Origin of the sequence: Brevundimonas sp. LF-1, assembly GCF_037055305.1 — a bacterium.
GTDB lineage: Bacteria > Pseudomonadota > Alphaproteobacteria > Caulobacterales > Caulobacteraceae > Brevundimonas > Brevundimonas sanguinis.
Genome location: NZ_CP146349.1, coordinates 1,451,531 through 1,670,018, shown reverse-complemented (window position 1 = coordinate 1,670,018; position 218,488 = coordinate 1,451,531). Strand labels below are relative to the sequence as shown.

Annotated in this window: 218 protein-coding genes, 2 tRNA genes, 34 pseudogenes and 2 riboswitches (2 of these 256 cut by a window edge); of the genes and pseudogenes, 120 read left to right on the top strand and 134 right to left on the bottom strand. The window is 67.8% G+C overall.

The annotated features are described in order from the left end of the window. The 4 genes and pseudogenes from V8F63_RS09165 to mnmA all read left to right on the top strand — a co-directional run. Nucleotides 1-409, top strand: partial view of a flagellar hook assembly protein FlgD gene (locus V8F63_RS09165; protein WP_134580213.1) — the 3' portion only. The gene continues 338 nt to the left of window position 1, outside the view; 409 of the gene's 747 nt are visible here — the last part of the coding sequence; the start codon falls outside the window, past its left edge; its stop codon occupies nt 407-409. 12 nt (nt 410-421) lie between these two features. Continuing rightward, nucleotides 422-1,933 carry a flagellar hook protein FlgE gene (flgE, locus tag V8F63_RS09160; RefSeq protein ID WP_392352918.1) on the top strand — a complete coding sequence of 504 codons (1,512 nt, stop codon included), beginning with the start codon at nt 422-424 and terminating at the stop codon, nt 1,931-1,933. Between the two features lie 186 nt (nt 1,934-2,119). After that, nucleotides 2,120-2,404, top strand: a complete 285-nt coding sequence (locus V8F63_RS09155) for a DUF1153 domain-containing protein (protein ID WP_024353268.1) — start codon at nt 2,120-2,122, stop codon at nt 2,402-2,404. Between the two features lie 111 nt (nt 2,405-2,515). Continuing rightward, a pseudogene (gene mnmA, locus V8F63_RS09150) lies at nt 2,516-3,747 on the top strand (tRNA 2-thiouridine(34) synthase MnmA). A gap of 3 nt (nt 3,748-3,750) precedes the next feature. Here mnmA and V8F63_RS09145 read toward each other — a convergent pair. Further along, nucleotides 3,751-4,244 (bottom strand): annotated as a pseudogene (locus V8F63_RS09145) (helix-turn-helix domain-containing protein). 165 nt (nt 4,245-4,409) lie between these two features. On the opposite strand from V8F63_RS09145, the gene V8F63_RS09140 reads away from it, so the two are divergent. The 4 genes and pseudogenes from V8F63_RS09140 (at nt 4,410) to V8F63_RS09125 (ending at nt 7,635) form a co-directional block, all read left to right on the top strand. Then, nucleotides 4,410-5,246 (top strand): thioesterase family protein, encoded by an 837-nt coding sequence (locus tag V8F63_RS09140; protein WP_392352917.1) that lies wholly within the window; start codon nt 4,410-4,412, stop codon nt 5,244-5,246. Between the two features lie 74 nt (nt 5,247-5,320). Beyond that, nucleotides 5,321-6,508: pseudogene (locus V8F63_RS09135) on the top strand (thiolase family protein). A 46-nt stretch (nt 6,509-6,554) separates the two neighbouring features. Further along, a complete protein-coding gene (gene eco, locus V8F63_RS09130; RefSeq protein WP_392352916.1) occupies nt 6,555-7,067 on the top strand; it encodes a serine protease inhibitor ecotin in 513 nt (170 codons plus the stop codon). A 232-nt stretch (nt 7,068-7,299) separates the two neighbouring features. Continuing rightward, nucleotides 7,300-7,635: a VOC family protein gene (locus tag V8F63_RS09125; protein ID WP_278070658.1), complete on the top strand. Its 336-nt coding sequence runs from the start codon at nt 7,300-7,302 to the stop codon at nt 7,633-7,635. 3 nt (nt 7,636-7,638) lie between these two features. Here the strand turns inward: V8F63_RS09125 and V8F63_RS09120 are convergent, their stop codons facing one another. From V8F63_RS09120 to thiE, 4 genes and pseudogenes are all read right to left on the bottom strand, one after another. Next, a complete protein-coding gene (locus V8F63_RS09120) occupies nt 7,639-8,547 on the bottom strand; it encodes a hypothetical protein (RefSeq protein ID WP_392352915.1) in 909 nt (302 codons plus the stop codon). Between the two features lie 60 nt (nt 8,548-8,607). Then, nucleotides 8,608-9,561, bottom strand: a complete 954-nt coding sequence (locus V8F63_RS09115; RefSeq protein ID WP_392352914.1) for a HAMP domain-containing sensor histidine kinase — start codon at nt 9,559-9,561, stop codon at nt 8,608-8,610. Between the two features lie 145 nt (nt 9,562-9,706). Beyond that, the gene (locus tag V8F63_RS09110) at nt 9,707-10,282 is read right to left on the bottom strand and encodes a hypothetical protein (protein WP_392352913.1); all 576 of its coding nucleotides are present in this window, start codon (nt 10,280-10,282) and stop codon (nt 9,707-9,709) included. A gap of 84 nt (nt 10,283-10,366) precedes the next feature. Beyond that, nucleotides 10,367-11,024 (bottom strand): annotated as a pseudogene (thiE, locus tag V8F63_RS09105) (thiamine phosphate synthase). Nucleotides 11,025-11,141: 117 nt separating this feature from the next. On the opposite strand from thiE, the gene V8F63_RS09100 reads away from it, so the two are divergent. From V8F63_RS09100 to V8F63_RS09075, 6 genes and pseudogenes are all read left to right on the top strand, one after another. Then, a complete protein-coding gene (locus V8F63_RS09100) occupies nt 11,142-11,327 on the top strand; it encodes a bacterioferritin-associated ferredoxin (RefSeq protein ID WP_025978200.1) in 186 nt (61 codons plus the stop codon). A 160-nt stretch (nt 11,328-11,487) separates the two neighbouring features. Further along, nucleotides 11,488-11,988 (top strand): bacterioferritin, encoded by a 501-nt coding sequence (bfr, locus tag V8F63_RS09095; protein WP_392352912.1) that lies wholly within the window; start codon nt 11,488-11,490, stop codon nt 11,986-11,988. 63 nt (nt 11,989-12,051) lie between these two features. Next, nucleotides 12,052-12,597, top strand: coding sequence for a TspO protein (locus tag V8F63_RS09090; RefSeq protein WP_392352911.1), 546 nt, complete (start codon nt 12,052-12,054; stop codon nt 12,595-12,597). A 127-nt stretch (nt 12,598-12,724) separates the two neighbouring features. Next, complete coding sequence (gene efp / locus V8F63_RS09085) at nt 12,725-13,291, top strand: elongation factor P (protein ID WP_024353283.1); 567 nt, start codon at nt 12,725-12,727, stop codon at nt 13,289-13,291. 128 nt (nt 13,292-13,419) lie between these two features. Then, nucleotides 13,420-14,225 (top strand): annotated as a pseudogene (locus V8F63_RS09080) (inositol monophosphatase family protein). A gap of 256 nt (nt 14,226-14,481) precedes the next feature. Then, a pseudogene (locus V8F63_RS09075) lies at nt 14,482-15,521 on the top strand (glycerophosphodiester phosphodiesterase). A 134-nt stretch (nt 15,522-15,655) separates the two neighbouring features. Here the strand turns inward: V8F63_RS09075 and V8F63_RS09070 are convergent. Further along, on the bottom strand, nt 15,656-17,512 hold the full coding sequence (locus tag V8F63_RS09070) for an ABC transporter transmembrane domain-containing protein (RefSeq protein WP_392352910.1): 1,857 nt from the start codon (nt 17,510-17,512) through the stop codon (nt 15,656-15,658). A 131-nt stretch (nt 17,513-17,643) separates the two neighbouring features. Between V8F63_RS09070 and rpmE the strand changes: the two genes are divergently transcribed. The 3 genes from rpmE (at nt 17,644) to V8F63_RS09055 (ending at nt 19,694) form a co-directional block, all read left to right on the top strand. Beyond that, complete coding sequence (gene rpmE / locus V8F63_RS09065) at nt 17,644-17,868, top strand: 50S ribosomal protein L31 (RefSeq protein WP_003168899.1); 225 nt, start codon at nt 17,644-17,646, stop codon at nt 17,866-17,868. Nucleotides 17,869-18,021: 153 nt separating this feature from the next. Next, on the top strand, nt 18,022-19,392 hold the full coding sequence (locus V8F63_RS09060) for a L,D-transpeptidase family protein (protein WP_392352909.1): 1,371 nt from the start codon (nt 18,022-18,024) through the stop codon (nt 19,390-19,392). Next, on the top strand, nt 19,290-19,694 hold the full coding sequence (locus V8F63_RS09055) for a hypothetical protein (protein ID WP_392352908.1): 405 nt from the start codon (nt 19,290-19,292) through the stop codon (nt 19,692-19,694). Before V8F63_RS09060 ends, V8F63_RS09055 begins: the two co-directional genes overlap by 103 nt. Here V8F63_RS09055 and V8F63_RS09050 read toward each other — a convergent pair. Next, nucleotides 19,586-20,119, bottom strand: coding sequence for a DUF1465 family protein (locus V8F63_RS09050; RefSeq protein ID WP_392352907.1), 534 nt, complete (start codon nt 20,117-20,119; stop codon nt 19,586-19,588). The two genes, V8F63_RS09055 and V8F63_RS09050, sit on opposite strands and share 109 nt — an antisense overlap. 78 nt (nt 20,120-20,197) lie before the next feature. After that, a complete protein-coding gene (locus V8F63_RS09045; protein WP_025978190.1) occupies nt 20,198-20,419 on the bottom strand; it encodes a DUF1192 domain-containing protein in 222 nt (73 codons plus the stop codon). 64 nt (nt 20,420-20,483) lie between these two features. Here V8F63_RS09045 and V8F63_RS09040 point away from each other — a divergent pair. Beyond that, a pseudogene (locus tag V8F63_RS09040) lies at nt 20,484-21,454 on the top strand (NAD(P)H-quinone oxidoreductase). A 60-nt stretch (nt 21,455-21,514) separates the two neighbouring features. Here the strand turns inward: V8F63_RS09040 and V8F63_RS09035 are convergent. Further along, nucleotides 21,515-22,159 carry a beta/gamma crystallin-related protein gene (locus V8F63_RS09035; protein ID WP_253119392.1) on the bottom strand — a complete coding sequence of 215 codons (645 nt, stop codon included), beginning with the start codon at nt 22,157-22,159 and terminating at the stop codon, nt 21,515-21,517. Between the two features lie 217 nt (nt 22,160-22,376). Here V8F63_RS09035 and V8F63_RS09030 point away from each other — a divergent pair, with 217 nt between their 5' ends. Then, nucleotides 22,377-23,042, top strand: a complete 666-nt coding sequence (locus tag V8F63_RS09030; RefSeq protein ID WP_025978187.1) for a DUF1013 domain-containing protein — start codon at nt 22,377-22,379, stop codon at nt 23,040-23,042. A gap of 84 nt (nt 23,043-23,126) precedes the next feature. Here V8F63_RS09030 and V8F63_RS09025 read toward each other — a convergent pair whose 3' ends face one another. Further along, nucleotides 23,127-23,300, bottom strand: a complete 174-nt coding sequence (locus V8F63_RS09025; protein WP_003168889.1) for a YdcH family protein — start codon at nt 23,298-23,300, stop codon at nt 23,127-23,129. A 125-nt stretch (nt 23,301-23,425) separates the two neighbouring features. Between V8F63_RS09025 and V8F63_RS09020 the strand changes: the two genes are divergently transcribed. The 3 genes from V8F63_RS09020 to V8F63_RS09010 are packed head-to-tail and all read left to right on the top strand — an operon-like array spanning nt 23,426 to nt 24,762. Further along, nucleotides 23,426-24,031, top strand: a complete 606-nt coding sequence (locus V8F63_RS09020) for a UbiX family flavin prenyltransferase (RefSeq protein WP_392355067.1) — start codon at nt 23,426-23,428, stop codon at nt 24,029-24,031. Next, on the top strand, nt 24,028-24,498 hold the full coding sequence (locus tag V8F63_RS09015; protein ID WP_134580172.1) for a TIGR02444 family protein: 471 nt from the start codon (nt 24,028-24,030) through the stop codon (nt 24,496-24,498). Before V8F63_RS09020 ends, V8F63_RS09015 begins: the two co-directional genes overlap by 4 nt. A 39-nt stretch (nt 24,499-24,537) precedes the next feature. Further along, the gene (locus tag V8F63_RS09010) at nt 24,538-24,762 is read left to right on the top strand and encodes a YdcH family protein (RefSeq protein ID WP_025978184.1); all 225 of its coding nucleotides are present in this window, start codon (nt 24,538-24,540) and stop codon (nt 24,760-24,762) included. Here V8F63_RS09010 and V8F63_RS09005 read toward each other — a convergent pair. From V8F63_RS09005 to V8F63_RS08985, 5 genes are all read right to left on the bottom strand, one after another. Next, nucleotides 24,759-25,232 carry an Lrp/AsnC ligand binding domain-containing protein gene (locus V8F63_RS09005; RefSeq protein WP_024353296.1) on the bottom strand — a complete coding sequence of 158 codons (474 nt, stop codon included), beginning with the start codon at nt 25,230-25,232 and terminating at the stop codon, nt 24,759-24,761. The genes V8F63_RS09010 and V8F63_RS09005 overlap by 4 nt on opposite strands. Before the next feature lie 142 nt (nt 25,233-25,374). Beyond that, complete coding sequence (locus tag V8F63_RS09000; RefSeq protein WP_392352906.1) at nt 25,375-27,180, bottom strand: DUF885 domain-containing protein; 1,806 nt, start codon at nt 27,178-27,180, stop codon at nt 25,375-25,377. Nucleotides 27,181-27,269: 89 nt separating this feature from the next. After that, the gene (locus tag V8F63_RS08995) at nt 27,270-30,215 is read right to left on the bottom strand and encodes a TonB-dependent receptor (RefSeq protein ID WP_392352905.1); all 2,946 of its coding nucleotides are present in this window, start codon (nt 30,213-30,215) and stop codon (nt 27,270-27,272) included. Between the two features lie 80 nt (nt 30,216-30,295). Next, entirely contained in the window at nt 30,296-30,934 is a 639-nt protein-coding gene (locus V8F63_RS08990) for a hypothetical protein (RefSeq protein ID WP_392352904.1), read from the bottom strand. After that, nucleotides 30,931-31,965, bottom strand: coding sequence for an amidohydrolase family protein (locus V8F63_RS08985; RefSeq protein ID WP_392352903.1), 1,035 nt, complete (start codon nt 31,963-31,965; stop codon nt 30,931-30,933). Before V8F63_RS08985 ends, V8F63_RS08990 begins: the two co-directional genes overlap by 4 nt. Nucleotides 31,966-32,423: 458 nt before the next feature. Here V8F63_RS08985 and V8F63_RS08980 point away from each other — a divergent pair, with 458 nt between their 5' ends. Next, nucleotides 32,424-33,761 carry an amino acid permease gene (locus V8F63_RS08980; RefSeq protein WP_392355066.1) on the top strand — a complete coding sequence of 446 codons (1,338 nt, stop codon included), beginning with the start codon at nt 32,424-32,426 and terminating at the stop codon, nt 33,759-33,761. Nucleotides 33,762-33,804: 43 nt separating this feature from the next. Here the strand turns inward: V8F63_RS08980 and V8F63_RS08975 are convergent, their stop codons facing one another. Then, nucleotides 33,805-34,407, bottom strand: coding sequence for a GGDEF domain-containing protein (locus V8F63_RS08975; RefSeq protein WP_392352902.1), 603 nt, complete (start codon nt 34,405-34,407; stop codon nt 33,805-33,807). A gap of 127 nt (nt 34,408-34,534) precedes the next feature. On the opposite strand from V8F63_RS08975, the gene purE reads away from it, so the two are divergent. Next, nucleotides 34,535-35,041 carry a 5-(carboxyamino)imidazole ribonucleotide mutase gene (gene purE, locus V8F63_RS08970; protein ID WP_392352901.1) on the top strand — a complete coding sequence of 169 codons (507 nt, stop codon included), beginning with the start codon at nt 34,535-34,537 and terminating at the stop codon, nt 35,039-35,041. After that, nucleotides 35,041-36,114 carry a 5-(carboxyamino)imidazole ribonucleotide synthase gene (locus V8F63_RS08965; protein ID WP_392352900.1) on the top strand — a complete coding sequence of 358 codons (1,074 nt, stop codon included), beginning with the start codon at nt 35,041-35,043 and terminating at the stop codon, nt 36,112-36,114. The genes purE and V8F63_RS08965 overlap by 1 nt, the downstream gene beginning before the upstream one ends. A gap of 26 nt (nt 36,115-36,140) precedes the next feature. Here V8F63_RS08965 and V8F63_RS08960 read toward each other — a convergent pair whose 3' ends face one another. Further along, on the bottom strand, nt 36,141-36,503 hold the full coding sequence (locus V8F63_RS08960) for a hypothetical protein (protein WP_392352899.1): 363 nt from the start codon (nt 36,501-36,503) through the stop codon (nt 36,141-36,143). 487 nt (nt 36,504-36,990) lie between these two features. Between V8F63_RS08960 and rpsU the strand changes: the two genes are divergently transcribed. Further along, entirely contained in the window at nt 36,991-37,224 is a 234-nt protein-coding gene (gene rpsU, locus V8F63_RS08955; RefSeq protein ID WP_087139870.1) for a 30S ribosomal protein S21, read from the top strand. A 339-nt stretch (nt 37,225-37,563) separates the two neighbouring features. Here the strand turns inward: rpsU and V8F63_RS08950 are convergent, their stop codons facing one another. The 7 genes and pseudogenes from V8F63_RS08950 to V8F63_RS08920 form a co-directional block, all read right to left on the bottom strand. Next, nucleotides 37,564-39,006: an ABC transporter permease gene (locus V8F63_RS08950; RefSeq protein WP_025978175.1), complete on the bottom strand. Its 1,443-nt coding sequence runs from the start codon at nt 39,004-39,006 to the stop codon at nt 37,564-37,566. Further along, the gene (locus V8F63_RS08945) at nt 39,003-39,968 is read right to left on the bottom strand and encodes an ABC transporter ATP-binding protein (RefSeq protein ID WP_200215800.1); all 966 of its coding nucleotides are present in this window, start codon (nt 39,966-39,968) and stop codon (nt 39,003-39,005) included. Before V8F63_RS08945 ends, V8F63_RS08950 begins: the two co-directional genes overlap by 4 nt. Nucleotides 39,969-40,076: 108 nt before the next feature. Continuing rightward, complete coding sequence (locus V8F63_RS08940) at nt 40,077-40,670, bottom strand: peptidoglycan DD-metalloendopeptidase family protein (RefSeq protein WP_392352898.1); 594 nt, start codon at nt 40,668-40,670, stop codon at nt 40,077-40,079. Between the two features lie 225 nt (nt 40,671-40,895). After that, nucleotides 40,896-42,698 carry an autotransporter domain-containing protein gene (locus tag V8F63_RS08935; protein ID WP_392352897.1) on the bottom strand — a complete coding sequence of 601 codons (1,803 nt, stop codon included), beginning with the start codon at nt 42,696-42,698 and terminating at the stop codon, nt 40,896-40,898. A gap of 99 nt (nt 42,699-42,797) precedes the next feature. Further along, complete coding sequence (gene serA / locus V8F63_RS08930) at nt 42,798-44,027, bottom strand: phosphoglycerate dehydrogenase (protein WP_392355065.1); 1,230 nt, start codon at nt 44,025-44,027, stop codon at nt 42,798-42,800. A gap of 183 nt (nt 44,028-44,210) precedes the next feature. Then, a pseudogene (locus V8F63_RS08925) lies at nt 44,211-44,687 on the bottom strand (HAD-IB family phosphatase); the annotation flags it as partial. Between the two features lie 109 nt (nt 44,688-44,796). After that, nucleotides 44,797-45,312, bottom strand: coding sequence for a hypothetical protein (locus V8F63_RS08920; protein ID WP_029972661.1), 516 nt, complete (start codon nt 45,310-45,312; stop codon nt 44,797-44,799). A 199-nt stretch (nt 45,313-45,511) separates the two neighbouring features. Between V8F63_RS08920 and V8F63_RS08915 the strand changes: the two genes are divergently transcribed. After that, nucleotides 45,512-46,435 carry an Hsp33 family molecular chaperone gene (locus V8F63_RS08915; RefSeq protein ID WP_134580142.1) on the top strand — a complete coding sequence of 308 codons (924 nt, stop codon included), beginning with the start codon at nt 45,512-45,514 and terminating at the stop codon, nt 46,433-46,435. A gap of 51 nt (nt 46,436-46,486) precedes the next feature. On the opposite strand, the gene phoB is transcribed toward V8F63_RS08915, so the two are convergent. The 6 genes and pseudogenes from phoB to V8F63_RS08885 form a co-directional block, all read right to left on the bottom strand. Next, nucleotides 46,487-47,176 (bottom strand): phosphate regulon transcriptional regulator PhoB, encoded by a 690-nt coding sequence (phoB, locus tag V8F63_RS08910; RefSeq protein WP_025978168.1) that lies wholly within the window; start codon nt 47,174-47,176, stop codon nt 46,487-46,489. A gap of 44 nt (nt 47,177-47,220) precedes the next feature. Then, a complete protein-coding gene (phoU, locus tag V8F63_RS08905) occupies nt 47,221-47,967 on the bottom strand; it encodes a phosphate signaling complex protein PhoU (protein WP_025978167.1) in 747 nt (248 codons plus the stop codon). 10 nt (nt 47,968-47,977) lie between these two features. Continuing rightward, on the bottom strand, nt 47,978-48,847 hold the full coding sequence (gene pstB / locus V8F63_RS08900; protein WP_392352896.1) for a phosphate ABC transporter ATP-binding protein PstB: 870 nt from the start codon (nt 48,845-48,847) through the stop codon (nt 47,978-47,980). Nucleotides 48,848-48,852: 5 nt separating this feature from the next. Continuing rightward, nucleotides 48,853-50,146: pseudogene (gene pstA / locus V8F63_RS08895) on the bottom strand (phosphate ABC transporter permease PstA). Then, nucleotides 50,139-51,569: a phosphate ABC transporter permease subunit PstC gene (pstC, locus tag V8F63_RS08890; protein WP_134580139.1), complete on the bottom strand. Its 1,431-nt coding sequence runs from the start codon at nt 51,567-51,569 to the stop codon at nt 50,139-50,141. The pseudogene pstA and the gene pstC overlap by 8 nt, the downstream one beginning before the upstream one ends. A gap of 108 nt (nt 51,570-51,677) precedes the next feature. Then, nucleotides 51,678-53,069: an ATP-binding protein gene (locus tag V8F63_RS08885; protein WP_392352895.1), complete on the bottom strand. Its 1,392-nt coding sequence runs from the start codon at nt 53,067-53,069 to the stop codon at nt 51,678-51,680. 231 nt (nt 53,070-53,300) lie between these two features. On the opposite strand from V8F63_RS08885, the gene V8F63_RS08880 reads away from it, so the two are divergent. Then, complete coding sequence (locus V8F63_RS08880) at nt 53,301-55,643, top strand: ATP-binding protein (RefSeq protein ID WP_392352894.1); 2,343 nt, start codon at nt 53,301-53,303, stop codon at nt 55,641-55,643. Between the two features lie 28 nt (nt 55,644-55,671). Here the strand turns inward: V8F63_RS08880 and V8F63_RS08875 are convergent, their stop codons facing one another. Both V8F63_RS08875 and aceA read right to left on the bottom strand, forming a co-directional pair. Further along, complete coding sequence (locus tag V8F63_RS08875) at nt 55,672-55,881, bottom strand: hypothetical protein (RefSeq protein WP_024353321.1); 210 nt, start codon at nt 55,879-55,881, stop codon at nt 55,672-55,674. A 29-nt stretch (nt 55,882-55,910) separates the two neighbouring features. Beyond that, complete coding sequence (gene aceA / locus V8F63_RS08870; RefSeq protein ID WP_392352893.1) at nt 55,911-57,188, bottom strand: isocitrate lyase; 1,278 nt, start codon at nt 57,186-57,188, stop codon at nt 55,911-55,913. Between the two features lie 155 nt (nt 57,189-57,343). Here aceA and V8F63_RS08865 point away from each other — a divergent pair. Then, nucleotides 57,344-58,775, top strand: a pseudogene (locus V8F63_RS08865) (short-chain fatty acyl-CoA regulator family protein). A gap of 165 nt (nt 58,776-58,940) precedes the next feature. On the opposite strand, the gene V8F63_RS08860 reads toward V8F63_RS08865, so the two are convergent. From V8F63_RS08860 to V8F63_RS08850, 3 genes and pseudogenes are all read right to left on the bottom strand, one after another. Beyond that, a complete protein-coding gene (locus tag V8F63_RS08860; protein ID WP_392352892.1) occupies nt 58,941-59,774 on the bottom strand; it encodes a universal stress protein in 834 nt (277 codons plus the stop codon). 79 nt (nt 59,775-59,853) lie between these two features. After that, on the bottom strand, nt 59,854-61,290 hold the full coding sequence (locus V8F63_RS08855; protein ID WP_392352891.1) for a hypothetical protein: 1,437 nt from the start codon (nt 61,288-61,290) through the stop codon (nt 59,854-59,856). Nucleotides 61,291-61,426: 136 nt separating this feature from the next. Then, nucleotides 61,427-62,388 (bottom strand): annotated as a pseudogene (locus V8F63_RS08850) (WYL domain-containing protein). Between the two features lie 113 nt (nt 62,389-62,501). Here V8F63_RS08850 and V8F63_RS08845 point away from each other — a divergent pair. Beyond that, the gene (locus V8F63_RS08845) at nt 62,502-62,741 is read left to right on the top strand and encodes a hypothetical protein (protein ID WP_025978313.1); all 240 of its coding nucleotides are present in this window, start codon (nt 62,502-62,504) and stop codon (nt 62,739-62,741) included. 13 nt (nt 62,742-62,754) lie between these two features. Here the strand turns inward: V8F63_RS08845 and V8F63_RS08840 are convergent, their stop codons facing one another. Genes V8F63_RS08840 through V8F63_RS08830 form a run of 3 tightly spaced genes read right to left on the bottom strand, consistent with a single transcriptional unit; the run spans nt 62,755 to nt 65,063 of the window. After that, a complete protein-coding gene (locus tag V8F63_RS08840; RefSeq protein ID WP_392352890.1) occupies nt 62,755-64,221 on the bottom strand; it encodes an amidohydrolase family protein in 1,467 nt (488 codons plus the stop codon). Nucleotides 64,222-64,260: 39 nt separating this feature from the next. Then, complete coding sequence (locus V8F63_RS08835; protein ID WP_392352889.1) at nt 64,261-64,677, bottom strand: DUF1801 domain-containing protein; 417 nt, start codon at nt 64,675-64,677, stop codon at nt 64,261-64,263. Between the two features lie 14 nt (nt 64,678-64,691). Next, complete coding sequence (locus tag V8F63_RS08830; RefSeq protein ID WP_392352888.1) at nt 64,692-65,063, bottom strand: cupin domain-containing protein; 372 nt, start codon at nt 65,061-65,063, stop codon at nt 64,692-64,694. Nucleotides 65,064-65,198: 135 nt separating this feature from the next. Between V8F63_RS08830 and V8F63_RS08825 the strand changes: the two genes are divergently transcribed. After that, nucleotides 65,199-65,822: a hypothetical protein gene (locus tag V8F63_RS08825; RefSeq protein WP_392352887.1), complete on the top strand. Its 624-nt coding sequence runs from the start codon at nt 65,199-65,201 to the stop codon at nt 65,820-65,822. 42 nt (nt 65,823-65,864) lie between these two features. Here the strand turns inward: V8F63_RS08825 and V8F63_RS08820 are convergent. The 8 genes and pseudogenes from V8F63_RS08820 to V8F63_RS08785 all read right to left on the bottom strand — a co-directional run bounded on the left by V8F63_RS08820 (nt 65,865) and on the right by V8F63_RS08785 (nt 71,367). Next, nucleotides 65,865-67,277, bottom strand: a pseudogene (locus tag V8F63_RS08820) (NAD(P)(+) transhydrogenase (Re/Si-specific) subunit beta). Nucleotides 67,278-67,302: 25 nt separating this feature from the next. Then, entirely contained in the window at nt 67,303-67,485 is a 183-nt protein-coding gene (locus tag V8F63_RS08815) for a hypothetical protein (RefSeq protein WP_392352886.1), read from the bottom strand. Continuing rightward, complete coding sequence (locus V8F63_RS08810) at nt 67,482-67,679, bottom strand: hypothetical protein (protein ID WP_392352885.1); 198 nt, start codon at nt 67,677-67,679, stop codon at nt 67,482-67,484. Before V8F63_RS08810 ends, V8F63_RS08815 begins: the two co-directional genes overlap by 4 nt. 18 nt (nt 67,680-67,697) lie before the next feature. Beyond that, nucleotides 67,698-67,979 (bottom strand): hypothetical protein, encoded by a 282-nt coding sequence (locus tag V8F63_RS08805; RefSeq protein ID WP_312445604.1) that lies wholly within the window; start codon nt 67,977-67,979, stop codon nt 67,698-67,700. Then, the gene (locus V8F63_RS08800) at nt 67,976-68,302 is read right to left on the bottom strand and encodes an NAD(P) transhydrogenase subunit alpha (protein WP_253119494.1); all 327 of its coding nucleotides are present in this window, start codon (nt 68,300-68,302) and stop codon (nt 67,976-67,978) included. The genes V8F63_RS08805 and V8F63_RS08800 overlap by 4 nt, the downstream gene beginning before the upstream one ends. 379 nt (nt 68,303-68,681) lie before the next feature. Further along, nucleotides 68,682-69,811, bottom strand: a pseudogene (locus V8F63_RS08795) (Re/Si-specific NAD(P)(+) transhydrogenase subunit alpha). A 219-nt stretch (nt 69,812-70,030) separates the two neighbouring features. After that, nucleotides 70,031-70,276: an aa3-type cytochrome c oxidase subunit IV gene (locus V8F63_RS08790; protein WP_278070620.1), complete on the bottom strand. Its 246-nt coding sequence runs from the start codon at nt 70,274-70,276 to the stop codon at nt 70,031-70,033. An 83-nt stretch (nt 70,277-70,359) separates the two neighbouring features. Continuing rightward, nucleotides 70,360-71,367: a serine hydrolase gene (locus V8F63_RS08785; RefSeq protein ID WP_392352884.1), complete on the bottom strand. Its 1,008-nt coding sequence runs from the start codon at nt 71,365-71,367 to the stop codon at nt 70,360-70,362. A gap of 471 nt (nt 71,368-71,838) precedes the next feature. Between V8F63_RS08785 and V8F63_RS08780 the strand changes: the two genes are divergently transcribed. From V8F63_RS08780 to V8F63_RS08760, 5 genes and pseudogenes are all read left to right on the top strand, one after another. Beyond that, entirely contained in the window at nt 71,839-73,053 is a 1,215-nt protein-coding gene (locus tag V8F63_RS08780; protein ID WP_392352883.1) for a hypothetical protein, read from the top strand. Beyond that, nucleotides 73,041-73,640 (top strand): VCBS repeat-containing protein, encoded by a 600-nt coding sequence (locus tag V8F63_RS08775; protein ID WP_392352882.1) that lies wholly within the window; start codon nt 73,041-73,043, stop codon nt 73,638-73,640. The genes V8F63_RS08780 and V8F63_RS08775 overlap by 13 nt, the downstream gene beginning before the upstream one ends. Before the next feature lie 115 nt (nt 73,641-73,755). After that, nucleotides 73,756-75,227, top strand: a pseudogene (locus V8F63_RS08770) (sigma-54 dependent transcriptional regulator). A 248-nt stretch (nt 75,228-75,475) separates the two neighbouring features. Next, nucleotides 75,476-76,131 (top strand): annotated as a pseudogene (gene hdhA / locus V8F63_RS08765) (7-alpha-hydroxysteroid dehydrogenase). A gap of 76 nt (nt 76,132-76,207) precedes the next feature. After that, the gene (locus V8F63_RS08760; RefSeq protein WP_392352881.1) at nt 76,208-76,870 is read left to right on the top strand and encodes a hypothetical protein; all 663 of its coding nucleotides are present in this window, start codon (nt 76,208-76,210) and stop codon (nt 76,868-76,870) included. A gap of 56 nt (nt 76,871-76,926) precedes the next feature. On the opposite strand, the gene V8F63_RS08755 is transcribed toward V8F63_RS08760, so the two are convergent. The 5 genes from V8F63_RS08755 to V8F63_RS08735 form a co-directional block, all read right to left on the bottom strand. Further along, nucleotides 76,927-77,493 (bottom strand): hypothetical protein, encoded by a 567-nt coding sequence (locus V8F63_RS08755; RefSeq protein ID WP_278070615.1) that lies wholly within the window; start codon nt 77,491-77,493, stop codon nt 76,927-76,929. Nucleotides 77,494-77,588: 95 nt separating this feature from the next. Beyond that, the gene (locus V8F63_RS08750) at nt 77,589-77,873 is read right to left on the bottom strand and encodes a hypothetical protein (RefSeq protein ID WP_392355064.1); all 285 of its coding nucleotides are present in this window, start codon (nt 77,871-77,873) and stop codon (nt 77,589-77,591) included. A gap of 152 nt (nt 77,874-78,025) precedes the next feature. Beyond that, nucleotides 78,026-78,298 carry a DUF2312 domain-containing protein gene (locus V8F63_RS08745; protein WP_024353345.1) on the bottom strand — a complete coding sequence of 91 codons (273 nt, stop codon included), beginning with the start codon at nt 78,296-78,298 and terminating at the stop codon, nt 78,026-78,028. Between the two features lie 302 nt (nt 78,299-78,600). Then, the gene (gene ykgO / locus V8F63_RS08740; protein ID WP_003165750.1) at nt 78,601-78,726 is read right to left on the bottom strand and encodes a type B 50S ribosomal protein L36; all 126 of its coding nucleotides are present in this window, start codon (nt 78,724-78,726) and stop codon (nt 78,601-78,603) included. Between the two features lie 129 nt (nt 78,727-78,855). After that, a tRNA-Ala gene (locus V8F63_RS08735) sits at nt 78,856-78,932 on the bottom strand. 150 nt (nt 78,933-79,082) lie between these two features. On the opposite strand from V8F63_RS08735, the pseudogene V8F63_RS08730 reads away from it, so the two are divergent. Continuing rightward, nucleotides 79,083-80,368 (top strand): annotated as a pseudogene (locus V8F63_RS08730) (lytic murein transglycosylase). A 31-nt stretch (nt 80,369-80,399) separates the two neighbouring features. Here the strand turns inward: V8F63_RS08730 and cysS are convergent. Further along, nucleotides 80,400-81,806 (bottom strand): cysteine--tRNA ligase, encoded by a 1,407-nt coding sequence (gene cysS, locus V8F63_RS08725; protein WP_392352880.1) that lies wholly within the window; start codon nt 81,804-81,806, stop codon nt 80,400-80,402. Nucleotides 81,807-81,946: 140 nt separating this feature from the next. Here cysS and folE (V8F63_RS08720) point away from each other — a divergent pair, with 140 nt between their 5' ends. The 13 genes and pseudogenes from folE (V8F63_RS08720) (at nt 81,947) to V8F63_RS08660 (ending at nt 94,110) form a co-directional block, all read left to right on the top strand. Next, complete coding sequence (gene folE / locus V8F63_RS08720) at nt 81,947-82,561, top strand: GTP cyclohydrolase I FolE (RefSeq protein ID WP_134580085.1); 615 nt, start codon at nt 81,947-81,949, stop codon at nt 82,559-82,561. A 199-nt stretch (nt 82,562-82,760) separates the two neighbouring features. Continuing rightward, nucleotides 82,761-83,204 carry a biopolymer transporter ExbD gene (locus V8F63_RS08715; protein ID WP_025978334.1) on the top strand — a complete coding sequence of 148 codons (444 nt, stop codon included), beginning with the start codon at nt 82,761-82,763 and terminating at the stop codon, nt 83,202-83,204. A 132-nt stretch (nt 83,205-83,336) separates the two neighbouring features. Further along, nucleotides 83,337-85,175: a gamma-glutamyltransferase family protein gene (locus V8F63_RS08710; protein ID WP_392352879.1), complete on the top strand. Its 1,839-nt coding sequence runs from the start codon at nt 83,337-83,339 to the stop codon at nt 85,173-85,175. 25 nt (nt 85,176-85,200) lie between these two features. Continuing rightward, nucleotides 85,201-85,902, top strand: a complete 702-nt coding sequence (locus tag V8F63_RS08705) for a hypothetical protein (RefSeq protein WP_392352878.1) — start codon at nt 85,201-85,203, stop codon at nt 85,900-85,902. A gap of 295 nt (nt 85,903-86,197) precedes the next feature. Next, nucleotides 86,198-87,055 carry an aldo/keto reductase gene (locus V8F63_RS08700; RefSeq protein ID WP_392352877.1) on the top strand — a complete coding sequence of 286 codons (858 nt, stop codon included), beginning with the start codon at nt 86,198-86,200 and terminating at the stop codon, nt 87,053-87,055. Nucleotides 87,056-87,089: 34 nt separating this feature from the next. After that, nucleotides 87,090-87,338 carry a helix-turn-helix transcriptional regulator gene (locus tag V8F63_RS08695; protein ID WP_313632007.1) on the top strand — a complete coding sequence of 83 codons (249 nt, stop codon included), beginning with the start codon at nt 87,090-87,092 and terminating at the stop codon, nt 87,336-87,338. 48 nt (nt 87,339-87,386) lie between these two features. Further along, complete coding sequence (locus V8F63_RS08690; RefSeq protein ID WP_392352876.1) at nt 87,387-88,916, top strand: UbiD family decarboxylase; 1,530 nt, start codon at nt 87,387-87,389, stop codon at nt 88,914-88,916. A gap of 244 nt (nt 88,917-89,160) precedes the next feature. Further along, nucleotides 89,161-90,993, top strand: a complete 1,833-nt coding sequence (locus V8F63_RS08685) for a M14 family metallopeptidase (RefSeq protein ID WP_392352875.1) — start codon at nt 89,161-89,163, stop codon at nt 90,991-90,993. Further along, nucleotides 90,990-91,391 carry an MAPEG family protein gene (locus V8F63_RS08680; RefSeq protein ID WP_025978341.1) on the top strand — a complete coding sequence of 134 codons (402 nt, stop codon included), beginning with the start codon at nt 90,990-90,992 and terminating at the stop codon, nt 91,389-91,391. The genes V8F63_RS08685 and V8F63_RS08680 overlap by 4 nt, the downstream gene beginning before the upstream one ends. A 42-nt stretch (nt 91,392-91,433) precedes the next feature. Next, nucleotides 91,434-92,779 (top strand): annotated as a pseudogene (locus V8F63_RS08675) (metallopeptidase TldD-related protein). Further along, nucleotides 92,776-93,585: a 3'(2'),5'-bisphosphate nucleotidase CysQ gene (locus V8F63_RS08670; protein WP_392352874.1), complete on the top strand. Its 810-nt coding sequence runs from the start codon at nt 92,776-92,778 to the stop codon at nt 93,583-93,585. The pseudogene V8F63_RS08675 and the gene V8F63_RS08670 overlap by 4 nt, the downstream one beginning before the upstream one ends. Nucleotides 93,586-93,598: 13 nt before the next feature. Further along, nucleotides 93,599-93,850: a DUF4170 domain-containing protein gene (locus V8F63_RS08665; protein ID WP_035302662.1), complete on the top strand. Its 252-nt coding sequence runs from the start codon at nt 93,599-93,601 to the stop codon at nt 93,848-93,850. 98 nt (nt 93,851-93,948) lie between these two features. Beyond that, on the top strand, nt 93,949-94,110 hold the full coding sequence (locus V8F63_RS08660) for a hypothetical protein (protein WP_167309442.1): 162 nt from the start codon (nt 93,949-93,951) through the stop codon (nt 94,108-94,110). A 191-nt stretch (nt 94,111-94,301) separates the two neighbouring features. On the opposite strand, the gene V8F63_RS08655 is transcribed toward V8F63_RS08660, so the two are convergent. Next, nucleotides 94,302-94,967, bottom strand: a complete 666-nt coding sequence (locus V8F63_RS08655; RefSeq protein WP_392352873.1) for a protein tyrosine phosphatase — start codon at nt 94,965-94,967, stop codon at nt 94,302-94,304. A gap of 147 nt (nt 94,968-95,114) precedes the next feature. Between V8F63_RS08655 and V8F63_RS08650 the strand changes: the two are divergent. The 6 genes and pseudogenes from V8F63_RS08650 to lpxK all read left to right on the top strand — a co-directional run bounded on the left by V8F63_RS08650 (nt 95,115) and on the right by lpxK (nt 99,942). Then, nucleotides 95,115-96,952, top strand: a pseudogene (locus tag V8F63_RS08650) (ABC transporter ATP-binding protein). Then, complete coding sequence (locus V8F63_RS08645) at nt 96,949-97,320, top strand: DUF374 domain-containing protein (protein ID WP_392352872.1); 372 nt, start codon at nt 96,949-96,951, stop codon at nt 97,318-97,320. Before V8F63_RS08650 ends, V8F63_RS08645 begins: the two are co-directional and overlap by 4 nt. Further along, the gene (locus V8F63_RS08640; RefSeq protein ID WP_392355063.1) at nt 97,296-97,634 is read left to right on the top strand and encodes a hypothetical protein; all 339 of its coding nucleotides are present in this window, start codon (nt 97,296-97,298) and stop codon (nt 97,632-97,634) included. Before V8F63_RS08645 ends, V8F63_RS08640 begins: the two co-directional genes overlap by 25 nt. Nucleotides 97,635-97,636: 2 nt before the next feature. Beyond that, entirely contained in the window at nt 97,637-98,290 is a 654-nt protein-coding gene (locus tag V8F63_RS08635) for a glycosyltransferase N-terminal domain-containing protein (protein WP_392352871.1), read from the top strand. A 28-nt stretch (nt 98,291-98,318) separates the two neighbouring features. Further along, the gene (locus tag V8F63_RS08630; protein ID WP_392352870.1) at nt 98,319-98,936 is read left to right on the top strand and encodes a hypothetical protein; all 618 of its coding nucleotides are present in this window, start codon (nt 98,319-98,321) and stop codon (nt 98,934-98,936) included. A 58-nt stretch (nt 98,937-98,994) separates the two neighbouring features. Next, on the top strand, nt 98,995-99,942 hold the full coding sequence (lpxK, locus tag V8F63_RS08625) for a tetraacyldisaccharide 4'-kinase (RefSeq protein ID WP_392352869.1): 948 nt from the start codon (nt 98,995-98,997) through the stop codon (nt 99,940-99,942). Here the strand turns inward: lpxK and V8F63_RS08620 are convergent. Further along, nucleotides 99,939-101,253 (bottom strand): annotated as a pseudogene (locus V8F63_RS08620) (amidohydrolase family protein). The gene lpxK and the pseudogene V8F63_RS08620 overlap by 4 nt on opposite strands. Before the next feature lie 274 nt (nt 101,254-101,527). Here V8F63_RS08620 and V8F63_RS08615 point away from each other — a divergent pair. Further along, nucleotides 101,528-102,079, top strand: a complete 552-nt coding sequence (locus V8F63_RS08615) for a murein L,D-transpeptidase catalytic domain-containing protein (RefSeq protein ID WP_392352868.1) — start codon at nt 101,528-101,530, stop codon at nt 102,077-102,079. A gap of 16 nt (nt 102,080-102,095) precedes the next feature. On the opposite strand, the gene purD is transcribed toward V8F63_RS08615, so the two are convergent. The 3 genes from purD to V8F63_RS08600 form a co-directional block, all read right to left on the bottom strand. After that, nucleotides 102,096-103,373 (bottom strand): phosphoribosylamine--glycine ligase, encoded by a 1,278-nt coding sequence (gene purD, locus V8F63_RS08610; protein ID WP_392352867.1) that lies wholly within the window; start codon nt 103,371-103,373, stop codon nt 102,096-102,098. Between the two features lie 72 nt (nt 103,374-103,445). Next, nucleotides 103,446-103,865, bottom strand: coding sequence for a hypothetical protein (locus V8F63_RS08605; protein WP_392352866.1), 420 nt, complete (start codon nt 103,863-103,865; stop codon nt 103,446-103,448). A 14-nt stretch (nt 103,866-103,879) separates the two neighbouring features. Then, complete coding sequence (locus tag V8F63_RS08600; RefSeq protein ID WP_392352865.1) at nt 103,880-104,110, bottom strand: hypothetical protein; 231 nt, start codon at nt 104,108-104,110, stop codon at nt 103,880-103,882. Between the two features lie 38 nt (nt 104,111-104,148). Between V8F63_RS08600 and xseA the strand changes: the two are divergent. The 3 genes and pseudogenes from xseA (at nt 104,149) to V8F63_RS08585 (ending at nt 106,658) form a co-directional block, all read left to right on the top strand. Beyond that, a pseudogene (gene xseA / locus V8F63_RS08595) lies at nt 104,149-105,752 on the top strand (exodeoxyribonuclease VII large subunit). Between the two features lie 133 nt (nt 105,753-105,885). Continuing rightward, entirely contained in the window at nt 105,886-106,098 is a 213-nt protein-coding gene (locus V8F63_RS08590; protein ID WP_025978357.1) for a DUF2093 domain-containing protein, read from the top strand. A 65-nt stretch (nt 106,099-106,163) separates the two neighbouring features. Continuing rightward, nucleotides 106,164-106,658, top strand: a complete 495-nt coding sequence (locus V8F63_RS08585; protein WP_025978358.1) for a response regulator — start codon at nt 106,164-106,166, stop codon at nt 106,656-106,658. On the opposite strand, the pseudogene V8F63_RS08580 reads toward V8F63_RS08585, so the two are convergent. Continuing rightward, nucleotides 106,655-107,586 (bottom strand): annotated as a pseudogene (locus V8F63_RS08580) (lysophospholipid acyltransferase family protein). The gene V8F63_RS08585 and the pseudogene V8F63_RS08580 sit on opposite strands and share 4 nt — an antisense overlap. Next, nucleotides 107,576-108,346 (bottom strand): SDR family oxidoreductase, encoded by a 771-nt coding sequence (locus V8F63_RS08575; RefSeq protein ID WP_392352864.1) that lies wholly within the window; start codon nt 108,344-108,346, stop codon nt 107,576-107,578. The pseudogene V8F63_RS08580 and the gene V8F63_RS08575 overlap by 11 nt, the downstream one beginning before the upstream one ends. Nucleotides 108,347-108,455: 109 nt before the next feature. On the opposite strand from V8F63_RS08575, the pseudogene V8F63_RS08570 reads away from it, so the two are divergent. Then, nucleotides 108,456-109,722: pseudogene (locus tag V8F63_RS08570) on the top strand (EAL domain-containing protein). 216 nt (nt 109,723-109,938) lie between these two features. On the opposite strand, the pseudogene ileS reads toward V8F63_RS08570, so the two are convergent. Continuing rightward, nucleotides 109,939-112,856 (bottom strand): annotated as a pseudogene (gene ileS, locus V8F63_RS08565) (isoleucine--tRNA ligase). Nucleotides 112,857-113,143: 287 nt separating this feature from the next. Here ileS and V8F63_RS08560 point away from each other — a divergent pair. Next, nucleotides 113,144-113,710, top strand: coding sequence for a DUF3828 domain-containing protein (locus V8F63_RS08560; RefSeq protein ID WP_392352863.1), 567 nt, complete (start codon nt 113,144-113,146; stop codon nt 113,708-113,710). Between the two features lie 564 nt (nt 113,711-114,274). Here V8F63_RS08560 and V8F63_RS08555 read toward each other — a convergent pair. Genes V8F63_RS08555 through V8F63_RS08545 form a run of 3 tightly spaced genes read right to left on the bottom strand, consistent with a single transcriptional unit; the run spans nt 114,275 to nt 116,586 of the window. Further along, entirely contained in the window at nt 114,275-115,204 is a 930-nt protein-coding gene (locus tag V8F63_RS08555) for a bifunctional riboflavin kinase/FAD synthetase (protein ID WP_134580027.1), read from the bottom strand. Nucleotides 115,205-115,216: 12 nt separating this feature from the next. Beyond that, the gene (locus V8F63_RS08550; protein WP_029972693.1) at nt 115,217-115,678 is read right to left on the bottom strand and encodes a MaoC family dehydratase; all 462 of its coding nucleotides are present in this window, start codon (nt 115,676-115,678) and stop codon (nt 115,217-115,219) included. Between the two features lie 38 nt (nt 115,679-115,716). Beyond that, nucleotides 115,717-116,586, bottom strand: coding sequence for a TIGR01459 family HAD-type hydrolase (locus V8F63_RS08545; protein ID WP_134580023.1), 870 nt, complete (start codon nt 116,584-116,586; stop codon nt 115,717-115,719). A 107-nt stretch (nt 116,587-116,693) separates the two neighbouring features. Here V8F63_RS08545 and lspA point away from each other — a divergent pair. Together lspA and V8F63_RS08535 are read left to right on the top strand one after the other, a co-directional pair. Further along, a pseudogene (lspA, locus tag V8F63_RS08540) lies at nt 116,694-117,235 on the top strand (signal peptidase II). 69 nt (nt 117,236-117,304) lie between these two features. Then, on the top strand, nt 117,305-117,871 hold the full coding sequence (locus V8F63_RS08535) for a DUF3035 domain-containing protein (protein WP_025978369.1): 567 nt from the start codon (nt 117,305-117,307) through the stop codon (nt 117,869-117,871). Nucleotides 117,872-117,939: 68 nt separating this feature from the next. On the opposite strand, the pseudogene ispH reads toward V8F63_RS08535, so the two are convergent. Continuing rightward, nucleotides 117,940-118,855 (bottom strand): annotated as a pseudogene (gene ispH, locus V8F63_RS08530) (4-hydroxy-3-methylbut-2-enyl diphosphate reductase). Between the two features lie 202 nt (nt 118,856-119,057). On the opposite strand from ispH, the gene V8F63_RS08525 reads away from it, so the two are divergent. The 3 genes from V8F63_RS08525 to V8F63_RS08515 all read left to right on the top strand — a co-directional run bounded on the left by V8F63_RS08525 (nt 119,058) and on the right by V8F63_RS08515 (nt 122,701). Next, nucleotides 119,058-119,705 carry a Tat pathway signal sequence domain protein gene (locus V8F63_RS08525; protein WP_392352862.1) on the top strand — a complete coding sequence of 216 codons (648 nt, stop codon included), beginning with the start codon at nt 119,058-119,060 and terminating at the stop codon, nt 119,703-119,705. 3 nt (nt 119,706-119,708) lie between these two features. After that, nucleotides 119,709-121,508, top strand: coding sequence for an arginine--tRNA ligase (gene argS / locus V8F63_RS08520; RefSeq protein WP_392352861.1), 1,800 nt, complete (start codon nt 119,709-119,711; stop codon nt 121,506-121,508). A 143-nt stretch (nt 121,509-121,651) separates the two neighbouring features. Then, entirely contained in the window at nt 121,652-122,701 is a 1,050-nt protein-coding gene (locus V8F63_RS08515; protein WP_392352860.1) for an adenosine deaminase, read from the top strand. Nucleotides 122,702-123,086: 385 nt separating this feature from the next. On the opposite strand, the gene V8F63_RS08510 is transcribed toward V8F63_RS08515, so the two are convergent. Together V8F63_RS08510 and V8F63_RS08505 are read right to left on the bottom strand one after the other, a co-directional pair. Further along, on the bottom strand, nt 123,087-123,548 hold the full coding sequence (locus V8F63_RS08510; protein ID WP_392355062.1) for an isochorismatase family protein: 462 nt from the start codon (nt 123,546-123,548) through the stop codon (nt 123,087-123,089). Nucleotides 123,549-123,722: 174 nt separating this feature from the next. Then, the gene (locus V8F63_RS08505) at nt 123,723-124,691 is read right to left on the bottom strand and encodes a class 1 fructose-bisphosphatase (protein ID WP_392352859.1); all 969 of its coding nucleotides are present in this window, start codon (nt 124,689-124,691) and stop codon (nt 123,723-123,725) included. A 114-nt stretch (nt 124,692-124,805) separates the two neighbouring features. Then, a riboswitch (glycine riboswitch) is annotated at nt 124,806-124,902 on the top strand. Nucleotides 124,903-125,124: 222 nt separating this feature from the next. On the opposite strand from V8F63_RS08505, the gene gcvT reads away from it, so the two are divergent. The 7 genes and pseudogenes from gcvT (at nt 125,125) to V8F63_RS08470 (ending at nt 130,885) form a co-directional block, all read left to right on the top strand. After that, entirely contained in the window at nt 125,125-125,985 is an 861-nt protein-coding gene (gcvT, locus tag V8F63_RS08500) for a glycine cleavage system aminomethyltransferase GcvT (protein ID WP_392352858.1), read from the top strand. Continuing rightward, complete coding sequence (locus V8F63_RS08495) at nt 125,970-126,170, top strand: glycine cleavage T C-terminal barrel domain-containing protein (protein WP_392352857.1); 201 nt, start codon at nt 125,970-125,972, stop codon at nt 126,168-126,170. Before gcvT ends, V8F63_RS08495 begins: the two co-directional genes overlap by 16 nt. Nucleotides 126,171-126,305: 135 nt before the next feature. Continuing rightward, the gene (gene gcvH, locus V8F63_RS08490; protein WP_278070579.1) at nt 126,306-126,671 is read left to right on the top strand and encodes a glycine cleavage system protein GcvH; all 366 of its coding nucleotides are present in this window, start codon (nt 126,306-126,308) and stop codon (nt 126,669-126,671) included. Nucleotides 126,672-126,827: 156 nt separating this feature from the next. Further along, nucleotides 126,828-128,134, top strand: a pseudogene (gene gcvPA / locus V8F63_RS08485) (aminomethyl-transferring glycine dehydrogenase subunit GcvPA). A 13-nt stretch (nt 128,135-128,147) separates the two neighbouring features. After that, complete coding sequence (gene gcvPB, locus V8F63_RS08480) at nt 128,148-129,725, top strand: aminomethyl-transferring glycine dehydrogenase subunit GcvPB (protein ID WP_303682752.1); 1,578 nt, start codon at nt 128,148-128,150, stop codon at nt 129,723-129,725. Nucleotides 129,726-129,896: 171 nt separating this feature from the next. Further along, nucleotides 129,897-130,298: a PGPGW domain-containing protein gene (locus tag V8F63_RS08475; RefSeq protein ID WP_312448627.1), complete on the top strand. Its 402-nt coding sequence runs from the start codon at nt 129,897-129,899 to the stop codon at nt 130,296-130,298. Between the two features lie 242 nt (nt 130,299-130,540). Continuing rightward, on the top strand, nt 130,541-130,885 hold the full coding sequence (locus V8F63_RS08470) for a DUF6789 family protein (protein ID WP_392352856.1): 345 nt from the start codon (nt 130,541-130,543) through the stop codon (nt 130,883-130,885). 112 nt (nt 130,886-130,997) lie between these two features. On the opposite strand, the gene V8F63_RS08465 is transcribed toward V8F63_RS08470, so the two are convergent. The 11 genes and pseudogenes from V8F63_RS08465 to V8F63_RS08415 form a co-directional block, all read right to left on the bottom strand. Next, nucleotides 130,998-131,513, bottom strand: coding sequence for a F0F1 ATP synthase subunit B (locus V8F63_RS08465; RefSeq protein ID WP_392352855.1), 516 nt, complete (start codon nt 131,511-131,513; stop codon nt 130,998-131,000). A gap of 1 nt (nt 131,514) precedes the next feature. Beyond that, complete coding sequence (locus V8F63_RS08460) at nt 131,515-132,087, bottom strand: hypothetical protein (protein ID WP_392352854.1); 573 nt, start codon at nt 132,085-132,087, stop codon at nt 131,515-131,517. An 80-nt stretch (nt 132,088-132,167) separates the two neighbouring features. After that, on the bottom strand, nt 132,168-132,392 hold the full coding sequence (locus V8F63_RS08455; protein ID WP_003168985.1) for a F0F1 ATP synthase subunit C: 225 nt from the start codon (nt 132,390-132,392) through the stop codon (nt 132,168-132,170). Between the two features lie 59 nt (nt 132,393-132,451). After that, a pseudogene (locus V8F63_RS08450) lies at nt 132,452-133,238 on the bottom strand (F0F1 ATP synthase subunit A). Between the two features lie 5 nt (nt 133,239-133,243). Further along, nucleotides 133,244-133,615, bottom strand: coding sequence for an AtpZ/AtpI family protein (locus V8F63_RS08445; RefSeq protein ID WP_024353399.1), 372 nt, complete (start codon nt 133,613-133,615; stop codon nt 133,244-133,246). Nucleotides 133,616-133,768: 153 nt separating this feature from the next. Then, nucleotides 133,769-134,449, bottom strand: a complete 681-nt coding sequence (scpB, locus tag V8F63_RS08440; RefSeq protein ID WP_392352853.1) for an SMC-Scp complex subunit ScpB — start codon at nt 134,447-134,449, stop codon at nt 133,769-133,771. Beyond that, nucleotides 134,446-135,269: pseudogene (locus V8F63_RS08435) on the bottom strand (ScpA family protein). Before V8F63_RS08435 ends, scpB begins: the two are co-directional and overlap by 4 nt. Before the next feature lie 16 nt (nt 135,270-135,285). After that, a complete protein-coding gene (gene nagZ / locus V8F63_RS08430) occupies nt 135,286-136,335 on the bottom strand; it encodes a beta-N-acetylhexosaminidase (RefSeq protein WP_392352852.1) in 1,050 nt (349 codons plus the stop codon). A gap of 13 nt (nt 136,336-136,348) precedes the next feature. Further along, nucleotides 136,349-136,576, bottom strand: a complete 228-nt coding sequence (locus V8F63_RS08425) for an SPOR domain-containing protein (protein WP_392352851.1) — start codon at nt 136,574-136,576, stop codon at nt 136,349-136,351. A 68-nt stretch (nt 136,577-136,644) separates the two neighbouring features. Beyond that, entirely contained in the window at nt 136,645-137,034 is a 390-nt protein-coding gene (locus V8F63_RS08420) for a hypothetical protein (RefSeq protein WP_392352850.1), read from the bottom strand. Between the two features lie 200 nt (nt 137,035-137,234). After that, nucleotides 137,235-138,422, bottom strand: a complete 1,188-nt coding sequence (locus V8F63_RS08415; RefSeq protein WP_392352849.1) for a deoxyguanosinetriphosphate triphosphohydrolase — start codon at nt 138,420-138,422, stop codon at nt 137,235-137,237. A 108-nt stretch (nt 138,423-138,530) separates the two neighbouring features. Between V8F63_RS08415 and erpA the strand changes: the two genes are divergently transcribed. Continuing rightward, entirely contained in the window at nt 138,531-138,878 is a 348-nt protein-coding gene (gene erpA, locus V8F63_RS08410; RefSeq protein WP_167309537.1) for an iron-sulfur cluster insertion protein ErpA, read from the top strand. Nucleotides 138,879-138,882: 4 nt separating this feature from the next. On the opposite strand, the gene V8F63_RS08405 is transcribed toward erpA, so the two are convergent. After that, complete coding sequence (locus tag V8F63_RS08405; protein ID WP_303683639.1) at nt 138,883-139,491, bottom strand: type 1 glutamine amidotransferase domain-containing protein; 609 nt, start codon at nt 139,489-139,491, stop codon at nt 138,883-138,885. Between the two features lie 191 nt (nt 139,492-139,682). On the opposite strand from V8F63_RS08405, the gene V8F63_RS08400 reads away from it, so the two are divergent. Both V8F63_RS08400 and V8F63_RS08395 read left to right on the top strand, forming a co-directional pair. Further along, nucleotides 139,683-139,985, top strand: a complete 303-nt coding sequence (locus V8F63_RS08400) for a hypothetical protein (RefSeq protein ID WP_392352848.1) — start codon at nt 139,683-139,685, stop codon at nt 139,983-139,985. Nucleotides 139,986-140,096: 111 nt separating this feature from the next. Then, nucleotides 140,097-140,945: a neutral zinc metallopeptidase gene (locus V8F63_RS08395; RefSeq protein ID WP_392352847.1), complete on the top strand. Its 849-nt coding sequence runs from the start codon at nt 140,097-140,099 to the stop codon at nt 140,943-140,945. A 10-nt stretch (nt 140,946-140,955) separates the two neighbouring features. On the opposite strand, the gene V8F63_RS08390 is transcribed toward V8F63_RS08395, so the two are convergent. Beyond that, nucleotides 140,956-142,257, bottom strand: coding sequence for a DUF418 domain-containing protein (locus V8F63_RS08390; RefSeq protein ID WP_392352846.1), 1,302 nt, complete (start codon nt 142,255-142,257; stop codon nt 140,956-140,958). 65 nt (nt 142,258-142,322) lie between these two features. Further along, nucleotides 142,323-143,267 (bottom strand): aspartyl protease family protein, encoded by a 945-nt coding sequence (locus V8F63_RS08385; protein WP_392352845.1) that lies wholly within the window; start codon nt 143,265-143,267, stop codon nt 142,323-142,325. Nucleotides 143,268-143,454: 187 nt separating this feature from the next. Here V8F63_RS08385 and V8F63_RS08380 point away from each other — a divergent pair, with 187 nt between their 5' ends. Both V8F63_RS08380 and thrC read left to right on the top strand, forming a co-directional pair. Next, on the top strand, nt 143,455-143,865 hold the full coding sequence (locus tag V8F63_RS08380) for a hypothetical protein (protein ID WP_392352844.1): 411 nt from the start codon (nt 143,455-143,457) through the stop codon (nt 143,863-143,865). Further along, nucleotides 143,760-144,923, top strand: coding sequence for a threonine synthase (thrC, locus tag V8F63_RS08375; protein WP_392352843.1), 1,164 nt, complete (start codon nt 143,760-143,762; stop codon nt 144,921-144,923). The genes V8F63_RS08380 and thrC overlap by 106 nt, the downstream gene beginning before the upstream one ends. Nucleotides 144,924-145,038: 115 nt before the next feature. Here thrC and V8F63_RS08370 read toward each other — a convergent pair whose 3' ends face one another. The 3 genes from V8F63_RS08370 to V8F63_RS08360 form a co-directional block, all read right to left on the bottom strand. Then, nucleotides 145,039-145,338: a hypothetical protein gene (locus V8F63_RS08370; RefSeq protein WP_392352842.1), complete on the bottom strand. Its 300-nt coding sequence runs from the start codon at nt 145,336-145,338 to the stop codon at nt 145,039-145,041. Nucleotides 145,339-145,479: 141 nt separating this feature from the next. Beyond that, nucleotides 145,480-146,442, bottom strand: coding sequence for a homoserine kinase (locus tag V8F63_RS08365; RefSeq protein ID WP_392352841.1), 963 nt, complete (start codon nt 146,440-146,442; stop codon nt 145,480-145,482). A gap of 2 nt (nt 146,443-146,444) precedes the next feature. After that, nucleotides 146,445-148,193 (bottom strand): homoserine dehydrogenase, encoded by a 1,749-nt coding sequence (locus V8F63_RS08360; RefSeq protein ID WP_392352840.1) that lies wholly within the window; start codon nt 148,191-148,193, stop codon nt 146,445-146,447. Between the two features lie 454 nt (nt 148,194-148,647). Further along, a riboswitch (SAM riboswitch) is annotated at nt 148,648-148,774 on the top strand. Between the two features lie 82 nt (nt 148,775-148,856). Here V8F63_RS08360 and V8F63_RS08355 point away from each other — a divergent pair. The 4 genes and pseudogenes from V8F63_RS08355 (at nt 148,857) to V8F63_RS08340 (ending at nt 151,093) form a co-directional block, all read left to right on the top strand. Then, nucleotides 148,857-149,171 carry a hypothetical protein gene (locus tag V8F63_RS08355; RefSeq protein ID WP_392352839.1) on the top strand — a complete coding sequence of 105 codons (315 nt, stop codon included), beginning with the start codon at nt 148,857-148,859 and terminating at the stop codon, nt 149,169-149,171. A 103-nt stretch (nt 149,172-149,274) separates the two neighbouring features. Next, on the top strand, nt 149,275-149,919 hold the full coding sequence (locus V8F63_RS08350; RefSeq protein ID WP_392352838.1) for an alpha/beta fold hydrolase: 645 nt from the start codon (nt 149,275-149,277) through the stop codon (nt 149,917-149,919). Next, a pseudogene (locus V8F63_RS08345) lies at nt 149,916-150,320 on the top strand (PLP-dependent transferase); the annotation flags it as partial. The gene V8F63_RS08350 and the pseudogene V8F63_RS08345, both read left to right, overlap by 4 nt. Before the next feature lie 98 nt (nt 150,321-150,418). Further along, the gene (locus V8F63_RS08340) at nt 150,419-151,093 is read left to right on the top strand and encodes a PLP-dependent transferase (protein WP_392352837.1); all 675 of its coding nucleotides are present in this window, start codon (nt 150,419-150,421) and stop codon (nt 151,091-151,093) included. Between the two features lie 320 nt (nt 151,094-151,413). Here the strand turns inward: V8F63_RS08340 and V8F63_RS08335 are convergent, their stop codons facing one another. From V8F63_RS08335 to dusA, 4 genes and pseudogenes are all read right to left on the bottom strand, one after another. Continuing rightward, nucleotides 151,414-152,319: a methyl-accepting chemotaxis protein gene (locus tag V8F63_RS08335; RefSeq protein ID WP_392352836.1), complete on the bottom strand. Its 906-nt coding sequence runs from the start codon at nt 152,317-152,319 to the stop codon at nt 151,414-151,416. After that, on the bottom strand, nt 152,229-153,236 hold the full coding sequence (locus V8F63_RS08330) for a HAMP domain-containing protein (protein ID WP_392352835.1): 1,008 nt from the start codon (nt 153,234-153,236) through the stop codon (nt 152,229-152,231). Before V8F63_RS08330 ends, V8F63_RS08335 begins: the two co-directional genes overlap by 91 nt. Before the next feature lie 99 nt (nt 153,237-153,335). Then, nucleotides 153,336-154,126 (bottom strand): annotated as a pseudogene (locus V8F63_RS08325) (sulfite exporter TauE/SafE family protein). A gap of 163 nt (nt 154,127-154,289) precedes the next feature. Further along, entirely contained in the window at nt 154,290-155,318 is a 1,029-nt protein-coding gene (gene dusA, locus V8F63_RS08320; RefSeq protein ID WP_392352834.1) for a tRNA dihydrouridine(20/20a) synthase DusA, read from the bottom strand. Between the two features lie 69 nt (nt 155,319-155,387). On the opposite strand from dusA, the gene V8F63_RS08315 reads away from it, so the two are divergent. Both V8F63_RS08315 and V8F63_RS08310 read left to right on the top strand, forming a co-directional pair. Beyond that, nucleotides 155,388-155,804: a hypothetical protein gene (locus tag V8F63_RS08315; protein WP_392352833.1), complete on the top strand. Its 417-nt coding sequence runs from the start codon at nt 155,388-155,390 to the stop codon at nt 155,802-155,804. 475 nt (nt 155,805-156,279) lie between these two features. Beyond that, on the top strand, nt 156,280-157,656 hold the full coding sequence (locus tag V8F63_RS08310) for an NAD(P)/FAD-dependent oxidoreductase (RefSeq protein WP_392352832.1): 1,377 nt from the start codon (nt 156,280-156,282) through the stop codon (nt 157,654-157,656). A 73-nt stretch (nt 157,657-157,729) separates the two neighbouring features. On the opposite strand, the gene V8F63_RS08305 is transcribed toward V8F63_RS08310, so the two are convergent. From V8F63_RS08305 to V8F63_RS08295, 3 genes are read right to left on the bottom strand one after another with little or no spacing between them, the layout of a single operon-like run. Further along, nucleotides 157,730-158,479: an SDR family NAD(P)-dependent oxidoreductase gene (locus V8F63_RS08305; RefSeq protein ID WP_278070556.1), complete on the bottom strand. Its 750-nt coding sequence runs from the start codon at nt 158,477-158,479 to the stop codon at nt 157,730-157,732. 38 nt (nt 158,480-158,517) lie between these two features. After that, the gene (locus V8F63_RS08300) at nt 158,518-158,667 is read right to left on the bottom strand and encodes an SDR family oxidoreductase (protein ID WP_392352831.1); all 150 of its coding nucleotides are present in this window, start codon (nt 158,665-158,667) and stop codon (nt 158,518-158,520) included. After that, nucleotides 158,655-159,275 carry an SDR family NAD(P)-dependent oxidoreductase gene (locus V8F63_RS08295; RefSeq protein WP_392352830.1) on the bottom strand — a complete coding sequence of 207 codons (621 nt, stop codon included), beginning with the start codon at nt 159,273-159,275 and terminating at the stop codon, nt 158,655-158,657. Before V8F63_RS08295 ends, V8F63_RS08300 begins: the two co-directional genes overlap by 13 nt. 135 nt (nt 159,276-159,410) lie before the next feature. Between V8F63_RS08295 and V8F63_RS08290 the strand changes: the two genes are divergently transcribed. Continuing rightward, nucleotides 159,411-160,331 carry an alpha/beta fold hydrolase gene (locus tag V8F63_RS08290; RefSeq protein ID WP_392352829.1) on the top strand — a complete coding sequence of 307 codons (921 nt, stop codon included), beginning with the start codon at nt 159,411-159,413 and terminating at the stop codon, nt 160,329-160,331. Nucleotides 160,332-160,337: 6 nt separating this feature from the next. Here V8F63_RS08290 and V8F63_RS08285 read toward each other — a convergent pair whose 3' ends face one another. From V8F63_RS08285 to V8F63_RS08260, 6 genes are all read right to left on the bottom strand, one after another. Then, entirely contained in the window at nt 160,338-160,826 is a 489-nt protein-coding gene (locus tag V8F63_RS08285; protein WP_392352828.1) for a prephenate dehydrogenase/arogenate dehydrogenase family protein, read from the bottom strand. A gap of 240 nt (nt 160,827-161,066) precedes the next feature. Continuing rightward, the gene (locus V8F63_RS08280) at nt 161,067-162,404 is read right to left on the bottom strand and encodes a dihydroorotase (RefSeq protein WP_392352827.1); all 1,338 of its coding nucleotides are present in this window, start codon (nt 162,402-162,404) and stop codon (nt 161,067-161,069) included. 68 nt (nt 162,405-162,472) lie between these two features. Beyond that, nucleotides 162,473-162,667: a hypothetical protein gene (locus V8F63_RS08275; RefSeq protein ID WP_392352826.1), complete on the bottom strand. Its 195-nt coding sequence runs from the start codon at nt 162,665-162,667 to the stop codon at nt 162,473-162,475. Then, a complete protein-coding gene (locus tag V8F63_RS08270; protein WP_392355061.1) occupies nt 162,634-162,945 on the bottom strand; it encodes a glycosyltransferase family 9 protein in 312 nt (103 codons plus the stop codon). The genes V8F63_RS08275 and V8F63_RS08270 overlap by 34 nt, the downstream gene beginning before the upstream one ends. Further along, nucleotides 162,858-163,427: a hypothetical protein gene (locus V8F63_RS08265; RefSeq protein ID WP_392355126.1), complete on the bottom strand. Its 570-nt coding sequence runs from the start codon at nt 163,425-163,427 to the stop codon at nt 162,858-162,860. Before V8F63_RS08265 ends, V8F63_RS08270 begins: the two co-directional genes overlap by 88 nt. Before the next feature lie 31 nt (nt 163,428-163,458). Beyond that, nucleotides 163,459-163,989 (bottom strand): Lrp/AsnC family transcriptional regulator, encoded by a 531-nt coding sequence (locus tag V8F63_RS08260; protein ID WP_392352825.1) that lies wholly within the window; start codon nt 163,987-163,989, stop codon nt 163,459-163,461. A 73-nt stretch (nt 163,990-164,062) separates the two neighbouring features. Here V8F63_RS08260 and V8F63_RS08255 point away from each other — a divergent pair, with 73 nt between their 5' ends. Then, entirely contained in the window at nt 164,063-164,971 is a 909-nt protein-coding gene (locus V8F63_RS08255) for a DMT family transporter (protein ID WP_392352824.1), read from the top strand. A gap of 9 nt (nt 164,972-164,980) precedes the next feature. Here the strand turns inward: V8F63_RS08255 and V8F63_RS08250 are convergent, their stop codons facing one another. Beyond that, nucleotides 164,981-166,396 (bottom strand): PAS domain-containing methyl-accepting chemotaxis protein, encoded by a 1,416-nt coding sequence (locus tag V8F63_RS08250; protein WP_392352823.1) that lies wholly within the window; start codon nt 166,394-166,396, stop codon nt 164,981-164,983. Nucleotides 166,397-166,654: 258 nt separating this feature from the next. On the opposite strand from V8F63_RS08250, the gene fliI reads away from it, so the two are divergent. Genes fliI through V8F63_RS08235 form a run of 3 tightly spaced genes read left to right on the top strand, consistent with a single transcriptional unit; the run spans nt 166,655 to nt 169,501 of the window. Beyond that, nucleotides 166,655-167,998, top strand: coding sequence for a flagellar protein export ATPase FliI (gene fliI, locus V8F63_RS08245; protein ID WP_392352822.1), 1,344 nt, complete (start codon nt 166,655-166,657; stop codon nt 167,996-167,998). A gap of 16 nt (nt 167,999-168,014) precedes the next feature. Continuing rightward, nucleotides 168,015-168,428, top strand: a complete 414-nt coding sequence (locus V8F63_RS08240; protein ID WP_392352821.1) for a flagellar FliJ family protein — start codon at nt 168,015-168,017, stop codon at nt 168,426-168,428. 2 nt (nt 168,429-168,430) lie between these two features. Beyond that, nucleotides 168,431-169,501 (top strand): endo-1,4-beta-xylanase, encoded by a 1,071-nt coding sequence (locus V8F63_RS08235; protein ID WP_392352820.1) that lies wholly within the window; start codon nt 168,431-168,433, stop codon nt 169,499-169,501. Nucleotides 169,502-169,748: 247 nt separating this feature from the next. Here V8F63_RS08235 and V8F63_RS08230 read toward each other — a convergent pair whose 3' ends face one another. Continuing rightward, complete coding sequence (locus V8F63_RS08230) at nt 169,749-170,450, bottom strand: response regulator transcription factor CtrA (protein ID WP_024353526.1); 702 nt, start codon at nt 170,448-170,450, stop codon at nt 169,749-169,751. A gap of 373 nt (nt 170,451-170,823) precedes the next feature. On the opposite strand from V8F63_RS08230, the gene V8F63_RS08225 reads away from it, so the two are divergent. The 5 genes from V8F63_RS08225 (at nt 170,824) to V8F63_RS08205 (ending at nt 173,294) form a co-directional block, all read left to right on the top strand. Beyond that, the gene (locus V8F63_RS08225; RefSeq protein ID WP_025978445.1) at nt 170,824-171,195 is read left to right on the top strand and encodes a chromosomal replication initiator protein DnaA; all 372 of its coding nucleotides are present in this window, start codon (nt 170,824-170,826) and stop codon (nt 171,193-171,195) included. Beyond that, on the top strand, nt 171,192-171,464 hold the full coding sequence (locus V8F63_RS08220; protein ID WP_392352819.1) for a hypothetical protein: 273 nt from the start codon (nt 171,192-171,194) through the stop codon (nt 171,462-171,464). Before V8F63_RS08225 ends, V8F63_RS08220 begins: the two co-directional genes overlap by 4 nt. After that, nucleotides 171,464-171,907, top strand: a complete 444-nt coding sequence (locus V8F63_RS08215; protein ID WP_392355060.1) for a DUF6456 domain-containing protein — start codon at nt 171,464-171,466, stop codon at nt 171,905-171,907. Before V8F63_RS08220 ends, V8F63_RS08215 begins: the two co-directional genes overlap by 1 nt. 114 nt (nt 171,908-172,021) lie before the next feature. Further along, entirely contained in the window at nt 172,022-172,192 is a 171-nt protein-coding gene (locus tag V8F63_RS08210; protein ID WP_278070544.1) for a hypothetical protein, read from the top strand. Between the two features lie 43 nt (nt 172,193-172,235). After that, on the top strand, nt 172,236-173,294 hold the full coding sequence (locus V8F63_RS08205) for a linear amide C-N hydrolase (RefSeq protein ID WP_392352818.1): 1,059 nt from the start codon (nt 172,236-172,238) through the stop codon (nt 173,292-173,294). Between the two features lie 21 nt (nt 173,295-173,315). Here V8F63_RS08205 and V8F63_RS08200 read toward each other — a convergent pair whose 3' ends face one another. Together V8F63_RS08200 and V8F63_RS08195 are read right to left on the bottom strand one after the other, a co-directional pair. After that, the gene (locus V8F63_RS08200) at nt 173,316-173,609 is read right to left on the bottom strand and encodes a hypothetical protein (RefSeq protein ID WP_392352816.1); all 294 of its coding nucleotides are present in this window, start codon (nt 173,607-173,609) and stop codon (nt 173,316-173,318) included. A 77-nt stretch (nt 173,610-173,686) separates the two neighbouring features. After that, a complete protein-coding gene (locus V8F63_RS08195) occupies nt 173,687-174,121 on the bottom strand; it encodes a SufE family protein (protein ID WP_025978450.1) in 435 nt (144 codons plus the stop codon). 132 nt (nt 174,122-174,253) lie between these two features. On the opposite strand from V8F63_RS08195, the gene V8F63_RS08190 reads away from it, so the two are divergent. The 3 genes from V8F63_RS08190 to V8F63_RS08180 are packed head-to-tail and all read left to right on the top strand — an operon-like array spanning nt 174,254 to nt 175,898. Next, on the top strand, nt 174,254-175,519 hold the full coding sequence (locus V8F63_RS08190; RefSeq protein WP_392352815.1) for a histidine kinase dimerization/phospho-acceptor domain-containing protein: 1,266 nt from the start codon (nt 174,254-174,256) through the stop codon (nt 175,517-175,519). Next, on the top strand, nt 175,510-175,806 hold the full coding sequence (locus V8F63_RS08185) for an ATP-binding protein (protein WP_392352814.1): 297 nt from the start codon (nt 175,510-175,512) through the stop codon (nt 175,804-175,806). Before V8F63_RS08190 ends, V8F63_RS08185 begins: the two co-directional genes overlap by 10 nt. Next, nucleotides 175,779-175,898 carry an ATP-binding protein gene (locus V8F63_RS08180; RefSeq protein WP_392355059.1) on the top strand — a complete coding sequence of 40 codons (120 nt, stop codon included), beginning with the start codon at nt 175,779-175,781 and terminating at the stop codon, nt 175,896-175,898. Before V8F63_RS08185 ends, V8F63_RS08180 begins: the two co-directional genes overlap by 28 nt. 8 nt (nt 175,899-175,906) lie before the next feature. On the opposite strand, the gene V8F63_RS08175 is transcribed toward V8F63_RS08180, so the two are convergent. Next, nucleotides 175,907-176,782 carry a hypothetical protein gene (locus V8F63_RS08175; protein ID WP_392352813.1) on the bottom strand — a complete coding sequence of 292 codons (876 nt, stop codon included), beginning with the start codon at nt 176,780-176,782 and terminating at the stop codon, nt 175,907-175,909. Nucleotides 176,783-176,837: 55 nt separating this feature from the next. On the opposite strand from V8F63_RS08175, the gene V8F63_RS08170 reads away from it, so the two are divergent. From V8F63_RS08170 to V8F63_RS08155, 4 genes are all read left to right on the top strand, one after another. Then, nucleotides 176,838-177,167 (top strand): DUF1491 family protein, encoded by a 330-nt coding sequence (locus V8F63_RS08170; RefSeq protein WP_253119736.1) that lies wholly within the window; start codon nt 176,838-176,840, stop codon nt 177,165-177,167. 187 nt (nt 177,168-177,354) lie between these two features. Beyond that, a complete protein-coding gene (locus tag V8F63_RS08165) occupies nt 177,355-177,735 on the top strand; it encodes a hypothetical protein (RefSeq protein WP_392352812.1) in 381 nt (126 codons plus the stop codon). A 63-nt stretch (nt 177,736-177,798) separates the two neighbouring features. After that, complete coding sequence (locus tag V8F63_RS08160) at nt 177,799-178,617, top strand: DUF1570 domain-containing protein (protein ID WP_392352811.1); 819 nt, start codon at nt 177,799-177,801, stop codon at nt 178,615-178,617. Between the two features lie 32 nt (nt 178,618-178,649). Beyond that, nucleotides 178,650-179,453 carry a hypothetical protein gene (locus V8F63_RS08155; protein ID WP_392352810.1) on the top strand — a complete coding sequence of 268 codons (804 nt, stop codon included), beginning with the start codon at nt 178,650-178,652 and terminating at the stop codon, nt 179,451-179,453. An 11-nt stretch (nt 179,454-179,464) separates the two neighbouring features. Here V8F63_RS08155 and V8F63_RS08150 read toward each other — a convergent pair whose 3' ends face one another. After that, the gene (locus tag V8F63_RS08150) at nt 179,465-179,605 is read right to left on the bottom strand and encodes a hypothetical protein (RefSeq protein WP_253119745.1); all 141 of its coding nucleotides are present in this window, start codon (nt 179,603-179,605) and stop codon (nt 179,465-179,467) included. 159 nt (nt 179,606-179,764) lie between these two features. Between V8F63_RS08150 and V8F63_RS08145 the strand changes: the two are divergent. Beyond that, a pseudogene (locus V8F63_RS08145) lies at nt 179,765-181,394 on the top strand (peptide chain release factor 3). A 46-nt stretch (nt 181,395-181,440) separates the two neighbouring features. On the opposite strand, the gene V8F63_RS08140 reads toward V8F63_RS08145, so the two are convergent. From V8F63_RS08140 to V8F63_RS08130, 3 genes are all read right to left on the bottom strand, one after another. Beyond that, nucleotides 181,441-181,680: a hypothetical protein gene (locus V8F63_RS08140; protein ID WP_392352809.1), complete on the bottom strand. Its 240-nt coding sequence runs from the start codon at nt 181,678-181,680 to the stop codon at nt 181,441-181,443. Continuing rightward, a complete protein-coding gene (locus V8F63_RS08135; RefSeq protein WP_392352808.1) occupies nt 181,674-181,943 on the bottom strand; it encodes a hypothetical protein in 270 nt (89 codons plus the stop codon). The genes V8F63_RS08140 and V8F63_RS08135 overlap by 7 nt, the downstream gene beginning before the upstream one ends. 91 nt (nt 181,944-182,034) lie before the next feature. After that, nucleotides 182,035-182,418 (bottom strand): hypothetical protein, encoded by a 384-nt coding sequence (locus V8F63_RS08130; RefSeq protein ID WP_392352807.1) that lies wholly within the window; start codon nt 182,416-182,418, stop codon nt 182,035-182,037. Between the two features lie 97 nt (nt 182,419-182,515). Here V8F63_RS08130 and V8F63_RS08125 point away from each other — a divergent pair, with 97 nt between their 5' ends. The 4 genes from V8F63_RS08125 (at nt 182,516) to V8F63_RS08110 (ending at nt 185,231) form a co-directional block, all read left to right on the top strand. Beyond that, a complete protein-coding gene (locus V8F63_RS08125) occupies nt 182,516-182,896 on the top strand; it encodes a hypothetical protein (RefSeq protein ID WP_134579903.1) in 381 nt (126 codons plus the stop codon). A gap of 347 nt (nt 182,897-183,243) precedes the next feature. Further along, nucleotides 183,244-184,308, top strand: coding sequence for a hypothetical protein (locus V8F63_RS08120; protein WP_392352806.1), 1,065 nt, complete (start codon nt 183,244-183,246; stop codon nt 184,306-184,308). 123 nt (nt 184,309-184,431) lie between these two features. Further along, nucleotides 184,432-184,785, top strand: a complete 354-nt coding sequence (gene grxD, locus V8F63_RS08115; protein ID WP_134579900.1) for a Grx4 family monothiol glutaredoxin — start codon at nt 184,432-184,434, stop codon at nt 184,783-184,785. Nucleotides 184,786-184,805: 20 nt separating this feature from the next. After that, nucleotides 184,806-185,231, top strand: a complete 426-nt coding sequence (locus V8F63_RS08110) for an acyl-CoA thioesterase (protein ID WP_025978462.1) — start codon at nt 184,806-184,808, stop codon at nt 185,229-185,231. Here V8F63_RS08110 and V8F63_RS08105 read toward each other — a convergent pair. The 7 genes and pseudogenes from V8F63_RS08105 to V8F63_RS08075 all read right to left on the bottom strand — a co-directional run bounded on the left by V8F63_RS08105 (nt 185,228) and on the right by V8F63_RS08075 (nt 190,224). After that, a complete protein-coding gene (locus tag V8F63_RS08105; protein WP_392354997.1) occupies nt 185,228-185,473 on the bottom strand; it encodes a hypothetical protein in 246 nt (81 codons plus the stop codon). The two genes, V8F63_RS08110 and V8F63_RS08105, sit on opposite strands and share 4 nt — an antisense overlap. Nucleotides 185,474-185,609: 136 nt before the next feature. Beyond that, nucleotides 185,610-185,738: a hypothetical protein gene (locus tag V8F63_RS08100; protein ID WP_262922409.1), complete on the bottom strand. Its 129-nt coding sequence runs from the start codon at nt 185,736-185,738 to the stop codon at nt 185,610-185,612. Between the two features lie 307 nt (nt 185,739-186,045). After that, a pseudogene (locus tag V8F63_RS08095) lies at nt 186,046-186,800 on the bottom strand (GGDEF domain-containing phosphodiesterase). A gap of 130 nt (nt 186,801-186,930) precedes the next feature. Then, a pseudogene (locus V8F63_RS08090) lies at nt 186,931-187,974 on the bottom strand (MHYT domain-containing protein); the annotation flags it as partial. Between the two features lie 311 nt (nt 187,975-188,285). After that, a complete protein-coding gene (locus V8F63_RS08085; RefSeq protein WP_025978465.1) occupies nt 188,286-188,666 on the bottom strand; it encodes a lipoprotein in 381 nt (126 codons plus the stop codon). A gap of 158 nt (nt 188,667-188,824) precedes the next feature. Next, entirely contained in the window at nt 188,825-189,442 is a 618-nt protein-coding gene (gene rpsD, locus V8F63_RS08080; RefSeq protein WP_025978466.1) for a 30S ribosomal protein S4, read from the bottom strand. Nucleotides 189,443-189,609: 167 nt separating this feature from the next. Continuing rightward, complete coding sequence (locus tag V8F63_RS08075; RefSeq protein WP_025978467.1) at nt 189,610-190,224, bottom strand: superoxide dismutase; 615 nt, start codon at nt 190,222-190,224, stop codon at nt 189,610-189,612. A gap of 70 nt (nt 190,225-190,294) precedes the next feature. Here V8F63_RS08075 and V8F63_RS08070 point away from each other — a divergent pair, with 70 nt between their 5' ends. Then, nucleotides 190,295-190,600, top strand: a complete 306-nt coding sequence (locus V8F63_RS08070) for a hypothetical protein (protein WP_392354996.1) — start codon at nt 190,295-190,297, stop codon at nt 190,598-190,600. Between the two features lie 15 nt (nt 190,601-190,615). Here V8F63_RS08070 and V8F63_RS08065 read toward each other — a convergent pair whose 3' ends face one another. The 5 genes from V8F63_RS08065 to fliQ all read right to left on the bottom strand — a co-directional run bounded on the left by V8F63_RS08065 (nt 190,616) and on the right by fliQ (nt 195,041). Further along, a complete protein-coding gene (locus V8F63_RS08065; RefSeq protein WP_392354995.1) occupies nt 190,616-192,013 on the bottom strand; it encodes an ATP-binding protein in 1,398 nt (465 codons plus the stop codon). Further along, nucleotides 192,001-192,699, bottom strand: coding sequence for a hypothetical protein (locus V8F63_RS08060; RefSeq protein ID WP_392354994.1), 699 nt, complete (start codon nt 192,697-192,699; stop codon nt 192,001-192,003). Before V8F63_RS08060 ends, V8F63_RS08065 begins: the two co-directional genes overlap by 13 nt. 223 nt (nt 192,700-192,922) lie before the next feature. Then, the gene (gene flhB, locus V8F63_RS08055; protein ID WP_303683451.1) at nt 192,923-193,999 is read right to left on the bottom strand and encodes a flagellar biosynthesis protein FlhB; all 1,077 of its coding nucleotides are present in this window, start codon (nt 193,997-193,999) and stop codon (nt 192,923-192,925) included. After that, nucleotides 193,992-194,762 (bottom strand): flagellar biosynthetic protein FliR, encoded by a 771-nt coding sequence (gene fliR / locus V8F63_RS08050; protein ID WP_303705818.1) that lies wholly within the window; start codon nt 194,760-194,762, stop codon nt 193,992-193,994. The genes flhB and fliR overlap by 8 nt, the downstream gene beginning before the upstream one ends. Before the next feature lie 15 nt (nt 194,763-194,777). Then, on the bottom strand, nt 194,778-195,041 hold the full coding sequence (gene fliQ / locus V8F63_RS08045) for a flagellar biosynthesis protein FliQ (protein WP_024353554.1): 264 nt from the start codon (nt 195,039-195,041) through the stop codon (nt 194,778-194,780). 149 nt (nt 195,042-195,190) lie between these two features. On the opposite strand from fliQ, the gene folE (V8F63_RS08040) reads away from it, so the two are divergent. After that, entirely contained in the window at nt 195,191-195,778 is a 588-nt protein-coding gene (folE, locus tag V8F63_RS08040) for a GTP cyclohydrolase I FolE (protein WP_025978472.1), read from the top strand. A gap of 310 nt (nt 195,779-196,088) precedes the next feature. Continuing rightward, the gene (locus V8F63_RS08035; RefSeq protein ID WP_392354993.1) at nt 196,089-197,153 is read left to right on the top strand and encodes an acyltransferase; all 1,065 of its coding nucleotides are present in this window, start codon (nt 196,089-196,091) and stop codon (nt 197,151-197,153) included. A 2-nt stretch (nt 197,154-197,155) separates the two neighbouring features. On the opposite strand, the gene V8F63_RS08030 is transcribed toward V8F63_RS08035, so the two are convergent. The 4 genes from V8F63_RS08030 to V8F63_RS08015 all read right to left on the bottom strand — a co-directional run bounded on the left by V8F63_RS08030 (nt 197,156) and on the right by V8F63_RS08015 (nt 198,809). Beyond that, nucleotides 197,156-197,539, bottom strand: coding sequence for a VOC family protein (locus V8F63_RS08030; protein WP_392354992.1), 384 nt, complete (start codon nt 197,537-197,539; stop codon nt 197,156-197,158). An 82-nt stretch (nt 197,540-197,621) separates the two neighbouring features. After that, nucleotides 197,622-197,945: a flagellar hook-basal body complex protein FliE gene (fliE, locus tag V8F63_RS08025; RefSeq protein ID WP_025978475.1), complete on the bottom strand. Its 324-nt coding sequence runs from the start codon at nt 197,943-197,945 to the stop codon at nt 197,622-197,624. Nucleotides 197,946-197,956: 11 nt separating this feature from the next. Next, nucleotides 197,957-198,391: a flagellar basal body rod protein FlgC gene (flgC, locus tag V8F63_RS08020; RefSeq protein WP_392354991.1), complete on the bottom strand. Its 435-nt coding sequence runs from the start codon at nt 198,389-198,391 to the stop codon at nt 197,957-197,959. Nucleotides 198,392-198,404: 13 nt separating this feature from the next. Next, on the bottom strand, nt 198,405-198,809 hold the full coding sequence (locus V8F63_RS08015; RefSeq protein WP_025978477.1) for a flagellar basal body protein: 405 nt from the start codon (nt 198,807-198,809) through the stop codon (nt 198,405-198,407). A 152-nt stretch (nt 198,810-198,961) separates the two neighbouring features. Between V8F63_RS08015 and V8F63_RS08010 the strand changes: the two genes are divergently transcribed. The 3 genes and pseudogenes from V8F63_RS08010 (at nt 198,962) to V8F63_RS08000 (ending at nt 200,452) form a co-directional block, all read left to right on the top strand. Continuing rightward, a complete protein-coding gene (locus V8F63_RS08010) occupies nt 198,962-199,240 on the top strand; it encodes a flagellar biosynthetic protein FliO (protein WP_024353562.1) in 279 nt (92 codons plus the stop codon). Nucleotides 199,241-199,260: 20 nt separating this feature from the next. Then, a pseudogene (gene fliP / locus V8F63_RS08005) lies at nt 199,261-200,051 on the top strand (flagellar type III secretion system pore protein FliP). 122 nt (nt 200,052-200,173) lie between these two features. Then, the gene (locus V8F63_RS08000) at nt 200,174-200,452 is read left to right on the top strand and encodes an HU family DNA-binding protein (protein WP_003170475.1); all 279 of its coding nucleotides are present in this window, start codon (nt 200,174-200,176) and stop codon (nt 200,450-200,452) included. 71 nt (nt 200,453-200,523) lie between these two features. Here the strand turns inward: V8F63_RS08000 and V8F63_RS07995 are convergent, their stop codons facing one another. Next, entirely contained in the window at nt 200,524-203,352 is a 2,829-nt protein-coding gene (locus tag V8F63_RS07995) for a hypothetical protein (protein WP_392354990.1), read from the bottom strand. A 147-nt stretch (nt 203,353-203,499) separates the two neighbouring features. On the opposite strand from V8F63_RS07995, the gene V8F63_RS07990 reads away from it, so the two are divergent. Continuing rightward, nucleotides 203,500-203,952, top strand: coding sequence for a DUF983 domain-containing protein (locus V8F63_RS07990; protein WP_392354989.1), 453 nt, complete (start codon nt 203,500-203,502; stop codon nt 203,950-203,952). 74 nt (nt 203,953-204,026) lie between these two features. Here the strand turns inward: V8F63_RS07990 and V8F63_RS07985 are convergent, their stop codons facing one another. From V8F63_RS07985 to V8F63_RS07955, 7 genes are all read right to left on the bottom strand, one after another. Then, a complete protein-coding gene (locus V8F63_RS07985) occupies nt 204,027-204,293 on the bottom strand; it encodes a hypothetical protein (RefSeq protein ID WP_392354988.1) in 267 nt (88 codons plus the stop codon). Continuing rightward, nucleotides 204,290-204,865, bottom strand: a complete 576-nt coding sequence (locus tag V8F63_RS07980) for a TonB-dependent receptor (protein WP_392354987.1) — start codon at nt 204,863-204,865, stop codon at nt 204,290-204,292. Before V8F63_RS07980 ends, V8F63_RS07985 begins: the two co-directional genes overlap by 4 nt. 58 nt (nt 204,866-204,923) lie before the next feature. Continuing rightward, nucleotides 204,924-205,517, bottom strand: coding sequence for a hypothetical protein (locus tag V8F63_RS07975; protein WP_392354986.1), 594 nt, complete (start codon nt 205,515-205,517; stop codon nt 204,924-204,926). Then, nucleotides 205,436-206,026: a TonB-dependent receptor plug domain-containing protein gene (locus V8F63_RS07970; RefSeq protein WP_392354985.1), complete on the bottom strand. Its 591-nt coding sequence runs from the start codon at nt 206,024-206,026 to the stop codon at nt 205,436-205,438. Before V8F63_RS07970 ends, V8F63_RS07975 begins: the two co-directional genes overlap by 82 nt. 468 nt (nt 206,027-206,494) lie before the next feature. Continuing rightward, on the bottom strand, nt 206,495-206,728 hold the full coding sequence (locus V8F63_RS07965; RefSeq protein ID WP_025978483.1) for a hypothetical protein: 234 nt from the start codon (nt 206,726-206,728) through the stop codon (nt 206,495-206,497). After that, a complete protein-coding gene (locus tag V8F63_RS07960; protein ID WP_392354984.1) occupies nt 206,721-207,251 on the bottom strand; it encodes a hypothetical protein in 531 nt (176 codons plus the stop codon). Before V8F63_RS07960 ends, V8F63_RS07965 begins: the two co-directional genes overlap by 8 nt. 78 nt (nt 207,252-207,329) lie before the next feature. Next, complete coding sequence (locus tag V8F63_RS07955) at nt 207,330-207,899, bottom strand: helix-turn-helix transcriptional regulator (protein ID WP_392354983.1); 570 nt, start codon at nt 207,897-207,899, stop codon at nt 207,330-207,332. 87 nt (nt 207,900-207,986) lie between these two features. Between V8F63_RS07955 and V8F63_RS07950 the strand changes: the two genes are divergently transcribed. Further along, nucleotides 207,987-208,775 (top strand): A24 family peptidase, encoded by a 789-nt coding sequence (locus tag V8F63_RS07950; protein WP_253119778.1) that lies wholly within the window; start codon nt 207,987-207,989, stop codon nt 208,773-208,775. On the opposite strand, the gene V8F63_RS07945 is transcribed toward V8F63_RS07950, so the two are convergent. Beyond that, on the bottom strand, nt 208,772-209,296 hold the full coding sequence (locus V8F63_RS07945) for a hypothetical protein (protein ID WP_392354982.1): 525 nt from the start codon (nt 209,294-209,296) through the stop codon (nt 208,772-208,774). The two genes, V8F63_RS07950 and V8F63_RS07945, sit on opposite strands and share 4 nt — an antisense overlap. 648 nt (nt 209,297-209,944) lie before the next feature. Between V8F63_RS07945 and V8F63_RS07940 the strand changes: the two genes are divergently transcribed. After that, the gene (locus V8F63_RS07940; RefSeq protein WP_134582421.1) at nt 209,945-210,505 is read left to right on the top strand and encodes an OmpA family protein; all 561 of its coding nucleotides are present in this window, start codon (nt 209,945-209,947) and stop codon (nt 210,503-210,505) included. Between the two features lie 223 nt (nt 210,506-210,728). Here V8F63_RS07940 and cueR read toward each other — a convergent pair whose 3' ends face one another. Then, on the bottom strand, nt 210,729-211,133 hold the full coding sequence (gene cueR / locus V8F63_RS07935; RefSeq protein WP_253119780.1) for a Cu(I)-responsive transcriptional regulator: 405 nt from the start codon (nt 211,131-211,133) through the stop codon (nt 210,729-210,731). Then, complete coding sequence (locus V8F63_RS07930; RefSeq protein WP_392354981.1) at nt 211,130-213,622, bottom strand: heavy metal translocating P-type ATPase; 2,493 nt, start codon at nt 213,620-213,622, stop codon at nt 211,130-211,132. The genes cueR and V8F63_RS07930 overlap by 4 nt, the downstream gene beginning before the upstream one ends. Nucleotides 213,623-214,259: 637 nt before the next feature. Here V8F63_RS07930 and V8F63_RS07925 point away from each other — a divergent pair. Beyond that, entirely contained in the window at nt 214,260-215,249 is a 990-nt protein-coding gene (locus tag V8F63_RS07925; protein ID WP_392354980.1) for a hypothetical protein, read from the top strand. On the opposite strand, the gene V8F63_RS07920 is transcribed toward V8F63_RS07925, so the two are convergent. After that, on the bottom strand, nt 215,215-215,730 hold the full coding sequence (locus tag V8F63_RS07920; RefSeq protein ID WP_392354979.1) for a hypothetical protein: 516 nt from the start codon (nt 215,728-215,730) through the stop codon (nt 215,215-215,217). The two genes, V8F63_RS07925 and V8F63_RS07920, sit on opposite strands and share 35 nt — an antisense overlap. Nucleotides 215,731-216,114: 384 nt before the next feature. Here V8F63_RS07920 and V8F63_RS07915 point away from each other — a divergent pair, with 384 nt between their 5' ends. Next, complete coding sequence (locus V8F63_RS07915; protein WP_392354978.1) at nt 216,115-216,453, top strand: hypothetical protein; 339 nt, start codon at nt 216,115-216,117, stop codon at nt 216,451-216,453. Nucleotides 216,454-216,457: 4 nt separating this feature from the next. Further along, entirely contained in the window at nt 216,458-217,213 is a 756-nt protein-coding gene (locus tag V8F63_RS07910) for a hypothetical protein (protein WP_392354977.1), read from the top strand. A 274-nt stretch (nt 217,214-217,487) separates the two neighbouring features. On the opposite strand, the gene V8F63_RS07905 is transcribed toward V8F63_RS07910, so the two are convergent. Beyond that, nucleotides 217,488-217,564, bottom strand: a tRNA-Arg gene (locus V8F63_RS07905). A 284-nt stretch (nt 217,565-217,848) separates the two neighbouring features. On the opposite strand from V8F63_RS07905, the gene V8F63_RS07900 reads away from it, so the two are divergent. After that, on the top strand, nt 217,849-218,488 hold the 5' portion of the coding sequence (locus V8F63_RS07900; protein ID WP_392354976.1) for a hypothetical protein. The gene runs 59 nt beyond the window's last position; the window shows 640 of its 699 coding nt (coding positions 1-640); the start codon lies at nt 217,849-217,851; the stop codon falls past the right edge of the window.

Below are 218,488 nucleotides of genomic sequence, written 5' to 3'. Positions count from 1 at the left end.
GGCGGCCGATGCGACCGACGCCACGCTTCAGGTGCTGGACGCCTCGGGCAAGGTGGTCTGGAGCGGCCCGGCCCCGGACAAGACCAACGGCCTGCATGACTTCAAGTGGGACGGAAAGACCACCGGTGGCGGCCAGGTGGATGATGGCGGCGTCTATACGCTGAAGGTCGTCGCCAAGGACGGGGCGGGCAAGGACGTCGGCAGCCAAGTGCTGATCCGCGGCCGCGTCACCGGGGTCGAGATGTACGACAACACCCCCTTCGTCGTCATCGGCAAGTCGATCATGCCGGTGTCCAGCCTGATTGCGCTGGAGGAGCAGAAGGCCGCCGCCAAACCCGATTCCAACGAGGACGCGGGCGCGCTCAGCGCCCTGGCTTCGAAACTCAACCCCTTCAATCTTCTCTCGTAAGGAACCCCAGCCATGAGCATCAACGGCGCCATGCTGGCCGGCGTGTCCGGCCTGACCGCGAACGCCGCGGCCCTTTCGACGATCTCGCAGAACATCGCGAATGTGAACACGGTCGGCTACAAGCGTGCGGCGACGGAGTTCTCCACCGTCGTCAACGCCCAAACCCAGGGCGTCGGCTATTCGGCCGGAGGGGTGCAGGCGACCGCCCGTCACTTCATCAGCCAGGCGGGCCAGCTTCAGCGCACCACCTCGGGCACCGACCTGGCCATCGCCGGTCAGGGCTTCTTCGTCGTGACGGAAAAGTCCGAGAACCTAGCCCTGTCTGACGCGCGCCTGTTCACCCGCGCCGGGGCGTTCAAGATCGACGACCTCGGCTATCTGCAGAACACCTCGGGCCTGTATCTTCAAGGCTGGCCGGTCGCCAGCGACGGCACGGTCAACGCCGACCCTTCGGACATGAGCCGCCTGCGCACCATCAACGTCGGCTCGGTCGGCGGCGCCGCCGAACCCACGACCCGCGTCAGCCTGAACGCCAACCTGAAGTCCAGCCTAGCGGTCTCGGACGCTGTTAAGGCCAAGACCGCGCTCGAGAGCGGTTTGCTCGATCCAACCGATCCCACCGACGCCGCTACTATCGCCATCGCTTATGATCCGGCGTCGCCAACGCGGTCTATGGCCGCGTATGATCCGGTCAACTTCCCCGGCCGCGGCACCCGTCCCGATTTCGAAATCACAATTCCCGTTTCGGACTCGAAGGGCGGCCAGCGCAACATCACGGTCTCTCTTTTGAAAGCAGAGGGATTGCCCGCAAACCAATGGTACGCTGAAATCCGCGCACCCGACGGCGCGGTGACCAACCTCAATGGGCAGTTGGCTTCCGGCCGCATTGCGTTCACTCAAGAGGGCCGTCTGGACATCGACGGCATGAAGGATCCCGCCATCCTGCCTGTTCCCGCCGAAGGGTGGCTGTTCGCGGACCCCGCCAACGCCAGCATCTCGCTCGGGTCCTCGAACGGCATGACGGCCGGCACGAACGGTCAATGGCATCCGGACCTCGGCATCGAAGCTCAAACCATCGCCTTCGACCTGGGTGCCTCGACGGGCGGACTGACCCAGTACGACAGCACATCCATCGTCCAGGCCACCTATACGAACGGCACCGCGTTCGGAAACCTGACCGAGGTGAAGATCGACGAGACCGGCTTCGTCACCGCCATCTTCGACAACGGCGTGATGCGCAAGATCGCCCAAGTGGCCCTTGCCACCTTCCCCAGCGCCGACAGCCTGACCGAGGTGTCGGGCAACGCCTTCCGGGTCAGCCAGAACTCCGGCACCTTCAACCTGAAAGCCCCCGGCACGGGCGGCGCAGGCCTGTTGGGCGCGCAACAGCTGGAAGCCTCGACCGTCGACCTGTCGACCGAGTTCACCGGCCTGATCACCACCCAGCGCGCCTATTCGGCCTCGTCCAAGATCATCACCACCGCCGACGAGATGCTGGCGGAGCTGATCAACATCAAGCGCTGATCGGCCAACGGGAATCCATGAGCAAGGTCTCGTTAGACTCGATGAATCCTTCCTTTAGCCGGCGCAGAAGGCGCCCGGCCCGACGGATGCGTCTTAGCCATTCCTTCACCACGACGCTTAAACGCCCCTTAGCGGGCCGGGGCCTAGCCTGCGCGTCTATGGTGGTGGTGAGAGAGGCTTAAGCCCATGCTGCAAGAGCGACGCCTTAACAGTAACGGCGAACAGTACGTGGTCGGGCCGACGGGCACGCCCCTGACCCTGCGCGATCTTCCGCCTTCGGACACGAACCGCTGGGTCATCCGGCGCAAGGCCGAGGTGGTGGCCGCGGTGCGCGGCGGGCTGATCAGCCTGGAAGACGCCCTGGAGAAGTATCGCCTGACGGCCGAGGAGTTCATGGCCTGGCAGAAGGCCATCGACAAATGGGGCATGCAGGGTCTGCGCACCACGCGCATCCAGAGCTATCGCGACTAGGCTGTTTCGCCTGACCGCATGATCACGGCCGCTCCAGAAACGGGGCGGTCTTTTTCATTGGCGCGCCATCGTTTTAAGCCAGGCCTCGAAATCGCGCGCCTTAAGGCCTAAATGGCGGCGATGACTATGGACGCCCTGACCGACGACATCCTCTGCCCCGTTCCCGACATCGCCCCCATGTCGCAAGCCGACATGGACGCCGCGATCGAGAGCGTGCGATTGGCCGTGGGCCTGCCCGCCGGCGCGCGCGTGGTCGCCGCCATGTCGGGCGGCGTGGACTCCACCGTCGTCGCCGCCCTGCTGCACAAGGCGGGCTATGACGTGGTGGGCGTGACCCTGCAACTCTACGACCACGGCGAGGCGCTGAAGAAGAAGGGCGCCTGCTGCGCCGGTCAGGACATTCACGACGCCCGTCTGGCCGCCGATCTGATCGGCATCCCGCACTATGTCCTGGACTACGAAAACCGGTTCAAGGACGCGGTGATCGACCAATCGCCGACTCCTATCTGAAGGGCCAGACGCCGGTCCCCTGCATCCGCTGCAATCAGACGGTGAAGTTCCGCGACCTGCTGGACGTCGCGCGCGATCTGGGCGCCGAAGCCATGGCGACCGGCCACTACGTCCGCCGCGCCACCCACGGCAACCGCTCGCAGATGCGCAAGGCGGTCGATCACTCGCGTGACCAGTCCTACTTCCTGTTCGCAACGACCCAGGATCAGCTCGACTATCTGCGCTTCCCCCTGGCCGATCTGGAGAAGCCTCAGGTGCGGGGCGTCGCCGCGTCCCTGGGCCTGCGCATTGCGGCCAAGCCGGACAGCCAGGACATCTGCTTCGTGCCGACCGGCGACTACCGCACCCTGATCGACCGGCTGCGGCCGCAGGGGCGCGAGGCGGGCGACATCGTCCACATGGACGGCCGGGTGCTGGGCCGCCATTCGGGCATCACCGACTACACCATCGGCCAGCGCCGGGGACTGAACGTCGCCGTGGGAGAGCCTCTGTTCGTGGTCAAGCTGGATCCCGAGCATCGCCGCGTCATCGTCGGCCCGCGCGAAGCCCTGCTGACCGCGCGCCTGACGCTGGAGGAAACCAACTGGCTGGGCGACCAGGCCACCATCGAGGAGGCCGCCCGCGACGGCGCCCCGGTGCTGGCCCGCGTTCGCTCGACGCGCCAGCCCTCCTCAGCCCGGCTCATGTTCGTAGAGGACGCCGTTCAGGTGGTGTTCGATCAGGGCGAGGAAGGCGTCGCCCCTGGCCAGGCCTGCGTCCTGTACGACCCGGCCGACGATGAGCGCGTGCTGGGCGGCGGATTTATCGCGTCCACCACGGCGGTTGCTGTCTGACGCCTACGCCGCCTTGTCATCGGCCGGCATGACCTCGCCTACGGTCGCGCGGTTCTCGGCGAAGACGACTTCGACGTCGCGCGGTCGGACCATCTCATTGCAGCAGCCGCAGGCGATGCGGGGCTGCAGGTCATGGCCGCAGGTCTTGTGACGCAGGATGATGCCCGAAGGCTCCTCTCCGTAGACATGCTTGGCGCCCCAGGCGTTCAGGGTGACCAGGACGCCGTACAGATCCTTGCCCTTGGCCGTCAGCACGTACTCGTTGCGGGGGGACGCTCGGAATAGGGTCGCGGCTCCAGCACGCCATGACGCACCAGCGACTTCAGTCGGGCGGCAAGGACGTTGCGCGCCACGCCCAGCCGGTCCTGCCATTGCTCAAAGCGGGTGACGCCGTTGAAGGCGTCGCGGATGACCAGCATGGTCCACGGGTCGCCGATCACCTCGAGGGTGGCGGCGACCGAGCAGCTCTGGCGCGAATAATCGGCGGTGCGTCCCATTTCCCGGAAAGTGACCTCGCGTCAGCCGTTTGACAAGGGTTGCCAATCGCGACGGAGTCAGTCAGTTTCTATTTGCAACGGACATGGCCGCCCCGGGCCATATCCTTCCCTCGACTCGGGGGCGGCGCTGTCGCAGGTTCCGCCTCCGCTTTTCGATGTTGTGTGATGAGCGAAGCCGACTTGATCCACGCCGCCTTCCGCCTGACGCCCGAGGATGAAGGGGTTCTGGCCGCCACCCTGTCCGGCGATTTCTCCAACGGCCCGATCAGCGCCCCGCCCGAAGCGGGCTTTCCCTTCGGCGGCCTGCTGGCGGCCTTGTGCGCCGGGGCCATGCGTCAGGGACTGGGGATCGAGGCGCCGCTGCGCAGTCTGACGGTCCAGTATCTGGCCGCCGCCCGTTACGGCCAGTCCCTGCACTTCCGGCCCCGGATGCTGCGGGGCGGCCGCAACGTCGCCTATGCCGTGGTCGAGGGCGGGCAGGGATCGAAACTGACACACCACGCCAGCGCCACCTATGGCGCCGACGGGCCGACGCCCGCGCCTCTGACGCCGCTGCTGGCGGCGCCGCCCTCGCTGGACAGCCTGATGGACGCGCCGGGCATCAGCGGCCCGATGGCGCCGCGCTTCGCCCAGCACGTCGACTATCGCTTTGACGGCGGCCCCAACATCCTGGGCGGCAATGAAGCCAAGCCCGTCGTCGAGCGGGTCTGGATGCGGGTGAAGGACGGGGCGCCGCTGGACGAGCTGCGGATGTGCTACCTGCTGGACGCCCTCTATCCGCCGGCCTGGACGGCCTTCAAGGCGCCGCCGATGATGACGACGGTGGACCTGCGCTGCGACTTCCTGAACGATCCGACGCCCGACAATGCGCCGGATGGCTGGGCCTTCTTCGAATACCGCCTGCTGGACCACGGCCTGGGCTGGTCGGTGGACGAGGCCATCGCCTGGGGAGCGGACGGCCGCCCGCTGGCCCTGGCCCGCCAGCGCCGCAAGCTGCTGTAAAGCCGCCCCGCTTGCCAGCGGGCCTTCGCCTCCCTAATCCCCCGCGAAACGATTCACTTACGGAAACGCCCCTCATGACCGCCGCCGCTGATCCCGTCGTCATCTGCTCCTTCGCCCGCACGCCGATGGGCGGCTTCCAGGGCGCCCTGTCGCCGGTCAAGGCCACCGATCTGGGCGCTGTCGCGGTCAAGGCCGCTGTCGAGCGTGCAGGCGTCGCGCCTGAAAAGGTCGAGCAGATCTTCATGGGCTGCGTCCTGCCCGCCGGCCTGGGTCAGGCCCCGGCGCGCCAGGCCGCCATCGGCGCAGGCCTCGGCAAACACGTCGAGGCGACGACGGTGAACAAGATGTGCGGCTCAGGGCTCCAGGCGGCCATGATGGCCCACGACGCCCTGCTGGCCGGCACGGCCGAAGTCATCGTTGCGGGCGGCATGGAGTCGATGACCGGCGCCCCTACCTGATGAACAAGCACCGCGGCGGCCCGCATCGGCCACGATGTCATCGTCGATTCCATGATGATGGACGGCCTGGAGGACGCCTATTCGCCCGGCAAGGCCATGGGCGTCTTCGCCGAGGATGCGGCGGCCCAGTATCAGTTCACCCGCGAGCAGATGGACGAATACGCCATCGAGAGCCTGACCCGCGCCAAGGCCGCCATCGCCTCGGGCGCCTTCAAGGCCGAGATCGTCCCGGTCGAGGTCGCCACCCGCAAGGGCCCGGTGACGGTCAGCGAGGATGAACAGCCCGGCAAGGCCGACGCCGCCAAGATTCCGACCCTGCGCCCCGCCTTCGCCAAGGACGGCGCCATCACCGCCGCCAACGCCTCTTCGATCTCGGACGGCGCCGCCGCCCTGGTCATGACGCGCGAGAGCACGGCCAAGGCGCTGGGCCTGCCCATCGTCGCTCGCGTCGTCGCCCACGCCGCCCACGCCCATGAGCCGGGCCTGTTCACCACCGCCCCCGTCCCCGCCATGCAGAAGGCGCTGAAGAAGGCCGGCTGGTCGGTCGAGGACGTGGACCTGTGGGAGGTCAACGAGGCCTTCGCCGTCGTCGCCATGATCGCCCAGCAGGAACTGGGCATCGACCGCGCCAAGCTGAACGTCAACGGCGGCGCCACGGCGCTGGGCCACCCCATCGGCGCCTCGGGCGCCCGCATCCTATCCACCCTGCTGGCGGCGCTTCAGGCGCGCGGCGGCAAGAAGGGCGTGGCCTCGCTGTGCATCGGCGGCGGCGAAGCTGTCGCCATGGCCGTGGAACTGCCCTGATCCTGTGGCGTTGACCGCGGTCAAGCTAACTGTGGAGACCTCCGCCTTGAAACTCCCTGCCCTGCTCGCCGCCGGCGTCGCCGCTCTCAGCCTCGCCGCCTGCGCCACGGCCCAGGCGGAAGGCGCCATGCCTCAGAACGACACAGTCGCCGGTCAGGCCGGTTCCGCTGACCTCAAGGCCTTCCCGGCTGCGACGGCGGGTCAGACCCGCCACGTCATCAACCTGCCGGCCCAGTCGGACGAGGACGCGCTGAAGGTCGAACTGATCCTGGGCAAGACCCAGACGGTCGACTGCAACCGTCAGTTCTTCGGCGGCCGCCTTGAAACCCGCACCGCCGAGGGCTGGGGCTACGACTACTATGTCCTGCCTGCCCTGGGGAGCGCGGCCAGCACCCTGATGGGCTGCCCTCCGGGTTCGGAGCGCCAAGCCTTTGTGACGACGCAGGAACAGCCGCTGATCCGCTACAACTCGCGCCTGCCCGTGGTGGTCTACGCCCCGTCGGACGTCGAGGTGCGTTATCGCGTGTGGCGCGCAGGCGAGACCCAGACGGCGCGCTGATCGCCGCCGTTCTTTGAAATCAGACGCGGGCGTCGGTCGGGTTCGATCGGCGCCCGTTTTGTATCAGGCCCGCGTCTTCCGTTCGCATCCCGCTGCATCAGCGAGGCCAGGGAGGCGCATCCGGCGCTCAGAACGATCATGGGCCAATTCCTGCATTTGCGAACCATTTGCAGGTTTGCGCAGAGTCGGCCGTCGTGCAAGCGTCCGTCTCCATTTCTCTCGGAGAGTCGCCATGCGCGAAGACGGCAAGCTGGATTATCTCGAACTGCCCGCGACGGATCTGGCGGCGCACAAGGCGTTTTACGCCGAGGCGTTCGGCTGGCGCTTCCAGGACTATGGCCCGGACTATGCGGCGTTCAGCGAGGGGCTGGACGGCGGCTTCACCCCCGACGCCATGACGCCCAAGCCCCTGCCCATCCTCTATGCCCATGATCTGGAGGCCATGCAGGCTAAGGTCGAGGCGGCGGGCGGCGCGATCACCCACGCCATCTTCGCCTTCCCCGGCGGGCGTCGTTTCCATTTCCGCGACCCGTCCGGCAACGAACTGGCCGTCTGGTCCGAAAACTAGACCCTATTTCGGGTCCACCGTCTGGGCGATTCGCTCGGCCTCGTCGCGATCGGCGCCGTCCTGGGCCATCACCCAGACGTGAATCTCGGCGGGCTGCGCCGAGCGCTGGAAGAGGTGTTCCATCGCGATGCGACGCGGACCTTCGGTCGTCACCACGGAGATGCGGCCGCCGGCCGTCACCTGCTCGCCGTCATAGATGGGAAACTGCGACGACGGCCCAGCGTAGACCATCAGATAGGTCTTGCCCGCCTTGCGCGCCGAATAGACGTGAGCGTTGGGGCCCGACCGGCCTTCGACCAGTTGGAAGCCTGGCGGCAGGTCGATGCGGAACGGAAGAGCCGCCCGCTCTGCGGCGCTCAGACCTTGCGGCGCGGGCGCAGACGGTGCGGGCCTCGGCGTCGCCGGCGGGGCCGAGGCGGGCGGCGCCTGGGTCGTCGTCGATCGTCGAACTGGCGCCTCCTGGGCGGGTTGCGCCGGGCGGGCCAGAGTTTGGGGCTGGACGGCGGCCGGTGCGGGCGCAGAGGCGGGCGGACGACGGATCGGCTCGACGCGCTGGGGCGCAGGCGCCGGGGTCGGGCGCGGCGGAGAAACAGCTCCCGGCTCAGCCCTTGGCGGAGCGCCGTTCAGGCGACGGGTCAGTTCTTCGATCCGGGCGCGTTCTTCCGGGTCCTGGCGCGCGGCAGGCCCAGCCGGGGCCTGGGTCACAGATGTCTGGGTCACAGATGTCTGGGTCGCAGGCGCCGAGGCGGGGCGTGACGGCGCCGTCGATTGCGGAGCGGGCGGGGCGCCGTTCAGGCGGCGGGTCAGTTCTTCGATGCGAGCGCGCTCGTCCGGGTCCGGCTGGGCGGCGGCGGGGGTCGCAACGACCGCCAGCGGGGCGATAAGCGACAGGGCGACGAGAGCGGCTTTCATGGCTCTGACATTGGCGGCGCGGGCCGCGCCGGGTCAAGCGGCCATATCAGCGGAGCTGTCTCAGACGCCCGGGATCTCCACCCAGAACGTCGCCCCTTGCCCGACGACGGAATGCACGCCGATATCGCCGCCCTGCAGTTCGACCAGCCGCTTGGCCAGCGTCAGGCCGACGCCGTGCCCTTCGATGCTGGAGCGATCCAGGCCCAGGCGGTTGAACGGCTCGAAAAGCTGAGCCTGCTTGTCTTCCGACAGGCCCGGCCCCCGATCGATCACCTCAATGCGGATGCGGTCGCCGCTCCATGCCGCCCGCAGAACGACCACCCCGCCCGACGCGCCGTATTTCATGGCGTTGCTGGCCAGGTTGCCGACCACCTGCGTCAGTCGCTGGGAGTCGGCCATCGCCACCAGGGCGTCGCCATCGGCGATCACGTCGATCCGCAGGCCTTCCGCTTCTGGCAACAGCGCCATGGACCGGCGCACGTCTTCCAGTACGCCGCTGACCTCGGTCGGCCGCAGGTCGACCTTGACCGCCCCGGCTTCGGCGCGCGCCACATCCAGCAGATCATGCGTCAGCGCCTCGATCTGGCGCGCCGTCTTGACCAGCATCTGCGCCATTTCGACCTGGCTGTCCGTCACCTGGCCCAGATGGCCGCCCGCCCACAGTTCGCCGATGCCGATGACGCCGCCGACGGGGCTCTTGATCTCATGAGCCACATTGGCCAGCAGCCGAGACTTGGCGGCCGATGCTCGTTCGGCGCGCAATCGTCCCTCCTTGGCGCGCTGCATCAACTGGTCGCGCTCCTCGAGCAGGGCGGCGACCACGAGGATCGGCATATAGCCCAGCAGCACCAGAAGCTGCGCCAACAAGGCGCGATCCTCGGCTGCGAACTGATGATAGGGCCCGTGCCCCGCCATCGTGCCGCCGATGGCGACCACCGACACCATTAACAGAGCCCATGCGGCTCCAATGACGCGGAACCGCACCGCTGCGAGCAGGATCAACGGCAGCAGCAAGAAGCCGAACGGCAGGCTAAGATGGGAAAAGAGCGCATAGCAGGCTCCCCGAGCAGGGCGCCGAGGCCGAGACCTTCGGCCAGTCGCGCCGGTTGCTTCAACACTTGCCAATGCGCCTTGCGCAGGCTCAGCCCGACGACGCCGATCACGGCGAATCCAAGGGCGTGGCCGCTCCACCAAATGCGGAAGGCGTCGAGGAATCCTGTCCGCCGACGTTCGCCACAGCCACACAGGCCAGCAACGCCGCCGGAAGAGGGGCGATGGCGCATATGGTCCAAAACCGGGCTAGCCCCTGGACGCTATCGACGTGCAGGCCCGTCACCATTCGGCGCGTCAGCACGACTGCAAGCACGATTTCCAGCACATTGCTCAGGGTGAACAGGGCCGAAAGCCACAAAGGGTTTCCGGCCAGTATCTCGCCCGCGAACACCCCCGCCGCCACAACGGCGCCGAAACCCAAATCGTACTGAAGACCGCGGCCGCTGCGCAGCCAGGCGGCCATCGCCAGCCCGCCTGCGCCCCACAAGCCGGCGATCAGTCCGTTGGTGCGAGCGAAGCTGATCGCCAGCACCACCAGGATCGCGACGCCCAGGGCCGTCAGGATGGGCGCCAGCGGCTGGCGGAAGAAATCAGCGTTGGGCGGGACCTGGGTTTCAACCCCGATCGCCCCCTTCGCTGTCGCTTCCAGTGCGACCTCACTCCTGTGGAGCGCGCGGCTCATGCTCATCAATCCGGCCCAGATTAGAGTCTCGGGACCTGATCTTGATCGATGTTCCTAAACATCCTCTGAAATCGACGCGGGACTTCAGGATGCCGCGTTCAGCACCTCGTTGAAGGCGCGCACGGCCGCTGCGGCGCCATCGGGATGCAGCCACACGCCAGCGCTAACCGCCACGAAGTCCGCGCCCGCCGCCGCCAGCCCGCCGGCGTTCTCGACCGTCACCCCGCCGATGGCGACGCAGGGCGTCTCCATGGTTTCCTGCCAGATGGTCAGGATATCCGGCTCAGCGTGGTGCACGACGTCCTTGGTCTGCGTGGGGTAGAAGGCGCCGAAGGCGACGTAGTCGGCGCCTCCTCGGCCGCCTCCATCGCCAGGTGGCGGCTGTCATGGCAGGTGACGCCGATCATGGCGTCCTCGCCCATGATCCGGCGCGCGTCGGCAAGCGACGCGTCGTCCTGGCCGACGTGAACGCCGTCGCAGCCCGTAGCGCGGGCCAGATCGGGGCGGTCGTTCAGGATCAGAGCCACGTCGTGCGCCTGGCAGATCGGCCTCAGCCGGGCGACGGCGGCGCGATCTCATCGTCGGAGGCCTCCTTCAGCCGCAGTTGCACGGCGGCGCAGTCGCCGGCGGACAGGGCGGCCTCCAGCTGGACGGCGAAGGCTTCCAGGCCCGGCAGGGCCGAGGGCGTGATCAGATACAGCCGGCAGGGCGGACGGGCGGGAATTTGCGGTTGACGAGCCATGACACCGCCCTGCCCTCCGACGCCGACGGCGTCAATGTCGCAGAGCGCATGAGAATGATTTGCACCCGCCTTAATAGATGCTATAGCGAGCCATTCTCAAGTTCCGGGTGCCTCGCCTTGTACGTTTGCAACTGTAACGGTCTCCGCCAGCGTGACGTCGCCCTCGCCATCGAGGCGGGCGCTAGCCGCCCGAAGGACATCTTCGCCAGCCACCAGTGCGCGCCGCAATGCGCCAAATGCGTGTGCGAGATGCGCCAGATGATCCAGGAGCAGCAGTCCGCCTTCGCCATGGCGGCGGAATAATCCGTTTTGAAAGCGGATTTCACTCGCATTATCAATGCAGTGATAAAAACTCGCAAATAAGCTGCGACGGCAAAGCCGTGGTATGTAGTCGTCACGGGCGGTCCCGAGGCTCGGTCTTACGTCAAGGCCGACTCGCCGCTGCTTTTAAAGGACGACGACCATGAAGGGCGATCCCGCGATCATCCGCACCCTCAATGCGGTGCTGACCAACGAGCTGACGGCGGTGAACCAGTACTTCCTGCACGCCCGCATGTTCGAAAGCTGGGGCCTCAGCCACCTCGGCAACGTCATCTACGAAGAATCGATCGGCGAGATGAAGCACGCCGACATGCTGATCAAACGCATCCTCTTCCTGGACGGCCTGCCCAACCTGCAGGACCTGCACAAGCTGAAGGTCGGCGAAGATCCGATCGAGTGCCTGGGCGCCGACCTGCAACTGGAGATCGACAGCTGCGCGACGACGCGCGACGCCGTCACCCAGTGCGAGCAGGCCCGCGACTACGTCAGCCGCGACCTGCTGATGAAGATCCTGGCCGACACCGAAGAGCACGTGGACTTCCTGGAGAACCAGCACAGCCTGATCCAGCTGATGGGCGCGCAGAACTATCTGCAGTCCGCCATGAAGGAAATCGTCACCGACGGCGCCGCCACCGGCAACTGATCCAAAGGCCGGGCGCGGCGTCAGCGAGCGGGAACGTCCGCCGCGCCCGGTTGTTTTGGCTGCATGACCAGCATGGATGACGCCCTCGACGCCGCCCGCGATCACGCAGCGGATTTCCTCAATGCTGAAGGCCGCGACTGGCGGCACGTGGCCCTGGGGGCGGCGGTGACCGTCGGTTTCGCCCTGGCGGCTACCGTGGTCGCCACCCGCGCCGTTCCCCCGCAAGCCCGCAGCCTGACCGGCGCCCGAAAGCGCGAAGGCCCGATCACCGAGCGCCCGCGCGGGCCGTTCAGCCTGATCCTGCCCGCCGTCTTTTCGGCCACGACCCTGTCGGCTCTGCGCGTGTGGAACGCGCCGGCCCGGCCCGGCCGCAACGCCGCTATGGGCCTGTGGGCCGTCGCTCAGGCGGTCAACGCCGTCTGGCTGGCCGCCCGCCCGACCGGGCGCTGGACCCAAATTCTGGCCGCCATGTCCTCAGCCGGCCTGGCCGCCGCCTTCGCCCATGAAGCGCGCAAGCTCGACCTCGGCGCAGCCAAGCTGGCGGCGCCGACCGGCATCGGCGTGCGTCTGGCCAATCGGGCTGAGGGCAGCCTGGACGGCCCGACCTGAAACAACGCGCCGCGACGCCCCCGCCATTGCCCTTTTTCGCCTTATCCTCTAGGGCTCGCGGCGATTTGGCGCGCCACGCTCTGGCGGTCGGCGCCAGCCGCCCCCAGCAACGAGCCCTACGGTTCTCATGAAAATCAACGCCAACACCATCAAGCCCGGCATGGTCCTGCAACACAACGGCGGCCTGTGGGTCGTCACCAAGGCCAGCCACGTCAAGCCCGGCAAGGGCGGCGCCTTCGCCAACGTCGAGGCCAAGAACCTCGAAACCGGCAACAAGCTGAACGAACGCTTCCGCTCGGAAGACAAGGTCGAGCGCGTCACGCTGGAACAGCGCGACTACTCCTACCTGTTCGACAACGGCGAGACCCTCGTCTTCATGGACGACGAATCCTACGAGCAGATCGAACTGCAAAAGGGCTGGGTCGGCGAAGACCGCATCCCCTACCTGCAGGAAGGCATGAAGGTCATCATCGAGTCGCACGAAGAGCGTCCGATCGGTCTGGAACTGCCGGAACAGGTCGTTCTGGAAGTCGTCGAGACCGAGCCCACCGTGAAGGGCCAGACCGCCTCGTCGTCCTACAAGCCCGCCAAGGCTTCGAACGGCATCCGCGTCATGATCCCGCCCTTCATGTCGACCGGCGAGAAGATCGTCGTCGACACCTCGACCGGCGAATACGTCCGCCGCGCGGACTAAAAACACCGCCTTTCCCGGCCAAGGTCGGGCAAGTTAAGACTACAGGGGCGCGGATGGTCCGCGCCCTTTGCTTCTCCGTCCATCCGGGCTGCGGCCTTTTGAGGATCGACGGATCAGGAGAACCGCCTATGGCCCTCGCTTCCGCCCTGCTCCAGGTCATGATGGACGCCGTCCGCAAGACCGCCCGCCCGATGCTTCGGGATTTCGGCGAGGTGTCCCAGCTGCAGGTGTCCCGCAAGGGCCCCGGCGACTTCGTCACCGCCGCCGACATCAAGGCGGAACAGACCCTGTTCGAACTGCTGCTGAAGGCCCGCCCGGGCTACGGCTTCCTGGGCGAAGAGCGCGGCATGATCGAGGGAACCGACAAGACCCACACCTGGATCGTCGACCCGATCGACGGGACCACCAACTTCATGCACGCCATGCCCCACTTCGCCATCACGGTGGGCCTGGAGCGCAAGCACCCCGACGGCACGGCCGAAATCGTGGCCTGCGTCACCTACAACCCGGTCATGAACGAGATGTTCTGGGCCGAAAAGGGCAAGGGCTGCTACCTGAACGACACGCGCATCCGCACCGCCGGGCGCGCCGACATGGCCGAGTGCCTGATCGCCACCGGCCTGCCCTTCATCGGCAAGACCGGCCACGGCCAGGCCATCAAGGACATCCACGCCGTGGGCCAGCGCGTCGCGGGCATCCGCCGTCTGGGCGCCGCATCGCTGGACTTCGCCTGGGTCGCGGCGGGCCGCTACGATGCCTATTTCGAGCGCAACCTGCAGCCGTGGGACGTGGCGGCGGGCATCCTGCTGGTCACAGAGGCGGGGGCGTCGTCACCACCATCGACCAGGACGGCGATCCGATGAACGGCAAGCAGATCGTCGCCGGCAACCCCGACATCCAGGCCAAGCTGCGCAAGATCCTGCGCGAGTCGTGAGACGTGCACCCCTCTCCCGATGGGAGAGGGCTTGAGCCTCCAAGAGCGAAGCGATTGGCTAAGGCGAAAGGGTGAGGGTTCGCGGCGAAAGTCGGCGTAAGCCGCCGCGCCACGGCTCACGCCGACTGATAGGACAAGCCCCTCACCCTTTCGCGCAAGAACAATCGCCTTCGGCTCTCGTGCGCTCAAGCCCTCTCCCGCCGGGAGAGGGTCACGCGATCACGCGCCTGTCACGTGCTGCCCCTACCCTTCGCGCATGATCGCCGCCATCCTGACCGCCGTCCTCCTGTCGTCGAGCCAACCGGCCATGTCCGCTCCCTCCGCCAAGCCTACCGTCATCGCCCACCGCGGCGCCTCGGGCGAACGGCCGGAGCACACCCGCGCCGCCTATGAGTTGGCGATCGAACAGGGCGCGGACTTCATCGAGCCGGACCTGGTCATGACCCGCGACGGCCATCTGGTCGTCCGCCACGAGAACGAGATCGGCGAGACCACCAACGTCGCCGATCACGAGGAATTCGCCGTTCGCCGCACGACCCGCGAGGTGGACGCCCGCCCCGTGACCGGCTGGTTCACCGAAGACTTCACCCTGGCCGAGTTGAAGACCCTGCGCGCGCGCGAGCGTCTGCCCGCCCTGCGCCCTGCCTCGGCCGCCTTCGACGGCCAGGAGCCGATCCTAACCTTCGAGGAAGTGGTCGCCATCGCCCGCGACGCCAGCGTCCGCACCGGCCGCGTCATCGGCGTCGCGCCCGAGCTGAAGCACCCCAGCCATTTCGCCGCCCTGAACCTGCCGATGGAGGACGCCTTCGTCGCGACGCTGGAGCGCCACAGCCTGACCGGCGCGGACGCCCCCTCCTGATCCAGTGCTTTGAGGTCGGGACTCTGACGCGGCTGGCGGCGCGCATCGACGCGCCGCTGCTGCAATTGATGCAATCGAGCGGCGGCCCCGCCGACCGGCCCGGCGCGACCTACACTGAGATGGCGACGCCGACGGGACTGGCCGAAGTCGCCCGCTACGCTGACGCCATCGGGGTGCAGGATCTGATGGTCGTACCGCGCGATGACGCGGGTCGCGCGCTACGGGCTTCGTCGCTGACGAAGGACGCCCATGCGGCGGGCTTGAAGGTCGTGGTCTGGACTTTTCGGGCCGAGAATCTGTTCCTGCCCGCGCAGTATCGCAGGGGCGCAGCGCCCGCCGACCACGGCGACCTGACGGGCTGGCTGAAGGCGATCTACGCGCTGGGCGTCGACGCTGTATTCAGCGATTTTCCTACGGTCGCCATAAACGCGCGCTGACGCCTTTCCTCCCCATGAAATGGGGAGGGGGACCGCGAAGCGGTGGAGGGGCCGGGACCGCGGAACCAAGCGGCCCCTCCGTCACGTCGCCTCCGGCTCTGCGCCACCTCCCCATTGCATGGGGAGCAGAGGGTTTACGTCCCCTGAAACTGCAGCTTGGCCAGGCGCGCATACAGCCCGCCCTTGGCTGACAGCTCGGCGTGCGTGCCTTCTTCGACCACCTGGCCGCCGTCCATCACCACGATGCGGTCAGCCCGCAGCACCGTCGCCAGACGGTGGGCGATGACCAGGGTGGTGCGTTCGGACATGGCCTGATCCAGCGCCGCCTGGACCAGACGTTCGTTCTCGGCGTCGAGGGCGCTGGTCGCCTCGTCCAGCAGCAGGATCGGCGCCTCGCGCACCAGGGCCCGCGCGATGGCCAGGCGCTGGCGCTGGCCGCCCGACAAGCTCTTGCCGCGCTCGCCCAGCGGCGTGTCGAAGCCCTCCGGCAAGGCGTCGATGAAGCCCAGGGCCTGCGCCTCGGCGGCGACGGCGCGGGTCTCTTCCAGCGTGGCGGCCTCGCGGCCGAAGCGGATGTTCTCCAGCGCCGAGCCCGAGAACAGCGGCGCCTCCTGCGACACCCAGGCGAAGCGATTGCGCACCGCGACCGGATCGGCCGCGCGCACGTCCACGCCGTCGACCGACACCAGGCCCGACTGCGGATCATAGAAACGCAGCAGCAGGCGGAAGACCGTCGACTTGCCCGCCCCCGACGGCCCGACCAGAGCCACCGTCTCGCCCGGCCGCACGGTCAGGCTGAAGCCCTTCAGCGCAGGCAGGTCGGGGCGGCCCGGATAGGCGAAGTCCACCGCCGACATCGACACTTCGCCGCGCGGCGGCTGAGGCAGGGCGACCGGACTGGCGGGCGGCGCGATGGCAGGCGTCGCCCGCATCAGCTCGTCGATCCGCTCCATGGCGCCCGCCGCCTTCTGCACGTCGCCCCAGCTTTCGCCCAGCGCGCCCACGGCCCCCGCCGCGAACACCGACAGCAGCACGAACTGCAGCAGAGCGCCCGGCGTCATGGTCCCGGCGATCACGTCCTGCGCGCCCAGCCACAGCACCAGGGTCACGCCGCCGAACATGACGACGATGATCATGGCCGTCATCACCGCCCGCGCCCGCATCCGCTTCAGGGAGACGCCGAACGCCTCCTCCACCGCCGCGCCGAAGCGGCCGATGGCGCTCTTTTCGCGGCCGAAGGCCTGAACCGTCTCGATGGCGTCGACGCTTTCCCCGGCGAAGCCCACGGCCCCGGCAAAGGTGTCCTGCGACTTCACCGTCAGCTTGCGCACGATCCGACCGAAGATGAACAGCGGCGCGATCAGCACCGGCACGATCAACAGGACGAAGCCCGTCAGCTTCGGGCTGACGAAGAACAGCAGGATCACCCCGCCGATCAGGGTCAGGAAGTTGCGCAGCGCATAGCTGATCGAGGTGGTCAGCAGGGTGTCGACCAGCTGGATATCCGTCGTCAGACGCGACAGCACCTCGCCCGTACGCATATGGGCGAAGAAGACGGGGTCCAGCGTCAGGATGCGCTGGAACAGCGCTGTGCGCAGGTCGGCGATGATCCGCTCGCCGGTCTTGGTCACGTAGAAATAGCGCAACGCCGTCGCCAGCCCCAGGATCACGGCGTTGAGGCCCAGGATCAGGAACCACTTATCGATGTCGGCGCCGCCGTTCTCGAATCCCTGGTCGATGGCGCCGCGCGCCGTCGCCGTCAGGGCCAGCGACGCGACAGTCGAACCGATCAGCCAGATCGCCGAAATTCCCGCGTCCAGCCTGTGCCGGGCCAGGAACGGCAGCAACCGGCCCAGCGGACGGATGTTGCGGCTCTTGGCGCGCTTGCCGCCCGCCTCATCCATCTGTTCGGCCAGGACGGCCCCGGCGCCGGGGCGGCCCTCGGGCTGTCCTGTCGGTTGGGCGTGACGTTGCGGTTCGGCGTGGGTCATGGCAGCGCTCTTGCCCCGGATCGCCCCCGGTGTAAACGCCGCCCCTCGCTCCCGTCGCGCTCCGTGGCGGGATTCTCTAATTACGCGCAGTGACGGTCGGCATCGTCGTCGCGCAGAGACGGACAAGATCGATGAAAGCGGACACGCACCCCGACTACCACTTCATCACTGTTGTGATGACCGACGGCACCACCTACCAGACCCGTTCGACCTACGGGAAGGAAGGCGCCACGCTGAACCTGGACATCGACCCGACGTCTCACCCGGCCTGGACCGGCGGCAACCAGCACCTGATGGACCGCGGCGGCCGCGTGTCGCGCTTCAACAACAAGTTCGGCGGCTTCATCAAGAAGTAAGCCACGCTTGCTGCGACATGTTCGCCACAAAAGCGTCGGTCCCCGGGCCGGCGCTTTTTTGTTGCCTGGAACGCCGTTAACATGGGTGCGTTCGATCCTCCGGGGCGTGGACGCTGGGTCCGGGCCGATATCGGACCACAAGAGTTGCAGACGATGAATCGACGGGAACTGGGCCTTGGCGTCGCCACGACGAGCCTGACGCTGGCGGCCGCAAGCGGAGCGCTTGCGCAGACCCGCACGACCGACCCGCAGATTTTCATCGCCGGCTTTGACGCTCAGGCCGGGCGCCTGCCCGCCGCCCAGCAGGCCGACGTCCGCGCCGTCTATCAGCTGACCCAGGGCAAGCCCATCTGGACCGCCGACCGCCTGCGCGTGCTTCAGGAAGTCGCCGCCGGGGCCGAGCGCCACGGCCTGCCCGCCGGAGACTTCTTCGACTTCGTCGGCCTGGCCGCCGACCGCGAAACGGCCGAAATCCGCACCACCGCCGCCGCCCTGGCCTATGCGAAGGTTCTGGCCGAGGGCCGCGTCCGGCCCGAGACGGTCGAAGAGCTGTGGGAGATGCAGAAGAACAGCGTCGACCTGCCGCGCGGCCTCGTCGACGCCGTCGCCGCCAACAAACTGAGCCAGTGGTTCGACGCCCTGCCCCCGACGGATCTGGGCTACACCAATCTGTCGGCCGGTTACGCCCGCTATCGCCGGATCGCCCGTCAGGGCGGCTGGCCTGCTTTTCGCCTGAACAGCGGCACGATCGAGCCGGGAACCAGCGACCCGCGTATCCCCGCCCTGATCGCCCGCCTGGCGGCTGAGGGCGACCTGAGCGCCGCCAACGCCGAGCGCCTGAAGGGCAATCTGGCTTACGGCCCTGAGTTGCAGCAGGCGGTGCGCAGTTTCCAGACCCGCCACGGGCTGGGCGCCGACGGCCGCATCGGCGGCGCCACCCAGCGCTCGCTGACCGCGACGGCCGAGGATCGCGCCCGCCAGATCGCCCTGAACCTGGAGCGCCGCCGCTGGCTGAAGCGCGACCTGAATCCCGAGCGGATCGAGGTCAACACCGCCGCCGCCATCATGGTCTACTGGAAGGACGGCAAGCCGGTTCACTCCAACCGCGTCGTCGTCGGCACCGTCGCCAACCAGACCCCCAGCCTTGAAAAGCCGTTCGCCTCGGTCGTGGCCAATCCGCCGTGGACGGTGCCGATGGGCATCGCGCGTCGCGAAATCCTGCCGAAGGGCCCCGCCTACCTTGCCGCCAACGACATGTACGTCAACGCCGACGGCTGGGTGGTGCAGCGCGCCGGGCCGAAGTCGTCGCTGGGCAATGTGAAGTTCGAGTTGCAGGACAGCTACGCCATCTTCCTGCACGACACGCCCGCGCGGGGGCGTTCAACCTGTCGGTGCGTCAGCGCAGCCACGGCTGCGTGCGGGTGCAGGACGCCATCGGCTTCGCCCGCCTGCTGCTTTCGCCCGATCCCGAGCGTCTGGCCCTGTTCGATGCAGCCCAGGCCAGCGGCGAGACCAAACGGGTGACCACCGGCCGCAACATCGGCGTGCGCCTGCTCTACTGGACCGCCTTCGTCGACGGCCAGGGCCGCGTCGCCTTCCGCGAGGACGTCTACAAGCGCGACGCCAAGCTGGCTAACGCCCTGGGCATCTCTGTGAACCTGCCGCAAGTCGTGGCCGACGCCCCGATCGACCCGGACGAAGTGACGGCGCCGCCGCCTTATCCAAAGGCGGCGCGCAGCATATCCATCTGGCTCTGCACCGGATTGGCGGAGGTCGTCGCCGGCTCGACATACATCTGTCGATCCAGGTGCAGCACGCGGTCATAGAGCTTCTCGGCCCGCACGGCGTATTCGATCAGGGCGATCGGCAGGTCGCCGCGGCGCGGTTCCGTCTCGATGCGGCGATCCGCCAGGCGATAGCGGGGATCGCCCGCCGCCTCGGCGCTCATATCCTGTTCGCGCACGGCGCGCTGGACCAGCAGCCACGATGCGATCTGCATCAGCCGGGTGGTCAGCTTCATGCTCTCGCCCGCATAGGACAGAGCCGCCGCGCGCGACAGCAGGCGCAGATCCTGACGCCCGTCGCCGTCCAGATAGGCGGCGGTCTCCTCGACCAGTTCCATGCCTTCGCGGAAGGTGCGCTCAAACAGCTCGGAACGCGCGAAATCCAGCACCTCGGCGCCCGACAGGCCTGCCCGGCTCAGATTGGCTTCAATGGCGGTCACAGGCGTCCATCCAAGAATTTCATCCATCCGCTGGCTGCAATCGTCATGCCACGGAAGTCGCCTCTTCGGGAGAGCGCCGTCGAAACCATCCCCAACCGCTGTCGCTCAGCGGAAGTTGAACAGCGCATCGGCGGCGCTGCGTTGCGACGACTTGCCGTCGATGGCGGCCCTGGAGCGCGCGATCTCGGCCTCAAGGGCGGCGATCCGCTCCTGCAGTTCGTCCACGGCGTAGAGGTCCAGGTCTTCGCGGGCCAGGGCGGCGATCGCCTCGCCGCGCTGTCGGCGGGGCTCCAGATCTTCGAAACTCAACCTCGCCTCCTTGGCCATTGCGGGCGCGAACCCCTATGTGAACGCCGCATTGAACAGGAATGCAAGCAAGGGAGCCTCCGCCATGCAGGCCATAGAGATCGAGAACGGACGCGGCCCGGCCGACGCCCTGCGCCTGACGACGCGCCCCCTGCCCGTTCCGGCCCCCGGCGAGATCCGCATCCGTGTGCGGGCGGCGGGGGTCAACCGCCCGGACATCGTCCAGCGCGAGGGCCGCTATCCGCCTCAGCCGGGCGCTTCGGACATTCTGGGACTGGAGGTTGCGGGCGAAGTCGAGGCCGTCGGCGAAGGCGTGACGCGCTGGGCGATCGGCGACCGGGTCTGCGCCCTGCTAGGCGGCGGCGGATATGCGCAATACGCCGTGGTCGACGCCCGCCACGCCCTTCCGATTCCCGACGGCCTCGACTTCGTGCAGGCCGCCGCCCTGCCCGAGACCGCCTTCACCGTCTTCGCCAACGTCTTCGAGGGCGGCGGGCTGAAGGCGGGCGAGACCCTGCTGCTCCACGGCGCCACCAGCGGCATCGGCGTCATGGCCATCCAGATGGCCAAGGCGGCGGGCGCCCGCGTCATCGCCACCTCGCGGGGCGCGGCCAAGGCCGAGGCCGCCCGCGCCCTGGGCGCCGACGTCAGTCTGGATGCGACGGCGCAGGACCTGGCGGCCGCCATTCAGGACGCGGGCGGCGCTGACGTGGTGCTGGACATGGCGGGCTCGGCCTATGCCGAGCTGAACCTCAACGCCCTGAAGCCCGGCGGGCGCTGGGTTGTGATCGCCGCCCTCACCGGCGCCAAGGCCGAGGTCGATCTTATGCGGATCATGCTGAAGCGGATCGTGCTGACCGGCTCGACCCTGCGCAGCCGCCCCGCCGATGAAAAGGCCCGGCTGGCCGCCGCCGTCGAGGCGACCGTCTGGCCGTGGGTCGCATCCGGCGCCGTCAAGGCGCAGGTCGAGGCGACCTTCCCCTGGCCGAGGCCGCCGCCGCCCACGCTCACCTGGAAGCGGGCGCCCACGTCGGCAAGGTCGTGCTGCTGCCCTGATCAAGGAAAAGGGCGGGAAGCCGAAGCCTCCCGCCCTAATCGTCAAACCGTCGCCACGGCTTACCAGCGGCCGCCGCTGCGGGCCGGACGCAGGGACGAGATCTTGTCGTTCAGGCCCGTATTGCGCAGGTCGCGGATGTCGCCGCGCACGACCTCGCAGCGCCCGCGATAGTTGGCGTCTTCACAGACTTCCCAGCTTCCACGCGACAGGCGGATCGAGCTGATCGCGTCGTTCATGCCCAGGTTGCGCAGGTTCGGAACTTCGTCGCGGAAGCTCATCGACTGGCCGCGATAATTGGCGTCGCGATAGACAGTGATCGAGGACTGGTTCCAGCCGCCGCCCTGACCGGGGCGATTGTCATCCCAGCCGCCGCCGGGACGGTTCGGCCGATTGGGACGGCCGGGGCGGTTGTCTTCATAGTCGCCGCGATGGTTGTAGCAGACCAGCAGGCCGTTATCGTTGCCGATGTCGCTGCTGGAGCACCGCGCCAACTCGATCGAGGTCTCGCGCACATTGCCGTTGCGGTCGCGACAGTCCGCGTACAGCCGGCCCTGATTCACATAGGAGCCGGTGCAGCTCTGCGCATACGAGCCGCGCGGCGCGCCACGGGCCTGAACCTGCGCTTCAGCCGTCCCGACGTTGACGACGGAGAAGCCGCCCGCCGCCATGACCAAACCTGCCGCTGCAACCACGAACTTCTTCATGACACGGTCTCCTTAGAGGTTCTCTTCCGGCGCACAACGCACCCTGGCCCTGAATGTTCATCATCACAGATGAACCTTTGCTGTATGACGACGACAGACGACGTTTTCATTTGCCGCGAAATCCCCTATATGTGGGCTATCGCGCCCGGCCGAAAAGGTCGGGCGCCGTCGATTCAAACGCCCGTTTTTCGGGCCGCAACCGCCGGGATCCATGCCCATGACCGACATCCTGATGCCCAAGGCCACCGCGGTCTGGCTGGTGGACAACACCTCGCTCTCGTTCGAGCAGATCGCCGACTTCTGCGGCCTGCACCCGCTTGAGGTGCGCGGCATCGCCGACGGCGACGTGGCGCGCGACATTCGCGGCGCCGATCCCATCGTCAACGGCCAGCTGACCCGCGAAGAGCTGGACAAGGCCCAGAACGACGAAAACTACCGCATGAAGGCCGTGGTCAGCCGCCACGCCGAACTGCTGAAGCCGGCCAAGTCGGGTCCGAAATACACGCCGGTCTCGCGTCGTCAGGATCGCCCGGACGCCATCATGTGGTTCGTCCGCAACCACCCCGAAGTGACCGACGCCCAGATCGCCAAGCTGCTGGGCACGACCAAGGCCACGATCGAGAGCGTGCGCAACCGCACCCACTGGAACTCGGCCAACATCAAGCCGGTCGACCCGGTGACCCTGGGCCTGACCGGCCAGCTGCAACTGGACGAAGTGGTCCGCAAGGCTGCTGACAAGAAGGCCAAGGACGACGCCAAGAACGGCGTCCTGCAACCCATCGAGGCCGAGCCCGAACCGGAAGCCGCCGTCGAAGACGCCGAAGAAGAATATGGCATGGGCGCCGAGCCTACCGCCGAATCGGTGTTCGGCTCGCGCGACTGATCCCTTCGATCCGCCGAACGATACAAAACGGCCCCGGAAGAGCGATCTTCCGGGGCCGTCGTCATTTTCAGATGGGAAGCGGCGTCAGCAGGCGCGGGCTTCCAGACTGTTGATCTCTTCCTTAAGTCGCAACTTTCGCTGCTTCATCTCCCTGAGGTGTATCGGGTCCGCGGAGGGGCGGCGCATCTCCTGCTGGATGGTCTCATCCAGCGACCGATGCCGATTACCCAGTTCGCGAATACGAGCCTCGATGGTCATGGCTTGCGCCTCCATGTGTAAGGGACCACTACACTGAGCGCCCGGTTTGGCGGGGTGTGGAATCACATTGCGGTGACCCTCGCCGCTCCGGACACGGACAGGTTGGAGGCGAATTGGCCGATGTTGTGAACTCGGCCGTTGGGGCGGCGGCGCCCTCTCGGCTAGTCGTTGGAATCTCTGGCGCTTCCGGCGTCGTCTATGGCGCGCGCGTGCTGGACGCCCTGCGCGAACTGGGCGTCGAGAGCCATCTGGTCGTCACCCGCGCCGCCCTGCTCACTTTGTCGCAGGAAACCGATCTCACTCCCGACGAGCTGACCAGCAAGGCCGATGTGGTCCATCGGCTGAACGACGTGGGAGCGACCATCTCCTCCGGGTCCTTCCGAACCCTGGGCATGATCGTCGCGCCCTGCTCGGTGCGGACGATGAGCGAGATCGCCACGGGCGTGACCTCCACCCTTTTAACCCGCGCCGCCGATGTCGTGCTGAAAGAGCGCCGCCCTCTGGTGCTGATGGTGCGCGAGACGCCGCTGCACCTGGGCCACCTGCGCACCATGACGGCGCTGGCCGAGATGGGCGCCGTCATCGCCCCGCCCCTGCCCGCCTTCTACGCCCGGCCCGAAAGCCTGGAGCAGATGGTCGACCAGTCGGTCGGCCGGGCGCTGGACGTCTTCGGCCTGGACTGGGCGCCGGTGCGGCGCTGGGAAGGGCTGAAGGGCGGGGCCCAGGCATGAGCGACGACCTGTGGACCTGGGCCTGCGCCGCCTATGCCGCGCCGGGCGTGAGCGAGGCCTGCCTGTCGCTGCAGGACTATCACGAGCAGAACGTGCCCCTGCTGCTGTGGGCGGCGTGGACGGCCGTCACCGGCCGTCGCCCTGACGAGGAGACGATCGAGGCCGCCTGTGACACGGCGCGCGCCTGGCACACCACGACCATCGCGCCGCTGCGCGCGGTGCGTCGCACCTTGAAAGGGCCGGTGCCGGACCTTGAAACCGACGCTCGTCTGGCGGTGCGCGCACAGGTTAAGGCCGCCGAACTGGCCGCCGAGCGCCATCTGCTGGAAGGCCTGCAGAGCCTGTCCCCTGCCCCTTCCGGCCCTGCGCGCCCTGCCGTGGACGCCATGGCTGATGCGGCGCGCCTGTGGGACCGCGTGGTGCCGCGACCAGGGTTGAGAACCCTGGCCGACCTGCTTCCGAGCTGACCCCGGCTCAGCTATAACCACCTAGTCCGGGGCCCGATGATGAACGACGACGAACCTTACCTGTCCGAAGAAGACGAGGCGCTGCGCGCCGAGCTGGCCCGCCTGCTGCAGGAGCACGCCGACCTGGACGCTTCTATCGAGGCGCTGGGCCATATGCCTGCGCCCGATCAGCTGATGATCGCCCGGCTCAAGCGCAAGAAGCTGGCCCTGCGCGACGATATCGTGAAGCTGCAGGATCAGATCCTGCCCGACATCATCGCCTAGAGCGGCAGGACCGAAGTGTCCTTGACCTCTTCCATGACGGCGTAGGTCCGCGTTTCGCGCACGCCTGGCATGGTGATCAGGGTGTCGGCCAGGAAGACGCGATAGGCCGCCATGTCCTTCATCCGCACCTTGACCAGATAGTCGAAGCCGCCGGCGACCATGTGGCACTCCAGCACCTCGGGCGAGCGCCGGATGCGGTCTGCGAACTGGTCGAAAATGTCCGAGGTCGTGCGGTCCAGCAGCACCTCGATGAAGATCAGCAGTTCCCGCTCGGCGAACTTCGGATCAATCAGCGCCGTATAGCCGACGATCACGCCTCGCTCTCGCAGGCGGCGCACCCGTTCAAAGCACGACGACGCCGACATGTTGCAGGCGGACGCCAGGTCCTGATTGGTGATGCGGCCATCCTGCTGCAACACCCTCAGGATTCGGCGATCCGCGTCATCCAACTTGTAATCCGCTGTGTTCATGCGCGGCTCCCCCTTACGCATCTACCCTACTCCGACTTTGTCAAACCGCCTGCTGATCCGCAATGGATCAGCAGGCGGTGGAGACCAACGACCTGGGAGAAAATCGCCGGCCAGAACGATCGCCCGTCAGAAAAACGGCCGTCTACTCGGCGCGGCGAGCCCCGGCCGCCTGTTTGCTCTGGGCGATGAATGCCTCCATCTCGGCGGTCATGGCCGGAATGGTGGCGACGCCCAGCGCCAGCAGATGGTCGTGGAAGGCCCTGATGTCGAAATCGGCGCCCAACTCGGCCTCAGCGTTGCGACGCAGGCGCACGATTTCAATCTCGCCCAGCTTGTAGGCCAGGGCCTGACCCGGCCAGGTGATGTAACGGTCGATCTCGGTGCCGACCTCATGGTCCGAAAGGGCCGTGTTGCCGCTCAGGAAGGCGATGGCCTGATCGCGGGTCCACCCCTTGGAATGCAGGCCGGTGTCGATCACCAGGCGCGCCGCGCGCCACATCTCGTAGTTCAGGCGTCCGAAATCCTCATAGGCGTCTTCATAGATGCCCATCTCGACGGCCAGTTTTTCCGTGTAGAGCGCCCAGCCCTCCCCGAAGGCGGAGATCCCCGCCTGCGAACGCCATTCCGGCAGTTCGGCGTGCTCGCGGCGCAGGACGCCGTGCCAGGCGTGGCCAGGGTTGCACTCGTGCACCGTCAGGGCCGGGATATTGTAGCGCGGCCGCGAGGGCAGGTCATAGGTGTTCAGCAAGCACGCGCCATTGCCGCCGCGGCCCGCCGTATAGAAGGGGGCGATGGCCGGCGGGACCGGGATCAGGCTGAAGGTGTCGCGCGGCTTCAGGTTGAAATACTGCCCCATCTTGCCGTCGACCTTCTTGATCACCCAGGCGCCGTGCCACAGCAGATGCTCGGGCTTGTCGTACTGGAACTGGCGATCGGTCTTCAGGAAGGTGAGGAACTCGGCGAAGCTGCCGGTCCAGCCGGTGCTGCGCATCACCGCTTCCATCTCGGCGCGGATGCGGGCCACCTCGCCGCGGCCGATCTCGTGGATCTGGTCCGGTGTCAGGTTGACGCTGGTGTATTGGCGGATCTGCGTCTGATAGAAGTCGTCGCCGTTCGGCAGACGGTTAGCGCCCAGGGTGTCGCGCGCGCCCGGCACATATTCATCACGGATGAAGCTGAGCAGGGTGCGGTGCGCGGGCACGACCTGCTGCTGGATCACCTGGACAGCCTCGGCGCGCAGGCGCTGCTTGTCTGCCTCCGAAATCGTCGACGGCATGTCGATGAAGGGCTTGTAGATCGGGTTGGCTTGCGGGTCCGTCGGCTCTGTCACGGCCAGGATGGAGACGTCCCGTCCGACCAGCGAAGCCTTGGGCTGGGTGAAGCCGCGCGCCAGTCCGGCGCGCATATTGGCGATCTGCTGGTCGAAATAGCGCGGCGTGTCGCGCAGCTGGGACAGGTAGCGCTCATAGTCCTCCGCCGAAGTGAAGGTCTGGTTCGCCATGCCCGAGATCGAGGACCAGAACGAGCTGTCCGAGTTGAAGGGCATCTCGTACAGGCGATGGCGGCCGTCATCGACGAAGTTGTCGATCTGATGCTTGTAGACGGCGTAGTTGGTGCGCTCGGACGGCGACAGCTGGTCCGGCGAAATGGCGTTCAAGCGACGCTGGATTTCGGTCCAATAGGCCAGGCGGCGCTGCTGGGTGGCGGCGCTGACGTCCGGCAGATTGGTCGGTTTGGCGGCGCGAGACGGAATCTCATTCCGGCGCCAGGCGTATTCCTCGTCGGCGATAGCGCGGAATTGGGCGTCAAGGGCGCTGGCGGTCGTCGCCGTGGCCGTGGCCGTGGCCGGCGCCGAGGCCGATGCAGCCGACGCCGTCGTCGGCAGGGCGGCGAGCGCCAGAACGCCCGCCGCGGCGGCGATGGCGCTATATGCGGTCAGGGTCTTCATCAGTTTCTCCCCTTTGTCGTGAGGACGCCCCCTAGAGGCCCCCAGCGTGAAAAGCCGCCCGTCGCCGGGCGGCTTTCCCTAGTTGCGGATCAGAAGCGTGCGTTGACGCCGATGTAGGCGTAACGGCCCAGGTTGTTGTAGATGCTGGCGTTGAAACCGGTGTTCAGCGACGTGCCGGTCCAGGTGAACGGCGTCTGCGGCGGCTCCTCATTGGTGAAGTTGTTCACCCCTGCGAAGACCGAGAACTTGTCGAAACGGTATTCCGCCCGCAGGTCGTGGGTCAGCCAGGACGGCGCCTTGTAAGGCTCATAGGCCCCTGCCGGATCCTGATTGCTGCGCACCATGCTGCTCAGATACTGGTTGGCGTAGGACAGCGAGACCCGGTCGTAATCCCAGGTGACGCGGAAGTTCATCCGGCGCTTGGGATTGGGCAGTTCGCCCGCCTGCTCGTCGCGCACGCTGGGGTCGCCCGGGACCGGATCATAGGTCAGGTCTTCCAGGAAGCCCGCCGCAGCACTGAAGGACAGCGAGCCGTAGTCCGGCAGTCCCAGCTTGGCCAGGTCCGTGCGGTAGGAGGCCGTCACGTCCCAGCCCGAGTTGGTGTACTCGGCCACGTTCAGCACCTGGTTCAGCACGCGGGTGATGTTGCCGTCCGCGCCGCGCGCCACGCTGGCGCAGAACGGGTTGTTCAGGTCCGGACTGTCGACGCAGTTGTTGATGATGTTGCGGAAGCCCAGCGAGGCGATCACGTCGCTGATCTTGATGTCGTAGTGGTCGATCGTCAGGGCGAAGCCCGGCAGGATCGACGGCGTCAGCACCACGCCCAGGGTCAGGGTCTCGCCCTCTTCAGGGTTCAGGGCGGAATTGCCCTGGCTGACCACCGGCCGCGTCGCGGTTGACTGCACGAAGTTCGGGCTCAGGCCCAGGGCCGCGCAGTTCGCCTTGCGGTTAGCCGGGGCGTTGCCCAGGTTCAGGCGCGTCGCGTCGCAGGGATCGTCGATCAGGCTGTAGCCTTCGCTGCCGCCGCCGAACAGTTCGTTGATGTTCGGCGAGCGCACCGCCTTGGCGTAGTTGCCGCGGAAGCGGATGTCGCGGTTGACCGTCCACTCCAGGCCCAGGCCGTAGCTGCTGTCGCCGCCCGTGGTGGTGTAGTCCTGGTAGCGATAGGCCGCCGTCAGATCCAGGTATTGGACGAAGGGGACATCCGCCAGCAGCGGCAGGTTGATCTCGCCGAAGACTTCCTTGGACTCATAGCGTCCCTCGGTGATCTGCTGGGCGTTCTGGAAGATCAGGCCCTTTTGCGAGGTGATGTCCGGCACCGAGCGCGCATATTCCTTGCGCCACTCCACGCCCGCCGCGAAGGCGACCGGCAGGCTCGTTCCGCTGAACAGCGAGGGGTAGGAGAACAGCTCCCCGTTGACGCTGGCCACCGCGTTCCACTGGCGGGTCAGGTCGTTCCGAACGGTGTAGATGTAGGAGTAGTCGATCGCTTCCTGCGAAGCGACGCCGGCGCCGAACAGGTTCAGCGGCTGACAGCCGCGGGCGCGGGCGTCAGCGCTGCGGCAGACGATCTGGCCATTCAGATTGATGGCGTCGATCGACTCGTAGAACTCCTTCTGCAGCCGGTCGAAGTTGGTGAACTCCGACTTGGTCTGGCCGTAGTTGGCGTAAACTTCGAACCGCCAGCCATTGCTGAAGGCGCCGTCGAACCCGGTCACGAAGCGGGTGGTGTCGTACACGCTCTCATAGGTGCGGATGCCGAAGTCGCGGTCGTTGCGGGTGATGTCGAAGCGCGCCACCCCGGCGGCGGCCAGCATGGCCTTCAGGTCAGCGGGCAGGAAGGCGTTGTCGGCCTGGATGCGGTAGGCGTTGCCCGTCGCCGTGCCGGGCACGTCGCCGGCGAAGGTGCCGTTCTCGCGCTGGCTGGTCGCTTCGGTGTGGAAATACTTGCCCTCGGCGAACAGGTTCAGTTCGGTGATGTAGTCGTTCGACGGCTGGAACTGGTGACGCAGCTGCAATTCGCCGCCGTAACGCTCGACCGGGGTGCGCAGGGCGTCTTCGCGGAACTTGAAGCCGTCGCCGCCGATCGAGACCTTCTGCGGACGCCCGGCGCCGTCGACCACGATCTGTCCGCGGTCGAAGGGAACCAGCTTGCCGTCCGGCGTGAAGGTCAGGCTGTAGGCCGCATTGCCGCCGATGGGCGTGACGATCACCGGGGTGAAGCTGTCGTTGGTGATGTTCGTATAGACGTCCCGCGCCATGATGAAGGACGGCAGGCCGTCGTTCGGGCTCTTCTTGTTCGGGTTCGGGATGTAGGCCAGGCCGCTCATCGCGTAGTCGCGCTCGTGCCGGTACAGGCCCTCGGTCTTGTCATAGGTGCCGGCGGCCATGACGTTGGTGCGGCCGTCGTTGAAGTTCCGACCCACGGCGACCGAGCCGTAGTAGGTGTTCGGACCTTCGGCCGAACCGTACTGGGCCTGGGCGGCGATGCCGTCGAAGTCCTGCTTGGTGATGAAGTTGACCACGCCGGCCACGGCGTCCGCGCCGTACACCGCCGAAGACCCGCCCGTCACCGTGTCGACACGGGCGATGGTGGTCTTGGAGATGGTGTTGACGTCCACGGCGCTGGTGCCGCTGGACCCCGCCACATGGCGGCGACCGTTGACCAGGACCAGGGTCCGGCTGGCACCCAGGTTGCGCAGGTTCAGCGTCGCCAGGCCCTGGCCGGCCACCGTATTGGTGGTGCTGGAGGCCGAACTGCCCAGGCCGACCTGCGGCTGGCGCGCCATGGCGTCGATCAGGTTGGTGACGCCGATGTTCTCGATTTCCTGGGCGTCGACCACGTTGACCGGGGTCGAGGCTTCGACGTTCGGGCGGCGGATACGCGAGCCGGTCACCACGATGTCGGCGACGGCGCTGGCTTCCGGGTCGCTCGCCGGAGTTTCAGATTGCGCCCAAGCGGGCTGGGCAGCGGCGGCCGTGACGGCCAGACCGGCGATCATGGTGCCGGTCTTCAGGTACGCAGACAGTCTCATTGAATCACCCCTCGTTTTTTTGATGTGAAGCACGGGCGCGCCCTCCCCATTAGGCAGCGCCCGGCTCGTCCGTTGTTGGTTCAGCGCCCTCCTTGCGCCTCGCCTCGTTCGGCTTTTTGCCGCTCGACCATGGCCCGCACGTCGGCCAGCAAGGCCGGCGCGTCGTAGGCGACGCCGCGCGCCACCGTCCAACGCACCCCGCCGACCGTCTCGATGCGGTTCTCAGGGCTCAGGCGCTCATGCCCGGTGCCGTAAAGCGTCTTGAAGTTGGCCAGCGGGTTCTCGGTCGTGATGACCAGATCCGCGCTCATGCCCGGCCGCACGATGCCGAAGGTCGGCGCCTTGCCGGTCGGCTCGGCCAGGGTCATGGCCCCGTCCATCGTCGCGGCGCGTACGATCTCCAGCGGATGGAAGCCCGCTTCCTGCAGCAATTCCAGCTCTTCGACGTAGCCAAAGCCGTACAGCTTCCAGATGAAGCCCGAGTCCGACCCCACCGTCACCCGGCCGCCGACCTTCTTGTAGTCGTTCAGCAGCCGCATGAACCGCTCATAGAAGCGGCGCCACGCCACCTCGTTCGACGTCGTCCAGTCGAAGAAGTAGCTGCCGTGGTTGTCGCGCGTCGACTGGAAGTAGTCGGCCAGCGTCGGCAGGGTGTAGGTCTGGTGCCACGGCGCATTGCGGGCCTTCATCAGGTCGCGCGACGCCGCATAGATGGTCATCGTCGGATCGAAGACGACGCCCGCTTCCTTCTGGGCCTCCAGATAGGCGTACCACTGCGGCGAGCCGGGCTCGACCTCGTCCCAGATCTCGGCGGCCTCGCCGAACCGCTTCTGCTCGTCGTAGAAGTTATAGTCGGTCGGATAATCTGGATCGTCCGCCCGCCCAGCAGGGATTCGAAGTGGCCGTAGAAGTGGGTGATGGTCCCCAGGCCCGCCGCCGCCAGCTGTTCGGCGTTCAGCTGCGCCACGCCCGGCTGGGCGATGTGGGCCACGGTGCCCATGCCGACCTTCTTGGCCTCGTCGAGCGCGGCCAGGACCACCTCGGGCGTCTCGTCGCCGCGCAGGAAGAACTTGATGCCGTCCACGCCGTTGGCCGCGCCCCAACGCACCCATTCACGCGCCATCTCCGGATTGCGGATGCGGCCCCGCGACCAGCCCGAGCCGATGGTCTGATAGTTGTAGATGCGCGGCGCGACGATCTCGCCCCGGGCCGAGCGGGCCTTTTCCGACACCGCGATGTCATGCGGCGCCAGGCTGACGCCGCGCACCGTCGTCACGCCGTGGGCCAGCCACAGCTTGTAGACATACTCCAGGTCCGGCGCCTTCTGCGGGCTGCCGCCGTGGGCGTGGGCGTCGACGAAGCCCGGCATGACATACATGCCCCGCGCGTCGATCTCGTGCGCGGCGTTCAGCGGCGGACGGCCCTCGCGTTCCGGCAGGCCCGGCCAGCCGGCCTGAATGATGTCGGTGATCTTGTCGTTCTCGATGACGATGTCGACCGGCCCCATCGGCGGCGCGCCCGTGCCGTCGATCAGCATGGCGCCGCGGACCACCATCAGCGGATAAGGGCCGTATCCCTCGCCCGCCCGGCGCGCCGGCGCCGGGTTCAGGCTGGCGCGCGCCGGAGCCGCCTGGGTTTGAGCCTGAGCTTGGGCCGAAGCCACGCTCGGCGCCGTCGCCAGCATCAGGGCGGCCGCACAGGCCGCGCCGGCGCCGCTGAAGATAGACCTAGTCTCTAAACGAGTCCGCAAGCTCCAATCCCTCCCAAGATCGACGGTCTTTCAGACCCGTGCCAGCGCAAGTCGGGCCCCTCAGCCCGACGCCAATTCGCTACCACCCCAAGGCAGACAAGAGTTTCGGATATTCTCCACCCTGCGGAATAAAATTCACGAAGAAGCGGCCAGACGTATACGTTCTTCGAAACCCAATATTTCTGACCTACAAAGCGAAAGAGGCGTTGTTTATCCGGCAATTCTGATTTTATGATCCCCTGAAGGCGACAAAACGCGGCAGATTGGGGTCGTTTTTTTTAGCCACGTTCGGCCGACGATCGCGCTGCGCGCCAAGAATGCTGCGCCACATCGACGGTATCCCGAATATTTTCTGTTCTACCGAATAACATTCGCAACGTCTGGGGAAGACGCATGAGTTTCTTGACACGCCGCAAGGCCCTGCCTGCGCTGGGGGCGCAGCACGCAAGGTCGATGGGCTGAAGCCCACCCTGTCCTGGCCGCACCTGGTCGCCCTGGGCGTCGGCGCCATTGTCGGCACCGGTATCTACACTCTCATCGGCGTGGGAGCGGAACGGGCAGGTCCGGCGGTCATGCTCGCCTTCGTCATCGCAGGGATCGTCTGCGTCTGCGCCGCCCTGGCCTATGCCGAACTGGCGACGATGATCCCCGAGTCGGGCTCAGCCTACACCTATTCCTACACCACGCTGGGCGAGGGCGCGGCCTGGATGGTCGGTTGGAGCCTGATCCTGGAATACACGGTGGTCTGTTCGGCGGTGGCCGTCGGCTGGGCGGGGTATTTTTCGGGGATGATGGAGGGTATCGGCATGGGCCTGCCCGCCGTGCTGACCTCGGCGCCGTCGCAGGGCGGCATCGTCAACCTGCCGGCCGTCGTCATCGTCGCCGCCGTGGCGGGTCTGCTGGTCGCCGGCACCAAGGAAAGCGCCTCGATCAACGCCGCCCTGGTGGTGGTCAAGATCGCCGCCCTGATCGCCTTCGTGGCCATCGCCCTGCCCCACTTCAACGCCGACAACCTCAAGCCCTTCATGCCGTACGGCTTCTCGCACGGGGTCGGGGCTCAGACCGGCGTGATGGCGGCGGCGGCCATCATCTTCTTCGCCTTCTACGGCTTCGACGCCGTAGCCACGGCGGCCGAGGAAACCCGCAACCCCGCCCGCGACCTGACCATCGGCATCATCGGCTCCATGGTCGCGTGCGTCGCCATCTATATGGCCGTGGCCATCGCCGCCCTGGGCGCCATGCCCTTCACCGAGTTCATGAAGTCGCCCGAGCCGCTGTCGCACATCATCCGCACCGTCGGTTCGGACCTGTGGGCCACCCTGATCGCGGGCGCGGCGGTCGTCGCCCTGCCGACCGTCATCCTGGCCTTCATGTTCGGCCAGAGCCGCATCTTCTTCGTCATGGCGCGCGACGGCCTGTTGCCGCGCAGCCTGGCCCATGTGTCCAAGCGGTCCGGCGGCCCAGTCCGTGTGACGGCGGGAACGGCCGTCCTGATGGCGATCATCGCGGGCTTCATCCCCCTGGGCGACCTGGCGGCCCTGGCCAACGCCGGGACGCTGGCGGCTTTCGCCTCGGTCGGCCTGTGCCTGATCGTGCTGCGTCGCCGCGAGCCGAGCCGCCCGCGCGTCTTCCGCGCCCCGGTCTGGTGGCTGGTGGGGCCGATCGCCATCACCGGCTGCATCTATCTGTTCTTCAGCCTGCCGGCCTCGACCCAGATCAACTTCGTCATCTGGAATGTGATCGGGGTGGCGGTCTATCTGCTCTACAGCCGGCGCAACAGCCTGCTGAACGGCTAGAATCAAGGGCGCCGGGGCTGACCTCGGCGCCCTTTTCAATTCGTCAGCGCGTCCCTTCCGGCCGTGCTTTCTTGCGCAGCCACATGGCCGCGTCCGCCTCGGCCAGCCAGACGTCGGCATCCGCCTGTCCGGCGAATGCGCGCACGCCGAACGAGCCGCCCAGGGGCAGACGCTCGCCTTGCCAAACGAAGCCTTCGCTGTTCAACGCCTCGCTCAGCCGCCGCGCCTTCTCGCGCCCTTCGTCGGCGCCCGCGTTCATCAGCACCACGGTGAACTCATCCCCGCCCATGCGGCCCACGGCGTCGGACTCGCGGACATTCGCCATCAGCAGCCCGGCCACAGCGATCAGGGCCGCGTCGCCCGCAGCATGGCCCAGCCGGTCGTTGATTCCCTTGAACCCGTCCAGATCGAGATACAGCAGCGCCGCCTCGACCCCGTGGCGGCGGCAATAGGCCAGATTGCGCGCCAGCACCGTCATGAAGCCGCGCCGGTTCAGCGCAGGCGTCAGCACGTCGTGATCGGCCAAGGCCTCGGCTCGTTCAGCCCGCTCGGTCAGCGCCGCTATCTCGGCGCGCAGACGCGTGATCTCGGCCTGCAAGTCCGCCTTCGCGTCCGCCGCGGTCGTCTGTTCGGCCAGGTGGTTCAAGGCAGGCTCCGACGCCGCATTTCCGGCCGACTCACGGCCCCGCGACGCAGCTGAGTCTAGCGTCCTCGGTTGCGGGCGCAACGCGGGTGCTGTAACGGGCCGCTTTCCGCATGGGGAGCCTTTGCGCATGACCGCCTCCACGCCGCCGGCCACGACGCCTCCTGTCGCCATCATCATGGGCAGCCGCTCCGACTGGCCCACGATGAAGCTGGCCGCCGACCGCCTGGACCAGCTGGGCGTCGCCTGGGAAGCCAAGGTCGTCAGCGCCCATCGCACGCCCCAGCGCCTCTATGACTTCGCCACGACGGCCATGGACAAGGGCTTCAAGGTCATCATCGCGGGCGCTGGGGGCGCGGCCCACCTGCCGGGCATGGCCGCCTCGATGACCGACCTGCCGGTGCTGGGCGTGCCGGTCCAGTCCAAAGCGCTGAAGGGCCTCGATTCCCTGCTCTCCATCGTCCAGATGCCCGGCGGCGTGCCCGTCGCGACCCTGGCTATCGGCGAGGCGGGCGCCGCCAACGCCGGCATTCTGGCGGCGCAGATCCTGGCCCTGTCTGACCTCGCCCTAGCGGAGCGCCTATCCGCCTTCCGCGCCGCCCAGACCGAATCCGTCGCCGAAAGCGTCGAAGACTGATGCCCGATCTTCCCCTGCCTCCCGGTTCGACCCTCGGCATTCTCGGCGGGGGTCAGTTGGGCCGGATGTTGGCGCAGGCCGCCGAACGTCTGGGCTTCGACGTGGTGATCCTCGATCCCCAGCCGGACTGCCCGGCCGCCCGCGTCTCGCGCGCCCAGATCACCGCCCCCTATGACGACCCCGACGCCCTGCAGGCGCTGGGCCGTCTGTGCGACGTCGTCACCTTCGAGTTCGAGAACGTCCCCGCCGTTTCTGTCGAGACCCTGGCCGAAGCCGGCGCCCTGGTCGCGCCGGGACCGACGGCCCTGGCCGTGGCTCAGGACCGGGTGGATGAGAAGACCTATCTGAACGCCGTCGGCGCCCCGACCGTTGATTTCGCCGCCGTGACGACGCTGGACGACCTGACCGCCGCCATCGACCGCCTAGGCCTGCCCGCCCTGCTGAAAACCCGCCGCGAAGGCTATGACGGCAAGGGCCAGGTCTGGATCCGCGACGCCGCCGACGCCCAGGCCGCCTTCGACGCCATCGGCCGCCGCCCCGCCGTGCTGGAGGCCGCCGCCGTCTTTAATCGCGAGCTGTCCGTGATCGCCGCGCGCGGCCGCGACGGCGCCGTCGCCGTCTATCCCTTGGGCGAGAATGTCCACCAGAACGGGGTGCTGAAGACCACCACCGCCCCCGCCGCCGTCGATCCGGCCACGCAAGGACGCGCCGAAGCCATCGCCGCTGCGGTGCTGGACGGCCTCGACTACATCGGCGTCATGGGCATCGAACTGTTCGACATGGGCAGCGGAGAGTTGCTGGTGAACGAGGTCGCCCCGCGCGTCCACAACACCGGCCACTGGACCCAGGACGGCTGCGTCTGCGACCAGTTCGAGCAGCACGTCCGCGCGGTCGTCGGCTGGCCGCTGGGCCCGAGCAACGCCCATGCCCGCATCGAGATGACCAATCTGCTGGGCGACGAGGTCGATCAATGGCGCACGCTGGCCGCCGAGCCGAACGCCCGGCTGCACCTCTACGGCAAGCACGACGCCCGGCCGGGACGGAAGATGGCGCACGTCAACCGCATCCTCTGAACCCTCTCCCGTCAGGAGAGGGTTGGTTAGGCCTTGGCGCCGTAGCGCAGCCGCCCCAGCGCCTCGGTGATCGAGCGCACGGGCGCGTCGAAATCCTTGCCCGCCTTCCACTTCTCGAAGGCCATGACGTTTTCGATGCGGCGAGCGACAAAGGCTTCCGCCGCCTCGCGCCCGTCGAACCAGCGCATGGTCAGGGCGGGAATCAGGATTCCGCCCAGAATCGCCCGCTTGGAATAGTGATTCTGGTCCGTCGCCGTGTCCCCGGCCCAGCGCCAGAGATGATCCGCTGTCTCCCACGCCAGCTTGAAGCCGAGATCCACATTGGTCGGCAGGCTGAGGAAGCCCGCGCAACGCTTGGCCGCTTCGATGTCCTGCGCCCCCGCCTCCATCCGCGCCGAGACGGCGGCGGCGATCGTTCGCGATCTTCATCGTCGATGCGGGCGTGGCTTCCAGCGCCTTCAAGGCGCGCGCGTCGTGGCGGCGCGACAACAGGACCGCCAGATCGCGCGCCCCGTTAGGCAGCAGCAGTTCCTGGTCGCCTAGCGACAGGCCGCACGCCTCGCACGCGGCGCGCGTCAGGCGCGCGTTCCAGCCCAGCGCGGGCGCGCGTTCTATGGCCGCGTCCAGAACGGCCTGTTCTGTGCGGTCGGCCCAATCGCCTTTCGGAGCGGTCTCGGCTGTCTCGGTCATGGGCGCCACGATACGCCCATACGGCGGGCGTTTCGACCCATCACGATTAGGCGCGACGATCTGGACACGCCCCCGATCATGTATCAGCGCGCCTTCACTCGAGAGGGCTTCCTCTTGAGCGTGGTTTTGTTTTGTCTGCCCGTCTCCCTTGGAAAGGACGCGGCGGGCGGCCAAAGGAGAGAGACCCTGGTTCAGATTTTTGTCCGCGACAACAATGTCGATCAGGCGCTGAAAGCCCTGAAGAAGAAGATGCAGCGCGAAGGCAGCTTCCGTGAAATGAAGCGTCACGTGCACTTCGAAAAGCCGTCGGAAAAGCGCGCTCGCCAAAAGGCCGAAGCCGTCCGTCGCGCCCGCAAGCTGGCTCGCAAGCGCGCCCAGCGCGAAGGCCTGCTGCCGGCCCCGAAGGGTCGCGGTCGCTAAGACCGTCTGACGCCTGAAAGATCAAAGGCCGCCCCGGTTCGCCGGGGCGGCCTTTCTTGCCTGGTTCCAAGCCGTCTCCCCGGCGCTCTCTCCCATCTCCCCTCTCCGTCATCTTCGGACTTGATCCGAGGATTCAGTTATTCGTTGGCTCGCTCTTTCCGATTCAGCGCCGCGTTCGGGGCCTCGCCCGATCCTCGGATCAAGTCCGAGGATGACAGAGCTAAGGGGCGACGACACAGGCAAAGAAAAAGCGGGAAGACGCCGCCGCCTTCCCGCTTCCAATCAGGGCGTCCCCTGCCCTTCCCCCATCAAGGGGGAAGGGAGAGGCATTGCCTCGCCTCACCGCCCCGTCACGGCCCCCATGAAGCTCTTCCAGCTCAGCTTCACGTCGGACAAGGCGCCGGCGCGGAAGGCGCGGCCCGCCGCCCAGACCATCAAGGCGGCGAACAGGAACATGCCGACCAGGCCGCCGATCATTTCGATCAGAGGCGGCCCGCTGGGCGCGCGGGCGGCCATGACGAAGGGGGTGAAGGGCGGGATCAGACTGATCACCTTCACCACCATGGCGTCCGGCGTGCGGATGGCCATTTGCATGACTAGGATCGGCACGATCAGCACCATCATGATCGGCCCCATCAGGGTCTGGGCGTCGCGCGGCGTGTCGCAGAAGGCGCCGATGGCGGCGAACAGCACCGCATACATCAGATAGCCGCCGACCAGCAGCAGCAGGAACCAGACGAACAGGCCGTCGGTCAGCAGCACCGAGCCGATGTCGCGCGCCACGTCAGGCATGCTCGCCATCAGGCCGATGGCGCCGATGCCGCCCCAGGCGCCCAGCACGGCCAGGGTCAGCAGGGCCACGCCCAGCACCTTGCCCGTCAGGATCTCGGTGGCCGAGGCCGAGGACAGCAGGACCTCCAGGATCTTGTTCGACTTCTCCTCCATCACGCTGTTCAGCAGGATCGAGGCGCCGGTCATGACGAGGGACCACAGGATGAAGCCCACCGCCAGGCCGACGAGGACCGGCAGCTTGTCGCGGAACGACACCTCTCCGCCCGACGCGGCGCGCGGCGAGAAGACCGACACTTCAGGCCGGAACCGCTCGGTCTGCGCCACCACCGAAGGATCGATGCCGCTGGACACGAAGACGCGGCTGCGGTTGGCGGACTTTAGGGCGTCGCGCACGGCGTCTTCCACCACATCGTCGGTGGCGCGGCCGGTCCAGACGCGCGCGCCGGGCTGGCCGTCCTTTTCAGTCAAAAAGACGACGGCGTTCAAACGCTCGCCCTCAGGCGCGTCCTTATCGACGTAGCGGCGGGCCAGGGCGTCGCGCGCCTCGCCCGGCGCAGCGGCCAACAGGTCAGCCGGCGCCTCGACCAGCTCAAACGAACGCTTTGGCGTCTTGAAGCCTGCGGCGGCGCGCGGCGCCTCCTTCTTCAACGCCTCCAGCCCGGCGTCGAAACCGCCCTTCTCAGCGGCCTCGCGCACGCGGTCCCCGCCCGCCGTTCCCGCCTCGGGCACGGCCGCAAGGCGCAGGGCGGCGATATCGGCGCGCCCGCGTTCCGTCTCCAGGGCCTGGCGCACGGCGGCGGCCAGACCCGACCCGGCCGGGGTTTCGTCTATGATGACGGCTTCGCGCTGAGGCTCTGCATGTTTCATCAACACCGGAATGGCGCCGCCCAGCACGGCGAACAGCGGAAAGGCCAGCAGGGACAGCCAGAAGCCAACCGTCTTGGCGTAGGCCAGGAACTCGCGGCGCGCGATCAGAAGAATGCGGCTCATCGCGCGGCCTCCATCTTGTCAGTCTTGGCGACGGACTGATCCTCGTCCGGGTGGTCGCCGGTCAGGGCGATGAAGGCGTCGTGCAGGGTCGGCTCCTTCATCTGGAAGCGCCGCACGTCGAGCCCGCTCAGGAAGGCGGCGCGCAGGGCGGATTGCGCTTCCGCCCCCGGCGCCAGGCCGACGCGCAGGGTGCTGACGGCGCCGTCCTCCGCCAGGATCTCGATGCCGCTGACGCCCGGCAGGGCGGCGACCGCGTTGCGGTCCAGCGACCCTTCCAGCTCCAGAAAGCGCGGCGAGGTTGCGCGCGCCTGATCCACTGTGCCCTCGAAGGCTTTACGCCCGCGCGCCAGCAGCACGACCTTGTCGCACAGGCGCTCGGCGTGCTGCATCACGTGGGTCGAGAACAGCACCGTCGCCCCATCGGCGGCCAGGGCGCGGATCATGGCTTCCAGCCCCTGCTGGTTCATCGGGTCCAGCCCCGAGAAAGGTTCGTCCAGGATCACGAACTCAGGCTGATGCACCACCGATGCGATCAACTGGACCTTCTGGGCCATCCCCTTGGACAGCTCCTTCATCTTCTTCTTGCTGGCCTCGCCCAGGCCCATCTGCTCCAGCATCTCGCGGCCGCGACGGCGACCCTCGGGCAGGGGCAGGCCCTTCAGGCCGCCGAAGAAGGCGATGGCGTCCACCGGCGTCATCTTCTTATAGAGGCCGCGCTCCTCGGGCAGGAAGCCGATCCGGTGGCGCACCTTGCGGCCGTCGTCGGCGCCCAGAATGTCGATGCGTCCGCTGGTGGCGGGCTGCAGTCCCAGGATCATCCGCAGGGTCGAGGTCTTGCCCGCCCCGTTGGGCCCCAGGAAGCCGCAGATCGAGCCTTTCTCGACCTGAAAGCTCAGGTCGGAGACCGCCTGGAAGCCTCCGTATCTCTTGCTGATTCCGTCCAGCGTCAGCGCCGCGACCATTCGGTTCCCCTGCGATAATTCAAGGGTCGAAGGTAAGGGCGCGAGCCGCTTCGAGTAAAGCAACTTTTACATTACGGTTTGGTCATGATGCCGCGCCGCCTGATGCGGTCAGACCGGCGCCTTCACCCGGATATCGAAGCTCTGTCCGACGATCTTGGCAGGGTCGACCTGACCGCCGTTGCGGCGGACCTCGAAATGCAGGTGCGGGCCGGTCGAATAGCCGGTCGAGCCAACCAGGCCGATGCGCTCGCCCGCCTCCACCGTCTTGCCCGAATGGACGTCGATGCGGCTGAGGTGGCCGTAAAGGCTGGTCATGCCGTTGGGGTGCTGCACCTCGATGAAGTTGCCGTAGCCGCCCGCCTGATAGCCGGCGCGCAGCACCTTGCCCTCGGTCGTGGCGAAGACTCCTGTGCCGGTGGGGGCGGCGATATCCACGCCCTTGTGCGCCCGGGTCTTGGCTTCGATCGCCAGCTTGCGCAGGCCGAACGACGAGTTGATGCGATATCCCTTCACCGGGGCTTCGAAGACGATCTTGCGCGTCACCGGACCGGCGGGCTCCGCCACCGCCTTTACGGGCGGGGCGATGGGGGCCGACACTTCGACGACCTTCTCAGGCGCGGCGGCGATCATGCCGACGGGCGCAGCGGCCATGGCCAGGACCGACAGGGCGAGCAAGGCGCCGGTTTGACCAAAACGGATCACATGCGGCCGAACGGCCGGGGGACTAGACGCATACTCAAACGACTCATTCTGAGCGCTTCGTCAGCGCGGGGGAGCCGTCAGGAAGGCGCGAACACGCACGCAAAGCGAACAACCAAGGCTCGCCGACGGCCGGATTTGACCGCCTTTTGCAATTTCACCGGGACATGAATGGGGCGCCCCGAGGGCGACACGGCGTCGCACCTCGGGAACCTTCGTTTTGCAACTCTACAGCGGCAGGCTGAACTTCACCGCCGCCATATGGCTGTCGGCATGGTCGCCGAAACGGCCCTTGTAACCGATCGAGACCTTCAGCCGCTCCATGACCGTGCCCTCGATCCCGGCGGCGGCCAACACCTGCCCGCCGAACGGCAGGTCCACGTCGCGGGCCAACACCTTGGCCGGATTGCCCAGGATGCCGGTGCGCACCGCGTCGCTGTCGTCGCTGAGGCTGTCGCGATAGCCGCCCTCGGCGTAGAAGCGGACGCGCTCGGTCCCGCCCTCGGCGCGCAGGGCGATCTCGGCCGTCGTCGCCTGCACCGAACGGTCGGCATAGGCGTATTGCGCCGCCGGCCCCTGCTCGCTGAAGCCGTCCACATCGGCGTTGATCCAGGCCACCGCCGCGCGCGGCGACAGGGCGAACCCGCCCATGTCGAACCACATCCCGCCCTGCAGCCGCGCTCCAGTCGAGACGCCGCGCGTCGAGCCGTTGTGGACGATCGGCGCCAGGCTGGTCAGACGATTGATGTCGTTGAAGTCGTCCTGAGCCACGCCCGCCGCGGCGTTGACGAACAGGTCGCCCGCGCGCCAGCCGCCGTAGACGTCCAGCCCGAAGCTGTCGATGTCCGCGCGCAGGGCGCCCGCGTCGACATCGGCGTTGCGATAGGAACCGGATAGGCCGAAACGCCATGTCTCGCTGCCCGACTCCAGGGCGATGCGCACGCCGTAGCCATCGGACGTCGCCTTGCCGATGGCGCCGCGCGCGTCCGTCTCGGTCTTGTCGGCAAGGGCGCCGACCGAGAGCGAGGTCCCGCCCATCCACGCCTCGCGCCCCGACAGAGCCGCCGTCGAACCGTCCAGCGCGTCCTCTCGGTGACGCCAAGCCGTCTCGCCCAGCACGGCCGTCTGGCTACCCAGGTCGCCGTAGTAGAGGTAGTCGTTCGCCAGCCGCGCGATCACCTCATGCCCCTTGGCCGTCGGATGCACCCCGTCGAAATAGAAGTAGGAGTCAGGGTTAGAGCACACGGTCACGCCGTTGAAGCAGGGCTGCGTCACGTTCGACACGCCAAAGGCGCTGGGGTTGCCGGAAATCACATCGCCGACCTTGAACAGGTCCATCAGGATGATGTTGGTCCCCGGCCTCGCCGCGGCCGTCGCGTTCAGCCCGGTCAGCAGGGCGCCGTTGAAGGTCGTGACGGCGAAATCCGCCAGGGGCGCGGCCGGCGTGGCCCGGAACTGCGGCGTCAGACTGAGCTTGGGCAGGTTGGTGACCAGCACCGTCCCCGCTCCCGCCTGGGCGATGCTATTGACGATGAAGTTCATGTCCGACGCGGCGCCCAGGGCCACGGGCGTAATGGCGCCGGTCGGATTGGTCGAGGCCCCGGCAGCGGGCAGACCCTGGAAGATGTTGTTCGCCCCGCCCAGGACGCTGACCAGATCGTTCGCGCCGAACGTCCCGCCGCGCTGCTGATACTGGGCCAGTTGCAGCCGCATCCCCAGGGGTTGAGCCTGGCTGTCCGTGCGCGCGCCGCCAAAGGCGTAGTTGATGCTCCCCGTCACAGGCCCCATGAAGTTGGCCGCGTTGAAGCCCAGCCGTTCGGTAAAGACCGGCCCGTTGGAGAATCGCCCCGCGCCATAGGGCGGCGAGGCCGGCGTCGATCCGCCGGTCGCCAGATAAAGGTTTCCGTTGTCCGAAAGGCTGTCGCCGAACACCACCAGACGGCTGTAGCTCTGGGCCGAGGCGGCCCCGGCGACAGACATGGCGGCCAGGCTCAGGGCGGCCAGCGCCGCTCCGCGAAGAAGACGAGTCATCGCAATCCCTCCCATCGACCGTCAGTATGCGGCCGTTAAACCGCACTCTGCGCCGCTTTTCTCAGGACGCAAGATGCCCCTGGGGAAGGTGATCGATGATCAGTGCAATCGGCGGAAGCGGATCGTGCCCGGAAGCTGCTTCAGCGCCGTCAACGCCTCGCGGTCATAGTCGCGGTCTACGTCGGTGATGACATAGCCGGTGCGCTCGTCCGTCTTCAGGTGCTGGCCCAGAATGTTCAGGCCCGCATCCGACAGCGCCCGGTTCAGCTCGGCCAGCACGCCCGGCTGGTTCCTGTGGATGTGCAGCAGACGGTGCGCGCGGCTCACCTCGGCCAACTGCACGTTCGGCAGGTTGACGCAGAAGGTCGTGTCGCCCCGGTTCAAATAGCCCAGCAGGCGCTCGGCCGCGAACTCGGCGATGGCTTCCTGCGCCTCTTCGGTCGAGCCGCCGATGTGCGGGGTCAGGATGGTCTTGTCCAGACCGACCAGCGGGCTGTCGAACGGGTCGGCGTTGGTGCGCGGCTCCTCGGGGAAGACGTCGACCGCCGCTCCGCCCAGACGGCCGGACTTCAGCGCCGCCGCCATCGCGTCGACATCGACCACATGGCCGCGCGACAGGTTCAGGAACAGGGCGCCCGGCTTCATCCTGGCGAACTGATCGGCGCCGATGATGGCGGTGTTTTCCTTGCGGCCGTCGACGTGCAGCGTCACCACGTCCGCCTCGGCCAGCAAAGCGTCCAGCGAGCGCATCCGCCGGGCGTTGCCCAGCGCCAGCCGCTCGGACAGGTCGTAGAACAGCACTCGCATGCCCAGGTTCTCGGCCAGCACCGACAACTGGCTGCCGATGGCGCCGTAGCCGACGATGCCCAGCGTCTTGCCGCGCACTTCGCGCGAACCGGTCGCGGACTTGTTCCACTTGCCCTTGTGCATCTCGCGCGACTTGTCCGTCACGTCGCGCATCAGGACGATCATCATGCCGATGGCCAGTTCGACCACCGAGCGGGTGTTGGAATAGGGCGCGTTGAACACGGCCACGCCCTTGTCCGCCGCCGCATCCAGGTCGACCTGATTGGTGCCGATGCAGAAGGCCGCCACGGCCATCAGGCGGTCGGCCGCGTCCAGCACCTTGCGGCTGACGTTGGTCTTGGACCGGATGCCCAGGACGTGCACGCCCTTGATCGCCTCGATCAGGTCGTCCTCATCCAGCGCGCCCTTCATCGTCTCGACGGTATAGCCCGCCTCCTCCAGCCGCTCGACGGCGGCGGGGTGGACGTTCTCCAGCAGCAGCATGCGGATGCGGTTGCGCGGATAGGACCAGCGCCCGGCCACGCCCTCTGCGTAGAGCACCTCGTCCAGCGAGGAGGCGACGGCGTCGGCGGCCTCGACCACCTTGGCGCGGCTGACGATCTCGGTGAAGGCGTAGAAGCGGTCGGCCGCGCCCTGAATCTTGACCTCGGCGTCGGTCCAGCCGTCGCCGACCATGACAACCGGACCTTCCAGCTGGAGCGCGCGGATGACCTCGGGCTTGCCGTTCTCGCGCGACAGGGGGTTGGCCGTATCCACGCCCGTCACCCGGTCTTCGTCGTCATAGATCAGGTCGTTGGCCAGCACATGGTCGGCGGCCACGCCCAGCCGCTCGGCCAGGGGCGCGATCACCTCGCGGAAACCGCCGGACAGGATGTAGATGCGCTCGGCGTTGCGCTGGAAGAAGTCGACGTTACGGCGGATGGAGACCGTCGCCTCGTCCAGAATCCGATCGGTCAGGGCCTCGACGTGTTCACGACGCAGAGCCAGCAGATCCAGTCGCTGCTTCAGCGCCTCGCCAAAGCCGATGCGGCCGTTCATGGCGTCGTCGGTCAAGGCGGCGATCCGGGCCTTGCGCTCGGCGGCGTCCGGGGCGTCCTTGAGCGCCAGGTCGGCCAGAGCCTCCAGCGTCTCGATGCGAACCAGGGTGGAATCGAAGTCGAAGATGAAGACAGGCGAGATCATGCGCGGGCTCTAGCCCCTCTTCGCATCCGCAGCAATAAAAGGGCGCCGCAGCGCCCTTTCCGCATGATTTTTCCACCTAACGGTGAAAGCCGGCTTAGCCGCTCTCGCGTCACCCCTTGCGACGGCTTTCCAGCGCGGCCGCGCCGATCACGGCGGCGATAGTGGCGACGGCCAGAAGGGCGCCGCCCTCCTTGGCGTAGTCGCGGGCGAAGTCGCCGGCGTCTTCGGCGTAGCGGCGCGCCTGCTTGGTGTAGCGGCGCATCGGGCGGCGCGACTTCTTCTTGGCCAGGCGATACCATTGGTCGGCCCGTTCGCGAGCCTCAGCGCCAAAGCGGCCGGCCCGTTCATGGGCGTGGCCGCCCATGTCGGCGGCGCGATGGTTCAAATCATCAGCCCCGTGGCGCACGCCGCGCGCGATGTCGTCGAAGCGATGACGCAGGGCCTCGGCGTCGAACCAGCCGCGCGGGTCGATGCGGGTCTTGATCCGCTCATAGCGCGTCGGGCCGTTGCGCTGATTCAGCAAGATCGTCGCCAGACCCACGCCCGCCAGCACAGCCACTACGCCCGCCACGATCCCAGGGTGTTTGCGGACCTCGTCCACGACGTTGAACTCATGATCCATCATGTCAGACCTCATGTAGGCGGATGGGAAGGGAAGGGCTTTTTCAGCTAAGGGAGCGAGCTTCAGCACAAAGAGTTCCATGGTCCCGGTCAAGCCTGACGAACCGCGCCGGCGCGTGGCGTGAGCGACACGCCCTCCCCTTACCAAGCGGCCTTGGCCTCCCTATGTTGCGCCGCTTCCGACAGTTTGCAGGATTTTCGCCGTGACCGATCACGCGCCCGACGCCCCCATCGCCGCCCCCACGGACGACTTCGCCGCCGCCTTCCAGATCGAAGGCTGGCCGGTGCGCGGCCGCCTGGTCCGCCTGGGCGAGGCGATCGACAAGGTGCTGTCGGCCCACGCCTATCCGGAACCGGTCGCCGCCCTGCTGGGCGAGGCCTGCGTGCTGGCGGCCATCGTCGGCTCGGCGCTGAAGTTCGACGGCCGCCTGATCGTTCAGGCCCAGGGCGACGGCCCGGTGCGCTATGTCGTGGCCGACTACGGCACCGACGGGCATCTGCGCGGCTTCTGCCGCTTCGATCCTGAAGAGGTGGCCAAGGCCGCCGAAGGCTTCGCACGTCCGGGCGCCAAGACCCTGTTGGGCGGCGGCGTCTTCATCATGACGGTGGATCGCGGCGCCGACTTTGAACGCACCCAAGGCGTGACCCCCATCGAGGGCGAAAGCCTGTCGCTGTGCGCCGAACACTACTTCTCCCAGTCCGAGCAGGTGCCGACCAAGGTGCGCCTGGCCGTCGGCGAGGTCGAGACGGATCAGGGCCGGTCCTGGCGCGCCGGCGGGGCCATGATCCAGGTCATCGCCGGCGACGAATCGCGCGGCTCGACCGAGGAGGTGTGGGAGCGCACCCGCGCCCTGTTCGCCACCCTGGGCGACGACGAGTTGATCGACCCGACCATCAGCGCCGAGACCCTGCTGTATCGCTTGTTCCACGAGGACGGCGTGCGGCTGGAAGGCGCCAAGGCGCTGGCCGCGGTCTGCCGCTGCTCGAAGGACCGTATCGCCACCGTGCTGCAATCCTTCCCGACGGAAGAACGCGCCGAGATGGTCGAGGACGACGGCAAGATCCGCGTGACGTGCGAATATTGCTCGGCCGTTTATGACATCGACCCGGAAGAGATCATCGGCTGACGGAAGCGCCACGTCTTTCCCTCCCCGTCCCGGGGAGGAAGAGGGCTCGGGTCAGTTATTCAGATCCAGCGAATAGCCCGCCGAGCGCACGGTGCGGATCGGGTTGACCGTGCCTTCGACGTTCAGCGCCTTGCGCAGGCGGCCGACGTGGACGTCCACCGTGCGGGCCTCGACATAGACGTCCGAGCCCCAGACCGCATCCAGAAGCTGCTCACGGCTGAACACCCGGCCCGGATGTTTCAGGAAGTGATCCAAGAGGCGGAACTCCGTCGGCCCCAGGTGCACCTCGCGACCCGCACGGCTGACGCGGTGGGCGACGCGGTCCATGATGATGTCGGCGTGGTTGACCCGATCGTCGGCCAGGCCCGGACGGATGCGGCGCAGCACGGCGCGAATGCGCGCGGTCAGCTCCGTCATCGAGAAGGGCTTGGTCATGTAGTCGTCGGCGCCGGTGTCCAGGCCGCGCACGCGGTCCGTCTCTTCGCCGCGCGCGGTCAGCATTATGATCGGCAGGTTGCGCGTCTCGGCCCGGCCGCGAATGCGGCGGCAGACCTCAATGCCCGACAGCTTGGGCAGCATCCAATCCAGCAGGATCAGGTCGGGGGTGCGCTCCTCGACCTGCAGCATCCCCTCCTCGCCGTCCGAGGCGACGGCCACGTCATAGCCTTCCTTCTCCAGATTATACTGAAGCAGGGTAGCCAGGGCGTCCTCGTCTTCCATCACCAGGATATAGGGTTGCACGTCAGCCTCTCCGGTTCGTCGAAGTCGTCAGCGATGTAGGGGGATCAGTCGTCCGCCGCGTCGGGAGACGCAGACAGATGCGGGGTCGGCGTCGGTTCTTCGCCGGGACCGGGCACGGCCTTGGGCCGTTCGCCCAGCATTTCCTCGCCGGTGATCTCATAGTGGACCGTCTCGGCGATATTGGTCGCGTGGTCGCCGATCCGCTCCAGGTTCTTGGCCATGAACAGCAGGTGGGTGCAGGCCGTGATCGTGCGCGGGTCGCCCATCATGTAGGTGAGCAGTTCGCGGAACAGGGCGTTGTAGTGCTCGTCCACCTCGTCGTCGGTCTGCCAGACCGACAGGGCGCGCTCGATCTCCGAGGCCGTATAGGCGTCCAGCACGTCGCGCAGGCGGTTCGACACCAGCCGCCCCATGCGCTCGATGGAGCGGGTCAGCGGCTGCATCGGCTCGGCCTCGGCCAGGATCAGCGCCCGCTTGGCGATGTTCTTGGCCAGATCGCCGGTCCGCTCCAGGTCCGAGGCCAGCTTCATCGCCCCCAGGGTGCGGCGCAGGTCGCTGGCGACCGGCTGACGCAGGGCGATCAGGCGGATCGCCTTCTTCTCGATGTCGCGATGCAGGGCGTCCAGGCGGCTGTCGCGCTCGACCACCGCCCTGGCCAGAGCCACGTCGCGGCGGGCGACGGATTCGATGGCGTCCGCCACCTGGGCCTCGGCCAGGCCGCCCATGCGGACCACCTCGGCCGTTAGCTGGTTCAGTTCGTCGCCGTAAGCCTTGACCGTATGCTGGTTCATCGTGGCGTCCTCAGCCGAAGCGGCCGGTGATGTAGTCGAGCGTGCGCCGCTCGCGCGGGTTGGTGAAGATCTCTTCGGTGTCGCCGGTCTCGACCAGCTTGCCCATGTGGAAGAAGGCCGTGCGCTGCGACACGCGGGCCGCCTGCGCCATCGAGTGGGTGACGATGACGATGCAGTAGCGTTCGCGCAGTTCGTCGATCAGCTCCTCGATCTTGGCCGTGGCGATCGGGTCCAGCGCCGAGCAGGGCTCGTCCATCAGGATGACTTCGGGCTCGACCGCGATGGCGCGGGCGATGACCAGGCGCTGCTGCTGGCCGCCCGACAGGCCGGTGCCCGGCGAGTGCAGACGATCGGCGACCTCGTCCCACAGACCCGCGCGCTTCAGCGCCTTCTGCACGATCTCGTCCATCTCGGCCTTGGACGAGGCCAGACCATGAATCTTGGGCCCGTAGGCGACGTTTTCATAGATGGTCTTGGGGAAGGGGTTCGGCTTCTGGAACACCATGCCGACCTGGGCGCGCAGCAGCACCGGATCGATCTTGCGGTCATTGATATCGCCGCCGTCCATCTCGATGCGGCCGGTCACGCGGGCGCCAGGGATGGTGTCGTTCATGCGGTTCATCGTCCGCAGGAAGGTCGACTTGCCGCAACCCGACGGCCCGATAAGCGCCGTCACCGTCTTGTCCGGGATGTCCAGCGAGACGTCGAACAGAGCCTGCTTGTCGCCGTAGAAGACGCTGACGTCGCGCGCGGCGATCTTGATGGGCCCCAGCGGCGCCGAGGCGTGGGCGCCGACCGTCGGCGCGGTCGTCAGGGTGGCGGGCTCGGAGGCGCCGCCGTTCGAGGCGCCTTCGGGAGCGCGGATGATGGGGGACTTCATAGGATTTACCACCGGCGTTCGAAGCGACGGCGCAGCAGGACTGCGGCGGCGTTCATGACGATCATGAAGGCGAGAAGGACAAGGATGGCGGCCGCCGTCCGCTCGTGGAAGGCGCGCTCGGAGGCGTTCTCCCAGATGTAGATCAGCGACGGCAGAGCGCCGACGGGCTCGTCGATGGCGTGCGGCACGCCCGGCACGAAGCTGATCATGCCGATCAACAACAGCGGCGCCGTCTCGCCCAGCGCGTGGGCCATGGAGATGATCGCGCCGGTCATCACGCCGGGCATGGCCAGCGGCAGGACGTGGCCGAACACCGTCTGGGTGCGGCTGGCGCCCATGGCCAGGGCCGCTTCGCGGATCGACGGCGGCACCGCCTTCAGCGACGAACGGGTGGCGATGATGATGGTCGGCAGAGCCATCAGCGCCAGCACCAGACCCCCGACCAGCGGACTGGCCCTCGGCAGGTGCAGGAAGTTGATGAACAGCGCCAGACCCAGCAGGCCGTAGACGATGGACGGCACGGCGGCCAGATTGTTGATGTTGACCTCGATGATCGCCGTGATGCGGTTGCGCGGCGAATATTCCTCCAGCCAGACGGCGGCGCCGACGCCGACCGGAATGGCGATCAGGGCCGTCACCATCAGCATCAGGGCCGAACCGACCACGGCGCCCAGCAGGCCCGCCAGTTCCGGCTGGGTGGAGTCGCCCTTGGTGAACAGGGCCGCGTTGAAGTGTGCGCGGATGGCGCCCGAGGCCTTCATCTTGTCCAGCCAGTCCATCTGCGCATCGGAGACGCGGCGCTGGTCCTCGGGCTGATCGCGGGTGATCTTGCCCTTCAGATACATCTCGGCGTCGTCGGACAGCGGGGCGGCGACCGGCACGGTCTGGCCCAGCAGGCTGGGCTGGCGCGCGATCATCTTGGCGGCCTGGAACTTCAGTTCTGAGGACAGCAGGGCCTTCATGGCCGAGGCTCTGGTCCCCTGATCGTCGTCCTGAACGCCCAGGCGGCGGATCTGCTGCTCGGCGACGATCTGCTCGGAATTGGCCTTGAGGATAGGAACGGTCGATGCGCGCCGGATCCATATAGACCGGCAGGGTCACGGTGTGGGCGTAGAAGGCGGTGTAGCCCTGGGTGACGATGCTGCCGAGCAGGATCACCAGGAAGGCCAGGGCCACGCCGATGGCCGCACGGCCGTACCAGCGGAAGCGCGTCTCGCGCGCATAGCGGGCGCGCAGGCGGGCCTTCAGGCGCTGGGTGCGCGGGCTGACGCCGGTCATGGGGGAAGCCGCGTCAGTCATACTGTTCCCGGTAGGCTTGCACGATACGCATGGCGACGATGTTCAGCAGCAGGGTGACGACGAACAGCGTCAGGCCCAGACCGAAGGCGGCCAGCGTCTTGGGACTGTTGAACTCCTGGTCGCCGGTCAGCAGGGTGACGATCTGGACGGTGACGGTGGTGACCGTCTCCAGCGGGTTCAAGGTCAGATTGGCGGCCAGGCCAGCGGCCATGGTCACGATCATGGTCTCGCCGATGGCGCGCGACACGGCCAGCAGCAGGGCCCCGGCGATGCCCGGCAGGGCGGCAGGTAGCAGCACCTTCTTGACCGTCTCGGACTTGGTGGCGCCCATGGCGTAGGACCCGTCGCGCAGGGACTGCGGCACGGCGTTCAGGATGTCGTCGGACAGGGAGCTGACGAAGGGGATCAGCATGATCCCCATGACCGCCCCCGCCACCAGAGCCATCTGGTTCTGCACCAGCGACAGGTAGACGCCGAGGCCGTTCAACGGCCCGCCGATCAGCAGGTCGCCAATCCCGTTGAAGAAAACGCGCAGAGCCGGTCCCACGGTCAGGGCGGCGAAGAAGCCGTAGACCACGGTCGGCACGCCCGCCAGAACCTCAAGCGCAGGCTTGACCAGGGCGCGGGTCTTACGCCCCGAATACTCCGACAGATAGACGGCCGAGAACAGGCCGATCGGCGCCGCCACCGCCATCGCGATCAGCATGATCAGGAAGGTGCCTGCGAACAGGGGCACGGCCCCGAAGGCGCCCGACGATCCGACCTGATCGGCGCGAATGGCGATCTGCGGGCTCCACTTGGTCCCGAACAGGAACTCGGTGATCGGCACCATGCTGAAGAAACGCAGCGAATCGATCACCAGCGAGAAGATGATGCCCAGCGTCGTCAGCACCGCCACCGCCGAACAGGCGAACAGGACGCCGGTGATCCAGCCCTCGACCTTGTTGCGCGCGCGCAGGTCCGGGCGGATGCGGGTGAAGACGAACAGGCCGCCCAACACGGCGGCGATCAGGGCGGCGACGCCCCCGCCCCAGCTCAGGGTCGAGGCGATGCGGTGGGCGCGACGGCCCTCGGCCGGCAGCTCCTCGGCGTAGGGCGCGGGCCAGATCTGGCGCGCCTCCTGCCCCGCCCCGACCAGGCGGGCGTCGGCGAAGAAGGCCTCGCGGCGGAAGGGCTCAAGCTGAGCGACGCTGTCCGGCGCGCCCGCCCGCATCATCTGCTGCTCGATCGAGGTCGAGAAGACCGAGGCGGCGATCAGCATGGCCAGCGCCGGCGCCCCGACCCAGATCAGGGCGTAAAGTCCGTGTTGGCCCGGCCGCGAATGCGACTTCGCGCCTCGGCTCCGACGCACGGCCAGCGCCCGCCCGGCCACATAGGCCATGACGACGAAGGCGATCAGCAGCAGCAGGAAAATCCAGATCATCCGGTCCGATCAGCGCAGGAATCGACAAACGCGCCGGGCGCGGTGCGTTTCGGCCGGGAAACTGCCTGCGATACGTCAGCGGATTAAGACGGCTGGATGACAGTTATGTTACGGCGCAGGTCTGTCATGTCGCAGTCCTGTAACGGTGAATCCGCAAACGCCCGGATTTCCTTCGCTTCCGTCAGCTTTCAGAGGTCGGAGCCAGCGGGAAACAGGCGGCAAAGATAGCCCCTGTCCGGGCGCGCTGTCCACAGACAGGCCGCCTCGGTGACGAATGATGATGTGCCGGACAATGGCCAGGCCCAGGCCCGTGCCCTGACGATCGCCGCTCTTCTGTCCCTCGACACGATAGAAGCGCTCGGTCAGGCGCGGCAGATGCTCGCGCGCCATCCCTGGCCCGTGATCGCGTACGGTGACCACGGCGTAGCGCTGCCCGGCCTCGCGGTCCGGCGTGGCCAGCGACAGGCGGTTGCCCTCGGCCATCCGGCTCGACATGGCCTCGTCCAGCGTGCGGTCGATCTCGATGCCGACCTCTATGGTTCCGCCAGCGCTGGAGTACTTAAGGGCGTTGTCGATCAGGTTCTGCACCACCTGGGCGATCTCGTCCCGGTCGCCGGTCACGGCGGAGCCGCCGTGCGGCAGTTCCGCCTTGATCGTCACTTGGCGCTCGCGCGAGATGACGCTGACCGCATCGACCACGTCAGCCGTCGCCCGCGCCAGATTGACCCGGCCCAGCGGCGCGATGTGTTCGTTCAGTTCGATCCGGCTCAGAGACAGCAGGTCGGCCACCAAACGCCGCATCCGGTCGGCCTGCACCGCCATGATGTCGAGGAATTTGTCGCGCGCCTTGGGGTCGTCCTTGGCGTGGCCCTTCAGCGTCTCGATGAAGCCTGACAGCGAGGCCAGGGGCGTGCGCAGCTCGTGGCTGGCGTTGGCCAGAAAGTCGACGCGCATCTTCTCCATGCGCCGCACGTCGGTCTCGTCGCGCAGCGCCAGCAGAGCCAGGGCCCCGCCGCCCCAGTCGTTCGCCTCGCGCGCGGGAAGCGGCCGGATCAGGGCGCGCCAGTGCCGTTCCTGAGCGCCGCCGCCGACATATTCCACCGCCCCCGCCACACCCTCGAACAGGGCTTCATCCACCGCTTCCAGAACGCGCGGTTCGCGGATTACCGAGACCAGCAGCCCCGCGCCGGTCCCGCCCAGCCGAAACAGATCACGCGCCGCAGCATTGGCCAGGGCGATGCGGCGCCCGGCGATATCGTCCGCCTCGCCGCCGCTGATGATGAACAGAGGATCGTCCAGCGCTTCGAACACATCGCCCAGCAAAGCCGCATCCGGCCCCAGGTCCACGGAGCCGCCGTCCAGCTCGGAAATATCCACCGGCGCCGGGGGCGTCCGGTTGACCAGCCAGGTCGCCAGAATCACCGCCGCCGCGCCCGCCGCCAGCCACCCGGCCAATTCCGGCTTCATCACCGCCAGCACCGCCATGACCAGGACCGCCACGCCGCCGCTGGCGCCCGCCGTCCAGAGCCGGGACGTCGCCGTAGGGGCTACGGGGGATGGCGGATGCTCATAAGGCATGGTGATCGACGTTATCTCATTCTTCAGCAGACCGACGTTAGGCTGCTGGACTTGGGGCGCCGAGTCGCACGACGTCAAACGACACTAACGGCGTTTCTTCACGGATTTACGGCGGATTTTTCAACAGTTTTCGGAGCAAGCGGAACACAGGCCATGAGGACCGTCATCAGTTGCCTCGTCAATGATCACGACTGGCGCCTGCTCCCGGTCGCCATACTGGTCTGCCTGTTCAGTCTGGCGACCGCCTTCGTGCTGGCCGACCGGGCGCGTCGCGTGGCGCGGCGCTCGCGCCTGCCCTACATGGCGGCGGCTCCGCTGGTAGGCGGGCTGGGAGTGTGGAGCACCCATTTCATCGCCATGCAGGCCTATGACGCCGGCGTGCCGGTGCGCTATGACCCGGCCGAAACCCTGTTGTCGCTGGCCGTCATCGTCCTGGCTCTGGGCGCCAGCATCAGCCTCGGTTTCGCAGCCCTGGGTCCCCGCCACCGTTCAATAGTCAACTTGGGACGCAGAGCGCCGGGCGGCCTCCTTCCAGCGGTGACCGCAGGTTTCGGCGTCGCGGCCATGCATTTCGTGGGCATGGACGCCGTGCGCCTGTCCGGCGCCGTCATTGTCTGGAACCTGCCTCTGGCGATAGCGGCCGTCGCCGGCGGGGTCGCCATTTTCGCCTCCATCGCCTTCCTGCGCTCATGGCGCGACTGGCGGGCGCTGGCGGGCGGAACCGGCATTGCGGCGCTGGGCGTCTGCTGGCTGCATTTCGTCGGCATAAGCGCAGCCGCCGTCACCCCGGCGCCCGGCGTGCTGCTGCCCGAAGCCGCCGCCTCGGCCCGGCTCATCGGCCTGTGGACGATGATCGGCGTCGGCCTGACGGTGCTGATCGCCGCCTTCCTGACCGGCATGATGTGGTGGTCGCGCCGCAGCGTCCTGGGGCAGGTGCTGGAGGCGATTCACGCCATGCCCGACGGCCTGGGCGTCTATGACGCCGACGACCGGCTGCAAATCTGGAACCAGCGGTATCTGGATATCAGCCCGCATCTAACCAGCGCCTTGAAAGTCGGCGTCTCGTTTGAAGAACTTCTCGACATCGGCCTGAAGGCGGGCGTCTATCCCGAGGCTGTCGGCCGCGAACGCGATTGGGCCGCAGAACGACTGGCCCAACGCCGCAATCCACAGGGCCCGCGCGAGCTCCAGGTCGGCGATCGCTGGCTGCGCGTCCAGGACCGTCGCACCACCGGCGGCGGCCTGGTCACCGTCTGTTCGGACATCACCGACATGATCCGCAGCGCCGAAGCCCTGGCCGAGGCGCGCGACGCCGCCGAGACCGCCAACCGCGCCAAGAGCCGCTTCCTGGCCAATATGAGCCACGAGATCCGCACGCCCCTGAACGGCGTCATCGGCGTGGCTCAGGCGCTGGCGCGAACGGAACTGAGCGCCGCCCAGCATGAGATGCTGGACCTGATCCAGTCGTCCAGCCGCACCCTGCAGACCCTGCTCAGCGACATTCTGGACCTCGCCCGGATCGAGTCCGGACGGCTGGACCTGAAGGAGGAAGCCTTTGATCTGGCCCGCGTCGTCGAAGAAGCCGCCCTGCTCTACGCCGCCGCCGCGCGCGACAAGGGCCTGCAGTTCATCGTCGAGGTGGCGCCCGAAGCCTGCGCCTGGGTCATGGGAGACCCCGTTCGACTGAAACAGGTGCTGACCAATCTGGTCTCCAATGCGGTCAAATTCACAACCTCCGGCTTCGTCAGCCTGACCGTCGACGCCGCCCCGGCGCAGGGGCCTCAGACCCTGCGCTTCGTCGTGCAGGACACCGGCATCGGCTTTGACGCCCCTACTCGCGATCGCCTGTTCAACCGCTTTGAACAGGCCGACGGCGACATCACCCGCCACTACGGCGGTTCAGGCCTGGGGCTGGCGATTTCGCGCGATCTGGCGGCCATGATGGGCGGCGACCTGGACTGCGAGAGCGAACCGGGCGCGGGCGCCGCCTTCATCCTGACCCTGCCGTGGCGCGAGGTTTCCGCGCCCGATACCGCCGCGCCCGCCTCCCTGCCGCAGGCCTGCGAGCCGCACGCTTGCGACCCGGCCCCGCGCCGCCTGCGCATCCTCGCCGCCGATGATCACCCCACGAACCGCAGGGTGGTCGAACTGATCCTCGACCCGTCCCTAGTCGACCTGGTCTCCGTCGAGAACGGCGCCGAAGCGGTCGAGACCTATAGGGCCCAGACCTTCGATCTGGTGCTGATGGACATGCAGATGCCCGTCATGGACGGCGTGACCGCCGTGCGTGAAATCAGGCTGCATGAGGCGATCCTTGGCCTTACGCCCACGCCCATCGTCATGCTGACCGCCAACGCCTTGCCGGAACATCTGGAGCAGGCTCTGGTCGCCGGCGCCGACCGGCATATGGCCAAGCCGTTCAGCGTCGAGACGCTGCTTTCCACGGTCGCCGAGCTGACCGCGCAAACGCCTCAGGCCGCGGAAGCCGCGGCCTGAGATCGCCTACATTCAATAGCGACAGCGGCTATTCGTAGCCGTGCGCCGCTTCATTGATGACCTGGCTGGGCATGGACGAGAAGTCCACGCTCAGCGGCCGGGCGGCCTTGGACTGGAACGTCCTGATGACGTGCTCCAGACGGCGGCGCGCCTCTCGCTCGCCCTCGCCTGATCCGTCGAGCCCCAGCGGAGCCAGACAGAAGTCGATGATGGCCTGTGGTCTGCTCAGCGGTTCCATAGGGTTTCCTTTCCTGTGAAGTCTGGAACTCAGGCGGCGTGGAACTGGGCGGTTTCGGTCGAGTCCTTCAGGGCCGTGGTCGAGGACTGGCCGGAAGAGATGACCGTGGCGACATCGTCGAAATAGCCGGTGCCGACCTCGCGCTGGTGGCGCGTGGCGGTGTAGCCGGTCGCCTCATTGGCGAACTCGCGCTGTTGCAGCTCCGAATAGGCCGCCATGCCGCGATCGCGATAGCCCGAGGCCAGCTCGAACATCCCGTTGTTCAGGCTATGGAAGCCCGCCAGGGTGACGAACTGGAACTTGTATCCCATGGCCCCCAGTTCGCGCTGGAACTTGGCGATGGTGTCCTTGTCCAGCTTGGCCTCCCAATTAAACGAGGGCGAGCAGTTGTAGGCCATCAGCTTGCCGGGATGCTCCTTCTGGATCGCCTCGGCGAACGTCTTGGCGTCGTCCAGATCGGGGTGCGAGGTCTCCCACCACAGCAGGTCGGCGTATTTCGCATACGACAGGCCGCGCGCGATGCAGTGGTCCAGGCCTGTGCCCGGCTTCAGGCGATAGAAGCCCTCCGGCGTGCGGTTCTCGCGGTCGATGAAGGGGTGGTCCCGCTCGTCGATGTCCGAGGTGATCAGCTGGGCCGATTCCGCATCCGTGCGCGCCACCGTCAGGGTCGGGGCGCCGCAGACGTCGGCGGCCAGGCGCGCGGCGATCAGGTTGCGTTCGTGCGCCTGGGTCGGGATCAGCACCTTGCCGCCCAGGTGGCCGCACTTCTTTTCGGACGCCAGCTGGTCTTCGAAGTGGACGCCCGCCGCGCCCGCCTCGATGAAGGCCTTCATGATCTCGAAGCTGTTCAGCGGCCCGCCGAAGCCGGCCTCGGCATCGGCGACGATGGGGGCGAACCAGTCGCGCTTGGCGCCGCCCTCGGCGTGCTCGATCTGGTCGGCGCGTTGCAGGGTGCGGTTGATGCGGCGGCACAGGTCCGGCGCGGCGTTGGCCGGATACAGCGACTGGTCCGGATACATGGCCCCGGCCGTATTGGCGTCGGCCGCGACCTGCCAGCCCGACAGATAGATGGCCTTCAGACCCGCCCGGACCATCTGCATCGCCTGGTTGCCGGTCACGGCGCCCAGGGCGTTGATGTAGGGCTCGCTGTGCAGCAGCTCCCACAAACGGTTGGCGCCGCGTTCGGCCAGCGTATGGGTGACCGGCACCGAGCCGCGCAGACGCAGAACGTCCTCCGGCGAGTAAGGGCGCTCAATGCCGTCGAAACGGCCGGCGGGCGAAGGAACCAGATCGGCGAAGGTCGTCATGTTCGTCTCGGTCTCGATAAGGCGCGGCCGCAGCCGCCGTCCCGAAGACCTGAACACGCACCCGTCACGAATGACACAGCATTAGGAGCGTTATTAAAGTCAAACGGTCACATAATGACACTTGCTAGTAAGTCATTATGTGACATGATCGCGCCATGAACGCCGCCGCTGATCGCAAGCTGTTCCTCGGCGGCCGCCTCAAGCGGCTGCGGCGCGACCTTGGCCTGTCGCAGACAGCGATGGCGGCGGACCTGGGCGTCTCGCCCTCCTATCTGAACCATATCGAGCGCAACCAGCGCCCCGTCTCGGCCCAGCTGCTGCTGCGTCTGGCCGAAACCTACGACGTCGACCTGCGCAACCTCGGCCAGTCGGGCGGCCCGGCGTCTGAGGCGGAACTGTCCGAAGTCTTCGCCGATCCCCTGTTTCAGGGGCTGGCCGTGCCGCGTCACGAGATCATGCAACTGGCCGAGGATCAGCCCGCCGCTGCCGACGCCATCCTGCGCCTCTATCGCGCCTTCTCCGACCGCCGCGTGCGCGACCGGGCCGAGATCGAGGCGGGCGGCGGAGCAGCTCCGACGGACAGCCCGTCCGAATGGGTGCGCGAATACGTCCAGGCCCGCCACAACCACTTTCCCGAGGCTCGACGCCCTGGGCGAAGCCTTGCACGAGGCCCTGCGCGCCGAGGCCCCCGGCCCCGACGATGGCTTTGAAGCTCTGGCCCGCGCGCGCCTGTTCGCGCGCCACAGCCTGACGGTCCGCACCCTGCCCGCCGAGGTCATGGTCGAGTGGACCCGTCGCTTCGACCCGCACCGGGGGCGGCTGCTGCTGTCCGACGCGCTGGGCCCGTCGTCGCGCGCCTTCGCCGTCGCCAACCAGTTGGCCCTGATGGAGCATGGGCCTGAACTTCAGGCCCTGACCGAGGCGGCGAACGCCCCTGACGCCCCGACGCGCAACCTGCTGAAAACCTCGCTGACCAACACCCTGGCCGCCGCCGTGCTGATGCCCTACGGCGCCTTCCAGCGCGCGGCCGAGGAAACCGGCTATGACCTGTCCCGGCTGCAGGCTCGCTTCGGCGTCGGTTTCGAGCAGGCGGCGCACCGGCTGACCACCCTGTCGCGGCCGACGGCGCGGGGCGTGCCCTTCTTCCTGATGCGGGTCGATCAGGCGGGGAACGTGTCCAAGCGATACGCCTCGGGCGCCTTTCCCTTCTCGCGCTTCGGCGGCGCCTGCCCGCGCTGGCGGCTGCACTCGGCCTTCCGAACGCCGGGCCGCATCGTCACCCAGATCATCGAGACGCCGGACGGCGGTCGCTGGTTCACCCTGGCCCGCACCGTCGACCGTCAGGGCCAGGACGCCTTCACCGAGGGCCACGACCTGGCCATCGGCCTGGGCTGCGAACTGAAACACGCCCACCGCCTGATCTATGCGCGCGGTCTGGACCTTCAGAAGCCGGAGGTCACGCCCATCGGCCCCGCCTGCCGCCTGTGCGAACGCCACCCCTGCGCCGAACGCGCCGCCCCGCCGGTCGGGCGAGCGCTGACGGTCGACGACTGGTCGAAGTCGGTGAGCCCGTATCCGTTCGCATAATTTTCCTTCTCCCCTTGTGGGAGAAGGTGGTCCGCAAGGACCGGATGAGGTGTCGATGCGGCGGCCGGCCGTTTCTACGAGACGAGCATCAACGGCCAGTGCAGGCGCAAACACCCCTCATCCGTCGGCCTGCGGCCGCCACCTTCTCCCACGAGGGGAGAAGGATTAGTGCGCGAGCATCAGCGCCACTGGCGCTTCGGTCAGCAGGGTCTGCGTCACCCCGCCGAAGATCCATTGCCGCATCCGCGCATGGCCCCAGGCCCCGGCCACGATCAGCCCGGCGCCCATTTCCTCGGCGCAGTCGATCAGGCGCCGCCCGCCAGAGCGGTCGTCGTGGGCGCGGGCGTCGGGCTCGGCGGCGACGCCATGCCCGGCCAGCCACCGGACAACGTCCTGCGTCCTGATCCGCGCCCCGTCGATATCTTCGGGGTCGCACAGTTCGACCACCCGCACGCTGTCGGCGCGCTTCAGCAGCGGCAGGGCCGCCTGCGCCGCCAGTCGGCTCTCGCGCGTGTCGATCCAGGCCAGCAGCGCCGGAGCATCCACTATCGATCGGATCGGACTGGGCGGCAGCACCACGACCGGCCGGCCGGCTCGCATGGCCAGATCCGCCGGATGCGGCGCACGCCACGCGCTGACCCCGCCCGCATCGCGCCCGACCAGAGCCGCATCCGCCGCCCGCAGGTGGCGCAGGGTCAGAGCCGTGGGATCGCCCACATCGCCCCGCCATTCGCCTTCGATCCCCGCCGCCTCGACGGCGGCGCGGAAACGCTGCTCGGCCGATTTCAGCGTGGTTTCGTTGCGCGCCTGCTGGGCCGCCATCACCTCGCCCAGCAATATGCCCGCGCCATAGGCGTCGGCCACCGGCGTCTCCGGTGCGCAAGCGGACACCCCGATCAGTCGGGCCCCGTGCGCGCCGGCGAGGGCGCAGGCCTCGATCAGGCGAGCAGGGTTATCGGCTTCGTCATCGACGTAAACGATCAGACTGGCCCAGGGCATGGCGGCCTCCTGTTTCAGGACACGCCCCATCAACGCACAAACCGCCCTTCCGCGCCTTGAGCCTGATCAATTCGTCCCCTCAGGTCTTCAGAACGATCCGCCCGCCTTCAACCCGATGCGGCACGCCCGCGCGGCGGAACAGATCGGCGATCTCGGCCGCCGGATCGGCTGCCCCCTGATCCAGCATGCGCCCGATGTCGGCCGCCAGCGTCGGATCGCCCGACGCGCGCGTCAGGGCGTTCAGCCATTCGTCGCGGGACAGCACTCCATCCCTGCGGTTGGCGTCCAGCAGGGGGCGCAGGAAGCCGAACCAGTCGCCGCCGTCGCGCCGTTTCTGCGCCCCCTCGGCCGTCATGGCGAAGACGGCGCCGCAGGCGTAATAGGCGCGGTGCTCGCCCCGCTCCGCCGCTCCGGCGACGCCGCGCCCCTGGCTCAGGGTCACGCAGTCGTCGACCTCTTCCTGCAACGCCTTGCGGTCGTCATAGGCCGGGTCCAGCGCCTTCAGCGCCCGCACAGCCATCAGGTCGGCCCCGCCCTCGGTGATCCACGCGTCGCGGGCGAATTCATAGCGCACCGCCTGGCCCAGCCAGAAGTGGGCGCTCTCATGGGCGATGAACCAACGGGACACCGTCTCCATCTCCGCCGTCGGACGGGTCACGCCCGTCCCCTCGAACGACATGACGATCAGGCCGGGCAGGACGCTGCCGCCCATGCTGGTCATCCGCTCGGTCGGGCCGTTCCACGACACCATGACGACCGGCTTGTCGCCGCCCGCGCCAGGGCGCCCCAGCCGCTGCATGTAGAACTGGCCCACGCGCGGGGCGAAGTCGCGGATCTTCTCGCCGATCCACGGCGGTAGGTTCGGGTCCATGACCGTGGTCAGCCCTTCGCCCGGGGTCACCCGCGCCTGACCCAGCAGAACATAAGACCGCTCGCCCGTCGTCGTCAGTTCGGCGTGACGCTCGCCGTTGAACAGCACCGGGCCGTCCAGGTCGCGCCAGGTCACGCGTGAGGGTCCGCCATCCAGATTGACCCCGTTCAGATCGGCCGGAACCGCCGCCGCCGCCTCGGGCGAGCCCAGGGCGAAGACGTCCATCTGCCGCGTCGGCAAGGCCACCGCCCCGTCCGAGAAGACCAGAGTCTTGTATTCCGCCTCCAGCTCGACCGCCTGAGGCGTGACGCTGAAACGGACATGGCGCGGCACGGGACCGCCGTTTGCGCTGCGGATGATGTCGTAGTGGCCGCGCCGCTCCATCACCACGCCGGGCGTCTCGACCGTCCACTGGCGCGGCCGCCACGGCTCGCGAACCTCGTCGATCAGGGCCGAGTCCATGAACGCCCAGACCACGGCGTCGCGGTTGAAGTGGTAGTCGACCGTCAGCCGCCCGTCGGCCCGCGTCACCGTCACCTGCGGCGCCGCCTCGACGTTCCATGGGCCGGGCGCGGGCGCGGCGGCGCAGGCGGTCAGCAGGAGGGCGGCTGCGGCAGCCCCCGTGGCCAGGATTTTCAGACGCACGCACGGCTCCCGTTCTGCATGTTCACTCTCCCGACCCTCTCGCCCTCACTCTTCGTCATCCTCGGCTTGACCCGAGTGTGACGGGTGAAAGCTAGAGGCCAAGCCTTAAGCCCGTCACCTTACGCTTTGCTCAGCTTTACGCCCGTTCGAGGGCGCGGCCCGCCGCCGCCAGCGCTTCGCCCATCACCGCCTTCAGCCGATCCGGCCCCACGATCGTCGCCTGCTCGCCCCAGGTGAACAGGTGCCAGGCCAGTTCGCGCATCCCCGAGGCGCGGAACCGCACCACGACCGATCCGTCGGCCTGATCCTCGATGGTCTGGGTCGGGTGCCAGCGCCAGCCGCGCGCCTCGGCGGCGCCCTCGGGCGAGATGCGCAGGGCCACCTCCTCAATCTCGTCCTGATAGATGCCGAAGGACTGGCTGGCGAAGGCGCCCAGGTCGAAGTCCGCGGGCGGCCGCGCCGTGCCCTCGCCCGCCTCGACCGCGCTCATCCGGTCCAGGCGGAAGGTCTGGATGCGCCCGCTTTCGCGGTCCGCCGCCACCAGATAGTTGGCCCGCCCGAACATAAGGCCGCACGGCGTCATGGTCCGGGTGCGCGCCTCAGCGCCGGGCCGGGCGTAGATGAAGTTCAGCGGCCGCTCGGCCAGCACCGCGCCGCGATCTCGGCCAGCACCGTCTCGTCGGCGCTGGGGCGCGGCCCGGCCTGGACGGCGATGGTCTCGGCCCGGACCAGAGCCTCCAGATCCGGCGCCATGCGGTTCAATGTGGTCGAGCGCATCGCCGCCTTCACCTTGCGCTCCAAGCTTTCCAGCGCCGCCGCCCGCGCCGGTTCGCCCGCGGCGCGCAGGGCGGCCGCCGCCTTGGTCAGCTCCAGCATCTCGGTCGCCGTTGGCGCCTGTTCGAAAGCCGAAAGCCCGCCGCGGATGCGCCAGCGCTTGGTCGGCGGATCCGACACCTCCTCGACCTGGGGAAACAGCATCAGCACGGCGTCGCGCATCCGCTCGGCCGTGCGGCGCCCGACGTTCAGCTGGGCCGCCATTTCATTCAGCGTCAGCCCCTCCGCGCTGGCCGCCATGCCCCGCGCCAGGTCGATGACCATGGCCGCCTTGTCGTGCCGCAAAAACTTCTCCACAGCGATACGTCCGAAACTGGCGCAATGCTGTCGCATCCTCTCATCATCAGCAAGAGGCATTCGCTTCAGGAGATCACGACATGGCCTTCGCCCGCACCCCGACCGTTCAAAAGCCCGCCAAGAAGACCTTCGCCGACCGCTACATGATCGTGCCGTGCGAAACGGAGAGCGATCTCGCCGTCATCTGGGACCGTCAGGAGGAACAGGTCGTCGACGTGATCAGCGCCTCGACGAGCCGCTACACCAACGAAGACGCCTTGTGGGACGAGTTCCACACTCCGCCCTTCAACGCCCGCTCAGACTGGCGCATGGCGGCCTGAGCGCCAGCTGCGATCAGGACGCCGGCGATGGCGTGAAGCTGGCGTTGCGCGCCGCGACCCGAGCGCGGATTTCGGCCCGCATCCGCTCCAGTTCGGCCGCATCGATCAGGCGGCCGCGCAGCACCACGGCCTCGGCGCCCCGGGTGGCGCTGACGTCCTTCAGGGGATCAGCCTCCAGCACCAGCAGGTCGGCCGACTTGCCCGCCGCCACCGCGCCGTAGCGTTCGCCCTGATTCAGGAAGCGCGGCCCGTCCACGACCGAACCCATCAGGGCCTCGCGCGGGGTCAGACCAAGCTTCACATACAGCTCCAGCTCATCGTGCAGCGAGAAGCCCGGATAGTTGAACGAGTTGAGGAAGCCCGCGTCCGTCCCGGTCAGGATGGTCACGCCCGCGTCGCGCAGCATGGGCAGGGTGCGTGCGGTCACGTCCTTAACGAAGTGGCGATCCTCGACCTGCTGCGGCGTGGCCTGGGCGGCGCGCTGGATGCGCCAGTCATAGGTCGCCCGGATGCCCGGCCCGACATAGGCCAGACCCTCGTCGTGCGAGTGGTCGTCCAGATCCAGATTGGCCAGGGTGGTCGAGCCGTAGAGGGTCGGCGACACCGCCGTGCCCAGCTCCCTCAGCCGCGCATAGACCCGCTTCGCCGTCTCCACGTCGAAGGTGTCGGCGTAGCGCCGCATGGTCTGGGCATAGGTGTATTTGCCCGCCAGATAATCGGCCGCGATGGCCGCCTCATCGCGCGAGCCCGCCTTCATGGCGTAGTCGAGGTGCTCGATCGACGACAGGCCTGCCTCGGCGGCCTCCAGCACGGTGATGCTGGCGGGAATGTGGGCCGAGGTCTTCATGCCCCGCTTCTTCGCCTCGCGCACGGCGTAGAGGAAAAGCTCGGGCGTCAGGGTGTTGTCGGTGATCTTGACGAAGTCGACGCGCAGGGCCTGCAGCCGGTCCAGGGCCGCGTCCACGTCCGCCTCGCTGCCGGTCTCGATCACGCCCTTCCAGACGGGGGCGACGCCCTCGATCTTGGGCCCAGAAGTGAAGATCCGCGGGGCGTCGGCCGTCGGCGGCGCGTCGCGCCAGTCCAGCACCTGCTGCGCCAGATCGCCCGCCGCGTCGCGCACCGCGACCACGCCGTTGACGACGAACAGCGGCATCAGCTCGGCGTTCTCCTCGATCAGCGCCTCGCCGCCGCCGAAGTGGACGTGCATGTCCCACAGCCCCGGCATGACATAGCGGTCGCCCAGATCCTGCGTCCGCGCGGCCTGATAACGGCCCGCCTCGCCCTCAGGGCCCACAGCCACGATGTCGCCGCCGCGCACGGCCACCAGCTGATCCCGCGTGGTCGTCCCCTTCTCGACGTCCACCACCGTGGCCGAAGTCAGCAGCAGGTCGACCGGCTGTACCGGCGTTTGGGCGGCGGCCAGCGGCGCCAGGGCGCAGGCGGACAGCAGGGCGGAGGCGGCGATCAGAAAGGTGCGCATGAATCCGCTATAGGCCCTTCGCTCGCTCGGGCAAGCCAATCAGGGATAGCGGCGTTTCATCTCTTCGAAAGACCATTCGCACAGCGTCCGCAGCGCCGCCATGTCCACCTGATCCAGCCGCTTGATATACAGGCAAGAGACGCTGGTCGTGTGCGGCCCCAGACGGCCCAGAAGCGCCGCCTGGGTCTGAAAGCCGGGCATGATGTAGAGCGTCAGCGCCGCCTTGCGCGGAGAAAAGCCGATGCGCGGCCAATCCGCCGGCTTGTTCGTGCTGTTGACGTAGGTGTAGCGGCCGAAACCGACGATGGACGGCCCCCACATCACCGGCGCATCCCCGGTGACCGCCTGCATCAGGGCGCAGACCGTGCGGGCCTCCTCCCGTCGCCGGGCGGGTTCGACCGACGCCAGGAAATCCTCGACCGAGGCGTCGGTCGGCTTGGTCTTAGGTTCGCTCATTCCCGGCCTCCGCTTCAGGACAGGCAGTCACCCTGCACCGGTCCGATCCGCCCCGCCAGACACCATCCGCCGATCGCCCGCGTCCGAATCCAGCCGCCTTCAGGAACCGTGAGCCAGCGGCCCGATCCGGCCGCCAGAGTTTCCAACCGCACGCCCGCCTCCGTCGCCAGCTCGACCTCCAGCGCCGCCCCCATATAGACGGTCCAAAGCTCCTCGACTTCCACCGCGCGCCAGTCGTGCGAAGCCTCCGGCGTCAGCAGGCGATAGGCGCTGACCACGGTGCAAGGCTCCGCGCCGCCCGCAGCCGCCATCGCGCGCTCCCAGACGCCGTCGTCCAAGGCTTGCAGGCCCAGATTGCCGATGACTTCCTCGACCGTGAAATCCACGCCTCGTCGCCCGCCCCCAATGTTCGCCAGCAGCGCTAGATGGCGCCGTTCGCCCCCTCGCCAATGCCGTGCGCGCCAGACATATTTCAGCCGCAGAACGTCGTTTTCATGATCCACCACTCGGGGGAGTTTGAAATGTTGACGGCTCTGATGTCCCTGGCGATCGCCCAGGCCGATCCCGGCGCAGCTGCTGACACATGCGTCCATGACCGCGCCGCGCTTCTGGCGCTGTCGCCTGCGGACTTTGATCAGGATCTGGACGGCGGCTGGCGCCCTCTTGGCGAAAAGCCGGAGTGCGCCGAAATCGCCGCCGACCTGCTGGCCGATTATCGGAAGACGCGCTGGGGCGAACTGACCCCAGGCGAACTCCACACCAACTATTGGCACGAGGGACAGCTGCGCGCGGGGCTGGGCCAGACGCAGGCGGCCACACGGCTGATGATGGCCGGGGTGAACCCGGACATGGCCCGCAGCGGCTTTGCTGACTATGCGCTGGGGACCATCGCCTTCCTGCATCAGGACCGCGCCGGCCTGCTCGCCGCCAGAGAGCGGCTGGCCGCCCTGCCCAAACCGCCCGATTTTGACGACGCCGCCCGGCGCTTCAAAGCCCAGTACGGGTTGGAGTTGAAGTGGCCTGCCAATCTCGGGGTGCTGGACGGCTTCATCGCCTGTTTTAGCCGCCCCTATAATGAGGCCTATGGCGCCTGCCCCGCCGACGACGAACCGCCGCCTGCATCATCGCCTGAACAGCCGCGATAGGCGGATTTAGGCGGCGCCGATCGCGATGATGCGGACGCGACCTCAGAGCGCCTTCACGATCCCCTCGACCATCTTCTTGGCGTCGGCGAACAGCATCATGGTGTTGTCGCGGAAGAAGAGCTCGTTCTCGACGCCTGCATAGCCGCTGCCCATCGAGCGCTTTATGAACAGGACCGTGCCCGCCTTCTCCACGTCCAGAACCGGCATGCCGTAGATGGGCGACTGGGGGTCGGTCTTGGCCGCGGGGTTGGTCACGTCGTTGGCGCCGATGACGAAGGCCACGTCGGCCGAGGCGAACTCGCTGTTGATGTCCTCCAGCTCGAACACCTCGTCATAGGGGACGTTTGCCTCGGCCAGAAGGACGTTCATGTGACCCGGCATCCGGCCGGCGACGGGGTGGATGGCGTATTTCACCTCGACGCCCTCTTCCTTGAGGATGTCGGCCATTTCGCGAAGCGCGTGCTGGGCCTGGGCCACGGCCATGCCGTAGCCGGGCACGATGATGACCTTGGACGCGTTCTTCAGGATGAAGGCCGCGTCCTCGGCCGAGCCCTGCTTGACCGGCCGCGTCTCGACTGCGCCCCCGCGACCGTCCCCGCCTCGGCGCCGAATCCGCCCAGGATGACGCTGACGAAACTGCGGTTCATGCCCTTGCACATGATGTAGCTGAGGATCGCGCCCGACGATCCGACGAGGGCGCCGGTGATGATCAGGGCGATGTTCTCCAGCGTGAAGCCCAGGGCCGCCGCTGCCCAGCCGGAATAGGAGTTCAGCATGGACACCACGACCGGCATGTCGGCGCCGCCGATGGGAATGATCAGGGTCGCGCCCAGGATCAGGCTGAGGACGAACACGCCCCAGAAGGCCCAGACCGCCGTCCCGCCCGTCCCGATCAGGATGCCGATCAGGAAGACCAGGGCCAGGGCCAAGCCGATGTTGATCAGGTGCCGCGCGGGCAGCAGGATCGGCGCCCGCTCATCCGCCCGTCCAGCTTGGCGAAGGCGATGACCGAGCCGGTGAAGGTGACGGCTCCGATGGCGACGCCCAGGCTCAGTTCGACGATGGACAGAGTCTTGATCCCGCCGCTGGCGGTGACGATGCCGAAGGCGTCGGGCGCATAGACGGCGCCCACCGCCACCAGACAGGCCGCCAGGCCGACGAGGAGTGGAAGGCCGCGACCAGCTGCGGCATGGCCGTCATCGGCACGCGGTTGGCGATCACCGCCCCCGCCCCGCCGCCGACCACGACCCCGCCCGCTATCAGGGCCAAGGTGAGCGGGTCCAGCGCGCCCGATGTCCCCAGCGTCAGCAGGGTGACGCCGACGGCCAGGGCCATGCCGACCATGCCCAGCGTATTGCCCCGTCGGCTGGTCTCGGGGCTGGATAGGCCCCTGAGAGAGAGGATGAACAGAACCCCCGCCGCCAGATAGGCCAGCGCCGCGATGGATGCGTTCATCCCCCTCCCCTCTTTCAGTCCTGAATCAGAAAACGTTGACGATGGCGGGCGCGCCGCCGTTTGTGCCCGCAGCCTTGGCTTCGCCGTCCTTGACCACCGCCAGGCCGACGGGGCCTTCGCCGCCGGTCTTGGTCACCTTGCAGCGACCGTTGTCGCCGGGCAGGCGACCGGCCATCCGGCCCGAGCCGGTGTGATTGATGCGGTTCATGTGAATCCCCGGATCGTGACCGGGGTGAAGCCGCACTCCAGCGCCCAGCTGGCGCCCTGCGGCGCGACGACCGACCAGTGCAGGCCCGCATAGGGGTTATTGCCCACTTCGCGGTCCGACTGAGCCGAGGCGGCGCCGGCGGCGGCGACAGCGGCGGACAGGACCAAGGCGGAAATCAGGGAAGCTTTCATCACGCGATACTCTTCGTTGGGTTAGCGTTTGACGGATTGAGTGCGCGACAGACGCCACAGCGCCGCCGCAATGAAAAGAGGGCCCAGCAGCATCATCGCCCAGTCGAAGACCGTCATCTCGCGATCCTGAATGATGATGCGCGTCAGCACGGCGGCGAACACCATGACCACGCCGCAGTCCTGGAACCGCAGCCGCCCGATGGGATCCTTGATCCGCACCCAGCTCACGATCCACAGCGCCACGCCCAGACCCGTGACGGCCCAGGAGGCGTAGAAGGCCAACATATAGGGGGACAAACTCACGAGGCCTTGGGCCTTTCCTTCTTCTTGTACATGGCCAGCATCCGGCGCGTGACCATGAAGCCGCCGAAGATGTTGACGCTGGCCAGCGTTACGGCGGCCACGCCCGCGCCCTTGGCGATCCAGCCGTTCGGCCCGCCCGCCTGGGCGCTCATCGCCGCCGCTGCGATCAGGCCGCCGACGATGATGACGCTGGAAATGGCGTTGGTCACGGCCATCAGCGGCGTGTGCAAGGCTGGCGTCACGCTCCAGACGACGTAGTAGCCGACGAAGATCGACAGGACGAAGATCGCTAGACGAAAGACGGTGGGATCGACGTGTTCCATCATCAACTCTTTACATCGGCTCTCGATAAATGAGCTTTGCATTGGTGCAGATAATGTCGCCCAAATGCCATGCAGTAGATGGCTCAAAACAATCAGTTACAGCAACTCGAACTAGGTCACCCGGTTGAGGATGATCACCAATTTGCTCGTCCGACCATGAGACTTGCACCCACCGCCCCGAGATTTGAGCCTGAAATCCCTCCGCAAACATATCCGTCACGCAGACAGGCTCCGGCGTCACTACAAAACCATATCGAAGGTTCGTGCCGTTTGGATGCCTCGACTCGACGTAGCGAAACTCTCCTTCCAGCGGCCCCTTTAGCTCGACACAACTGCCTATCGTTGAGGCTCTGGACCGCTAATGCAAGAAGCAGGGAAATCATCCCCTCACTCCTTCATGCACCACGGCGCCGCCGTGGGTGACGACGGCGGCCTTAAGGATTTCCTCCTCCAGATCGACCGACAGGACGCCGTCCTTAATCATCAACCCCAGGAAGGCGACCAGGTTGCGGGCGTAAAGGGCGCTGGCGTCCGCCGCGATGCGGCCGGGTAGATTGGTCCAGCCCACGATCTTCACGCCGTTGGCCGTGGTCACCACCTCGTTCGGCCTGGAGCCTTCGACGTTGCCGCCCGCCTCGACCGCCAGATCGATGATGACCGAGCCCGGCTTCATCGACGCGACGTGCGCCGCCGTCACCAGCTTGGGCGCCGGGCGGCCGGGGATCAGGGCCGTGGTGATCACCACGTCCTGCTTGACGATGTGGGCGGCGGTCAGATCAGCCTGCTTGGCCTGATATTCGGCGGACATGGCCTTGGCGTAGCCGCCCACCGTCTCGGCCGCCTTGAACTCTTCATCCTCCACGGCGACGAGGCGCCCAGGCTCTCGACCTGCTCCTTGGCGGCGGGGCGCACGTCAGTGGCCGTGACGACCGCGCCCAGACGCCGCGCGGTGGCGATGGCCTGAAGCCCCGCGACGCCCGCGCCCATGACGAAGGTCTTGGCGGCGGCCACCGTCCCGGCAGCCGTCATCATCATGGGGAAGCCCTTGCCATAGGCGTAGGCCGCCTCGATCACCGCCCGGTATCCGGCCAGGTTGGCCTGGGACGACAGCACGTCCATGACCTGGGCGCGGGTGATGCGCGGCACGAACTCCATGGCGAAGGCGGTGGCCTGAGCGCCCCTCAACGCCTCAACCGTCGCCTTGTCGCGCCAGGCGTTCAGCAGGCTGACCACCACTGCGCCGGGTTTCAGGGCGCTGATCTCGGACGCGGTGGGCCCGCGCACCTTCAGCAGCACGTCAGCCCCGGCCAGCGCCGCCGACAGGTCAGGCTTCACGCTGGCCCCCGCCTCGGCGTAGTCGTTATCGGGAATGGAGGAGCCCAGGCCCGTCCCGGCCTCCACGCTGACCGTGGCTCCCAGGGCGATAAGCTTCTTCACCGTCTCCGGCGTTACGGCGCAGCGCGTTTCGCCTTCACGGCGTTCGCGGGTGACGGCGATGGCGACGGCCAAGCGAATCCCTCCCACTCCACAGGGTCGAACCGACGTTAGGCCGAAGCCGAAGCGGGCGTCAAAGGCGCGTCTGCGACGCGGAGCGATTTTCTTGCCGCCTAGGCCAGCCGTTCGGCCCACGTCGGAAGTTTCGACCACCCAACCCGCCTAGGACGCAAGCAAAAAGCCCGCCGGACGCGCCGACGGGCCTTTCAATCACTTCCGTCCGGGAAACCGGGCTTAGTGGGTCTTCTTGCTCTTCAGCATGAAGAAGCCGACGACCGACACCACCACCGAGACGATAAAGGCCGGGAGGAAGCCAGCGCCCACGCCGAACCACACCGTCAGGAACAGGATCACCACCGCCGTGGCCAGCGAGACCCACTTGGTCAGGCCCAGGAACAGCGCCCAGGTCCAGGCCTGTTCCGAGATGTTCATTTCCCCGTGGACGTGGGGGGCGGTCGCTTCAGCGTGCTGGTCGGCCATGGGGTCTTCCAAAAGAGTCGGGATTTCGACGGCTCTTATAGCGAGGCCTGCGCGCGGCTCAAGTCCGTGGGGCCTCAAGCGCTTCAGTCGAGGCTTTCCAGCACCGCACGTGTAAAGGCGGCGACGTCGAACGGCTTGCCCGCCAGGTCTTCCCCGCGCCGCACGATGACCACCTGACGGCTGGGCACGATCACCACATACTGACCCCGGTTGCCGAAGGCGGCGAAGGCGTCGGCGGGCACGCCCTCGGAGCGGTTCATCAGCCAGAAGGTCGCGCCATAGCCGAAGTCGCCCGTCGGCGGCTGCGGCCCGGTCGGAGCGGTCACATAGTCACGCCACCCCTCGGGCAAGAGGCGCCGCCCCTCCCACACCCCATCCTGCAGATACAGTTGACCGAAACGCGCCAGATCGCGCGCCGTGGTCCAGACCTGGCTTGACAGGATGTAGTTCCCGCGCCAGTCGGTCTCGGCCCAGGTGTGGGTCATGCCCAGGGCGTCGAACAGTTCGGCCGGCGGATGGGCGGCGAAGCTCGGAGCCGCCGCCATAGTCGCCAGAAGCGTGTCGTTGTTGGCGTAGCGATAGACCGTCCCCACCGGCGCCAACAGCGGCCAGCCGGGCGCCTGCTCATCGACCGCCACGCCCCCGAAATAGAGGCCGTCAGTGCGGTTTCCCGCCGTGTCGCTGGTCAGGCCCGACAACATCCGCATCAGGGCGTCGACTGTGATGGCCGCGCGCGGGTCGCCCGGCATGCGCCAGTTGGCGATTGCGGCAGGCGCCTTCACATCCAGATCGCCGCGCTGCACCGCCGCGCCGATCACGGTTCCGGCCAGGCTCTTGGCCACCGACCAGGTGCGCTGGGGCGTGTTCGGGCCGAAGTCAGTCGCATAGCGTTCCGCCACCCGTTTGCCGCCCTGCATCACCACCACGCCGGTGGTGTTGGTCCCTTCGCCGAAACCCTGATCGAAGGCGCGTCCGACGGCGGCCTCCAGCGCGCGGGCGTTCCCCTTGGGCCGGGCGGTCGGCAGGTCCGGGGCCGAGGCCCGGCGCGCCAGCGGGGCGCGTTCCGGCGCAGCGCCCGGCGCATAACCCATCGGCTCGATGACGCAGCCGCGCCCTCGGTCCAGGTCGCCACGCGCGGCCGGGCGGCCTGATCCCAGGGGACGGCGACCGTGTTTCCCGCCATCTCGACCTTCATGGCGCCCACCAGAGGCTGGAGCTCAGGATAGATGCCGACCAGTTCGTTCGCCTCGACGCTGGCGACCGTCCGCTCGCCCGCCGCGCGCGCCGAATGGACGGCGCTGCAAACCGTCAGCGCCTTGTATCCCGCCGCCAGGGCGCGGTGATTGGCCGAAGCCTCAGTCTGGGCGAGAACCGTCGTCGGCAAGGCGAGAACGGCGGCGAGAACAAGCACACGGGACGCGATTTTCATGCGGCCACGCTTCAACGCCGGGCCCCGGCTGTCAACGCTTCTTCCTTCTTCTGCGACGCGAGAAGAAGACGCGGGGCTTCCCACGCCGGCCTTCGCGCGCCACCTTGCCGGCCAAGCTCAGGAAAGACCTGTCATGACCTACGCCGCCACCGACCCTACCGGACGCGCCTCGCTGGATGGCGCGCGCGGGCTTGCCGCCCTTCGGATCGGCATCGGCCTGATGCAGGGGCTGATCCTCTATCTGCTCTACCGCTCGGCTTCGGACAGTGAGGCCCTGGCCTGGCCTGCGACCCAGCCGTCGCTGTTCGCCGCCCTGGTGCTGGCGACCCTGTTCGCGCCGGTGATGCTGCTGGCGGGCGTCGGGCGGATGGGATGGAAGGCGCTGGCGCTGTGGGGCGTCGTCGCGGCGGCGGTGCTGGCGCTGATGGGCTGGCATGACGCGGCCCAACGGGCGAGCGACTATTTCCACCCGCCCTATCTGCGCTTTCCGGTCGTCGCCTTCGCGGCGGCGGCCCTGTTCATCGCCCACCATCTGATCGTGCCGGCCGTCGCCGCCAGACGCTGGATCGCTGATTTCGACGACTATTTCGACACGGCCTGGAAGGCCGGCGTGCAACTGGTGCTGTCGCTGGGCTTCACCGGCGCCTTCTGGCTGCTGCTGTTCCTGGGCGCGGCACTGTTCCGCGTCATCGGCCTCAGCTTCCTGAGCGACCTGCTGGGCAAGGAGTGGTTCTCCATCCCCGTGACCTGTCTGGTCTTCGCCGTGGCGGTGCAGCTGACCGACGTGCGCGGCGGGCTGATCCGGGGCGTGCGGACGGTGGCCTTGATGCTGTTATCCTGGCTGCTGCTGGTTATCACCGTCCTAGTCGCTGGTTTTCTGGCCGCCCTGCCCTTCACCGGCCTGGACGGGCTGTGGAAGACGGGCAGCGCCACGGCCCTGGTGCTGTCGGCGGCCGCCGCCCTGATCGTGCTGATCAACACCGCCTATCAGGACGGACGCGAGGATAATCTGCCGCCGGCCGCCCTGCGCCTGGGCGCGCGCGTCGCCTCGGTGCTGCTGACGCCGCTGATCCTGATCGCGATCTGGGGTCTGAGCCTTCGCATCGGTCAGCATGGCCTGACGCCGGACCGCATCATCGCCTCGGCCTGCGCCCTCGTGGGCGTCATCTATGCCGCCGGATACGGGTGGGCCGCCCTGTCGCCGCTGTGGCGCAAGACCGCGTGGATGAAGCCGCTGGAGCGGACCAATGTCCTGGCCGCCGTCCTGACGGTGCTGGTCATCCTGGCCCTGTTCAGCCCCTGGCCGACCCGGCGCGCCTGTCGGTCAACGATCAGATGGCGCGGCTGAAGCGCGGCGCCGTCAGCGCAGCCCAGTTCGACTACGCCTTCTTGCGCTATGATGCGGGCAAGGCCGGGCGCGCCGCCCTGGCCGAGCTGGCGAAATCGTCCGACGCGGAAGTCGCCCGTCACGCTAAGGCCGCTCAAGCCTCGACCTCGCGCTATGAGCTGACGGACGCGACCACGCCCCCGCGCGCGCCCAACATCGCCCCCTGGCCGGCGGACAAGCCCCTGCCCGCCGCCTTCCTGGCCCCGACGGCGCCCCCGGATCCGCGCTACGCCTGCAACAGCGACGACAACTGCCTCGCCGCTCAGCGCGACCTGAACGGCGACGGCCGCGATGAAATCCTGCTGGCGACGACCTACCGGATCGCCCTGTTCGCTCAGGGCGCCGACGGCCGCTGGGTTCATCAGGGCGACTATCAGGTTCCGCATTGCCCCGGCCCCGGCGCCGGCGGCCGCGACCTGCGCGAGGCGCTCAAAGATCCCGATCTGAAGACCGCCGCCCCGCCCTGGCCCGACCTGAACATGGGCGACCTGACCGGGCGACTTCAGCCGGAAACCGTCTGCCCGCAACCCGCCGTCGTTAACCCCTGACTCAGGTCTCCGAAACCCGATCTTCATTCCCTCCGTTCTAGGATCGTGTCGAAACGAGCCAGTCCCGAGCCAATGAGGACGGCCGTTCGATGGTGATGTTGAAGGGTGTGCTCCAATGGCCAAGACCATTCTGGTCGTCGACGATGATCCTACCCAGCGCCGCCTGCTGCAGGCGGTGCTGGAGCGTGAATACTATGCCGTCGTCCATGCCGAATCCGGCGGCGAGGCCATTGATCGGCTGACCAAGGGCGGCGGCGCCGATGTCGTGCTGCTGGATCTGGTGATGCCGGGCCTGTCGGGTCTGGAAGCCCTGGCCGAGCTGCGCACGGCAGGCGTGACCACGCCGGTCATCGTGCTGACGGCCAACGGGGGCATCGAGACGGTGGTCAAGGCGATGCAGGCCGGGGCCCAGGACTTCTTCGTCAAGCCGGTCGGGCCGGAACGCCTGCTGGTCGGCGTGCGCAACGCCCTGCAGATGACCCAGCTGACGGCCGAGATCGGCCGCCTGAGGAAGCGCGCCGCCGGCCGGACCTCCTTCGACGACATGGTCGGCGACAGCGCGCCCATGCGCATGGTCAAGGCGCTGGGCCAACGCGCGGCCAAGTCCTCCATCCCCGTGCTGATCACCGGCGAGAGCGGCGTCGGCAAGGAAGTCATCGCCCGCGCCCTGCACGGCGCCTCGGACCGGGCGGGCAAGCCCTTCATCGCCGTCAACTGCGGCGCCCTGCCCGCCAACCTGGTCGAATCCATCCTGTTCGGCCACGAGAAGGGCGCCTTCACCGGCGCTCATGAGAAACACGCCGGCAAGTTCGTCGAGGCGAACGGCGGCACCCTGTTCCTGGACGAGATCGGCGAACTGCCGCTCGACATGCAGGTCAAGCTGCTGCGCGCGCTGCAAGAAGGCGAGGTCGATCCCGTCGGCGGCAAGCGTCCCGTCAAGGTCGACGTCCGCATCGTCTCGGCCACCAACCGCGACCCGGCCCAGCAGGTGAAGGAGGGCGCCTTCCGCGAAGACCTCTTCTATCGCCTGAACGTCTTCCCGATCGAGGCGCCGGCCCTGCGCGAACGGCGCGAGGACATCCCCGCCCTGGTCGACCACTTCATCGCCCGCTTCAACGTCGAGGAAGGCAAGCGCGTCACCGGCTGCTCGGCCGAGACCCTGGCCCTGCTGCAGGCCCACGACTGGCCCGGCAATGTCCGCCAGCTGGAGAACGCCGTCTATCGCGCCCTGGTGCTGGCCGATCGCCCCTGCTCCAGCCGCACGATTTTCCGGCCATTTCCGGCGTCGCCGTGCCGCTGGGGTCGATCACAGCCGCCCCGGCCGGAGCGACAGCGTCCGACCCGACGACAGCCGCCTCGCCGGCCGACGGCGACGACGGCCAGCACGACAGCCCGGTCCGCATCACCGATGAACGCGGCCATGTCCGCACCCTCGAGGAAATCGAACGCGACCTGATCCAGCACGCGATCGAGGTCTATTCCGGCCACATGTCGGAGATCGCCCGTCGTCTGGGCATCGGCCGCTCCACCCTCTACCGCAAGGTCCGCGAACAGGGGCTGGAGGAGCAGGTTCGAGAGGCGGGCTGAAGGCCCCGCCATCGTCAGGCGTCGACGACGACGGGGCCATAGGCATGCGGCGCCTGGATGTTGCGGATTTCCGACAATGGAACCTAGCGTGGCCGATCCACGCTTGCTGGTGAAGGCAACGGACAGCAACAGGCGGCGCAGACGATGGACGCACATTTCCGACTGGATGGGCACGTCGCCCTGGTGACGGGGGCTGGCGCGGAATCGGACGCGCCATCGCCGAGACCTTCGCTGCGGCAGGCGCCGCGGTGGCCGTCACCGATCTGGACGCGGCCAAGGCCCTGGCCGTGGCGGACGGGGTGACGCAGGCGGGCGGACGCGCCGTCGGCCTGGCCTGCGACGTCACCGATGAAGACCAGCGCATCGCCGCCGTTCAGGCCGTCGTAGCGGCCTTCGGCAAGCTGACCCTGCTGGTGAACAATGCGGGCGGCGGCGGACCCAAGCCGTTCGACATGCCGATGAGCGATTTCGAGCGCGCCTATCAGCTCAACGTCTTCGCCCCCTTCCGTTTCATGCAGCTGACGGCGCCGCATATGCAGGCCGCAGGCGGCGGGGCGGTTCTGAACATCACCTCGATGGCGGGCGACAACAAGAACGCCCGCATGGCGTCCTACGGCTCGTCCAAGGCCGCAGTCAGCCACCTGACCCGCAACGTCGCCTTTGACCTGGGGCCCAAGCGGATCGCGTCAACGCCATCGCGCCGGGCGCCATCAAGACCGACGCCCTGGCCAGCGTCCTGACGCCGCCGATCGAAGAGGCCATGCTGAAGCACACGCCGCTGGGTCGGCTCGGAACGCCCGACGACATCGCCCGGGCGGCGCTGTTCCTGTGTTCGCCCGCCGCGTCCTGGATCAGCGGCCAGATTCTGACGGTCTCCGGCGGCGGCGTTCAGGAACTGGACTGACGCCCCTCGGGGTTCCATCGGCGGGTTTTACAGGCCAAACCTCTTCCCTCCTGTTCACGGAGGGGAGCCTTCCACCTTGCTACGTCCCGTTGTTATCGCCCTGAGTCTGGCGTCCGTCGCCGCTCTGACCGCCGCCTGCTCCAACGCCGAGGCGCCGGCCAAGGCTGAGGCCGCCGCTTCCGCCGCGAGCAAGATCGCCCTGCCGCCCGAGTGCGAGAACCATCCCCTTCTGGCGGCCATGCCGACGGCCCAGATCATCGCCGGCAAGCCGCTGACCGAGGTCGAGTGTCAGGCCTTCTCCGTCGCGATGACCTATGGCGAGCCGGGCGCCAGCGCCAAGATCACCCTGATCGACGCCCAGGCGCCGATTCCCGAGGACGCGGGCGCCCTGGCGGGTCTGCTCTCCAAGGCCCAGCAGACCGCTTATGAAAGCGTCTCTCGCGGCGTCATCATGGTCAAGGGCGTGCGCGAGGCCGCCCTCACCTCCCCGACCGCCGTCGCGTCCGTCGGCGGCGAAAACTATCTGTCCGTCGTGATGGACGGCCCGACGGGCGAGCCCGCCGTCATCAGCGTCGAGCCCAAGGACGCCGAAGGCCGCGTCGGCGCGCTGATGAGCGTGCTCAAGGGCCGCTACGCCCTGAGCATCGGCATCGAACAAGACGACCTGTCCGGCGCAGACGCGGCGCGCGCAGCCTACCAGCCCTACTTCAGCGCCATGCGCCTGAACGCCTTGCCCTGAAGCAACAGCAGGGCGGCGCAGTTTGTCTCCGCCGCCCCCTTTCGGGTTTTCCCGGATCAGTTGCGGCTGATCGTCAGGGTGTAGCTTCCTTCCGATCCCCGACGCGCCATGGCCCGAGGCTGATAGGGCGTGATGACGTAGGTCGTGTCCTTGGACGCTTTCAGCTCAGCCGTTTCGCCGTCGACCTCGCCTCGAAATACGGCGGCGCCGCTCTGATCGGCCGCATCGCTGATGTTGACATACAGATTAGCGTTCGACGGCTTGAAGGCGACCTTCAGGGTCTGCCCTGACGCCACGGGCACCGCATAGACCGGCGCCGCATACCCCTTCACCGTCCCTTCCTTCGTCACCGAACCGATCCGCTCGAAGGAAAGCGCCTCCAGCGTGGAGCCTGCATCCCTGACAAAGGCGCGCGCGGCCGCTTCATCGACCGCAGGCAGGGGCGAGACCGCGTCCGGCGCCGCGGTTACCGCCTGGGGCGCGGCCGCAGGACCGCCACTGAGATCCGTCGTCGCCGCTGTAGCGGCCTCGGGCGCGGCGCCTGGACGATCCCCGCACGCAGCCAGGGCCAGGCTGAGGCTCAGAAGACCGCCGGTCAGGGCGGCGGGGCCGAAGCGTGTCATCAGTCTTCTCTCTCGGGAAATACGGAAATTCAGCAGGCGCAACGCACAGCCAAGCTGGGCGGTTGCCTTCAGTCTTCTGTCTTGGGCGGCGTAGGTCAGCCCCAGCCCCGCGCAGATCGGCGCGGTTCGCCCTTGGCCTTGGCGGTGATCTCTTTCAACTTGCGGCCCTGCATGGCCGACAGCGGTTGACCCGGCGCGCCCTTTTCCGGATCGGCGAAGGCGCGGCCGTGTTCACGAATCCGCTCCCCGACCGAATCGAGAAACTCGCCCTCCCATTCGGACAGGGAAACGCCCGCCTTCTCGGCCGAGCGGCGGGCGCGTTTCAGGGCGTTGAGCGCGGACCGCTTGGCCGCCTCCTTCTGCTGCTCCCAGGGGCTCAGCGAAGGCTTGGTTTTAAGGGCGCTATCGCCCTTCGGGCTGCTTGAGCGCGAAAGGCCGCTGGAACGCAGCTTCGCGTCGCCGCCCTTCAGGCTGCTGGAGCGTGAAGGGCCTTGGGAGGGCTTGAAGGGCGTACGCTTCAGGCCCGCCTCCCTTAGATCTCGCCGAGCGCCGACAGATAGAGGTCAAGAATCGCTTCTTCTTCCTGACGCTTGGCCTTGTCCTGCTTGCGCAGGCGCAGAACCTTGCGCAGCACCTTGACGTCATAGCCTTCGCCCTTGGCCTCGGCGAAGACCTCCTTCATGTCGCCCATGACGGCCTGCTTGTCCTCTTCGAGGCGCTCCAGGCGCTCGATGATGGAGCGCAGACGGCCCTGGGCCGTGGCGGTCAGGACGTCGGGGCTGGCGTCGAAGGAAGCGTCGTCCATGACTGAACTCCAGAACTCATAAACAGGCTGCACCCTCAAACAGGCCAAGGGCCGTTAGGGCAAGAAATAAAGCTCTCAAACAGGCCGAAGGCCGTTAGGGCGACTAAGCACGCCCTCAAGCAGCCCAAGGGCCGTTAGGGCCGCTTGAGAAAGAATCACTAATCACGCGCAAGGGTCAGGCTCAACGCCGGACGCGAAAAAGCCGCGGACAACGCCCGCGGCCCTGTGGATAGTCATCCCATCCACCGACGATCGGCGCGCGCCTCGCCTTCAGCAGGCGGGGCGCGCCGGATCGCGCCTGATCAGCCTTGTTTGGCTTTGAAGCGCGGGTCGGTCTTGTTGATGACGTACAGAACGCCCTTGCGGCGAACGATCTTGCAGTCGCGGTGGCGACCCTTCAGCGATTTCAGCGAGCTACGGACCTTCATGGTCGGACGTCCCGGATTTGGAGGCCCGTGAGGGCGGGTAAAACAAAAGAGCCGCGGGCGAACCTGCGGCGGAGGCGGTCGTATAGAGAGGCCGTGGCCTTTCGTCAACATTCCGCGCGGGGAATCCGCTGGAGGCCTGGCCTCCGAGTCGAACGGAGGATCTCCGGACATGCACGTCCGACGCGTCGCCCCTCCGCCACCAGGCCGTGCTCAGGGAACGGCACAATGTAAATCCCGCCCCTTAACCGCCTGCTGTCGAAAAGGGTTAACGGCGCTTTCACCCTTATCACGGAAACTGATCCTGCCTTCGCGCGCTTGTGATTGGTCGTGGAATTCGGGGGCGTTAGCCTGTGCTCATGCGTATCGCTTATCGCCTTGTGTTGTTGGGTTCGGTCGCCGCCTGCACCCCCATGGTCCCCATGCCGCCGCAGCCTCAGCCGGCGCCGCCGCCCGTGGTCGAGCCTGCGCCCGCGACGCCTGCGCCCACGCCGCCTCCCGCCCAGACCGATCTGAGCGAGGCCTATGACCACGCCAGCTTCGACGCCTGGAAACAGAGTTTCCTTGAGCGCCACGGCGGCGCGCATAAATGGGAGTACGCCCGCGAACTGGAAGGCGTGACGCCGAACCCCAGCGTCGTGCGCCTGGACCGCAACCAGCCTGAGTTTTCACGCCCCGCCGGGGTCTACATCCAGAACGCCACCACCCCGGCGCGATCTCCATGGCCCGCCAGCGCGTCGACCGCGTGCCCTGGGAGGTGACCCAGAAATACGGCGTGCCGACCGAGATTCTCTTGGGCATCTGGGCGCAGGAGAGCGCCTTCGGCCAGGTTCAGGGCGACTTTGACGTCATCCGCTCCCTGGCGACCCTGGCCTATGACGGCCGCCGCCGCGACTGGGCTGAGGAGCAGCTGAAGCACGCCTTGGACATCGTCGTGTCGGGCAAGCGCGACCGCGCAGGGCTGAAGGGCAGCTGGGCCGGGGCGATGGGCCAGACCCAATTCATGCCGGACAACTATCTGAAGCTGGGCGTCGATCAGAACGGCGACGGCAAGGTCGACATCTGGGGCTCGGACGCCGACGCCCTGGCCTCGGCGGCGAATCTGCTGGCTCAGGCCGGATGGAAGCGCGGTCAGGGCTGGGCCTATGAAGTGACCCTACCCTCCAACTTCGATTACAGCCAGGCTGAGGGGCCGAAACACCCGTGGTCCTATTGGGTCGCGCGCGGGGTGCGCCTGGCCGACGGCGCCTCGCCCAACAGCGCCGAGGCGGCTGAGGGCGCGGCCATCCTGCTGCCGCAGGGCGCCAAGGGGCCGGCCTTCCTGGCCCTGCCCAACCACTATGTGATTCGCCGCTACAACAACTCGGTCAGCTATGCGCTGGCCATCGGCATGATCGCCGACGGGGTGGCGGGCAAGCCGCCCCTCAAGGCCTCCTGGCCCAACGACGGCCCCCTGACGCGGGACCAGAGAATCGGCGCTCAACAGGCCCTGACCCGCATGGGCTTCGACACCCAGGGCGTGGACGGCGTCATCGGCTCCAACACCCGCGCCGCCCTGCGCCGCTGGCAACAGGCGAACGGGCGGACGGCGGACGGATACCTGACCGACGTCTTGGCGGACGAGTTGATCAGAAGAGCGCGCTGAGCCTCTCCCTCTCCTGTTGGGAGAGGGTTTCCTAGCCCTTCATCCGCCAGGTCGCGCCTTGCGGGCCGTCCATGACCACCACGTTCAGTTCGTTCAGGCGGTCGCGGATACGGTCGGCCTCGGCCCAGTTCTTGGCCGTGCGGGCGGCGGCGCGTTGCTCCAGCAGGCCTTCGACCTCGGCCTTCAGCCCTTCGTCGACGCCCGAGAACCATTCCGCCGGATCCGCCTGAAGCACGCCCAGGATCGAAGCCGCAGCGATCAGCTGGCCTTTGGCCGTCGCCACCGCCGCCTCGTCGCCCGCCGTCATGCCGCGCTCGATCTCGCTGGACAGGGCGAACAGGGTCGCCATGGCCCCCGGCGTGTTCAGGTCGTCCTCGATGGACTTCAGGAACTCGACCGGCGGCTCGACCTCCGCCGCCTCGACCGAGGCCGCGCGGTGCAGGGCGCCGTAGAGGCGGTCGAGGTTCTTGCGGCTCTGCTCCAGCAGGGTCTGATTCCAGTCCAGCGGCTGACGATAATGCGCGCTCAGCAGGGCCCAGCGCACCACCTCGCCCGGCATGGCCTGCACCAGGTCGTGCAGCAGCAGGACGTTGCCGATCGACTTGGACATCTTCTCGGCGTCCACGGTCAGGAAGCCGTTGTGCATCCAGTAGCGGGCGTATTCGTCATGCGCGTCGTCGCCATGGGCGTGGCCGTGGGCGCAGACGCCCTGGGCGATCTCGTTCTCATGGTGCGGGAAGACCAGGTCGATGCCGCCGCCGTGGATGTCGATGGGCAGGCCCAGCGTCTGTTCGATCATGGCCGAGCATTCGATGTGCCAGCCGGGACGGCCCTCGCCCCACGGCGACGGCCAGGACGGCTCGTCCGCCTTGGACGGCTTCCACAGCACGAAGTCGTGCGGGTTCTTCTTGTAAGGGGCCACCTCTACGCGGGCGCCGGCGATCATGTCGTCCAGATTGCGCCCCGACAGCGCGCCGTAGGACGGATAGGACGACACGTCGAACAGCACATGCCCCTCGGCGGCATAGGCGCAGCCGGCGTCGATGATGGCCTGAATCTGGGCCGTGATGGCGTCGATGTAGTCGGTGACGTGCGGGGCGATGTCGGGCGGGCTGACGTTCAGCAGGCCCATGTCGGCCAGATAGGCGGCTTCATAGCGCGCCGTGATCTCGCCGATGGCGACGCCTTCCTTGGCGGCCTTGGCGTTGATCTTGTCGTCCACGTCGGTGACGTTGCGGGCGTAGATCACCTTGTCGGCGCCATAGGTGCGGCGCAGCAGGCGCACCAGGACGTCGAACACCACCGGCGGGCGGGCGTTGCCGATGTGGGCGTAGTCATAGACCGTCGGGCCGCAGACATAGAGGCTCACCCGGTTCGGATCACGCGGCGTGAACAGGCGCTTTTCACGGCGCAGGGTGTCGTGGATGTGCAGGGCCATAGGTCAGGTCTTTTGCGAGTTTTCTTGCGGGACGGACGAGGTGTCCCATATAGCGGCCTGATAGACACTCAGGGCCGCGCGCCCAAGTCCATATATAATAGTATTCTGAACAGGCGCTCTCGCCGCCGCCGGATCGTTTCATGAGCAGCACCCCCGCCAAGCCCGTCCTCGTCGCCAATGAGGCGCCCCAGCGTCCCAGCCGCGAACAGGCTCTGGAGGCCGTGCGCACCCTGATCGCCTGGGCCGGCGACAACCCCGACCGCCCCGGCCTGCTGGACACGCCCAAGCGGGTGGTCGACGCCTATGGCGAGTGGTTCGACGGGTATGACGCCGATGCGGGCAAGGAGCTGTCGCGCACCTTCGAGGACGTGACGGGCTATGACGACATGGTCATCCTGCGCGACATCGAGGTCGAGAGCCACTGCGAGCACCACCTGGCCCCCTTCCTGGGCAAGGCCTACGTCGCCTATCTGCCGGGCGAGAAGGTGGTGGGCATCTCCAAGCTGGCGCGCGTGGTCGAGATCTTCGCCCGCCGTCTCCAGAACCAGGAGACCCTGACCAACGACATCATCGACGCCATCGAATCGCACCTGCAGCCGCGCGGCGTGGCCGTCATGGTCGATGCGGCGCACCAGTGCATGACGACGCGCGGCGTGCACCACCGCCACGTCTCGACCATCACCACCCGCTTCACCGGCGCCTTCAAGGCCGACCCGGTCCTGGCCGAGCGATTCCTCAAACTGGCCCGGGGCTGAGCCGCAAACGGCTGTGATACGGGGCTGAATTGATCGCGGCCAAGGCGGGCTTACGCCGAATTCGCAATCTTATTCCCCCAGCGGCGTCATTTCCTCGCATTCAACGGCTTTACAAGCTCGCTTGAGGACGCCAAGAGACGAGCGAGACTTTCAGTTTGGCCCGCCGGAGGGTGCGGGTCTTGATAGAGACGAGGGCGTAATGGGCGCGAGACTTTCTTCGGGCGGCGGCGGCGGCAGCGGCAAGCTGGCGGCACAGAACGCGGACATCAACGTCACGCCGTTCGTGGACATCATGCTGGTGCTGCTGATCATCTTCATGGTCGCGGCCCCGATGGCCACCGTGTCGATCCGTCTGGACCTGCCGCCGGCGACGCCGCCGGCCGACAACGCCGAGCCCAAGGAACCGGTGTACATCACCATCCAGGAATCCGGCTCGCTGTTCATCGCTGAACAGGAAACCACGCTGGCCAAGCTGGCCGGCGACGTCTGCGCCGCCCAAGGCGCCGTGGCCGACTGCCGTGAGGAGCGCGTCTTCGTCCGCGCCCAGCCGGAAGTGAAGTACAATCAGTTCATGGAAGTCATGAACACCCTGCAGGAAAACGGCTACTTCAAGGTCGGTCTGCTGAACGAAGACATCACCTGATCGGGTCTTCCAGTTGAACATCGAAAGGGTCGCCTTCGGGCGGCCCTTTTCTTGCGGCAAGCCTATCTGCAGCTTGCGCCCTGCCCCTGTTCCGGCCTCAATGCGCGCCTCGAACGAGGGGAGTCAAACATCATGCGTCGCCGCACTTTTCTGTCGGCCCTGCCGGCCGGAGCACTGATGGCGGGCGCCGCCCGCGCCCAGCAGGCGCCCGCCGCTGCGCCGGTCGCCAATCCGGCTTCGGTCCAGCCCGCGCCGACGCCCGACCCTTACGCCGGCGTCGGCATCGGCGACCGCATCACCGGGCCGCGTTTCGTCGGCCGTTCGACCGTCTGGGGCGCCAACGGCGCCGCCGCCACGGCCCATCCGGCCGCGACGATGATCGGCCTGGACACTCTGCGGCGCGGCGGCTCGGCCATCGACGCGGCCATCGCCATCAACGCCGCCCTGGGCTTTCTGGAGCCGACCGCCAATGGCATCGGCGGCGACGCCTTCTGCCTGATGTGGGACCCGGCCCAGAAAAAGGTCGTCGGCTTCAACGGCTCGGGGGCCAGCCCGCGCGGCCTGTCGCTGGAGACCGCGCGATCCAAGGCCGGGCCGGACGGCTACCTGCCGCGCTACGGCGCCGTGACGGTCAACGTCCCCGGCACGGTCGACGCCTGGTGGAGCGCGCACCAGCGCTACGGCAAGCTGCCGTGGAAGGACGTCCTGCTGCCCGTCGCCGAACTGTGCGAACAGGGCGTGCCCGTGCCGCAGGTCGTGGCCTACTACCTTGAACGCAACATGGCCGGCTTCGACCGCAGCGCCGCGACGATCGAGGAAAACGACAACCGCAAGAAGGTCTGGCTGACCGACGGCCGCACGCCCAAGACCGGCGAGATCTTCGCCAATCCGGACCTCGGCCGCACCTACCGCCTGATCGCTGAGGGCGGGCGCGACGCCTTCTATGACGGGGTGATCGCCGACCACATCGAGCGCTATTTCAAGCGCATCGGCGGCTGGATGACCCGCGCCGACTTGGCCGCCCACCGCACCGAATGGGTCGAGCCGCTGATGACCACCTATCGCGGGGTCGAGGTCTATTCGCTGGGCCCCAACACCCAGGGGCTGTCGACCAATCAGATCCTGAACATCTGCGAACAGTTCGACCTGAAGGCCATGGGCTTCCAGTCCGCCGCCTCGATCCACATCCAGGCCGAGGCCAAGCGCCTGGCGTTCGAGGACCGCGCCCGCTACTTCGCCGATGAGCGCTTCGCCAAGGCCCCGACCGCCTGGCTGAACTCCAAGGCCTACGCCGCCGAGCGGGCCAAGCTGATCAACCCGAACCGCGTGATGGACCGCGTCTTCCCCGGCGACGCCCCGACCCAGGGCGACACCACCTACTTCAGCGTGGCCGACAAGGACGGGATGATGGTCAGCTGGATCCAGTCCAACTATCGCGGCATGGGCGGCGGCCTGGTCGCCGACGGGCCTGACGGCCGCACCCTGGGCTTCATGTTCCAGAACCGCGGCGAGTTGTTCGCTCTGAGCGACGGCCATCCGAACGTCTATGCGCCGGGCAAGCGCCCCTTCCACACCATCATCCCCGGCTTCGCCTGCAAGGACGGAGAGCCGTGGATGGCCTATGGCGTCATGGGCGGCGGGATGCAGCCGCAAGGGCAGGCCCAGATCATCATCAACATGGTCGACTATGGCCTCGACCCGCAGGAAGCCGGCGACAGCCCGCGCTGGCAGCACTACGGCTCGTCTGAACCGACCGGCCAGCCCGCCGAGGGCGTCGGCAAGCTGCATCTGGAATCCGGCGTGCCGGAGGCCACCAAGCGGCAGTTGACCGCCATGGGCTGGGACCTCGGCCCGCCCGACGGCGGCTTCGGCGGCTATCAGAACGTGATGAAGCAGATCAACGAACAGGGCCGCTGGACCTATGGCGCGGCCACCGAAATGCGCAAGGACGGCAACGCCCTGGCCTATTGATCAGCGCCCACATGAGGAAGACGCCATGATCGCGACTTTGCTAGCCGCCGCCCTCGCTGCGCCTTCCGCCTGTGCGCCCATTCCCGGCGTCGATGCCCTGTGGAAGGACGAGATCCGCTACGTCGTCATCGGCGAGATGCACGGCACCACCGAGACCCCCGCCGCCTTCGCCGATCTGGTCTGCGCGGCGCGGGACATGGGGCCGGTGACGGTCGCGCTCGAATTCTCAGAAGGCATGCAGCCGATGCTGGACGCCTTCATGGCGGCCGAAACCGAGCAAGCCGCGCGCGCGATCCTGGCCGCCTATCCGCATGGTCCCTTCGTCCACCACGACGGGCGCGGCAGCGTCGCCATGCTGGACCTGCTGCTGCGCCTGCGGACGATGAAACGTGAGACGCCTAGCCTCAAGGTCGTAGCCTTTGCGCCCGACAGCCCGCGCGTGCAGGGCTTCAGCCAGTCCTATTACGACCTGGACATGGCTCACCGACTGGCGACCGCCGCCCGCAAGGCGCCCGATAGCCGGATGCTGGTTCTGGTCGGCAACATCCACGCGCAACGGAAAACGATCGAGCGCATGAACCTGATTCCGGCCGTCGTGCACCTGCCGCCTGCCGAGGTCCTGAGCCTCTCCGTTGTTCAGCAGGGCGGAACATCCTGGAACTGCCGTCGCGACGGCTGCGGCCCCGCCCCTTGCCTGTGTCTTACGACGCGGCTGTACGGGGTGTGATCGTCCAGCCGTACGAGAACGGCGCCTTCGACGGCGTCCTTGCTCTGGGCCCAACCACCGCCGCCGAACCCGCCAAGCCTTGATCTGACGCGGCGTCCATCGCCTAGATGGTTAGCCCGCGCTGATCAGCGTCCACGCCCCCAAGGGACTTCAGCGCGCGTCGCATCGGCCACGAGGGCGCCTTTTCCGCAAGGGGCTGGAGCCGCTGCAGGACCGGATTTTTCCACTGGCTGGACAATGGCGACGCCCGAGCGGGCGCCTATATCGAAGGCTCCTGAATCTCGCGGAGCCTCCCATGCCCTATTCCAACCAGCCGACCGTCACCGCCTCGGGCGTGGAGATTCCGCTGCTGGGCTTCGGCACCTGGCAACTGGAGCCCGACGACGCCCGGCGCATGGTGCGCGAGGCCCTGCGCATCGGCTATCGCCACATCGACACCGCCTGGATCTACAAGAACGAGAAGGCGGTCGGGGACGGCATCGCCGACGCCGTGGCCGAAGGGATCGTGGGCCGCGACGACATCTTCGTCACCACCAAGATCTGGGTCGAGCATTTCCATCGCGACGCCCTGCTGCGTCAGGCCGAGGAATCGGCGCTCAGCCTGGGCCTGACGCCGGACCTGCTGTTGCTGCACTGGCCCAAGCCGACGCCGGCGCTGGAGGAAACCATCGGCGCCCTGAACGAGGCGCAGGAGAAGGGGTTCACCCGCGACATCGGCCTGTCCAACTTCCCTTCGGCCCTATTCCGCCAAGCGGCCGCCCTGTCGACGGCGCCGCTGATCACCAACCAGGTCGAGTATCACCCCTATCTGTCGCAGAAGACGCTCATCGACACGGCGCGCGAACTGGGGTCGTCCATCACCGCCTGGTCGCCGCTGGCTCAGGGCAAGATCGCCGACGACGCCGTGATCGGCGAGATTGCTCGCGCCCACGGCAAGACCAACGGCCAGGTCACGCTGCGCTGGATCATCCAGCAGGGCGTGATCGCCATTCCGCGCACCGCCAAGGAAACCCGCGCCGCCGAGAATTTCGACATCTTCGACTTCGAGCTGTCGGAGGAGGAGATGGCCCGCATCCACGCCCTGGCCCGTCCCGACGGCCGCATCGGCGACTGGCTGGACGCCGCCTTCCAATGGGATAAGGATGCCGTCTGACGGGACCGCCTGATCAGGGCGTCGGAGGCGAAGGATGGGTTCGGTTCTGGGGTTCCCTAACATCGACCCGATCGACGCCGTGATCGGCGCCCGTATTCGGCGCTGGCGGGACCAGCGGGGCGTCGCATCGTCCGATCTCGCCGCCGCCCTGAACCTGACGCCCGAGGCCCTGCGACGGGTCGAGGCGGGCCGCCAGCATCTGGATTCCGCCGGCATCGAAGCCGCCACCCGCGCTCTGCGCCTGCCGGTGTGGGCGCTGGTGTCCGACGTCCCGGCCTATTGACGCGCGCATGGCGTGACAGACGGGCGATTGCCGCCTAAGCGTCAGCGCATGGCCTACAAGTCCCTGCGCGATTTTCTTGCGACCCTCGAAGCCGACGGCGAACTGGTCCGCGTGTCGGAGCCCGTCTCCACCACCCTGGAGATGACAGAGATCCAGACCCGGCTGCTGCGCAACGGCGGCCCGGCGGTCCTGTTCGAAAAGCCGGTCATGCCCGACGGCTCGATCAGCCCCATCCCCTGCCTGGCCAATCTGTTCGGCACGGTGAAGCGGGTGGCCATGGGCGTGACGCTGGAGGGCAAGCAACGCACCGCGGCGGGAGAGCTGCGCGAAGTCGGCGAACTGCTGGCCTTCCTGCGCAACCCAACGCCGCCGCGCGGATTCTCCGACGCGATGGAGATGCTGCCCCTGGCCCAGACCGTCATGTCGATGCGGCCCAAGACGGTGAAGAAGGCCCCGGTGCAAGAGGTGGTGCTGAAGGGCGATCAGATCGACCTGACCGCCCTGCCCATTCAGGGCTGCTGGCCCGGCGAGCCCGCGCCGCTGATCACCTGGGGTCTGGTCGTCACCAAGGGGCCGTCGGACGACCGCGAGGACGACTTCAACCTGGGCATCTATCGGATGCAGGTGCTTGGCAAGGACAAGGCGATCATGCGCTGGCTGGCCCATCGCGGCGGGGCCCAGCACTACGCCCGGCACAAGAAGGCGGGCAAGCGGGAGCCCCTGCCCTGCGCCGTGGTTCTGGGCGCCGATCCGGGGACCATCCTGGCCGCCGTGACCCCGGTGCCGGACACCCTGTCGGAGTATCAGTTCGCCGGCCTGATGCGCGGCGCCAAGGCCGAGCTGGTCCCGTGCAAGACGGTGCCGCTGATGGTCCCGGCCCAGGCCGAGATCGTGCTGGAGGGCCACGTCCTGCTGGACGAGTTCGAGGACGAAGGCCCCTACGGCGACCACACCGGCTACTACAATTCGGTCGAGAAGTTCCCGGTCTTCCAGGTGACGGCTATCACCATGCGGAAAGACCCCATCTATCTGACCACCTTCACCGGCCGTCCGCCGGATGAGCCGAGCGTACTGGGCGAGGCGCTGAACGAGGTGTTCATTCCCCTGATCCGGCAGCAGTTCCCCGAGATCACCGACTTCTGGCTGCCGCCCGAGGGATGCAGCTATCGCATCGCCGTGGTGTCGATGAAGAAGGCCTATCCGGGCCACGCCAAACGGGTGATGATGGGCTGCTGGAGCTATCTGCGCCAGTTCATGTACACCAAGTGGATCATCGTCGTGGACGACGACATCAACGCCCGCGACTGGAAAGACGTCATGTGGGCCGTCTCGACCAAGATGGACCCGGCGCGCGACATCACCGTCATCGAGAACACCCCCATCGACTACCTGGACTTCGCCAGCCCCGAGAGCGGCCTGGGCTCCAAGATCGGTCTGGACGCCACCGACAAGTGGGAGCCCGAGACCAAGCGCGAATGGGGCGAGGAAATCCGCATGGACGAGGATGTGATCGATCGCGTGTCGGAGAAATGGGCTTCGCTGGGTCTACCCGGCGACGGCAAACCGATCTGGAAATAGACCCCTCTCCCGATGGGAGAGGGCTTGAGCGCACGAGAGCGCAGCGATCGTTCTTGCGCGAAAGGGGAGGGTTCGCGGTTGAGGAGGTCGCGCGACGGCTGACGCCGACGGACAGGACAAGCCCCTCACCCTTTCGCCTCATCCAATCGCCTTCGGCTCTTGGAGGCTCAAGCCCTCTCCCGCCGGGAGAGGGTTGGAAGCAGCGAAAGCTTGCCTCATCGGACCATTCGGCCCACCAAAGCGCATGCGCTCCTGTCTGCTGTTCGCCGCCGCCCTTCTGCTTGCGAGTCCCGCCATGTCCCAGACGCCCCCATCGGCCCTGCCCAATGTCGCGCCGTGGGATCAGGCCTTCCTTCCGCCTGCGCCTGCCTGGAACGGCCCTAGCCGCGCCCTGTTGCGCGACGCCGCCGACCCCTGGGTCACGGGCTTCGAGGCCGATGCGGCGCATGACTTCTCGCCGACCTACGCCGACACCCGCGCTTGGTTCGACAAGCTGGACGCCGCCAGCGACCTGATCCGCATCGAACAGTTCGGAACCTCGCCGGAAGGGCGCCCGATCTACGCCGTGATCGCCTCCAAGGACGGCGCGACCTTCGATCCGAACAAGCCCGTCCTGCTGGCCCAGGCCGGCATCCACCCCGGCGAGATCGACGGCAAGGACGCGGGCATGATGCTGCTGCGCGACATCGCCTTTTACGGCAAGGACGGCCTGCTGGACCGGGCCAACCTGATCCTGATCCCGATCCTGAGCGTCGACGGGCACGAGCGCACCAGCCCCTATTCCCGCCCCAACCAGCGCGGGCCGCGCAATCAGGGCTGGCGCCACACGGCCACGAACCAGAACCTGAACCGCGACTTCATGAAGCTGGATCAGACCGAGATGCAGGCCGTCATGGGCCTAATCCACAAGTACAAGCCGGACCTCTACGTCGATATCCACGTCACCGACGGCATCGATTATCAATACGACGTCACCTTCGGCTACAACGGCGAGGACGGCGTCTGGAGCCGCAGCCCGGCCATCGCCTCATGGCTGGACGCCGCCTTCAAGCCCGCCATGTACGAGGCGCTGGAGGCGCAAGGGCACATCCCCGGCGAACTGATCTTCGCCATCGACGACCGCGATCCGAAGAAAGGCCTGAACGACGGCGGCCTGGGCGAGCGCTTCTCCAACGGCTGGGGCTCGGCGGCCCGCATCCCGACCATATTGATCGAGAACCACAGCCTGAAGCCGCACGAGCAACGGGTTCTGGGAACCTATGTCTTCCTTGAACAGGCGTTGAAGCTGCTGGCCGAAAAGTCCGGCGACCTGCGCGCCGCCATCGCCGCCGACCGCGCCCTGCGCCCCGCCGAACTGCCCGCCAACTTCGCCAGCGACGAGACGCCCTCGCGCACCCGCCCCTTCAAGGGCATCCGCTATGAGACGTTCGACAGCGTCGCCTCGGGCCGCCCCGAGATCCGCTGGCTGGGCCAGCCGGACGCCGAACTTTGGCAGATGCCCTTCTACGGTTCGCACCCGACTCTGACGCTGAAGCGGCCGAGCGCCTATTGGGTGCCGTCCTATCGTCAGCACGTGATCGAGCGCCTGCGCACCCACGGCGTGCAGATGGAGGCGCTGGACGCCCCGCGCACCGTCGCCGTCGACATGCTGCGCCTGGTCGATCCCAAGGTGTCGGGCCGCACTAACGAAGGCCATGTGCCGATCTCGGTCAGCGACGTCCGGGCGGAGGCCCACGACTGGACCTTCCCTGTCGGCTCGGTGCGCGTGCCGACCGATCAGCCGATGGGCGACGTCGCCATCCTTCTGCTGGAGCCGCAGTCGAACGAGAGTTTCTTCGCCTGGGGCATGTTCCCCGAGGTGCTGAACCGCGTCGAATACATCGAGGCCTACGCCATCGCCCCGCTGGCCGAAAAGATGCTGGCCGCCGATCCGGCGCTGAAGGCTGCGTTCGAGGCCAAGCTGGCGGCCGACCCCGCCTTCGCCGCCGACGGCGATGCGCGCCTGGCCTGGTTCTATGAGCGCACGCCCTTCTACGACCAGCGCTATCGCCTCTATCCGGTGGGGCGTGAGAATTGAGCCTGATCCCGACCATTCAAGCGGCCGCCCTGTGGGGCGGGCTGCTGATCCTGCTGCTGCTGGTCCTGTCGGGCGTGGTGGTGAACCGGCGGCGCAAACATCTGGTCGAGTTCGGCGACGGCGGCGTGCGCGAACTGGTCTGCGCCACCCGCGCCTTTTCCAATGCGGCCGAATACATTCCGGCCGGCATGTGCGGCCTGATTCTGCTGGCCTTCCTCGGCGCCCCGGCCCTGTTGATCCATGCGGTCGGCGGGATGCTGTTCGCCGGGCGGGTGATTCATGCGCTGGGCCTGCTGTTCCAGGAAGGGCCGTCGCTGGGCCGTTCGGTCGGCATGATCCTGACCTGGCTGGCCCTGCTGGTGGCGGCGGTCAGCCTGATCGCCTGGTCCATTCTCTAGTCTGGCTGTTGCGGGCGCGGGTTCCGTCCGCCATATCGGGGCATGTCCGATAAGACGCCCTCCCCCGACATCCTCAACGATCTGATCTCCGCCGCGCTGAAGGCCGGCGCCGACGCGGCCGAGGCCGTGTCCGCCCATCGCGCTTCCCTGTCCGTCGGCGTGCGCAACGGCGCGCTGGAAGACGTGGAGCGTGAAGAGGCCCGCGACCTGGGCCTGCGGGTCTTCATCGGGCGGCGTCAGGCGACGGTGTCCGCCTCTGACCTGTCCGACGCCACCCGCGCCCGTCTGGTGGAGCGCGCCGTGGCCATGGCGAAGCTGGCGCCGGAAGATCCCTACGCCTCGCTCGCGCCGCAGGACCGGCTGGCCGCCGCGCCCCATGCCGATCTCGACCTCTATGATCCCGCCGAACGCTCGGCCGAAGCGCTCGAAGCGGCCGCCGCCGAAGCCGAGGCCGCGGCTCTGGCCGTATCCGGCGTGTCCAAGTCGGAAGGCGGCCACGCCTCATGGTCGGCCAGCGAGTGGCGCCTCGTCACCTCGCACGGCTTCGACGGCCGCCATCGCGGCAGCGCCTTCTCTCTGGGCGTCGGCGTCATCGCCGAGAAGGACGGCGCCATGGAGCGCGGCGGCGAAAGCCGCGCCGTCCGCCACCTGTCCGACCTGCCGGACGCCGCCTCCATCGGCCTGAAGGCGGGCGAGCGCGCGGTCGCCCGCGTCGGCCCGCGCAAGATCGCCTCGACCACCGCCCCCGTCATCTTCGAGAACCGCGTCGCGACCCAGGTGCTGTCGCCGCTGCTGGGCGCCATCTCCGGCCCGTCGATCGCGCGCGGCAGTTCCTTCCTGAAGGACAAGCTGAACCAGAGCGTGCTGCCGAGCGGCGTCGATCTGATCGACGACCCGTTCCGCCCGCGCGGCCTCGGCTCCACCCCTTCGACGACGAGGGCGTGGCCGTCGAACGGCGCGAGATCGTCAGGGACGGCGTGCTGACCACCTGGCTGCTGAACACGGCCTCGGCGGCCCAGCTGGGGCTGCAGACCACCGGCCACGCCTCGCGCGGGCTGGCGGGGCCGTCGGGCGTCTCGACCCACAACCTGCATCTGACGCCGGGCGAAGGCGATCTGGACGCCCTGATGGCCCAGGCCGGGACCGGCCTGCTGATCACCTCCATGTTCGGCCCCTCGCTGAACGGCAACACCGGCGACTGGTCGGCGGGGGTGTCCGGCTTCTGGTTCGAAAACGGCCAGCGCGCCTATCCGGTCAGCGAAGTCACCGTGGCGGGCAATCTGATCGAGCTCTACGCCCGCCTGCAGCGCGCGGGAGACCTGGAGTTCCGCAGCGCCTTCAACAGCCCCTCCCTGCTGTTCGACAAGGTGGCGATCGCGGGCAAATGAGCGACGCATCTTCAGCGCTTTGGGCCGCCGACCTCGCCCTGATCCGCGACGCGGCGCTGGCCGCCGGCCGGCTGGCGCTCGAACACCGCGAGGCCGGGCTGAAGGTCTGGTCCAAGGACGGCGGCTCGCCCGTCACCAGCGCCGATCTGGCGGTGGATCAGCTGCTGCGCGACACGCTCCTGACCGCCCGCCCCGACTACGGCTGGCTGTCCGAGGAGACGGCCGACAGCACGGAGCGCCTATCGAAGAAGCGCATCTTCGTCGTCGACCCGATCGACGGCACGGTCGCCTTCATGAAGAACAAGCCGTGGTGGTGCGTGCCCATCGCCGTGGTCGAGGACGGCCGCCCGGTCGCCGCCGTCATCCACGCCCCGATGATGGACGAGCTGTTCGAGGCGACGCTGGGCGGCGGCGCGCGCCTGAAGGGACGGCCGATCAGCGCGTCCGACACCGACGACCTGGAGGACGCCGAGCTTCTGGCCGACGCCCGGCTGATGGAGGCGCGCGAATGGGACGAGCCATGGCCGCCGATGCGCTTTTCCAAACGCAACGCCCTGGCCTATCGCATGGCCCTGGTGGCGGCGGGGGCCTTCGATGCGGCCATCGCCATCGGCCCCAAATGGGACTGGGACGTCTGCGCCGGCGCCCTGATCGCCGAAGAGGCCGGGGCGAAGGTCAGCGACCACATGGGCCGTCGGTGGCGCTTTAATCGCCCCGATCCGCGTCAAACCAGCCTGATATGCGCCGCACCGGCCCTTCACCCGTTGATCGTAAGGCGCACAGCGCCTATCCCGCTGGCCATCTGACATTCCTCCCGCAATGGACCCCCTCTCCATGGCCGACTCTCACGATCCCCAACTGCTTCACCTCGTCATCGGCGGCGAGATGCGCCATCCGGCCGAGCCGGTCTTCCGCGATCTGTCCCAGGTCGAGTTCGTCGGCGCCTTCGGCAACTATGAAGAAGCCAAGAAGGCGTGGAAGGCCCGCGCCCAGGCGACCGTCGACAACGCCCACATGCGCTATTTCATCCTGCACGCGCACAAGCTGATCGACCCGCGCAGCGACGTCTGATCCAGCGCTCAGGGCGTCATCACGCCGCTGTTCCGGAACCGTCGAGGCGGCTGATGCGCTTTCGTGTCAGTCGCCTTTGTTCTTGAACAGGATCTCCCATGCTGCCGACGATCATTGTGCTGCTGCTGGTCGTGGTCGCTGTCGCGGCGATCGTCTGGGTCGTGCGTAGGGGCCCCAAGCACGTCCCCCGTCCCGGCGAGGATCAGGACACCGCCTGGAACGACCCCATCACCCCGGCTGATCGAGACCCTCGACCTTGACCTTTTTCGGCCAGACGCTGGACGGCCAGCAGATTTTCAGCCTGGTCTCCATGCTCGCCGTGTTGGCGCTTTGCATGGTCACCTTGCGGCGCCGCATCGAACACGACCGTCAAATGAAACGGTGGAAAAAGAGCAGTCCGTGCGTCAGGCTCCGTCTCGCGGCCCCGAGCATGGCGGCCCGTGGGGCTGACCTATTCGCGCTTCAGCAGGCGATCCACCACCAGCTTGCCCCACCAGCCGGCCTTGAACTCGGCCCGAATGGCCTTGGGATCATAGGCGTCGCTTTCGACCCACTGCTCGAAGCTGACGCCCGTGGGTTCAACCTCGGCGACGTATTTCTCCAGAGTATAATCCAGCACTCCGGTCAGCCCCTCACGGCTGTGCAGGGTGCGCTTGCCCAGTTCCTCCATCGCCGCCGAGATCGGCTCGCCTAGATGGAAGTGCCGATAGAAAACCGCCATCATCCCCGCGCGATCCGCGCCCGACTTGCAGTGGATCAGGGCCGGATACTCGATCGTCTGGAATAAGACCTTGGCCCGGCGCACCCGGTCCTGGCCCGGCGGATCGCGCAGATCCAGCGGCGCGTCGATCAGCGTCAGCCCCAGCCGGTCGCAGGCGTCCTTCTCCAGCCAGTAATAGGCCTCGTCCCTCTGGCCGCGCAGGTTGACGACGGTCTTGATTCCCTGCCGTTTCCAGAAGGCCAGCTGTCGCGGCGAGGGCTGGTTGGTCCGCACAAGATCCGGCCCCAGCCAGTGGGCGTTGGTGAAGGCCGTGCGCAGGAAGGCGTGATCGGCCCAGAAATAGGACCAATGCGCCTTGAAACGGCCGAACGGCGTAGTCAGATCGAAGCGCCCCATGGCGGCGAGATAGCGCCGTTTGCACCCCGCGTCACCCGTCCGGCGGCGCCTCTCGTTCGCGGCCGCTTGACTTGCCGCCTCAGCCGTTCGACCGAAGGCCGATGACCGTTCCCGCCCCCAACTCGACGCCCGCGAGCCGCTGCGCCCCTGCTCGCCCGCATCTGGCGGGACTATCTGTCCCAGCATAAGGCGGCCTTCTTCGCCTCCTTGCTATGCGCCGCCGTCTCGGGCGGGCTGACCGCCGTGCTGCTGAAATTCCTAGAGCCGGCCATCGACCTGCTGTTTGGCCGGCACGAGGGGCCGGTGACCGTCTGGGGCGTGGTGACGCTGCCGGCCGACAAGGTGCTGATCGTCATCCCCCTGTTCATCGTCGTGGCGGCGGTGATCCGCTCCCTGGCCATGGCCGGCCAGTCCGCCCTGGTGAACCGTCTGGGCCACGGCATCGTCGGCGACATCCAGAAGCAGTTGTTCTCGGGCATGATCCGGGCCGACCTGTCGCGCCTGCGCAGCCAGCATTCGGGGACCTTCGTCTCCTCCGTCCTGTTCGACGCCAACCTCGTGCGCGAAGCCTTCACCTCGGGCGTGGTCAACTACACCCAGAACGCCCTGATGCTGCTGGGCGTCATCGTCGCCATGGGCTTCATCGACCTGCCGCTGACGCTGATCGTCCTTCTGGGCGTGCCGCTGGTCAGCTGGATCATCCGCCGCTTCGGCAAGAAATCGCGCAAGGCCGCGCGCGGCGCCATGGCCGAGACCGAGGCCCTGTCCAGCGCCCTGATGGAGAACCTGGACGGGGTGCGCGTCATCAAGATCGAGAACCGCGAAGCCGCCGAGGAAGCCCGCGTCGCCGCCGTCATCGACCGCCGCCAGCGCCATGTCATCAAAGGGGCTGACAGCCGCGCCTTCGCCGGACCGGCGAGCGACATCGTCGCCTACGCCATCGTCGCCGCCGTCATGGCCTATGCCGGCTGGCGCGCCGGCCAGGGCGAGATGACCGTCGGCGCCTTCGCCTCCTTCATCGGCATGCTGCTGTTCGCCGGCCAGGCGCTGCGCCAGGTGACCAACCTCAGCACCGTGCTGAGCGAGGGCCTGACCGCCGCCCGCCGCCTGTTCGCCGCCCTGGACATCGAGCCCGAGATCCGCGAGGCGGCCGACGCCGTCGAACTGCCCCCGGCCCGGCGACCGTGGCCCTGGAAGACGTCTCCTTCGCCTATCACGCGGGCGAAGAGGGCGCCCCCACCCTGTCGGACGTCAGCCTGCATGTCGCGCCGGGCGAGACCATCGCCCTGGTCGGCCCCTCGGGCGGCGGCAAGTCGACCATCCTCAGCCTCCTGCCGCGCTTCTACGACGTGACCTCGGGCCGGGTGACGATCAACGGCCGCGACGTGCGCGAGCTGAGCCTGGCGTCCTTGCGCGACCACATCGGCCTGGTGACGCAGGAGCCCTTCCTGTTCGACGACACCATCGCCGCCAACATCGCCTATGGCGGCCCGGGCGCGACCGCCGAACAGATCATCGAGGCCGCCCGCGCCGCCGCGGCCCACGACTTCATCGCCGCCCTGCCCGAAGGCTACGCCACGCGCGTCGGCGAAGCGGGCCTGCGCCTGTCGGGCGGCCAGCGCCAGCGCATCGCCATCGCCCGCGCCTTCCTCAAGGACGCGCCCATCCTACTGCTGGACGAGGCCACCAGCGCGCTGGACACCCAGAGCGAGGCCATGGTGCAGGCGGCGCTGGAACGGCTGATGGACGGCCGCGCCACCCTGATGATCGCCCACCGCCTGTCGACGGTGAAGAACGCCGACCGCATCTACGTCATCGACGGCGGCCGCGTCGTCGAGGAAGGAACCCACGACGCCCTGGTGGCGCGCGGCGGCCTCTATGCCCGGCTGGCGCGGCAGCAGTCGCTGGACAGCGACCCGGAGGCCTTGCCCGGGTTCGACACCCTGCCGCCTCTGGCCGAACTGCCTGACGAGACGGGCGCATGAGGCCGCTGCGCAACCCGGTCATCCAGGACGCCGCCGCCTGGCTTTTGTCCGAGTGGATGCGGTTCTGCTACGCCACCACACGCTGGACGCATGAGAACGAACATCTCGCCGAAGAGGTCTGGGCCGACGGCGGCGGCGTGCTGTGCGCCTTCTGGCATTCGCGCCTCGCCCTGGCGCCGGTCTGCTGGCCCATGAAGCGGGCGCAGCAGGTCAAGGGGCTGGTTTCGCTGAGCGCCGATGGCGAGTTCTTCACCAAGGCCGTCGGCCGCCTGGGCATTCCCGCCGTGCGCGGCTCTTCCTCCAACAAGGACAAGGCCAAACAGTCCAAGGGGGCGCTCAGGCCCTGCGCGACGGCCTCAAACAGCTGAAAATCGGCGGCCTGGCCATTACGCCAGACGGCCCGCGCGGCCCGGCGCGCCAGATGGCCGAAGGCCTGCCGCTGATGGCCAAGATGTCCGGCGCCCCGGTCCTGTTCATCGGCCTGTCGTGCAAGCCGGCGATGCGACTGAATAGCTGGGACAAGGCGGTCCTGCCCCTGCCGTTCGGACGGGGCGCCATTGTCTGGGACAAGGCCTGGTATCCCCAAGGCGCCGATCTGGCCGAGGTCGCCGCCGACTGGACCGCGCGCCTGAACGCCGTCGAGGCGCGCGCCGACGCCATAACCGGGCTGGAGCGCGTCTGACCGTGGCCTTCAGCCCTGCCCTGATCGTCTATCAGCTGCTGACCCGCCTGTTGGAGCCGCTGGCCCCGCGCCTGCTGGACGCCCGGGTCCGCAAGGGCAAGGAAGACCCCGCCCGCGTCGATGAACGGCTGGGCCAGCCCGGCATGGCACGCCCCGACGGCCCTTTGATCTGGATCCACGGCGTCAGCGTCGGCGAGGCCCTGTCCATCCTTCCGCTTGCCGAGCGCATCCGCAAGGACCGGCCCGACGTGACCGTGCTGGTCACCACCGGCACCGTGACCTCGGCCCAGGTGTTGGCGAGCCGCCTGCCGCGCGGCGTCATCCATCAGTTCGCCCCGGTGGACGCCCCCTCGGCGGTCGCCGCCTTCCTCGACTACTGGCGGCCCCATGTCGGCGTCTTCGTCGAGAGCGAGCTGTGGCCTAATCTGCTGACCACAGCGCAAAAACGCGGCGTGCCGCTGGCCCTCGTCAGCGCCCGCATCACCGACAAGACGGCGCAAGGCTGGAGGAAGGCCCCCGGCATGGCCCGCGCCCTGATGAACGGCTTTTCCCACGTCTGGCCGCAAGATCAGGACAGCGCCGACCGGCTGACGGCCTTGGGCCCGGGTCGACGGTCAGGTCAACCTGAAGCTGTCCGGCGAGCCCCTGCCCTATGACAAGGGCGAGTTCGCCCGCCTGTCGGCCTTGATCGACGACCGCCCCGTCGTGGTCGCCGCCAGCACCCATGAACACGAGGAAATGGCCATCGTCGGCGCGCTGGATCATCTGGCCGAGCGGTTGTTCCTGATCGTCGTGCCCCGCCACCCGGAGCGAGGCGACGCCATCGCCGAGGCCCTGACCCACGACGGCTACGGCTTTGCGCGGCGCAGTCAGGGTCAGCCGATCTGCGACCAGACCGACATCTATCTGGCCGACACCCTGGGCGAGTTGGGCCTCTTCCTGCGGCTGGCCGATGTGGTGGTCATGGGCGGCTCCTTCGCCCCGGCGTTGGGCGGCGGCGCGGTCGGCGGTCACAACCCGCTGGAGCCTGCGCGCCTCGCTAAGCCCATCGTCACCGGGCCGGACGCCAGCAACTGGCAGGCCGTGACCCGAATGCTGAAGCAGGCGGGCGGCCTCGTCTCCGTCCTGTCGCCCGCCGAACTGCCCTCGGTCGTCGGCCCCATGCTGGCCGACCCAGACGCCGCCCGCGACATGGGCGAGCGCGCCCGCCGCTCCGCAGAGGCCGCCGCCGCCGGGCTGGACCGCCTGTGGCTGGCGCTTCAGGCCCACCTGCCCGCCGCCCCCTCGCGGAGGCGCCCGTGAAACTGAACACCCCCGCTGGTGGTACAGCCGCGAGCGTCGCCACGCCCCGGTGACGCGGATGCTGCTGAAGCCCGCCTCATGGCTGTGGGCGGGCGTGACGGCGCGCAGGATCGCCCGCGCCACGCCGGTCGATCCGGGCGCGGCGGTCGTCTCCATCGGCAATCTGACGGTCGGCGGCTCGGGCAAGACGCCGGTCGCGCTTGAGACGCTGCGCCTGCTGCGAGATCGGGGGATCGAGGCGGCCGCCCTGTCGCGCGGCTATGGCGGCAAGCTCGAAGGCCCGGTCCGCGTCGATCCGGCCGTCCACACCGCCGCCGACGTCGGCGACGAGCCGCTGATGCTGGCGCAGGGCTCGCCCGCCTGGATCGCCCGCGACCGGGTTGCAGGCGCTCGCGCCGCTGCGGCCGACGGCGCCGCCGTGCTGGTGCTGGACGACGCCCATCAGAATCCCGCTCTGAAGAAGGCGATCAGCCTGATCGTGGTCGACGGCGAGACGCGCGGCGACGAATGGCCGTTCGGCGACGGTTCGGTCTTTCCGTCCGGCCCGATGCGCGAGCCCCTGAAGGCGGGTCTGGCGCGCGCTGACGCCGTGGTGGTGCTGCTGCCCACCGACCTGGCCGAGGTCGATCCGGAACTGATCGACGTGTTCGGCGGCCTGCCCGTCTTCATCGCCCGACTGGCGCCCCAAGGCCCGCCGCCGCCGGGGCCGCAGGTCGGCTTCGCGGGCATCGCCAAGCCGTGGAAGGTGGAGCGGTCGCTGCTCGCCGCCGGGTGCGATCTAAAGGACTTCGTGCCCTTCCCCGACCACGCCGAACTGTCGGATCGCGACTTCGCCTTCCTGAATGATCGGGCGGCGGTCTACGGCGCCGGTCTGGTGACGACGGAAAAGGACTGGATCCGGCTCAGCCCAGAAAGAAGGGCCAGGGTTTCACCCTGGCCCGTCGTCGCGCGTTTCGAGGATGAGGCGGCTTTCGCCGCCTTCCTGCTGGATCGGCTGAACCCTTAGTCCTGACGGAAGATCTGGCCGCCCTTCATGACGAAGCGGACGCGCTCAAGCTCGGTCACATCGTTCAGCGGGTCGCCGGCGACGGCGATCAGATCGGCCGGCATGCCCGGCGCGATACGGCCCGCTTCGGCCGAGATCTTCAAGTGCTCGGCGGCGCCGATCGTGGCCGACTGGATGGCCTGAAGCGGCGTCAGACCGGCGCGCACCAGCAGGGCGAACTCCTGGGCGTTGTCGCCGTGGGCCGAGACGCCCGAGTCGGTGCCGAAGGCGATCTTGACCCCGCCGCGATGGGCGCGGGCGGCCATGTCCAGCATCTTGGGACCGGCTTCCAGGGCCTTGGCGCTCTGAGCCGGGGTGAAGAAGTTATCGGGCCCCGAGGCCACGCGCGCGACGAAGTCGCCCGCCAGCAGGGTCGGCACCAGCCAGGCGCCGTTGGCCTTGAACAGGCGCATGGACTCGTCGTCCAGATAGGTGCCGTGCTCGATGGAATCGCCGCCGGCCTTCAGGAAGGCGTTGATGCCGTCGGCGCCGTGGGCGTGGGCGGTCACCTGGCGACCCATCCGGTGCGCGACCTCGACGATGGAGGCCAGCTCGTCCTGGGTGAACTGCTGGTTCAGGCCAGCGGCGGTGTTCGAAAGCACCCCGCCCGTGGCCGTGATCTTGATGATGTCGGCGCCCGCGCGCACCTGGGTCCGCACCGCACGACGGCAGTCCTCGGCCCGAGCAGACGCTCTCGTTTGACAGGACGTGCAGGATGTCTTCGCGATAGCCGTTGGCGTCGCCATGGCCGCCGTGGACCGAGACGGACGAACCCGCGGCGATGATGCGCGGTCCGACCACGTCGCCGCGCCGCACCGCGTCGCGCAGGGCGAAGATCGACTCATTGGCTCCGCCCAGGTCCGCCACCGTGGTGAAGCCCGCATTCAGCGTGCGACGGGCGTGGCGCGCGCCGACCATGGCCTGATCGGCGTTCGACATGGTCAGGCGGTCCAGCCGGCTGGTCGGGCTCTGCTCGCTGCCCAGATGGACGTGGCTGTCGATCAGGCCGGGCAGCACGAAGGCCGAGCGCAGATCGACGACGTTCCCCTCGCCGACGAAGCCGTCGCGGATTTCGACGACCTGGTTCCCTCTGATCACGAGAGTTTTATCGCGCAGCACGCGGCCGCTGGCCGGATCGGCCAAAAGCCGCCCCACTTGGACGAACTTCGTCGCCTGTTCAGCCGAAACCGGCGCTGCCGCCGGGGCTTGGCGCGCCTCGGCGCCGGTGGCAGCCAAAACAGCTGCGGTCACAATCAGGGCAAGCTTCTTCATGTATCCCTCCCGTTACTGAAGCGCGCAACATAACCATTCCAATCTTCACGCCAAGGCCAAGGTTGCGTTCTAACGACGGTTCATGAAACAAGCCGATACAGTTGTTTAACCGTGCGGGGGGCGTCGCATGCGGCTTTCCAGACGTGGCTTGATTTTGGGCGGTTCGGCCCTGTTGGCGGGGTGCTCCTCCGCCGCCTCCACCTCTCAACTTCACCTCGCCGGAGCCGTCGCTCCAGCCCTGCCGATCGTTCCTGAGCGCGCGCGCTCAGCTCACGTGCAGGTGGCGAACGCCGGGACGACGATCGACCCCCACGGCATCGTGCGCCCCGACCTGATCGAGCGCGCCCGCGCCGCGATGGACGTGCACGGTCATAAGATCTCGAAGCGCGACCGGATGTATCTAGTCGATTTCCAGAAATTCTCGGGCGAGGACCGCCTGTATGAAGTCGATCTGGAAGGCGGCTGGGTCACGGCCTATCGCACCAGCCACGGGCGCGGCTCGGACCCGGCGCATTCAGGCTTCGCGCAGCAGTTCTCGAACCGTCCGGACAGCCATATGTCCTCGATCGGCGCCTACGCCACGGCGGGCGCCAGCTGGGGCAGCCAGCAAGGGCCGAACGTCCTGCTGGACGGGCTGGAGTATTCCAACAATCTGGCGCGCGAACGGGCCATCATCATCCACGGCGCCGACTACGCCGACCCGGCCTTCCTGGCGCGCCAGGGCAAGCTGGGCCGTTCCTACGGCTGCTTCTCGGTGTCCCACGCCGACCTGGTTCCCCTGCGCGAACGCATGGGCGAGGGTCGGCTGCTGTTCGCGATGACCTAAAGCATGGGGGAGCCGCTTAGCGCGGCTCCAGCGCCCGCCAGCCGATGTCGGTGCGGTGGAAACCGCCCGGCCAGTCGATCTTCGCAATCGCTTCATAGGCGCGCTCGCGCGCCTGGGCCACGTCGTCGCCATAGGCGCAGACGTTCAGCACCCGGCCGCCCGCCGCCGCCAAGGCGCCGTCGTCGCGCAGCTTCGTACCGGCGTGGAAGACCTGGACGTGCGGCCCGAAATCCTGGTCCGCGCCGCGAATGACGGAGCCTTCCAGCGGGCTGTCGGGATAGCCCTTGGCCGCCAGGACGACGCAGATCACCACGCCCGGCTTGAAGGCCGGCGCCGGCGCCTGGGTCAGGTCGCCGCGCGCACAGGCCAGCAGCAGCGGCACGACATCGCCGTCCAGCCGCATCATCAGCACCTGGCACTCCGGGTCGCCGAAGCGGGCGTTGAACTCGACCACCTTGGGGCCTTCGGCCGTCGCCATCAGGCCGACATAGAGGACGCCGCGATAGGGAACGCCTTCCTCGGCCATCTTCTGGATGGTCGGAACGACCACGCGTTCGTTCGCCGCCTCGGTGAAGGCCGCCGTGAAGACGGGCGCGGGCGAATAGGCGCCCATGCCGCCGGTGTTCGGCCCCAGGTCGCCGTCGAAGGCGCGCTTGTGGTCTTGCGCGCCGCCGAACAACACCGACCGCGTCCCGTCCGACAGGACGAACAGGGAGCCCTCCTCCCCGTCCATGAATTCCTCGATCACCACGCGCGACCCGGCCGCGCCGAACCGGCCGCCCAGCATCCGCTCGATCTCGGCCTCGGCGTCGACGCGATCGGGGCTGATGGCCACGCCCTTACCCGCCGCCAGACCGTCGGCCTTGATGACATAGGGGGCCGAATACCGATCCAGCGCCGCCTTGGCCGAGGCGACGTCCTCATAGACGCCATAGCCCGCCGTCGGGATGCCGTGGCGTTGCAGAAAGGCCTTGGAGAAGGCCTTGGAGGTCTCCAGTTGCGCCGCCGCCTGGGTCGGGCCGAAGCAGGGGACGCCCGCCGCCTGCAGCCGGTCGCCCAACCCTTCGGCCAGGGCCGATTCGGGGCCGACGACGACCAGGTCCGCCTTCATCTCGCGCGCCAGGGCCGCCAGGCCTTCAGCGTCCGTCGCCTTCAGGTCGGGGCGCATCTCGCCGAGCGAGGCCATGCCGGGATTGCCGGGCGCGACGACAAGCCGCGTGACCAGCGGCGACTGGGCGATCTTCCAGGCCAGGGCGTGTTCGCGCCCTCCCGATCCGACGAGCAGAATGTTCATCAGGGCGGAATGGCCGCGCGCGTCGTTCCGGTCAAGCGCCCGAAAGGGTTAGCGGACGCACGATCAGGCCAATCAGGGCGTCCAGGCGGGCATGGCCTTCAGCTGCTCAAGCGTCATATCGGCCACCAGATCATAGTCGTCGCCTTCTTTTCGGGGCGTCAGACCGTCCAGCGAAATGCGCACCCAGCGCGGTCCGCCCTGCCCGGCCGGCTCGATGATCAAGCCCGTAACCGCGCCCGAGGCGTCCACATCGACCCGCTGGACGTCGCCCAGATCAACGCCCGCCGGGGTGATCAGATCGGCGTCCTCCAGTTGCTTGACGGTCAGGCCCAGCGCTGTGACGCTTGCCGCCGGAGCGGGCGTATGCGTCATGGTCGGCGCCGAGGCCGCATCGGGCGAAGCTTCCGGCGTCTTTGTCGGCTTGGAGGGCGCCTCCGAGCAGGCCGCCATCAGGGCCAAGGCCGAGGCCGCGGCGAGCCATATCCTCGTCATCACATCCTCCTGTCCTAGATCAGGGCCGAGACCACATAGACGACGGCGCCGGCCAAAAAAATCACGCCCAGTATCAGCCAGGGACTGAGCGCCGGGTTATGGCTGCGGCGGGCCAGATCGCGCTCGCGCGCCTGATCAGCCGGCAGGTCATTGTCCGTTGCGTCGTCCGGAGTCGGGTCTGGGGACTGCACCATGATGCGCGAACGCGCGCGGAGAGCGCCCGTTCCGCCACGCTTGTCGCCCACGCCTTTGCGGGCGCGACGGCGGCGTCTAGGATGGCGCCATGACCTCCGACGACGACTACGCCTTCGAGGGCGCGGCCCTGCAGCCCGCCCGCGACAACAATCCGCCGCTGTCGATCTCGGAGCTGAGCTTCGCCCTGAAACGCACGCTGGAGGAACGCTTCGGCCATGTGCGGCTGCGCGGCGAGATCTCCAAGGTGAACCGCCACGCCTCGGGCCACGTCTATCTGACGCTGAAGGACGACAAGTCGGCCATCGACGGCGTGATCTGGAAGGGCGTGGTGCGCGGATTAAGCGTCCAGCCCGAGACGGGGCTGGAGGTCATCGTCACCGGCAAGATCACCTCCTATCCGGCGCGCTCTTCCTATCAGATCGTGATCGAGAGCATGGAGGCGGCGGGCGCGGGCGCCCTGCTGGCCCAGCTGGAGCGGCTGAAGGTCCGCTTGCGCGACGAAGGCCTGTTCGATCCGGCGAAGAAGAAACCGCTGCCGACCTTCCCGGCCACCATCGGCGTCATCACCAGCCCGACCGGCGCCGTCATCCGCGACATCCTGCACCGCATCGCCGAGCGCTGGCCCTGCCGCGTCATCGTCTGGCCCGTGGTGGTTCAGGGCGACGCCGCCTGCGGCCAGGTGTCCAACGCCATCCGCGGCTTCGACCAGATGACGACGGACGGGCCGATCCCCGCCCCGACCTGCTGATCGTGGCGCGCGGCGGCGGTTCGGTCGAGGACCTGTGGTGCTTCAACGACGAAGGTCTGGCGCGCACGGTCGCGGCCGCCCGCATCCCCATCATCTCGGCCGTGGGGCACGAGACGGACACCACATTGATCGACTTCGTGTCGGACCGCCGAGCGCCGACGCCGACCGGCGCGGCCGAGATCGCCACGCCGGTGCTGGCCGACCTGCGCTGGGCCCTCAGCGATCTGGAGGGCCGCCTCTCGCGCGCCGGGGCGCGGATGTTGGAGGACCGCCGCACCCGCCTGCGCGCCGCCGCGCGCGGCCTGCCCGCCCGGCCCGAAGACCTGCTGGCCCTGCCGCAGCAACGGCTGGACCACGCCGCCAGCCGCCTCGGCTCGGGCCTGCATCGCAACGTCGCCGTGCATGAGCGACAGCTGGCGGTCGCCGCCGGTCGTCTGACGCCCGGCCTGCTGCGCGCCCGCGTCGAGCGCGGTCAGGACCGCCTGCGCGGCGCCGCCGACCGTCTGACTTCCGCGCTTCAGGCCGGCGTCGCCCGCAACGAGCGCCGCCTGCTGCAGACGGCCGGCCGCCTGAGCCCAGCGCCCCTGCATCGCCGCCTCGACCAGCGGCAGGCGCGGCTGCAGGCGCTCAGCCTGCGTCTGGACGGCGTCATGCCGCGTCGGCTGGAGCGGGCGGAGGACCGCCTGGCCGCCCTGTCCCGCGCCCTGACGACGCTGAACCCCAAGACGCCCAAGCCCGGCTTCGCCCGCATCGAGGACGCCGACGGCGCCATGATCGCCTCGGCCGCCGCCCTGTCGCCGGGCCAGACGGTGCAGATCGTCTTCGGCGACGGCGCCAGGGGCGCGACCATCGACGGCGAGGGCGCGCCACCGCGTCCGACGCCTGCGCCCAAGCCCGCCCCGCGCCCGAAGGCGCCGCCTGCAGGCCAAGGCGACCTGTTCTGACCTTTCCTCCCCATCGCTGCGCGACACGGAGGAGAAATCAGCGCCCCGTGCCGAGCGCCGACGACAGGGGCACGCGGCCGGATGACCGCGATTCGGCTCTCGTCCTGCACCCGGTCCGCGCTATGATGGCGTCATGAGCACGCAGATTTCTCAAGACTCGGGCCAGACGGCCAGCCTCCACTATGGCGACGGCGAGTTCGCTGTTCTGTCCGCCGGCGCCTTTGTGCGCTGCGCCGTCAGCGGCGTCGCCATTCCTCTGACGGCCCTGCGGTACTGGTCGGTAGAGCGCCAGGAGGCCTATGCCGGGCCGCGCGAATATCTGGCGGCCGCCTCCTCCCCCAACTGAGCCGCGTCCGTCTTGCGCCACTGTGTCCGCCGGATGCCCCGGCTTCTCCGTTCGCCGGTGTTCCGATGTCCGCCCTGAGTTCGATCCACGTCCTGCTGGTGGACGACAATCCCAATATGCGCGCCATCATCGCCGCCATGCTGAAGTCGGTGGGGGTCGGTCGCTTGACCGAGGCGGAAGACGGGGCGGCGGCGCTTGAACTACTGGGCCAGAAAGCCATCGACATCGCCATCGTCGACTTCCGCATGAAGCCGATGGACGGGGTGGCCTTCACCCGCGCCGTCCGCAACGAGGGCGACAGCGCCAACCCCTATCTGCCGGTGATCATGATGACCGGCCATTCCGAGAAAAGCCGCGTGACCGAGGCGCGCGACGCGGGCGTCACCGAATTCGTCTCTAAGCCGGTCAAGGCGCAGACCCTGCTGACGCGGATCGAGGCGGTGATCCTGCGTCCGCGGCCCTTTGTGCGTTCGGCCAACTATTTCGGGCCGGACCGTCGCCGCACACGAACTGAGAGCTACGCCGGTCCGTTCCGTCGCGCCGACGACACAGGGACCTAAGCCTCAGCCTCTCTCAGCGCCTCATAGACCTGAGACGGCCAGCGCTTATGCACCCAGAACCAGTCGACCGGATGCTCGCGCACCCGGTCTTCGACGAACCGGTTGGCCGCCTGGACGCCCGCCAGGACATCAGCCGCCTTATCGCCCGTGTCGGGCACGGCGATCGGTTCATGCGCCGTGACGCGGAAGCGCACGCCGGGCAGACGCACCACCGACAGGGGTTGCATCACCGTGCCGAACTTCAGCGCCATGCGCGCCGCCCCGGGCGAGGCGTTGACCGGCTGGCCGAAGAATTCGACCTCCGGCCCCTGATTGTATTTCTGGTCGACCAGCAGGGCGATGGATTCGCCGCGCTTCATCCCCGCCATCAGTTCGCGCGTGCCGTCGCCCTTGGGCGCGAACAGCTTGATGCCGTAACGCTCGCGGCTCTGGCGGATCAGGGCGTCGACGTAAGGGTTGTTGGCCGCGCGATAGGTCACCTGGCACGGCACCCCCGCCGCCATGATGACCGCCGCCATGACCTCGAATTGGCCAGATGGCCCGAGATCAGCACGACCGGGCGGCCAGAGTCGCGCACGGCGTGCAGCCGCTCCAGCCCGACGATGTCGATGCGTCCGCTTTCCGGCGTCAGCCGGTCCATGACGGCCAGTTCTGCGAAGGTGCGACCCGTCTGCTCCCACTGATCCACGGCCAGGCGGTCGCGCTCGGCGGCGCCCATGTCGGGGAAGGCGATGCGCAGGTTGCGCGTCACCGTCTTGTGCGTGCCGGTCAGCGGCCCCAGCGTCCGCAGCAGCTTCCCGCCGAAGCCCGAGGCGCGCTCGACGCCCATCAGGCGCAGAAGGCCGAACAGCCCCTGGAACGCCGACGCCTCCAGCCGCCAGTTCAGGTCCTGAAGGAACCCAGGCCTTTTCTCTTTCTCACCAGGCAATCGTCAGTCCGCCGTCCACCACCAGGGTCTGGCCGGTCACATAGGCCGACGCAGGACTGCACAGATAGACCGCCGTGCCCGCGATTTCATCCGGCTGGCCGATCCTTTTCAGCGGCGCGGGGTCGGTGACGGTCTTCAGCAGCTCGGGGTTCTCCCACAGGTAGCGGGCGAAATCGGTCTGGACCAGGCCCGGCGCGATGCAGTTCACCCGCACGTTCGACGGCCCGTACTCCACCGCCAGGTTGCGCGCCAACTGCATGTCCGCGGCCTTGGAGATGTTGTAGGCGCCGATCAGGCCGTTGCCGCGCAGGCCGCCGATCGAGGAGATGATCAGGATCGCCCCGTCCTTTCGCTCCAGCATCTCCGGCGCGACCATCTGGATCAGCCAGTGGTTGGAGATGACGTTGTTCTGAAGGATCTTTTCGAACTGCTCGTCGGCGATGCCGGCCATCGGCCCGGCGTAGGGATTGGTCGCGGCGTTGCAGACCAGGATGTCGATCCGACCGAAGGCGGCGCGCGTGTCATCCACCAGCCTTTGCAGATCGTCCTTGGAGGCGATGTTGGCGGGAATGGCGATGGCGCGGCCCTCGCCATGCTTCTCATTGATGGCGACGGCGACCTCTTCGCACGGCCCGGCCTTGCGCGAGGAGATGACGACGCGCGCGCCGTGTTCGGCCAGACGCTCGGCGATAGCCTTGCCAATGCCCTTGGAAGAGCCGGTGATGATGGCGACCTTGCCGCTCAGATCGAACAATTCCATGCGTTAACCTCCTTTTACCGCCCGTTTATCCGCGCGGACCCTAGCCGTTAGGCTTCGTTAACGTGATACTTGATCGATTCTATATGGAAAGGCGGTTCTGACCGGCCCCATGCGAAAGATCACCGGCGGCTTCCTGTTCTTCGGCTACCTGTTCCTCGCCCTGACCATCGGGGCGATGATCTGGCGCGCCGGTCTGGGAGCGGGCGCCGGCGCGGCCGGGGTGCTGGGCGCGCTGGGGATACTGGCCGGCGCCCACGCCATCGTCACCGGCATCGCCGACCGCCGCGCCCTGCGCCTGGAGATCGGCAAGGTGCGCGAGGCCCACCGCCTGCTGGCCGATGCGATGGAGTCGACCCAGGGCGCCCTGACCGAGCTGGCGCAGGCCATCGAGACCGGCGCCTATCGCGCACCGACGCCCTGACCGGCGAGGTGCGGATGCTGGAAGGCCTGGTCCAGCAGATGAGCGCCTCGATCGAGGAGCGGCTGGCCGCCTCCTCCCTGACCGCCGACACCTTCGAGGGCCGTCGTCAGGTCCAGTCGAACACCCTGCTGAAGACCGTCCACGACGCCCTCAGCGAGAACCGCGTCGACCTGTACTTGCAGCCCGTCGTGACCCTGCCCCAGCGGCGGACGGTCTTCTACGAAAGCTTCACCCGCCTGCGCGACCCGTCGAACCGGGTGATGATGCCGGCCGAATACCTGTCGGTGGCCGAGGGCGAAGGCCTGCTGCCAGCCATCGACAACCTGCTGCTGTTCCGCTGCGCCCAGATCGTGCGCCGCCTGGCCGCCCAGGACCGCAAGGTCGGCGTCTTCTGCAACATCTCGCTCGCCTCCCTGGGCGACGAGACCTTCTTCCCGCAGTTCCTCGACTTCCTGAACCAGAACCGCGACCTGAAGGACGCCCTGATCTTCGAACTGGGTCAGGCCACCTTCGACGCGCGCGGCGCCATCGAGGCCCGCAACATGGCCAAGCTGGCCGACCTGGGCTTCCGCTTCTCCATCGACAAGGTGCAGACGCTGGACCTGGACTTCGCCGACCTGCAACGCTCGGACGTGCGCTTCATCAAGGTGGCGGCCGACCTGTTGATCGAGCAACTGTTGGACCTGGACGGCGCCGCCCCCTGCCCAGCCAGCCCGATATCCGCGCCGGGGACTTCGCCCCTTTGACGCGCCGCCATGGGCTCGAACTGATCGCCGAAAAGGTCGAGAGCGAGAAACAGGTCGTCGATATCCTCGAACTGGACGTGGCCATGGGCCAGGGCCACCTGTTCGGCGAGCCGCGCGCCATCAAGGAAGCCGTCCTGGCTGAAACCGACCCGCCCGCCGACTTCGTCCTCTCGACGCTGAAATCGGCCGAGCAGAGGGTGCGATTGTAAGCTGCTCCCTTCTCCCCCTGTGGGAGAAGGTGGGCGCCGGAGGCGCTCGGATGAGGGGTGTCGGCGGGCCTCCTGACTTTTTGAAATCCAACGCCGCAACAGCCCGTCAGACCGAACCGCTCACACCCCTCATCCGTCAGGCTCCGCCTGCCACCTTCTCCCACAAGGGGAGAAGGAAGAAAAAGGCCCCTCCGTCGAAACGAAGGGGCCTGTCCTTTAAGCCTTCTGCGCGTCCAGCCAGCGCACCGCGTCGGCGTCGCGGGCCGACAGGTCGGGGTAGTCCGGGTCCGAGCCGACGTCCGGCGCCCGGCGCCAGGAGCGAGCGCACTTGGGATAGTCCGCCGTCTTAACCTCGACGGCGACGGCGTCGCCGCCGACCACCAGTTCAGCGCCCGAGGTGCGGAACACCTCGGCGGCGTCCAGCCCTTCGAACGGGGCCAGCAGTTCGGCCGGAGCCGTGACCACCGGCCAGGCGTCCAAGGCACCGCCGATGACCTTGTCGCGGCGCGCGGCTTCCAGGGCTTCGTTGACGACCTCCAGCACCGTCTCGACCTTGGCCCAGCGCTCGGCCTCGGCCGCGTTGCGCCACTGGCCTGGCGTCTCAGGGATCACCCGGGCGCAGTTGGTGCCGGCCTCCGGGAAGCGCGTCATCCACGCCTCGTCCATGGTGAAGGGCGTCAGCGGCGCCAGCCAGGCGGTCAGACGGCTGAACACCTCGTCCATGACCGTGCGCACGGCGCGGCGCTTGATGCTGTCAGGACGGTCGCAATAGAGGCTGTCCTTGCGCACGTCGAAATACAGCGCCGACAGGTCGCCCGAGCAGAACTCCAGCACCGGCCGCACTACGTCCTGGAAACGGTATTCCTCGTAGGCCTGGCGCACCTGGCCATCCAGCTCCCACAGGCGATGCAGGATGAACTTCTCCAGCGGCGGGAACTGGTCGTAGTCGGTCAGGCGCTCGGCCTCGTCGAAGCCGTTCAGCGCGCCCAGCAGATAGCGGACGGTGTTGCGCAGCTTGCGATAGGCGTCGACCGTCGTCTGCAGGATCTGCTTGCCGATGCGCTGGTCGTCCGAATAGTCGACCAGGGCGACCCACAGGCGCAGGATGTCGGCCGACTCCTGATGATGGTCAGGGGGTCCGTCGTATTGCCCCGCGACTTCGACATCTTCTCCCCGTTCTCGTCCAGGGTGAAGCCGTGGGTCAGGACCGCCTTGAACGGCGCCCGGCCGCGCGTGCCGCAGCCCTCCAGCAGCGACGACTGGAACCAGCCGCGGTGCTGGTCCGAGCCTTCCAGATAGAGGTCGGCGGGCCAGCGCGACGGGCGGTCGCCCGTATAGCCGCTGTCGGCCGTGCGCGGGTCCAGCGTAAAGGCGTGGGTCGAGCCGCTGTCGAACCAGACGTCGAGGATGTCCGTGACCTTCTCGAACCGCTCGGGGTCGTGCGCGCCCAGGAAGTCGGCGTCAGGCGCCGAGAACCAGACGTCGGCGCCGCCCTCGGCCACGGCCTTGACGATGCGGGCGTCGACCTCGGGATCGTGCAGGGGCTGACCCGTCTGCTTGTCCACGAACATGGCCAGCGGCGTGCCCCAGGCGCGCTGGCGGCTGATCAGCCAGTCAGGACGACCCTCGACCATGGAGCGGATGCGGTTCTTGCCCGCCGCCGGGTGGAAGGCGGTGGCGTCGATGGCGTTCAGGGCGCGGTCGCGCAGGGTCGCGCCGTCTTCCAGCTCTTCATCCATGCGGATGAACCACTGCGGCGTGTTGCGGAAGATGATCGGCGCCTTGGAGCGCCAGGAGTGCGGATAGGAGTGCTCCATCCGGCCGCGCGCCAGCAGGTTTCCGGCCTCGATCAGCTTTTCCATCACCGCGCCGTTCGCGGGGCCGAACTTGCCGGTCTTCTTGCCTTCGGTCTCCAGCACCTTCAGGCCTGCGAACAGCGGCACGTGCTCATAATAGGCGCCGTCGGGATCGACCGTGTCCGGCACCTCACGATGACCGTGGGCCAGCCAGACGGCGAAGTCGTCCGCGCCGTGGCCCGGCGCCGTGTGGACGAAACCCGTGCCCGCGTCGTCGGTGACGTGATCGCCGGCCAGCAGCGGGACCGAGAAGCCATAGCCGTTGTCCAGCGCCGCCAGCGGGTGGGCGCATTCCAGGCCCGACGGATCGATGTCGTAGACGCGCGTCCAGGCGGCGATCTTGGCGGCCTTGAACACCTCTTCGGCCAGTTTGTCGGCGAGGACGAAGCGGTCGCCCGGCTTGGCCCAGGGCTCATAGTCCAGCCCTTCTTCAAGGGCCGTGACCTCATACAGGCCGTAATTGATTTCGGGGCCGTAGCTGATCGCCCGGTTGGCCGGGATGGTCCACGGCGTCGTCGTCCAGATCACCACCGACGGCGTGGCGATGCGGAAGGCCAGCAAGTCGTCCGGGTGGCTGTCGGTCGCGCCGACCACCGGGAACTTCACCCAGATCGTGGGCGAGACGTGGTCGTGATACTCCACCTCGGCGTCGGCCAGGGCCGTGCGCTCGACCGGCGACCACATCACCGGCTTGGAGCCGCGATAAAGCTGGCCCGAGTTCTTGAACTTGTGAAACTCGGCGACGATGGCCGCCTCGGACGTGAAGTCCATGGTGGCGTAGCGGTTGGCGAAGTCGCCGGTGATGCCCAGACGCAGGAACTGGTCGCGCTGCAGGTCGATGTATTTGCCGGCGTATTCGCGGCAGGCGGTGCGGAACTCCTCCTTGGACACCTCGTCCTTGCGGCGGCCCTTGGCGCGGAACTGCTCCTCGATCTTCCACTCGATCGGCAGGCCGTGGCAGTCCCAGCCGGGGACGTAGTCGACGTCATAGCCCAGCAGGAAGCGCGAGCGGACCACGAAGTCCTTCAGCGTCTTGTTCAGGGCGTGGCCGATGTGGATGTCGCCGTTGGCGTAGGGCGGGCCGTCGTGCAGCACATAGAGCGGCGCCTTCTGCGACTGACGCAGGGCGCGCAAGGTTCCGTACAGGTCGCCCCACTGGGCCAGGATTTCCGGCTCCTTCTTGGGCAGGCCGCCGCGCATCGGGAAGGGCGTCTCGGGCAGGAAGACGGTGTCGCGATAGTCGCGGCCGGAAGGGGTCTGGGTGTCGGCGTCGGCCATGAGATGTCTTTTCGTCTTTGCGCGCGCGGCCGCTCGAAAAGCGGCGTCAGGCGTCAGTCTAGCGTGAAGGCGCCGGACGGCCCATGCCCTGATGCTTGAAGGCGGCGTCGTCTCGGCGAAATGTTTCGAGAAAATCCCGACGTGCGCGGGGCTGTCAGCCCTGCAGCGCTACGCCGGGCGGCTAATCGAAATCGGACGGATCACGCGAACGGTCATGATGGGAAAGCTCTAGCAGACCCCGCGTCCCCTGCGCCATAGTCCAGAAGAACAGACGGGAGAGGGATCGGATGCGGATTCAAGCCTTGGCGACGGCGGGGGTGCTGGCCCTGACGGCGGCCGCCTGCTCGGAACAGAAGAGCGCCCCTGCGGCTGCGGAGACGGCCGCGCCCGTCCTGACCGGCCGCGCCGCCGTCTATGCGGCGGGCGAAAAGGACGCCGAGGCTTTCGTGCGCGCCCTCTACGCCCGCGTCAGCGAACCAAAGGACACGCCCGACCCGGCCGAGGCGACCATCACCCCCGGGCGCGATCCGCTCTATTCTCGCACGATGAACGCCCTGATCGGCGTCGACGACCGCGAAGCCAAACGCAAGAAGACCGCGCCTCGCCTCGACTACGACCCCATCTGCGCCTGCCAGGATGCCGACGCCTTCGCCCTGAAGTCCGTGACGATGACGCCCGAAAGCCCTCAGGCCGCGACCGCCGAAGTCGTCTTCGCCAACGCCGGTCAGGACCACCGCCAGACGCTCAAACTGCTGAAGGAAGGCCCGATGTGGCGCATCGCCGACGTCATCGACGACAAGGGCAAGTCGCTGCACGACGACCTGATGGCCATCGCCGAAAAAGCGCCCGGTTAAGGCGTCAGGCGAAGGCCCAGACGCCCGCCGGTCCGTCGGCGTCGTTGGAGGAGGCGGCGTACTCGGTCGGATGCGGCGCATCCGGATTCTGGGTTTCAATCGGCGCAGGGGCTGAAGGACCGCCGCAAGACGCCGCGCCATCACCGCCTTGATCGGCGCCAGTCGCGTCTGGGCGCCCATCAGACTGACGGCCGTCAGGACTTCAAGATAGGCCAGCACATCACCGGCGGCGAAAAGGGCCAATTCCAGGCCGACCGTCTGCCACAGCATCATCACGCCGATCATCACCAGAACCAATCGCAGCGAGGAGCCCGAAAAAGCCCACGACAGCTTGTCCCTCACCCAGCGTCGAACGCCTTGGCTGATGTTGCAGAGCAAGGCTCCGGCTCCGATCAAGGCGGGCATGGCGACGCCGGCGCCGCTGAAGACGGCCCAGATCGTCCAAATCACGCAAAAACAGGCGACAGCCAGCCAAGCCTGCGAGTTATCGTCCTTCCTCCCGCTCACATCATTCCATTAGCTGGGAACCGGGGGATGCGCGCGCAACCCGCGCAGACGGTGCGCTCAGCCCAGTACGGCCCTCGCGGCGGCGGCGTCGGCGTCGATCTGGACCTTGAGGGCTTCGAGGCCCTCGAACTTCATCTCGCCGCGCAGGAAGGCGACCAGCTCGGTCTCCAGCACCTGGCCGTAGAGGCTCTCGTTAAAGTCCAACAGCCAGACTTCCAGCAGAGGCTGTTCGATTTCGAACATCGGACGGACGCCCAGATTGGCGACGCCGTTGATGATCCTGCCGTCCGGCAGGCGGGTGCGGGTCGCATAGACCCCATAGGCCGGACGCATATAGTCGCCCATGGCCATGTTGGCGGTTGGCACGCCGATGGTGCGCCCGCGCTTGTCGCCGTGGATCACCTCGCCCTGAATGGCGAAGGGGCGGCCAAGAATGGCGGCGGCGCGGTCCATGTCGCCGGCCTTCAGCGCCTCGCGCACGGCGCTGGACGACAGCTTGAGCCCGGAGGCGTCGTCGATGCGGTCGGTGACGGAGACGGTGAAGCCCAGCGTCTCGCCATAGGTTCGCAGCAAGGCGGGCGAGCCGGAGCGGCCCTTGCCGAAGGTGAAGTCGAAGCCGATGGCGGCGTGGACGATCCCGAGGCCTTCGGACAGGACGCGGCGGGCGAATTCCTCGTCCGACATGCCCGCCATTTCAGCATCGAACGGCAGCAGATACAGGCGGTCGACGCCCAGCGGCGCCAGGGCGCGCGCCATCTGGTCCGGCGTCATCAGGCGAAAGGGCGCGGCCTCGGGTTGGAACAAGCGGCGCGGATGGGGATCGAAGCTGACCACGGCCAGGGGAACGCCCAGCCGGTCCGCCGCCTCGCGCGCCGAGGCGATGACCGCCTGATGGCCGCGATGCACGCCATCGAAGGCGCCGACGGCCACGGCCGCCCCCTGCTGCGCTGCGGTCAGGCCGCGCCAGTCGCGAATGACTTCGACCACTTCAGGCGGCCTTCAGCGCGCCGACAGCTTGCGGCGACGCGGCACGCGCACGACGGCCACGCCGTCCATGATCAGCTTGTCTTCGACAAAGCCTTCGCACTTCAGCTGGGCGCGGGCGCCTTCATGGTCCAGTTCGATGACGGTGATCTGAATGCGCACATCGTCGCCGATCCGCACCGGAAAATGGAACGACAGCGTCTGGGAGATGTAGATCGAGCCCGCGCCCGGCAGGATGGTCCCCACCACCGCAGAGCCGAAGGCCGCCGACAGCAGGCCGTGGGCGATACGGCCGCGATAGGCCGTCTTGGCGGCGAAGGCTTCATCCAGATGCACCGGATTGAAGTCGTCGGACGCCTCGGCGAACAGACGGATCCGCTCTTCAGTGACGTGAACCGTCTTCTCGGCGGCCATGCCGACATGAAGTTCGTCGAGGATGTAGCCGCCCGACGGGTGCGCTTGGACCAGATCAACCATGTGCGGCCTTTAAGGCAGGTGCGACGAAATGGCGAGACTTACCAGGTCAGTTCCAGCGCAGCGTAGCGGGCGAAGGTCGTCTCGGCCCGGAGCAATTCCGCCGCGCGGGCCGGATCCAGGGTCCCGTCAGCCGCCTTGGCCGCGTCGCCGTGGATGCCCTGGGCGATGAACAGGCAGTCCAGCGCCTGCTCGGCGGCGCCGAGCACATCGGTCACCACCCCGTCGCCGATGCACAGCACGCGCGAGCGGTCGACGGCGCGGCCCAGCAGGCCTTCCGCCTCTTTCAGCGCCAGGGCGTAGATGGGGGCGAACGGCTTGCCCGCCATGATCACCCGCCCGCCCATCGACTCGTACAGATCAGCGATGGCGCCGCCGCAATAGATGATCGCATCCCCGCGCTGCACCACGCGATCGGGGTTGGCGCAGATCAGCTCCAGTCCGCGCTCGGCCGCCGGCGCCAGACGTTCGCGATAGTCCTCGGGCGTCTCGGTGGTGTCGTCATAAGGCCCGGTGACGGAAATGAAGGCGGCGTCTTCGGCGCCGTGGGCGCCGGTCAGGTCCAGGCCTTCATACAAGGCGAAGTCCCGTTCCGGGCCGATGATCCACGCAGGGCCGGGCGCGCGGCGCGCCAGCTCCATCCGGGTGGCGTCGCCCGAGGTGACAAAGGCTTTCCAGGCGCTGCGCGGCACGCCCAGGCCGTCCAGCTGCGCCACCACGTCTGAAGACGGGCGCGGCGAGTTGGAGATCAGGACGACATGGCCGCCCTTCTCGTTGAACTTGGTCAGGGCGTCGCAGGCTGCGGCCCAGCTCTCGCGCCCGTTGTGGATCACGCCCCAGACGTCGCAGAGCAGGATATCGTAGTCATCGGCGACGGCGGACAGGCGGGGCAACGGATGAGGCTGGGTCATGCCCCGCTTATAGCGAGTGAAAGCGGGGGGAAAGGCCAGGGCTGACGATCGATCCGTCTGCGCTTTCCCTCTTCGCCGCCGCACGTCTTCCTGCTAACCGGCTGGACATGAAGAGTTCCCGTCTCGCGATTTCCCGTCTCGCGCTCGGCGCCTACGGCATCGCCCTGGCCGTCATCATTCTGGACCAGTTGACCAAGGCCTGGGTGCTGGGGGCCATCGACGCCGCCCATATCTCCCACATTCCCGACGGCTACCGGATCGCCGAGGTCGCGCCTCCGGTCTTCAACCTGACCTATGTGCTGAACACCGGCGTCAGCTTCGGCCTGTTCGGCGGCGGCGCCGGGCGCTGGATCCTGAGCGTCTTCTCGGTCGTGGTGGCGGGCCTGCTGGCCTGGTGGGCGACGCGGGCGATCGCCGCCTGCTGGTCGCGGCCATCGGCCTGGTCATGGGCGGCGCCGTCGGCAACGTGATCGACCGCATCCGCTTCGGCGGCGTGGTGGACTTCCTCGATTTTTCGGGCACCGGCCTGTTCCCTTGGATCTTCAACGTGGCCGACAGCGGCATCACCGTCGGGGTCGTGCTGCTGATCCTGGACAGCTTCCTGTCCGAGCGTCGCACGACTGTTGGCGCGGCCCACGAAAAGTCGTAATCACACCCTCTTAACTTATCGACCCGAGCCAGCGCCCCGACGGGCGCGCCTCCCGGAGCCGAACGACCCATGCGTATCCGTCCCGTCCTGATCGCGACCCTGGCCGCCGGCGCGGCCCTCAGCCTGAGCGCCTGCGGATCGATGAAGCAGAGCATCGGCCTGTCCAAGGTCGTGCCGGACGAATTCGTCACCGTGGCCAGCGCCCCGCTGGTGGTGCCGCCCGAATACGGCCTGACCCCGCCGACGCCGGGCGCCCCGCGTCCGCAGGAACTGGCCCCTGAAAGCGCCGCGCGTCAGATCCTGCTGGGTCAGCGCCAGGCCGTGACCCGCACCCCGGGCGAACAGGTCCTGGCCGCCGAGGCCGGCGCCGATCGCGCCGACCCGCTGGCTCGCTATGTCGTCGATGACGAGTTCGGCAACCTGGCGCACAAGGAAGAAAGCTGGGCCAATCGCCTGATGTTCTGGCGCAAGAACGATCCCGCCAGCCAGGCGGCGACCGTGACCCAGACGCCGGAGGGCGCCAAGACCATCGACGCCTCCAGCGAACACGCCCGTCTGGAAGCCCTGACCGGCGGCCGCGAGGGCATCACCATCGCACCGCGTCGCGACACTCGCTTCAAGCTGCCGGGCCTGTAATCGACCCCAGCCGTGCGGAAGTTTAGAGGCGCGTTCGTTTCGACGGACGCGCCTTTTTGCTGTTCCGATCAGGTCGTCAGGGCGCGCGGCAGTTTGAAAGTCACAGTCTCGCGGGCGCCGTCATCCTCGGTCACGGTCACGTCGAAGCGGATCCGCAGGGCGTCGATCACTCCCTGCACCAGCGGCTCGGGCGCCGAGGCCCCGGCGGTCAGGCCGACCGTCTCGACCCCGTCGAACCAGCTCCAGTCCAGATCGCCCGCATCATCGACCAGGCGCGCGTCCCCGGCCCCCGCCTTCAGCGCCACATCCACCAGCCGCGCCGAGTTGGAGGAGTTCTTGGAGCCCACCACCAGCACCAGGCCGCAGCCGTCGCCCAGACGTTTGACCGCCTCCTGACGGTTGGTGGTGGCGTAGCAGATGTCTTCCTTGTGCGGGTCGGGCAGTTCGGGAAGCGCCGCTTCAGCGCCGCCAGGATCTCGGCCGTGTCGTCCACCGACAGCGTGGTCTGGGTGGCGTAGGCCAGCGGCTGATCGCCGGGGCGCTGGAAGGCTTCCGCGTCCTCGACCGTCTCGACCAGGCTGATGGCCCCGGCGGGCAGCTGGCCCATGGTGCCGACGACCTCGGGGTGGCCCGCGTGGCCGATCAGGATGACGTGGCGCCCCGCTGCGAAATTGCGCTCGGCCTCGACGTGGACCTTGGACACCAGGGGGCAGGTGGCGTCCAGAAACAGCATCTCGCGCGAACGCGCCGTGGCCGGCACCGACTTGGGCACGCCGTGCGCCGAGAAGACCACCGGCCGGTCGTCCGGGCACTCGTCCAGTTCCTTGACGAAGACGGCGCCCAGCCCTTTCAGCCGGTCGACGACGTGACGGTTGTGGACGATCTCGTGGCGCACATAGACGGGGCGCCGTATTTCTCGATGGCGCGCTCGACGATCTGGATGGCCCGATCCACCCCGGCGCAGAAGCCGCGCGGCGTCGCCATGCGGACGGACAGGGGGCGGCGTTGAAACTGCGAAGGGGGACAGGCGCGTTCATGGGCGCGAACTTAGGACTTTGCGCGCCGGATCGCCACCGGAAGTCCGCGCGCCGTTTGCCGCGCCTCGCTTTAGCCGCTATCACCACCCAGCGTGGCCCGTTCGGGCGTCTGATCGGCCCGCCTTCATTCGACTGCCGGAAAGCTCCTGATGCGTCGCGTCCTGACCGCCCTCGCCGCCCTTTCTCTTACGGCCGCGCTGATCCCCCACGCCGCCGAGGCCCAGAGCGGGCGCCCACAAGGCGGCCAACAGGGCGGACAGAAGGCTGAAAAGGCGCCGTCGCGCCCGATGCGTTTCGCTCCGCTCAGCCGCCGCGCCAACGCCGGCCCCTGCCCCTATGTGAAGATTCTCTACGACGCGGCCCGCTACGTCGAGCTGGCGGACTATGAGCGTCCCTCGGCGAGCGGCGTCGGCTTCACCGGCGAGATCGAAGGCGTGACCTCGGACTGCGCCTATCGCGAAGACGATCCGATCCGCCTGGACATGAACCTGCTGTTCAGCCTGGGCAAGGGTCCGCAGGCGCAGGACGACGCCCACACCTATCGCTACTGGATCGCCGTGACCGAGCGGAACTCCGCCGTCCTGGCCAAGGAATATTTCGACCTGCCCGTCACCTTCGGCGGCGCCGACCGCACCCAGGCCGAAGCCAGCCAGACCATCGTCATCCCGCGCGCCGAGGCCACCACCAGCGGCGGCCATTTCGAGGTCCTGATCGGCTTTGAGATCACGCCCGAAAACGCCGAGTTCAACCGATCCGGCAGCCGGTTCCGTCCGACTGCGGGCCAACAGAACGACTAAGACATGACCGACCTCAAGACCTCCCTCAGCGAAGCGGTCGGGGCCGCCTTCGCCGCCGAAGGCGTGGACAAGGCCCTGGCCCGCGTCACCGCCTCCGACCGTCCCGACCTGGCCGACTTCCAGTCGAACGGGGCCCTGGCCGCCGCCAAGGCGCTGAAGGCCAATCCGCGCGAACTGGCCGCCAAGGTGGCCGAGCGTCTGGCCGCCGATCCGCGCCTGGCCTCGGTCGAGGTGGCCGGTCCCGGCTTCATCAACATGAAGCTGTCGAACGCGGCCCTGGCCCAGCGCGCGGCCGAGGTCGCGGCGGACGTTGAACTGGCCGGCGCCTCGCGCGTCGAGCCGCGCAAGGTGGTCATCGACTACGGCGGCCCGAACGTGGCCAAGCCCATGCACGTCGGCCACCTGCGCAGCGCCATCATCGGCGAGAGCCTGAAGCGGTTGTTCCGCCTGCGCGGCGACGACGTGGTCGGCGACGCCCACTTCGGCGACTGGGGCTTCCAGATGGGCCTGCTGATCACCGCCTGCGGCGACGAAGGCCTGGCGGACGCCTTCATGGCCGAGGGCGACGGCCCCTTCCCGGCTGAAACCCCGGTCACCCTGGCCGATCTCGACCGCCTCTATCCGCTGGCGGCGGGCAAGGCCAAGGAAGACCCCGCCTTCCGCGACCGCGCCCGCAAGGCGACGGCCGAACTGCAAGGCGGCCGCCCCGGCTATCGCGCCCTTTGGAAGCACTTCGTCGCCGTCAGCCGCGAGGCGCTGAAGCGCGAATATGACGACCTGTCGGTCGACTTCGACCTGTGGAACGGCGAGAGCGACGCCGATCCCCTGATGGACGAGATGATCGCCGACCTGAAGACCAAGGGTCTGTTGGTCGAGGACGACGGCGCCCAGGTGGTCCACGTCGCCAAGCCCGGCGAGACGCGCAAGAAGAAGCTGGCCGACGGCTCGGTGATCGAGGCCCCGTCGCCCCCGCCCCTGCTGGTCATCAGCTCGGAAGGGTCGGCCATGTACGGCACGACCGACCTTGCGACGATCCTGGACCGCAAGAAGTCGATCGGCCCGGACCTGATCCTCTACGTTGTCGACGAGCGTCAGGCCGAGCATTTCGAACAGGTCTTCCGCGCCGCCTACCTGGCCGGATACGCGCCTGAGAAGTCGCTGGAACACCTCGGCTTCGGCACCATGAACGGCGCCGACGGCAAGCCCTTCAAGACCCGCGCGGGCGGCGTGCTGAAGCTGCGCGACCTGATCGATCAGGCGACCGACAAGGCGCGCGAGCGTCTGCACGAGGCCAAACTGGGCGACGACCTGCCCGCCGAAGAGTTCGAGGACATCGCCCATAAGGTGGCGGTCGCCGCGCTGAAGTTCTCGGACCTGTCGAACAACCGCACGACCAGCTACGTCTTCGACCTCGACCGCTTCATGAGCTTCGAGGGCAAGACCGGCCCCTATCTGCTGTATCAGGCCGTGCGGGTGAAATCCCTGCTGCGCAAGGCGGCGGAACAGGGCGTGGCCCTGGCCCCCATCGTCATCGAGGAAGCCGCCGAGCGCGACCTGGCCCTGACGCTGGACGCTTTCGACGCGGCCACGGCGGACGCCTATGACAAGCGTTCGCCCAACCTGATCGCCGAACACGCCTATCGGCTGGCCCAGAGCTTCTCGAAATTCTACGCCGCCTGCCCGATCCTGGTGGCGCCGGACGCCACGACCAAGGGCTCGCGCCTGGCCCTGGCCGCCGCGACCCTGCACCAGTTGGAGACGGCGCTGCGCCTGCTGGGCATCGAGACGCCCGAGCGGATGTAGCATCGACTTTCTCCTCCCTATCGCAGAGCGATGGGGAGGTGGATCGACGGCGAAGCCGACGAGACGGAGGGGCCGCTTTGTTCCGCCCGGCTCAGCCCCTCCACCACTTCGTGGTCCCCCTCCCCATTGCATGGGGAGGAAAAATGCTAGGCTGGCCCCACGCTACGGAGTCTCCCCTCATGTCCGCCCTCGACGCCTTCATCGCCGGCCTGCCCAAGGCCGAACTGCACCTGCACATCGAAGGCTCGCTCGAGCCCGAACTGATGTTCGAACTGGCGCAGCGCAACGGCGTCGCCATCCCCTACGACAGCGTCGAGGCCGTGCGCGCGGCCTATGACTTCTCGAACCTGCAGGACTTCCTCGACATCTATTACGCGGGCGCCGCCGTGCTGCTGACCCGTCAGGACTTCGAGGATCTGGCCTTCGCCTATTTCCAGCGCGCCGCCGCCGATAACGTCCGCCACGCCGAGATCTTCTTCGACCCCCAGACCCACACCGACCGGGGCGTGCCCTTCGCCGTCGTGGTCGAGGGCCTGATCGCGGGCATGGACCGAGCGAAGAATGAGCTGGGCGTGACGTCGGGCCTGATCCTCAGCTTCCTGCGCCACCTCAGCGAGGACGAGGCCTTCGCCACGCTGGAAGCCGCCAAGCCCTACCTGCACCACTTCATCGGCGTCGGACTGGATTCGTCCGAGGTCGGCCACCCGCCGTCCAAGTTCCAGCGCGTCTTCGCCGCCGCCCGCGAACTGGGCCTGAAACTGTGCGCCCATGCCGGTGAGGAAGGCCCGCCGGAATACGTGCGCGAGGCGCTGGACCTGCTGCACATCGACCGCATGGACCACGGCAACCGCTCGATGGAGGACGAGGCCCTGATCGCCCGTCTGGCCGCCGAGCAGATGACGCTGACGGTCTGCCCCCTGTCGAACCTGAAGCTGTGCGTGGTCAAGGACCTGAAGGACCACCCCGTTCCCGAGATGTTGCGCCGCGGCCTGCACGTCACCCTGAACTCAGACGACCCCTCCTATTTCGGCGGCTATGTGAACGCGAACTATATCCAGTTGGCCGAGGCGGTCGGCCTGACGCGGGAGCAGGTGACCCAACTGGCGAAGAACAGCTTCGAAGGCAGCTTCCTGAACGACGCCGACAAGGCCGCGAGGATCGCCGAGGTCGAAGCCTACGCCGCGGCGAACTGAGCATGCTCGCCAAAATAATCGGCCTGACCGCCTTCGTCCTATTGGCCGCAGCAAAGCTCTGCTGGTTCAACGTCACGGTGCGTTCAGCCCGCCTTCGTACTCGCGGCATAGGTCGTGGGCAGCGCGTTTGGGGCAAGGGATGGAGCCCTATGAACATCCCTGCTTTCGCTTTCGTATATTCCGACGACCATCGCGCTTTCAACAGTCCCAGAATTACTACGACTGTCTGGATGCTACGCCTTCTCATACCAGCATTGCGATATGTTCTTCAGCTTTCGTGTGGCTGGTTTTCACCCATTCAAGCTGAACGGGCAACGATAAAGGGTGCACCTTACTCCCATAGCCCGCCGGTCGCATGCCCGCAGAATATAGGGAGATGGGCGCTTTAGCCGAGAAGCAATCCGGCTTCGATCTCCGCCACGCCCAGCGCCGCGAACCCGGCCTTGGCCGCCGCCGCCGTGTCCGGGGCGATGGCGCGACAGGCGTCCTCGATGACCACGGCCTCAAAACCCTCGCGCACCGCATCCTCGGCGGTGAAGCGCACGCAGTAGTCATAGGCCAGGCCGCACAGGAAGACGCGCTTCACGCCCAGATCGCGCAGCAGGCCCGCCAGACCCGTCGCCGTTTTGTGGTCGTTCTCATAAAAGCCGGAATAGCTGTCGACCGCCGGGTTGTAGCCCTTGCGCACCACGGCCAGCGCCTTGGTCACGGCAGGCGCGGCGTCGGGGTGAAAGTCCGCGCCCGGCGTCCCCTGCACGCAGTGATCCGGCCACAGCATCTGCGGGCCGTAAGCGACCTCGATCTGCGTGAAGGGCGCGACGCCCGCGTGGTTGGAGGCGAAGCTGATCTGGTCCGGCGTGTGCCAGTCCTGGGTAGCGATGACGGTCGTGAACCGCTCGGCCAGCCGGTTGATCAGGGCATGATCGCCGCCCCGCCCTGCACCGCCAGGGCGCCGCCCTCGCAGAAGTCGTTCTGGGCGTCGATGACCAGGAGCGCATCAGTGGCGGCGATCTGCATGGCGTCAGGCCGCCGCGATCTGATCGACTTCGTTGGCCGAGCCGAGGACGACCGGCACCCGCTGGTGCAGTTCGGTGGGGGTCACGTCCATGATGGCCTGCTTGCCGTCGGTGGTCGACTTGCCGCCCGCCTGTTCGACCAGGAAGGACATGGGGTTGCCCTCATACATCAGGCGCAGCTTGCCCGGCTTGTTCGGCTCACGCTTGTCCCACGGATAGAGGAAGACGCCGCCGCGCATCAGGATGCGGTGCACGTCGGCCACCATGGCGGCGACCCAGCGCATGTTGAAGTTCTTGCCGCGCGGGCCGTCGGCGCCCTGCAGGCAGCCGTCGACGTAGCGCTGGACGCTCTCGGCCCAGTGACGCTGGTTCGACATGTTGATGGCGAACTCTTTCGTATCGGCCGGGATGCGCACGTCCTCATGCGTCATCAGCCAGCGGCCGTCGGGCGCCAGGGTGAAGCCCGCCACCCCCTTGCCCGTCGTCAGCACCAGCATGGCCTGACCGGCATAGACGGCGTACAGCGCCGCGACCTGATGGCGGCCGGATTGCAGGAAGTCGGCCTCGCTCGGCTGGGCCGACGGCGCCTTCAGCACCGAGACGATGGTGCCGACCGGCGCATTGATGTCGATGTTGGACGAGCCGTCCAGCGGGTCGAACAGCACCAGATATTCGCCCGCCGCATTGGCCGAGGGCTGCATCGTGTCCTTTTCCTCGGACGCCACGCCCGCCACGGCCGGGCAGGCCAGCAGGGCCTCCGTCAGCAGATCGTCGGCGATGACGTCCAGCTTCTTCTGCTCTTCGTCCTGCACATTCACGGCGCCCGACGCCCCCAGCGCCCCGACCAAGGCACCGCCCGCCACCACCTGGCGGATCTGGACGCAGGCGGCGGCCGCCGTCGTCAGCGTCTCGACCAGTCCCTGCGGCAGGTCGAGGGAGGCGAGGTGGGCGGCGAGATCGATGCGGGCGGTCATGACGTCCTTCAAATCCTGTGGGCGAAGCGCGGTTCCGCCCCTCATGGCCCCTAGGATCGACGGCGGCAAGTCCGGCGCCGCTTGACTCGGCGCTGGATTCGCGGCCTTAGGTCGAACGCTCTCGCGGGAGAGACCGGGGCCGTTCGCGGCGCCCGGAGCCGAAGGCGCAACCGCCCCGGAAACGCTCAGGCAAAAGGACCGCGAAAGCGCACGGACGCTGGAAAGTCGCCGAAGGACGGAGGGTCCCGACGCGCGCCGACGGAGCAAGGCCGAACCTTTTCGGGAACGGTCGGAATCTCTCAGGCTTCAGGACAGCGGGGGCGCAACGACGGCGGAGCTATCGCCGCAACCTGCGACCCGGAGGCGACGCCATGAGCGATCAGGCCCTTAAGACTACCCCCTCAACGCCGCGCATCGCGCGCTGGGCGCCCGCATGGTCGGCTTCGGCGGCTATGACATGCCGGTCCAGTATGAAGGGGTGCTGGCCGAGCACCGCTGGACCCGCGAGCACGCCGGCCTGTTCGATGTCTCCCACATGGGCCAGGCCAAGATCACCGGCGCCGACGCCATCAAGCAGTTCGAACGCTTCGTGCCCGGCGACTACGCGATCGTGAAGCCCGGCAAGCAGAAATACACCCTGCTGCTGAACGAACAGGGCGGCGTCATGGACGACCTGATGGCGGGCAAGCCGTTCGAGGACGGCCTCTACATCGTCGTCAACGCCGGCAACAAGGACGCCGACTTCGCCTTCCTGAACGCCGAGCTGTCGGGCGACGCCAAGCTGGAGGTCCTGGACCGCGCCCTGCTGGCCATCCAGGGCCCGGAGGCGGCCGAGGTCATGGCCGCCCATTCGGCGGAGCTGGCGGACATGGGTTTCATGGATTGCCGCGCCATCCGTCTGTTTGACGAAGACTGCATCGTCTCGCGCTCGGGCTACACGGGCGAAGACGGCTATGAGATTTCGCTGCCCAGCGCCGCCGCCGAGCGCGTCTGGAACCTGCTGCTGTCGGACGCGCGGGTGAAGCCGGTCGGTCTGGGCGCGCGCGACTCCTTGCGCCTGGAAGCCGGTCTGCCGCTGCACGGCCACGACGTCGACGCCGAGACCACCCCGGTCGAGGCCGGCCTGACCTTCGCCCTGTCCAAGTCCCGCAAGGAACGCGCCGACTTCGCCGGGGCCGACGTCATCCTGAAGCAACTGGCCGACGGCCCGGCGCGCGTCCGCGTCGGCCTGCACGTCAAGGAAGGCGCCCCGCCCGCGAAGGCGCCGAGATCGCCGACATGGACGGAAACCTGATCGGCAAGATCACATCGGGCGGCCCCTCGCCGTCGCAGGGGCGCAACATCGCCATGGGCTATGTGCCGCCCGCCTTCGCTGACGTCGGCACCGAACTGAAGGTTCTGGTGCGCGGCCGCCCCGCCGCCGCCGAAGTCGTCGCCACGCCTTTCGTGCCGACCCGCTACTATCGGAAGCCGAAATAAGATCGTCACCCTCGGGCTCGACCCGAAGGCCGGGCGGTCCGCCCCTCGACGCTGGAAGTTTTAGACCAATCGCCCGCTCCCGGGCTCGATCCTCGGGTCAAGCCCGAGGATGACAAGACAAAAAGGAAGACCAGAATGAAGTTCACCAAGGATCACGAGTGGGTTCGCCTGGACGGCGACGTCGCCACGGTCGGCATCTCCAAGCACGCGGCTGACGCCCTGGGCGACGTGGTGTTCGTCGAGACGCCGGAAGCCGGCAAGACCGTCTCGGTCGGCGACAGCTTCGCCGTCGTGGAATCGGTCAAGGCCGCCTCGGACGTCTACGCGCCGATCGCCGGTGAAGTGATCGAAGGCAACGTCGTGCTGGCGACCGCCCCGGAAACCGTCAACGCCGATGCCGAGGGCGAAGGCTGGTTCGCCAAGATCAAGGTGTCCGACGCCTCGGTGCTGGACGGCCTGATGGACCGCGCCGCCTACGACGCCTATCTGACCACCCTCTAAGGTCTCCCTCTCCGCTCATCCCCGCGGAAGCGGGGACCCAGTTCTTTGGGATCAAGCAGCGGTTGTTTGAAGCTTAAACCTGGGTCCCCGCTTCCGCGGGGATGAGCGGAATAAAGTAATGCGCTACCTCCCCTGACGCCCGACGATCGCGAGGCCATGCTGGCCGCCATCGGCGCCAAATCCATCGACGACCTCTTCATCGACGTGCCGCAGGCCGCGCGCCGCGACGGCTTCGTCGACCTGCCCCGCGTGGCGGGCGAGCTGGAGGTCGAACGCGCCCTCTCGGCCATGGCGGGCAAGAACGCCACGGCCTCGACCGTGCCCTTCTTCTGCGGCGCCGGCGCCTACAAGCACCATATCCCGGCCACGGTCGATCACGTGATCCAGCGGTCGGAGTTCCTGACCAGCTACACCCCTATCAGCCGGAAATCGCTCAGGGCACGCTGCAGTACCTGTACGAGTTCCAGACCCAGGTCGCGAACCTGACCGGCATGGAAGTCGCCAACGCCTCGCTCTATGACGGCTCGACCGCCATGGCCGAAGGCGTGCTGATGGCCACCCGCGTGACCCGCCGCAACAAGGCCGTCATCTCGGGCGGCGTGCATCCCCACTACGTCAAGGCGACCGAGACCGTGGTCCACGCCGTCGGCGTCGAGACCCAGGCGCTAAAGCCCGCGGTCGACGCCGAAGACGCCGTCATCGCCGCCATCGACAAGGACACGGCCTGCGTCGTCGTCCAGACCCCGAACGTCTTCGGCACCGCCACCGACGTCACCAAGATCGCCGAGGCCGCCCAGGCTGCAGGCGCCCTGCTGATCGTCGTCGTCACCGAAGCCGTGTCGATGGGCCTGCTGAAGTCGCCCGGCGAAATGGGCGCCGACATCGTCGCGGCCGAGGGCCAGTCGATCGGCAACGCCCTGAACTTCGGCGGCCCCTACATCGGCCTGTTCGCCACCCGCGAGAAGCTGCTGCGCCAGACGCCCGGCCGCTATTGCGGTGAAACCGTCGACGCCGAAGGCAAGCGCGGCTTCGTCCTGACCCTGTCGACGCGCGAGCAGCACATCCGCCGCGACAAGGCCACGTCGAACATCTGCACCAACTCAGGGCTCTGCTGCCTGGCGTTCAGCATTCACATGAGCCTGCTGGGCGAGACGGGCCTGCGCCAGCTGGCCCTGCTGAACCACGAAAAGGCCGTCGCCACGCGCGATGCGCTCGCCGCCATTCCGGGCGTCGAAATCCTGACCCCGCGCTTCTTCAACGAGTTTGCGGTCAAGCTGCCCAAGAACGCCGCTGACGTGGTGCAGACGATGGCCGACAACGGCGTCCTGTGCGGCGTGCCCTACAGCCGCCTGAACCCGGATGCGGGCCTCGACGACGTCCTGCTGGTCGCCGCCACCGAGACGACGCTGGACGCCGACATCAAGATCCTGGCGGGTGCGCTCGCCAAGGTTCTGGCCGCCTGAGGAGATTGGAATCATGAGCACGATGAACACTGTCGGCCGTCCGACCGCCCCGACCGAAGGCCTGGATGCCAACTACAAGCCCGCCACCCTGACCGGCGGGCGCGGCCTGCTGCAGGACGAGCCGCTGATCTTTGAAGGCGAAGGCTGGGGCAAGACCGGCGTTGACCTGCCTAAGCCCGCCACGGACGGCTCGGACCTGGGCGACCTGGTCCGCAAGGATCCGATCGGCCTGCCCGGCCTGTCCGAGCCCGAGGCCATGCGCCACTATGTGCGCCTGAGCCAGAAGAACCACGCCATCGACCTGGCCATCTATCCGCTGGGGTCGTGCACGATGAAGCACAACCCGCGCCTGAACGAGAAGATGGCGCGCCTGCCGGGCTTCTCGGACATCCACCCGCTGCAGCCGCAGTCGACGGTGCAGGGCGCGCTGGAGCTGATGGACCAGCTGGCCCATTGGCTGACCACGCTGACGGGCATGCCCGCTGTGGCCCTGTCGCCCAAGGCCGGCGCCCACGGCGAACTGTGCGGCCTGATGGCCATCCGCGCCGCTCACGAAGCCAAGGGCGAGCATGAGCAGCGCCGCAAGGTGCTGGTCCCGACCTCGGCCCACGGCACCAACCCGGCCACGGCCGCCTTCGTCGGCTATTCGGTGGTCGAAGTGGCGCAGACCGACGACGGCCGCGTGGACGTGGCCGATCTGGCGTCCAAGCTGGGTCCGGACGTAGCGGCCATCATGGTCACCAACCCGAACACCTGCGGCCTGTTCGAGCGCGACATCCTGGAGATTAGCCGCCTGACGCACGAAGCGGGCGCCTACTTCTACTGCGACGGCGCCAACTTCAACGCCATCGTCGGCCGGGTGCGCCCCGGCGACCTGGGCGTCGACGCCATGCACATCAACCTGCACAAGACCTTCTCGACGCCGCACGGCGGCGGCGGGCCCGGCGCCGGTCCGGTGGTGCTGTCGGAAGCCCTGGCCCCCTTCGCGCCGGCCCCGTGGGTGGTGAACACCGGCGACGGCTACAAGCTGGTCGAGCGCGAGGAAGACGAGGCCGAACAGGCCTTCGGCCGTCTGTGCGCCTTCCAGGGGCAGATGGGCATGTATGTGCGCGCCCTGAGCTACATGATGAGCCACGGCTCGGACGGCCTGCGTCAGGTCGCCGAGGACGCGGTGCTGAACGCCAACTACATCAAGGCCCGCCTCGAGGACCTGATGAGCCCGGCCTTCCCCGAAGGCCCCTGCATGCACGAGGCCCTGTTCGACGACGAATGGCTGAAGGGTACTGACATCACCACGCTCGACTTCGCCAAGGCGATGATCGACGAGGGCTTCCACCCGATGACCATGTACTTCCCGCTGGTCGTCCACGGCGCCATGCTGATCGAGCCGACCGAGACGGAGTCCAAGGCCGAACTGGATCGCTTCATCGAGGCCATGCGCCTGCTGGCCGGCGCCGCCAAGGCTGGCGACGTCGAACGCTTCAAGGGCGCGCCCTTCCATGCGCCCCTGCGGCGTCTGGACGAGACCCGCGCCGCGCGCTCGCCTCGTCTGCGCTGGGCCGCCCCGGAAGGCTCGAACCGCGCGGGCTGATCGCTCCCGCAAGCTTGGGTTCAAGGAACGCCGTGTCTTTCAGGACACGGCGTTCTGCATTTCTGAGCCGACTTACGAAAGCGTCATGGCGACGCCGCCTTTCGGCCTTGTCTCGTGCGTTTACTGATTGTCGGCCCTCCCTGGCCGCAATCTTGATTGAGCCGCCGCCCTGTGACCCTGGTCCTGCCCTCTCTGAACCCGCCGCCGCCCCGTCTGGGGCTGGCCCGGCGCGTGCGCCGTCTGGCGCTGATGGGCGTGGGCTTCTTCGTCATCCTGCTGGGCATACTGATCGCGCCCCTGCCCGGCCCCGGCGGCGTGCCCGTCATCGCCCTCGGTCTGGTGATCGTGCTGCGCAACTCCTGGTGGGCCAAGCGACAGTTCATCCGCGCCCAGCGCGCCCGGCCCAAATGGGTGTACCCCTTCCGCCGCCTGATGCGGAAAAAGCCCGAGATCGCCCCCGTCTTCTGGCAGCAGACCCTGCGCGCCGAAAAGATGGTGCTGCGCCGCCGTCGCCGCCCGCTGGCGCGCTTTCGTCGCCGCCTGCGCCGGGGATGGCGCGCCTTCCGGCAATAAAGGCCAAGCTAAGGCGAACACAGGAATGTGAACCGGGTTCACCCCCGAGCGCCCGTGAACGGCGTATGCTCCCCTTGCGTAGTCACGAGGTTGATAGGCGTTGGGAGGCGCTGTTCACATGATGTCACGCGTAAAAAGGGAATTATCGCCGGTTTCATCGCTACCGTCGTGGTTTCCGTGCTTGAGCTCGCCAATCTGTTCCTCAACCACCTGTTCGATCCCTTTCCGGGGTCGTAGCCCGCATGTTCGGCATGCCGGGCAATATGGCGGCGGGATGGGCCATCCACCTGGTCATGGGCACCTTTGTGCTGGGGTCGCTGTTCGGCGTCCTCTATCCGCGACTGCCGACCGCCACGCCCATCACCAAGGGCATCGTCTTCGCCGTCGCCGCCTGGGTGGCGATGATGCTGGTCATCACTATGAGCGGCGATAACCGGACCTTCACCGGCTCGTCCGGCTTCGGCACCATCGGCTGGATGCTGGCGCTGCACATGGTCTTCGGCGGCGTCCTGGGCAATGCCTACGCCCGGCTGGTCGAACGTGAGAAGCGCGGCGCCGCGCCGATCGGGGCCGCTCCGGCCCATTAACCGACAGTCTGAACCGTCCTTGATCCCGACAACCGGATCTTGAACAGCAAAAGGCCCCGCCGTCGCCGGCGGGGCCTGATGTTTTTCGGGTCTGACTAAACGCGCTCGGCGATCAGTTCAGCTTGCCGCCGATCTGGCCGATGGCCTGGTCGAGCAGCGGGTCCGTCTTGGCGTCAGCGATGCGGGCGGCCAGGATCTGTTGAGCGGCCTTGGCGGCCAGGTCCGCGGCGGCGGCCTTGACCTCTTGCGTGGCCTCGGCCTCGGCCTGGGCGATCCGGCGCTCGGCCAGAGCCTGACGGCGAGCGGTCGATTCCTCGATACGGGCCTTGGCTTCGGCTTCCAGACGCTTGGCGTCGGCTTCAGCCGTGGCCAGCAGGTCGGCGGCCTGAGCTTCAGCCTCGGCCTTCTCCTGACGGATCTGGGCCAGCATGGCTTCGGCTTCGGCGCGCAGGCGGGCGGCCTCGTCCAGGTCGCCCTGGATCTTGGCGGCCTTGGCGTCCAGGCTGGTCGCGACCAGCTTGGGCACGCCCGCCATCACCACGATGGCGATGAAGACCAGCAGGCCGATGGCGACCCACAGCTCAGGGTTAGCGACATCATAGAAATGGCCGGTCAGGAAGGCGGGCATATCAGGCGGCTCCCTTGATGGCGGCGGCCAGTTCAGCGTTGGTCGCGGCCTTGCCGGTCAGACGCTCGAGCATGGCGCCCGCCGCGTCCGAGGCGATGGTCGAGACGTTCGCCATGGCGGCGTCGCGGGTCTTAGCGATGGCGCCTTCGGCCTCGGCGATGCGCGCGTTGACTACGGCTTCATCGGCGGCCAGGCGCGCATTGAATTCTTCAGTGACACGCTGCTTGGCGGCGACAGCGGTCGCGCGGGCGTCGGCGCGGGCCTTGTCCACCTCGGCGCGGGCGGCCTCGGCTTGAGCGGCCGCTTCGGTCTGGACCGAGCGGGCGGCGGCGATCGCGGTGTCGATCGTGTCGGCGCGCTCGTCCATCACCTTGCGCAGGCGCGGGGCGAAGACCTTGGCGACCAGGACGTACAGAAGGACGAACAGGATCAGCAGATAGCCGATCTGGCCCGCCCAGTGCTGGAATTCGAACTGGGGCAGACCGCCCGAGGCATGCTCGGCCGTCGCATGCGTCTCCGCATGGAGGTCGCCCGGCGCCGGGGTCTGAACGTCAAGTGTGGGTGTGCTGGCCATGAACCGTCTTCGCTAGATCAGGACAGCGGCGCGCAGGTCAGGCCCGCGCGCCGCCGATTCTGAGAGATCGTGGGCTGGGATCAGCCGAAGATCATCAGGACGCCCAGCACGAAGGCCAGGATGCCCAGGGCTTCGGCCAGAGCCGCGCCGACGAACAGGTTGCCGACTTGCGAGGCGGCAGCAGCCGGGTTGCGCAGAGCGCCGGCCAGGAAGTTGCCGAAGATGTTGCCGACGGCCAGGGCCGAGCCGATCATGCCGAGGGTGGCCAGACCAGCGCCGATGTACTTAGCGGCTTCAGCGTCCATGATGATTTCCTAATTTCTTGGAGCGTTGGAGGGTAAGGGTTACGAACTGAACTCAAGCCTTAGTGGCCATCGCCCAGGTTGACCACATCGTTGAGGTAGATGCAGGTCAGAACGGTGAAAACGAAGGCCTGAAGGAAGGCCACCAGGAACTCGAGCGCCGTCATCGCCACGACCATGCCCAGCGACAGGGCCGCCACCGGGATGAAGGCGTAGGCCAGGCCGCCGGTGACGATGGCCACCGCGCCCAGCTGAACGACGAACTGGGCGAAGATCTTCAGCGCCACGTGACCGCCCAGCATGTTGCCGAACAGACGAAGGGCCAGGGTGGCCGGGCGCAGCAGGAAGGAGACGAACTCGATCAGGCCGACGACCGGGCGCAGCAGCAGCGGCGCGCCTGCCGGCCAGAACAGCTTCAGGAAGCCGACGCCGTTCTTGACCAGACCGACCACGACAACCGTCAGGAAAGAGATCAGGCCCAGGGTGACGGTCACGGCCAGTTGCGAGGTGGCGGTGAAGGTCAGGAACATGCCCAGCAGGTTCATCGACAGAACCATCAGGAACATGGTGAAGGCGAAGGGGAAGTACTTGCGGCCTTCGTGCCCGATGATGGAGTTGGCCAGGTTGTCGACCATGCCGAACAGGCTCTCGCCCGCCGCTTGCATCCGGCCCGGCACCACCTTGGCGCCCGAGGTCGCCAGGGCCAGGAAGCCCACCACGCCGGCGAAGGCGATGGTCATGGCCACGTGCGATTGGTGATCGCGATCACCTGCTCGCCCAGGACGGGAACATTGACCGTGCCGAACTCTACGAGCGGCTTGACCTCAATTGTTCAATCGGACCGGCCATTAAGCCTATCGTTCCCTGTTTTCTTCGTCAGCCTCGACGATAGGTTCGCCCTGTTGGGGCAAACCCGCCGCCTTGGCCTGCGCCATCAGCCGGTTGGCTGTGCGGCGCGCCATATAAACCGATAAGGCGAAGCCCAGAAGGACCCCGCCCACAACGCCTATCGGCGTCGTCCCGAACAGCCGGTCGACGCCAAAACCAAGTGCAAGACCGATCAGCACCCCGCCCAGCAGTTCGGCGATGATGCGATAGGCCTGGCCGACCACCTTCTGCGCAGCGACCTCGACGGACTTGTCCGCCTGAACCTTCGCCTCCAGCGCGGATGCGCTTTGGTGGAGGCGTTTGATCGCCTCTTCGCGCGATTCCTTCGTCGGGGACATGGGCCTGTTTGGTCAGCGCCCGGCCGGGGCCGGATCGGGTCTGAATTTCGGCGCGGAACCTATAGGCGGGAGGCCTTCAGGTCAAGGCGGCCTCCTTGGGACTTAAGTCCATGAGTTTTCGCGGTTTCTTGTGAGCGCGACGATCCGTCCCGGCTAAGGTTGCGACTCTTCGTCCTCGCTGATGAAATCCTGGGCGAATTCGGGGGTCCCGCCGTCCAGCCCGGTCAGCAGATCCTCGCCCTCGTCGTCGCCGGCGCGCGAGGGGTCCGGCACCTCGAAACCGACCGGCATGGACAGGTCCAGCAGGCCCGCCGCCTTCATCTCCTGCACGCCCGGCAGGTCATAGAGGCTCGCCAGGCTGAAATGCTCCAGGAAGCGGTCGGTCGTGGCGTAGGTCACCGGCCGTCCGGGCGTACGGCGCCGCCCGCGCAGGCGCACGAAGTCCATCTCCAGCAGCAGGTCCAGCGTGCCCTTGGACAGGGAGACGCCGCGCACGCTCTCGATCTCGGCGCGGGTGCAGGGCTGGTGATAGGCGATGATGGCCAGGGTCTCGAGCGCGGCCTTGGACAGGCGACGCGGCTCCTCGCGCTCCTCGGTCATCAGGAAGCCGAGATCGGGGGCTGTGCGGAACCGCCAGCGCTCGGCCACGCAGTCCAGCTCGACGCCTCTGCCCTGATAGCGTTCCTGAAGCGCGGTCAGCGCCCCGCCGACGTCGGCGCCTTGCGGCAGGCGGCGCGCGATCTCGGCCAGCGACAAGGGGGCGGCGGCCGCGAACAGCAGGGCCTCGACGCGGCGCTCGATCTCCAAATGGTCAGGGGTGAAGTCGAGGGTCACGGCGTCAACTCCAGGGGCTGGCCGAGCCCTCTGCGTTTCAGCCACACCGCGTCGAAAGGCCGCTCCTGGCGGATGTCCATGCCGCCTTCCTTCACCAGCTCCAGGCTGGCCGACAGGGTGGAGGCGGTATAGCTGGCCTGGCTCGGGCCTTCCCGCCCCTCTGGCTTCTGGGGCGCCACGCGCTCCAGCGGCGTCCATTCGGCTAGGCGCGGCATGATCTCGCGCAGCCAGTCGCGCGCCGCCTCCAGCTGGAAGGCCTCGACCCGCTGGCCGGGGGCGTATTTGCGGCGCTCTTCGCGGCGGCGTTGGGCGACATAGGCGCTCATCAGCTCATAGAGGCTGGCGTCCACCCGGTCGGACGGGATGATGACGGTCGCCTGCGGGTCGCCGCGCGTGAAGACGTCGCGTTTCAGCTGCGGGCGGCCGGTGATGGCCTCCACCGCCGTGCGCATGGCCTCCAGCTTCTGCAGGCGAAAGGCCAGGGCGGCGGCGATCTCTTCGGCCGGGGGCTCCTCCGGCTTGTCCTTTTCGTTGCGCGGGATCAGCAGCCGCGACTTCAGATAGGCCAGCCACGACGCCATCACGAGGTAGTCGGCCGCCAGGGCGAAGTTGCGCCGCCGCGCCTCATGCACGAAGGCCAGATACTGTTCGGCCAGGCGGGTGATGGACAGCTTGAGCAGGTCCACCTTCTGCGTCCGCGCCAGGGCCAGAAGGACGTGCAGCGGGCCTTCATAGCCCTCCAGGTCGACGACAAAGGCCTCCTGCGCCTCGACCTGTTCGACGGCGGTGAAGTCGAGATCGGCTGGAAGGCCTGGCTCATGCGCCCTCCCCGGCGATCACCCTTGCGCCTCGCCGACGTCCGGCCCCTTGGCGGCGTCGAAGCGGCCGCTCAGGGCCGCCTCCAGCCGGGCGCGGCCCCCGACGGCATCCAGCGGCTCGGGCGCGCGAACGATGCGGTTCAGCGCGGCCTCGGCGCGGCGCTTGGCCTCGCCTTTCAGCTTCTTGGTCCCCTCGGCGACGGCGGCCATCTCCGTCAGGTCGCCGTTGCAGTGGAGCACCACGTCGCAGCCCGCCTTCAGCGACTGTTCGGCGCGCTCGGTCAGGCTGCCCGACAGGGCCTGCATCGACAGGTCATCGGACATGATGAGCCCCGAGAAGCCCAGCCGCTCGCGCATCAGGCGGATCGCCTTCTTGGAGGTGGTGGCCGGGCGCTTGGCGTCGACGGCGGTGAAGACCACGTGCGCCGTCATCGCCATCGGCATGTCCGATAGCGCCTTGAACGGGACGAAGTCCCAGGCGTCCAGGTCCTCGATCGCCGTCTCGACCACCGGCAGGTCGTGGTGGCTGTCCGAGAAGGCGCGGCCGTGGCCGGGAATATGCTTGATGATCGGCAGGACGCCGCCCGCCAGCAGCCCTTCCGCCGCCGCGCGGCCCAGTTGGGTCACGGTCGCCGGATCCTGAGCGTAGGCGCGGTCGCCGATGATGTCGTGGGCGCCCGGCACCGGCACGTCCAGCACCGGGACGCAGTCGACCGTTATGCCCAGTTCGCGCAGGTCGTGGGCCATCAGCCGTGCGCCCAGACGCACCAGCTCGCGCGCCGCCGCCGGATCGTTGGTCGCCTTCAGATAGGCGGCGCCCGGCGGATATTTGGGCCAGTGCGGCGGACCGAGGCGCTGGACCCTGCCGCCCTCCTGATCGATCAGCACCGGGGCGTCGTCGCGCCCCACGCTGTCGCGCAACTCGGACACCAGCGCCTTGACCTGTTCGGGGCTGTCCACGTTGCGGCGGAACAGGATGAAGCCCCACGGCTTGGCCTCGGCGTAGAAGGCGCGCTCCTCCGCCGTCAGCCTGTGGCCGGAGCAGCCGTAGATGGCGGCGGAGGTCATGTGCGCTCGCCCCTTAGCGGACGATGCAGTCGCGGCCCGCAGCCTTCAGCGCATTGCAGAAGGCGACGGCGCGTTCACGGCTCATGCCGGTGAAGGTGGTCCGGTAGACGGTCGAACCGTTGGACGCGGTGACTTCCTGAACGCGCTTCTCAGCGCCCGAGGCGTACTGGCCGAAGCGGGCGGCGACGGCGGCGTATTCGCGGTCAGCAATGGCGGTCGAGGAGAAGGCGCCGATCTGCACGCCGGACGATCCGCCCGTCGCAGCCGGAGCGGGTGCGGGCGCCGGAGCCTTCGTCGCCGGAGCAGGCGTTACGGGCGCAGGCGCGGCCGGGGCCTTGGCCGCCGGTGCGGGCGCGGCGGGCGGCGGGGTCGAGGACTCGACCGGCGCGGCCGGGGTCGTCGGCGCGGGCGCGGCAGCACCTCTTCCGGACCGGGGGTGAAGGTCGGCGCGGCGTCGCTCGGCTCGCCGCCGTCGCGATAGACCCGGATGTCGGCCTCCGGGTCGATCGGCTGCGCGTCCAGCGGGGCCTCGACCTTCATGCTTTCGACCGGGGTTCCGACGGCCGGCGGCGCGTCCGTCGAGGAACGCACGCCCGAGCGGTAGAAGACCACCACGGCCACGATCAGCAGAAGCAGGACGATGGCGCTGATGATCAGGGTGATCGGCGGCGACTTGGCGGCCGGCCCGACGCGGGTCATAGCCGCCGCGCGTGAAGGGCAGGTCGTCGTCGGTCGGCGGCGTGTAAGCGCCTCGGTCCCGGCCCCCATTCGGCCCAGCGTTGGGGTTGCCTCGGTGATCGTCGTCGTAGGACATGGGTCGCGCCTTGGTGGTCGTGGGACACGCGCGCGATCGGCGCGCCTCGGCGCTCAGTCTAACGCGCCGTGAAGCCCTTCTCGAATCACAGATCGAGGGCGAGGTCGAGACTGAACAGCTTCCTGTGGACCTCGATGGCGTAACGATCCGTCATCCCGGCGATGTAGTCGCACACGGCCCGCGCCCGCGCGTTCTTGTCGTCGGTCAGGGCCGAGGCCTGCCATTCAGGCGGCATCACCTCCGGCTCGGCCATGAACAGCTGGAACAGCTGGGCCAGCACCCGGCGCGCCTGACTGCGGGTGCGGTTGACGCGGTAATGGCGATACATCCGCTCGAAGAGGAAGCGGCGCAGAACGGCCAGCTCCGCCATCATGCCGGCCGAGAACTGCACCAGGGTCTCGGGGGCGTTGCGGACATCCTCGACCGTCTCGATGCGGTGTTTGGCCAGACGGGCTTCGGTCTCGGCCAGAACGTCGTCGACCATGACGCCGATCATCCGGCGCACGGCTTCCAGCCGCAGCATCCGCTCGTCGATGTCGGGCCAGTCGGCGCGCGCGCTGGCGATGCAGCGCCCGATCAGCGGCACGTCGGCCAGGTCGGCCAGGCTGAACAGCCCCGCCTGAACCCCGTCGTCGACGTCGTGGTTGTTATAGGCGATGTCGTCGGCGATGGCCGCGCACTGGGCCTCCAGCGAGGCGAAGGTGCCAAGGCGCAGATCCCAGTCGGCCGATCCGCCCGGCGCATAGGCGGCGACCGCCTTCCAGGCCGGGTCGGACAGCAGATGCGCCACCGGGCCGTTGTGCTTGACCACGCCCTCGACCGTCTCCCAGCTCAGGTTCAGGCCCGGGAAGCCGGGATAGCGCGTCTCTAGTTCCGTCACGACGCGGAAGCTCTGGACGTTGTGGTCGAAGCCGCCGAAGGCCTTCATCTGCTCGTGCAGTTCGTCCTCGCCCGCGTGGCTGAACGGCGGGTGGCCCAGGTCGTGGGCCAGGGCCACCGTCTCGGCCAGGTCGTCGTCCAGCCGCAGGGCGTGGGCCAGCGACCGGGCGATCTGCGCCACCTCCAGACTGTGCGTCAGCCGGGTGCGATAGTGGTCGCCCTCATGCGCCACGAAGACCTGGGTCTTCTCCTTCAGGCGGCGAAAGGCGGTGGCGTGAATGATGCGGTCGCGGTCGCGGGCGAAGGCGGTGCGGGTGCGGCTGGCGGGCTCAAAAACATGGCGGCCGCGGCTCGCGGCGGGGTTTTCGGCGTAGGAAACGCGGGGCAGGCTCAAGGCGGCGGCACTTCGTGATGGCGACAGGCCTTTGCGAACGCCTGTCAGACCCTCATATAGAGGGCTGTGAGCATCGTCCAATCTACAGAATCAGCCCGCGACCTGTCGCTGTCGATCGCGACCCGGTCGCCCGAAGGCATCACGCTGGCCGAAAGCGGAGCGCGCCGCCTGTCCAAACTGTCCGAAGCCGAGGGCAAGCCGGTGCTGCTGCGCGTCGCCGTCGACGGCGGCGGCTGCTCAGGCTTCCAGTACCGCTTCGAGCTGGTCGACGGTCCGCAGGCCGATGATCTGGTGGTGCGCCGCGACGGCCAGGCCGTCGTTATCGACCCGGTGTCCGTGCCCTTTCTGAAGGATTCTGAGATCGCCTTCGTCGACGAACTGGCGGGGGCGCAGTTCGTGATCCGCAATCCCAACGCCGCCTCCAGCTGCGGCTGCGGCGTCAGCTTCTCGATCTGACGGCCTAGTGGGCTGACGGCCGCGCTTCGTCCGACTTCGCCTCGCGTCGACCTGCGCGAGGCGCCTCGGCGAAGGCCTGGATCATCGCCGCGTTGAAGGCGGGCAGATCGTCGGGGCAGCGGCTGGTGACCAAGCCGTCATCGACCACCACCTCCTTGTCCACCACCTCGGCGCCGGCGTTGCGCAGATCGGTGCGGATGGACTTGTAGGCCGTCAGGGTGCGCCCCTCGGCCACGCCCGCCTCGATCAGAATCCACGGTGCATGGCAAATGGCGGCCACCGGCTTGCCCGCGTCGAAGAAGGCGCGGACGAACTTAAGCGCCGCCTGCTCCGTCCGGAGCTGATCCGGATTTGCGACTCCGCCCGGCAGAACCAGGCCGTCGTAACGAGAGGCGTCCGTCGTCTTCAGCGTCTTGTCGACTGCGATCCTCTCGTCGGGCGTCAGGTGATCGAAGCCCTGAATCCAACCGGGCTCCAGAGAGATCACCTCGACCGTCGCGCCTTCTGCGCGCAGCGCCTTCACCGGCTCCTGAAGCTCGATCTGCTCGACCCCGTCGGTCGCCAGGACAGCAATGGTTTTTCCAGCCAGAGTCTTCTTGGAAGTGTCGGCCATGTGAGAGGCTCCTTGGGGTTGCGAGGATAAGGATCGGCGGTCCGCTTAGAACCGCTCGTCCGGCCAGAGGTTGCGGCCCCGCTTGGCGCGAAGTGACGCGGCGCCCATCTTCTTTCCATGCGCCCCCTTCCGGTTATCCTGTCGCTGTTCGTCGCCCATCTGGGCCTAGCGGGTTCGGCCCAGGCGCAAACTTGGCCTGGATGGCCCGGCCCGCGCCTGCCGGCTACAGCCCTCAGACAGCGGCCGCTGAACAGCACCGCCAAGCGATCGAGCAACTGCGCCTGCAAGCGGACCAGCGCGAGGCCGACGCCGCCCGGCTGCGGCTTCAGACGGAGCTCGCCCTGCGTCAGTTGGAGGCGACGCGGACCCCTGTCCCCGTCGCTCCGCCTCTGACGGCGTATGAGCCCTATTCAGCCCCCTGCCCCCGCCACAACGTCTATCGCCGACCGTGGACCAAGACGCGGCGGGCGTCCCCGAGATCGACGCCTGGCTGAACCGACCCCCGCACTGATTTCCTGGGATCGAAGAGGTTGCCTTTGCATCTCTTCACCTGCGCCTGCGTTTCAGCCTAGCTTCAGAACAGACGACACAGCGGAGAGCGATAGATGCGTTGGCAGGGCGGACGGCGCGGCGGGGGGATCGAGGATCGGCGCGGCATGGGCGGCGGCGCGGTCGCGGGCGGCGGCATCGGCATGCTGGTGCTGGCGGCCATCGGCTATTTCGTCTTCGGCATCGACCCCAACACCACCCAGCAGGTCGCCAGCCAGTTCGGAGGGGTGGGTCAGGCCGAGCAGCAGGGCCAAATCGGCACGCCCGAGGACCAGGCCGGTCAGTTCGTCGACGTGGTCGGCACAAACATCAACGACGTATGGACGGCCAAGCTGAACGGCTACACAGCGCCGACCACGGTCCTTTACGAACAGGGCACGTCGACGGGCTGTGGCTATGGCCAGTCGGCGATGGGGCCTTTCTATTGCCCGACCGATCACAAGGTCTATCTGGACCTGAGCTTTTGGCGCGAGATGGAGAAGCTGGGCGGGTCCAGCGCCGATTTCGCCAAGGCCTATGTCCTGGCTCATGAGTACGGCCATCACGTCCAGACCCTGACCGGCGCCAGCCAGCAGGTGCAGCGCGCCCAGCAGCAGGCGGGCAGCAAGGCCGAGGGCAATCGCTATTCCGTGGCACTGGAGCTGCAGGCCGACTGCTACGCCGGGGTCTGGGCGCGCAACGCTCCGGCAGCCTCGGGCGGCCAGGTGGCGCTGGAGCCGGGCGACCTGGAGGCGGGCATGAAGACAGCTCAGGCGATCGGCGACGACGCCCTGCAACGACGCGGCGGCGGGCGCGTCTCGCCCGAGAGCTTCACCCACGGCTCCTCGGCCCAGCGGGTCGAGTGGCTGCAACGCGGCTATCAGACTGGCGATCCGGCCGCTTGCGACACCTTCTCCCAGCTTTGAACTGAGCGGATCAGGCGGCCTTCGCGCGTTTCAGCGGCGAGGGCCGCCCATAGGCAAACCAGCGCAGCGCCCATTCCAGCGGTCCCATGTTGAACGCGCGCAGCCACAGGGCGCTGAACGTCATCTGAAACACCCAGATGCACGCCGCGACGCCCCACAGGCCCCACCAGTCCAGCTTGCCCCACAGGTTCAGCCCATAGAACAACAGGGCTCCGATCGCCGACTGTCCCAGATAGTTGGTCAGGGCCATCCGTCCTAGGTTGCGCAACGCCCGTCCGACGAACCCCAGAGCGTTCATCTTCCATAGAGAGAGCAACAGGCCGACGTGTCCCAGGGTCATGGCGCAGCGGCCCAGTTCATAGCTGCTCTGCGTCGCCCAGGCCTGGGACGAGAACTGGCTCAGCCACAGCACCACCGCCTGGCCGCCGTTGACCGCCAGCCCCACGCCATAACCACAGGCCGTCAGAACCAGATAAAACCCCAGCGACCGGGCGCCGCCCAGCACGCCCAGCTTGAACAGCGCCATGCCCAACAGCATGAAGGCGACCGTTTCAATGACCAGGGTGATGGTGTAGCTGGACGCCGCATAGTCCAGCCAGGTCCGCACGCTCCACTTCAGCAGGCCAGCGACGCCGCCGGTGCGCACGGCGACCTCTTCAGCGACAGCCTCCGGCGACAGGCTCTGCGCCTGCTGGGCGCGGCTGTGCGCCTGCAGGGCCTCGGCGTCTTCGGCCGACAGTGACGCGCCCGCCTCGACCTGCAACGCCAGTTCAGACCCGCGACGCGCCTCAATCGTCTGATAGGCGCCCACCACGGCCGACTCGGCCGTCAACAGCAGCAGAAAGGCGGCCGGCAGGGCGATCAGGGTGCGCGGCCGCGCCATGCGGAAAACAAACAGCAGAAAGCCTGACAGTCCGTAGACGTAAAGAATATCGCCCGGAAACAGCAGGGCCGTGGCGTTGAACACGCCCAGCGCCAGCAGCGCGATGCAACGTCGAAAGTACACGTCCGCCGCCTGGATCGTCCCGCGTCCGTCTTCGCCGCGCAGGGTGATCAGCAGCATGCCGGCGCCGAACAGCAGGGTGAACAACCCCCGCATCGACCCCTGCACGAACAGATGCTGGATGATCCACGCCGACCAGTCCGGATTGGCCAGCGTCGGCGGCAGGTCCGGATGATACTGGTCCCAGGCGCCGCCCATCATCATGATGTTGACCAGCAGAATGCCGCACAGGGCGAAGCCGCGCAGCAGGTCCAGGCTCTCCAGCCTTTGACCCGGCGATACGGACATCATGGACGGCGAGGCGCTCATGCGGGCCGCTTATCCCCCTTCAGGCCGCGGATGAAACGGATTCTCCGCACTGACAGTCTGCAAAGCTAAACAATCGTCACATCCATCAACGGCGCCACGTGCAACTCTCCGTCGTCAAGGTTGAGAATAATATCGCGCCCTGCGAACGCCTCCATGCCCAGCAGGGCGTCGGGGTAGTTGGGCAGCGCCCGGTCGGCGTAGACGGCGATCGTCGCATCGCGCCAGATTTCCGGCCCTAGAGCCACGCTCTTGGCCTTAATCAGACGCGCCCTGGCCACCCCGCCCAGGACGATGCTTGACCCCTCCCGTTCGGGGCGGCCGTCCAGCAGACCCGCCGCCTGCGCGACGCCTTCGCTCAGCGCCAAAAGGGCGGAAGAGCCGGTGTCGAGCACGGCCTCAACCCTGACGCCCTCCACCACCGTATCGGCGATCAGGGAGGTGCCGGCCCGCCGCACGGGCATGGCGCGATAGGCCGGCGACGGCTCCGTCTGCGCCTTGCGGAACAGCCGCAACCGCCGTCGCCGCAGGTCCATTTCCAGCCCCGCCTGCATCAGCAGATCCTGCCCCAGGATCAGCGGCGCCCCCAGTCCCTCCTCTTCCGACAGAGGCCCCAGGTCCAGAATTCCGGCGCGCAGGCGCTCGATGCGCGCCTCGCCAAACGCCAGGTCCAGCGTCACGCCTCGCCCCATCTGGGCGCGCCCGTCCACGCCATAGGCGATCAGCGGCATGTCGAAGAAACGATCCAGCGCCAGCTCGCCCACCAGTCGCCGGTCGATCACCGAATATTGGGCGCCGCTGTCGACCAGCGCCGTCAGCTCGCGCCCCGCCAGCCGCACCGGCACGGTCGGCAACAGGGTCCGGGGCGCGACGAACTCCAGCCAACCGCTGCCCCCGTCTGCGCCGAAGGTCACGCCGGGGCGTCGCCACAGCACATGATCCTTGAGCCACAATCCGCCGCCGACGGCGGCGGCGGCGGCTCCGGCGCGAATGAAAAGAGAGCGGCGGTTCATCAGCCTGACATGAACCGGCCACGGCTCTGACGCCAGCCCTTTTCCCTCGAGACAGGGCCCGCAACGGGGCAAGGCGCGCCGATTGCCCAGTCGCAACCAGGTTGTTGCGTCATCTGGCGAACTTTCCCTTCGCATACGCAAAATAATCATGACGAAGCGGCCAACGACGGCTAGAAACAACCTCGATATGACGAATTCAGCTGATCGCTACCTCTCGACGCGCGGCGACGCCGCTCCGACCCGTTTCTCGGACGCCCTGCTGCGCGGAATCGCGCCGGACGGCGGCCTCTACATGCCCCAGGCCTGGCCCGCCCTGCCGGTCGACGCCACCCGGCCGGGACGCAGCTACGCCGAGATCGCCAAGGCGGCCATGGCGCCCTTCATCGGCGGCGCCCTGCCTGCGGGGGCGCTGGATCGCGCCCTGGACCGCCTGACCCAGGGCTTCGACCATCCGCTGGTGACCCCCTCGTCGAGCTGGAGCCCGGCCTGTTCGTGCTGGAGCTGTTCCACGGCCCGACGGCGGCGTTCAAGGATCTGGCCATGCAGCTGGTCGCCGCCCTGTCGGACGAGGCCCTGTCCGCGACGGGCGAGACCCTGACCCTGCTGACCGCCACCAGCGGCGACACCGGCGCCGCCGCCGTGCGCGCCTTCGCCGGCGCCGAGCGCATCAAGCTGATCGTCCTGCATCCGCTGGACCGCGTCTCGCCGGTGCAGCGCAAGCAGATGACGACGGTCGAGGCCGACAACGTCCTGAACCTGGCCGTGCGCGGCGACTTCGACGACTGTCAGCGTTTGGTGAAGGGGCTGCTGGCCGAGGAGTCCTTGCGCGAACAGGGCCGTTTGTCCTCGGTCAACTCGATCAACTGGGGCCGTCTGGCGGGCCAGATTCCCTATTACGTCTCGGCCACGGCCCAGCTGGGCCAGGCGGCGACCTTCGTGGTGCCGACCGGCAATTTCGGCGACGCCTTCGCCGGGATCGCCGCCAAGAAGATGGGCCTGCCCGCCGCCGGTTTCGTCGCCGCCGTCAATCAGAACGACGCCCTGGCCCGCGCCATCAACGACGGCGTCTATGCTCGCCACCCGGCGGTCGAGAGCGGCAGCGTCTCCATGGACGTGCAGGCCCCTTCGAACTTCGAACGGCTGGTCTATGAAGCCTCCGGCCGCGACGCCGACGCGACCCGCGCCGTCTTCGAGACCTTTGCGCGCGAAGGCTCCGTCACCCTGTCGCCCGACCTGCTGGCCGCCTTGCGCGCCGAAGTCTCCGCCGTCTCGGTCGACGAGGCGACGACCAAGGCAGAGATCGCCCACGCCCACGCCGCCTGGGGCCGCATCGTCTGCCCGCACACGGCTGTCGCCCTGGCCGCCGCGCGCCGCCTGGACCGCAACGGCGCGCCGATCGTCGCCCTGTCCACCGCCCACCCGTCCAAGTTCGGCGCCTTCGTCTCAGACGTGCTTGGGTTCGAGCCGGAACCGGCCCCCGTCATCGGAGCCCTGGGCGACCGTCCCGAGCAGCTGACGGTGATCGAGAACACGCCCGAGGCCGCCCTGGCGGCGGTGAAGGGTTCGCGAAGGCGGGCTGACGCTCACCCTCTAGCGACTCTGGCTCAACGGTCGCCGGTCGAGCGGCTGATGGCGGCCCTCATCCCTTCGGCGTGAAGAGCGCCGGACGGAGCGATCTTGTCGTTCGGGGTGTCGGCGGGATCGGTATGGGCCGTGCGGTTGTCCGGGATGCCGTCATGCGTCTGTTCGGCCTTGCGTTCCACAGCGGCTTTCAGATTGCGCGTCGCTGAGGTCGATGAGCGACGGCGCTTCTGTTCGTCAGCCGCGCGCTGGATCGCGTCAGCCAGCTGCGCCTTCTTTTCACGCGCGCCCGCATCGATATTGGCCTGCCCTCGCGGCTGGCCTGACGGGTGCGGGTGCGGATCAGCCGCTGGGCGCGGTCGCGCCGCTCGCGCAGTCGTCGCAGAAGATCGCTCAGTTGGGCGTCAGTCAGGCGCGCGGCCGCACGGCTCATCTCGACCCACTCCGCTTCATTACGGTCCAGGGCGCGGTTCTTGTCGGCTGCGGTCATGCTGTCCTCCATTCTGAGATGTAGAGGGAGCGCATTGGCCGCCAAGCTTGTTCCCCGGTTGCGGCGCCTTGTCCTGCCGCATCAGCAGGGATGAAAAAGGCGGCCCTTTCGCATAAAGAGGCCGCCTTGATCACAGAAGGTTCACACCGCCTCCGCCGCCTTCCAGTAGTCCAGCCGCCGGAAGAAGGGCGCCGGGTCCTTGGGCGTGACCAGGTTGGTCGGGTCGTGGAACAGGCGGTCGTGCAGACGCGTCAGGGTGAAGCGCACCGCCGCCGCGGCGCCCAGGTCGGGCAGGACCTCGCGCTCGGCGTCCGACAGAGGACGCACGGATTCATAGCCCTTCTGGAAAGCGCGCAGGGCCGACGGCATGGGCCGCCCCTCGGCGTCGAACCCCCAGGCGCTCAGCGCGATGGCCAGGTCGTAGGCCAGCACGTCGACGCAGGCGAAGTAGAAGTCGATCACCCCGCCCACGTCCGTCGCCCCATGCTCGTTCACCGCGAACAGGACGTTATCGGGGAAGTAGTCGGCGTGGATCGGGCCGCGCGGCAAGGTCGGGTCGCTCCACGGCCGGGCCAGATCGGGCAGCAGGCGCTGCATCTGCTCCAGCATCCGGCGGTCCTCGCCCTGGGCGATCCCGTCGCAGCGCGCGGCTAGATCCGCCCAGGCGCGCGGCCCGACGGGGTTCTCGCGCACGCCCTCATAGTCGGCCGCATCCAGATGAAGCAGGGCGAGCACCTGACCGGCGCGATACTGGTCCTTGTCCGTCGGCTGGCGCTTCCAGGCGCCGGGCGTCCATTCGACGATGGCGGCGGCGCGATTATTCAGGCGGCCGATCACCTGGCCCTCGCGATCCGCCACAGGCGCGGGCGTGGGGAACCCTTGCGCCGCCAGCCGTCCGGTCAACCCCAGGCAGAACGGCAGGGCCGACGGGTCGGTCCGCCCCTCGAACAGCGTCAGGACATAGGCGCCCCGATCCGTCACCAGGCGATAGTTGGTGTTCTCGACCCCCTCGGCGATGGGGGTCAGTTCGACCAGGCCGCCGAGAGGGTAGCGCATGAGATAGTCGTCGGCCTGTTGCGGCGTGACGGGCGTGAAGACGGCCATGACTAGACAAGCTCCGCAGCGGCGCGTCGGGCGCGCATGACGTCGGCCACATCGGCCAGAACGCTCTCGGTGGTGGCCCAGCGCCCGGCGCCGCGCCCCTTGCACGTCCACACCCGTCCGTCCTTTCCATAGACCTTCAAGGCGTTGCGCTCTCCGTTCAGCGACAGGAAGAGCGCGTCCTCAAGCGCGCCGTCAAGACGGACATAGGCGTCCAGTTCGCCGTCGCGGTCGAAGCAGGCGCCGATCTGGCGCACCGGCGCCTCGCCCAGCGGCGTCTCGGCGGCCAGCACGTCGCGCGGCAGGGCCTCGGGCGAGCGGCCGAAGGCCTCGAACGACAGCAGTTTGACCTTGGCCTCGGCGTCGAAGCCTTCCAGGTCCGAGGACGGGTCCTCCTCGGCGAAACCGGCGGCGCGAGCGTCGGCCAGGGCGTCGGAGAAGGTCGCCCCCTCGCCCAGACGCTGCAGCATGAAGTTGACCGTGCCGTTCAGCACCGCCTCGAAACCGACCACCGGACCGGCGGCGCGCGCGGCGCGCAGGGTCTCGATCATCGGCGAGCCGCCGCCGACCGAGGCCGACCAGGCGACGCGACAGCCGTTGGCGTCGGCCAGGGCCTGCAGCCCCGCCGGATCGCGGGCCACCGCCTGCTTGTTGGCGCTGACCACGTCGCAGCCCGCTTCCAGCGCGCGACGGATCAGGGCGTGTCCGGCCTCGCCCTCGGACAGGGCTTCCAGCAGCAGGTCCGGCTTCTTGGCCAGCAGGGCGTCCACGTCATTGGTGAACAGTTCGGCCGGCGCGGCGACGTCGCGCGGTTTCTGCGGATTACGGACCAGGACGCCGACGACTTCGAAGCGGCTGTCGGGCAGAAGGCGGCTGAGCAGGCCGCCGCCGACGACCCCGCACCCGGCCACGGCCACCTTCAGCGGCGCCGCCGCCTGCACCGGCCCCGGAGGGGCGCCGCGCTCGCCGACCACCGTGCCCTCGGCGCGGCCCAGAGCCGCCACTTCAATCTCGACCGCGCGGGCCTGAGCCAGGTCGATGGCGTCATGCTGGACCAGCGCCCCGCCCACCTGACGCGCCGTGTCCCAGTTGGCGCGGCGATAGCGCAGGGGCGTCCCGGCGCTGACAGCCGGATCGCGGTCGTAGAGGCCGTCGACATCCTTGACCAGACGCACGCGATCCAGCCCCAGCTCAGCCGCCAGAACCACCGCCGTCAGGTCGGATCCGCCCCGGCCCAGCAGGGCGACGCGGCCGTTGGGCCGCACGGCGCCGAAACCCGGAACGACCACCACCTCATGCGCCTCCAGAGCGCGCTGGAGATGATCGCCCTTGAGGCAGACGGGGCGGGCGTGCTGGCTGGGCCCTTCGGCGACGATGCCCAGTTCCCGCACCGACAGGCCGATGGCGTCCAGCCCGACCCGGTCGCAGGCGACGGCGACCAGGGCGGCGGCCTTTTCCTCGCCCAGCACGACATAGGCGGGCAGCAGTTCGTTCTCATGATCCAGGCCCAGGCTGCGCGCCTCGGACAGCAGCTTGTCGGTCTGGCCGGCCAGGGCGGAGACGACGGCGACCACCTTACGGCCGGCGCGGACGTGGCTGTAGATTTCGCTGGCGACGGCGGGGGCCTGAGATGCGTCTCGCAAGACGGACGAGCCGAACTTGAGCACCACCACTTCGGCGGCGGGGACGGCGGCGGGAGCGAGCGCTCCGACCGGTTTGGGCTGATCGGCGACGAGGGCGAGCGAGGCGGACATGGGGCGTTTCCTGGAGGCTGGGTCGGGGGAGGATTTCGAGGGAGCTGGGGCGGGTCCGGAGTGGATCTGAGGCAATAAAAAACCCGCCCGGGGGTCCGGGCGGGTGATCGGTTTTCTGCGTTTCTCGCCTAGACGGCGCGCATCATCCGGTCCCCGCCCGCAAGGGCATGGTGGTGGTACCGGTGGTGGTAATGGCGGACGCGAAGAGACCCGTCGCCGCGGCGGCGATCGTGGTCGTCTTCATGTTGGCGAGGCGGTAAGGCACAGGCGGCGTCCGGTTGAAAATCGTGCCTTAGGGTGAGCCAGGGCGCCGCGCCGCGTCAACCCCGCGCCGGAATAATTTTTCGCGACGAAGCCCGCGACCGCCGTTTTGACCGCTCAAGTCGAGCGCCGCCGCCAGATAGGGGTGAAATTTTTCGCTTGACCGGCGCTGTTCGCAACCGCACCGTAAGCTCACTCATCAAGACCGGCTGAGGGATTAGGCCCTTTGACGCCGGGGCAACCATCGGGTTCCGCCCGAAACGGTGCCAACTCCTGCGGGGTTCTTCGGGCTTGCCTGAATGGACCGCGAGAGATGGGTGGAGCGTCGACGAGGCGACGCGCCACAGGTCTGTCACTGCATGGGTTCCTTGGCGAGCCGTATCTGCTGAGTGACCGAGACCCATGACCCTGGCCCTGATCGACCCCGCGTCCCCCGCCGAAGAGCCCGCCTGTCGGTCGGCTTCCGCGCGCCGCCCGTCCAAACTGCTGCAACGCGAGGGCGCCCATGACGTCGTGGTTCCGATCCCGGACGGCTTCGAGCGGGATTTCGGCGGAACCCTGACCCAGAAGCGGGTCGTCGGCCGCCTGCACGGCAAGCCGGGCCCCCTGATCGTGGTGGCGGGCGGCATTTCCGCCGACCGTTACGTCCATCGCACCGAAACGAAGGGCCTGGGCTGGTGGTCCGCGCCGTGGGCGTGCGCGCGCCGATCGACCTGACCCGGTTTCGCGTCCTAGCCTTTGATTTCGCGCCGGAATTCGGCGAGGGCGTGACGGAGCCGAAAGCCCCCTGACCATCACCACCCAGGATCAGGCGCGGCTGTTGGCCCACCTTCTGGACCATCTGGGGGTGGACAAGGTCGCCGCCTTCATCGGCTGTTCCTATGGCGGCATGATCGCCCTGGCCTTCGGAGAGCTCTTCCCCGACTGGGCCGAGCAGTTGGTGGTCGTGTCCGCCGCCCACCGCCCTCACCCGCTGGCCACCGCCTGGCGCGGCATTCAGCGTCGCATCCTGCAACTGGGCCTTGAAACGGGTCGCATCGATCAGGCCGTGGGTCTGGCGCGCGAACTGGCCATGACCACCTATCGCACCCAGGAAGAGTTCGGCGACCGCTTCGATTCCGAGGCCCCCAGCCATGCCGGCCAGGCCTATCCGGTGTGCGACTACCTGACCTCGCGCGGCCGGGCGTATCGCGACCGCACCACCCCTTCGCGCTGGCTGACCCTTTCGGATTCCATCGACCGCCACCGCGTCGAGCCGGAGGCCATCAGCGCGCCCGTCACCCTGGTCGGCTTCACCACCGATCGCCTGTGCCCCATCGACGACATGCGAGAGCTGGCCGATCGCCTGCCCAACCTCTGGCGCTTTGAACAACACGCTTCCGTCTACGGCCACGACGCCTTCCTGAAGGAAGACCGACTGGTCGGCGACATCCTGACTTCCGTGCTGAAGGACATCGACCAATGAGCCGCGCCCGTCCCGCCGATCCCCGCACCATCGCCGCCCGCTCGGGCGTCGATACGGACACGGCTCACGGCGCAGTCATGCCGGCCCTGTATCTGTCGTCCAACTATTCCTTCGCCGCCTTCGGCCAGCCGCGCAAATACGACTATTCGCGCTCGGGCAATCCGACCCGCGACGTGCTGGCCGAGACGCTGGCCGAGTTGGAAGGCGGCGCCGGGGCCGTCATCACCGCCACCGGCATGGCGGCGGTCGATCTGCCGCTCAGCCTGCTGGAGCCGGGCGACCTGCTGATCGCCCCGCACGACTGCTACGGCGGCACCCACCGCCTGCTGACCGCCCGCGCGAAGAAGGGCCATTTCCGCGTCGCCTTCGTCGATCAGAACGACAGCGCCGCGCTGGACGCCGCCCTGGCCGACGGCTGCAGGCTGGTGCTGGTCGAGACCCCGTCCAACCCCTGCTGCGCGTCACCGACATCGCCGAGGTCTGTCGCCGCGCCCACGCCGTGGGGGCCAAGGTGGCGTGCGACAACACCTTCCTGTCGCCGGCCCTGCAACGGCCATTGGAGCTGGGCGCCGACATCGTGGTCCACTCGACCACCAAATACATCAACGGCCATTCCGACGTGGTCGGCGGCGCGGTGATCGCGGCCGATCCGGCCGATCATGAACAGGTGGCCTGGTGGGCCAACTGCCTGGGCGTCACCGGCTCGCCGTTCGACGCCTATCAGACCTTGCGCGGCCTGCGGACCCTGTTCACCCGCATCGAGCGCCAGCAGGCGACAGCGGGCGCCGTCGCCGCGGCGCTGGACCAGCACCCCGCGGTCAAGGCGGTCCACTATCCGGGCCTGACCAGCCACCCGGGCCATGCGCTGGCGTCGCGCCAGCAGTCCGGGCCGGGCGCCATGCTCAGCTTCGAACTGACCGGCGGGACCGAGGCCGTGCGCCAGGTGATCGAGCAGCTGCAAATCTTCACCCTCGCCGAATCCCTGGGCGGCGTTGAAAGCCTGATCGCCCACCCGGCCACCATGACCCACGCCGCCATGACGCCCGAAGCCCGCGCGACGGCGGGCATCACCGACGGGCTGCTGCGCCTGTCGGTCGGACTGGAGCATCAGGACGACATCCTGGCTGACCTGATTCAGGCGCTGGACGCGGTGACGCTGAAGGCGGCGGCGTAATCCAAACGCGCGCCTCTCCCTTCCCGTCCCGGGGAGGGTGGCTGAGCCTGCAAGGCGAAGCCGGGTGGGGACGGCAGGGCGATGGGTGCGCGTCTTCTATCTGGCCGTCATTCTCGGGCTTGACCCGAAAGTCCAGCAAACACGACGGCGACCACATCAGCCTTCACGACGGTTCAGGCGTTGCGGGGCTGGATCCTCGGGTCTAGCCCGAGAATGACGGCGGGTGGGTGGTGTGGGGGCGCTCAGGATCACCTCGCCCTCCCCACCCGGTCGCTTCGCGACCACCCTCCCCGGGACGGGGAGGGAGAGGGTCGGCGCGCTTAAGCCACCGCCCGCGCCAGGGCCTCCATCCGCCCGCGCGCGTCCAGATCGCGCGCGTCGTCCAACGCGAACTGGCCCATCATCCGATCCAGCTCGACCGCGTCCGACGCCAGAGCATGGCTGGCGGCGGTCGACTGCTCGACCATGGCCGCGTTCTGCTGCGTGACCTGATCCATCTGGGTCACGGCGATATTGACCTGCTGCAGGCCGCTGGACTGCTCCTGCGAGGAGGCGGCGATCTCTTCGGCGATGGTCGTCAGGCGCTCGATCTGACCGGCGATCCTTTCCAGCGCCTGGCCGGTATCGCCGACCAGGGCCACGCCCGCCCCGACCTGACGGCCGGATTCCGAAATCAGCGTCTTGATCTCCTTGGCCGCCGAGGCCGAGCGCTGGGCCAGGGCCCGCACCTCGGACGCCACGACCGCAAAGCCGCGCCCGGCGTCGCCCGCCCGCGCCGCCTCTACCCCTGCGTTCAGGGCCAGCAGATTAGTCTGGAAGGCGATCTCGTCGATCACGCCGATGATGGCGCCGATCTGGTTCGAGGATTGTTGGATCGCGCTCATGGCGGCGATGGCGCGGCCGACCACGGCCTGCCCCTCGACCGCTTCGGACCGGGCGCCGCGCACCACGCCGCCCGCCTCTATCGCGCCCTCGGCCGAACGGGCCACGGTGGCGGTGATCTGCTCAAGAGCGGCCGCCGTCTCTTCCAGGCTGGCGGCCTGCTGCTCGGTGCGGCGCGACAGGTCGTCGGAGGCGTGGCTGATCTCGCGGGCGCTGGCGCCGATGGCGGCGGCGCGTTCGACGATGACGCGCATCACGCCCTGCAGCCGATCCATCGCGGCGTTGAAGTCGGTGCGCAGGCCTTCATATTCCGGCGCGAACGGGTCGTGCAGACGGAAGGCCAACTGGCCGCCCGACAGGCGCTCCAGCCCCTGGCCACGCCCTCGACCACCTGGGCCTGCTGGCGGGCGGCCTCGGCGTCGCGGGCGGCCTGCGCCTGCTGTTCGGCTTCGGCGACCACGCGCGCGGCCTCGGCCTCGGCCTCCAGACGCGCCTTCTCTTCGGCGTTCTGTTTGAAGGTCAGGACGGCGTCGGCCATGCGCCCGATCTCGTCGCGGCGGCCCATCGCCGGAATGGCCACGTTCAGATCGCCGCCCGCCAGACGGCCCATGGCGCGGGTCATGGCCTCGACCGGGCGGCTGAGGGCGCCGATCAGCCACAGGGCGGCGGCCACGGCGATGGCCAGAGCCAGCACCCCGCCGATGGCGAAGGAGACATAGGCCTGAACAAAGGCGGCGGATTTGGCCTCGGCGCGCGCCTGGGCCTGAGCCGCCTCCCTGGTCTGGATGGCGCCGACCGCCTGGCGAATGTCGGTCAGGGTGGCGCCGGCGGCCGCCTGCGACTGCGCCGCGCGATCGGCTGCGGGATCGCGGGCCAGAGCCATGATCTCTGCCGCGCTCTTCTCGAATGCAGCGGCGGCGGCGATCAGGGCCGTCTGTTCGGCGACATAGGCGCCCTCGACATCCGACGCCGCCAGGTCCGCCATGCGCGCCTTCACGTCGGCGCCGCTCGTGTCGAACACCTCGATGAAGGCCGGGTCGCGATTGGCGACATAGCCGCGCATGGCGTTCTGCTGCTCGACGGCGGCGGCCAGCAGGCGGTCGGACGCCTTCATCACCTCGCGCGACGTCAGGTCCGCCGCGTCGGCGCGCTGCAGCGAGACCACGCACCACAGGACGATCAGGGTCGCCGTCCCGCAGGCCCCGATCACCGCCATGAAGGACAGGATCAGCTTCTTGGGCACGGACAAGTTCTGCAGCATGGCTCACGGCTCAGACAGAGGGAGGTTCAGCCTCGCTCCTACCCCGCCGTTGTTCGACAAAGTGTTAGCGCCCGCCTGCGGGCATCTACTTAGTCGCGCTCAGAGCGCTTTCAGCACCACCGACAGGGCCGTCAGCAGCAGATAGACCGCAAACGCCCGGCGCAGGATCTTGCGGTCCAGCCGGTGCGCCAGCCGCGCGCCATAGGGCGCCGTCAGCGCCGTCAGCAGCCCCATGATCACCGCCGCCGGCACATTGACATAACCCAGCGACAGCGGCGGCCGTCCCGGCGCATCCCAGCCGAAAAAGGCGAAGCCCAGCGCAGCCGCCGCCCCGATCGCCAGGCCGAAGCCCGAGGCGGTGGCGACCGCCTGATGGATTGGCCGTCCGCACAGGGTCATCATCATGCCGCCGAAGCTGCCGCCCCCACGCCCATCATGGCGGACAGCAGGCCGATGCCTGTCCCCGCCCCGCGACGGCCCCAGCCCGTCGGCACGTCTTTTCTCAGCGTGAACCGCTCGGGCATCACCCCCATCTGCGCCGCGACCAACAGCAGACAGGCGCCATAGACGACCGCCAGACCCTCCATCGAGGTGAAGCCCGCAATCGCCGACCCGACCAGACCGCCAAACGCCACCCACGGCGTCCAGGTCTTCAGCACCGTCTCATCCACCGCCCCATGCGCCCGGTGCGTGGCCAGCGACCTCAGCGAGGTGGCGACGATGGTCAGAAGCGAGGTGCCGATGGCGACGTGCAGATTGCTCTCGCCGCCCACGCCCAGCACCGAGAAGGCGTAGAACAGCGCCGGCACCAGCACCGTCCCGCCGCCGACGCCGAACAGGCCGCCGATCACTCCGGCGATCGCCCCGGCGCCGACAAGGGCGGCGAGCATCAGGGCGAGTTCGGATAGGGGAAGGGCGCTCATGGCCGATGGCTTAGCCGCACAGCCCGGCAGCGTCATCCCGGAAAGGGTGCAAGGCGGGTCCCTTTCGCCATCCTCCGGCGAGCATAGCAAGACCGGGGGATGACGAGAGAAATAGGTGACGCCTAAGGAATCAGGCCGCTTCTTCGCTCTCGCCCAGACGGGCCTGCCGCGCTTCGGCCTCACGCACGGCCGAGACCGCGCGATCCACCACCTCCAGCCCCGCGCCGGGCTTCACGCCCTCCACGGTCAGGATGCGACGAAAGGCCCGCGCCCCCGCCCGGCCGTGCATCAGCCCCAGCATGTGCCGAGTCATGCTCGCCAGATTGGCGCCCTGGTCCAGCCGCGCCGCCATATAGGGGCGGTATCGCTCCAGCGCCTCGAAGACGTCCACGTCTTCAACAGCCTCGCCGAAGATGCGGCGGTCCACCTGCCCCATCAGCGCCGGCTCGTGATAGGCCGCGCGCCCCAGCATGACGCCGTCCAACTGCACCCCGTCCGAGGCGTCCAGATGCGCCTCGGCCTGGTCCAGGTCGCCGATGCCGCCGTTGATGCAGATGGTCAGATGCGGCCGCTCGCGCTTCAGTCGCCGCACCAGATCATAATCCAGCGGCGGCACGTCGCGATTCTCCTTGGGCGACAGGCCCTTCAGCCAGGCCTTGCGCGCGTGGACGACAAAGTGGGTGATCCCCACCGCCGCCGAGGCGTCGACCGTGGCGAACAGGCTCTCCTGCGGGTCCTGATCATCGACGCCGATGCGGCATTTGACGGTGGCGGGCACGGCGACCGCCTCCTTGATCGCCGCCATGCAGTCGGCCACCAGCTCCGGCTCGCGCATCAGACAAGCGCCGAAACGGCCCGATTGCACGCGATCCGAAGGGCAGCCGACATTCAGGTTGATCTCGTCATAGCCATACGACTCGCCGATCTTCGCGGCCTCGGCCAGCTGGGCCGGGTCCGAGCCGCCGAGTTGCAGCGCCACCGGATGCTCGACCGCGTCAAAGCCCAGCAGACGATCGCGGTCGCCGTGAATGACCGCCGGCGCCGTCACCATCTCCGTATACAGCAGGGCGCGCGCGCTCAACGCACGATGAAACGCCCGACAGTTTCGGTCGGTCCAGTCCATCATGGGCGCCACGGACAGTCTATGCGGTGGGTTCATCGGCCTTATTGGGAGAACGTCAGGATAGACGGAATGGGGGCTATATAGGCCAGACCCTCATCAAACGCGATGACGCGCGCCGGTAGGATACCGGACGAGTTCGCCGGATCTACCCGCCCCCTCGCTGCAGACGCGCACCGCCAGTTGGGCTTGAAACCAAACCGCAGAGCTTTCGCCGGCACAAGTTCTGGCGCAGTCAAGCTGCCCAAGGACGCAAGAGTGCGCTTTTCGATGGAACGAAACGCCTTTTCAACGGCGATTATTGGCCGCGCGCAGCGGCGCGCCGCGCTCGAACCGACGGCCGTGGGCGATCCGACGCCGGACCCGGATCATCCCATGTTGCGCGGCATGATCACGATCAACGTCGACTTCACCAATTTCGGTCAGCCGCAACGCGCGGTCTTCCATATTCGCGCGGATGCCGACAAGCCGGACGCGCCCCTGCGCATTTTCCGCGTCGAGCATGACGGCTGGTCCTACCCTTAAGCCCGCAATCGAGCACGCCAGTCAGACGCGCCGAGGCGCCCAAGCGCCCTTCCCTCGGCCGTGCTCCGCTCCCCGACAGGGAACCGTCGACGCTCGCAGGGCGAGCTTCCATCGACCCTCACCTATGCGGCGCCCAGGATATATCCGGGCCAGATTTGCGATTCATTGAGAATTGCGTCACAATCGCCCCATTATACAGACAACATAAGACCGCAGCGTCGAATATACGGTCACATTCGCCGTGACGTTTTTTGTTCTTATGTTGCTATATGAATAAAAGAACTGGAAAAGTAATCATTATACCCAGAAAGCATAAACTCTAAAATATTCGGACTAGGCGATATTTCCGTGCGTCGATCTGACGAACGCATTCCAGATATTGGGAATGCTGGCGATCGGCCCTCTTTCGCCCCGAGTTTTTGCGGCCGCAGAGCCGCCTGCATCGGGGCTTGTCACCCATCAGCCCAAAGTGAATATGCCCAAGCAAAAACGCATCGCCATCATCGGCGCCGGCCCGTCAGGCCTGGCCCTGTTGCGCGCCTTTCAGTCCGCCCGCGACGAGGGCGCCGACATCCCTGGAATCGTCTGCTTCGAGAAGCAGAAGGACTGGGGCGGCATGTGGAACTACACCTGGCGCACCGGCATGGACGAGAACGGCGAGCCGGTTCACGGCAGCATGTATCGCTATCTGTGGTCGAACGGCCCCAAGGAGTGCCTCGAGTTCGCCGACTACACCTTCGACGAACACTTCAAGAAGACGATCTCCTCCTATCCGCCGCGCGAAGTCCTGTGGGATTACATCCAGGGCCGCGTGAAAAAGGCGAACATTCGCCAATACATCCGCTTCAACACGGCCGTGAAGGATGTGGCCTTCGACAAGACGACCGGCCAGTTCACAGTGACGGCCCAGGATTACTCCGCCGGACGCCGCACGTCAGGGACGTTCGACCATGTGATCGTCGCCACCGGCCACTTCTCGACGCCGAACGCGCCAGCCTATCCGGGTTTCGACCTGTTCCCCGGCCGCATCCTGCACGCCCACGACTTCCGCGACGCTGCCGAGTTCAAGGGCAAGGACGTGCTGCTGATCGGCTCCAGCTATTCGGCCGAGGACATCGGCTCACAGTGCTACAAATACGGCGCGCGGTCGGTCACGACCAGCTATCGCAGCCAACCGATGGGCTATGACTGGCCCAAGGGCTGGGAGGAGAAGCCCTGTCTGACGCGCGTGGACGGCAAGACCGCCCACTTCAGCGACGGTACGCGCCGCGACGTCGACGCCATCATCCTGTGCACCGGCTACAAGCACCACTTCCCCTTCCTGCCGGACGAGCTGCGCCTGAAGACCAGCAACCGCCTGTGGCCGCTGAACCTGTACGAAGGCGTGGTCTTCACGCCCAACCCCAGGCTGTTCTACCTGGGGATGCAGGACCTCTGGTACAGCTTCAACATGTTCGACGCCCAGGCCTGGCTGACGCGGGACATCATCATGGATCGCGTCCCGTTGCCGTCACGCGCGGACATGGAGGCCGCCAACGACCACTGGCGCGAGAAGGAGGTCGCCATCCGCACGGATGAACAGGCCTTTGAATATCAAGGCGACTACATCAAGCGCCTGATCGCCCAGACCGACTATCCTGAGCTTGATGTCGACAACATCAACAGGATCTTCCTGCAGTGGAAGAAGGACAAGAAGGCCGACATCATGGGCTATCGCGACAAATGCTATCGCTCAGTGCTCACCGGCACGCTGGCGGCGCGTCACCATGTGCCGTGGATCAAGGCGTTCGACGACTCGCTGGAGGCCTATCTGCGGCTTCCGTCCGCGCGCAGCCAGGCCGCGCGCGTCTGATGCAAGGCCTCTCCTGCCGCCGCCGCGCGCAGGAGAGGCCGCCTCGGCGGCCCGGCGCGAGGCGGGCAGGCGCCTAGTCGCGCGCGACCTGAAAGCCCGCGAAGGACTGGCTGACCGGCATCAGCTCCAGCGCATTGATGTTCAGGTGCGGCGGCAAGGTGGCGACCCAGAACAGGGTCTCGGCGATGTCCTCGCCGGTCATCGGCGCCGCGCCGCCATACAGGGCGTCAGACGCCGCCTGGTCGCCGCCGGTGCGGACCAGGGTGAACTCCGTCTCGGCCATGCCCGGCTCGATGGAGGTGACGCGCACCCCCGTCCCGTGCAGGTCCGCCCGCAGGCCCAGCGAGAACTGGCGCACGAAGGCCTTGGTCCCGCCATAGGCGTTGCCGCCCTTATAAGGGTAGGTCGCGGCCACCGAGCTGATGTTCAGGATCGCCCCCTTGCGCGCGATCAGGCGCGGCAGCAGGCGGTGCGTCAGCGTCACCAGACCAGTTATATTGGTGTCGATCATCTGGCGCCACTGGGCCAGGTCCGCCTCCTGCGCCGTCGCCGTGCCCAGCGCCAGACCGGCGTTGTTGATCAGCACGTCGATATCGCGGAAGCCTTCAGGCAGGGCGTCCAGCGCCGCGTCGATGGCGGCTTCGTCCCGCATGTCGAAGGTCGCGGCGTGGACCCGGTCGGCGCCCAGCTCCGCGACCAGTGCGTCCAGCCGTTCCTGGCGGCGGCCAGTGGCGATCACCTTCCAGCCTGCGCCGGCGAAGCGGCGCGCCGCCGCCCGACCGATGCCCGAGGTGGCTCCGGTGATCAGAATGACGCCGCTCATGATGTCCGTCCTGGCTGAGGCTTTACTTTCGGGGTGACTTAATCCCGCACCAGCCCGCCGTCGACCACCAGATTCTGCCCCGTCACCGCCCGGCTCCACGGCGAGGCGAAGAAGAGGGCGGCGTCGGCGAACTCTTCCGGCGTGGTGACAGAGCGCAGCGGCGTCATGCTGGCGATCAGATCGAACACAGCTTCCGGCGTCGCCGCGCTGGCGTCAGTCGTGCGCAGCAGACCCCCGAGATCATGTTGACGGTGATCCCCGACGGCCCCAGATCGCCCGCCGCCGTTCGCGTCAGGCTGAGCAGGGCGGCCTTGGCGGCGGTATAGTCGTGATAAGGCACGACCGGGTTCTGGAACAGGTTGGTGCCGACGTTGACCACACGGCCGAACGTCTGAGCCGCCATGCCCGGCGCCGTGGCCTGAATGACGTTCAGGGCGCCGCGGATCACGGTCGTGAACTGGCGCTCCATGTCTTCCCACGGAATGTCCGCCATCTGGGCGCGGGCGTCGCCGTTGAAGCTGTAGTCCAGCGCATTGTTGACCACGGTGCTGACCGGTCCGCCGAAATGCGCCTCGACCTTGGCGACCATGGCGTCGACGCCTGCGCGGTCCGTCACGTCAGCCTGAACGGCGAAGGCGCGATCGCCCAGTTCCGCCGCCAGGGCCTCGGCGCGTTCTCTGCTGCTGCGCCAGTTGATCGCCACCCGCGCGCCCTGGCCCGCAAACGCCCGCGCCGCCGCCGCGCCCACGCCGCGCGCGCCGCCGGTGATGAGAACGATCTGATCGCGGATTTCCATGAGAACAACTCGCAGCTTCTGAACCGACCTCAGCCATAGGCCGGGGCCGTGCGGAAGGCCAGTCAGGCATGGAGGAACAGCGGTTGCATTTGGCCGTGGCCTCCACGTTAATCGCCCTCAGCTCAGGAGACCCCCATGCTGACCCTCGCCGCCGCCCTTTTGCTCTCGCCGGTCTCCACGCCGGTCGAACTGGCTTCGACGCCCGCGCCCCTGCACGGAACCCTGCTGACGCCTGAAAGCCAGACGCGCGCCGCCGCCGTCATCATCGCCGGATCAGGACCGACGGATCGCGACGGAAACAGTCCGCTGGGCGTAAACGGCGGCGTCCTGCGCCAACTGGCCGAAGGGCTGGCCGGCCGGGGGATCGCCACCGTCCGCATCGACAAGCGCGGCGTCGGGGAGAGCGCCCCTGCCGCAACCAGCGAGGCGAGCCTGACCCTCGACACCTACGTCGACGACGCCAAGGCCTGGGCGGCCCTGGCGGCCCAAAAGACCGGCGCCGCCTGCGTCTGGCTGATCGGCCATTCGGAAGGCGCCTTGATCGCCCAGGCCGCGTCAGCGGACAATCCGGGCGTCTGCGGACTAGTCCTGCTGTCGCCGGTCGGCGTGCGCGCCAATGTCGAACTGCGCCGCCAGATCGAGCCCAAACTGCCGCCCGCCATCAAATCAGAAGTCGATCACATCATGAGCGAACTGGAGGCCGGGCGCACCGTCCCAGAGACGCCGCCCTATCTGGCCGCCCTGTTCCGCCCGTCGATCCAGCCTTATCTGATCTCCTATTTCGCCGCAGATCCGCAGGTGCTGATCGCGAAGTACCAGCGCCCGGTGCTGCTGGGTCATGGCTCGACCGATATTCAGGTGACCCCCGAAAACAGCCAGACCCTGGCCGCCGCGCAGCCCAAGGCTGAACGGATCATCTTCGAAGGCCTGAATCACGTCCTGCGTCAGGCGCCGTCCGACCCCGCCGCGAACGCCGCCACCTATGGCGACGCCTCGATCCCGCTGGGCTCAGCCGTAGTTCCCGCAGTGGCGGACTTCATCCTGAAGGCCCGCTAGACGCCTCTAGTCATCCAATTCCGACCGCGCCTGTTCGGCCAGGTCGAAGAAGTGGCGACGGACCTCTGCGGCGTAAGGGTTGTCGTGTTCGATGGCGCGGAACACCGCTTCGCTGTCGTGACGGACCATGTCGATGCCCTGCATGACGCGCTCGAAGCTGGTCGTCGTCATCCGCGTCGGCAGCGGCTCCATGGCCAGCAGGACCTTGGCGATCAGATGGGTCAGGCCCTGCACCGTCGCCGCCTCGCGGTCATGAGCCTCGGGCGTAACGACGAAGACCTTGAGACCCAGCGCCTTCCTGCAGAAGGCGGCGACGCGCCACGCCGCCTTGTCGCCCCGCACCGCACAGACGGCGATGCGCAGACCGGCGATGCCGTCCTTACCGCTCTGAGGACCGAACAGAGGGTGGGTTCCGACGATCTGAACGCCCGACGGCAGGCCATCCAGCATGACACGCGCGGGCTTCACCTTCACCGAGCCGACGTCGAGGATCACGGCGCCGCGCCAGATGCGGCGCGATGGCCGCTACCGTCTCGGCCAGGACTCCGACCGGCACGGCCAGCACCACCGTCGGGCAAGCCGCCGCCTCTTCCAGCGTCGTCAGCCGCGCCAGCCCCTCGCCGTCGCTCGCCGCTGGATCGTGCGCGAGAATGTCGAACCACCGCGACAGATGCTTGGCCGTCAGCCGCCCGAAGGCGCCGAAACCGATCAGGCCGAGTTGGGGCTTGGGGTCGCTCACCCCGCCAGCGTTTCCTGGAACCGCACCGGCTGGCCATGCGCCTGGCCGATCAGTTCGCCGTCCTTCATCACCACGCGGCCGCGCACGATGGTCGCCACTGGCCAGCCCGTCGCCTCGAAGCCGTCGAAGGGGCTCCAACCGCAGCGCGTGGCCTGCTGGTCATGCGTGATGGTCTTCTTAGCCTTCAGGTCGACGATGGTCAGGTCGGCGTCGTAGCTGACGGCCATGCGGCCCTTGTTCGCCGTCCCGAACACCCGCTGCGCCCCGCCGGAGGTCAGGTCGATGAAGCGCTCCAGCGACAGCCGCCCGTTCGCCACATGGGTCAGCATCAGCGGCACCAGGGTCTGCACCCCCGGCATGCCCGAGGGCGAGGCCGGATAGGGCTTGGACTTTTCTTCCTTCGTATGCGGCGCGTGGTCCGAGCCCAGTACGTCGGCCACCCCCTGCTGCATGCCCCACAGCCACAAGGCGTCGACGTGCTCCTGCGAACGGATCGGCGGGTTCATCTGGGCGTAGGCTCCGAGGCGCTGATAGGCCTCGGGTGCCACCAGCGTCAGGTGCTGGGGCGTGATCTCGACGGTGGCGACATCCTTGTGGAAGCGCAGGAACTCCATCTCATCCTTCGTCGTGACGTGCAGGACGTGGATGCGGGCGCCGGTCTCTTTCGCCAGCCCGACCAGACGGCGGGTGGACATGATGGCGCTCTCGGCGTCGCGAACCTCCGGGTGGCTGGTCCAGTCGCCGGTGCGGGCCAGGTTGCGGCGCTCGACTAGACGGTATTCGTCCTCGGAGTGGAAGGTGGCGCGGCGGCGCACATTGCTCAGGACTTTGCGCACCCCCTCGTCGTCGGCGATCAGCAAGTCCCCGGTCGAGGCGCCCATGAAGACCTTGACCCCGCAGCAGCCCGGCAGACGCTCCAGATCGGCCAGATGTTCGGCGTTTTCATGCGTGCCGCCGACGTAGAAGGCGTGGTCGGTCCACATCCGGTCCTTCGCCCGCGCCAGCTTGTCGGCCATGGTGTCGGGGTCGGTCGTGTTGGGATTGGTGTTCGGCATCTCGAACACGGCGACGACGCCGCCCAGGGCCGCCGCGCGGCTGCCGGTTTCCAGATCTTCCTTCCACTCCAGCCCCGGCTCGCGGAAGTGGACCTGGGTGTCGATGACGCCCGGCAGGACGGTCAGACCCGTCGCGTCGAACACCTCTCCGGCCGAGGCTTGGCTCAGGTCGCCGATGAAGGCGATGCGCCCGTCGATGACGCCGACGTCGGCCCGGCCGCGCCCGGCGTGGTTGGCGACTTCGCCGCCCCGAACGATCAGGTCATAGGTCTGGATCATCGCGCGCATCTCCTGAAACTCCGGCGCTTATGCGCGTCGAAGGCTTGGAGACGCAAGCCAAGGGGCAGTCAGGAGGCCCGTTCAGCCAGCAGCTTCTTCGCCGCCTTCAGCACCCGCTCATAGGGCAGGTCCATCATGTGCTGGATGTGCTGGTTCAGGCGCGGGTCCAGTTCCTGGAACTCCTGCAGGCTGCGCGGGCCGCGCACGGCGACGCCGGTCCAGGGACGTTTCAGCGTCTCGTCCGAAGGGCCGAAGACCGCCACAGCCGGGACGCCCGCCGCCACCGCCAGTTGCGTCCACAGGAGTCCCCGCCCAGATAGAGGTCCGCATGCGACAGGGCCGCCGCCGTCTGCAGGCGCGTCAACCGGCCTTGAAGTTCGATCACCCGGTCGCGCTTGACCGCCGAGCGGATGGTCTGGGCGGCATCGCGGTCCGCCTCCTCGCCCACGATCATCAGCCGCCCGCCCGCCAGCGGCCCACCCTCGCCCAGCAGGGAGATGGCGACCTTGGCGTAGCGATCGGCGGGCCAGCGCTTGCCAATCCAGTCGGCGCCCGGCCCGATGGCCAGGATCGGGCCGCCCCTGGCGGGATCAGGGCGTCGGCGGCTTCCTGAGTGTCCCGCTCGATGAACAGTTTCGGCGCCGGAATCTCGTCCAGTTGCAGGGTCCGCGCCGCCTGTTCGACCAGATGCACGCCCGGCACGGTCTTGCCCTTCACCGCGCGCCGCTGGCGCCGCAGCTTGCCCGACAGGGTCGAGCCGCGCATGTCGACCACCAGCCCCCAGTTCGTCTCGCGCACCTGGTTCCACAGGGCGATCCAATCCCAGCGCCCGTCGCGATCCAGGGTGATCAGCCGTTGCAGGCGCGGTAGGTCGGCGAACAGGGGCGCGCTGGCCGGAGAGCCGACGACGGTGAAGGTCGCCTGTGGGATCGCCTCGACCAACTGGGCCAGCGCCCCGGACGACAGGACCGCCTCTTCGGCGTCCGCCTCGGCGATATAGAGGATCGGAAAACGACCATGCATGATGTCAGCCTATCCGGATTCTCAAGGCGATTCAGCGGCGAAACTGAAACAGGGCCGCAAACCGGACTTCATCGCGCCAGCGCCCGTCGCGCAGGGTCGAAGGGCAGAACTTCCTGATTGAAATCAGCGTCTTGAACGCGCGCACCCGGGCGTCGTCGTTCAGCATTTCCCGCGTGAAGACTTCATAAGCCTCCATCGTCGGCACCACGACATACAGGATCAGGTCGGTGTCGCCGGTCACATACCAGGCCGCCTGCACCTCGGGACGGGCGGTCAGCTTGTCGATCAGGGCGTCCAGAACCGCCGTACCCTCGCGCTCCATCTCGACCAGGACGTGCATGGTCAGGACGCGGGCCAGCCGGGCCGGATCGACCACGGCGACATCGGCGATGATGATCCCTTCGTCGCGCAGCCGCCGCAACCGTCGCGACACCGCCGATTCCGACAGGCCGACCTTGTCCGCCAGCACCCGCGCAGGCTGGAGGTTGTCGCGGCGCACCAAAGCCAGCAGGCGACGGTCAAAGGAATCGAGGTCGGCGTTTTCTTGCATAAGAGGCGACACTACGCGTGTTTCTTGCAGCATGGCAGGCGAAATCGCCAAGAAAAACGAGCGGCTTTTCGATAGGTTGCCGGCCATGTCCTCCCCGGCCCTCGCCCTTCGCCATCCGCGCCTGTCAGCGGTCCTGCCCTATCTCGCCCTGATCGGCGGCATGGTGTCGCTTTCGGCCGGCACCTCCTTCGCCAAGACGCTTTATCCGATGGTGGGACCAGCCGGGACGGCGGGCCTGCGCGTCGGGCTGTCGGCCATCGTCCTGCTGGCGGTGTTTCGTCCCTGGCGCAGCACCTTCACCACCGGCGACCTGCGCGCCCTGGCGGTCTACGGCGTGGTGATGGGGCTGATGAACCTCAGCTTCTACATGGCGCTGAACACCATTCCGCTGGGGGTGGCCCTGGCGATCGAGTTCATGGGGCCGCTGTCAGTCGCCCTGTTCAACTCGCGACGGCTGATCCACTTCGTCTGGATCGGGCTGGCGGTGCTGGGTCTGGTCCTGCTGCTGCCGCTGGACGGCAACGTGTCGGGGCTTGATCCGGTCGGCTGCGCCTATGCGGCGGCGGCGGCGGTGTTCTGGGCGGGCTATATCGTCTTCGGCAAGCGGGTCAGCCATCTGCCCAGCGGCTCGACCGTCGCCATCGGCATGACCTTCGCCGCCATGACCGTGGTGCCGTTCGGCGTCGCCGGCGCGGGCATGAGCCTGCTGGACCCCAGGATCCTGGCGCTGGGTCTGGTCGTCGCCCTGGTGTCCAGCGCCCTGCCCTATACGCTGGACATGGTCGCCCTGCGCCATATCCCCAAGCGCACCTTCGGCGTGGCGGTCAGCGGCGATCCGGCCATCGGCGCCCTGGCGGGCCTGTTCGTGCTGGGCGAGCACCTCACCACCCAGCAGTGGCTGGCCATCGCCGCCATCATCGCCGCCTCGGTCGGCGCCGTGCTGACCTCGCCGTCAGACGAACAGCCGTTGCAGGATCCGGCCGCCCCTGCCTGATCTCGACGCCTAGAACTCGGTCCATTCGTCGGCGGCCGGGCCGTTGACGACCGCGCGCAGACGGGCGCGCTGCGCCTCCAGCGCAGGCGGCGGGCCGCCATAGGCCTTCAACGCGCGCACCACGCCGCCTTCGGCGCCCGTACGGAACCGCCCGACCAGTTCGGCCAGATGCTCGGCCTCGGTCTTTAGGTTGGCGGCGGCGGCCGTGGTCTGCTCGACCATGGCGGCGTTCTGCTGGGTCACCTGGTCCATCTGGTTCACCGCCTGATTGACCTGGCCCAGACCCGAAGCCTGTTCCTGGGCCGAGGCCGCGATTTCGGCGACCAGCCCGTCCATCTCATTGACCTGTTCGGCGATGGTCCCCAGCGCGCGGCCGGTCTCGGCGACCAGTTCGACGCCCTGCGCCACCTCGGCGCCGGAAGCGGAGATCAGCGCCTTGATTTCCTTGGCCGCCTCAGCCGATCGCTGGGCCAGGGCCCTCACCTCAGACGCCACCACGGCGAAGCCGCGCCCGCTGTCGCCGGCCCGCGCCGCCTCAACCCCGGCGTTCAGCGCCAGCAGGTTGGTCTGGAAGGCGATCTCGTCGATCACCCCGACGATGTCGCTGATCTCGGATGAGCGGCGGCTGATGCCGTCCATCGCCGCCACCGCCCGACGCATGACCTCGCCCGACCGCCCGGCTTCAGCATGGGCCTTGGCGGCGACGGAGGCCGCCTGCCGGGCGCCCTCGGCGCTGCGCTGGACAGTGGCGGTGATCTGGTCCAGCGCCGCCGCGGTCTCTTCCAGACTGGCCGCCTGTTGTTCGGTGCGTCGCGACAGGTCGTCCGACGCCTGACTGATCTCGTCCGAGCCGCCGCGCAGGGTCGTCACCGCCGACAGGACCTTTTCAAGCGCAGTCCTGAGACTGGACACAGCGCCGTTGAAGTCCGCCTTCACCGCCTGATGGGCGCCGTCCATATCCTGTTCGATAGCGGCCGTCAGGTCGCCGTCTGACAGGCGGGACAGTTGTTCCGCCAGGGCGCCGACCAGTCGGGCCTGCGCCGCCTCGGCCGCCAGGCGCTCCTGCTCGGCCCGCTGGGCGGCCTGTTCGGCTTTAGTGATGTCGACGGCCAGCTTGACCACCTTCAGCGGTCGCCCCGCCTCGTCCAGCACGGGATTGTAGGACGCTTCCAGCCAGACCTCGCGCCCGCCCTTGGCGATGCGGCGGAATTTGCGGGCGACGAAGCGCCCCTCGTTCAACTCTCGCCAGAAGGCCAGATACTCGGCCGACGCCGCCTCGGCCGGGTCCACGAACATCCGGTGATGCTGTCCCCGGATTTCATCCATGCCGTAGCCCATGGTCTGGAGCAGGTTTTCGTTGGCGTCGCGGATCGTGCCGTCAAGGTCGAACTCGATCACGGCCTGGGACCGCCCGATCGCCGCCATCCGACGATCCAGTTCCTCATGCCGCTCAATATCCGTGGCCCGTTTTTGTCGACGACCTGCACTGAACATCCGAACCGCCCCCTTCAGAATAACGGCGATGGACTGGATAAGTCTGTGGATAAGACTGGCGCTTGAGAGGTTTCATTTTCGTTACTTGCAATCAAGAGTTGCAATTCACGCCGAACTTCATCGACCATTAACCATGATGCAGCACCCTGGCTGGGATCGGTCGCGCGGCTCGCGGCCTGGGGGCCTTCCTTGCGTAATCTCGTCGCCGCCGTCGAAGCGATCGACCCGCTGGTCGTCACCGGCAAGGTGGCGGGCGTCAGCGGCCTGCTGATCGAGTCGCGCGGCGGCCTGTCGCGCCTCGCCGTCGGCGCCCGCGCCGAGATCGAGCGACGCGGCCAGCCGCCCCTGCCCGCCGAGGTCGTGGGCTTCCGCGAGGCCAAGGCCCTGCTGATGCCCTTCGGCCCGGTCGAGGGCGTGGCCCCCGGGGCCGACATCAAGATCATCAACGCCGCCGCCAGCGTGCGCCCCACGACGGCTTGGCTGGGGCGGATCATCGATTCCTTCGGCGAGCCGATCGACGGCCTGGGGCCGCTGACGCCGGGCCTTGTCCCCTACCCCTTGCGCGCCCCGCCGCCGCCCGCTCATTCGCGCGGCCGGGTGGGCCAGCGGCTGGACCTGGGCGTGCGGGCGATGGACGTCTTCACCACCACCAGCCGGGGCCAGCGCCTGGGCATCTTCGCCGGCTCGGGCGTGGGCAAGTCGGTGCTGCTGTCCATGCTGGCGCGCCAGGCGACCTGCGACGTCGTCGTCGTCGGCCTGATCGGCGAACGCGGCCGCGAGGTGCGCGAGTTCATCGAGGAGACCCTGGGCGAAGAGGGGCTGAAACGGGCCGTCGTCGTGGTCGCCACCTCAGACGAGCCGGCGCTGAAGCGGCGCCAGGCGGCCTATATGACCATGGCCGTGGCCGAGTTCTTCCGCGATCAGGGGCTGGAGGTGCTGTGCCTGATGGACAGCGTCACCCGTTTCGCCATGGCCCAGCGCGAGATCGGCCTGGCCGCAGGCGAACCGCCGACCACCAAGGGCTACACCCCCACCGTCTTCACCGAACTGCCCAAGCTGCTGGAGCGCGCCGGCCCCGGCCCGATCCGCCCGGACGGCACCGAGGCGGGGCCGATCACCGCCCTGTTCACCGTGCTGGTGGACGGCGGCGACCATGACGAGCCGATCGCCGACGCCGTGCGCGGCATTCTGGACGGCCACATCGTGATGGACCGCAAGATCGCCGAGCGCGGCCGCTTCCCCGCCATCGACGTGCTGAAGTCCGTCAGCCGCACCATGCCCGGCAACCAGTCCCCGCCCGAGCGCGAACTGAACCGCCGCGCGCGCCACTGCCTGAGCGCCTATTCCAACATGGAAGAACTGATCCGCATCGGCGCCTATCGCACCGGGGCGGACCCCATCGTCGACCGCGCCATCGCCCTGAACCCGGCCCTGGAAGGCTTCTTGACCCAGGACAAGGACGACGTGACGCGCCTGAACGACAGTTTCGACAGACTTGAAACCATCCTGAACCAGGGCATGGTGGACCAATGATCGCGGGAGACGACGCATGACGGCCTGGGCCCAATCCCTGATCCGCATCTCCAACTATGAGGTCGAGACGCTGCAGAAGCGGCTGGCCGAAATCAGCGCCCGCAAGGCCGAGGCCGAAATGCGCGTCGCCGTCCTGGACGCCGAGGCTGAGGTCGAGCGTGACAACGCGCGGCACGATCTGTCCTCCGGCATGATGTTGCAGGCCTATCTCAACGGCTGGAAGCAGCGCCGCGCCGACGCCGAGGCCGAGGTCGCCGCGATCGCCGCCGAGGAAGAAGGCGCCCGCGACGCCCTGACCGGCGCCTTCGAGGAGCTGAAGAAGTTCGAGCACGTCGCCGAGACCACCCGGCTGAACAAGCTGACGGCCGCCGCCAAGCGCGAGGCCGCCGCCTATGACGAAATGGGCCTGCGTCGCCGCGCCGAGGGCTAGACGTGATCGACCGTCGCGCCCTGCTGGCCTCAACCCTCGCGCTCGCCTCCTGCGGCGCGGGCGAGGCGCCCGTCCCGCCGCCGACCGGCCCTGTTCGGCCGCTGAAAGCCGTCGCCCCCTTCCCCGTCGGAACCGTCGCCATGTCGGGCCAGCTGTCGGATCAGGACTGGTTCCGGCTGGTCTCCACCCACTTCTCCCAGCTCACGCCCGAGTGGGAGATGAAGATGGAGTACATCCTCCAGAAGGACGGCTCCCTGCGCTTCGACGCGCCGGACCGCATCGCCTATTTCGCGCGCGATCTGGGCATCCGCCTCTTCGGTCACGCCCTGATCTGGTATGCGCAGGATCACCCTTGGTTCACCGCCCTCGTCGACGACCGCCCGCGCTTCATCGCCGAGCATGACCGCTATATCGCCGAGGTGGCCGGGCGCTGGCGCAGCCAGATCGTCGGCTGGGACGTGGTCAACGAACCGGTCGAGGATGACGGAAGCGGCTATCGCGACTGCGTCTGGAGCCAAGGACTTGGCGGGATCGACGCCTATATCATCCGCGCCTTCGAACAGGCCCGCCTCGCCGCGCCCGATGCGACCCTGTTCCTGAACGACTACAACCTGGAGAACACGCCCAGGAAGGGCGCGGCCTTCCTGCGTCTGATTGAACGGCTGCTGAAGGCGGGCGCGCCGATCCAGGGCATCGGCATCCAGTCCCACCTCGACATCGAAATCCCCGGCGGCCAGATCGCCGCCTTCATGAACGAGGCCCGACAGTTCGGCCTGCCTATCCATGTCTCCGAACTGGACGCCTCGCTGAAGCGCGGCGGCCGGATGCCCGACCTGCGCCCCCGCGCCCAGCGCCGCGAGCAGCAGACCGCGCGCGTGGCCGAATTGGCCGAGGCCTTCATGGACCTGCCTCCGGCCCAGCGCTTCGCCTTCACCGTCTGGGGCGTGCGCGACAGCGACTCCTGGCTGCGCCGGGGCAAGAACGACGACGGCCAGGACAGCCCCCTGCTATTCGACGACGCAGGCCGGCCCAATCCCATGTTCGACGTGCTGAGCAAGGCGTTCGCGCATTAATCCTTCTCCCCTTGTGGGAGAAGGTGGGCGCCGGAGGCGTTCGGATGAGGGGTGTCGGCGCGACCGCTGACGTTCTGAGATCGAGCGGTGCGACAGCCCCTTCAGATCAAGGCGCTCACACCCCTCATCCGTCAGGCTACGCCTGCCACCTTCTCCCACAAGGGGAGAAGGGCAAATAAAAACGCCCGCCTAAAGCTCGGCGGGCGTTTCTGGATCGGCCCTGAGTGGAGGCTCAGGAGGGGTCTTTTCAAGCGGCGACGGTGGCCGCCCCTTCAGCCGGGTCGCGCAGGACATAGCCGCGGCCCCAGACGGTTTCGATGTAGTGCTTGCCGCCCGCAGCCGTCGCCAGCTTCTTGCGCAGCTTGCAGATGAAGACGTCGATGATCTTCAGCTCCGGCTCGTCCATGCCGCCGTACAGGTGGTTGAGGAACATCTCCTTGGTCAGGGTCGTGCCCTTGCGCAGGGAGAGCAGCTCCAGCATCTGGTATTCCTTGCCGGTCAGGTGCACGCGGTGGCCGTTCACCTCGACGGTCTTGGCGTCTAGGTTCACCGCGATCTCGCCGGTGTGGATGATCGCCTGGGCGTGGCCCTTGGAGCGACGGACCACCGCGTGAGTGCGCGCGATCAGCTCGTCCTTGTGGAAGGGCTTGGTCAGATAGTCGTCGGCGCCACCGCCGAACGTCTTGACCTTGGTGTCGATCTCATGGCTGCCCGAGAGGATCATCACCGGCGTATTGATCTTGCCGTTGCGCAGCTGGCGCAGAACCTCAAGCCCGCTCATGTCCGGCAGGTTCAGGTCCAGCAGAATGAGGTCGTAGTCATAGATCTTGCCCAGATCGATGCCTTCCTCACCCAAATCAGTGGTGTAGACGTTAAACCCTTCCGACTTCAGCATCAGTTCGATGCTTTGAGCCGTCGCGTGGTCGTCTTCGATCAACAGGACGCGCATTAATGCCCCTCCAGGCAAAGCTTGGGATGACCGCACGTGAGATACGGCCGGGTAACCTTGTTCCAACGTTAACGGGCCAAAACCTTAAGAAGGGTTAACGGGTCCCGATATGGAACGCGTAGGATGATTTGCGAATCGCCGTCCAGAGTCCTGAGTCAAGGATTCGTTAATTTATTAACGCCGGGCGCCGCATTCCCCTGTTGACCTTTGGCGCGTCTTCCACAGGGGGCGTGCACAACCGTCCCCGCCGATGCCCGACCCCGCCTAGGGAAGCGACCGCTTCTGACGCCTCATAGGACAACATTCCTAACGCACCCGCCACACGCACTCATAATGGCGGGATCCACAGGAATGACGGGAGGAAGCGCAGATCATGGAACCCTATCGCGTGCCGGTGACGGAGGGCGACCGCATCCGGGCGGACGCCGCCCTGTCGCTGTCAGGTCTGGCCCTGGGGGTGCCGGTCGCGGAAATGAAGCGGCGCGAGCGGGTGCGGCCCAGGGCCTGCCGGGCGCGATGGTCGGCCATGTATCTGGCGCACGTCTCCTTCGGCTGGCCGCTGGAGCGGGTCGCCCACGCCTTCGGCCTGAACCGGGCGACGGCGGGCGCGGCCTGCCGCTGGGCCGAGGATGAACGCGACCGGCCCGACTACGACGCGCTGATGGATGGACTGGAGGGGTCGCTGCGGGCGGTGATGGAGTTGCCGCTGGTCGATCTGGCCCCCGAAACCGGAGGCCGCCGATGAGCCGTCAACTGGAACGCGCGCGCAGCCTGCTGCAACGGCCTGGCGCCTGGCTGGACCAGGCGAACGGCGCCTATACCTTGCGTCTCGGCGGCGACCGGCGCAGCCGGGTGGTGCTGACGCTGGATGAGGCCGCCTTCCGCGCCGTGATCGAGCGGCCGGGGCTGAAGCTGCGTCAGGGGGCGGCTGGCTGCCCCGCGCGGCCAACGACCACGCGCCCCTTTCGCCCCCGCCCGGCCGCCCCGGCGTCATCGAGGGGGAACGGGCGGTGATGGAAGCGGACGGCCGCCTGACGATGCGCCGCGCCAATCTGGGCGAGAGCCCGATCCTGTGGCTGGCGCGGCGCAAGGACCAGTCGGGCCGCCCCTGGCTGACCCCGGCCGAGGTCGCGGCCGGCGAGCGGCTGCGCGCCGAGGCCGAGATCGCCGCCGCCGGTCCCTCCATGACCATGCGCTGGGACGGCCTGCCACGCAGCGGCTCCGGCGGCGGCGCGGGACGGATCGAGCCGAGCGACCGCGCCATCTCCGCTTCGACTCGGGTGCAGGCGGCGCTGGAGGCCTGCGGCCCGCGTCTTCGCGCCCTGGTCGACCAGGTCTGCATCCACGGCACGTCGCTGCAACTGGCGGAACAGGCGCTGTCCCTGCGCCGCCGTCAGGGCAAGACCCTGCTCAAACAGGGGCTGCAGGCGCTGGCGGAGCATTACGGCATAGGATGATGCGGCCGAACGGCGTCATTGCGACATGCCATCAGCGATTGTCGCTCCATCATTGCTTAAGCATGGACGTTCTACCGTGACGCGATCTTCCGGTGGCAGCGAATGGAATTCCCCATGACCTTCTTCCGTCCAGCCGCACAGGTTCTGGGCTTGTCTCTGGGGCTGGCGGGCGGCGCTTCCGCCTTTGCCCAGACCAGCGCGGAGGAGCGGTGGCGCGCCACGGTCAGCCCCTATGTCTGGGCCACCTCGCTGGACGGGAACGTCACGCTGGCCGGGCGCAGCTGACCTACTGACCCTTCCCTCACGACCCCCATCCCAAGGAGACGACATGCGTAACGGAATGAAGAAGGGCGTCGCCGCCCTGGCCGCCGCCTTCATGCTGGCCGTTCCCGCGGCCGAAGCTTGCACGCGCCTTGTCTACCACGGCCACGACGGCGCGGTCATCACGGCCCGGTCGATGGACTGGAAGGACGAGATCATGACCAACCTGTGGATCTTCCCGCGCGGTATGGCGCGAGACGGGTCCGGCGGTCCCAACTCCCTGACCTGGACGTCCAAATACGGCAGCGTCATCGCCAGCGGCTATGACATCTCGACCGTCGACGGCGTGAACGAGATGGGCCTGGTCGCCAACGTCCTGTGGCTGGTCGAGTCGCAATACCCGGCCTACGACCCGAACAAGCCCGCCCTCAGCATCGCCGCCTGGGCCCAGTACGCCCTCGACAATTTCGCCACCGTGGCCGAGGCGGTCGAGGCCCTGCGCGACGAACCCTTCGTCCTGGTCAGCGACAATGTGCCGGGTCAGGAGCGGCTGACCACCCTGCACCTGTCCCTGTCGGATTCCGGCGGCGACAGCGCCATCTTCGAATACATCGACGGCAAGCTGGTGATCCACCACAGCCGCGACTACCAGGTGATGACCAACTCGCCGACCTTCGACCAGCAGCTGGCGCTGAACACCTATTGGCAGGGCATCGGCGGCACGGTCATGCTGCCGGGCACCAACCGGGCGGCCGACCGCTATGCCCGGGCCTCCTTCTACGCCAACGCCATTCCCAAGTTCGAAGACCAGAACATGGCCGTGGCCAGCGTGTTCAGCGTGATCCGCAACGTCTCGGTGCCGTTCGGCATCTCGACCCCGGATCAGCCGAACATCTCCTCGACGCGCTGGCGGACGGTCGTGGATCACAAGCGCAAGCTATACTTCTTCGAGTCGGCCCTGACGCCGAACACCTTCTGGGTGGACCTGAAGAAGATCGACTTCTCTGAACGCGCCCCGGTCAAGCGGCTGGAGCTGGGCGAGAACCAGATCAACACCCATGCGGGCGACGCCACCGCCAAGTTCAGCAATGCGCGCGCCTTCCCCTTCCTGGGCCCGCAATCCTAAGCCGATAAAGGCGGTTGGGCTTCAGAAAATCCCGACCGCCGCCTCGGCCCAGATCAACAGCACGGCCAGGATCACCGCTGCGGCCAACATGAGCCGCGCCAGCGGGGTCCGCGTTTTCCACAGAACCAGCTCCAGCAGCAGACCCGCCCCGACCAGCAGGACGGCGGCGAACAGGAAGTCCTGGGCGTCCCAGGCGACCTCGGAGGTGACCTGCATGGCCGCCAACTGCGTCAACAGGATCAGCCCGACCGCGCCCCAGCCGGCCATTCGGACAGGATTGAAAAAGGAAGGGGCGCGCTTCGTCAGGGCCGTCATCGGACCGCTCCACACCGTATGAGACGCCTCATCATGCGCCCGATCGCGCCCAATCGGAAGAGAAGCGGCGATCGCGGTCAGCCCGCCGCCAACGCCGCCTCGCGGATACGCCCGACCATGCTGTTCAGGCCGTTGGCGCGCTGGCGCGTCAGGGCCGAGGGCAGGCCCAGCCGGTCCAGAGCGGCCTTGGCGTCGAACGCCAGTATCTCGCCCGGCAGCCGCCCCGAATAGAGCCGCAGCAGCAAGGCGATATTGCCCTTGGACAGGGCGCTGTCGCTGTCGGCGTCGAAAAACAGCCGCTCGCCCTGGGGCCGCATCGACAACCAGACCTGAGCAGCGCAGCCCGGCACCTTGTTCGCCTCGATCCGCGCCTCTTCGGGCAGGGGCGGCAGGTCCTTGCCCAGGTCGATGACGTATTCGATCCGCCCTTCCCAGTCTCCCAACAGGTCGAACTCTTCGACCAGTTCGGCCAGGGTCTCGTCGATGGAGCGGTCGGGGGCGGTAGAAGTCATGGGCGCGACATAGGCCCCCGCCGCCGCGATCACAACCGGCGCGCCGCTCCCCCTATAGGCGAGCGCCCTAGGGGCTTGAGACGACGCGGCCTAGATATAGGGTTGTTATCACTCCGTCCGTCCCAGGCGCACTTGAAGCCTCACACCGCCCTGCTTGATCCGATCCGCCGCCCCGAGGTCCACGACGCCGGGGACGGCGCCGCCCTGGCCGCCTGGCACGCGGGCTGGGCGGCGGCGGTCGGCGTGACGGCCCTGTTCGCGACGGGCGCAGGGACCGGCGCCGAAGCCGCTGGGACGGCGGCGCCCCTGCTGCTGGCTCTGGGGGTCATGGCGGCGCCGGGGCTGGCAGGGCTGACCCTGTTGCGTCGCGACGATGACGAGGCCCGTTCGGCCCTTCTGACGCTGTGGACGCTGGCGGCGCTGGCGGGCGCGGCGCTCAGTGGCGGGGCGGGCGGCCCGCTGGCGGGCTTCGTCTTCGCGCCGTTGGCGGCGGGTCTGGCGCTGGGCGGGCGCCGCCGGGTGCTGGTCGCCGCCATAGCCGCCACGGGCGCGGCGGGCGCGGGCCTGCTGTCCGGCTGGCTGTTGGGCGCGCCGTCGGCGGCGGCGACCACGGCGGGGGTCTCGGCCCTGATGACGGCCGGCGCGACCACGGCGGCCCTGTTCCTCGGCGCCCGCCGCGCGGCCCGCCAGATGGAGCTCGCCGAAGCCGACGTGGCCGGGGTCGAGACCCTGCTGGCCGGTCAGCCCGCCCTGACTCTGGCGCTCAATCAGGACCTGCGCGCCCTGGCCGCCTATGGTGCGGCGCCCGCCGCCCTGCCGGTCGAGCCGCTATTCAAAGAGGGGCTGCTGTCGGCCGTCGACCCTGCCGACCGCCCCGCGGTCCTGGCCGCGCTGGCCCGCGCGCGCAGCCTGGGCGAGGCACAGGTCCGCTTTACGCCCCGCCTGGCGCTGGACCGCCGCATCCTTTTGACGGCGCGGCGCATGGATGACGGCGGCTCTCGCCTGATCGTTCAGGCCTTGGACGCCACCTTGCAGTACGCCCGCGAGGCTGAGCTGGACGCCGCCCGCATGGAGGCCGAGGCCCAGAGCGCCGGCAAGTCGCGCTTCCTGGCCCATATGAGCCACGAACTGCGCACTCCGCTGAACGCCGTCATCGGCTTTTCGGACGCCATGCGGCAGGAGTTGTTCGGCCCGGTCCCGCCCCGCTACGCCGACTACGCCCGCTCGATCCACGAAGCGGGCGGCCACCTGCTGGACCTGATCAACGACGTCCTGGACGTCAGCCGCATCGAGGCGGACCGCTATGAGCTGGCGCTAGAGCGGTTCGACGCGCGCGAGGCGGTGACGGCCGGACTGGCGCTGGTCCGCCTTCAGGCCGAGGACAAGGGGTGGCCTTGAACGCCGTCCTGCCGCCCGAACCGCTGATGATCCGGGCCGACCGGCGGGCGCTGAAGCAGATGACGCTGAACCTGCTGTCGAACGCAGTGAAGTTCACCCCGGCGGGCGGGACGGTCACGGCCTCGGCGCAGGCGGCGGGGACCATGCTGGAAGTGATCGTCGCCGACACCGGCGTCGGGATCGCCAAGGCTGATCTGGCGCGGCTGGGGCGCCCTATGAGCAGGCCGGCGAAGCCGACCAGAAGGCGAAAGGCAGCGGGCTGGGGCTGGCTCTCGTCCGCGCCCTAGCCGAACTGCATCGCGGGACGTTGAGCCTGGACAGCACCCTGGGCGAGGGCACGGCCGCCGCTCTGCGACTGCCGGTTCTGGCCGAAGCCTGACGCCGCCGTCAGACCGGGCCCATAGCCAGAAAGGCGCGGGCGGCGGCGAAATCGCCCGCCTCGAAACGCGCCGTCGCCACGCTGTCGTCGCGGAACAGGAATTCAATCAGGAAGGGTTCGCGCGGGTCCAGCGCCGCAAGCGCCTCGGCGGCGCTGTCGGGAAAGCGCCAGACCTCGCCCGCCCGCGCGCCTGAGACCAGCAGCTCACGCGGCGCGAGATCGGACCCGGCAGCGAAGACCGCGCGGCGCGCGGCGTCCGGCGGCAGGCCGTCCGTTCCCAGCCATGGTCGGGGCGAGCGCGCCGCGTCCCGCATGACGATGCGCGCGGCATAGGGTCGGGGCTTGCCGACGAACGACACGACCGCCGCCGGACGCGCGTCCTGGGGCGCCTTGCCGGTCAGGCCGAAACGAACAGGCGAGGCGCCGGTCGCCCCGTCCTGAAACAGGCGCCAGCCGTCGCGAACGCTTTCGAAACGGTCGGCGCTCCACACGGCCTTGTCGCCGGGGAAGTTGATCCGCGCCGCGCGCGACCATCCGGCGAAGGCGTGGCGCACCCGCGTCTTGACCCGGTTCAGCTCGGCGTCGTCACAGGCGGTCGCCTCCGCCCGCGCCTTGGCGCGCCCGGCTGTCGCGGCCAGTTCGGTCGCCGGGCGACCTGCGCGCAAGGCGGCCCCGCGCGCCTGCAGCGTCGCCGCCTCCAGCGCCTGCGTCAGGCGCGGCTCGAACAGGCGGCACTTATCCTGCGCGGCGCGCACGAAGGCGCGCTCGTAATAGACGTCGCCAAAGTTCTGGCCGGCAGCCGTCGCCGCCCCGGCCGCGAGGGCCAGTGCGACGATCGCGGCCAGCGTTCTGCTGACTATGCGAGGCGACAGCGCTATGTTCATGCCTCCACCCTAGCCGACGCCGGTTCCGGGTCCGTCTCCAAACAGGGTGAATCAATTGCTTCTTTCCACTGACGTCTGGGTCGGCGCCCTGATCCGACGCGCCGAGCTGGAGGGCGCCAACGCCGTGGTGGTGAAGAAGGGCGACGCCCGCGCCGGCGCCGTCATCGTCAAGGCTTATGACACCGTCACCCGCACCGCCCGACTGTGGACCGAGGCGACCGGCCAGGACGGCGAACCGCTATGGATCCAGCCCGTCGCCAGCGAGTTCGAGAGCGAACTGGACGCCTATCTGGATCGCCAGCGCCGCTATGACCCCGACCTCTGGATCGTCGAGATCGAGGACCGCCAGGGCCGCCACTTCCTGACCGAGAAGACGCAGGGCTGACCCTCCCTCGCCGGGATAGAGGGTCTATAGGTAGGCCCCCGCACCGGCCCTCAAGCAGGCCGAAGGCCGGTAGGGCCGCTCAAAATGGTAACCGGATCGTTCACCGCGTTCGTGAACCGGACCGCAAGCGCGGCGTCCTAAAACCCCTCGCATGGGACCAGAACGGTCCTGCGAGCGGGCGCGGTCCATGCTGTTTCTTCTGAACGACGTCGTTTTCGATCTGGACGAGCCTTGCCCGGCCCCTAGCCACGACGTGCGTCGGTTCGAGTGTCTCTCGTTCGACTATGTGCTGGAGATGGGCTGCGAACTGTTCGCCCAGGACCCGCTGCTTCACCACAACGACCCCGCCCGCGCTCGCCGCCTGGCCTGGCTGATCGCCCACGAGGCCGAAGGCGTCAGCGCCGCCCTGTTCGCGGCGCCGCAAGCCGGTTGCGCGCCCGAACTGGTCGAGCCGCGCTTCTGCGCCTTGCCCGAGATCGTGTTGCGTCACCTGCATCAGCGCGCGCGTCGCGGCGCCCTGGACACCGCCACGGCCGACAAGACGGTCTGGAGCCGCCTGGCCGCCTAGGGCTTCCATAGAACACCATCGTTCTTTACTTCTTGTCCCTCAGCCTTGGGGAGACGAAGGGCGATGAACAAGAAAATGCGGTTTCGCGTGAAGCGCGGCGCGGCCATGACCGTGGCGGCCGCCCTCGGCGCCTTCGCCACATCGCCGGCGCTGGCGGAATGGCTCCGGGCCGAAACCGACCACTTCATCGTCTATGGCGACACCTCGGAAGGCAGCCTGCGGCGCTACGCCCAGAAGGTCGAGCGTTTCGACGCCCTGCTGAGGACCTACTATCCCATCCAGACCGACCATGAGACCCCCAAGCTGGAGATCTTCATGGCCGAGGGTCGACGCGACATGAACCGCATGTCTCCCGGCATCAGCGAGGGGGTAGCGGGCTATTATTCGCCGAACAGCGGCCGCATCTATACGATTGTCGATACGCGCAGCTCTATGGGCGATGTCGTCGTCTTCCACGAATACGCGCATCACTTCATGTTCCAGATGCAGGCCAACGCCTATCCATCCTGGTTCGTAGAGGGGTTTGCCGAATTCTACTCAACGGCCAGCCTGACCGATAAGAAGATCCAGTTCGGACGGCATAATCCGGGCCGGATGAACTCCCTGACCATGGGGTTCAGCTCGTGGGCCAAGATGGAGGATGTGCTCAAGTGGCGCATCTCGGATTCCGGACGTTACCCGGCGCATAGCTATTACGCCCAGGCCTGGGCCATGACCCATTACTTCATGAGCACGCCCGAACGCACCCAGATGCTCGGACGCTATCTGGGTGCTGTGGCCGGTGGTGAGGATTCCGTCGTCGCCATGCAGGCGGCGACAGGCCGGACCCCGCTCAGCTTCAGGACGACGTCTGGCGCTATATTTCCGGCTCCATCAACGTGACCACGCCCCAGATTGCGGTCACAGATCCGCAGATGGCGATCAGTCGGCTGTCGAAAGCCCAAGCGGACGCCATCTGGCTGGACGTGCGCCTCGATAACGCGCCGATCAAGCCTCCGGCCGAGGAGGAGACCGAAGATGAAACTCAATCAGAAGCGCAAAAGGCGCGTCGGGTTCGCGAGCGCAAAGAGGCGAGCGAAAACCGGGCCGAGTTGATCCGCTCGGCCTTCGCCCTAGGCGAACTTCACGCAGACTCCGATGTGGGCCATCTGCTCACCGCCCGTGCCCACAGGCTGTCACAACGCCCCGATTTGGCGCTGGCGGCGCTGGCGCCGAGCCTCGACGCCAACACGAACAACGCCCAGGTCCTGCGTGTCGCCGCCCTGGCGCTGCTGGACCAGACCGAAGCGGCGGAGTCAGTCGACGACGCCAATGAGCTTCGCCGTCAGGCCTCCATCTATCTGGCCCGTGCGATGGACGCCGAGCCACTGGATTTCCGTATCTATCTGGGTCTGAACGACGTACGAAACGGCCAGCCGCGCTATCCGACGGATAACGACATCTCCACCCTCGAGGTCGCCTGCGCCCTGGCGCCGCAGTCCTTCGACTGCCGCACCCGGTTGGCCCACGCCTATATGGCGCGCGGCATGAACCCGGAGGCGATCGCGGTCCTGACGCCGGTGGCTAACAGCCCCCATTCCAGCGGCTACAAGCGCCAGGCGCGAGCCATGATCAACCGCGCGCGACAGGCCCTACACCAGGCTCCGCTGGAAACAGGACCGGAGCCTGACGACGAAGACGACGCCGATGCGCCGGGTCAGGCCGCCGACGCCGCCTGACCTGAAAGGTGTTAGAGCAGGACGCCAAACACCGTGTGCACGACGGCTGCGGCCAGAACGATCAGGGCGAACCCGGCCAGAAAGCAGACCAGCGGATGAATCTTGGACGCGTTCGGTGCAGGCGCGACCTTGCCTGGGTGGACCAGAGCCATGACGTTTTCCCTTCCCTAGTGCGGCGAACTCATGGCCCGCCGTCTCCCAGAAACGAGGATGCCTCGAATAACCCTCATAGGCGAAGGGTCTCTCACGCCATCGTGAACGTCGACAATTGAGCGCCGGCGCGCTAGGTCGCGCCTCCTAAAGGAAGCTCCATGTCCAAACTGACCCTCGCTCAGGAGGCCGATCGCCGTCGGACCTTCGCCATCATCGCTCACCCCGACGCCGGTAAGACGACGCTGACCGAGCATATCCTGCTGGCGGGCGGCGCCGTGCGGGCTGCCGGCGCGGTCAAGGCGCGCGGCGAGAACCGCCGGGCGCGTTCGGACTGGATGAAGATCGAGAAGGAACGGGGCATCTCGGTCACCGCCTCGGTCATGACGTTCGAGCACGACGGCAAGATGTTCAACCTGCTGGACACGCCGGGGCACGAGGACTTCTCGGAAGACACCTATCGCACCCTGACCGCCGCCGACTGCGCCATCATGGTGCTGGACGCCGCCAAGGGCATCGAGCCGCAGACGCTGAAGCTGTTCGAGGTCTGCCGCCTGCGCGACATTCCGATCATCACCTTCATCAACAAGCTGGACCGCGAAGCGCAGGACCCGATGGCCCTGCTGGACGAGCCTCGCATCGCGCCTGCAGTTGGACCCCTCGCCCATCTGGTGGCCGGCCGAGAGCGGCAATCGCCTGCGCGGCCTGGCCGAGGTCGGCGGTCAGGGCCGCTTCCAGCCCTATACGCGCAAGACCGCCGACAACGACGGCGAACACCCGGCGCCCCTGCCCTTCGATCAGGCCTCCGACTTCTTCCAGGGCACGGAGCAGGCCGACATGGTCGATGCGCTGGAACTGGTCGAGGCGGGCTATAAGCCGTTCGATCATCAGGCGTTTCTGGAAGGCCATATGACGCCTGTGCTGTGGGGCTCGGCCCTGCGTCACTTCGGCATCGAGGAGCTGCTGAAGGCCATCGGCGAGTGGGCCCCGCCGCCCAAGACCATGAAGGCCCGCAAGGAGGCGCCGCCCGAAACCCGCAACGCCCCCGCGCCCGAAGACATCACGGTCGAACCCAGCAAGGACGAAGTCACCGGCTTCGTCTTCAAGGTCCAGGCCAACATGGACCCTAACCACCGCGACCGCATCGCCATGTTCCGCATGGCCTCGGGCAGCTTCAAGCGCGGCATGAAACTGAAGGTCCAGAACACCGGAAAGCAGCTGTCGGTGAACGCCCCGATCATGTTCTTCGCCTCGGACCGGGAACTGGCCGAAGAGGCCTATGCCGGCGACGTCATCGGCATTCCCAACCACGGCGTGCTGCGCGTCGGCGACAGCCTGTCGGAGAGCGGCCTGGTGCGCTTTGCGGGCCTGCCCAACTTCGCGCCGGAAATCCTGCAGCGCGTCCGCGTCAAGGACCCGCTGAAGGCCAAGCACCTGCAAAAGGCGCTGGTTGGTCTGGCCGAGGAAGGCGTGACCCAGCTGTTCCGCCCGGAACTGGGCGCGGACTTCATCGTCGGCGCCGTGGGCCAGCTGCAGTTCGAGGTCATGGCCGACCGCCTAGGCGAGGAATACGGCCTGGACGTCATGTTCGAGCCGTCGCCTTATGCCGAGGCCCGCTGGGTGTCCGGAGCCAAGGCCGACCTTGAGGACTTCGCCGGCAAGTACCGACCCCAGATGGCCGCCGATATCGACCAGAACCCGGTCTTCCTGGCCAAGTCGAGCTGGGAGACGGGCTACGTCTCCGAACGCTTCCCCAAGGTCGCCTTCTCGAAGACCAAGGAACGGGGCTGACCGATCACGCGCTGGCGCGGGCGGGCGCGCCTTCCCGCGCCAAACTCTAGAACCACGGCAGGAAGATCTGGATCAGCGGGCCGATGCCCACGGCGAAGACGATGGTGCCGACGCCGACCGAGCCGCCCAGCAGCCAGCCGCCGGCCAGGACGCTGAGCTCGATCAGCATCCGCGACACGCGGATCGACCACCCCAGCCGCTGGTTCAGCCCGACCATCAGGCCGTCGCGCGGCCCCGTCCCCATGCCCGCCCCGATATAGGCCGCCGCGCCTACGGCGGTCAGCACGACGCCCCCGCCATGAAGGCCAGCCGAAGCGGCAGAGTGGTCATCTCAGGCATGACCGCCAGCGCCGCATCCATCGACAGGCCGATGACGAAGATGTTGAACAGAGTGCCGATACCCGGCTTCTGCCGCAGCGGAATCCACGTCAGCATCACCACCACGCCCATCAGGATGGAGGCGGTCCCCAGGCTCATGCCCGTGCGCAGCGACAGGCCCTGATGGAAGACGTTCCACGGATCCAAGCCCAGATTGGCCCGCACCATCATGGCGGCGGCGACGCCATACAGGCACAGGCCGATTGAAGCTGGATGAAGCGGCGCATGAACATGGCCCCCTTCTGCCTGATCGCGCCGGGAATTACAGGTCCGGCTTTCGTCTGAGCCCGAAGGTCATGGCGGCCATGACGAGACAGACGCCGCTGGACAGCAGCATGGCCAGCCCCGCCGAGGCATCCAGCACCACCTCGTAAAGCGCCGGAGCCGCCGCCTGGACGAAGCGGGCGGGCGTCAGCATCAGGGCCTGTCGCGCGCCATAGTTCTCGCGCCCGAACAGATGCAGCGGCAGGAGGCCCGAGGCCACCGCCAGCAGGCCGTTGCCCGCCCCCTGGCCCATGGCGACGGCGCCCGCCGCCCCCTTGCCGCCGACGAAGGCGATCAGGGCGCCGAGCGGATGCAGCAGGGCCGCCGTCAGTTCCTGCGTTGGCTCGGCGATCAGGGGCGCGCCATGCCCGACGCCCCGCATGCAACCTGAAGCTTAGCTGAACACGTCTTTCATCCTTCACGGGGACGTGGTTCTCTATTAGGGCCAGATTGGCGCTCCCCGCGCCTGTGGAGTTCAGATGTTCATCCTTGTCGTCACCGCCGCCATGGCGCTGGCCCAGACCTCGGCGAAGACCCAACCTTCGCCCCAGGCTCCGGCTCCAGCGCCCAGCGCCCGGCTCGTCTCCTATGACGAGGCGGTGCGTTGCGCCGGTTTGACACAGGCGGCGTCCGAACTGGAGGGCGGAGAGAGCCGTTATGGCCGCTCGCTCTATGACGCCGCCCTCTACTGGTCCCTGGCGGCCATGCAGGCGGCGACCGTCGCCGGACGCAATCCCGCCGTGGCGGAAACGGAACAGACTCGCGCCCGTCTGGACGCCGTGCGTCGCCTTTCCGCCGGAGAATCCGAGGCTCGCGCGACCTTGCAGCGCTGCCGTCAGAAGGCGCCCCGCCTGGGCTGAGGCCGCGTCGCGCAGCCATCCAACACGGCGGGCCCTCGCCCTGCCGCCCGGAAAGTTGTGCATATGGTTAAGGCGAACCGTTCCAACGGCGCTGCGTTTGCTTGGTCGACCCAGGGATCATCCTCTTGATCCCGAAGCGGGACGATGCAGGCGGCGATAGAGGCGAATGTTCGATTCGGCAGAGATCTCAGACGGCTGTTCGAGAAGGCGCGCGACAGCGACGACCTTGGGTGGCTGGAGCTGATCGGCGTGGGCCTGGTCGAGGTCGAGGCGCGCCAGCAAGCCACCGACGCCGGGCGCGTGTCTTGCACCCGCCCCTTTGACGCCGCCTTGCGCGCCGCCGCCCTGTGGCGCGAGCACGCGCGTCGCTGCGGCGCCCCGGCAGTCTGGAGCGCGCCGAAAGCAGCGGCCGCGACGCCGCCCGCCACGCGGCCAACGGCGATCAGGCGGTGCGCGCCGCCCTGGACCTGGCGGCCACCGCCATGCTGGCCTTCGACCTTCGCGGCGGGCCAGAACGCCTCACCGCCGCCCTCGATTTGTTGAGCGACCTGCCTGCGGCGCGGCGGGTGGATACGGTCGCGGCGGCGGCTGCGCTGCACGCCCGCCTGCGCGCGCGGCTGGCGCTTCTGTCCGGCCGCCTTTCGGAGATGCACGAGGCCGCCAGCCTGCTGGAAACCGCGCTGGCCAACCTAAAGGGCCCGCGCACCGTGGAAGACGAGATACGGCTGGACCGCGCCGCGTTGGTTCTGGACATCGGCCTGACCGCGCGCGATCCCCAGATGCTGGATCAGGCCGGCCGCGACCTGCGCGCCCTTGTCGAGGCGGCCGCTCCGGAACAGAGGCCGCTGAGCCGCGCCCGCGCCCTGGCCCTTTGCGCAGCCGGCATGGCGGCCTTGGCGGCCGTCGCCGACGCCCCCGCCGCCCGCGATCAGGCCCAGGCTATGTTCGACGTGGCCGCCCAGTTGTTCACCCCCGATCACAGCCCGCTGGACTGGGCCGCCATCCAGGTCATGCGCGCCGAGCGGGAGACCCTGCCGTCGGTGGTGCTGATCCAGGCTGAGGCGCTGACCGAAGGCGGGGGCCTGATCCTGGGCGCCCTGGCCCATGAGCAGCGGGTGGCCCAGGACGCCGCCCGCGCCAGCGCCGCCGGCGACCTGACCGCCTTGCTGGATATCGAGACCAGCCTGCGGCGCCGTCTGGCGCGGCCTTCGGTCACGGCCACGCCGCTGGACTGGGCGGCCGAACAGATCGGCCTGGCGCGGGTGGCGCTGGCCCGGGCGCGGTGGACCGGCGAAAGCCCCCGCGGAGTCGGCCTGATGCTGACTGAAGCCGCCCAGACCGCGCGCGAGTACGGCGCCCAGACGCTGGCGGAACGGGCCGAACGGCTGACCGCACGCACGCAGTCCGCCTGAGGCGGACAGTCCGCCCTGCACCGCACCTGCACTGGCCCTGCACCGCCCCCTGCACTGGCCCGGCCTTGACCCGGCCCCAAAGGGCGCCTAGCTCACGGGCTCCTCAAGAAGGGTTTCGACACAGTGACCGAACAAACCGCCGCCGCCGATCCCGTCCACGCCTTCATCGCCCAGGCGGTGGCTGAGCATGACGTGGTGCTCTTCATGAAGGGCACGCCGGACTCGCCGCGCTGCGGCTTCTCCTCGCTGGCCGTTCAGATCCTGGATCACGTCGGCGCGCCCTTCGTCGGCGTGGACGTGCTGCAGGACGAAGCCCTGCGCGAAGGCATCAAGGCCTTCACCGACTGGCCGACCATTCCTCAGCTCTATGTGAAGGGCGAGTTCGTCGGGGGTTCGGACATCGTGCGCGAGATGTTCCAGTCGGGCGAGCTTCAGGCCCTGATGGCCGAGAAGGGCGTCGCCCTCGGCGAAGCGTAAGCCGAGCGGAGCCTGAACCGATGGCTCGGCCGCAGCTTCAGCCGCGTGAAGACCGCGAGGTCTTCGTCGTGCCGCTGGAGGTGCGGCCGGAGCACATCGACGAGAACAACCACGTCAACAACGTCGTCTACGTCGGCTGGCTGCAGGATGTCGGCACGGCGCACTGGAACGCGCGTTTTGACGAGGAGACGCGCGCGAAATGGGCCTGGCTGGCCCTGCGTCATGAGATCGACTACCTGCGCGCCATCGAACCGGATGCGACAGGCGTGATCGCCCGCACCTGGGTCGGCGATCCGCAGGGGCCGCGCTTCAATCGCTATGTCCGTATTGAGGACGCCCAAGGCCGCCTGTGCGCCCAAGGGCTTTCCGAATGGTGCCTGGTCGACGCCAGAACCCTGCGTCCGGCCCGCATCCCGAAAGAGATGCTGGGGCCGTTTCAAGCCTAGAGGCTGATGGGGTTCAGCACGCGCACCGGCTGGCCCGGCTCAAGACCCAGTTCGGCGTAGGTCCAGCTGACCGTAACGCCTTCGGGAACCAGAGCCTTGCACAGGTCCGGCGTACGGCGCGTCAACGTCAGTTCGGCCGGTTCGCCGTCCTTGATCTTGACCTCGAAGCTGGAGGTCTCGGTGCAGCCGTTGGACCCGACCACGACATTCAGCCGCTGACCGTCGAAGTCGACCTGGCGCACGGCTTCAAGCGCCTCGACGCGCGTCGTCCCCTGATCGGCGACGATGGAGATCTTCTCGCCCCCTCGTTCGAATAGATGACGCAGCCGCCCAGCAGGGGCAGCAGGGCGGCCGCAGCCAGAACAACAGCCCGCCGCATCAGTTCGCCTCAGCCGGGGCCGAGTGGATGACGCGCGTGGTCGGCTTCTCGGTGGCGATGATGATGCAGCCCGACAGCATGGGCGCGGCGACCGCAGCGGCGGCGAGAGCGATGATGAGACGACGCATAGGATTTTCCCGTGTTGATTGGCCCAAGACTGCCAGCGTCGCCGTTCCGGATCACGTGAATAATCGGAAAGGCTGCGGCCGGGCGGCTCAGGCGGCCGTTCTGGCCGTCGCCGTCGCCGGGATCACGGCGGCGCCATGCGACAGGGCGTCAGCCTCGGGCTGGGGCCGGCCCAGCAGGTAGCCTTGCACCTCATTACAGCCCTGAGCGCAGGAAGGCCAGTTGCTCGGCCGTCTCCACGCCCTCGGCCAGCACCGGGATCGACAGGCTTTCGCCGATGGTCAAAACCGCGCGGATGATGGCGCGCGACTACGCCGCTCCGTCCAGCTCCAGCATGAAGGAGCGGTCCAGCTTGATCTTGTCGAAGGGGAAGGCCTTCAGCGTCGACAGGGAGGAATAGCCGGTGCCGAAGTCGTCCATCGCCACCGTGACGCCCAGCGCCTTCAGCTGACGCAGGACATGGGTGGTGCGCTCCATGTCGGTGATCATCGCCGTCTCGGTGATTTCCAGCTCAAGGCGCGACGGCGACAGGCCGGTCTCGATCGGATCTGATGCACCAGACGCGGCAGGTCGACATGGCTCAGCTGGACCGGCGACAGATTGACCGCAATGCGGTGCGGCTCGGCCCAGGCGGCGGCCTGACGGCAGGCCTGACGCAGGACCCATTCGCCGATCGGCAGGATCAGCCCGGTCTCCTCGGCCACGGGGATGAAGTCTACGGGCGAGATATAGCGGCCCTCGTCGTTCTTCCAGCGAAGCAGGACTTCATAGCCCGTCGCCTTGCCCGTCTCGACCGAGGCCTGCACCTGATAGTGCAGTTCGAACTGCTCGCGCTCCAGCGCCTCGCGCAGGGCCTGCGTGACCCGGCGGCGCGCACGCACGGCCTGATCCATGTCCGCCTCATAGAAGCAGACGTCCTGCGTCAGCGAGGCCTTGGCGCGATACATGGCCAGGTCCGCATTGTTGATCAGGGTCGAAACGTCCCGCGCGTCTACCGGCCACAGCGACACGCCGATGCTGGCGCCGCACGACAGGTCGGCGTGCTCTATGGTGACGGTTTCCATCACCGCTTTTCGCAGGCGTTCGGCGACGGCGAGGCCTGATCCCGGCCGGCGACCGACGCCAGGGCCAGGAATCTCCGCCCTGACGCGCAATGGATTCGCCCTCGTGCAGGGCCGCCTTCATCCGCTCGGCGATGACGCACAGAAGCTGGTCGCCCACGGCATGGCCGTACAGGTCGTTCACCTCCTTGAAGCGATCGAGGTCGAGGGCGAACAGAGCCAGGGTCTCGCCTTCCGCCGCCGTCTTCTTCAGCCGGGTCAGCCGCTCCAGGAATGAGGCCCGGTTGGGCAGACCCGTCAGGCTGTCGTTCCTCGCCAGATGGGCGATCCGCCGTTCCTGGGCCATACGGTCGCGCAGATCGCGCACGGCGTAGATCATGACGCCGCCGGCGGTCGTCTGGTCGCGACGGGCCGACAGTTCGACGGCGATGTCTCCGGCCTGGGTCCGCAGCACGGTCTGGGCCACCGCGCCGTCCCCGAGACGATGAGCGTCCTCGACCCATTGCTCCAGACTTGCCCCCACCAGGGCTTCGCGCTCGACCCCCAGCAGGGTCGCCAGGACTTCATTGGCGGCGATGATGGCCCCGTCGCGTTCGATCGCCATGCCGTCGACGCTGCTGTCGATCAGATACTGTTGACGCTCACGGTGCAGAGCGTGCGCCTGGCTGTCCAGAAAGTGGCTGGCGGCCCCTGCCCCCAGCACCAGCAACCCCACGCCGGCAACGCCCAGCGCCAGCACATGCTGGGCGTCCTGCCCCGTCAGAACGCCGTCCGTGGCGGCGAAGGGGATCACCGCCATCGCCGCCATCGCGGTGAAATGCAGACAGACGATGCCCAGGACCATGGCGGCGGCTCCCTTTGGGCGAGCGAACCGGTCGTCAGCACGAGCGCTGAACTGGAAGGCGACGGCCCCGAAGACGACCGAACCGATCAAGGCCACGGCGACATAGGCGTAGGACCAGTGCACCACGGCCTCCACCGCCATGGCCGCCATGCCGACAAAGTGCATGGCGGCGACCGCCAGGCCGAACACCGCCCCGCCCAGCGCAGGCATGAAGCGCCCCCGGATCGTCGCTCCGCCCAACGCCAGGCCGACGCCGACAATGGCGATAGCCAAGGACACCCCGGTGAGCAGCGGCTCATAAGCGATCTCGACGCCGGGTCGATAGGCGATCATGGCGACAAAATGGGTGCACCAGATGGTGGCGCCGCCGGCCAGCGCGCCCAGGAACACCCAAGACGCCAGCGACACGCCGCGCTCTTCCCTGACCCGCCGCAAAAGTCCGCAGGTAACCCAGCTACCGACCAGGCAGATGAAAGCCGCCAAGGCCACCAGACCGAAATGGTGATCTTCGGTCAGACACGAGAGGACGCGCATACTAGGGGGACGCCAGACATGAGAAAACGGTCGGCCCTTCTATGACCGAGGCCTTAAACGCGTCTGTCTGAGCGTAGCTAACAAAAGCTGAAAATTCAGCTCGATCCGACCTATTGGGTCACGCCCTCGTCCCCGTTCAACAGATAGGGGTTGTTGACGACCACATTGGCGCCGGGCGGCAGACCCAGCTCCTCAAAAGTCCATTGCAACTGGACGCCGTCCTTGACCGGACGAGTGCAACGGTCCTCGTCCAGGCGGCGCAGCGTGATGACCGCCGAATCCTTCAGCCGCGTGATGAACGGCTTTACGTCGGCCTTGTCGGTGCAGCCGTTGGAGCTGACGCGAAACACCGCCAGGTCGCGCGTGAAGGCGGCGGCGTGGATCGGCTCCAGCTGGCCCGGCATGCCTTCGGTCCGCACCAGTTCGCCCGGGGCATGCGCGCAGGCGGCGAGCCCGGCGGCCAGAACCAGACCAAAGAAAGACCTTCTCATGTTCGGCCTCCCTGGGCGCGATCCTGATGATTATCCATTGTGCGCTCAATTGGCCCGAAAGTGAACCGTCAAGGCCGCAATATGAACAAAGAAAGGCCCCGGCGACGCCGGGGCCTTCCAAAGAACCTTGGCCAAGAAGCTTGGCAGATCCGTCGAACTTACGAGGAGTAGTATTCGACGACCAGGTTCGGCTCCATCTTCACCGGGTACGGCACGTCGGACAGTTCCGGCACGCGGCCGTAACGGACCGAGAAACCGCGATCGCCCAGTTCCAGATAGTCGGGCAGGTCACGCTCGCCCGACTGCTGGGCTTCCAGCACCAGGGCCATGTTGCGCGACTTTTCCTTGACCTCGATGACGTCGCCGACCTTCACGCGGTAAGAGCCGATGTCGACCTTCTTGCCGTTGACGGTGACGTGGCCGTGCGAGACGAACTGACGGGCGGCCCAGACGGTCGGCACGAACTTGGCGCGGTAGACGATGGCGTCCAGGCGCGATTCCAGCAGACCGATCAGGTTTTCCGAGGTGTTGCCCTTGCGGCGGGCGGCTTCGGCGTAAGTCGCCGCGAATTGCTTCTCGGTGATGTTGCCGTAGTAGCCCTTCAGCTTCTGCTTGGCCTTCAGCTGCAGACCAAAGTCAGAGACCTTGGACTTGCGGCGCTGACCGTGCTGGCCGGGGCCGTAGGAGCGCTTGTTGACAGGAGACTTGGCGCGACCCCACAGGTTTTCACCCATGGCCCGGTCGAGCTTGTACTTGGCGCTATGGCGCTTGGACATATGTCACTCTTCATCATGATGCGGCCCGGCCCCTCCCCGATTGGAGCGGCGATCTCAACGGCGGTCCACGCATCGTCCGTAATAGACATCGCGCCTCGGGACGAACCCGATGCGAGAAGGGCGGGCTTATGAAGGCCCGCCCTTCCTGAGTCAAGCAAACCGAAGGCTCAGCCCTTGGCGGCTTCGTACAGTTCGTTGACCTTGTTCCAGTTCACCACCGACCAGAAGGCCTTGAGGTAGTCGACGCGGCGGTTCTGGTACTTGAGGTAATAGGCGTGCTCCCACACGTCGGCGGCCAGCAGGACGGCGCCCTTTTCGGCCGCGTCGTCCATCAGCGGGTTGTCCTGGTTCGGGGTCGAGGTGACCTTCAGCTTGCCGTCCTGCAGGATCAGCCAGGCCCAGCCCGAACCGAACTGACCGGCGCCGGCCGCGTCGAAATCAGCCTTGAACTTGTCCATGCCGCCCAGTTCGGCGTCGATCTTGGCGGCCAGTTCGGCCGAGGGCTCGCCGCCCGTGCCGACCGGGGCCAGCAGTTCCCAGAACAGGCTGTGGTTCCACACGCCGCCGCCGTTGTTGCGGATCGACTTGGGCAGCTTGGACATCATCGCGAAGATCTCTTCCAGCGACTTGCCTTGCGCCTCGGGCGTGGCGTCGACGAACTTGTTCAGGTTGTCGACGTAGGTCTGATGGTGCTTGTCGTGGTGGAAGGTCATCGTCTCCTTGTCGATGGCCGGCTCCAGCGCGTCATAGGCGTAGGGCAGCGGGGGCAGGGTGAAGGCCATGGGAGACTCCTCTTTACGGCGTGTGATTCCTCTGGACCCTATCTAGGGCCGCGCGCGCCAGACCCAAGCCTTGAACGTCGCCTTTGTTCACAATTGTCGAGCTAAGGCCGGTTTTCGGAACCTAAAGCGGCAAATAACGGTTTTCCGCACGCCCCGGACCGTCATTGCGGTCGCTTTTCAAGGATGGTGCATCATGCCTGTCCGTTCTCGCGACGCCTTCCTCTCCGACGCCGAAGCGGAAAGCCTGCGCCTGCGGTTGCTGGAGGTGATTCCACGTCTGCGCCGTCATCAGTTGCTTGATCTCGCCGACACCCTGCACGAAGCCGCGCGGGAGCGGCGCTGGTCTTCGGAAGATCGCCTCGACCTCAGGGCTTGACGCCCTCGCCCTGAATCAGCTCGCGTGAAGCTCCTGCTTCACGCGCTCGGCCAGGGTCTTGATGTCCAGCGGCTTGGGCAGGAAGGACACGCCGACCTCGTCCTGCAGCAGGTCCGAGAAGTCGCTCTCGGCATAGCCCGAGATGAACATGACCGGCGCGTCGCCAAGGAACGGCCGCGCCTTGCGCAGCAGCGACGGGCCGTCCAGCCCGGGCATGATGACGTCCGAGATCAGCATGTCGATCTGGCCCGCCCACTCCTCAGCCAGGATCAGAGCCTCCTCGCCATCGGCGGCCTCGATCACCTCATAGCCGCGCTGGCGCAGCAGGCGGGCGGCGATGCCGCGCACGGCCGCCTCGTCCTCGACAAACAGAATGCGGCCGGCGCCCGACAGGTCGCGCGGCGCCTTGACGACCTTCTCGACCGCCGGGGCCTCGACCAGTTCCTCGGCCGTGGCCGCGGGCAGGAAGATGCGGAAGGCCGCGCCGGCGCCATCTAGGTTGACGACAGTGATGTGGCCGCCCGCTTGCTGGGCGATGCCGTAGACGGTGGCCAGCCCCATACCCGTCCCCTCGTTCACCGCCTTGGTGGTGAAGAAGGGCTCGAAGATCTTGTCCAGCAGGGCCGCTGGCACGCCGGGGCCGGTGTCCGAGACCTCGATCAGGGCGACCTCTTCGGGGGCCTCGCGCCAGCCCAGATCCCGAGCCTGCGCGCCCGTCAGGCGGCGCGTCTTGATGGTGACCACGCCCGCGCCCGGCTCGACCACGCCGCGCATGGCGTCGCGGGCGTTGACGGCCAGGTTCATCACCGCCGTCTCCAGCTGGCTCTTGTCGGCCAGCACCAGCGGCAGGTCGCGGCCGTAGTCGGTCTCCAGCCGCACGTCCTCGCGCAGCAGGCGGCGCAGCAGCACGGCGAACTCGCCGACCAGTTCGCCCAGGTCCAGCCGCTCGCGCCGCACCGTCGACTTGCGCGAGAAAGCCAGCAGCTTGCGCACCAGATCGGCGGCGCGGATGGCCGTCTGACGAATCTCGTTCAGCCCGTCATAGGACGGATCGCCGACCGGGTGCCGCTCCAGCAGGCCGGAAAGCTGCAGCTGGATCGCCGTCAGCAGGTTGTTGAAGTCGTGCGCGACGCCGCCCGCCAGCTGGCCCACAGCCTGCATCTTCTGGGCCTGGGAGAGCTGCAGCTCCATCGACTTCTGCGCCGCCACATCGAACAGCCAGACGCGGCGCTTGTCGCCTTCCGGGGCGACATAGAGGTGCAACTGGCGATCCGGGTGGGCGCGGGCGATCAGCTCGATCGGGCCGGACGACCCAGCCTCCAGCTTGGTCCGGGCCTCGGCCACGCCGGCCGGGTCGAACAGGTGGCCGAAGGCGGCGTCGCCCGAGGCCGCCGGACCGGTCAGCAGGGCCATGGCCGCGTTCGGCTCCTCAGCTCGTCCTGCGAACAGGTCTTCGCCGCCGATGACGGCCGAGCCGAAGGGGCGCCTGCGGCCATGGCGCGAGCCTCGCCGGTCGAGGCGGTAGGCTGGGGCGCAGCGGGCGCAGACGGGGCCAGCGGCAGGACGGCGTCGGGCGCGGCGCGGACCAGGAAGCGCCCCTGCCCCGCCTGGCCGATCAGCACCTCCTTCTCGCGCGCGCCGATCTGGACGATGGCGCGGCCCTGCTGGCCTTCACGCGCCTGGGCGAAGGCCATGTAGAGGGCCTGAGCGGACTTGCCCCCTCCCTTACCGGACCTGGGCAGCGTGGTGACGGTCCCGTTCTCTTCGGCCCAGGCGGCGTTGTAAGCCAGCACCTGGCCCGACGGCCACACCAGGGCGGCGGGCTCGGCCAGGGCGTCCAGCATCTCGACCGCCGTATCGCCATTGGCGCGCCGCACCTCGGCCCGGCCGAAGGCGAACAGCCAGATCAGCGCCGTGGCGCCCGCCGCGAAGATCAGCATCAGACCCGGCGCGCTGAAGGCGTTGGCCCGAAAGGCCGGATAGGCGATGGCGGCGACCGCCAGGGTGAAGCCCACGGCCATGATCACCAGCAAGGGATCGAACGTCGGGCGGCGCGTCGCCTGCGCCTTCAACCTGTCTTGGGGTCGGGAAATGATCATGGCGTCTCGCCCGCGCGAATCAGGGTTCGTCAGCATACCTTCTAGCACGACGCCTCTCCCTCCCCGGGACGGGGAGGGTGGTTGAGGCCGTCAGGCCGAAGACGGGTGGGGAGGGCCAGGCGGTGCGCAGCGCGGCGCTTGATCAGCCAAGCCGCCCCCACCCGGTCGCTGCGCGACCACCCTCCCCGGGACGGGGAGGGAGAGGCGTGGCGCCCGTCTCCCCTCACCGCCGTTTCCGCTGCTGCATGACGAAGCCGATGACCTTGGCGGCCGCCTCGAAATGTTCGCGAGGGATCACATCGTCGACCTCGACCGCCGCATAGAGGGCGCGGGCCAGGGGCACGTTCTCGACGATCGGCACCTGGTGCTCCTTGGCCACCTCGCGGATGCGCAGGGCCAGGGCGTCCACGCCCTTGGCGACGCAGACGGGCGCGCCGTCGCCCTGATCTGGCTCATAGCGCAGGGCCACCGAATAGTGGGTCGGGTTGGTGATGATGACTGTGGCGTCCGGCACCGCCTGCATCATCCGCTGGCGGCCGCGCTGCATGCGGATCTGGCGCAGCTTGGCCTTCACATGGGGGTCGCCCTCGGACTGTTTGAAGTCGTCCTTCAGCTCTTCCTTGGTCATCCGCATCCGCTTGGCGAAGCGCATCCGCTGCCACAGATAGTCCATGCCCGCCGTCAGCCCCAGAAACACCAGGGCCGACACCATCAGCGCCAGCGCCAGGTCCCGCGCGAACGGCAGGATGTAGGCCGGGCTCATGGCGGCCAGTTCCTCCAGTTCGCGCACATGCGGGTTCAGCACCCAGAAACACACGGCGCCGATGGCGACCAGCTTGATGAAGGTCTTGAGGAACTGCACCACGCCGTCCGGGCCGTAGATGCGTTTGAACCCCTCCAGCGGGTTCACCTTGGACCATTTGGGCTTGATCTTGTCGGCGGTGAAGATCAGGCCCGACTGCGCCAGATTGCCCCCGACCCCGCCCAGAATGACCGCGAACGACACCGCCGCCAGAAAAGGCGTCACCACCCAGACAGCGCGCATCCCGATCTCGATGCCGGCTCCCGCCTCCAGCCCGCCGATCATGGCGTGCGGTTGCGACAGGAAGGGCATCAGCCCCTCGGCGATCTGGGTGGCGAACATGCCGCCGCCCGCCAGCAACACCCAGGCCGCGCCCGCCAGCGACAGGGCTTGCGCCACGTCCGGCGACTTGGCGACATCGCCCTTCTTGCGCGCCTGTTCGAGTTTTCGCGGGGTGGCTTCTTCTGTTTTCGACTCGGGATCGGGACCGTCAGCCAACGGCGCCTCCCGTGAAGAAGGCCGCTACCGTGCGATAGCGGTCGATGAAGACGGTGCCCAGAACCCCGAGGCTGAGGGCGAACACCGACAGCCCCAGAACGACGCTTAAGGGCGCGGCGGCGAAATAGACCTGAAAGCTGGGCATGACGCGCGCCACCAGCCCCGAAGCCAGGTTGAAGATCAGGGCGAAAACCAGCACCGGCGCCGCCAGTTGCACCCCGAGCGCGAAGCTCTGGCTCAGGGTGCGGATCGCCATCTGGGTGAAGTCCGACACGATCAGCGGCTTGGCCGGGGCGATCGCCTCATAGGATCCGACCATGCCGCCGATGAACAGATGATGGGTGTTGGTGGCGAACACCAGGGTCACGCCAAGCAGCATCAGAAAAGCCGACAGGGTCGTGCCCGGCTGGGCCTGCATCGGGTTGGCCGTCTGAGAAAAGCCGAGGGTGGTCTGCAGGGAGACGACCTCGCCCGCCGTCGTCATGGCGGTCATGAAGCTGCGCAGGATGGCGCCGATGGCCAGCCCGGTCAGCACCTCGCGGATGACCCAGCCGACGGTGGCGCCCAGGGTGGCGGGCAGGGCCGGCAGGCTGCTGGCCACGATGGGCCACAACGCCAGCGACAGCACCAGGGCCAGCGACAGCCGCACCCGCGGCGGCACATAGGATTCCCCGAAACCGGGCAGCAGCATCAGGATGGCGCCGACGCGCGCGAAGATCAGCCCGCCGGTCCAGACCTGCTCCGCCGTCGCATAGGGCTCCACCCGCCTGCCCTCGCCTTACATTCCCGCGATGCGGGCGGCGATTTCGTTCATGAACCCGCCCAGAAGCGCGCCCATCATCGGCAGAAACAGCAACAGGGCGGCGAAGACGGCCACGATCTTGGGCGCATAGACCAGGCTCTGCTCCTGAACCTGGGTCAGGGCCTGAAACAGGCCGATGGACACGCCGACGCCCAGCGCCACCGTTAGGATCGGCAGACACAGCTGAATGGTCAGCCACAGGGCGTCGCGCCCGACATCCAGAACTTCCGCGCCGTTCATCGCTGTTCCCCAAACCCGCCGAACATCAGACACGGGACAGTGGGCAGAAAATGCCGACAGGATGGTTAACGCCGCGCTAACCGTCCGGACAAAAAGTCGCTCAAGCTCGGCTCTGGCCTTCGGCGGCGGCTCGGCGCTATGAAGCGCCCATGACCGATCACGCCCCCACCCCGCCCGTCTCGCAGGAAGAAGCCGAAGCCGCCGTCCGCACCCTGATCCGCTGGGCCGGCGACAATCCCGCGCGCGAAGGCCTGATCGAGACGCCCAAGCGCGTCGCCAAATCCTATCGCGAGCTGTTCCAGGGCTATGAGGTCGAACCGCGCGACTATCTGGAAAAGACCTTCGAAGAGGTCGGCGGCTATGACGAACTGATCGTCCTGAAGGACATCCGCTTCGTCAGCTTCTGCGAACACCATATGCTGCCGGTGGTGGGCAAGGCGCACGTGGGATATCTTCCGACCGACCGGGTCGTGGGCATCTCCAAGCTGGCCCGCGTGGTGCGCGGCTACGCCCGGCGCCTGCAGATCCAGGAAAAGATGACGTCCGAGATCGCGCAAGCCATCCAGGAAGTGTTGCGCCCCGTCGGCGTCGGCGTCGTCATCGAGGCCGAGCACAGTTGCATGACCATGCGCGGCGTCGACGTTCCAGGCGCCAGCCTGTCCACCAGCTGCCTGCTGGGCGCCGTCCGCGAAGACCCGCGCACGCGTGAGGAATTCCTGCGGCTGGTGCGGGGGTAGGACCATCTTCCTTCTCCCCTTGTGGGAGAAGGTGGCAGGCGAAGCCTGACGGATGAGGGTGTAAGCGCGCCCGCCCCATCCGAAAGGCGCTTCACGCAGGCACGCGACAACAGACCGCAGCGCCGACACCCCTCATTCGGTCCTCACGGACCACCTTCTCCCACAAGGGGAGAAGGACATGGCGAGACGGCCTCTTTCCTGCATGAAACCCTCTGAACAAGGGGGTCGCCATGCTGCAGGCCGTGTTTTCGTCCCGGAATGAGCCGCCGCCGATCGGGCGCGGGGGTGGCTGGATGCGCTGCGCTTCATCGTGGCCGCCCTGATCATCCTGCATCACTTCCAGATGTCGGCGCCCGTGCCGCTGGCCGAAGGGCTGCATCCCGTGTTCGAGCGGGGCGGCTTTCTGCTGACCAACTTCTTCCTGATCGACAGCGGATACGTGCTGATGCGGGTCTATGGCCGCGCCGTCGGGTCGGGGCGGATGTCCAAGACGGACTTCTTCCTGAAGCGGGCGCTAAGGGTGTTTCCGGCGCACCTGATTGTCCTGGGTCTGCTGGTGGCGCTGGTGCTGGTCGCCACGGCCGCAGGGATGCCGCCCAACCATCCCGAATGGTTCGCCTGGGACCAACTTCCCGCCCAGATCGCCCTGGTGCAGTCGTTCGGCGTGCCCGGCGGCATCGGTTGGAACGCGCCGACGTGGTCGATCTCGGCCCTGCTGGGCTGCTACGCCGCCTTTCCCTTCGTGCTGCGCGGCCTCAGCCGGATCGGACCGTGGACGGCGATGGCGCTGGTCATTGTCGGCTATCTGGCGGCCAATGAACTGAGTTGGGCGATCCTGAACTATCCCGTCTATCAGATGCCGCTGAACCTGGGCATCTGGCGCGCCCTGCCCCTGTTCATCCTCGGCATGGGTCTGGCCTGGTTCGCGCAAGGGGTATGGATCCACCCGCGCGTCGCCGGCTGGGCCGGCGTGCTGGCCTCCGTCGCCCTGGCGGGCGTGCAGTATTTCGACAAACACGCCCTGATCTCGCTGGTCTTCATCAGCCTCATCATCCTGGCGGCGGGGGCCGTTCCTGGACGCAGGCCCTCAAAACTGGTCGAGCAGGCTGCGATGGTGTCCTTCTCCATGTTCATCTCGAACGAAGTGGTGCGCATCGCCTGGTTCGGCCTGGCCGACGCCGTGGCCGGCAAGCTGGCGCTGGGCGAAGCCTGGCGCTGGGGGCTGTGGGGTCTGGGCGTGCTGGCCGCCTTCGTCTTCGCCTTTGGCCTGCACTATCTGATCGACCAGCCGATCCAGAACCGCATCCGCGCCTGGCTGAAGGCCCGCGGCCGCAGCGCCGCCGTCAGCCAGCCGGTGGTGTCGCTGGAAGGCTAGGCTCAGCCTGCGCCGGCGCCGCCGACCAGATGCAGCACATTGCCGTCCGGGTCCTTGAACCAAGCCAGGCGCAGGGACCCGCACACATGGATGTCGCCGTCGTGCTCCATGCCGTCATAGCGTTCAAACGCCACGCCCTTGGCCTTCAGGGCGGCGACGATGTCGTCCAGCTCGACCCCGACGTCCCAGGACACGGCGTTGGCCTGGTTCGTTCCGGCGAAGTCGGACTTATAGACGATGAGCCAGGTGCCGCCGGTGCGGTAGCCCAGCATCCCTTCCATTCCGCTATCAGCCAGGTTCAGCTCCAGCACGTCTGAATAGAAGGCGCGGGCGCGATCCAGATCCTTGACCGCCACGATGGCCGAGGAGTTCTTGTCCTTGAGCATGGGTCTTCCTTTCACTGTCGGGAAAGAAAGCGTGCGGGGCGCAGGTTTGATCCGCACTCGTCAGGAAATGGAGAAGCCGACGCTAGATCGGCATCCTCATGATCTCCTGATAGGCCGAGATGACCTGGTCGCGGACGGCCATCACTGTCTCCAGCGAGGCCTCGGCCGACGAGATGGCCGTGACGACGTCGATCAGATTGCCCTGGCCCTGAACCGACTGGGCCATCTGGGCTTCGGCGACGCGGGTGGCCTGCGTCGTCTGCGTCATGACGTTCTGCAACAGGTCGGCGAAGCCGCCGGCCGCGTTCGGACCGGCGCTCGCGGCGGCGTTGGCCGAGGTCGTGACGCTGACGCCGCCTCCGCCCTGAACGGCGGCGTAGGCGCGGGCGGCCATGATGGGGTTCATGCCTTAGCCCCTTACTTCTTGATGATGTCGAGGGTGCGCAGATCCATGTTCCGCGCCGTCTCGATGACGTTCAGATTGGCCTCATAGGCGCGCTGCGCCTCGCGCATGTCCATCGCCTCGATCAAAGTGTCGACGTTGGGCCGCATGACATAGCCTTCCGCGTTCGCCGCCGGGTGCGAGGGGTCGTAATCCATGCGGAAGTCGCTCTGATCCGGCCGCACCTCGGCCAGGGCGACGCCGGTCGCGCCGTCCACGTCGCGGCTCTGAAACACCGGCATCTGGCGGCGATACGGCTGGCCGCCTGCGACAGTGGCCGTGGACTGTGCGTTGGCGATGTTCTCGGCGATGATCCGCATCCGCGACTGCTGCGCCTTCAGCGCGCTGGAGGCGACCGCCATGGCGGTGTTGCGGGGACTTACCGGGCGGTTGTTGATCGGGTCAGGCATGTTTCATTTCCCCTCAGGCGGCCGGCTTCTTGGCCGCCAGGCGGATCATCTGCATGGACTTCTGGTAGAAGCCGATGGCGGCGTCATAGGCCATGCGGCTCTCGGCCATCTTGAGCATCTGCTCTTCGACCACGACCGAGTTGCCGTCCAGGGTGGTCTCGGAATCCGGCGACGCCATCCCTTCGAACTGCGGCGCCCGCGCCGGCGGGGACACATGCTGGGCGTTGGTGGCGACCATCCGAAGCCCTGCGTTCTTGCGCACCGCGGCGGCGAAGTCGGCTGGGGTCTTCAGGTCGCGCGCGACATAGCCGGCGGTGTCGGAGTTGGCGACGTTCTCGGCGATCACCCGCTGACGGTCGTCCAGCCAGGCCAGACGGCCCTTGATCTGATTCAGCAGCGGCAGGTCGGTGACGGACATGCGATCCCTCGGACGAACGGATCGGCAGATTTTGCCGCCTGCATGGTTAATATCCCGTATCCCTAAACGCGCCGTTAACCACGTCCGTTGAAACATGGCCCGAAGCGTGGCGGCCGAACGCCGGATCGTCGCGCGTCTGGGGCTGCATCCGCATGAACTTCCTTGATCTGTTCCGGGCGATCTTCGGCCTGGCCATCACCCTGGGCATCATCGGCCTGGCCGCCTGGGCGGCGCGTCGTTATGCGCCGGAGATCCTGGCCCGCTTTCAGGGCCAGCAGGGACAGGTGCGGCGGATGAAGGTCGTCGAGACCCTGGTGCTGGACCCGTCGCGCCGTCTGGTCCTGATCCGCGTCGATGACGAAGAACGGCTGATCCTGCTGGGCGAGGGCCGCGAACTGATCGAGCCGCGCCAACCGGGAGGCGTGAAGTGAAACGCCCGGCAGTTTTCGCCATGCCGACTCGCGCCGAACTGAAGCGCGCGGCGCTGTTGTCGCTGATCACCACCGCCCTGTGCCTGATCTGGCCGCTGGGCGCCCTGGCGCAGGAGGCGGCGCAGAGCGGATCGGCCATCAACATCGACTTGGGGACGGGCGCCGGCCTGACGCAGCGCGTGGTGCAGCTGGTCGGGCTGATGACGGTGCTGTCGCTGGCGCCGTCCATCGTCATCATGACCACCAGCTTCGTGCGGATCGTCGTGGTGCTGTCGCTTCTGCGCACGGCGCTGGGGATGCAGCAGTCGCCGCCGAACGCCGTCCTGGTGTCCCTGGCCCTGTTCCTGAGCGCCATCGTCATGGCTCCGACCTGGCAGGACGCCTATGATTCGGGGTCCGTCCGCTGATGGATCAGCAGATGGAACTGCCTCAGGCCTTCGATGCGGCGTCCGAACCGGTAAAAACCTTTATGCTGGCTCAGGTGAAGCCGGACGACCTGGCCCTGTTCACTCGACTGTCGGGCGTCACGGCTACCGCGAATATGCAGGACCTGCCCCTGAGAGTGGTCACCCCGGCCTTCATGATCAGCGAGCTGAAGACCGCCTTCACCATCGGATTTCTTCTTTTTGTTCCGTTCCTTGTGATCGATCTGGTGGTCGCCAGCGTGCTGATGTCGATGGGCATGATGATGCTGCCGCCGGTGGTGGTCAGCCTGCCCTTCAAACTGATCTTCTTCGTGCTGGTGGACGGGTGGAGACTGGTCGCGGGCAGCCTCGTCGAGAGCTTCCAGAGAGCCTCCGGCGCAGGATAAATCCCCAGCCTGCAAGGCCTTCTGGGCGATGCGGGCTTGCCAAGTTCACAAAAACCGTCGTTGATCCCCCGGTCCTCGCCCGGCGCTTCCTTCCGGGCGACCACCATTGGGAAAATACCCTCATGACCACTCAAGCTGAACTGATCGCCGCTGTCGCCAAAGACGCGGGCGTGTCGCAAGCTGACGCCGGCAAGGTTCTGACCGCCATTGTCGAGAACATCCACAAGGCTCTGAAGTCGGGCGACGACGTCCGTATCTCCAACCTGGGCGTGTTCGACACGGCTGAGCGCGCCGAGCGCGAAGGCCGCAACCCGGCCACGGGCGCGACGATCAAGATCCCGGCCTCGAAGGCCGTGCGCTTCCGCGTGTCCAAGCCGCTGAAGGACGCCGTCAACGGCTAAGCCTTTACGGCGCGTTCGTCCTGCTCGTCAGGATTGATGCAAAAAACCCCTCTCCCGCCGGGAGGGGTTTTTTATTGGCCCGCGCCCGTCTTCGCCCGGAACTCGGCCTTGGTCTGGGCGATCCAGCCGGCATAGGCGTCAGCCCCGGCGCTGAGGGCGGCGAAATCCTGCGGCCGGCCCGAGTCGCCGCCGTTCAGCCCCGCCAGCGCTACCCGAATCGCGCCCGGCGAGCGCGCGCCCTCGGCGAAGGCGGCGTAGTTCTTGGACAAACGGGAGAGCGCCCCCGCGTCCCGCGCCAGCGAATATCCCGCGCCCGCACGGATCAGGCGCGTCTCCTCGACCTCGCTGAGCGGCGCGGCGGTCTCCTTCCATCGGTCGCCCAGGCGCTGCTCATAGAGGGCGGCGGCCGACCCCCACTGCTGCTGCTTCCACAGGATGTCGGCGCGCACGTCGCGCGCAGCGGGCGACGCGTCCTTGCCCAGCACCTCCAGCGCGTGGTCATAGCGCCCCAGTTCCATCAGGGCGCGGGCCTCCAGGGCGCGGCGCTCGATGTTCATGGCGGTCGGCAGCAGGGTCGTGCGCGACGACCACAGGGCCTGCAGCGCCTCTTCCGGCTGGCGGTTCATCAGATAGACGGCGGCCAGATTGGTCGAGACCTGAGCCTTGGCCACCCCGTCGAGCCGGTTCTCGGCCTGATACTTCAGCAGCTCCGCCGCCTGATCCAGCAGGTCGACGTCGATCAGGCGCCGCGCCAGCCGCCGCACCATCTCGTCGCCGTCAGCGCCGACGGGCGTCAGTTCTCGGAAGTCGAAGAACAGGGCCAGCGCCTGCACCGGCTGCAGACCGTCCGCGGCGCCTTCGAGGAACAAGGCGCGGAAGGCGTTGTCGAGATCGGCCTGAAGCCGGTCGCCGCCCGGCAGGGTGACGATCTTCGGCCCCGCCGTCTTCAGCGTGGTCAGGGCCTCGCGATAGCGCCCCTGGGAGAGATAAAGCTCGCCCAGGGTGCGGATCACCGCCAGTTCGGTCGCATCCCCGCGCCAGCGCCATTTCAGCGCCTCCAGCTGGGCGGCGGCGGCGTCGGCCTTCAGCGTCCCCTTGGCCATCTCCAGCTTGATGACGCCCAGGCGCGCGGGCGTGGCGACGCCGTCCAGCGGGGCGCGCGCCACCGCCTTGTAGACCGCCAGAGCCCGGTCGGGCTTCTCATCCAGTTCGAACAGGCGCGCCTGCACCAGGCGGGCGGTCAGTTGATCGGGGGCCGAGACGTTCGGCTGGCTGAAGACATAGGCCAGCAGTTCGCGCGCGGCGTCGGCGTCGCCGGTCTCGACCGCCGCCATCGCATGGGCGGCGCCGAAGCGCGCGCGCCATTCGGGAGCGAAGCCGTCGACCACCCCTGCGCCCGCGGCGAACAGCCGCCGCGCATTGGCCCAGTCGCCCTGCTGGGCCGCGATATAGCCCTGCCACACCTTGGTCGAGGGATCGCCCGCCAGGGCGCCGGACGAGAAGTCGGCCTCCGCTTCGTTAAACCGGCCGATGGAGGCGCGGGCGGCGCCGCGCAGGCCGCGCACCTCGGCCACGCCCTGCATGGCGGGCGTCTGTTTGATCAGGGCGTTCAGCACCCCGACCGCCTCGAACCCCAGGCCATGCCCGACCAGGAAGCGGGCGTAGGCCAGCCGCGCCTCAATGGGCGCGCGCGGGTCTTCGGCGGCGCGGCCGCTTTCGCGTTCGGCCGCGTCCTGCAGGGCGCGATGGCGGGCGATGAAGCCGCCTTCGCCCGCATCGGCGGACCAGTCGGCCAAGATCAGCGCCGGACGAGACGCCGCGCGCGGCGCGTCGGCGCCTTCAGCCGCCCGTTCCAGCCCGGCGGTCGGCGAGGACAGCGTCAGGCCGCGCGGCCTCGTCACCGTCACCAGATCGCCGTCGGCGGTGACGCTCAGATCGTCGGTCGGGGTCTCGACCGCCAGGCCGTGGGCGGTCGGCAGGAAGCCGGCGTCCACCGTGCGCCGTCCGGTCTTCAGCCCCTTGCCGGGGGCCAGGGCGGTGACGGCGGCGAAGCGATCGCCGATCATCGGGTCGGTCAGCCAGACGGTGCGGGTCGCCCCGGCCATGCGCGCGGTCAGCGACGCCTTGACCGCGTCGTCGCGCTCGATGTCCACGCCGCTGGGGGCGGGGGCGGTCCCGCCGATGGTCACGACCCAGGTCGAGCCCTCGGCGCGCGCGGCCACGGCCTGACCCGGCTCGACCGGAATGCGCACGGCGGTGAAGTCAGGCCCGGCGGCCCAGCGGGCGCCGTTCAGGCCCTCGCCCTTCATCTGCATGCGGGCGGCGTGGTCGAACACGGCCCAAACCGCCTCGCCGCGCCGGAAGACGGCGGCGCCGACCGGCCCGTTCCAGGCGAAACGCATCACCGTCTGCTGGCCCTTGACCTCAGCCGCCACCGGCACCGCCCCGCCGATCGGCACCGGCGAGCGGCGCAGACCGTCGCCGTCCTTGGCCGGCGCATAGAGGTTCAGCCAGACGGCGCCGTCGGCGGACCCGCTGGTCGCGCCCGCCCCTTCGGCGAGGGTCAGGACCAGTTCGGTCGCGCCCTGGGCGGCGCGGGTCTCGATCTTCTCCAGCCCCTTGGGCGGATCGACGCGCAGGCGGCTGACGTCGGGAGCGGCGGTCGTGCCGATGCGGACCACGACGGTGCGGCCGTCCTGACGCACCCGTGCGCGCGCCCCGACGACCCCGGCGAACTCGATCCTGGTGAAGCCCGCATTGGCGCCGATGCGTATCTCGACCGGGGCGCCCGCCTGGGCCAGCGACGGCGCCGGAGCCAGAGGCGCGAAGACGACGACGCCCGCCGCGGCGGCCGCCACGGTCGTCTGCAGAACGCGCTTCTTGGCGGGGGCCCCGGTCATATCGCGCGCATGCTCGCGCGAAGGGCTTTAATCGTCGTTAACGGGGCCTGACGCGAGGGCCTGTCGCGCATAGGACAAAACACCCGCTTGCTTCCCTGTGACGAACGGCCGACATCATGGACATCGTTCGCCGCAGGAACAGCTTTAGTGTCCGATCCCGTCTATCCTCCGATCAGCCCCGTGAAGACCGGCATTCGCGCCCGCTGCCCCCGCTGCGGCCAGGGCCCCGTGTTCAAAGGCTATCTGAGCCTGCGCGAGTCTTGCCCCGAGTGCGGGCTGGACTACAAGTTCGCCGATCCGGCGGACGGCCCGGCCTTCTTCGTGATGTGCGCCGTCGGCGTCGTCGGCATGATCGCCTTCATGATCTTCGAGTTCACCGTTCATCCGCCGGTCTGGGTCCACTTCCTGGTGACCTTCCCGGTGCTGGCGGCCATGTGCCTGTCGGTGCTGCGCCCCTTCAAGGGCTGGATGGTGTCCGAGCAGTATTTCCACAAGGCTGAGGAGGCGACCTTCGTCAGCGTCGGCAAACATGGCGAAGGCTATGGCTGGCGCGGCCAGGCCGAGCGCGCGGCCAAGGCTGCGGCCCGCGACAAGGACTGATCCGACCGAGATTAAAAGAGGACGCCAGCATCGCCGGCGTCCTTTTTCATGGCCTCAACGCATGACCCGCAGGGTCACGCCCACCGTGCGGGGCGCGCCCAGGAAGGCGCCCAGGGTGCCGGCCTGAAACGGGCGCCGAAGGCCACCTGGCGATAGTCCTGATCGAACAGATTTCGGCCCCACAGCTCGACGCTCCACGCATCGTCCCGCGCCAGGGCGACGCGGCCGTCCACCAGCCAGAAGCCCGGCTGGCTCTTGGCCGGATCGAGGTCCGAGCCGGTGTTGTATTCCGACGAATATTTGGCCGCCAACGTCACCCGTCCGGTCAAGCCGGCCGTCACCGGCCGCTCATAGGTTCCGGCCAGAGATCCGCTCCACAGGGGGCGAAGTTCATCCGCTTGCCCGCCAGCAGCGGCAGGCCCGGAACGGCGTCGTCGCCATACTCCGTCTGAGCGTAGGTCAGGCCGCCCTGCAGCGACAGGCCCTCGAACGGCAGGAACATGAAGTCCGCCTCGACGCCCTTGGCCCGCACCTGCGGGATGGAGCGGACCAGGAAGGTCGTGCCCAGGAAGGTGTTCAGCTGGAAGTCGTCATAGGTCTGGCGGAAGGCGGCGGCCGAGACCAGCAGGCGTCGGTCCAGCATCACGCTCTTGATGCCCGCCTCGAAGGCGTCGGCGCTCTCGGCCGGGAAGGCGCGCGAGGCGTCAGGAACCAGGTTGGTCTGTCCGCGGTCCAGGTTGAAGCCGCCGTTCTTGCGCCCTCGCGACCAGGAGGCGTAGAGGCGCGTCCCCTCGGCCGCCTTGACCTCGGCGCGGGCCAGGCCGGTCCAGGCCTCGTCCTTGACCGTCTCCGACTGGTTCAGACCGTTGAACGCCGGGTTCGACCACGGCAGGCACAAGGTGGCGTTGCTCACGCCATTGGCCAGCGCCGCCGCGCAGGCCGCCCGCCGTCGGTGTTGTGATAGGCGGCCGTCATCTCCTTGGTTTCATGGGTGCGGCGCAGGCCCCGGTCAGGGTCAGGCGGTCGGTCACGGCGTAGGAGGCCTGGGCGAACAGAGCCGCGCTCTGCGTCGTCTGCCAGTAGCGATCCATCTGGCCTTCGCCCTCGACGAAGCTCTGGCCGACAGCCAGGCCGGTCAGGGTCGAGACATGGTTGGGATCGCCCAGCGGGTTCGACGCCGAGCGCGACAGCAGGCGGCTGACGTAGCCCTCGTAATCGGCGCCGTAGAACAGGCTGTCGCGACGGGTCAGCTTCTCATCGGCGAAGAAGGCGCCCGCCGACCAGTCCAGCTTTCCGCGCTGGCCCGACAGGCGGAACTCCTGCGTCAGGGTGCGGAAGCGGTTCGACCAGCTGCCGTCGTCCGGGCGATAGGCCAGATCGGCCGAGGTGAAGTCCCAGTCCTGACTGATGACGCCGCGCCAGTCGCGCACCGCCGAGGTGCTCTCCAGCGTCGCCCAGCCCAGATCGGCGTTCAGGTGCAGCGCTAGCCCCTTGTCGCGGATGCGGGTGTTGGTGTCGCGGTTCGAATAAGCCACGCGATCCCACGGCTTCGGCGTCGCCGCCACGCCGCCGTCGGGCGCGAAGGTCGCCAGCAGGGCGCCGTCGCGCCTGTCACCAGCTGAACGCCCACGCAGCAGCGCTCGTCCCGCTCGGTCCAGTCGGCGGTCAGGCGGGCGGTCAGGTCCGGCGTGGCGCGCCACAGCAGCTGACCGCGCACGGTGTCATAGTGTTCGGTCTGATCGTCGGTCGAGGTGCGCGGGCCATCACCCGTCTTCACGTCATAGAGGCCGTCGCGGCGACGCGCGGCGGCATACAGCCGCCCGGCCAGAACCTCGTCCACGATCGGGCCGGTCAGGGAGACGGAGCCGCCGTGCGTTCCATAGTCGCCGAAGGTCGCCTCGCCCGCCATGCGCGCGTCGAACGCGGGGGCGGCGGTGACGACGTTGATGACGCCCGCCGAGGTGTTCTTGCCGAACAGGGTCGCCTGCGGGCCTTTGAGCACCTCGATGCGCTCCACCTCGCCCAGATCGCCAAGGGCTGCGCCGTTGCGCGGGCGGTAAACGCCGTCGATCATGACGCCGACCGAGGCTCTCCACGCCCGGATTGTCGCCTACCGTGCCGACGCCGCGGATGCGGGCGGTGGTGAAGGTCTGGTTCGAGGTCGAGGCCACGATCAGGCCCGGCGCCAGGATCTGCAGATCCTTGATGTCGCGCACGCCGACGCCGTCCAGCAGGGGCTGGGCGGCCACCGTCAGCGACAACGGCGTCGCCGCCAGCGGCGCTCGCGGCGCTCGGCCGTCACCACGATCTCGGACACCTGGGTCGGGCCGGTGTCGATAGGCGCTTCGGCCATAACAGGCGCGGCGAAAGCAAGCACGGACAGAGAGGCGGACGCGAGAGACGCGGCGCGAACAGCGAAATTCATGGGAGGAAAAACCGCTTTGCGGAGCGACGGCGCAAGGCTTCGTCGCGGACTGTCAACGGCTGTAACAGTCCGGTCGGCGGGACGAAACCCTAGCCGACCATCATCAAATGATGACTTTTAGGCGCGCCCCGCCAGCGGTCCCGAGGCGCGCGGAGCGAAGCTGTGCTCCACCCGGCTACGATGGGCGTCGACGTCGTTACGAACCCCGCCGCCGATGCGGCACAGCTGCTCCAGCCCGCGCCCGCCGCCGCTTTCGTGTGATGTGATCAGGTCCAGAAGGCGCTCCGCCTCGGCCAGGGTCTCAGGCCGCTGCTCCAGCAGCCAGACCTCAAGCGCCCCCAGTTCAGCCATCAGCCCCCGCACGAACGGAGGCCTCAAGCCGTTTGTCATTCCATTGACGAAGCAGCGCGCGGGCCGCCTCCATCGTCCACTGTTGAGCCATGTCGCCCCCAAAGGCGAAGCGTCGGGCGGCTTCGATTTCCCAGACGCCGAAGAAAAATGTCAGTGACGTCAGGAACCAGAGGACCCAGATCAGCGTCATCGCGGCCCAGGCCAGACTGGTCGAGGTCAAGAACGGCGCGACGTAGACCAAGGTCGACACCAGGTGCAGCGCAGCGGCCATCACGATCCACCACCGCCCCGCCCGCTCGGCGATCAACCACAGGGCGAGGAAGGCCGTCGTATCGATGATGACCACGCCGAACTCAAACCCCTGCGGGCTCGCGTCATCGACCGCGTAGGACAGGGTCAGAGCCATCAGGACGACGCCGGCGGCCGCACGGTCCAAGGTCCGTCCCCGCCAGAGCAGCAGGAAAAGGCCCGCCAGACTGAACGCCAGCAATGCGAACTGCAGTGCGAGCTGCACAGGGGTCATCGACGTCTCCGCTCGGCCCGATCAGTCGTCAGGCGCTTAAATCCCTTTGATCATGCGCATCTCCGCCCATCATAAGCGTCAGCGCAGGCCATGGATCATCTCCAGGACGGGAGGAATTAAACTGATCGCAGCGGCTGCGAGCAGAATCCACGCCAGCGCCCCGCCCAGGATCAACAGCAGAACAGAGCCGCCGACCGTGCGTGGCCGACGCCAGCGCCCCAGGCGTACATAGCTCCCATAGAAGGGAACCGGCCAGGGTGTCTTCCCGTCCTCGACACGTTCGGAACCTGCAAGGACGCCATGTTCTGAGCCCAGAAACGGCTCGGACGACAGGGGCGGCGATTGCCGTGAGTAGGAATTACTCAGCAGGCGGGCCGCCTGCTGGCGGTCGGAAACGCCCAGCTTCTCATAGGCGCGATGCAGGTGGTTCTGAACGGTGCGGGGCGACAGGTTCAGTTGCTGGGCGATCTCCTTGTCGCCCAGACGTTCCGCTACGAGCAGAAGAATTTCCCGTTCGCGCGGCGTCAATTTGTCGATCGCCGAAACTATGGTCACAAAACCCGAATATCCATTTGAAAGGTCGCGCGTCCAGTCTTCAGCGACGCCCGTGACGGATAGGTCGTTAGGTGTCGCCGCGATGCGACACAACCTTTGCGTTTCAGCATTTCCATTGCATGTCGTCGGAGGATCGCCGCACTAGGAGCCGAGACTGGATAAGAAGACAGAGGGAAGCGCATGCTGGCGACGTTGATGGGCGGCCTGGGACTGATCGTGGGCAGCTTTCTGGGCCTGGTCAGCCTGCGTCTGCCCAAGGGCCAGGATGTCGTCGTGCAGCGCTCCCGTTGCGGGTCATGCGAGCGCCCCCTGAAGCCCTGGCGGCTGATCCCGGTCGTCAGTTGGGCGATGACGCGCGGGAAGTGCAGCGACTGCGGCGCGGCCATTCCTGTGCGCTATCCCTTGATCGAGCTGGCCGCCGCCGCCATCGGCGTCTGGGCGGCGCTGCGCTTCGACGATCCCGCCTGGGCGTTGGCGGGGGCGGTGCTGGGCTGGCAGCTGCTGCTGATCGCCATCATCGACGCCGAGCATTTCTGGCTGCCGGACGCCCTGACCCTGCCGCTGTTTCTCAGCGGCCTGTTCGCGGCCGTGGCGCTGGACCCCGCCAATGTGCAGAGCGGCCTGCAATGGTCGCTGGTCGGCCCGTTGAAGACGCCCTTGATCGGGGCGGCGGCGGGCTTCGGCGGCCTATGGCTGCTGGCCTTTATCTATAAGCGCCTGCGCGGTCGCGACGGGCTGGGCGGGGGCGATCCTTTCCTGTTGGGCGCGATCGGCGCCTGGGTCGGCTGGATGGGCCTGCCCAGCGTGCTGCTGTGGGCGTCCCTGAGCGGCCTGAGCGTCGTCGCGGCCAAGGTCGTCCTGCGCCGCCCCGTCGCCGGGACCGACCGCCTGCCGTTCGGCGTCTTTCTGGCCATCGGCGCCTGGCTGACCTGGCTTTATGGCCCTCTCGGGCTCGGCGTGACCGGCTAGAGGGACAGCAGGTCGGACCAGCGCCAGCGCCCGCCGCTGCCCAGCGCCACGCGCGGCGCGCCCGGCTGGTCGCTGAGCGTCAGCAGTACATAGCCGTTCACGGTCTCGGCCTTACAGGCGCGCGGCGAGAAACCGACCGTGACGGCGATGGCCTGTCGCACCCCGGCCAGCCCCTTGCCCGCCTCGCCGGGGCTTTGCAGCCAGTCGCCGTTCCACATCAGTATCGCCCGGCCCGAGGCGCCGGAGGTGCGATAGGCCTGTCCGATCGCGGCGTTGATGCGCGCATCATTGCGCAGGGCGTTCTGGATGCGCTTGACCATGTCGCACCCCTGCCCTGAACCGCCCCCTGCGCCTGAACCGGAGCCGCCGCCCGAGCCGCCCGACCCGGAGCCCGCCCCGCCGCCTCCGCCCGTCCCCTGCCCCGCGGTCAAGGCGCCGCTGAGCGCGCCGTCTCCCAACAGCACGAAGGACACGCTGGGTTCCGGCGCCGAGATCGGCAGCGGCTCGACCTGCGGCGCCACAGGCGTCGGACGAGGGGGCGAGGCGTCGGCGGCGTCGGGGCAGCGGCCCGCGCCTTCTGGGGCGTTTTCGCCGGAACCGGAACGGGCGTCGCAACCGCGGGGGCGGCAGGCGCCGGTTCAGGCTGAGGCGCGGGCGCGGCCTCGGCGCCTCCCGCCGGCGCATCGCCCGGCGCCGGCTCTGAAGGCGCGGGCGGGGGCGGCTCGACCAGGATCACCTCGACCGGCGGCGGCGGCGGCGGCGCGACGACGGGCTTGACCGGAGCCGTCATCATCATCGCCAGGATCAGGCCATGCGCCGCGATGCTGGCCGCAACCGGCAGGACCCCGGACCGTTTACGCCTCGACGCCCGCCTCACTACCTGACGCCTGTTCCGCTGCAGGTTCCGCGAACGCCCGATGGTGACATTTGCAACAAGGCTCCTCGCCGTTCAGATCGCGAGAAACTGATCACCTGAGAACGTCAGGAAAAAGGCGTCAGGCGAGGAAGGGAGAATAACAAGAACGTCGGTTCTTTATATTTTTTTACAGTCAAGCTGAACCTTTTCACTTCTTCGCGCGTCTTTGCTCCGCCGTTTTGCAACCGACATCGGTGCGGCGCGTAACATCCCCGGAGTTGGGCCGGGCACGAAGGAGACTTGATTTGATCAATTGGCATCTAGGACCGCTGTTATCGGCGCCGTCGCCGTTCTCGGCATCGCCGTCAGCGGCTGCGCCAGCCATCGGTTCGTCCGCGACAACGTCCAGGTCGTGAACGAGCGCGTAGACGGCGTCGACGCTCATCTGACGCAGGTCGAAGGCACGGCGGGCGAAGCCCTTGCCCGCGCCAACGCCGCGCACAAACTGGCCCAAGGCAAATTCCTGTACGAAGTCGTTCTGTCGGACGACTCGGTGAAATTCCCGGTCAACCACACCGAACTGTCGCCGGAAGCCGAACAGCGCCTGGCCGAACTGGTCCAGCGCCTGCGCGCCGAGAACGCCAACGTGTACCTGGAGATCCAGGGCCACACCGACTCGACCGGCACCGACCAGATCAACGAGCGTCTGGGCCAGGAACGCGCCGAAGCGGTGCGTCGCTTCCTGAGCGATCAAGGCATCGCCCTGAACCGCATGGCGACCATCTCCTACGGCGCCGCCAAGCCGGTCGCCCCTAACAACACCCGTGAAGGCCGCGCCCAGAACCGCCGCGTCGCCATCATGGTTCTGGCCTAATAGCCGAGAGCGAAATCGGTTGAGTTGGACGCATGTCCAACTCAACTCAGATATTCGCTCCAGATAGTTCTGGACCCTTAATTCTAGGTGCAGTCGATTCCGGCTGAACCGCAAAGGGTCTAGCCATTCGCTCCGGCCTCCTGCCCCGGCTGGAACGAGAAACGGCGGCGTCCCGCGAGGGGCGCCGCCGTTGTCATTCTGACGTTCAGCTTCAGTCCGCGCGCTATTGCTGACCGGCGGATCCGCCCGCCAGATCCGACAGGATGGGACAGTCCGGACGTTCGTCCCCGACGCAGCATTGGGCCAGATGGCGCAGGGTGTCGGCCATCTCGCGCATTTCACGGATGCGGGCGTCCAGATCCTCCAGATGTTTCTGCGCCATCGCCTTGACCTCGCGGCTGGGCCGGGCCTCGTCGCGCCACAGGGACAGCAGGCGGCTGATCTCCTCGATTGAAAAGCCCAGCCCCCGCGCCCGGCGGATGAAGCGCAGGTCGTTCAGGTCGCGCTCTGAAAAGTCGCGGTAATTCCCCTCGGTGCGGTCAGCAGGGCGGATCAGCCCTTGCGCCTCATAATAGCGGATCATCTTGGCCGAGACGCCGGTCGCCTCAGCGGCCTTGCCGATGTTCATCGCGCGGCTCCCTTCGCGCTGCCGATATGGGGTCTGAAGGCGCGCAGGCGCAGGGCGTTCAGCTCCACGCTGACGCTGGACAGGGCCATGGCCCCCGCCGCCAGCATGGGCGACAGCATCAGGCCGAAGACCGGATACAGCACCCCCGCCGCCACCGGTATCAGCAGCACGTTGTAGCCGAAGGCCCAGGCCAGGTTCTGGCGGATGTTGTTCATCGTCGCCCGCGACAGGCCGATAGCGCTGACCGCGCCGCGCAGGTCGCCGCCGGTCAGCACCACGTCCGCGCTCTCGATCGCCACGTCCGAGCCGCCGCCGACCGCCAGGCCGACATCCGCCGCCGCCAGAGCCGGGGCGTCGTTCACCCCGTCGCCGACGAAGGCGACCCTGCGCCCGCCCTTTTTAAGCGCCTCAATCACCGCCACCTTGCCGTCCGGCATGACCTCGGCGTGGACTTCGTCAATGCCCAGACGACGCGCCACGGCGGCGGCGGTGCGGCGGTTGTCGCCGCTGATGACCGCCACCTTCAGCCCCAGCTCATGCAGGGCGGCGATAGCCTCGGCCGTCGTCGCCTTGACCGGGTCGGCCACGGCGATGATGGCGGCCAGTCGACCGTCCACGGCGGCGTAGAGCGGCGTCTTGCCCTCGTCGCCCAGACGGGCCGCCGCCTCGGCGAACAGGGCAACGTCGCAGCCCAGCTCGGCCATGTAGCGGTCGGCGCCGACGGCGACGCGCGCGCCCTCGACCAGACCCGTCACCCCCTTGCCGGGGATGGAGGCGAAGTCCAGCGGCCGGGCCACCGTCGCGCCGCGCGCCTCGGCCGCAGCGACCAGGGCGCGGGCCACCGGGTGCTCCGACAGGCTTTCCAGCGCCGCCACCTGGGCCAGCACCGTCGCCTCGTCAAAGCCCTCGGCCGTGACCAGATCGGTCAGCGTCGGCTTGCCCTCGCTCAGGGTGCCGGTCTTGTCGAAGGCGACGACGTCCACGCCCTGTAGGGCCTGAAGCGCCTCGCCCTTGCGGAACAGCACGCCCAGCTCGGCCGCTCGGCCCACGCCCACCATGATGGAGGTCGGCGTCGCCAGACCCATGGCGCACGGACAGGCGATGATCAGCACGGCCACCGCGCTGACCAGCGCCATGCCCAGCGACGGCGACGGCCCGAACAGGAACCACGCTCCGAAGGTCAGGGCGGCGATGGCCATGACGGCGGGCACGAACCAGCCCGTCACCTTGTCCACCAGCGCCTGAATGGGCAGCTTGGCGCCCTGCGCCGCCTCGACCATGCGGACGATCTGGGCCAGCACAGTCTGGGCGCCGACCTGACGCGCCTCGAAACGGAAGGCGCCCGTGGTGTTCAGCGTGCCGCCCGTGACGTCGGCGCCGGCGGTCTTCTCGACCGGGATCGGCTCGCCCGTCAGCATGGATTCATCGACGAAGGAGGCCCCGTCCGTGACCACGCCGTCGACCGGAACCCGCTCGCCGGGGCGAACCACGACCACGTCGCCAACCTTGACCGCATCGACGGCCACGTCCTGCTCAACGCCGTCGCGCACCACACGCGCGGTCTTGGCCTGAAGCGACATCAGCCGGCGGATCGCCTGGCCCGTGCGGCCCTTGGCCCGCGCCTCGATCCAGCGCCCGACCAGGATCAGGGTGACGATCACCGCCGCCGCTTCGAAATAGATGTTGGCCGTGCCCGCAGGCAGCCACTGCGGGGCAAACGTAGCCACCGTCGAGAAGGTCCACGCCGCCGTCGCGCCCAGCACGACGAGGGAGTTCATGTCCGGCGCCCAGCGCAGCAGGGCGGGCACGCCCTTGCGATAGAAGATGATCCCCGGAACGAACAGCACGAAGGTCGCCAGCACGAAGCTGATGACCTTCCAGTTGAAGGCGCCGATCGTCTCGCCGATCCAGTGGTGCATCCCCGGCACGAAGTGCGAGCCCATCTCCAGCACGAACAGCGGCAGGGTCGCCGCGCCCGCGATCAGCACCGCCCGGCCCAGCTTCCTGATCTCGGCGTCGCGGGCGGCCTGTTCGCGGTCGCCGGCGTCCGGCCCGGCGTCCTCGGGCGTGTCCAGCACATAGCCGGCCTGTTCCACGGCGGCGGCCAGATCCTGAAACGTCGTCGTCCCCGACAGGAAGCGCACGGTCGCCCGCTCGGTCGCCAGATTGACGCTGGCCGACAGCACCCCCGGCACGGCGGCCACCGCCTTTTCCACGCGGCCGACACAGGACGCGCAGGTCATGCCCCGCACAGGATAGACGACCTCCTCCTGCATCGGCTCATAGCCTGCGCTCTTGATGGCGGCGGCCACGGCGGCGGCGGAGCCGTCAGGCGACAGCGACACCTGCGCCCGCTCGGCGGCCAGATTGACCTGCGCGTGCGTGACGCCCGGCACGGCGCGGATGGCCTTTTCGACCCGGCCCACGCAGCTGGCGCAGGTCATGCCCAGCACGGGTACATCCAGTGTTCTGAAGCCTTCGGCGGCCATGGCGTCGTCCTCGCAAACCTTTGACGACGACACTGCTAAACCTTCCCATCAAGGGAAGGTCAACACCCCTCGACCACCACGGCCCAAAGCCCCGCCAAAAGCAAGACGCACAGGTGAGGATTGAGGTTCACAGGCTAGCGCAGACCAAGGCCCTGCCGACACCACGCGCCTGCGCCCCATGACCCACGGAATAAGGGAATATCCGGACCACTTAAGAGCGGCTCACCCCAACGCGATAGCCGCTGAGACTGAGAAAACCGACCACTTAGCGTGACCACCTAAGAGCTGCTCAAAATGAGCGGAAACCACCTAAGGCCTGCTCGATCAAATTTCGAGCCAGCAAGACCTATGCAGATCGGCCGTTTCCGCTTGCCTAATCATGTACCGGCAGGTGCCGCAAAGACAGTGCCGCCACAGTTCGCCATCCATTTCGTGCTAGGTGAGAGCAACGGAGAACCTGGCAGGCCGCATGACACGCGAAGAACTTTACGAGCAGGTCTGGTCTCAACCAATGAGGACCCTGGCGGCTTCTATGGGGATATCCGACGTCGCCTTGGCCAAACGGTGCAAAGCCGCGAACGTCCCAGTTCCGCCACGGGGTTGGTGGGCTAGAAAGGAAGCTGGCAAGGCGGCAAAGGTGGAGCCGCTCCCTCCGCTACCGTTCGCACTGACGAATTACTTTCCGGCCTATGAGGACGTCCCCAACGGTCGAGACGTCGATCAATCGGATGGAGAGAAAGTTGCCGCGCTTCCGGAGCGACCAGTCTTCCGGGATCTCGCGCAGGTCCAGGCCGACATCCGCGCCGCCGTCAAACCCGTCAAGGTGCCCGCCACGCTGACGACGCCGCACCCCATCGTCACCCGGCTTCTCAAGCAGGACGCAGATCGAAAACCTGCCTCCAGCTCCACCTATTCCTTCTCTACCTACGAAGGCCCCAAATTTTCTACGCCCGTGCAACAGCGTCGGTTGCGAGTCCTGTCTTGCATCCTGACGGAACTGGCGCGTCTCGGCTGCAAGGCCAGCGGCAGCACCCATGCCGGGGAGCGCTTCAGCGTAAGTGTTGGCGGGTTCTGGGCCTACATATTTCTCCATGTCGAGGTTGAACCGGCCGCGTATTCTTACAGGAGCCAGCGCAGTTCCAAGCGCGCCGCCTCCGAGAGGCTGCGGTTCGACATCGTCGATCACGACGATCGTACACCTGCGAAGAAAACCTGGCGGGAAGACAAGGTCCCGCTCGACCAACAGATCACGGAGATAGTCCAGGGCTTGCTTCTTCAGGTCGAGGATGACACCCGAGAATGGGCGCTACTACGGCACAAATGGCGTTGCGAAGATCACGAACGTAATGTCCGAGAGGCTAAGCTAGCGGCGGAGAAGGCCGAAGCTGATCGCATTGCGAGAGAAGCAGCTGCAGCCGCCGCACGGATTGAAGCACTCATCAGCGGGGCCGACGCGCTGGAGCGAGCCGCTCGGATCAGACGATATGTCGCTGCCGTTCGCGCATCATACTCAGGAGATCAGGAGGCGCCGAGTGAACTGCATAGCTGGGCCTCGTGGGCTCTCGCCGAAGCCGATCGGATCGACCCTGTCGTTAATCGGCGTTTTGTTGAGGATCTGAGCTTGTAGGACGCTGGTGTGACGGCGGGCCGCTCAATGGTCGGATAGTCGCGAGAGCACCGAGTTCCGCCTTGCTATCGCCGTGAAGGCCGAGGGTGGCGCCTCGCAGAAGCCGTGCGGTGCCCTTGATCCGGTGGGTTCCGAACACGCCGACGGTCGATCCCAGCTCGGCATGATGAGGATACAGCAACAGCAGATCCGTACAGTCGTAGAGCTGGCCATAGGCGATCATCTGATAGATGTCGCTCTGGCTCACGCCTCGCTTGGGATCGTCCATCTGGCGTGCGACGCGCTTCCACTTGGTGTCGATGATCAATTCGACCACGCCTCTGCGCTTCACCAGGATGTCGGCGAGGCCGCCCACATCTTCGGAGCGAGGCCCGGCTCGGCGCGGTTCGACCCGGCGATGCCGGATACCGGTCGCGGAGATATCACTAATGCCATCTGGCTTTGCCGGAACTGCCACAAGATGATCGACGCGGATCCGCAACAGTTCGCCTCGGGCCTACTCTTCGAATGGAAGCGGGGCCACGAAGCGCGGATGGGTGAGGTGCTTGGAAAGGCCGGCGCTCTGGCGCGAGAGCGCTTTCGAGGGCGGGTCCTCGAGCCGTTCGCAAAGGCCAGCTACCTCGCCCAGCAAATCATTCTCGATCGGCCGGACTACTGGGAGTACAAGCTGACGGCAGAGCTCCTGCGTACGCTTGCCGAGCCCGAGGCTCGTTCGCTGGCGGCATCTGGATCGGGGCCTCTATACCCGCCCTTCGCAAATCATCCCGGAAGACGCTTTCATCCAGTGGCACTCGGCCCATTTCGCAGAGATGGGCCGCTTCTCAACCGCGCTTGAGGGCCTGCTTAATGAGGTGCTTGCGGATGCTTGGGGGAGCCCGGGGTCGCGGGTTCCGATCTGAAAATTCTGCGTGCCTGTGAGCTTTTCACCGACCTTTGCGAGCAACTCGTCCTTTGGGAAGAGAAGGTTCGCTTTGCTGTGGTTCCCACGGCGTTCGAGGAGGTTCGGGAGTTGATGGTCGGGATCGGCGGACGTTTTCTCACTCAGCTTGAGCGGGTGCCGATCATGCTGAGCGATCTGTTTTCGGGCGAGCCCAAGACCGGCGTTCATAGCCTCAGTCTCGAACTCGACCTTCCGCCAGGCTGGGTCGAACGCCATGCGGCCGCGCTGAAACGCGCCGAACGCGCCTTGAAAGGGAATTGGTGATCCGATGCGGATGACGGATGAGGAAATCCGCGTTGCGGCGCTCGAGAAGCTGACCGAAGAGCGCATCCACGGGACGGCCGTGACCGAGACGACGCCGCAGGAGATAGATGCGACGGTTCTGGCCTTTGCCGAAACCCTGGGCGGCGCCCCGCCGGCCTTCGTGCCGGTAATCGAGGACCCACTCGGTCGCTACGGGTGGTGTAACGAGGGTGTCCGCCTGAAGGTGGAAGCGGCAGGCGGGGCACCGGTCTACGGATGGGCGATCTGGGAATGGGCACCCATAATGCTGACAGCGGAGTTCCACGGAGTGTGGCGAAGCCCGTCGGGTGAGTTGGTGGACATAACCCCCAAGCCTCGTCGCGAGACGCGGATCGTGTTCGTCGCCGACGCTGATTATGCGGCCGACTTCGATTTCGACGAGCGCCCTGGTAACCGGCGGAGGAACATCTATGGCCCGGCTGTGCGGGCGAGCCGGCTCGCCGCCCTGACGGCGAGGCTGACGGAGCCCCAGCGTCTCTATGAGACGGCGCGGGCGGAGAAGGCCGGGCTGTCGCTGGACGGCTGGCTGTCACGGAAGACGGCCCCGGACGCCGTGTCCGATGCCGTCGACGCGCTCATCGCCGCAGTCGATGCGTTCGAGGCCTATTACGACTCCCTTGGCGCGAGCGGCTATGTCACGGTCGATCACACCCTGACCACGCTGGCGCGCAAACGTTTTGCGGCTCAGACGAGGATGAAGGCGCTGCTGAAAGGTATCTGAGAGCCTCTTCACCGGTGCGGCAGGCCATTCCGGAACGCCAATTTATGGCTAGAGATGTGCCGCTAGCGATCCGACTAATCCGAATAGATCCAAGGGCCGGTTTCGAACGAGGCGTCTATATCAGCTCTTGGCGCATAGCTGCCGCGGTGCGCAGCGCAACTGGCCGCGCACTGGAACTCGAAACGGCACGTCGCCGCCCCGTCATTGCGACGGAATCGCAAGTTGAGCCACTCTTAACTGGTTTTGAGGCAGTTCTAAGTGGTCTCGACAGGAATGGCGACCCCGGGAGGACTCCAACCTCCGACCTCGGCTTTAGGAAAGCCTTGCTCTATGCAGCTGAGCTACGGGGCCACGCGCGTCTGCCTAAAGGAGGTTGAGGCGTCAGGGAAGCCCCTGCGAAAACGGATCGCTCGGCGACGATCGCGCCACGGTTGGTCGTTGTGGTTAATGCGCGTTAAGCTACTATCCCTAGTAGGGAACAAAGCCTGAATCGGTGAACGTCGCCGATTCGGTCATGATTCGTTTCGCCCGTGTTCCAGGGCGCGGTAAGGTTCCGCTTACCATTCCTCGCCCCCGCTTTCTTCCTGTCGGCCCCGCTTGTGCAAGCGGGCGGGGTTCGCCACCTTGGGCGGGTCATGAGCGATCGGTCCGCAGGCATGGCTCCATCGCGCGTCACGGCGATCCTGGGCCCCACGAACACTGGCAAGACCCACCTGGCGGTGGAGCGGATGCTGGGCCATGGCTCGGGCATGATCGGCCTGCCGCTGCGGCTGCTGGCGCGCGAGATCTATGAGCGGATCGTCAAGCGGCGCGGGGCGGCCTGCGTCGCCCTGATCACTGGCGAGGAGAAGATCGTCCCGCCGCGCCCCGCCTTCTTCGTCTGTACGGTCGAGGCCATGCCGCTGGAGCGGTCGGTCGACTTCCTGGCGGTGGACGAGATCCAGCTGGTCGCCGACCCCGAGCGGGGCCACGTCTTCACGCAAAGGCTGCTGCACGCGCGCGGGCGGTTCGAGACCATGTTCCTGGGCGCCGGGACGATGGCGCCGCTGATGCGGTCGCTGGTTCCGGATGCGGAGATCGTGACCCGCGAGCGTCTGTCGACGCTGTCTTACGCCGGGTCGAAGAAGCTGACCCGCCTGCCCCGCCGCAGCGCCGTCGTCGCCTTTTCGACCGAGCAGGTCTACGCCATCGCCGAGCTGCTGCGCCGACAGAGGGGCGGGGCGGCCGTAGTCATGGGCTCGCTTTCCCCCGCACCCGCAACGCCCAGGTCGAGCT

What these genes read in the sequence shown, in the direction of transcription:
- V8F63_RS08660 (WP_167309442.1), top strand. Translation starts at nt 93,949, where the DNA reads ATGCTGCCGACGATCATTGTGCTGCTGCTGGTCGTGGTCGCTGTCGCG.
- V8F63_RS08575 (WP_392352864.1), bottom strand. Translation starts at nt 108,346, where the DNA reads ATGGAATTGTTCGATCTGAGCGGCAAGGTCGCCATCATCACCGGCTCT.
- V8F63_RS08135 (WP_392352808.1), bottom strand. Translation starts at nt 181,943, where the DNA reads ATGATGGTGCGGGCCAATCTGGGCTTGGATCCGTGGAACGTCTTCCAT.
- V8F63_RS08645 (WP_392352872.1), top strand. Translation starts at nt 96,949, where the DNA reads ATGAGGCCGCTGCGCAACCCGGTCATCCAGGACGCCGCCGCCTGGCTT.
- V8F63_RS08690 (WP_392352876.1), top strand. Translation starts at nt 87,387, where the DNA reads ATGGCCTACAAGTCCCTGCGCGATTTTCTTGCGACCCTCGAAGCCGAC.
- phoU (WP_025978167.1), bottom strand. Translation starts at nt 47,967, where the DNA reads ATGAACCAGCATACGGTCAAGGCTTACGGCGACGAACTGAACCAGCTA.
- V8F63_RS08385 (WP_392352845.1), bottom strand. Translation starts at nt 143,267, where the DNA reads ATGAACCGCCGCTCTCTTTTCATTCGCGCCGGAGCCGCCGCCGCCGCC.
- pstB (WP_392352896.1), bottom strand. Translation starts at nt 48,847, where the DNA reads ATGAAGTCCCCCATCATCCGCGCTCCCGAAGGCGCCTCGAACGGCGGC.
- V8F63_RS08075 (WP_025978467.1), bottom strand. Translation starts at nt 190,224, where the DNA reads ATGGCCTTCACCCTGCCCCCGCTGCCCTACGCCTATGACGCGCTGGAG.
- V8F63_RS08230 (WP_024353526.1), bottom strand. Translation starts at nt 170,450, where the DNA reads ATGCGCGTCCTGTTGATCGAAGACGACCACGCGACGGCTCAAAGCATC.
- V8F63_RS07950 (WP_253119778.1), top strand. Translation starts at nt 207,987, where the DNA reads ATGCTGGCGACGTTGATGGGCGGCCTGGGACTGATCGTGGGCAGCTTT.
- V8F63_RS08995 (WP_392352905.1), bottom strand. Translation starts at nt 30,215, where the DNA reads ATGAGACTGTCTGCGTACCTGAAGACCGGCACCATGATCGCCGGTCTG.
- V8F63_RS08815 (WP_392352886.1), bottom strand. Translation starts at nt 67,485, where the DNA reads ATGAACCGCATCAATCACACCGGCTCGGGCCGGATGGCCGGTCGCCTG.
- V8F63_RS08165 (WP_392352812.1), top strand. Translation starts at nt 177,355, where the DNA reads ATGCTGTTTCTTCTGAACGACGTCGTTTTCGATCTGGACGAGCCTTGC.
- V8F63_RS08125 (WP_134579903.1), top strand. Translation starts at nt 182,516, where the DNA reads ATGTTCATCCTTGTCGTCACCGCCGCCATGGCGCTGGCCCAGACCTCG.
- V8F63_RS08280 (WP_392352827.1), bottom strand. Translation starts at nt 162,404, where the DNA reads ATGATCCAGACCTATGACCTGATCGTTCGGGGCGGCGAAGTCGCCAAC.
- V8F63_RS09060 (WP_392352909.1), top strand. Translation starts at nt 18,022, where the DNA reads ATGAATCGACGGGAACTGGGCCTTGGCGTCGCCACGACGAGCCTGACG.
- gcvT (WP_392352858.1), top strand. Translation starts at nt 125,125, where the DNA reads ATGGTCGGCTTCGGCGGCTATGACATGCCGGTCCAGTATGAAGGGGTG.
- V8F63_RS09120 (WP_392352915.1), bottom strand. Translation starts at nt 8,547, where the DNA reads ATGAAAGCCGCTCTCGTCGCCCTGTCGCTTATCGCCCCGCTGGCGGTC.
- V8F63_RS08710 (WP_392352879.1), top strand. Translation starts at nt 83,337, where the DNA reads ATGCGTCGCCGCACTTTTCTGTCGGCCCTGCCGGCCGGAGCACTGATG.
- V8F63_RS08455 (WP_003168985.1), bottom strand. Translation starts at nt 132,392, where the DNA reads ATGGACGCTGAAGCCGCTAAGTACATCGGCGCTGGTCTGGCCACCCTC.
- V8F63_RS07965 (WP_025978483.1), bottom strand. Translation starts at nt 206,728, where the DNA reads ATGGCTGAACTGGGGGCGCTTGAGGTCTGGCTGCTGGAGCAGCGGCCT.
- V8F63_RS08835 (WP_392352889.1), bottom strand. Translation starts at nt 64,677, where the DNA reads ATGAGCGAACCTAAGACCAAGCCGACCGACGCCTCGGTCGAGGATTTC.
- V8F63_RS08290 (WP_392352829.1), top strand. Translation starts at nt 159,411, where the DNA reads ATGCTGACCCTCGCCGCCGCCCTTTTGCTCTCGCCGGTCTCCACGCCG.
- V8F63_RS08060 (WP_392354994.1), bottom strand. Translation starts at nt 192,699, where the DNA reads ATGATCATTTCCCGACCCCAAGACAGGTTGAAGGCGCAGGCGACGCGC.
- V8F63_RS08775 (WP_392352882.1), top strand. Translation starts at nt 73,041, where the DNA reads ATGGCGCGGCTGAAGCGCGGCGCCGTCAGCGCAGCCCAGTTCGACTAC.
- V8F63_RS08705 (WP_392352878.1), top strand. Translation starts at nt 85,201, where the DNA reads ATGATCGCGACTTTGCTAGCCGCCGCCCTCGCTGCGCCTTCCGCCTGT.
- V8F63_RS08360 (WP_392352840.1), bottom strand. Translation starts at nt 148,193, where the DNA reads ATGTCCGCCTCGCTCGCCCTCGTCGCCGATCAGCCCAAACCGGTCGGA.
- V8F63_RS08200 (WP_392352816.1), bottom strand. Translation starts at nt 173,609, where the DNA reads ATGACGGCCCTGACGAAGCGCGCCCCTTCCTTTTTCAATCCTGTCCGA.
- rpsD (WP_025978466.1), bottom strand. Translation starts at nt 189,442, where the DNA reads ATGTCCAAGCGCCATAGCGCCAAGTACAAGCTCGACCGGGCCATGGGT.
- V8F63_RS08420 (WP_392352850.1), bottom strand. Translation starts at nt 137,034, where the DNA reads ATGACCCGCGTCGGGCCGGCCGCCAAGTCGCCGCCGATCACCCTGATC.
- V8F63_RS08150 (WP_253119745.1), bottom strand. Translation starts at nt 179,605, where the DNA reads ATGGCTCTGGTCCACCCAGGCAAGGTCGCGCCTGCACCGAACGCGTCC.
- V8F63_RS09110 (WP_392352913.1), bottom strand. Translation starts at nt 10,282, where the DNA reads ATGAGCCGCGCGCTCCACAGGAGTGAGGTCGCACTGGAAGCGACAGCG.
- efp (WP_024353283.1), top strand. Translation starts at nt 12,725, where the DNA reads ATGAAAATCAACGCCAACACCATCAAGCCCGGCATGGTCCTGCAACAC.
- V8F63_RS08460 (WP_392352854.1), bottom strand. Translation starts at nt 132,087, where the DNA reads ATGGCCAGCACACCCACACTTGACGTTCAGACCCCGGCGCCGGGCGAC.
- V8F63_RS08965 (WP_392352900.1), top strand. Translation starts at nt 35,041, where the DNA reads ATGCCCGATCTTCCCCTGCCTCCCGGTTCGACCCTCGGCATTCTCGGC.
- V8F63_RS08560 (WP_392352863.1), top strand. Translation starts at nt 113,144, where the DNA reads ATGCGGATTCAAGCCTTGGCGACGGCGGGGGTGCTGGCCCTGACGGCG.
- V8F63_RS08250 (WP_392352823.1), bottom strand. Translation starts at nt 166,396, where the DNA reads ATGGCGGCGATCGGGCGGTCCCAGGCCGTGATCGAGTTCGACCTTGAC.
- argS (WP_392352861.1), top strand. Translation starts at nt 119,709, where the DNA reads ATGACCGACCTCAAGACCTCCCTCAGCGAAGCGGTCGGGGCCGCCTTC.
- V8F63_RS09010 (WP_025978184.1), top strand. Translation starts at nt 24,538, where the DNA reads ATGAACGACGACGAACCTTACCTGTCCGAAGAAGACGAGGCGCTGCGC.
- dusA (WP_392352834.1), bottom strand. Translation starts at nt 155,318, where the DNA reads ATGAACCCACCGCATAGACTGTCCGTGGCGCCCATGATGGACTGGACC.
- V8F63_RS08875 (WP_024353321.1), bottom strand. Translation starts at nt 55,881, where the DNA reads ATGGAACCGCTGAGCAGACCACAGGCCATCATCGACTTCTGTCTGGCT.
- V8F63_RS08495 (WP_392352857.1), top strand. Translation starts at nt 125,970, where the DNA reads ATGGACGGAAACCTGATCGGCAAGATCACATCGGGCGGCCCCTCGCCG.
- V8F63_RS09045 (WP_025978190.1), bottom strand. Translation starts at nt 20,419, where the DNA reads ATGGCCAAGGAGGCGAGGTTGAGTTTCGAAGATCTGGAGCCCCGCCGA.
- aceA (WP_392352893.1), bottom strand. Translation starts at nt 57,188, where the DNA reads ATGACGACCTTCGCCGATCTGGTTCCTTCGCCCGCCGGCCGTTTCGAC.
- V8F63_RS08545 (WP_134580023.1), bottom strand. Translation starts at nt 116,586, where the DNA reads ATGACCCAGCCTCATCCGTTGCCCCGCCTGTCCGCCGTCGCCGATGAC.
- V8F63_RS08790 (WP_278070620.1), bottom strand. Translation starts at nt 70,276, where the DNA reads ATGGCCGACCAGCACGCTGAAGCGACCGCCCCCCACGTCCACGGGGAA.
- V8F63_RS08515 (WP_392352860.1), top strand. Translation starts at nt 121,652, where the DNA reads ATGCTAGGCTGGCCCCACGCTACGGAGTCTCCCCTCATGTCCGCCCTC.
- V8F63_RS09125 (WP_278070658.1), top strand. Translation starts at nt 7,300, where the DNA reads ATGCGCGAAGACGGCAAGCTGGATTATCTCGAACTGCCCGCGACGGAT.
- V8F63_RS08000 (WP_003170475.1), top strand. Translation starts at nt 200,174, where the DNA reads ATGACCACTCAAGCTGAACTGATCGCCGCTGTCGCCAAAGACGCGGGC.
- V8F63_RS08065 (WP_392354995.1), bottom strand. Translation starts at nt 192,013, where the DNA reads ATGGCCCTGCTGACCGGTCCGGCGGCCTCGGGCGACGCCGCCTTCGGC.
- V8F63_RS08255 (WP_392352824.1), top strand. Translation starts at nt 164,063, where the DNA reads ATGTCCTCCCCGGCCCTCGCCCTTCGCCATCCGCGCCTGTCAGCGGTC.
- V8F63_RS08015 (WP_025978477.1), bottom strand. Translation starts at nt 198,809, where the DNA reads ATGTCCGTCACCGACCTGCCGCTGCTGAATCAGATCAAGGGCCGTCTG.
- V8F63_RS08310 (WP_392352832.1), top strand. Translation starts at nt 156,280, where the DNA reads ATGCCCAAGCAAAAACGCATCGCCATCATCGGCGCCGGCCCGTCAGGC.
- V8F63_RS08085 (WP_025978465.1), bottom strand. Translation starts at nt 188,666, where the DNA reads ATGAGAAGGTCTTTCTTTGGTCTGGTTCTGGCCGCCGGGCTCGCCGCC.
- V8F63_RS08240 (WP_392352821.1), top strand. Translation starts at nt 168,015, where the DNA reads ATGACGGCCTGGGCCCAATCCCTGATCCGCATCTCCAACTATGAGGTC.
- V8F63_RS07970 (WP_392354985.1), bottom strand. Translation starts at nt 206,026, where the DNA reads ATGATCGACGGCGTTTACCGCCCGCGCAACGGCGCAGCCCTTGGCGAT.
- V8F63_RS08195 (WP_025978450.1), bottom strand. Translation starts at nt 174,121, where the DNA reads ATGACTTCTACCGCCCCCGACCGCTCCATCGACGAGACCCTGGCCGAA.
- V8F63_RS09025 (WP_003168889.1), bottom strand. Translation starts at nt 23,300, where the DNA reads ATGACCATCGAGGCTCGTATTCGCGAACTGGGTAATCGGCATCGGTCG.
- V8F63_RS08465 (WP_392352855.1), bottom strand. Translation starts at nt 131,513, where the DNA reads ATGCCCGCCTTCCTGACCGGCCATTTCTATGATGTCGCTAACCCTGAG.
- V8F63_RS08670 (WP_392352874.1), top strand. Translation starts at nt 92,776, where the DNA reads ATGAGCGACGCATCTTCAGCGCTTTGGGCCGCCGACCTCGCCCTGATC.
- purD (WP_392352867.1), bottom strand. Translation starts at nt 103,373, where the DNA reads ATGAACATTCTGCTCGTCGGATCGGGAGGGCGCGAACACGCCCTGGCC.
- V8F63_RS09050 (WP_392352907.1), bottom strand. Translation starts at nt 20,119, where the DNA reads ATGGATGAAATTCTTGGATGGACGCCTGTGACCGCCATTGAAGCCAAT.
- V8F63_RS08655 (WP_392352873.1), bottom strand. Translation starts at nt 94,967, where the DNA reads ATGGGGCGCTTCGATCTGACTACGCCGTTCGGCCGTTTCAAGGCGCAT.
- V8F63_RS08470 (WP_392352856.1), top strand. Translation starts at nt 130,541, where the DNA reads ATGTTCGGCATGCCGGGCAATATGGCGGCGGGATGGGCCATCCACCTG.
- V8F63_RS08785 (WP_392352884.1), bottom strand. Translation starts at nt 71,367, where the DNA reads ATGGGTTATGCGCCGGGCGCTGCGCCGGAACGCGCCCCGCTGGCGCGC.
- V8F63_RS08845 (WP_025978313.1), top strand. Translation starts at nt 62,502, where the DNA reads ATGGCCTTCGCCCGCACCCCGACCGTTCAAAAGCCCGCCAAGAAGACC.
- V8F63_RS08380 (WP_392352844.1), top strand. Translation starts at nt 143,455, where the DNA reads ATGACGAATTCAGCTGATCGCTACCTCTCGACGCGCGGCGACGCCGCT.
- V8F63_RS08920 (WP_029972661.1), bottom strand. Translation starts at nt 45,312, where the DNA reads ATGATGGATCATGAGTTCAACGTCGTGGACGAGGTCCGCAAACACCCT.
- folE (WP_025978472.1), top strand. Translation starts at nt 195,191, where the DNA reads ATGACCGATCACGCCCCCACCCCGCCCGTCTCGCAGGAAGAAGCCGAA.
- flgC (WP_392354991.1), bottom strand. Translation starts at nt 198,391, where the DNA reads ATGCCTGACCCGATCAACAACCGCCCGGTAAGTCCCCGCAACACCGCC.
- V8F63_RS09015 (WP_134580172.1), top strand. Translation starts at nt 24,028, where the DNA reads ATGAGCGACGACCTGTGGACCTGGGCCTGCGCCGCCTATGCCGCGCCG.
- V8F63_RS08860 (WP_392352892.1), bottom strand. Translation starts at nt 59,774, where the DNA reads ATGCCCTGGGCCAGTCTGATCGTTTACGTCGATGACGAAGCCGATAAC.
- ykgO (WP_003165750.1), bottom strand. Translation starts at nt 78,726, where the DNA reads ATGAAGGTCCGTAGCTCGCTGAAATCGCTGAAGGGTCGCCACCGCGAC.
- V8F63_RS08175 (WP_392352813.1), bottom strand. Translation starts at nt 176,782, where the DNA reads ATGAACATAGCGCTGTCGCCTCGCATAGTCAGCAGAACGCTGGCCGCG.
- V8F63_RS08220 (WP_392352819.1), top strand. Translation starts at nt 171,192, where the DNA reads ATGAGCCGTCAACTGGAACGCGCGCGCAGCCTGCTGCAACGGCCTGGC.
- V8F63_RS07960 (WP_392354984.1), bottom strand. Translation starts at nt 207,251, where the DNA reads ATGACCCCTGTGCAGCTCGCACTGCAGTTCGCATTGCTGGCGTTCAGT.
- V8F63_RS08700 (WP_392352877.1), top strand. Translation starts at nt 86,198, where the DNA reads ATGCCCTATTCCAACCAGCCGACCGTCACCGCCTCGGGCGTGGAGATT.
- V8F63_RS08405 (WP_303683639.1), bottom strand. Translation starts at nt 139,491, where the DNA reads ATGGCCGACACTTCCAAGAAGACTCTGGCTGGAAAAACCATTGCTGTC.
- V8F63_RS09090 (WP_392352911.1), top strand. Translation starts at nt 12,052, where the DNA reads ATGACCAGCATGGATGACGCCCTCGACGCCGCCCGCGATCACGCAGCG.
- V8F63_RS09005 (WP_024353296.1), bottom strand. Translation starts at nt 25,232, where the DNA reads ATGAACACAGCGGATTACAAGTTGGATGACGCGGATCGCCGAATCCTG.
- V8F63_RS09030 (WP_025978187.1), top strand. Translation starts at nt 22,377, where the DNA reads ATGACCGACATCCTGATGCCCAAGGCCACCGCGGTCTGGCTGGTGGAC.
- V8F63_RS08935 (WP_392352897.1), bottom strand. Translation starts at nt 42,698, where the DNA reads ATGACTCGTCTTCTTCGCGGAGCGGCGCTGGCCGCCCTGAGCCTGGCC.
- bfr (WP_392352912.1), top strand. Translation starts at nt 11,488, where the DNA reads ATGAAGGGCGATCCCGCGATCATCCGCACCCTCAATGCGGTGCTGACC.
- V8F63_RS08685 (WP_392352875.1), top strand. Translation starts at nt 89,161, where the DNA reads ATGCGCTCCTGTCTGCTGTTCGCCGCCGCCCTTCTGCTTGCGAGTCCC.
- V8F63_RS08800 (WP_253119494.1), bottom strand. Translation starts at nt 68,302, where the DNA reads ATGGAACACGTCGATCCCACCGTCTTTCGTCTAGCGATCTTCGTCCTG.
- fliE (WP_025978475.1), bottom strand. Translation starts at nt 197,945, where the DNA reads ATGAACCCCATCATGGCCGCCCGCGCCTACGCCGCCGTTCAGGGCGGA.
- V8F63_RS08390 (WP_392352846.1), bottom strand. Translation starts at nt 142,257, where the DNA reads ATGAGCGCCTCGCCGTCCATGATGTCCGTATCGCCGGGTCAAAGGCTG.
- V8F63_RS08100 (WP_262922409.1), bottom strand. Translation starts at nt 185,738, where the DNA reads ATGCGTCGTCTCATCATCGCTCTCGCCGCCGCTGCGGTCGCCGCGCCC.
- flgE (WP_392352918.1), top strand. Translation starts at nt 422, where the DNA reads ATGAGCATCAACGGCGCCATGCTGGCCGGCGTGTCCGGCCTGACCGCG.
- V8F63_RS07910 (WP_392354977.1), top strand. Translation starts at nt 216,458, where the DNA reads ATGCGGATGACGGATGAGGAAATCCGCGTTGCGGCGCTCGAGAAGCTG.
- V8F63_RS08990 (WP_392352904.1), bottom strand. Translation starts at nt 30,934, where the DNA reads ATGACCATCTATGCGGCGTCGCGCGACCTGATGAAGGCCCGCAATGCG.
- V8F63_RS07930 (WP_392354981.1), bottom strand. Translation starts at nt 213,622, where the DNA reads ATGGCCGCCGAAGGCTTCAGAACACTGGATGTACCCGTGCTGGGCATG.
- rpmE (WP_003168899.1), top strand. Translation starts at nt 17,644, where the DNA reads ATGAAAGCGGACACGCACCCCGACTACCACTTCATCACTGTTGTGATG.
- cysS (WP_392352880.1), bottom strand. Translation starts at nt 81,806, where the DNA reads ATGGCCCTGCACATCCACGACACCCTGCGCCGTGAAAAGCGCCTGTTC.
- V8F63_RS08840 (WP_392352890.1), bottom strand. Translation starts at nt 64,221, where the DNA reads ATGCGCACCTTTCTGATCGCCGCCTCCGCCCTGCTGTCCGCCTGCGCC.
- V8F63_RS08880 (WP_392352894.1), top strand. Translation starts at nt 53,301, where the DNA reads ATGAGGACCGTCATCAGTTGCCTCGTCAATGATCACGACTGGCGCCTG.
- V8F63_RS08395 (WP_392352847.1), top strand. Translation starts at nt 140,097, where the DNA reads ATGCGTTGGCAGGGCGGACGGCGCGGCGGGGGGATCGAGGATCGGCGC.
- V8F63_RS08505 (WP_392352859.1), bottom strand. Translation starts at nt 124,691, where the DNA reads ATGACCGCCCGCATCGATCTCGCCGCCCACCTCGCCTCCCTCGACCTG.
- V8F63_RS08215 (WP_392355060.1), top strand. Translation starts at nt 171,464, where the DNA reads ATGGAAGCGGACGGCCGCCTGACGATGCGCCGCGCCAATCTGGGCGAG.
- V8F63_RS08960 (WP_392352899.1), bottom strand. Translation starts at nt 36,503, where the DNA reads ATGGAGGCGGGGGCGCAGGACATCGAAGCGGCCAAGCGTTGCGCGGGC.
- V8F63_RS08130 (WP_392352807.1), bottom strand. Translation starts at nt 182,418, where the DNA reads ATGCGGGGCGTCGGGCATGGCGCGCCCCTGATCGCCGAGCCAACGCAG.
- V8F63_RS09140 (WP_392352917.1), top strand. Translation starts at nt 4,410, where the DNA reads ATGAGCGAAGCCGACTTGATCCACGCCGCCTTCCGCCTGACGCCCGAG.
- V8F63_RS08295 (WP_392352830.1), bottom strand. Translation starts at nt 159,275, where the DNA reads ATGGAAATCCGCGATCAGATCGTTCTCATCACCGGCGGCGCGCGCGGC.
- V8F63_RS09155 (WP_024353268.1), top strand. Translation starts at nt 2,120, where the DNA reads ATGCTGCAAGAGCGACGCCTTAACAGTAACGGCGAACAGTACGTGGTC.
- V8F63_RS08305 (WP_278070556.1), bottom strand. Translation starts at nt 158,479, where the DNA reads ATGAGCGGCGTCATTCTGATCACCGGAGCCACCTCGGGCATCGGTCGG.
- V8F63_RS08535 (WP_025978369.1), top strand. Translation starts at nt 117,305, where the DNA reads ATGCGTATCCGTCCCGTCCTGATCGCGACCCTGGCCGCCGGCGCGGCC.
- V8F63_RS08205 (WP_392352818.1), top strand. Translation starts at nt 172,236, where the DNA reads ATGCGTAACGGAATGAAGAAGGGCGTCGCCGCCCTGGCCGCCGCCTTC.
- V8F63_RS09000 (WP_392352906.1), bottom strand. Translation starts at nt 27,180, where the DNA reads ATGAAGACCCTGACCGCATATAGCGCCATCGCCGCCGCGGCGGGCGTT.
- V8F63_RS08365 (WP_392352841.1), bottom strand. Translation starts at nt 146,442, where the DNA reads ATGGCCGTCTTCACGCCCGTCACGCCGCAACAGGCCGACGACTATCTC.
- V8F63_RS08665 (WP_035302662.1), top strand. Translation starts at nt 93,599, where the DNA reads ATGGACCCCCTCTCCATGGCCGACTCTCACGATCCCCAACTGCTTCAC.
- V8F63_RS08695 (WP_313632007.1), top strand. Translation starts at nt 87,090, where the DNA reads ATGGGTTCGGTTCTGGGGTTCCCTAACATCGACCCGATCGACGCCGTG.
- V8F63_RS08315 (WP_392352833.1), top strand. Translation starts at nt 155,388, where the DNA reads ATGACGCGCGCCGGTAGGATACCGGACGAGTTCGCCGGATCTACCCGC.
- V8F63_RS09035 (WP_253119392.1), bottom strand. Translation starts at nt 22,159, where the DNA reads ATGAAGAAGTTCGTGGTTGCAGCGGCAGGTTTGGTCATGGCGGCGGGC.
- V8F63_RS08945 (WP_200215800.1), bottom strand. Translation starts at nt 39,968, where the DNA reads ATGGTCGCGGCGCTGACGCTGGACGGAATCAGCAAGAGATACGGAGGC.
- V8F63_RS08370 (WP_392352842.1), bottom strand. Translation starts at nt 145,338, where the DNA reads ATGACCGCAGCCGACAAGAACCGCGCCCTGGACCGTAATGAAGCGGAG.
- V8F63_RS08030 (WP_392354992.1), bottom strand. Translation starts at nt 197,539, where the DNA reads ATGCTCAAGGACAAGAACTCCTCGGCCATCGTGGCGGTCAAGGATCTG.
- V8F63_RS08155 (WP_392352810.1), top strand. Translation starts at nt 178,650, where the DNA reads ATGGCGATCAGTCGGCTGTCGAAAGCCCAAGCGGACGCCATCTGGCTG.
- lpxK (WP_392352869.1), top strand. Translation starts at nt 98,995, where the DNA reads ATGCTGCTGAAGCCCGCCTCATGGCTGTGGGCGGGCGTGACGGCGCGC.
- V8F63_RS08010 (WP_024353562.1), top strand. Translation starts at nt 198,962, where the DNA reads ATGAACTTCCTTGATCTGTTCCGGGCGATCTTCGGCCTGGCCATCACC.
- cueR (WP_253119780.1), bottom strand. Translation starts at nt 211,133, where the DNA reads ATGAACATCGGCAAGGCCGCTGAGGCGACCGGCGTCTCGGCCAAGATG.
- V8F63_RS08330 (WP_392352835.1), bottom strand. Translation starts at nt 153,236, where the DNA reads ATGCTGCAGAACTTGTCCGTGCCCAAGAAGCTGATCCTGTCCTTCATG.
- folE (WP_134580085.1), top strand. Translation starts at nt 81,947, where the DNA reads ATGAGCAGCACCCCCGCCAAGCCCGTCCTCGTCGCCAATGAGGCGCCC.
- V8F63_RS08590 (WP_025978357.1), top strand. Translation starts at nt 105,886, where the DNA reads ATGAGCACGCAGATTTCTCAAGACTCGGGCCAGACGGCCAGCCTCCAC.
- V8F63_RS08755 (WP_278070615.1), bottom strand. Translation starts at nt 77,493, where the DNA reads ATGACACGCTTCGGCCCCGCCGCCCTGACCGGCGGTCTTCTGAGCCTC.
- V8F63_RS08525 (WP_392352862.1), top strand. Translation starts at nt 119,058, where the DNA reads ATGCGTCGCGTCCTGACCGCCCTCGCCGCCCTTTCTCTTACGGCCGCG.
- V8F63_RS08745 (WP_024353345.1), bottom strand. Translation starts at nt 78,298, where the DNA reads ATGGACGACGCTTCCTTCGACGCCAGCCCCGACGTCCTGACCGCCACG.
- V8F63_RS08605 (WP_392352866.1), bottom strand. Translation starts at nt 103,865, where the DNA reads ATGACGAGGATATGGCTCGCCGCGGCCTCGGCCTTGGCCCTGATGGCG.
- V8F63_RS07995 (WP_392354990.1), bottom strand. Translation starts at nt 203,352, where the DNA reads ATGACCGGGGCCCCCGCCAAGAAGCGCGTTCTGCAGACGACCGTGGCG.
- V8F63_RS08265 (WP_392355126.1), bottom strand. Translation starts at nt 163,427, where the DNA reads ATGCATGGTCGTTTTCCGATCCTCTATATCGCCGAGGCGGACGCCGAA.
- V8F63_RS08825 (WP_392352887.1), top strand. Translation starts at nt 65,199, where the DNA reads ATGTTGACGGCTCTGATGTCCCTGGCGATCGCCCAGGCCGATCCCGGC.
- V8F63_RS09070 (WP_392352910.1), bottom strand. Translation starts at nt 17,512, where the DNA reads ATGACCCACGCCGAACCGCAACGTCACGCCCAACCGACAGGACAGCCC.
- fliQ (WP_024353554.1), bottom strand. Translation starts at nt 195,041, where the DNA reads ATGAACGGCGCGGAAGTTCTGGATGTCGGGCGCGACGCCCTGTGGCTG.
- V8F63_RS08160 (WP_392352811.1), top strand. Translation starts at nt 177,799, where the DNA reads ATGAACAAGAAAATGCGGTTTCGCGTGAAGCGCGGCGCGGCCATGACC.
- V8F63_RS08445 (WP_024353399.1), bottom strand. Translation starts at nt 133,615, where the DNA reads ATGTCCCCGACGAAGGAATCGCGCGAAGAGGCGATCAAACGCCTCCAC.
- V8F63_RS08550 (WP_029972693.1), bottom strand. Translation starts at nt 115,678, where the DNA reads ATGGTTGATCTGGTCCAAGCGCACCCGTCGGGCGGCTACATCCTCGAC.
- V8F63_RS08210 (WP_278070544.1), top strand. Translation starts at nt 172,022, where the DNA reads ATGACCTTCTTCCGTCCAGCCGCACAGGTTCTGGGCTTGTCTCTGGGG.
- nagZ (WP_392352852.1), bottom strand. Translation starts at nt 136,335, where the DNA reads ATGACCTCCGCCGCCATCTACGGCTGCTCCGGCCACAGGCTGACGGCG.
- gcvH (WP_278070579.1), top strand. Translation starts at nt 126,306, where the DNA reads ATGAAGTTCACCAAGGATCACGAGTGGGTTCGCCTGGACGGCGACGTC.
- V8F63_RS08225 (WP_025978445.1), top strand. Translation starts at nt 170,824, where the DNA reads ATGGAACCCTATCGCGTGCCGGTGACGGAGGGCGACCGCATCCGGGCG.
- V8F63_RS08780 (WP_392352883.1), top strand. Translation starts at nt 71,839, where the DNA reads ATGACCTACGCCGCCACCGACCCTACCGGACGCGCCTCGCTGGATGGC.
- V8F63_RS08355 (WP_392352839.1), top strand. Translation starts at nt 148,857, where the DNA reads ATGACCCTGGCCCTGATCGACCCCGCGTCCCCCGCCGAAGAGCCCGCC.
- purE (WP_392352901.1), top strand. Translation starts at nt 34,535, where the DNA reads ATGACCGCCTCCACGCCGCCGGCCACGACGCCTCCTGTCGCCATCATC.
- gcvPB (WP_303682752.1), top strand. Translation starts at nt 128,148, where the DNA reads ATGAGCACGATGAACACTGTCGGCCGTCCGACCGCCCCGACCGAAGGC.
- V8F63_RS08950 (WP_025978175.1), bottom strand. Translation starts at nt 39,006, where the DNA reads ATGAGCCGCATTCTTCTGATCGCGCGCCGCGAGTTCCTGGCCTACGCC.
- V8F63_RS08110 (WP_025978462.1), top strand. Translation starts at nt 184,806, where the DNA reads ATGGCTCGGCCGCAGCTTCAGCCGCGTGAAGACCGCGAGGTCTTCGTC.
- pstC (WP_134580139.1), bottom strand. Translation starts at nt 51,569, where the DNA reads ATGATCTGGATTTTCCTGCTGCTGCTGATCGCCTTCGTCGTCATGGCC.
- V8F63_RS08715 (WP_025978334.1), top strand. Translation starts at nt 82,761, where the DNA reads ATGGGCGCGAGACTTTCTTCGGGCGGCGGCGGCGGCAGCGGCAAGCTG.
- V8F63_RS08585 (WP_025978358.1), top strand. Translation starts at nt 106,164, where the DNA reads ATGTCCGCCCTGAGTTCGATCCACGTCCTGCTGGTGGACGACAATCCC.